Source organism: Pandoraea pneumonica (genome assembly GCF_902459645.1).
Classification (GTDB): domain Bacteria; phylum Pseudomonadota; class Gammaproteobacteria; order Burkholderiales; family Burkholderiaceae; genus Pandoraea; species Pandoraea pneumonica.
Genome location: NZ_CABPSK010000004.1, coordinates 171,174 through 401,859, shown reverse-complemented (window position 1 = coordinate 401,859; position 230,686 = coordinate 171,174). Strand labels below are relative to the sequence as shown.

174 protein-coding genes, 4 tRNA genes and 1 pseudogene (1 of these 179 running past the window's edge) are annotated in these 230,686 nt (G+C 61.8%); 115 read left to right on the top strand and 64 right to left on the bottom strand.

Annotated features, from left to right (window positions below):
* Nucleotides 1–313 precede the first annotated feature (313 nt).
* The 6 genes from PPN31114_RS20925 to PPN31114_RS20900 form a co-directional block, all read right to left on the bottom strand.
* Entirely contained in the window at nucleotides 314–1,810 is a 1,497-nt protein-coding gene (locus PPN31114_RS20925; RefSeq protein WP_150681440.1) for an HDOD domain-containing protein, read from the bottom strand.
* 17 nt (nucleotides 1,811–1,827) lie between these two features.
* Nucleotides 1,828–3,600 (bottom strand): putative bifunctional diguanylate cyclase/phosphodiesterase, encoded by a 1,773-nt coding sequence (locus tag PPN31114_RS20920; RefSeq protein ID WP_174988307.1) that lies wholly within the window; start codon nucleotides 3,598–3,600, stop codon nucleotides 1,828–1,830.
* Between the two features lie 57 nt (nucleotides 3,601–3,657).
* Nucleotides 3,658–3,891, bottom strand: a complete 234-nt coding sequence (locus PPN31114_RS20915; RefSeq protein WP_150681438.1) for a hypothetical protein — start codon at nucleotides 3,889–3,891, stop codon at nucleotides 3,658–3,660.
* A 216-nt stretch (nucleotides 3,892–4,107) separates the two neighbouring features.
* A complete protein-coding gene (gene cuyB / locus PPN31114_RS20910; protein WP_150681437.1) occupies nucleotides 4,108–4,845 on the bottom strand; it encodes a cysteate racemase in 738 nt (245 codons plus the stop codon).
* A gap of 146 nt (nucleotides 4,846–4,991) precedes the next feature.
* Complete coding sequence (locus tag PPN31114_RS20905) at nucleotides 4,992–5,894, bottom strand: transporter substrate-binding domain-containing protein (protein WP_150681436.1); 903 nt, start codon at nucleotides 5,892–5,894, stop codon at nucleotides 4,992–4,994.
* Between the two features lie 211 nt (nucleotides 5,895–6,105).
* Nucleotides 6,106–7,362 (bottom strand): D-amino acid dehydrogenase, encoded by a 1,257-nt coding sequence (locus PPN31114_RS20900; protein WP_150681435.1) that lies wholly within the window; start codon nucleotides 7,360–7,362, stop codon nucleotides 6,106–6,108.
* 214 nt (nucleotides 7,363–7,576) lie between these two features.
* Between PPN31114_RS20900 and PPN31114_RS20895 the strand changes: the two genes are divergently transcribed.
* Nucleotides 7,577–8,536 (top strand): LysR family transcriptional regulator, encoded by a 960-nt coding sequence (locus PPN31114_RS20895; protein ID WP_150681434.1) that lies wholly within the window; start codon nucleotides 7,577–7,579, stop codon nucleotides 8,534–8,536.
* 51 nt (nucleotides 8,537–8,587) lie between these two features.
* Here the strand turns inward: PPN31114_RS20895 and PPN31114_RS20890 are convergent, their stop codons facing one another.
* Both PPN31114_RS20890 and dbpA read right to left on the bottom strand, forming a co-directional pair.
* Nucleotides 8,588–9,193, bottom strand: a complete 606-nt coding sequence (locus tag PPN31114_RS20890; RefSeq protein ID WP_150681433.1) for a hypothetical protein — start codon at nucleotides 9,191–9,193, stop codon at nucleotides 8,588–8,590.
* A gap of 47 nt (nucleotides 9,194–9,240) precedes the next feature.
* Nucleotides 9,241–10,656 carry an ATP-dependent RNA helicase DbpA gene (gene dbpA / locus PPN31114_RS20885; protein WP_150681432.1) on the bottom strand — a complete coding sequence of 472 codons (1,416 nt, stop codon included), beginning with the start codon at nucleotides 10,654–10,656 and terminating at the stop codon, nucleotides 9,241–9,243.
* Nucleotides 10,657–10,815: 159 nt separating this feature from the next.
* On the opposite strand from dbpA, the gene PPN31114_RS20880 reads away from it, so the two are divergent.
* Nucleotides 10,816–15,801, top strand: a complete 4,986-nt coding sequence (locus tag PPN31114_RS20880; RefSeq protein ID WP_150681431.1) for an NAD-glutamate dehydrogenase — start codon at nucleotides 10,816–10,818, stop codon at nucleotides 15,799–15,801.
* A 224-nt stretch (nucleotides 15,802–16,025) separates the two neighbouring features.
* A complete protein-coding gene (locus PPN31114_RS20875) occupies nucleotides 16,026–17,261 on the top strand; it encodes an MFS transporter (protein WP_150681430.1) in 1,236 nt (411 codons plus the stop codon).
* Nucleotides 17,262–17,295: 34 nt separating this feature from the next.
* Here PPN31114_RS20875 and pdxR read toward each other — a convergent pair whose 3' ends face one another.
* Nucleotides 17,296–18,954, bottom strand: a complete 1,659-nt coding sequence (gene pdxR, locus PPN31114_RS20870; protein WP_150681429.1) for a MocR-like pyridoxine biosynthesis transcription factor PdxR — start codon at nucleotides 18,952–18,954, stop codon at nucleotides 17,296–17,298.
* 207 nt (nucleotides 18,955–19,161) lie between these two features.
* Here pdxR and PPN31114_RS20865 point away from each other — a divergent pair, with 207 nt between their 5' ends.
* On the top strand, nucleotides 19,162–19,887 hold the full coding sequence (locus tag PPN31114_RS20865) for a GNAT family N-acetyltransferase (RefSeq protein ID WP_150681428.1): 726 nt from the start codon (nucleotides 19,162–19,164) through the stop codon (nucleotides 19,885–19,887).
* A 120-nt stretch (nucleotides 19,888–20,007) separates the two neighbouring features.
* Here the strand turns inward: PPN31114_RS20865 and PPN31114_RS20860 are convergent, their stop codons facing one another.
* The 4 genes from PPN31114_RS20860 to PPN31114_RS20845 all read right to left on the bottom strand — a co-directional run bounded on the left by PPN31114_RS20860 (nucleotide 20,008) and on the right by PPN31114_RS20845 (nucleotide 25,421).
* Entirely contained in the window at nucleotides 20,008–21,300 is a 1,293-nt protein-coding gene (locus PPN31114_RS20860; RefSeq protein WP_150681427.1) for an NCS2 family permease, read from the bottom strand.
* A 90-nt stretch (nucleotides 21,301–21,390) separates the two neighbouring features.
* Complete coding sequence (locus tag PPN31114_RS20855) at nucleotides 21,391–22,434, bottom strand: porin (protein ID WP_150681426.1); 1,044 nt, start codon at nucleotides 22,432–22,434, stop codon at nucleotides 21,391–21,393.
* 365 nt (nucleotides 22,435–22,799) lie between these two features.
* Nucleotides 22,800–23,687, bottom strand: a complete 888-nt coding sequence (locus PPN31114_RS20850; protein WP_150681425.1) for a hypothetical protein — start codon at nucleotides 23,685–23,687, stop codon at nucleotides 22,800–22,802.
* 894 nt (nucleotides 23,688–24,581) lie between these two features.
* The gene (locus tag PPN31114_RS20845) at nucleotides 24,582–25,421 is read right to left on the bottom strand and encodes a metal-dependent hydrolase (RefSeq protein ID WP_150681424.1); all 840 of its coding nucleotides are present in this window, start codon (nucleotides 25,419–25,421) and stop codon (nucleotides 24,582–24,584) included.
* Between the two features lie 151 nt (nucleotides 25,422–25,572).
* Here PPN31114_RS20845 and PPN31114_RS20840 point away from each other — a divergent pair, with 151 nt between their 5' ends.
* The 3 genes from PPN31114_RS20840 to PPN31114_RS20830 all read left to right on the top strand — a co-directional run bounded on the left by PPN31114_RS20840 (nucleotide 25,573) and on the right by PPN31114_RS20830 (nucleotide 29,553).
* On the top strand, nucleotides 25,573–26,223 hold the full coding sequence (locus PPN31114_RS20840) for a TetR/AcrR family transcriptional regulator (protein ID WP_246182671.1): 651 nt from the start codon (nucleotides 25,573–25,575) through the stop codon (nucleotides 26,221–26,223).
* Between the two features lie 69 nt (nucleotides 26,224–26,292).
* Complete coding sequence (locus tag PPN31114_RS20835; RefSeq protein ID WP_150681423.1) at nucleotides 26,293–27,900, top strand: Na/Pi cotransporter family protein; 1,608 nt, start codon at nucleotides 26,293–26,295, stop codon at nucleotides 27,898–27,900.
* 450 nt (nucleotides 27,901–28,350) lie between these two features.
* Nucleotides 28,351–29,553, top strand: coding sequence for an arabinose transporter (locus PPN31114_RS20830; RefSeq protein WP_150681422.1), 1,203 nt, complete (start codon nucleotides 28,351–28,353; stop codon nucleotides 29,551–29,553).
* On the opposite strand, the gene PPN31114_RS20825 is transcribed toward PPN31114_RS20830, so the two are convergent.
* The gene (locus tag PPN31114_RS20825) at nucleotides 29,528–30,427 is read right to left on the bottom strand and encodes a PhzF family phenazine biosynthesis protein (RefSeq protein WP_150681421.1); all 900 of its coding nucleotides are present in this window, start codon (nucleotides 30,425–30,427) and stop codon (nucleotides 29,528–29,530) included. The genes PPN31114_RS20830 and PPN31114_RS20825 overlap by 26 nt on opposite strands.
* Nucleotides 30,428–30,975: 548 nt before the next feature.
* Between PPN31114_RS20825 and PPN31114_RS20820 the strand changes: the two genes are divergently transcribed.
* Complete coding sequence (locus PPN31114_RS20820; RefSeq protein ID WP_150681420.1) at nucleotides 30,976–32,286, top strand: MFS transporter; 1,311 nt, start codon at nucleotides 30,976–30,978, stop codon at nucleotides 32,284–32,286.
* A gap of 185 nt (nucleotides 32,287–32,471) precedes the next feature.
* On the opposite strand, the gene PPN31114_RS20815 is transcribed toward PPN31114_RS20820, so the two are convergent.
* The 5 genes from PPN31114_RS20815 to PPN31114_RS20795 form a co-directional block, all read right to left on the bottom strand.
* Nucleotides 32,472–34,712: an NADP-dependent isocitrate dehydrogenase gene (locus PPN31114_RS20815; protein WP_150681419.1), complete on the bottom strand. Its 2,241-nt coding sequence runs from the start codon at nucleotides 34,710–34,712 to the stop codon at nucleotides 32,472–32,474.
* A gap of 465 nt (nucleotides 34,713–35,177) precedes the next feature.
* Nucleotides 35,178–35,252, bottom strand: a tRNA-Val gene (locus tag PPN31114_RS20810).
* Between the two features lie 255 nt (nucleotides 35,253–35,507).
* Nucleotides 35,508–36,245 carry a DNA polymerase III subunit epsilon gene (dnaQ, locus tag PPN31114_RS20805; protein WP_150681418.1) on the bottom strand — a complete coding sequence of 246 codons (738 nt, stop codon included), beginning with the start codon at nucleotides 36,243–36,245 and terminating at the stop codon, nucleotides 35,508–35,510.
* A 77-nt stretch (nucleotides 36,246–36,322) separates the two neighbouring features.
* A complete protein-coding gene (rnhA, locus tag PPN31114_RS20800; protein ID WP_150681417.1) occupies nucleotides 36,323–36,769 on the bottom strand; it encodes a ribonuclease HI in 447 nt (148 codons plus the stop codon).
* Nucleotides 36,770–36,780: 11 nt separating this feature from the next.
* Entirely contained in the window at nucleotides 36,781–37,665 is an 885-nt protein-coding gene (locus PPN31114_RS20795; RefSeq protein ID WP_150681416.1) for a methyltransferase domain-containing protein, read from the bottom strand.
* A gap of 14 nt (nucleotides 37,666–37,679) precedes the next feature.
* Between PPN31114_RS20795 and gloB the strand changes: the two genes are divergently transcribed.
* The 8 genes from gloB (at nucleotide 37,680) to mdtD (ending at nucleotide 48,971) form a co-directional block, all read left to right on the top strand.
* On the top strand, nucleotides 37,680–38,507 hold the full coding sequence (gene gloB / locus PPN31114_RS20790; RefSeq protein WP_150681415.1) for a hydroxyacylglutathione hydrolase: 828 nt from the start codon (nucleotides 37,680–37,682) through the stop codon (nucleotides 38,505–38,507).
* 351 nt (nucleotides 38,508–38,858) lie between these two features.
* Nucleotides 38,859–40,538, top strand: coding sequence for a transglycosylase SLT domain-containing protein (locus tag PPN31114_RS20785; protein ID WP_150681414.1), 1,680 nt, complete (start codon nucleotides 38,859–38,861; stop codon nucleotides 40,536–40,538).
* Nucleotides 40,539–40,762: 224 nt separating this feature from the next.
* Nucleotides 40,763–40,945, top strand: coding sequence for a hypothetical protein (locus PPN31114_RS26225; RefSeq protein ID WP_174988304.1), 183 nt, complete (start codon nucleotides 40,763–40,765; stop codon nucleotides 40,943–40,945).
* On the top strand, nucleotides 40,938–41,699 hold the full coding sequence (locus tag PPN31114_RS20780) for a lasso peptide biosynthesis B2 protein (RefSeq protein ID WP_174988301.1): 762 nt from the start codon (nucleotides 40,938–40,940) through the stop codon (nucleotides 41,697–41,699). The genes PPN31114_RS26225 and PPN31114_RS20780 overlap by 8 nt, the downstream gene beginning before the upstream one ends.
* A 98-nt stretch (nucleotides 41,700–41,797) precedes the next feature.
* A complete protein-coding gene (locus tag PPN31114_RS20775) occupies nucleotides 41,798–43,549 on the top strand; it encodes an asparagine synthase-related protein (RefSeq protein WP_174988298.1) in 1,752 nt (583 codons plus the stop codon).
* Between the two features lie 86 nt (nucleotides 43,550–43,635).
* Nucleotides 43,636–45,366, top strand: a complete 1,731-nt coding sequence (locus PPN31114_RS20770; RefSeq protein WP_174988295.1) for an ABC transporter ATP-binding protein — start codon at nucleotides 43,636–43,638, stop codon at nucleotides 45,364–45,366.
* A gap of 93 nt (nucleotides 45,367–45,459) precedes the next feature.
* Complete coding sequence (locus PPN31114_RS20765) at nucleotides 45,460–47,361, top strand: propionate--CoA ligase (RefSeq protein WP_150681410.1); 1,902 nt, start codon at nucleotides 45,460–45,462, stop codon at nucleotides 47,359–47,361.
* Between the two features lie 149 nt (nucleotides 47,362–47,510).
* The gene (mdtD, locus tag PPN31114_RS20760) at nucleotides 47,511–48,971 is read left to right on the top strand and encodes a multidrug transporter subunit MdtD (protein ID WP_246182670.1); all 1,461 of its coding nucleotides are present in this window, start codon (nucleotides 47,511–47,513) and stop codon (nucleotides 48,969–48,971) included.
* 41 nt (nucleotides 48,972–49,012) lie between these two features.
* On the opposite strand, the gene PPN31114_RS20755 is transcribed toward mdtD, so the two are convergent.
* A complete protein-coding gene (locus tag PPN31114_RS20755; protein WP_150681409.1) occupies nucleotides 49,013–49,939 on the bottom strand; it encodes a LysR family transcriptional regulator in 927 nt (308 codons plus the stop codon).
* A gap of 242 nt (nucleotides 49,940–50,181) precedes the next feature.
* On the opposite strand from PPN31114_RS20755, the gene PPN31114_RS20750 reads away from it, so the two are divergent.
* Both PPN31114_RS20750 and PPN31114_RS20745 read left to right on the top strand, forming a co-directional pair.
* A complete protein-coding gene (locus PPN31114_RS20750) occupies nucleotides 50,182–51,579 on the top strand; it encodes a M20 family metallopeptidase (RefSeq protein WP_150681408.1) in 1,398 nt (465 codons plus the stop codon).
* Nucleotides 51,576–52,970 (top strand): MFS transporter, encoded by a 1,395-nt coding sequence (locus tag PPN31114_RS20745; RefSeq protein WP_246182669.1) that lies wholly within the window; start codon nucleotides 51,576–51,578, stop codon nucleotides 52,968–52,970. Before PPN31114_RS20750 ends, PPN31114_RS20745 begins: the two co-directional genes overlap by 4 nt.
* A gap of 89 nt (nucleotides 52,971–53,059) precedes the next feature.
* On the opposite strand, the gene PPN31114_RS20740 is transcribed toward PPN31114_RS20745, so the two are convergent.
* From PPN31114_RS20740 to PPN31114_RS20710, 8 genes and pseudogenes are all read right to left on the bottom strand, one after another.
* Nucleotides 53,060–53,398, bottom strand: coding sequence for a DUF5076 domain-containing protein (locus PPN31114_RS20740; protein WP_150681407.1), 339 nt, complete (start codon nucleotides 53,396–53,398; stop codon nucleotides 53,060–53,062).
* A 1,050-nt stretch (nucleotides 53,399–54,448) separates the two neighbouring features.
* Nucleotides 54,449–54,631 (bottom strand): hemagglutinin repeat-containing protein, encoded by a 183-nt coding sequence (locus tag PPN31114_RS20735; protein ID WP_174988292.1) that lies wholly within the window; start codon nucleotides 54,629–54,631, stop codon nucleotides 54,449–54,451.
* 10 nt (nucleotides 54,632–54,641) lie between these two features.
* The gene (locus PPN31114_RS20730; protein ID WP_150681405.1) at nucleotides 54,642–55,265 is read right to left on the bottom strand and encodes a hypothetical protein; all 624 of its coding nucleotides are present in this window, start codon (nucleotides 55,263–55,265) and stop codon (nucleotides 54,642–54,644) included.
* 194 nt (nucleotides 55,266–55,459) lie between these two features.
* The gene (locus PPN31114_RS20725) at nucleotides 55,460–55,864 is read right to left on the bottom strand and encodes a hypothetical protein (RefSeq protein ID WP_150681404.1); all 405 of its coding nucleotides are present in this window, start codon (nucleotides 55,862–55,864) and stop codon (nucleotides 55,460–55,462) included.
* 142 nt (nucleotides 55,865–56,006) lie between these two features.
* Nucleotides 56,007–56,585, bottom strand: coding sequence for a suppressor of fused domain protein (locus PPN31114_RS20720; RefSeq protein ID WP_150681403.1), 579 nt, complete (start codon nucleotides 56,583–56,585; stop codon nucleotides 56,007–56,009).
* Between the two features lies 1 nt (nucleotide 56,586).
* Nucleotides 56,587–68,091 carry a two-partner secretion domain-containing protein gene (locus PPN31114_RS20715; RefSeq protein ID WP_246182668.1) on the bottom strand — a complete coding sequence of 3,835 codons (11,505 nt, stop codon included), beginning with the start codon at nucleotides 68,089–68,091 and terminating at the stop codon, nucleotides 56,587–56,589.
* A gap of 3 nt (nucleotides 68,092–68,094) precedes the next feature.
* Nucleotides 68,095–68,232, bottom strand: a pseudogene (locus PPN31114_RS26655) (ESPR-type extended signal peptide-containing protein); the annotation flags it as partial.
* Nucleotides 68,233–68,246: 14 nt separating this feature from the next.
* The gene (locus PPN31114_RS20710) at nucleotides 68,247–70,031 is read right to left on the bottom strand and encodes a ShlB/FhaC/HecB family hemolysin secretion/activation protein (protein WP_150681401.1); all 1,785 of its coding nucleotides are present in this window, start codon (nucleotides 70,029–70,031) and stop codon (nucleotides 68,247–68,249) included.
* Nucleotides 70,032–70,539: 508 nt separating this feature from the next.
* Here PPN31114_RS20710 and PPN31114_RS20705 point away from each other — a divergent pair.
* The 7 genes from PPN31114_RS20705 (at nucleotide 70,540) to PPN31114_RS20675 (ending at nucleotide 78,562) form a co-directional block, all read left to right on the top strand.
* A complete protein-coding gene (locus PPN31114_RS20705) occupies nucleotides 70,540–72,882 on the top strand; it encodes a bifunctional salicylyl-CoA 5-hydroxylase/oxidoreductase (protein WP_150681400.1) in 2,343 nt (780 codons plus the stop codon).
* A gap of 9 nt (nucleotides 72,883–72,891) precedes the next feature.
* A complete protein-coding gene (locus PPN31114_RS20700) occupies nucleotides 72,892–73,707 on the top strand; it encodes an SDR family NAD(P)-dependent oxidoreductase (protein WP_150681399.1) in 816 nt (271 codons plus the stop codon).
* Nucleotides 73,708–73,819: 112 nt separating this feature from the next.
* Complete coding sequence (locus PPN31114_RS20695) at nucleotides 73,820–74,683, top strand: enoyl-CoA hydratase family protein (protein WP_150681398.1); 864 nt, start codon at nucleotides 73,820–73,822, stop codon at nucleotides 74,681–74,683.
* A gap of 13 nt (nucleotides 74,684–74,696) precedes the next feature.
* Nucleotides 74,697–75,917, top strand: a complete 1,221-nt coding sequence (locus PPN31114_RS20690) for an acyl-CoA dehydrogenase family protein (RefSeq protein WP_150681397.1) — start codon at nucleotides 74,697–74,699, stop codon at nucleotides 75,915–75,917.
* Between the two features lie 50 nt (nucleotides 75,918–75,967).
* Nucleotides 75,968–77,611, top strand: a complete 1,644-nt coding sequence (locus PPN31114_RS20685) for an AMP-binding protein (protein ID WP_150681396.1) — start codon at nucleotides 75,968–75,970, stop codon at nucleotides 77,609–77,611.
* 70 nt (nucleotides 77,612–77,681) lie between these two features.
* Nucleotides 77,682–78,152, top strand: a complete 471-nt coding sequence (locus tag PPN31114_RS20680; protein WP_150681395.1) for an acyl-CoA thioesterase — start codon at nucleotides 77,682–77,684, stop codon at nucleotides 78,150–78,152.
* A 2-nt stretch (nucleotides 78,153–78,154) separates the two neighbouring features.
* On the top strand, nucleotides 78,155–78,562 hold the full coding sequence (locus PPN31114_RS20675) for a RidA family protein (protein ID WP_150681738.1): 408 nt from the start codon (nucleotides 78,155–78,157) through the stop codon (nucleotides 78,560–78,562).
* Nucleotides 78,563–78,802: 240 nt separating this feature from the next.
* On the opposite strand, the gene PPN31114_RS20670 is transcribed toward PPN31114_RS20675, so the two are convergent.
* From PPN31114_RS20670 to PPN31114_RS20660, 3 genes are all read right to left on the bottom strand, one after another.
* Nucleotides 78,803–79,363, bottom strand: a complete 561-nt coding sequence (locus tag PPN31114_RS20670) for an ureidoglycolate lyase (RefSeq protein ID WP_174987701.1) — start codon at nucleotides 79,361–79,363, stop codon at nucleotides 78,803–78,805.
* Between the two features lie 70 nt (nucleotides 79,364–79,433).
* On the bottom strand, nucleotides 79,434–80,453 hold the full coding sequence (alc, locus tag PPN31114_RS20665) for an allantoicase (RefSeq protein WP_150681394.1): 1,020 nt from the start codon (nucleotides 80,451–80,453) through the stop codon (nucleotides 79,434–79,436).
* Between the two features lie 142 nt (nucleotides 80,454–80,595).
* The gene (locus tag PPN31114_RS20660; protein ID WP_150681393.1) at nucleotides 80,596–81,927 is read right to left on the bottom strand and encodes a C4-dicarboxylate transporter DctA; all 1,332 of its coding nucleotides are present in this window, start codon (nucleotides 81,925–81,927) and stop codon (nucleotides 80,596–80,598) included.
* Nucleotides 81,928–82,280: 353 nt separating this feature from the next.
* Here PPN31114_RS20660 and PPN31114_RS20655 point away from each other — a divergent pair, with 353 nt between their 5' ends.
* The 8 genes from PPN31114_RS20655 (at nucleotide 82,281) to PPN31114_RS20620 (ending at nucleotide 92,187) form a co-directional block, all read left to right on the top strand.
* Nucleotides 82,281–83,048, top strand: coding sequence for an SDR family NAD(P)-dependent oxidoreductase (locus PPN31114_RS20655; RefSeq protein WP_150681392.1), 768 nt, complete (start codon nucleotides 82,281–82,283; stop codon nucleotides 83,046–83,048).
* A gap of 2 nt (nucleotides 83,049–83,050) precedes the next feature.
* On the top strand, nucleotides 83,051–84,676 hold the full coding sequence (gene treF, locus PPN31114_RS20650) for an alpha,alpha-trehalase TreF (RefSeq protein ID WP_246182667.1): 1,626 nt from the start codon (nucleotides 83,051–83,053) through the stop codon (nucleotides 84,674–84,676).
* Nucleotides 84,677–84,808: 132 nt separating this feature from the next.
* Nucleotides 84,809–85,570 carry a FadR/GntR family transcriptional regulator gene (locus PPN31114_RS20645; RefSeq protein WP_150681390.1) on the top strand — a complete coding sequence of 254 codons (762 nt, stop codon included), beginning with the start codon at nucleotides 84,809–84,811 and terminating at the stop codon, nucleotides 85,568–85,570.
* A 194-nt stretch (nucleotides 85,571–85,764) separates the two neighbouring features.
* Complete coding sequence (gene carA / locus PPN31114_RS20640) at nucleotides 85,765–86,910, top strand: glutamine-hydrolyzing carbamoyl-phosphate synthase small subunit (protein WP_150681389.1); 1,146 nt, start codon at nucleotides 85,765–85,767, stop codon at nucleotides 86,908–86,910.
* A gap of 43 nt (nucleotides 86,911–86,953) precedes the next feature.
* Nucleotides 86,954–87,622, top strand: a complete 669-nt coding sequence (gene leuE, locus PPN31114_RS20635) for a leucine efflux protein LeuE (protein WP_150681388.1) — start codon at nucleotides 86,954–86,956, stop codon at nucleotides 87,620–87,622.
* Between the two features lie 18 nt (nucleotides 87,623–87,640).
* Nucleotides 87,641–90,889, top strand: a complete 3,249-nt coding sequence (carB, locus tag PPN31114_RS20630) for a carbamoyl-phosphate synthase large subunit (RefSeq protein ID WP_150681387.1) — start codon at nucleotides 87,641–87,643, stop codon at nucleotides 90,887–90,889.
* Between the two features lie 310 nt (nucleotides 90,890–91,199).
* Complete coding sequence (greA, locus tag PPN31114_RS20625; protein WP_058377905.1) at nucleotides 91,200–91,676, top strand: transcription elongation factor GreA; 477 nt, start codon at nucleotides 91,200–91,202, stop codon at nucleotides 91,674–91,676.
* On the top strand, nucleotides 91,660–92,187 hold the full coding sequence (locus PPN31114_RS20620) for a DUF4149 domain-containing protein (RefSeq protein ID WP_150681386.1): 528 nt from the start codon (nucleotides 91,660–91,662) through the stop codon (nucleotides 92,185–92,187). The genes greA and PPN31114_RS20620 overlap by 17 nt, the downstream gene beginning before the upstream one ends.
* 182 nt (nucleotides 92,188–92,369) lie before the next feature.
* Here the strand turns inward: PPN31114_RS20620 and yhbY are convergent, their stop codons facing one another.
* Nucleotides 92,370–92,870 carry a ribosome assembly RNA-binding protein YhbY gene (yhbY, locus tag PPN31114_RS20615; protein WP_150681385.1) on the bottom strand — a complete coding sequence of 167 codons (501 nt, stop codon included), beginning with the start codon at nucleotides 92,868–92,870 and terminating at the stop codon, nucleotides 92,370–92,372.
* A 148-nt stretch (nucleotides 92,871–93,018) separates the two neighbouring features.
* Here yhbY and PPN31114_RS20610 point away from each other — a divergent pair, with 148 nt between their 5' ends.
* From PPN31114_RS20610 to phoR, 11 genes are all read left to right on the top strand, one after another.
* The gene (locus PPN31114_RS20610) at nucleotides 93,019–93,669 is read left to right on the top strand and encodes an RlmE family RNA methyltransferase (protein ID WP_150681384.1); all 651 of its coding nucleotides are present in this window, start codon (nucleotides 93,019–93,021) and stop codon (nucleotides 93,667–93,669) included.
* Nucleotides 93,670–93,788: 119 nt separating this feature from the next.
* Nucleotides 93,789–95,663, top strand: a complete 1,875-nt coding sequence (ftsH, locus tag PPN31114_RS20605) for an ATP-dependent zinc metalloprotease FtsH (protein ID WP_150681383.1) — start codon at nucleotides 93,789–93,791, stop codon at nucleotides 95,661–95,663.
* 439 nt (nucleotides 95,664–96,102) lie between these two features.
* Complete coding sequence (folP, locus tag PPN31114_RS20600; protein ID WP_246182699.1) at nucleotides 96,103–96,882, top strand: dihydropteroate synthase; 780 nt, start codon at nucleotides 96,103–96,105, stop codon at nucleotides 96,880–96,882.
* 224 nt (nucleotides 96,883–97,106) lie between these two features.
* A complete protein-coding gene (gene glmM, locus PPN31114_RS20595; protein ID WP_150681382.1) occupies nucleotides 97,107–98,450 on the top strand; it encodes a phosphoglucosamine mutase in 1,344 nt (447 codons plus the stop codon).
* A gap of 466 nt (nucleotides 98,451–98,916) precedes the next feature.
* Entirely contained in the window at nucleotides 98,917–99,951 is a 1,035-nt protein-coding gene (pstS, locus tag PPN31114_RS20590) for a phosphate ABC transporter substrate-binding protein PstS (RefSeq protein ID WP_150681381.1), read from the top strand.
* Nucleotides 99,952–100,088: 137 nt separating this feature from the next.
* Nucleotides 100,089–101,069, top strand: a complete 981-nt coding sequence (gene pstC, locus PPN31114_RS20585) for a phosphate ABC transporter permease PstC (RefSeq protein ID WP_150681380.1) — start codon at nucleotides 100,089–100,091, stop codon at nucleotides 101,067–101,069.
* A complete protein-coding gene (gene pstA, locus PPN31114_RS20580; RefSeq protein WP_150681379.1) occupies nucleotides 101,070–101,966 on the top strand; it encodes a phosphate ABC transporter permease PstA in 897 nt (298 codons plus the stop codon).
* A 59-nt stretch (nucleotides 101,967–102,025) separates the two neighbouring features.
* Nucleotides 102,026–102,808 (top strand): phosphate ABC transporter ATP-binding protein PstB, encoded by a 783-nt coding sequence (pstB, locus tag PPN31114_RS20575; protein WP_087686764.1) that lies wholly within the window; start codon nucleotides 102,026–102,028, stop codon nucleotides 102,806–102,808.
* A 22-nt stretch (nucleotides 102,809–102,830) separates the two neighbouring features.
* Nucleotides 102,831–103,538, top strand: a complete 708-nt coding sequence (gene phoU / locus PPN31114_RS20570; RefSeq protein WP_150681378.1) for a phosphate signaling complex protein PhoU — start codon at nucleotides 102,831–102,833, stop codon at nucleotides 103,536–103,538.
* Between the two features lie 36 nt (nucleotides 103,539–103,574).
* Nucleotides 103,575–104,276, top strand: coding sequence for a phosphate regulon transcriptional regulator PhoB (phoB, locus tag PPN31114_RS20565; protein WP_058377916.1), 702 nt, complete (start codon nucleotides 103,575–103,577; stop codon nucleotides 104,274–104,276).
* 176 nt (nucleotides 104,277–104,452) lie between these two features.
* Nucleotides 104,453–105,805, top strand: coding sequence for a phosphate regulon sensor histidine kinase PhoR (gene phoR, locus PPN31114_RS20560; protein ID WP_150681377.1), 1,353 nt, complete (start codon nucleotides 104,453–104,455; stop codon nucleotides 105,803–105,805).
* A gap of 77 nt (nucleotides 105,806–105,882) precedes the next feature.
* Here phoR and ppk1 read toward each other — a convergent pair whose 3' ends face one another.
* Nucleotides 105,883–107,997 carry a polyphosphate kinase 1 gene (gene ppk1 / locus PPN31114_RS20555; protein WP_150681376.1) on the bottom strand — a complete coding sequence of 705 codons (2,115 nt, stop codon included), beginning with the start codon at nucleotides 107,995–107,997 and terminating at the stop codon, nucleotides 105,883–105,885.
* Nucleotides 107,998–108,149: 152 nt separating this feature from the next.
* Here ppk1 and ppx point away from each other — a divergent pair, with 152 nt between their 5' ends.
* On the top strand, nucleotides 108,150–109,670 hold the full coding sequence (ppx, locus tag PPN31114_RS20550; RefSeq protein ID WP_150681375.1) for an exopolyphosphatase: 1,521 nt from the start codon (nucleotides 108,150–108,152) through the stop codon (nucleotides 109,668–109,670).
* Between the two features lie 166 nt (nucleotides 109,671–109,836).
* Here ppx and PPN31114_RS20545 read toward each other — a convergent pair whose 3' ends face one another.
* Both PPN31114_RS20545 and PPN31114_RS20540 read right to left on the bottom strand, forming a co-directional pair.
* Nucleotides 109,837–110,670 (bottom strand): GNAT family N-acetyltransferase, encoded by an 834-nt coding sequence (locus PPN31114_RS20545; RefSeq protein ID WP_150681374.1) that lies wholly within the window; start codon nucleotides 110,668–110,670, stop codon nucleotides 109,837–109,839.
* Nucleotides 110,671–110,850: 180 nt separating this feature from the next.
* Nucleotides 110,851–111,327, bottom strand: coding sequence for a SixA phosphatase family protein (locus PPN31114_RS20540; protein ID WP_150681736.1), 477 nt, complete (start codon nucleotides 111,325–111,327; stop codon nucleotides 110,851–110,853).
* 222 nt (nucleotides 111,328–111,549) lie between these two features.
* On the opposite strand from PPN31114_RS20540, the gene PPN31114_RS20535 reads away from it, so the two are divergent.
* From PPN31114_RS20535 to PPN31114_RS20515, 5 genes are all read left to right on the top strand, one after another.
* A tRNA-Pro gene (locus tag PPN31114_RS20535) sits at nucleotides 111,550–111,626 on the top strand.
* A 249-nt stretch (nucleotides 111,627–111,875) separates the two neighbouring features.
* A complete protein-coding gene (locus tag PPN31114_RS26220; protein WP_174988289.1) occupies nucleotides 111,876–112,346 on the top strand; it encodes a hypothetical protein in 471 nt (156 codons plus the stop codon).
* A gap of 519 nt (nucleotides 112,347–112,865) precedes the next feature.
* Nucleotides 112,866–114,047 carry a porin gene (locus PPN31114_RS20525; RefSeq protein WP_150681373.1) on the top strand — a complete coding sequence of 394 codons (1,182 nt, stop codon included), beginning with the start codon at nucleotides 112,866–112,868 and terminating at the stop codon, nucleotides 114,045–114,047.
* Between the two features lie 526 nt (nucleotides 114,048–114,573).
* On the top strand, nucleotides 114,574–114,786 hold the full coding sequence (gene rpsU / locus PPN31114_RS20520) for a 30S ribosomal protein S21 (protein ID WP_010806331.1): 213 nt from the start codon (nucleotides 114,574–114,576) through the stop codon (nucleotides 114,784–114,786).
* Between the two features lie 190 nt (nucleotides 114,787–114,976).
* Nucleotides 114,977–115,450 (top strand): WbuC family cupin fold metalloprotein, encoded by a 474-nt coding sequence (locus tag PPN31114_RS20515; RefSeq protein ID WP_150681372.1) that lies wholly within the window; start codon nucleotides 114,977–114,979, stop codon nucleotides 115,448–115,450.
* A gap of 47 nt (nucleotides 115,451–115,497) precedes the next feature.
* Here PPN31114_RS20515 and PPN31114_RS20510 read toward each other — a convergent pair whose 3' ends face one another.
* Nucleotides 115,498–116,430: a glycosyltransferase family 9 protein gene (locus PPN31114_RS20510; protein ID WP_150681371.1), complete on the bottom strand. Its 933-nt coding sequence runs from the start codon at nucleotides 116,428–116,430 to the stop codon at nucleotides 115,498–115,500.
* Between the two features lie 1,148 nt (nucleotides 116,431–117,578).
* On the opposite strand from PPN31114_RS20510, the gene PPN31114_RS20505 reads away from it, so the two are divergent.
* Nucleotides 117,579–118,379, top strand: coding sequence for a hypothetical protein (locus PPN31114_RS20505; RefSeq protein ID WP_150681370.1), 801 nt, complete (start codon nucleotides 117,579–117,581; stop codon nucleotides 118,377–118,379).
* A gap of 82 nt (nucleotides 118,380–118,461) precedes the next feature.
* Here the strand turns inward: PPN31114_RS20505 and PPN31114_RS20500 are convergent.
* The 3 genes from PPN31114_RS20500 to PPN31114_RS20490 form a co-directional block, all read right to left on the bottom strand.
* Nucleotides 118,462–118,536: transfer RNA gene (locus PPN31114_RS20500), tRNA-Arg, on the bottom strand.
* An 88-nt stretch (nucleotides 118,537–118,624) separates the two neighbouring features.
* Nucleotides 118,625–119,206: an HD domain-containing protein gene (locus PPN31114_RS20495; protein ID WP_150681369.1), complete on the bottom strand. Its 582-nt coding sequence runs from the start codon at nucleotides 119,204–119,206 to the stop codon at nucleotides 118,625–118,627.
* Nucleotides 119,207–119,306: 100 nt separating this feature from the next.
* Entirely contained in the window at nucleotides 119,307–119,855 is a 549-nt protein-coding gene (locus tag PPN31114_RS20490; RefSeq protein WP_150681368.1) for a helix-turn-helix domain-containing protein, read from the bottom strand.
* Nucleotides 119,856–120,267: 412 nt separating this feature from the next.
* Between PPN31114_RS20490 and PPN31114_RS20485 the strand changes: the two genes are divergently transcribed.
* From PPN31114_RS20485 to PPN31114_RS20420, 14 genes are all read left to right on the top strand, one after another.
* Nucleotides 120,268–121,434 carry a porin gene (locus PPN31114_RS20485; protein WP_150681367.1) on the top strand — a complete coding sequence of 389 codons (1,167 nt, stop codon included), beginning with the start codon at nucleotides 120,268–120,270 and terminating at the stop codon, nucleotides 121,432–121,434.
* A gap of 186 nt (nucleotides 121,435–121,620) precedes the next feature.
* On the top strand, nucleotides 121,621–122,418 hold the full coding sequence (locus PPN31114_RS20480) for a GntR family transcriptional regulator (RefSeq protein WP_150681366.1): 798 nt from the start codon (nucleotides 121,621–121,623) through the stop codon (nucleotides 122,416–122,418).
* Nucleotides 122,419–122,485: 67 nt separating this feature from the next.
* Nucleotides 122,486–123,697, top strand: a complete 1,212-nt coding sequence (locus PPN31114_RS20475; RefSeq protein WP_150681365.1) for an ABC transporter substrate-binding protein — start codon at nucleotides 122,486–122,488, stop codon at nucleotides 123,695–123,697.
* A gap of 4 nt (nucleotides 123,698–123,701) precedes the next feature.
* Nucleotides 123,702–124,574 carry a branched-chain amino acid ABC transporter permease gene (locus PPN31114_RS20470; RefSeq protein ID WP_150681364.1) on the top strand — a complete coding sequence of 291 codons (873 nt, stop codon included), beginning with the start codon at nucleotides 123,702–123,704 and terminating at the stop codon, nucleotides 124,572–124,574.
* 30 nt (nucleotides 124,575–124,604) lie between these two features.
* A complete protein-coding gene (locus tag PPN31114_RS20465) occupies nucleotides 124,605–125,654 on the top strand; it encodes a branched-chain amino acid ABC transporter permease (RefSeq protein WP_150681363.1) in 1,050 nt (349 codons plus the stop codon).
* Complete coding sequence (locus tag PPN31114_RS20460) at nucleotides 125,647–126,432, top strand: ABC transporter ATP-binding protein (protein ID WP_150681362.1); 786 nt, start codon at nucleotides 125,647–125,649, stop codon at nucleotides 126,430–126,432. Before PPN31114_RS20465 ends, PPN31114_RS20460 begins: the two co-directional genes overlap by 8 nt.
* Entirely contained in the window at nucleotides 126,429–127,139 is a 711-nt protein-coding gene (locus tag PPN31114_RS20455) for an ABC transporter ATP-binding protein (RefSeq protein ID WP_150681361.1), read from the top strand. The genes PPN31114_RS20460 and PPN31114_RS20455 overlap by 4 nt, the downstream gene beginning before the upstream one ends.
* A gap of 10 nt (nucleotides 127,140–127,149) precedes the next feature.
* On the top strand, nucleotides 127,150–128,412 hold the full coding sequence (locus PPN31114_RS20450; RefSeq protein ID WP_150681360.1) for a 3-isopropylmalate dehydratase large subunit: 1,263 nt from the start codon (nucleotides 127,150–127,152) through the stop codon (nucleotides 128,410–128,412).
* A gap of 46 nt (nucleotides 128,413–128,458) precedes the next feature.
* The gene (locus PPN31114_RS20445; RefSeq protein WP_150681359.1) at nucleotides 128,459–129,007 is read left to right on the top strand and encodes a LeuD/DmdB family oxidoreductase small subunit; all 549 of its coding nucleotides are present in this window, start codon (nucleotides 128,459–128,461) and stop codon (nucleotides 129,005–129,007) included.
* The gene (locus tag PPN31114_RS20440) at nucleotides 129,001–130,716 is read left to right on the top strand and encodes a hydantoinase B/oxoprolinase family protein (RefSeq protein ID WP_150681358.1); all 1,716 of its coding nucleotides are present in this window, start codon (nucleotides 129,001–129,003) and stop codon (nucleotides 130,714–130,716) included. The genes PPN31114_RS20445 and PPN31114_RS20440 overlap by 7 nt, the downstream gene beginning before the upstream one ends.
* The gene (locus PPN31114_RS20435) at nucleotides 130,713–132,782 is read left to right on the top strand and encodes a hydantoinase/oxoprolinase family protein (protein ID WP_150681357.1); all 2,070 of its coding nucleotides are present in this window, start codon (nucleotides 130,713–130,715) and stop codon (nucleotides 132,780–132,782) included. The genes PPN31114_RS20440 and PPN31114_RS20435 overlap by 4 nt, the downstream gene beginning before the upstream one ends.
* Nucleotides 132,783–132,810: 28 nt before the next feature.
* Nucleotides 132,811–133,428: a cysteine hydrolase family protein gene (locus PPN31114_RS20430; RefSeq protein ID WP_150681356.1), complete on the top strand. Its 618-nt coding sequence runs from the start codon at nucleotides 132,811–132,813 to the stop codon at nucleotides 133,426–133,428.
* Nucleotides 133,425–134,858: an FAD-dependent oxidoreductase gene (locus PPN31114_RS20425; protein WP_150681355.1), complete on the top strand. Its 1,434-nt coding sequence runs from the start codon at nucleotides 133,425–133,427 to the stop codon at nucleotides 134,856–134,858. Before PPN31114_RS20430 ends, PPN31114_RS20425 begins: the two co-directional genes overlap by 4 nt.
* Nucleotides 134,855–135,718: an isocitrate lyase/PEP mutase family protein gene (locus PPN31114_RS20420; protein ID WP_150681354.1), complete on the top strand. Its 864-nt coding sequence runs from the start codon at nucleotides 134,855–134,857 to the stop codon at nucleotides 135,716–135,718. The genes PPN31114_RS20425 and PPN31114_RS20420 overlap by 4 nt, the downstream gene beginning before the upstream one ends.
* Nucleotides 135,719–135,843: 125 nt before the next feature.
* On the opposite strand, the gene PPN31114_RS20415 is transcribed toward PPN31114_RS20420, so the two are convergent.
* On the bottom strand, nucleotides 135,844–137,067 hold the full coding sequence (locus PPN31114_RS20415) for a CaiB/BaiF CoA transferase family protein (RefSeq protein ID WP_150681353.1): 1,224 nt from the start codon (nucleotides 137,065–137,067) through the stop codon (nucleotides 135,844–135,846).
* A 244-nt stretch (nucleotides 137,068–137,311) separates the two neighbouring features.
* Here PPN31114_RS20415 and alaS point away from each other — a divergent pair, with 244 nt between their 5' ends.
* The 5 genes from alaS to PPN31114_RS20390 all read left to right on the top strand — a co-directional run bounded on the left by alaS (nucleotide 137,312) and on the right by PPN31114_RS20390 (nucleotide 143,659).
* Nucleotides 137,312–139,936, top strand: coding sequence for an alanine--tRNA ligase (gene alaS / locus PPN31114_RS20410; protein ID WP_150681352.1), 2,625 nt, complete (start codon nucleotides 137,312–137,314; stop codon nucleotides 139,934–139,936).
* Between the two features lie 244 nt (nucleotides 139,937–140,180).
* Nucleotides 140,181–141,419 carry a YbfB/YjiJ family MFS transporter gene (locus PPN31114_RS20405; protein WP_150681351.1) on the top strand — a complete coding sequence of 413 codons (1,239 nt, stop codon included), beginning with the start codon at nucleotides 140,181–140,183 and terminating at the stop codon, nucleotides 141,417–141,419.
* Nucleotides 141,420–141,443: 24 nt separating this feature from the next.
* Entirely contained in the window at nucleotides 141,444–142,214 is a 771-nt protein-coding gene (locus PPN31114_RS20400; protein ID WP_150681350.1) for a class II aldolase/adducin family protein, read from the top strand.
* A gap of 41 nt (nucleotides 142,215–142,255) precedes the next feature.
* Entirely contained in the window at nucleotides 142,256–142,450 is a 195-nt protein-coding gene (locus PPN31114_RS20395) for a 4-oxalocrotonate tautomerase (RefSeq protein ID WP_087686856.1), read from the top strand.
* Between the two features lie 63 nt (nucleotides 142,451–142,513).
* Nucleotides 142,514–143,659 (top strand): threonine aldolase family protein, encoded by a 1,146-nt coding sequence (locus tag PPN31114_RS20390; protein ID WP_246182666.1) that lies wholly within the window; start codon nucleotides 142,514–142,516, stop codon nucleotides 143,657–143,659.
* A 4-nt stretch (nucleotides 143,660–143,663) separates the two neighbouring features.
* On the opposite strand, the gene PPN31114_RS20385 is transcribed toward PPN31114_RS20390, so the two are convergent.
* Nucleotides 143,664–144,995, bottom strand: coding sequence for a chloride channel protein (locus PPN31114_RS20385; RefSeq protein ID WP_370865911.1), 1,332 nt, complete (start codon nucleotides 144,993–144,995; stop codon nucleotides 143,664–143,666).
* A gap of 207 nt (nucleotides 144,996–145,202) precedes the next feature.
* Here PPN31114_RS20385 and PPN31114_RS20380 point away from each other — a divergent pair, with 207 nt between their 5' ends.
* A complete protein-coding gene (locus PPN31114_RS20380; protein WP_150681349.1) occupies nucleotides 145,203–145,733 on the top strand; it encodes an NUDIX domain-containing protein in 531 nt (176 codons plus the stop codon).
* A 158-nt stretch (nucleotides 145,734–145,891) separates the two neighbouring features.
* The gene (locus PPN31114_RS20375) at nucleotides 145,892–146,119 is read left to right on the top strand and encodes a sulfurtransferase TusA family protein (protein WP_058380179.1); all 228 of its coding nucleotides are present in this window, start codon (nucleotides 145,892–145,894) and stop codon (nucleotides 146,117–146,119) included.
* A 74-nt stretch (nucleotides 146,120–146,193) separates the two neighbouring features.
* Here PPN31114_RS20375 and galU read toward each other — a convergent pair whose 3' ends face one another.
* Together galU and PPN31114_RS20365 are read right to left on the bottom strand one after the other, a co-directional pair.
* Complete coding sequence (gene galU / locus PPN31114_RS20370) at nucleotides 146,194–147,078, bottom strand: UTP--glucose-1-phosphate uridylyltransferase GalU (protein ID WP_150681348.1); 885 nt, start codon at nucleotides 147,076–147,078, stop codon at nucleotides 146,194–146,196.
* A 29-nt stretch (nucleotides 147,079–147,107) separates the two neighbouring features.
* Nucleotides 147,108–149,969: a valine--tRNA ligase gene (locus tag PPN31114_RS20365; RefSeq protein ID WP_150681347.1), complete on the bottom strand. Its 2,862-nt coding sequence runs from the start codon at nucleotides 149,967–149,969 to the stop codon at nucleotides 147,108–147,110.
* Between the two features lie 111 nt (nucleotides 149,970–150,080).
* On the opposite strand from PPN31114_RS20365, the gene PPN31114_RS20360 reads away from it, so the two are divergent.
* Nucleotides 150,081–152,402, top strand: coding sequence for a UvrD-helicase domain-containing protein (locus PPN31114_RS20360; RefSeq protein ID WP_150681346.1), 2,322 nt, complete (start codon nucleotides 150,081–150,083; stop codon nucleotides 152,400–152,402).
* A gap of 70 nt (nucleotides 152,403–152,472) precedes the next feature.
* Here the strand turns inward: PPN31114_RS20360 and PPN31114_RS20355 are convergent, their stop codons facing one another.
* The 3 genes from PPN31114_RS20355 to PPN31114_RS20345 form a co-directional block, all read right to left on the bottom strand.
* A complete protein-coding gene (locus PPN31114_RS20355) occupies nucleotides 152,473–153,282 on the bottom strand; it encodes a BPSS1780 family membrane protein (RefSeq protein WP_150681345.1) in 810 nt (269 codons plus the stop codon).
* A gap of 31 nt (nucleotides 153,283–153,313) precedes the next feature.
* Nucleotides 153,314–154,285 (bottom strand): homoserine kinase, encoded by a 972-nt coding sequence (locus PPN31114_RS20350; RefSeq protein WP_150681344.1) that lies wholly within the window; start codon nucleotides 154,283–154,285, stop codon nucleotides 153,314–153,316.
* A 170-nt stretch (nucleotides 154,286–154,455) separates the two neighbouring features.
* The gene (locus PPN31114_RS20345) at nucleotides 154,456–154,824 is read right to left on the bottom strand and encodes a hypothetical protein (protein WP_150681343.1); all 369 of its coding nucleotides are present in this window, start codon (nucleotides 154,822–154,824) and stop codon (nucleotides 154,456–154,458) included.
* Nucleotides 154,825–155,183: 359 nt separating this feature from the next.
* Between PPN31114_RS20345 and PPN31114_RS20340 the strand changes: the two genes are divergently transcribed.
* Complete coding sequence (locus tag PPN31114_RS20340; protein ID WP_150681342.1) at nucleotides 155,184–156,428, top strand: YeeE/YedE family protein; 1,245 nt, start codon at nucleotides 155,184–155,186, stop codon at nucleotides 156,426–156,428.
* Nucleotides 156,429–156,507: 79 nt separating this feature from the next.
* Here the strand turns inward: PPN31114_RS20340 and PPN31114_RS20335 are convergent, their stop codons facing one another.
* Nucleotides 156,508–157,242, bottom strand: a complete 735-nt coding sequence (locus PPN31114_RS20335; protein ID WP_058377961.1) for an LOG family protein — start codon at nucleotides 157,240–157,242, stop codon at nucleotides 156,508–156,510.
* Here PPN31114_RS20335 and polA point away from each other — a divergent pair, their 5' ends adjacent.
* The 4 genes from polA to PPN31114_RS20315 all read left to right on the top strand — a co-directional run bounded on the left by polA (nucleotide 157,243) and on the right by PPN31114_RS20315 (nucleotide 163,710).
* Nucleotides 157,243–159,981, top strand: a complete 2,739-nt coding sequence (polA, locus tag PPN31114_RS20330; protein WP_150681341.1) for a DNA polymerase I — start codon at nucleotides 157,243–157,245, stop codon at nucleotides 159,979–159,981.
* Between the two features lie 158 nt (nucleotides 159,982–160,139).
* Entirely contained in the window at nucleotides 160,140–161,546 is a 1,407-nt protein-coding gene (locus PPN31114_RS20325; RefSeq protein WP_150681733.1) for an NAD(P)/FAD-dependent oxidoreductase, read from the top strand.
* Between the two features lie 253 nt (nucleotides 161,547–161,799).
* Complete coding sequence (locus PPN31114_RS20320) at nucleotides 161,800–162,675, top strand: dienelactone hydrolase family protein (RefSeq protein WP_150681340.1); 876 nt, start codon at nucleotides 161,800–161,802, stop codon at nucleotides 162,673–162,675.
* Nucleotides 162,676–162,888: 213 nt separating this feature from the next.
* A complete protein-coding gene (locus PPN31114_RS20315) occupies nucleotides 162,889–163,710 on the top strand; it encodes a ZIP family metal transporter (RefSeq protein WP_246182665.1) in 822 nt (273 codons plus the stop codon).
* A 122-nt stretch (nucleotides 163,711–163,832) separates the two neighbouring features.
* On the opposite strand, the gene PPN31114_RS20310 is transcribed toward PPN31114_RS20315, so the two are convergent.
* The 3 genes from PPN31114_RS20310 to PPN31114_RS20300 all read right to left on the bottom strand — a co-directional run bounded on the left by PPN31114_RS20310 (nucleotide 163,833) and on the right by PPN31114_RS20300 (nucleotide 166,974).
* Complete coding sequence (locus PPN31114_RS20310) at nucleotides 163,833–164,717, bottom strand: sulfurtransferase (protein ID WP_150681338.1); 885 nt, start codon at nucleotides 164,715–164,717, stop codon at nucleotides 163,833–163,835.
* A 55-nt stretch (nucleotides 164,718–164,772) separates the two neighbouring features.
* The gene (locus PPN31114_RS20305; protein WP_150681337.1) at nucleotides 164,773–165,627 is read right to left on the bottom strand and encodes a DMT family transporter; all 855 of its coding nucleotides are present in this window, start codon (nucleotides 165,625–165,627) and stop codon (nucleotides 164,773–164,775) included.
* A 231-nt stretch (nucleotides 165,628–165,858) separates the two neighbouring features.
* Entirely contained in the window at nucleotides 165,859–166,974 is a 1,116-nt protein-coding gene (locus PPN31114_RS20300; RefSeq protein WP_150681336.1) for an aromatic ring-hydroxylating oxygenase subunit alpha, read from the bottom strand.
* Nucleotides 166,975–167,203: 229 nt separating this feature from the next.
* On the opposite strand from PPN31114_RS20300, the gene PPN31114_RS20295 reads away from it, so the two are divergent.
* The 4 genes from PPN31114_RS20295 to folE2 all read left to right on the top strand — a co-directional run bounded on the left by PPN31114_RS20295 (nucleotide 167,204) and on the right by folE2 (nucleotide 171,567).
* Nucleotides 167,204–167,470 (top strand): exodeoxyribonuclease VII small subunit, encoded by a 267-nt coding sequence (locus PPN31114_RS20295; RefSeq protein ID WP_150681335.1) that lies wholly within the window; start codon nucleotides 167,204–167,206, stop codon nucleotides 167,468–167,470.
* Nucleotides 167,471–167,558: 88 nt separating this feature from the next.
* Nucleotides 167,559–168,455 carry a polyprenyl synthetase family protein gene (locus PPN31114_RS20290; protein ID WP_150681334.1) on the top strand — a complete coding sequence of 299 codons (897 nt, stop codon included), beginning with the start codon at nucleotides 167,559–167,561 and terminating at the stop codon, nucleotides 168,453–168,455.
* A gap of 182 nt (nucleotides 168,456–168,637) precedes the next feature.
* On the top strand, nucleotides 168,638–170,563 hold the full coding sequence (dxs, locus tag PPN31114_RS20285; protein WP_150681333.1) for a 1-deoxy-D-xylulose-5-phosphate synthase: 1,926 nt from the start codon (nucleotides 168,638–168,640) through the stop codon (nucleotides 170,561–170,563).
* A 200-nt stretch (nucleotides 170,564–170,763) separates the two neighbouring features.
* Nucleotides 170,764–171,567, top strand: a complete 804-nt coding sequence (gene folE2, locus PPN31114_RS20280; protein WP_150681332.1) for a GTP cyclohydrolase FolE2 — start codon at nucleotides 170,764–170,766, stop codon at nucleotides 171,565–171,567.
* A gap of 67 nt (nucleotides 171,568–171,634) precedes the next feature.
* Here folE2 and tsaD read toward each other — a convergent pair whose 3' ends face one another.
* Complete coding sequence (gene tsaD, locus PPN31114_RS20275; RefSeq protein ID WP_150681331.1) at nucleotides 171,635–172,666, bottom strand: tRNA (adenosine(37)-N6)-threonylcarbamoyltransferase complex transferase subunit TsaD; 1,032 nt, start codon at nucleotides 172,664–172,666, stop codon at nucleotides 171,635–171,637.
* Nucleotides 172,667–172,903: 237 nt separating this feature from the next.
* Here tsaD and PPN31114_RS20270 point away from each other — a divergent pair, with 237 nt between their 5' ends.
* The 6 genes from PPN31114_RS20270 (at nucleotide 172,904) to dnaG (ending at nucleotide 180,711) form a co-directional block, all read left to right on the top strand.
* Nucleotides 172,904–173,812, top strand: coding sequence for a LysR family transcriptional regulator (locus PPN31114_RS20270; protein WP_150681330.1), 909 nt, complete (start codon nucleotides 172,904–172,906; stop codon nucleotides 173,810–173,812).
* Between the two features lie 247 nt (nucleotides 173,813–174,059).
* On the top strand, nucleotides 174,060–175,160 hold the full coding sequence (locus PPN31114_RS20265) for a M14 family metallopeptidase (RefSeq protein WP_150681329.1): 1,101 nt from the start codon (nucleotides 174,060–174,062) through the stop codon (nucleotides 175,158–175,160).
* Nucleotides 175,161–175,260: 100 nt separating this feature from the next.
* Complete coding sequence (locus PPN31114_RS20260; RefSeq protein ID WP_150681328.1) at nucleotides 175,261–176,541, top strand: MFS transporter; 1,281 nt, start codon at nucleotides 175,261–175,263, stop codon at nucleotides 176,539–176,541.
* A 223-nt stretch (nucleotides 176,542–176,764) separates the two neighbouring features.
* Nucleotides 176,765–178,015: a BaiN/RdsA family NAD(P)/FAD-dependent oxidoreductase gene (locus tag PPN31114_RS20255; RefSeq protein WP_150681327.1), complete on the top strand. Its 1,251-nt coding sequence runs from the start codon at nucleotides 176,765–176,767 to the stop codon at nucleotides 178,013–178,015.
* A 296-nt stretch (nucleotides 178,016–178,311) separates the two neighbouring features.
* Nucleotides 178,312–178,758, top strand: coding sequence for a GatB/YqeY domain-containing protein (locus tag PPN31114_RS20250; RefSeq protein WP_150681326.1), 447 nt, complete (start codon nucleotides 178,312–178,314; stop codon nucleotides 178,756–178,758).
* 69 nt (nucleotides 178,759–178,827) lie between these two features.
* Complete coding sequence (gene dnaG / locus PPN31114_RS20245) at nucleotides 178,828–180,711, top strand: DNA primase (protein ID WP_150681325.1); 1,884 nt, start codon at nucleotides 178,828–178,830, stop codon at nucleotides 180,709–180,711.
* A 14-nt stretch (nucleotides 180,712–180,725) separates the two neighbouring features.
* Here the strand turns inward: dnaG and PPN31114_RS26670 are convergent, their stop codons facing one another.
* Nucleotides 180,726–181,226 carry a hypothetical protein gene (locus PPN31114_RS26670; RefSeq protein ID WP_217426982.1) on the bottom strand — a complete coding sequence of 167 codons (501 nt, stop codon included), beginning with the start codon at nucleotides 181,224–181,226 and terminating at the stop codon, nucleotides 180,726–180,728.
* 79 nt (nucleotides 181,227–181,305) lie between these two features.
* On the opposite strand from PPN31114_RS26670, the gene rpoD reads away from it, so the two are divergent.
* The gene (gene rpoD, locus PPN31114_RS20235; RefSeq protein ID WP_150681732.1) at nucleotides 181,306–183,405 is read left to right on the top strand and encodes an RNA polymerase sigma factor RpoD; all 2,100 of its coding nucleotides are present in this window, start codon (nucleotides 181,306–181,308) and stop codon (nucleotides 183,403–183,405) included.
* Between the two features lie 28 nt (nucleotides 183,406–183,433).
* A tRNA-Ile gene (locus tag PPN31114_RS20230) sits at nucleotides 183,434–183,509 on the top strand.
* Between the two features lie 50 nt (nucleotides 183,510–183,559).
* On the opposite strand, the gene PPN31114_RS20225 is transcribed toward PPN31114_RS20230, so the two are convergent.
* On the bottom strand, nucleotides 183,560–184,468 hold the full coding sequence (locus PPN31114_RS20225) for a DMT family transporter (RefSeq protein WP_150681323.1): 909 nt from the start codon (nucleotides 184,466–184,468) through the stop codon (nucleotides 183,560–183,562).
* A gap of 76 nt (nucleotides 184,469–184,544) precedes the next feature.
* On the opposite strand from PPN31114_RS20225, the gene PPN31114_RS20220 reads away from it, so the two are divergent.
* The 4 genes from PPN31114_RS20220 to PPN31114_RS20205 all read left to right on the top strand — a co-directional run bounded on the left by PPN31114_RS20220 (nucleotide 184,545) and on the right by PPN31114_RS20205 (nucleotide 187,599).
* Complete coding sequence (locus PPN31114_RS20220; protein ID WP_150681322.1) at nucleotides 184,545–185,336, top strand: AraC family transcriptional regulator; 792 nt, start codon at nucleotides 184,545–184,547, stop codon at nucleotides 185,334–185,336.
* 14 nt (nucleotides 185,337–185,350) lie between these two features.
* Entirely contained in the window at nucleotides 185,351–186,025 is a 675-nt protein-coding gene (locus PPN31114_RS20215) for a Crp/Fnr family transcriptional regulator (RefSeq protein ID WP_150681321.1), read from the top strand.
* 102 nt (nucleotides 186,026–186,127) lie between these two features.
* Nucleotides 186,128–186,544: a RidA family protein gene (locus tag PPN31114_RS20210; RefSeq protein ID WP_150681320.1), complete on the top strand. Its 417-nt coding sequence runs from the start codon at nucleotides 186,128–186,130 to the stop codon at nucleotides 186,542–186,544.
* 20 nt (nucleotides 186,545–186,564) lie between these two features.
* Nucleotides 186,565–187,599 carry a 4-hydroxyphenylpyruvate dioxygenase family protein gene (locus PPN31114_RS20205; protein ID WP_150681319.1) on the top strand — a complete coding sequence of 345 codons (1,035 nt, stop codon included), beginning with the start codon at nucleotides 186,565–186,567 and terminating at the stop codon, nucleotides 187,597–187,599.
* A gap of 50 nt (nucleotides 187,600–187,649) precedes the next feature.
* On the opposite strand, the gene PPN31114_RS20200 is transcribed toward PPN31114_RS20205, so the two are convergent.
* Nucleotides 187,650–188,783 (bottom strand): acyltransferase family protein, encoded by a 1,134-nt coding sequence (locus PPN31114_RS20200; protein ID WP_150681318.1) that lies wholly within the window; start codon nucleotides 188,781–188,783, stop codon nucleotides 187,650–187,652.
* A gap of 222 nt (nucleotides 188,784–189,005) precedes the next feature.
* Here PPN31114_RS20200 and PPN31114_RS20195 point away from each other — a divergent pair, with 222 nt between their 5' ends.
* Nucleotides 189,006–189,989 (top strand): sulfonate ABC transporter substrate-binding protein, encoded by a 984-nt coding sequence (locus PPN31114_RS20195; RefSeq protein ID WP_150681317.1) that lies wholly within the window; start codon nucleotides 189,006–189,008, stop codon nucleotides 189,987–189,989.
* Here PPN31114_RS20195 and PPN31114_RS20190 read toward each other — a convergent pair whose 3' ends face one another.
* On the bottom strand, nucleotides 189,990–191,117 hold the full coding sequence (locus tag PPN31114_RS20190; RefSeq protein ID WP_150681316.1) for an agmatine deiminase family protein: 1,128 nt from the start codon (nucleotides 191,115–191,117) through the stop codon (nucleotides 189,990–189,992).
* Nucleotides 191,118–191,282: 165 nt separating this feature from the next.
* Here PPN31114_RS20190 and PPN31114_RS20185 point away from each other — a divergent pair, with 165 nt between their 5' ends.
* A complete protein-coding gene (locus PPN31114_RS20185; RefSeq protein WP_150681315.1) occupies nucleotides 191,283–192,191 on the top strand; it encodes a LysR family transcriptional regulator in 909 nt (302 codons plus the stop codon).
* A gap of 69 nt (nucleotides 192,192–192,260) precedes the next feature.
* Here the strand turns inward: PPN31114_RS20185 and PPN31114_RS20180 are convergent, their stop codons facing one another.
* Genes PPN31114_RS20180 through PPN31114_RS20170 form a run of 3 tightly spaced genes read right to left on the bottom strand, consistent with a single transcriptional unit; the run spans nucleotide 192,261 to nucleotide 193,892 of the window.
* Entirely contained in the window at nucleotides 192,261–192,782 is a 522-nt protein-coding gene (locus PPN31114_RS20180; protein WP_150681314.1) for a phage tail protein, read from the bottom strand.
* Between the two features lie 12 nt (nucleotides 192,783–192,794).
* Nucleotides 192,795–193,331, bottom strand: a complete 537-nt coding sequence (locus PPN31114_RS20175) for a phage tail protein (RefSeq protein ID WP_150681313.1) — start codon at nucleotides 193,329–193,331, stop codon at nucleotides 192,795–192,797.
* Between the two features lie 9 nt (nucleotides 193,332–193,340).
* The gene (locus PPN31114_RS20170) at nucleotides 193,341–193,892 is read right to left on the bottom strand and encodes a phage tail protein (RefSeq protein ID WP_150681312.1); all 552 of its coding nucleotides are present in this window, start codon (nucleotides 193,890–193,892) and stop codon (nucleotides 193,341–193,343) included.
* Between the two features lie 701 nt (nucleotides 193,893–194,593).
* Here PPN31114_RS20170 and PPN31114_RS20165 point away from each other — a divergent pair.
* Entirely contained in the window at nucleotides 194,594–201,052 is a 6,459-nt protein-coding gene (locus PPN31114_RS20165) for an IPT/TIG domain-containing protein (protein ID WP_150681311.1), read from the top strand.
* A 73-nt stretch (nucleotides 201,053–201,125) separates the two neighbouring features.
* On the opposite strand, the gene PPN31114_RS20160 is transcribed toward PPN31114_RS20165, so the two are convergent.
* Nucleotides 201,126–201,458, bottom strand: a complete 333-nt coding sequence (locus tag PPN31114_RS20160; protein WP_150681310.1) for a hypothetical protein — start codon at nucleotides 201,456–201,458, stop codon at nucleotides 201,126–201,128.
* A gap of 111 nt (nucleotides 201,459–201,569) precedes the next feature.
* A complete protein-coding gene (locus tag PPN31114_RS20155; RefSeq protein ID WP_246182663.1) occupies nucleotides 201,570–202,316 on the bottom strand; it encodes a hypothetical protein in 747 nt (248 codons plus the stop codon).
* A 455-nt stretch (nucleotides 202,317–202,771) separates the two neighbouring features.
* On the opposite strand from PPN31114_RS20155, the gene PPN31114_RS20150 reads away from it, so the two are divergent.
* From PPN31114_RS20150 to PPN31114_RS20140, 3 genes are all read left to right on the top strand, one after another.
* The gene (locus PPN31114_RS20150) at nucleotides 202,772–204,652 is read left to right on the top strand and encodes a methyl-accepting chemotaxis protein (RefSeq protein ID WP_150681308.1); all 1,881 of its coding nucleotides are present in this window, start codon (nucleotides 202,772–202,774) and stop codon (nucleotides 204,650–204,652) included.
* A gap of 154 nt (nucleotides 204,653–204,806) precedes the next feature.
* Nucleotides 204,807–205,163: a GFA family protein gene (locus PPN31114_RS20145; RefSeq protein WP_150681307.1), complete on the top strand. Its 357-nt coding sequence runs from the start codon at nucleotides 204,807–204,809 to the stop codon at nucleotides 205,161–205,163.
* A gap of 241 nt (nucleotides 205,164–205,404) precedes the next feature.
* Nucleotides 205,405–207,000 carry a methyl-accepting chemotaxis protein gene (locus PPN31114_RS20140; RefSeq protein ID WP_150681306.1) on the top strand — a complete coding sequence of 532 codons (1,596 nt, stop codon included), beginning with the start codon at nucleotides 205,405–205,407 and terminating at the stop codon, nucleotides 206,998–207,000.
* Between the two features lie 294 nt (nucleotides 207,001–207,294).
* On the opposite strand, the gene PPN31114_RS20135 is transcribed toward PPN31114_RS20140, so the two are convergent.
* Entirely contained in the window at nucleotides 207,295–208,791 is a 1,497-nt protein-coding gene (locus tag PPN31114_RS20135; RefSeq protein WP_150681305.1) for a succinyl-CoA:acetate CoA-transferase ScpC, read from the bottom strand.
* Nucleotides 208,792–209,023: 232 nt separating this feature from the next.
* Here PPN31114_RS20135 and PPN31114_RS20130 point away from each other — a divergent pair, with 232 nt between their 5' ends.
* Nucleotides 209,024–209,935, top strand: coding sequence for a LysR substrate-binding domain-containing protein (locus PPN31114_RS20130; protein ID WP_150681304.1), 912 nt, complete (start codon nucleotides 209,024–209,026; stop codon nucleotides 209,933–209,935).
* Nucleotides 209,936–209,966: 31 nt separating this feature from the next.
* Here PPN31114_RS20130 and PPN31114_RS20125 read toward each other — a convergent pair whose 3' ends face one another.
* Nucleotides 209,967–210,485, bottom strand: a complete 519-nt coding sequence (locus PPN31114_RS20125; RefSeq protein WP_150681303.1) for a hypothetical protein — start codon at nucleotides 210,483–210,485, stop codon at nucleotides 209,967–209,969.
* Nucleotides 210,486–210,766: 281 nt separating this feature from the next.
* On the opposite strand from PPN31114_RS20125, the gene PPN31114_RS20120 reads away from it, so the two are divergent.
* Both PPN31114_RS20120 and PPN31114_RS20115 read left to right on the top strand, forming a co-directional pair.
* The gene (locus PPN31114_RS20120; protein WP_174988282.1) at nucleotides 210,767–212,353 is read left to right on the top strand and encodes an EAL domain-containing protein; all 1,587 of its coding nucleotides are present in this window, start codon (nucleotides 210,767–210,769) and stop codon (nucleotides 212,351–212,353) included.
* Nucleotides 212,354–212,690: 337 nt separating this feature from the next.
* Nucleotides 212,691–212,957, top strand: coding sequence for a hypothetical protein (locus PPN31114_RS20115; RefSeq protein ID WP_150681301.1), 267 nt, complete (start codon nucleotides 212,691–212,693; stop codon nucleotides 212,955–212,957).
* 16 nt (nucleotides 212,958–212,973) lie between these two features.
* Here the strand turns inward: PPN31114_RS20115 and PPN31114_RS20110 are convergent, their stop codons facing one another.
* Nucleotides 212,974–213,654: a hypothetical protein gene (locus tag PPN31114_RS20110; RefSeq protein WP_150681300.1), complete on the bottom strand. Its 681-nt coding sequence runs from the start codon at nucleotides 213,652–213,654 to the stop codon at nucleotides 212,974–212,976.
* 347 nt (nucleotides 213,655–214,001) lie between these two features.
* Here PPN31114_RS20110 and PPN31114_RS20105 point away from each other — a divergent pair, with 347 nt between their 5' ends.
* From PPN31114_RS20105 to PPN31114_RS20065, 9 genes are all read left to right on the top strand, one after another.
* A complete protein-coding gene (locus PPN31114_RS20105) occupies nucleotides 214,002–214,610 on the top strand; it encodes a cysteine dioxygenase family protein (RefSeq protein ID WP_150681299.1) in 609 nt (202 codons plus the stop codon).
* A 240-nt stretch (nucleotides 214,611–214,850) separates the two neighbouring features.
* Nucleotides 214,851–216,206 (top strand): MFS transporter, encoded by a 1,356-nt coding sequence (locus PPN31114_RS20100; RefSeq protein WP_150681298.1) that lies wholly within the window; start codon nucleotides 214,851–214,853, stop codon nucleotides 216,204–216,206.
* Nucleotides 216,207–216,343: 137 nt separating this feature from the next.
* Nucleotides 216,344–217,567, top strand: a complete 1,224-nt coding sequence (locus PPN31114_RS20095) for a multidrug effflux MFS transporter (protein ID WP_150681297.1) — start codon at nucleotides 216,344–216,346, stop codon at nucleotides 217,565–217,567.
* A gap of 607 nt (nucleotides 217,568–218,174) precedes the next feature.
* Entirely contained in the window at nucleotides 218,175–219,077 is a 903-nt protein-coding gene (locus PPN31114_RS20090) for a JmjC domain-containing protein (RefSeq protein ID WP_150681296.1), read from the top strand.
* A gap of 33 nt (nucleotides 219,078–219,110) precedes the next feature.
* Nucleotides 219,111–219,443 carry a hypothetical protein gene (locus tag PPN31114_RS20085; protein ID WP_150681295.1) on the top strand — a complete coding sequence of 111 codons (333 nt, stop codon included), beginning with the start codon at nucleotides 219,111–219,113 and terminating at the stop codon, nucleotides 219,441–219,443.
* A gap of 27 nt (nucleotides 219,444–219,470) precedes the next feature.
* A complete protein-coding gene (locus tag PPN31114_RS20080; RefSeq protein WP_150681294.1) occupies nucleotides 219,471–219,854 on the top strand; it encodes a hypothetical protein in 384 nt (127 codons plus the stop codon).
* 69 nt (nucleotides 219,855–219,923) lie between these two features.
* On the top strand, nucleotides 219,924–221,216 hold the full coding sequence (locus PPN31114_RS20075) for an HlyD family secretion protein (protein WP_150681293.1): 1,293 nt from the start codon (nucleotides 219,924–219,926) through the stop codon (nucleotides 221,214–221,216).
* Between the two features lie 76 nt (nucleotides 221,217–221,292).
* A complete protein-coding gene (locus PPN31114_RS20070; protein WP_150681292.1) occupies nucleotides 221,293–223,428 on the top strand; it encodes a peptidase domain-containing ABC transporter in 2,136 nt (711 codons plus the stop codon).
* Between the two features lie 81 nt (nucleotides 223,429–223,509).
* Nucleotides 223,510–224,955 carry a TolC family protein gene (locus PPN31114_RS20065; RefSeq protein ID WP_174988275.1) on the top strand — a complete coding sequence of 482 codons (1,446 nt, stop codon included), beginning with the start codon at nucleotides 223,510–223,512 and terminating at the stop codon, nucleotides 224,953–224,955.
* Between the two features lie 62 nt (nucleotides 224,956–225,017).
* Here the strand turns inward: PPN31114_RS20065 and PPN31114_RS20060 are convergent, their stop codons facing one another.
* Complete coding sequence (locus tag PPN31114_RS20060; RefSeq protein ID WP_150681290.1) at nucleotides 225,018–227,399, bottom strand: cytochrome P450/oxidoreductase; 2,382 nt, start codon at nucleotides 227,397–227,399, stop codon at nucleotides 225,018–225,020.
* A gap of 283 nt (nucleotides 227,400–227,682) precedes the next feature.
* Between PPN31114_RS20060 and PPN31114_RS20055 the strand changes: the two genes are divergently transcribed.
* The 3 genes from PPN31114_RS20055 to PPN31114_RS20045 form a co-directional block, all read left to right on the top strand.
* Nucleotides 227,683–228,576 carry an IclR family transcriptional regulator gene (locus PPN31114_RS20055; RefSeq protein ID WP_150681289.1) on the top strand — a complete coding sequence of 298 codons (894 nt, stop codon included), beginning with the start codon at nucleotides 227,683–227,685 and terminating at the stop codon, nucleotides 228,574–228,576.
* A 245-nt stretch (nucleotides 228,577–228,821) separates the two neighbouring features.
* Complete coding sequence (locus PPN31114_RS20050; RefSeq protein ID WP_217426971.1) at nucleotides 228,822–229,682, top strand: hypothetical protein; 861 nt, start codon at nucleotides 228,822–228,824, stop codon at nucleotides 229,680–229,682.
* A 175-nt stretch (nucleotides 229,683–229,857) separates the two neighbouring features.
* On the top strand, nucleotides 229,858–230,686 hold the 5' portion of the coding sequence (locus PPN31114_RS20045) for an ABC transporter substrate-binding protein (protein ID WP_150681731.1). It continues 776 nt past the right edge of the window; the window shows 829 of its 1,605 coding nt (coding positions 1–829); the start codon lies at nucleotides 229,858–229,860; its stop codon lies beyond the right edge, outside the window.

Genomic DNA, 230,686 nt, shown 5'->3' with positions numbered 1-230,686 from the left:
TCAAAAACAAGCCGGTGCGGCAGCGCGCGTCAGGCGCGCCATGCAATGCGTTTTACGATGGAGAAAAACTGCGTATTGGCGACATGGTATGCCGTTGCCGATCACCCCGCCAGATGGCCTGAAAAGCCTTATGGCATATGGGGTTGGCAGGTCAGTCGAACGGCGCGCACGCTCGGCGCACAAGGGCGTGAGGTGCCGGAATCGTCCAGCCATGCAACGCCGACGACACGCCGAAGCCACGCCGTGGCTTCGGAATATATCGAATCCGGAATACTAAAGATTGTGCTGGGCGTATGATTCGGCGCGACGCTAATCAGCGTGCGCCGGTCGTGCCCGTGGGTTTGCGAAGCGAGTCGCTGGCGTTGACCGGTGCAGCGCCGTGTTGCGCCACACTCTCGAGCTTGCTGGAAATCTCTTCACCCATGTGGTGCAGAAACTCCATTTCCTTCGCGCCGATACCGCCTGCACACAGCGCGCCACCCCAATCGCCGTAAAGCAGTGCCACGGTCTGATTGCGCTGGCGCACTGGCAGTAGGAAGAACGACTTCACGTGCGCGAAGTGCTGACGGTGCCAAATCGGAATCCGCGGCACGATGCGTGGCTCGCGGGCATTGTCGATCAGGATGGCTCGGCCGTTGGTGAGCGCCAGATGGAACACGTCCGGCTCGAACGCCTCGGGGAACGTCAGGCCCAACAGCGGCTGCACGTCGCGCCCGATACCGAAGCGCATCTCGAAGACCTTGCTCGTGGGCACGCGCACGAACGCTGCGCAATTGACGAAGCCCAGCGATTGCAGAATCGCTTCAAGCGTCAGGTTGAGCAGGCCGACGGCATCGGTTTCGCCGGTGGCGGCACGCACTTCGGAGAGTCCGTCCGCAAGTCGGCGCGCCGAATCGAGCGGCTTACCTGCCGGTGGCGGATTCTTGTTCGAGGCGCGCGTGCTGATCGCGATGAATTCTTGATGGCTCGTGTCGCGGGCCATTTCTTCGCCCACCGAGACCACTTCGCTGATATCGAGTGCGAGCCGGTCGGCGTAACGTTCGGCCAATTCGGCCAGACGCGCCGGATCGGCCCCGCGCGTGAGCTCCGTCACCATCTCGTTGGACATGTTCGCCACTGCGCACAGCCAGTCGGCATGCGAGAGCGGGGCGTCGCCATCGAGATCGATCGGGCGCATGCTGGTCGCAATCGACTCGGGCAGGCCCCACTTACGCGCGGCCGCTTCGGCCAATTCGGGGAACGTGATGCCGAGCACGCGCTCGCAGGCATCGCTGTCGCTAATGCCTTCTTCAGCAGCGATGCGCTGAATCTCGATCCATTCGTTCGGGAAGCAGTACGTCACGAGCAGGCGCGCGACATGGTGCAGCAGCGTGCAGACGACCGCTTCTTCACCGTCGCGAATGCCGTTCTTGGCCGTGATGTCGCGGGCGAACGCGCCAGCGAGCGTGGCGCGGGCCAGCTCGCGCGCCATGTCGTCACGGCGCGAAGCGACTTCACCGAAGCCTTCGAGCAGCTTCAAGCTCAATGCCAAGTGACCGATCGTATCGACGCCCAGAATCATGATGGCGCGCGAGACGGTCGTCACGTTGCAGCCGAACGGGGCGTACATGGCCGAGTTGGCCAGCCGGATCACTTTCTGCGTGAGGGCGAAGTCCGAGAGCACCGACGACGCGAGGTCGGCAGTGCTGGTGTTTTCGCTTTGCATGGCAGACACAATGCCCGTGACCGAGCGTTGCAGCGACGGGAAGTCGCCGCGCTCAGCCATGCGCTGCCACAGCAATTCGAGCGTTTTTTCTTTCGTCAGGCTCATGTTGGCGGGGTGTCCGGTCAGTGGCCGGCATCCACGTTGAGGCGTCCGCTCGCGAAGGCCGCCTCGAGTTCTCCCGCAGGCAGGGCTTTCGACACCAGCCAGCCCTGGATGGAATGGCAGCCGCGATCGATCAGCATCTGCCGTTGTTCTTCGGTCTCCACCCCTTCCGCAACCGCCGACAGGCCCAACTCGCGCGCCAACCCCAAGACTGCCGTCACAATCGTACGGTCGTTCGGTGACGTGGGCATGTCTTTCACGAAGCTGCGGTCGATCTTGAGCGCCGAGAGCGGGAATCGTTTCAGATAACCCAAGCTCGAATAGCCCGCGCCGAAATCGTCCACCGCGAAGCGCACGCCCAGCGTCTGCAATTCGCGCAAGACGAGGTTCGCTTGTTCGGGGTCGCGCATCAGCACGCTTTCGGTGATTTCGAGCACCAGCCGGTGGCCTTCGACACCCGAATCGGCAATCGCTTGCCAGACCAGGCTCGGGAACGACGGATGGTGGAACTGCTGCGCCGAGACGTTGACCGACATGTACAGCCCGTCGAGCCGGGTGCTGCCCCAGCGGGCCAGTTGCATACAGGCCGCGCGCAGGGCCCAGCCGCCGAGCAAGTTGATCAGACCGTTGGCTTCGGCCAGCGGAATGAACTCGGCGGGCGAGACGGGGCCCAGCGCCGGATGCCAGCGCATGAGCGCTTCCACGCCTTTCACGTTCAGCGTGATCGGGTCGCAGATGGGCTGGTAATGCAAGCTGAATTCGCCGTTGTGAATGGCCTCGAACATGGCCGATTCCAACGAGAACGCTTTGCGGTGCAAGTCGCCGAGATCGTCGGTGTAGACGAACAGGCCATTGCGCCCGCGATCCTTGGCGCAATACATAGCGGCGTCGGCGTGCTTGATGAGCAGGCCGGCCGAGTCGCCATGTTGCGGGAAGAACGAGACGCCGATGCTCGTCGTCAGGTGAAGCAACTGGTCGCCGACCTGGAACGGTTGCTGCACTGCGGACAGCAAACGCTTCATGATGCCGCCGAGCGCTTGTTCGTTATCGCAGCCGGGCAGCACGAGCACGAACTCGTCGCCACCCATGCGCGCCGCCATATCGGTTTCGCGAATCTGTGCGATCAGGCGTTGGCCCGCGTCGCGCAACAACTGGTCGCCCACATCGTGGCCGAGCGAGTCGTTGACCTTCTTGAAGCCATCCAAATCGAGCAGGGCGACGGCAAAGTTCGGGCCGCCTTCACGGGCGTGTTGAATCGCCTCGGTGATGCACTGCTGAATATATTGACGATTGCCTAGCCCCGTCACCGCATCGCGCACCGCCAGATCGGACAGGCGCGCTTCGTTTTCCTTGAACGCGGTGATGTCTTCCCCTTGGATGAGGAAGGTGGCGGGGGCGCCGGCGATACGCGGGGTGTATTGGGCGATGCGAAGCCGCATCCAGATGCGATCGGTCAGACCGCGCAGCAGGCGTACGGTGCACTGCTGGGGACCGAGGGTCTGGGCGGCGGAGAAGGCGTCCTGCAACAACGGCACGTCTTCAATGCCGGTGAGCTCCATCAACGTCGCGTGATCGATGTACTCGCGTGAGTATTCGAGCAGGCGAAGGGAAGCGTCGGCAATGAAAAGGAAGCGGCCGTCGGCCGCGACATGTGCCGAAAGTCCGCCGGTCAGCTCGACCAGCGCCCGGGATAATGCCGGGGCCGGTGCCGGGGCGCTAACCTCGGCGAGTGCCGGTGCCAGGGTCGACGGTTCGACCAAAGGCACACCGGCTGGGAGTCGATCTGAACTCATTGTTGTTGTCTGTGCATGCTTCACGTCGAGCGCGACGCCGCTCATTTGCTTCCCCGTTCAGGCAAACGCGCTCATGGCCGGACCTCGGTCCGGCAGGTGTCCGATGGATTGTGGGCCATTATAGCCAAAGACGCCAGTGATTTTGGTGGCGGCAACCCCCGTTTCATGCCGCTTTCCACAGGTTTTCCCTTGTGGGTTTTTTTCTGACAAGAGGACGGGGTTTTTTTCCTGCACGACACCTGCCGTTTGGCTGATAACTGCCTCGCGAACGGCGTCTTTGTTGGACGCCATGCCCTCTCGGCAGCGTTTATCGTGCGTGCGCCAGTCTACCGAAGCGCGGCACGTTTGCGGGGGTCCGAATGATGGATTTTTGTCATTGCGATGCAACATCGCAATGCGTCATGAGTGCGCGCTGGGTTCGGCTACGTACGAATACGCATAGGCCTACTCACGACATGGGAATGAGGGGCTTCGGCGTGAGAAGACACCGAAGCCATACCGCGCAGATTATTGACGCGCTGGTGCTTGGTCGCGCTCGTGGGCTAACGACCACGCGATGCATGCCCGGGCCAGTGCGGCGGACGCGTCGAGGCCGAAGCGAGCGAGCGGGGTTTCGCACATGGCGAGGGCGACCGGAATTTCGGTGCATCCGAGAATGACGCGTTGCGCGCCCGCGGCCAGCAGCGGTTCCATCGCCATGGCGAGCGCTTCGCCGCCGCGCCGGATTTCGCCCGCTTTGGTCAGGCGGATGCCTTCGTTGACCAGCGCCTGCTGCGCCAACGGCTCGGCTGCCGACACGAAGCGATAGCCCAGCGCTTCGAGGCGCGGGCGGTAGACGTTGGCGTGATGGGTGCCTTCGGTCGCCATCAGGGCGATGGGCGCACCGGGGGCGACACAACGCGACAGTTCACCGGCTACGGCGTCGACGACGTCGAGCACCGGCAGATGGGTTTGGGTGCGCAGCGCTTCGAGCCATGCGTGTGCGGTGTTGCAGGCAATGGCGATGCAGCCGGCGCCCGATTGTTCTAGCGCATGAACGCCGTCGAGCATGCCGTCCAGCGGCGACGCGCCGTCACGCAACAAGGCTTCGGTGCGGTCGGGAATTTGCGGCACCGAGTACAGGATGAACGGGATGTGATCCTGATCCCGGTTCGCCGGATGCTGGTCGACAATTTTGCGGCACAGGTCGATACCTGCGGCAGGCCCCATGCCGCCCAGAATGCCAAGCGTTGCGTGCGTGTTCATGATCGTGGCAATTCGACAGACAACAAATAACTCTCACGGCGGACAAAATGTCTCGCCTTCAACCACCTGGCGCTCCGGAGTGCGCCGATTTCACTCACTCCGGAGCGCCGTTTTACTGCGTGATGATGCGTGATGCCATCAACCGATCAGTCGTAAGCCTTCGTGACCGGGTCCTTGAACATCGCGCGCATTTCCACCGTCATCGGGTAGTTCATGTTTTGGTTCTTCGGTGGCACCGGTTGCGTGAACCACTTGTTGTACAGCTTTTCCATCTCGCCCGACTTCTCCATGTCGGCAATCACCGTGTTCACCACTTGGGTGAATTGCGGATCGTCCTTGCGCAACATACAAGCGTAGTTTTCGAACTGGAGGTTCGGGCCGACAACTTCGTAGCCCTTGGCTTCTTCGGCCGGCAGCGCGGCGCGTTGACCGTACAGCAGCGGCTCGTCCATCACGAACGCCACGGCGCGGCCTTGCTTCACCGTCAGGAAGCCGTCCGAGTGTTCCTTCGTCTGAATCAGGTTGAAGCCGATTTCGCCCTTCTTGCCCGACAGAATGCGGTCGGCCGTCGTGCCTGCCGTCGTCGCGATCGTCTTGCCCTTCAGGCTGTTCAGGTCGGTGATGCCCGAGCCCGACTTCGCAATCATCTTGATCGAGTACAGGAAGATGTTGTGCGAGAAGCCGACTTGCTTGGCGCGCTCGAACGTGTGCGTGGTCGAGCCGCACTCCAGATCGATCGTGCCGTTTTGCATCAGCACGATACGGTTTTGCGAGGTGATCGGCGTTTCGGTGATCTTCAGGTTCGGCGCGTCGATCTTCTTCTTGACCGCGTCGACGATCTTCAGCGCGATTTCTTGCGAATACCCGATGGTCTTGCCCGTGTTGTCCGCGTACGAGAACGGAATCGACGATTCGCGCACCCCGAGCGCCACCACGCCAGTGTCCTTGATCTTCTTGAGCGTGCCGGTCAGTTCTTCTGCGCTGGCAGTGTGCGCGAACAGGCTAGCGGCGGCGCTGACGAGCAGCAAAGGGGCAAACAGCTTCTTCATGGTCTCAGTCCTATAGGAACAAATGGCACGGTGGTCCGCACCGTTGGAATATCAAAACCAAAAACAGCGATACAACCAAACACGCTTTCCCAACTTCCCCAACGGTCCCCGTGGGAGCGATCTACAGCTTTCAAACCCTGCCTACGGCGGGGTCGCGTGAAGCCAGTGCTTGCACTGGCCGGGCCGGCCCGTCATGTTCGGGCACCGAACCTTACGCGGCCAGCCGGGCAAACCCTGCCAAATCGACGGCAGGCGGCTCGCCGTCGATCGCATTGGCGATGACGCGCGCGGCGCCCATCGACAACGTAAAACCTAATCCGCCGTGGCCCACGTTCAGCCACATATTGCCCAGCCGGCCCGCACGTCCCAGAATCGGTCGCCCGTGCGGCGTGGCGGGACGCATCCCCGTCCACTCCAGCGGCGCATGCGCACCGCGCAGGGCCGGGAACAGGTCGCCCGAGAGCGAGCGCAGCGCATCGATGCGATGCTCGGCAATGCGATAGTCGTAACCGACCAGATCCGCGATGCCCGCAACACGCAGGTGATCGCCGAGGCTTGCATACACCACCTTGTTGTCCGCATCCGTGACCGACACCTGCGGACGAGCGGCTTCCGGTGCATCGCGATACGTCAGGCTGTAACCCTTGAGCGGATACAGCGAAATCGACTCGCCCACTGAGCGCAGTAACGGCATGGCGGCCAGACCGTTGGCGACGACGACGGCGTCGACCTCGATATCACCCGCGCGGGTGCGCACTGCGCGCACTGCGTCGCCGCGCACGTCGAAGCCGGTAACTTCATGATCGAAGCGCAACGTGCCGCGTGCATGCGCACCGATGAGCCGCGTCAATTCCTTGCACAACAACTGACAATCGCCCGTGCCTTCGCCCGGCGTGTGAATTCCGCCCGCCAGATCGCCAGCGATCTTGCCCAGTGCCGGCTCCAGCGCTGCACACGTCGCGGCGTCGACACGGCGCTGTGCGTAACCGAGGCCGTTGGCCAGTTCGAGCGAGCGTTCTGCGGCGGCGAGTTTGGCGGCGTCGCGATACACCACGAGTTTGCCGCTCAGCCGATAGTCGAAGGACACCGACTCTTGCGCGAGAAACTCCAGCATCACTTCGCGGCTATGCAACCCGAGCGAGAGCAGACGCAAGGTCGAGCTGGCATTGGCCTGCGCATTGCAGTGTTTGACGAACTCGATCGACCAGCGCCAGAAATCCGGATCGAACGAAGGTTTGATTCGCAACGGGCCGGTGCGCGAAAACAGCAGCGACGGCAATTGCGACAGTACCCCGGGTGCCGCGAGCGGCGACACGTAGCCGTAACTCAGTTGGCCGCCGTTGGCGAAGCTTGTGCCCAGACCCGGGCCGCGCCCGCTGTCGATGACCGTGACCTCGTGGCCGGCGCGCAGCAACTGATACGCGCTGGCGAGGCCGACGATGCCCGCCCCGATGACTCCAATATGCATGACGATGAATAACAACCAAAAACGCAGGGAATTGCAAGGCGGAAAATATTCGCGGCAGCAGGACGGGGGAGCCGCCGCAGGCGCTTTTTCCTTGGCCTTTGTTACGCAGTGTAGAGCGATAAAAATCGCCAACCTATGCGGTTTTGAGGCAGCATATGTCTTTTAGCTATAGGGTCGGCGCGATGCGCGGCCCACCACCGGAGCGGCAGCAGGCATGAAATTGCGGCATATCGAGACGTTTCGCGCAGTGGTTCTGACAGGCTCGGCGAGCGGCGCGGCACAACTCCTCAACGTCTCGCAACCGGTGGTCTCACGCGTGCTGCAACATGCCGAGCAGCAACTCGGTTTCAAGCTGTTCGATCGCGTGAAGGGGCGCCTCGTGCCCACTGCCGAAGCGCGCCGCCTCTATCCCGACGTAGAACGAATCTTCAGCGACTTGGAGCGTCTTCGCACCACGTCGCGCAATTTGCGTCAGCACGGCGTCGGCCATCTGCGCATTGCCGCCACGCCCAGCCTCGCGCAAAGTCTGTTGCCCGCCGCCATCGAGCGCATGCGGCGCGCCCATCCCGACGTTGTTTTCGAGCTCATCACGCACCACACGACCGAGATGATCACGGCCATTCTCACGTCGTCGGTCGACGTGGGCATCGTGTCGGCACCGCCGATGGCCGCCGGTATCGTGAGCCGCCCGATTGCACAGGGGCACATCGTGCTGGCCGTGCCCGCTGCATGGCCGAAGCTTTCGCGGCGCGGGCAAGCCAGTGCCGAGGCGTTGATCGGGCGCGATCTGATCAAGCTTCACGACGACACACCGCTAGGCGCGCTCATTAACGAGCGGCTGGAGCAAACGGCGCTTTTGCAGGATGCCGAAGTGATGGTGCAGACCTATTCGCTGGCGGCGGCGCTCGTCGAACATGGGCTGGGCTACGCGCTGCTCGATCAATTCACCGCGGCCAGTGCGCACGTGCAGACGCAATGTCTGTACCGGGTGTCGCCTGCGATTGAGTTTCCGGTCGAGATGCTGCGCCCGGCACACGAGCCGGAGTCGGTGCTGGCCGATACGTTGCGCCGTCATCTGGCGGACGTCGCACAGGAGCTCAGTGCGCGCGCAGAGGCGCTATGCGAAGGCCGCGAAATCGTCCTCGCGCCGGGCGAAGAAGCCGACGAAGGCTGAGCAGGCTGGACTGCGCCAGCGGCTTATTGGAGCCACCAGCGACTTAGCGACTTACCGGCAACCCGGTTCGCTTTTGACTTCGAAATAGGTGAAGGGCTGCCCTTGCAGCTTGCTCGCCAGCGACGGATAGTTCGCGGCGACAAATCTGCGCGCTCCGGCCATATCGAAGTCGGTACGCAACCAAATCTTCCCGTCGTGACTGTCGAGCACGAGCGTGCCCGCGTAAATCACATCGCCCCGGCGCACTTGTATGGTCGGCACCTTGCGGCCCTTGCAATAGCGGAAGCGGTAGCTGTTGTCGGCAGGCACAAACTCCATCGGCCCGAAACGCTCGTTGCGCATGGGCGGCGACACGCGCATGGCGACAAAGCCGCGCGTCGGCGGGTTGGTGTTGAGCGTACGCGTGACCTTACCGGCGACGATGCCGTTGACCGTCTGCGAAAAGTCCGAATAGCTCCACGGCCCCCATGTGCTTTGCAAGGGCGTGTCGAGACCGACGATCACGATGGCGTATTCGTCGAGAGTGTCTTCGGTGAGTGGGGGATTGGGCGGTACGCCCTTGGTGCTGCAAGCGGTGAGCAGCGCCGCGAAGGTGAGCGCCGCACACCGCGCAGCGAAGGAGGACAACAGGGGACGTAACGTTTGCGACGACCTCATTGCAGCCTCCTTGCCGCGCGCGGCGTGGGGGTTAGCTTTTGGACACTTCAGTCCTGCTGCATGTACCGCACTTTGACCTTACGGCCCTTAACACGGCCGTCGTTGAGCTTGCGCAGCGCCACGGGGGCGATGTCGCGCTCCACGGCAATATACGTGAAGTTCTCGAGCACGTTGATCTTGCCGATCTGGTTGGCGGCAAAGCCTGCCTCGCCGGTGAGCGCGCCCAGCACGTCACCCGGACGAATCTTGTCTTTCTTGCCGCCGTACATCTGAATCGTCACCATCGGCGGCAGTAAATGGCCGCTGCCCGACGGCGTGAGCTCGTCGAGCTTGTGCCAAGGCACTTCGCCGCCCTGTGCCGCTTCGATGGCGCCCACGCGGCCCATCTCGTTCATGCTCACCAGGCTGAAGGCCCAGCCGTCTTCGTCCGCGCGGCCGGTGCGGCCGACGCGGTGCACATATACCTCGGGGTCGGGCGTCACGTCCACGTTGATCACGGCTTCCAACTGTGCGATGTCGAGCCCGCGCGCGGCCACGTCGGTAGCAACCAGCACCGAGCAGCTACGGTTGGCAAACTGAATCAGCACCTGATCGCGCTCGCGCTGCTCCAGATCACCATGCAGCATCAGCGCGTGGAAGCCTTCTGCCATCAGCACGTCGGTCAAATCGCGGCACTGTGCGCGCGTATTGCAGAACGCAATCGTGCTGACCGGGCGGAAGTGGTCCAGCAACTGACCCACGGCATGCAGCCGTTCTTCTTCGCGCACTTCATAAAAGCGCTGGCGAATCTTGCTGGCGTCGTGCTTTTCTTCCAGGCGAATCTCGCGCGGGTTACGCAGCAGGCGCTGCGCCAGCTTGCCGATGCCTTCCGGGTACGTGGCCGAGAACAGCAGCGTCTGGCGCGAAGCGGGCGTTTGGCGGGCGACGGTGGCGATATCGTCGAAGAAGCCCATATCGAGCATGCGATCGGCTTCGTCGAGCACCAGTGTCTTCACATTGGCGAGCGAGAGCGTGCCGCGCTCGAGGTGATCCATGATGCGGCCCGGCGTGCCGACGACCACGTGCGCGCCGTGGGCGAGGCTTTCGGCCTGCGGGCGCAGCGGTGCGCCGCCACACAGTGTGAGCACCTTGACGTTGTCTTCGGCACGGGCGATACGGCGCACTTCCTGCGCGACTTGCTCGGCGAGCTCGCGGGTGGGGCAAAGCACGGCGGCTTGTACGGCGAAGTCGCGCACGTCGACGCGTTGGAGCAGGCCGAGCGAGAAGGCGGCGGTCTTGCCGCTACCGGTCTTGGCTTGGGCGATGAGATCGTGCCCGGCGAGCATGTCGGGCAGCGATGCGCTCTGGATGGGCGTCATCGCGGCGTAACCGAGCCGTGCGAGGTTCTCCTGCATGGCAGGCGAGAGCGGCAGGCTCGAGAAGGGGGCGCCTTCGGCGCGAGAATCGGGGGCTTTTGAAGTCATGCGCGATTATACCGGCTTATATAGCGGCTCATTTAGCGGCACTATATCTGCCCAGTGCCTGTCCTAGCGGTTGCCCGAAGCACCATTGCCGCCCGGGACCACCCGGCGTAGCATGGCCTTGCCTGTCGATGACTCGTCCCATTCCTGCCGAGGTTTTTCATGCCTGCGCATCCGGAAGAGAAGGTCCGCCAGCACATGGCGGAAGTCGTGACCATGGCGCGCGAGCGCGCGCCCGACGTTGCAGCCCAGTTCGAACCCTTCGTATTGCATTACTACGGTCTGGCCGATGCCGAGGAAGTCGTCTCGCGCAGTGTCGCCGACCTTTATGGCGCGGCGATGGCACATTGGCAGCTCGGCCAAAAGTTCGTGACCGGCCAGCCGCGCATCCGCATCTACAACCCCACGCTCGATCAGCATGGCTGGCATTGTAGTCACACGGTGGTCGAAATCGTCAACGACGACATGCCGTTTCTCGTCGACTCGGTCACGATGGAAATCAACCGGCAGGGGCTAGCGCTCCATTCGGCGTTTCACCCGGTTTATCGCGTCACCCGCGACAACGCGGGCAAGCGCATTGCCGTGGCCCCTGGCGGCGGCATCCGGCGCAACGGCGCCCCCGCCATGGGCGATGGGGCGAGCCCTGCCGCCGATGTCGGGGCGTTGCTCGGCGCGACCGGCGCGGCCAGTGCGGCTGCGCCAGCAGGCGAGGGCGCTGGCGGGAGTGCCGAAGGTGGGCGTTTCGAATCGTATATCCACGTCGAAGTCGACCGGTTCTCCGAACCCGAGCGCATTCAGGCGCTCGCCGACGGGCTGCAACGCGTGCTTGGCGACGTGCGTGCCGCGGTAGAAGACTGGCGCCCGATGCAAGCCGCAGCGCACGCGGCCATTGAAGCCCTGACGGAACGGGCGGCGCAGAAGGGCGTGAGCGAGCAGGAGCGGGCCGAAGTGGACGAGGCGCAGGCGTTCCTCGACTGGATGCTCGCGCGGCACTTCACGTTTCTGGGCTATCGCGATTACGAACTCGTGGAGCGCGACGGCGCGCATTACTTGCAAGGCGTTGCGGGCACCGGTCTGGGCGTGTTGCGCGAAGCGCGCCGCGACGCCGCGTCGCCCGACGTCACCCGCTTGTCGCCCGGCGCCATCGGCATCGTGGAAGCGAGTACCCCGATTTTCCTCACTAAGGCCAACTCACGCGCCACCGTGCACCGGCCGGGTTACCTCGACTACGTGGGCGTGAAGCGCTTCGATGCGCAGGGCCGCGTCTGTGGCGAGCGGCGCTTTCTGGGGCTGTATACGTCGACGGTCTATATGGTGCCGGTCGAAGATATTCCGCTCGTGCGCCGCAAAGTGGCCGACGTGATCGGGCGCACGGGCTTTCTGCCCAACGGCCATTTGGCCAAGACGCTCGTCACCATTCTCGAACAATACCCGCGCGACGAACTCTTCCAGATCGACACCGACGCGCTGGCAGACATCGCGCTCGGCATTTTGCGTTTGCAAGAGCGCCAGCGCACGCGTCTGTTCGTGCGGCGCGACCGCTTCGATCGCTTCGTGTCGTGCATGGTGTTCGTGCCGCGCGAGAAATTCAACACGGACCTTCGCGTGCGCGTGCAGAACCTGCTGCTCGCGGCGTATCACGGCACGGGCGTGGAATTCACGCCGCAGCTCTCCGAATCGATGCTCGCGCGCATTCATATCACCGTGCGCACCGAGCCGGGCCACGTGCCCGATGTCGACGTGAACGAACTCGAAGCGCGCATCGTCGAGACCTCGCGCCGCTGGCAAGACGATCTGTCGGAGGCGCTGCGCGAGCACTTGGGGGAAGAGCGCGGCATGCGTGCGCTGCGCCGTTACGCGCAGGCGTTTCCCGCCGGGTATCGCGAAGACTATGCCGCGCGGGTGGCCGTGCGGGACGTCGAACTGATCGAACCGCTGCTCGGCGCTCGGCCGTCTGAGACTGGCTGCTCACCGTTGTCGATGCAGCTCTATCGTCCGCTCGAAGCCGCACCTGGGGCCTTGCGCTTCAAGATTTATCAGGCGAGCGAGCCGATCGCGCTCTCGCGCAGCTTGCCGATGCTCGAACACTTGGGCGTACGCGTGAACGACGAGCGCCCGTATCGTATTGAGACGGCCGACGCTGGCACGGTCTGGATGCACGATTTCGGCATGACGAGTCTCGACGGCGCCGACGTCGATCTGGAACATGCACGCGCCCGCTTCGAAGACGCGTTCGCGCGTATCTGGGCGGGCGATGTCGAGAACGACGATCTGAACCGCTTGGTACTGCAAGCCGGGCTGACGTGGCGCGAGGTGCGTATCCTGCGCGCATATGCGAAGTACATCCGGCAAGTGGGCTCGACGTTTAGCAATGCCTATATCGAGAATGCACTGACCGGCAACCCCGCGATTGCGGGCATGCTCGTACGGTTGTTCCTCGCGCGTTTCGACCCGGCGCACGCTGCCGAGGCGCGCACCGCCCAATCGGAGCAACTGCGCGCCAAGATTCACGAGGCGCTTGAAGACGTGCCCAATCTCGACGAGGACCGCATTCTGCGGCAGTTCCTCGGCGTGCTGGAAGCCACGTTGCGCACCAACTATTTCCAACGAGGGCGCGACGGCACGGGCCAGAAGCCTTATCTGTCGTTCAAGTTCGATCCGTCGAAGGTGCCCGGCTTGCCCGAGCCGAAGCCGATGTTCGAAATCTGGGTGTATTCGCCGCGTGTCGAGGGCGTGCACTTGCGCGGTGGACGCGTCGCGCGCGGCGGCTTGCGCTGGTCCGACCGGCGCGAGGACTTCCGCACGGAAGTGCTGGGGCTCGTCAAAGCCCAGATGGTGAAGAACACGGTCATCGTGCCGGTCGGCTCCAAGGGCGGGTTTGTCGTCAAGCAACCGCCGTCGCCGGGCGATCGCGACGCGTTTCTGGCCGAAGGCGTGGCGTGCTATCAGACCTTCCTGCGCGGCCTGCTCGATCTGACGGATAACTATGTCGACGGGAATTTAGTCGCACCGCCGGACACCGTGCGATACGACGCCGACGATCCGTATCTCGTGGTGGCCGCCGATAAAGGCACGGCCACCTTCTCCGATTACGCGAACGCCATTTCCGCCGAGTACGGCTTCTGGCTGGGCGATGCGTTTGCATCGGGCGGGTCGGTCGGTTACGACCACAAAAAGATGGCGATCACCGCGCGCGGCGCGTGGGAATCGGTCAAACGGCATTTCAGCGAGATGGGTGTCGACACGCAGTCGCAGGACTTCACGGTGGTCGGCATTGGCGATATGTCGGGCGACGTGTTCGGCAACGGCATGCTCCTCTCGAAGCACATCAATCTCGTGGCGGCGTTCGATCATCGCCATATCTTTCTCGACCCGTCGCCAGATGCGGCGACGTCATTCGCCGAGCGTGAGCGGCTGTTCCAGTTGCCGCGCTCCAGTTGGGCGGACTACAACACTGGGTTGATTTCTGCGGGCGGTGGGATCTTCCCCCGCAGCGCCAAGGCGATTCCGCTGTCGCCGGAGGTGCGCGCGCTGATCGAGACAGAGGCGACCGAAATGGCGCCGACCGATCTGTTGCGCGCGCTGCTCAAGGCACCGGTGGATCTGCTTTACAACGGCGGTATCGGCACCTACGTGAAGGCCAGCACCGAGACGCATGCGCAAGTTGGCGACCGGGCCAACGATGGCCTGCGCGTCAATGGTCTCGATCTGCGGTGCAAGGTCGTGGCCGAAGGCGGGAATCTCGGCCTGACGCAGTTGGGGCGCATCGAATACGCGCAGCACGGCGGCCGGATCAACACCGATGCCATCGACAACTCGGCAGGCGTCGATTGTTCCGATCACGAGGTGAACATCAAGATCTTGCTGGGGATCGTGGTCACCGATGGCGAGATGACGCTCAAGCAACGCAATACGTTGCTCGCGGAGATGACCGAGGAAGTCGGCACGCTGGTCCTGCGCGACAACTATTTCCAGACGCAGGCGTTGTCGCTCGGGCGTTTGCGCGCAGCGGCGGCGCTCGATGGCGATGCACGCTTCATGCGGTATCTCGAACGCGGGCAGCGGCTGGCCCGCGCGATCGAGTTTCTGCCTGACGACGAGGCGCTCGATGCGCGCCGGACTGCGGGTACGGGCCTCACGTCGCCTGAGCGTGCCGTGCTGATGGCCTATAGCAAGATGTGGCTCTACGACATGCTGCTCGCCAGCACGTTGCCTGATGCCGAGTTCGTGTCGGAAGACCTGCCGACGTATTTCCCCTCGCCGCTGGCCAGCCGGTGCGGTGCGGCGATGACGCGGCATCCGCTCAAGCGGGAGATTCTGGCGACGATGCATGCCAATGCGCTCGTCAACCGGGCGGGCGTGACGTTCGTGCATCACCTGAGCGAAGAGACGGGCGCCGACCCGGTGGATGTGGTGCGGGCGAGTTTGGCCGCACGCGGCGTCTACGGGCTGGATGCGTTGTGGGCGGAAATCGACGCTCTCGACGCGCGCGTGTCTCACGAAACACAGGCGGCGCTGTTCACGGCACTGGCGCAGTGGCACGAGCAGGCGACGCTGTGGTTCTTGCGCCGCCGGTTGACCGACGTGCCGCAGACCGTGGAGCGTTTGCGCGGGGTGCTCGATCCGCTGCTGCCGGTGCTTGATTCGCTGGTGAGCGGCGAGGCGGCCGATGAGGCCCGCGCTAAGCGTCAGGCATTCATCGATGCAGGCGTGCCGCCCGCGCTTGCGCAGACTGCGGCAGGCATCGGTGCACGCGTGGCGCTGCTCGATATTGCGGAAGTGGCCAGTACAAGTCAGTGCGAGCCGGAATTGGCGGCGCAAGTGTATTTCGCGCTCGATCAACCGCTGGGGTATGGCTGGCTGCATGCTGGCGTGCTTGGGTTGCCGGTGCAGTCGCACTGGCAGCGTTTGGCGCGGGCGACGTTGCTCGAAGAGTTGTCGACACTGCGCCGCCGGTTGACGGCGAGCGTGCTCGAAGGGAAGTCGTCGGCGGGGCAGGCGGATAGCCGCGTCGCCGAATGGCAGCAGGCCCACGCCGATTCACTCGCTCGCTACCACCGTGTGCTCGCGGATCAAGTGGCATCGGGAAATGCCGATTTGGCCATGCTCTCGGTCAGTCTCAAATCTTTAGCCGAAGTCGGGCGATAAGGTTGTCATATCACTTGTCTATTGCCGACGCCGTGCCCGATCTGCCGGGCACGGTAGGCAAAATAGAGACATCACATCTCGTCACCTTTTAAGCGTTTACACAAAAGACGCAAAACAGCGTATCATCCGGGAAAACCCTAGGATTGAACTCAGCCGCGCGAATGCTTGCCCATCGCGCGGCTGGCTTCGTTCTGGGGTTTCGTCGATTCCTCTTTCCCTACGCAATGTCAAACGACGCCCGCACCCCTACGCAGTTTGCGACGACGCTGCAAATCGTCTCGACCGTGTTCTTCACGTTCCTCTGCTATCTGACCATTGGCCTGCCGCTCGCGGTGCTGCCGTCGTTCGTGCATGTGGATTTGGCTTACAGCTCGGTCATCGCCGGGTTGGCGATCAGCGTGCAGTATCTGGCGACGCTGCTTTCGCGCCCGTACGCGGGGCGTACCGCAGACGCATGGGGGCCGAAGCGCACCGTGTTGTGCGGCTTGGTGGCCTGCGGTGCATCGGGGTTGCTCGTGGCGCTTGGCGGCGTGTTCTCCGGGCTGCCGTGGTTGTCGCTCGTCGCGCTGATTCTTGGGCGGCTGGTGCTCGGCTTCGGTGAAAGCTGGGTGTCGACCGGCGCGATCATGTGGGGCATCGGGCAAGTGGGCCCGTCGAACACCGCGCGGGTGATCTCTTGGAACGGTGTGGCGACGTATGGTGCGCTGGCATTGGGTGCGCCGCTGGGCGTTGCACTCGATAACGCTTACGGTATTGAAGCCTTGGGTGGCGCGATTGCGTTGGCCGGTGTCATCGGGTTGCTGTTGGCTCGCATCAAGCGCGCTACGCCGGTGATTCATGGCGAACGTCTGGCCTTCCGTGCAGTGCTGGGCCGCGTGATGCCGTTCGGCTTGGGGCTGGCGCTCGGCTCCATCGGGTTCGGTGCAATTTCCACGTTCATCACGCTGTACTACGCAAGCCATCACTGGGACAACGCAGCGCTTGCCCTCACAGCGTTCGGCGTGTGCTTCATGGGTGTTCGTCTGATGTTGGGCAGCAGCATCGGGCGCTTCGGCGGGTATCGCGTGGCGATGGCGTCGTTCGCGCTGGAAGCCTTCGGCCTGATCGTGCTCGGCGTGGCACCGACCGGTTTCACGGCGTTGCTGGGTGCTGCGCTCTCGGGGGCTGGCTTTTCGCTGGTGTTCCCGTCGTTGGGCGTGGCGGCGGTCAACTTGGTGCCCGCACAAAATCGCGGCGCGGCGCTTGGTGCCTACTCGGTGTTTCTGGACGTGGCGCTTGGCGTGACGGGGCCGGTGGCGGGGCTGATCGTCGGGGCTTACGGCTATGCCGAAGTCTATCTGTGCGCTGCTATTGCCGCCGTTGCGGCTGTGCTGCTCACCGTTTGGATGTCGCGTGCCGCCCGGGTTCGTGAGGCCAGCGAGGCTGCCGACACCACCAAGAAAACACCGCAGACCGCCTAGTTTTTTCGCACAGCGGCGCATTGCCGCTGTCGCCTCACCGCCCCACTTTCCCTTGTGCCGCCACAATGGCCGCCAGCCGCTTGATAAGCGACGGAATGCGCGCCGCATCCGTATCGCCGTAGCCGATGACGAGGCCGTTGTCGGCGGGCAGCGGGTCGAGGGCAAAGCTTGAAAGCGCGCGCGGTCCGATACCTTCACGCAAAGCGGTTGCGACGATCGTCTTATCGTGAAAGGCGGGGTCCAGCCGTACCGTGAGATGCAGCCCGCAGCGCTCGCCGATGACGGCATAGGCCGGATCGAAATGTTCGGCGAGGGCTTCGCGCAGCGCGGTTTGCCGCTCGCGATACAGGCGTCGCATGCGACCGAGGTGTCGCGCGAACTGCCCGCTGCGAATGAAATCGGCCAGCGCCAGTTGTTCGAATCGATGGCCGCCGCGAAGCAGTTCGTCGAGCGCGTCGCGCGTTTGCGCGGCGAGTTGTGTCGGCAGAATCAAAAAGCCAAGCCGCAGCGCCGGAAACATCGTCTTGCTGAACGTCCCCACGTAGACCACCGGGGCGTCGGGCACCATCCCTTGCATTGCCGCAATGGGCTCTCCTTGATGGCGAAATTCGCTGTCGTAATCGTCTTCCAGAATCCACGTGCCGTATTGGCGGGCCTGCGCAATGAGGTCGAGCCGACGCGAGGCCGAGAGCACGCTGCCGAGGGGATATTGATGCGACGGCGTGACGTAGACCAGACGCGGTGTCGCATGCGCCCACATCTCCGGCGGAATCACGATCCCTTCATCGTCCACGCGCATGGCTTGTACGCGCACGTCGCTCGCGTGAAAGGCGGCTTTCGCACCGCGATAGCCAGGGTCTTCCATCCACACCGTGTCGCCCGGATCGGTGAGCAAGCGAACGCACAAGATCAACGCCTCATGCGCGCCTTCGGTGATGACCACTTGCGACGCGTCGCAGCGCACACCACGCGAGATGCGTAAGTGTTCCGCGATGGCTTCGCGCAGTGCAGGTTCGCCGAGCGGATCGCCATAGTGATAGTGGCGGGGCTGGGCTTCGCGCATCACGCGCTCGAGCGTGCGTCGCCATGTGCTCGCTGGAAATCGGGTGAGGGCGGGCACGCCGGGCACGAAGGGCAGGGGCGATTCGTTCGCGCGCGCGGCATGGCTGGTCGAAGGCAACCGTTGCACGCGCCGCGAGGCGGCAGGCGAGGGGCCTGCGACGCCATCGCTGACGGTGTCTGCTTGCGTCGGAATCGCAATGGATGGGGCCGCGCCGGGAGCCTGCGCGCTGGCAGTCTGCGCCGCAGCGTGACGCATCGGAGCGCGTTTGGCCGCTTCTTCGGCAACGCGCGGGTCGAGCGAGAGTTGGGCGACGCGTGTGCCGAGCCGGTGCGGCACGATAAAGCCTTCGGCGGCCAATTGGTCGTAGACGATCGACACCGTATTGCGCGACACGGCGAGATCTTCGGCGAGCGTGCGCGAAGCGGGCAGGCGCGCCCCCGCAGGCAAGCGTCCTTCGAGAATGGCGTGTTTGAGCCGGGCGAGCAGTTGCTTTTGAAGCGAGAGGCCGCGTCCCGAGCCGGTGTTCAGTGGGCTGTCGAACAGCGCGGCGACGTTCTCGGGGCGGGTGTCGTGGCGAGCATCACCCGTGAGAGGGGCGGACTCGCTGGCGTGCTTGGCGGATGCGGACATGGCGTGCGGGGCAGTAGCGTCGAATGTGCGTGGCCAGAATTCGCCACAAAGAAGTGCCACGAAAAAGTGCCACGGTTCCGAGGGGAATGATCGTGGCACCATTAGATTGCCGTTGATTGGTGCTTTTTATCGTACCACCGATGCGTTACTTTGGTGTCATGGCCGTTGCGTCCACGGCACTCATTACGTTTTTCGGAGAGGACTTTCATGACTGAAGCACCGCTGTTCAACGAATACGATCAACCCATCGGGCCGCAGGTGCCGGACTGGACGCCGCGCGCACAGCCGCCCCGCACGGCGATCACTGGCCGTTACTGCCGCGTCGAGCCCATCGATGTGGAGCGCCATGCCAAGGATCTGTACGACGCCTATGCGAGCGCGGTCGACGGGCGCGACTGGACTTACATGTCGGCGGGGCCGTTTCCGGATTTCGACACCTACTACGCGTATGCGACCAAGCAGGCATCGTCCACCGACCCGTTGCATCACGCGGTGATCGATTTGGAGACGGGCAAGGCGGTGGGCACGCTCGCGCTCATGCGTATCGACACGGCCAACGGCGTGATCGAAGTGGGCCACGTGGCCTATTCGCCGCTGCTCAAGCGCACGCGGGCGGGCACAGAGGCGCAGTACTTGTTGCTCAAGCGTGCGTTCGACGAGCTGGGGTATCGCCGCTACGAGTGGAAGTGCGACGCGTTGAATGCGCCTTCGCGCCGGGCGGCCACGCGATACGGTTTCACGTTCGAGGGCATTTTCCGTCAGGCGATCGTCTATCGTGGCCGCAGCCGTGACACGGCGTGGTTTTCGATCACGGATGCCGAGTGGCCTGCGATCAGCCGCGGTTTTGCGCACTGGTTGTCGCCGGAGAACTTCGATGCCGAAGGCGAGCACCGGGCGAGTTTGGCCGAATTGATTTCGGCGGCGAAGGGCTGATCGACGGTCGATCGTCCGTGCCTGCGCAGATAAAAAACGCCCCGCCGGATGCGATCCCGGCGGGGCGTTTTGTTGTTCCGAGGCGGGCGTTGCAGCGATGCCTGCCCGTCTCGCCGGTTGTTATCCCGGGAAGAACGCGTACTTCAGCACGAACAGCACGGCGATGACCCATGCGGCCGGGTGCACTTCCTTGGCGCGGCCCGTGAACAGCTTGAGCACGGCGTAGGAGATGAAGCCGAAGGCCAGACCCGTGGCGATCGAGTACGTGAACGGCATGGCGAGGGCGGTCAGGGCAGCCGGGGTGGCTTCCGTGATGTCGTCCCATTCCACGTCGAGCAGTTCGCGCAGCATCAGACCGGCGACGTAGAGCAGGGCCGGAGCCGCTGCATATGCCGGGACCGAGCCGGCCAGCGGGGCGATGAACAGCGCCAGAATGAACAGCCCGGCGATGGTCAGTGCCGTCAGACCCGTACGGCCACCGGCTTGCACGCCCGAGGCGCTTTCCACGTAAGCCGTGGTGCTGCTCGTGCCCAGCAGCGAGCCGAAGAAGATGGCGATCGAATCGGCGAACAGCGCGCGGCCCAGGCCTTTGTAATGCGTGCCTTCGAGCAGACCGGCGCGCTTGGCCACGCCCATCAGCGTGCCGGTGGCGTCGAACACTTCAACCAGCACGAAGGCCAGAATCACGTGTACGAAACCAGCGTGCAGGGCACCCGGAATGTCGAGTTGGAGGAACGTCGGCGCCAGGCTCGGCGGCATGGCGAACACGCCCTGAAACTGGTTCAGGCCGAGCACCATCGAGAGTACCGTCACCACGAGAATGCCGATGAGGATGGCACCGCGCACGCGCAGCGCATCGAGAACAGCAATCAGGAAGAAGCCGAAGATGGCGAGCAGGGCTTGCGGCGAGTGCAGGTCGCCCAGACCGATCTTGGTGGCCGGGTTGGCCACGACGACGCCAGCGTTACCGAGCGCGATGATCGCGAGAAACAGGCCGATACCAGCGGCAATTGCACAGCGTAGCGATTTGGGTACCCCGGCAATGAGCCAGGATCGAACGCCGGTGACGGTCAGGATAATGAACAGACACCCTGAGATGAAGACTGCGCCTAGCGCTTGCTGCCAGGTGTAGCCCATTGCCCCCACGACGGTAAACGCGAAGAACGCGTTCAGGCCCATCCCCGGGGCCATACCGATCGGGTAGTTAGCCACGAAGGCCATGATCACCGAGCCAATCGCCGCCGCCAGACACGTCGCCACGAACACGGCGCTTTTGTCCATGCCGGTGGTGCCGAGAATGTTCGGGTTGACGAAGATGATGTAGGACATGGTGAGGAAGGTCGTGAGACCTGCCACCATTTCTGTCCTGACATTGGAGCCATGCTCCTCGAGTTTGAAGAATTTGGTCAGCAACGTGCGCTCCTTTTCACTTTGTTATGCCGTCGTCCGTGTGCAGCGGGGGCGCGCGCATTGTACTGCGCGCGCGCCGTGCTGCCGAGTTTGTCAGAACTTGGTACGCATGCCCACCCCGAAAGTATTGCCGACTTCGAGGCCGGAAACCTTGTCGTTGAGGTAAGCGGCATACAAATCGGTGCGCTTGGAGAGGTTGTAGTCGTAGCCGATGGCCCAGGTGTTGCGGCTCACGTTGTTGGCGCCTGAATTCTTGGTGTAAGCCCACGACGCCATGATGTTGCCACCGCCCAGCGGCACGGACACGCCGAGCTGGCCGCCGTTGGAGGTCAGGTTGCCGCCGGTGATGTTGTTCTTGATGTACTGATACTGACCGTAGAGTTTGACGATCTGGAAGTCGTACGTAAGACCGGCTTGCACGGCTTGTTGATTACGGAAGCCGGTGATGCCAGCCTGATCGTCGGGCACCGCGTCGAATTTCACTTGTTGGAACGCGACGGTGGCAGCGAGCGGGCCATTGAAGTACATGGCGGCGGCGCTCCACTTGTTCTGGCCGGATTCGCCTGCTTTGTTGCCGAAGGCGTACGAGAAGCTGGCGCCCAGGCCCTTATAGTCAGGCGTGGCGTACATCACGCCGTTGCTCCACCCGGAATCGCCCACGATGCCTTGACCGGCTTGGCCGAGGAACGTGTGATACACCATCGGGCTGAAGGTATAGGAGTCGATAAACGGGTTGAACAGAATCGTCGACACGAAGTACGACGTGGTCAACCGGCCCATCGTGACGGTGCCGAGCGTGTTTGACTGAAGGCCGACGTAGGCGTTGCGCGAGAAGAAGCTGTCGCCGGTGAAGCGGCCGTAGTTACCGCTTTGCGGGAGGAAGAAGTCTTCCAGGACGAAGATGGCCTTGAGGCCGTTGCCCAGGTCTTCGTTACCCTTCATGCCCCAGTACGACGTGGACATACCGCCGCCGCCTTGCGTCCATGCCCGTTCGCCGCCGGGTGTTTTCACTGCGCCGACCCAGGCGTCGACCTGACCGTAAAGCGATACGTTGGATTGTGCTTGTGCCGCCCCTGCCGCTGCACCACAAACCGCGAGGGCGAACGCGCCCCGCAGCCATCCCGCTGCCTTGCTCATGAATGTGTCTCCATCTCGTTTTGATTTGTGCGTGTACCTTAGGCAGCTTGGTCACCGATGTTTTTCAGGGGCACGCCCGAGTCAATTCTTTTTGACTTCACTTCGCGCGGTATCGGTACTGCTTTAAGGCGTGATCATTATTATCAAGACGGTAATGGCGAAATATCATCCGGCTTTGATACTCGGTATTACGTTGTGAACGGCATACGTCGCGGGTTAACACCGAAGTTTTCTGAAAAAACTTTCCTAAAAAAATGGCCGTCACGGTGGACGGCCTTAAGTCTCTTGAATCGCAGTGTTGATTCTTGAGACAGCAGGAAACGGGTATTGCGTCGTAGTTTTAGCGCAACGTTGGGGCAAACGCTTTATCGCGGCGTCGCCAGTGAGTACGCTGTGGCTTGCGTCGGGTGAGCGTGCATTGCCGTCGAAATTGAACCAGTTTGGCTTGGGGCGAACGCGTTCATCGACTCAACGAATTGTTGCGCTCTATCGTCAAAGGGCATTGGCTCCTCGCCAAGGTCCAACGGCAACTCGCTAACTTGCTCCGAGGGGAACACGCCGACTTGCTCCGGCGGGGCCACGTCAACTTGCTCCGATGGGAACACACCGACTGGCTCCGACGGGGCCACGTCAACTTGTTCCGAGGGGGACACGTCAACTTGCTCCGGCGGCAGCTCGGCAACTGGCTCCGGCGGGAACACACCGGCTGGCTCCAGCGGCAACACACCGGTCGGTTCGTGCGGCAACACGCCGACTGGCTCGGCCGTATTCTCGGGGAATGTGCCGACATCACCGCCATGTCCGAATACAGTTTGCTGAACCGCTTGGGCAACGCTATCTCGGATTTTGGCCAGCGGCCCCGAGTCTGAAGCGAGACTCATGAGACTGCGCGCAGCGTTGATAAATACCCGATCAAGGTTCAGGCTAATTTGCTGGCAAAACGCCGCGACGATTTCACGGTTGGCCTCGGAGTCGTACGATTCCCCGCCTTGGCTGTAATAGCCGCCGGGCGCTACGGGAGCATACGCCGCAGGGGGTGACATCGCTGGCCGCGTGACAACAGTGTGGTGCGGTCTGCCCCACGACGGCCTTCCGATCGACGGCCGAATTACGATCGGCGGCCGAATTACGATCGACGGTCGCATTCCGATAAACGGCCGCGCTCTATAACTTGGGTACTCCGGCGCGTTGCTCTTCAATCCGCTGTAGAAACTCTGGGTGCGGGGCTCAAAAGCGCCATTGACTTCACTCATCGCTTATCTCCAAGTGATTTCCAGAGAGCCCGAAAGACGGAATTGTCTTTACGGCTCGCGTTCAATTTGTCACGCAAATCGAACGCAACGATCAAAGTCACCTGAACTTGGGATTTGCCATTGCAGTCATGTGAAAAACCTTTGGCGGCGTATTAGGAAATTGGCGTTTCATGCCGTTGCGGTGCGTTGGCGTTGCATCTGCCAACGTCTGCGGTCGGCCGCCGGCCCGGCCCCCGTTTTCGTCGCTCCCCGTTAATCGCTTTGGAAAACGGGGGCCGGGCCGACGGCTCGTCACACGCCTCCACATCGTCGCACCCTCCCACACTCCACTCGTCGCCACGCTCACCCACTCCCCCATACCGATAACACCGCCTCTTCCAACGCCAAGGCTCTCGCCAGTCGTCCCCACGTGCTTCGCATCTGCTGGTGACGACCGTCGAGAGCCTCGACACTTCCGATGACGCTTCTCTACGCCCGGTTCACCAAGGCCGTCATAGTAAAAACCGACGGGAATCAACGCGATCCGGCCTCTCGAAGCGCTTACCTGACCCGACCCCGGGAGCAAAGAAGTTCCACGGGCATATCGAGGGTCTCGGCGGCCATCCCCAGCAGATGCAAAGCACGTGGGGATGGTCGCCGAGACCCTCTGCGTTAGACGAGGCGGTGTTATCGGGATGGGGGAGTGGGTGAGCATTGCGAGGCGGGTAGGGCGATCGGGTGCGACGATGCGCTGGCGTGTGACGAGCTGTCGGGTCGCCCCCCGTTTTCCAAAGCGATTAACGGGGAGCGACGAAAACGGGGGGCGGCCCGGCGGCCGACCACTAACGTGCGCGTCACCACACCCTTGGCGCACCAAAAAGATCACCGCAAGCCACTAGCGCAATGACGCGTCAATCACCGCACCGCCCGCCATTCAGCGTTATGCGCAGCCAACCAGTCCTCAGCCAGTGCCGGATCACCGTGATTATTCGGATGAAACCCCGTCGACATGTACTTCAGCATCGGCCCGGTACAGCGCCAAACCACTCCATCGCGCCCGAAGAACATCGTCGTGAAACCCCACCACGTACTCGGCTTGAACAACGAGCCGTCACGCCACAAATTGCTGATCGTCTGCGCATGACTCTCCAGCGCGAACATGATCAACACATACACATACGTGAGAATGCGCATACGCTCGCTGCCACCCAAGGCGCGATACAGATCGAATGCCACCGCCTTGTGCTCGGTCTCTTCCGCCGCGTGCCAACGCCACATCAGGCGCATCTTCGGCTCGGCCTTCGCCAGCCAACGGTCATAACGCAACGCGCCATCGCCAAACACCGCCGTGCAATGCTCATACGCCGCCGTCACCGCCAACATGTACATCGGCGAAAGCTTGCGACGTCGCGCAAATTGAATCCGGCGCGTTGCCCAGTTCTCCCAATGATTCACCAATCCCTGCTTGGTCAACTGCGCGTTGTACTGCCCATGCAAATGACGATGCGTTGCCTCCTGCCCAATGAACTGCGCAATGTCAGCGCGCAACTTGTCGTAGCGCGCATCCTCGGGCAGACGATCCATCGTGTCGCGAACCGAGTCGATAAACGATTGCTCGCCGACAGGGAAACTCATCGACAGCGCGTTGTAATACATCGTCCGGTAGGCGTCGCCGCTGTGCCAGTAGCGGTCGAAGCCGCTCGCCAGATCAACCGTCAGCTTGCGAACGGTAAGGGCGGAAGTGTCGGTAGTCATGGCGTTGGCCTCTCGAATGGGGTTGCCGGAATCGCTGCCGCCGGTTTCTTGTGACACCAGCGAGTCGTTACTTGAATTCCGTAGCGAATGTGAGCATTATTCATTTCTCGCGTGCTTTGCCGCAACTCGCTTCCCGCTCAGGTTTTTCGACATGTCCACACCCAAATCGCCCGCACCGCTGGGTGCCCCGTCCACTATGCGAAAGCGGCCGATGCAGGCCCGCGCGCAACACACGGTGGAGACCATTTTCGAGGCGACTGCTCAGGTTCTCGATGAGGAAGGCGAGGGCGCGCTGACCACCAATCGCATCGCCAAAAAGGCCGGATTCTCGATCGGCACCCTCTATCAGTACTTCCCGACAAAGGAAGCCATCCTGCTCGCGATGATTGCCCGCGAGCGCCGTCGCGTGATGGATGAGCTCAACGAACGGCTCGCGCGCGCGGCAGAGGAAGGGGCCGACCCCGAGCGTGTGATTCGCGAACGGCTGCGTGTGCTGATCGAAGCCTTCGGCTCAGGCGGACGCGTGAAACGCTCGCTCATCAAGATGGCATGGCAACTCGATCATCACGAAAACATCATGCAAGCCCTGCGCGAAGCGTCGGAGCACATCGCCATTGCCATGGCGCGGCGCGATGCACCCGGCATGCGCCCGCCCACGGCCGCGACGGTGTTTGTGCTCACCCGCGCCGTCATGGGAACGCTGCGCTCGGCAGCGCTCGAAGACTCGCCGTTGCTTGGCACTCCGGAATTCGAAGACGAGCTTTACCGGTTATGCTGGGGCGTTTTGCGCGCAGACGTATGAGTTTGGTTTGACGGTTGTTCGAGCATCGCTTAGCTGTCTTCCCCCCGTCGCACAAAGGAAACGCGTTCCATGGGCGAAATCGTCAAGGCGGTAAGCATTCTGGCCGGCGGCGTCGGCATCTTTCTGATTGGCATGTCGATGATGTCCGACGGGCTGAAACTTGCCGCCGGACCCGCCCTCGAACGCATCCTCGCCGGTGCCACACGCACGCGCTGGCAAGCGTTTGCCTCAGGCGTGCTGGTCACCGCCATCACGCAGTCGTCGTCGGTGGTGACCATCGCCACCATCGGCTTCGTCAACGCCGGTCTGCTCAAGCTCGGCGGCGCGCTCTGGCTGATGTTCGGCTCGAACCTCGGCTCGACGATGATGGGCTGGATCGTCGCCGTCATCGGGCTGAAGTTCAATATCGACGCCTTTGCCTTGCCCATGATTGCCGTCGGCGTCGCGTTACGCCTCACGGGCTCCGGTTCGCGGCGGGGTGCGATCGGCGGGGCGCTCGCGGGTTTCGGCTTACTCTTCTTCGGTATCTCGCTGCTGCAATCGGCCTTCATCGATATGGCCGGCGCGATTCGCATGCCGGACGGCGAAGGGCCGCTCGACGTATTGCTGCAAGTGGGCGTCGGCTTCGTGCTGACGTGCATCGTTCAATCGTCTGCCGCGGCCATGGCGATCACACTGACCGCCGCGCAGAACGGCATGTTGAGCGCGCAGGGGGCGGCTGCCGTCGTGATCGGTGCGAATGTCGGCACGACGGTCACCGCCGTCATCGCGGGCATTGGCGCGACGCCCAACGCACGGCGGGCCGCTATGGCGCACGTGGCGTTCAACGTCGTCGCGGCATTGGTGGCATTGCTGCTGCTTCCATGGATGATCGGCGCGATTACCGCCGCGATGCGATGGCTCGGTTACGCCGATGACCCCGCGATCAAACTCGCCATCTTCCACACCACTTTCAATGTGCTCGGCGTGCTGCTGATGATTCCGCTCGCTACGCCGTTGTTGCACTGGCTTGAGCGGCGCTTTCGTACCCGCGAAGAAGACGAGGGCGCGCCCCAGTTTCTCGACGATAACGTGCTGCAAGTGCCGCAACTGGCGGTAGAAGCCCTGAAACACGAAGTGGATCGACTCGGCGATATGTGTCGCCACATGGTGCGCGGCGCACTGCTTGGCACGAGTGCGGGCGCACTCTCGCAAGAGCACGCCTCGGTGACACGGCTGGGCGGCGCTTGTCAGACGTTCGCGGAACGCATGAGCCGCGTGGCGATGGAGGCAGGGGCGGCGCAGGCACTGGCCGATACGTTGCGCACATTGCGCTATTACGAAAGTGCCGCCGAGCAAGCCGTGGCTGCCGCCGCGTTGCGCGATCAAACGAACACAGCCACCGGACTGACCGATGTCTACAACGCGTTCGTGCGCGAAGCGACGGCGTTGCTCGATCACGTGGAAGGCGACGCGTTGCCAGCCGATGGCGGCCAGTCGCTCACGACGCATGCGTCGGCGATGGAAGCGTCTTATGGCGGGCTCAAAGCGAAGCTGCTCGCCGACGGAGCAGCAGGCACGGTACGCATTGCCGTGATGGAAGAAGCGCTGCGCCGCTACAGCGCCTTGCGCCGCGCGCTGCAACAAACGGTGAAGGCCAGCACGCGGCTGGCGCGAGGCACCGATCCGATCGATTGATCGCCATGCGACCACGGTGAGACAGCGGTAAGACAGCGGCAAGACAGCGGCAAGACAGCGGCAAGACAGCGGCAAGACAGCGGCGCGCGCTGTTGTGACCATGCGTCACCTCACCTTGCGTTACGGGAAACGTCCCGCTAGAATCCGCAATTGATTGATGGCAGACGGTGTCGATTCATGTGACTCACATGATGATGTGCCGGTGCCACGTAAGCGTTCACGTCAACCAACGCATTCTCCGCGACAGCGGTCGGTCAGTCCGGCTTATCAAGCGAGGGATGTGCGTTCGTATGGCGATCGCCGGACAGTGTTTTCCATTGCACCGGCTCTCTTCCGCGCTGCGTATCTCCTTCTCCTGATTCCCCCGGTGACTCTCTGTGTCGCGGTCGTTCGACCGCCGGCTAGCGTTTGATTTGTCATGCGCGCCGGTCTTACGTGGAGTCTTTTCGTATGTCGTCTTCTGCCGCATCGCCCGCTCAGGCGGCGCTCGCACCCGCTAACGCCACGGCGTTGCTCGTGCGCTTCTCGCTCAATGTGTTTCTCGCATGCCTGACCATCGGCATGTCGCTCTCGGTCGTGCCGCTATTCGTGCACGACACGCTCGGATATCACAACGTCGTCGTCGGCTTCGCCGTCGGCATTCAATCGCTCGCGACGGTGCTCACGCGTAAGTTCGCGGGACGTACCGCCGATCAGCGCGGCGCACGGGTCGCGCTTCAGCGAGGGCTGTGCTTTGTCGCGCTCTCGGGCGTCGCGCTGCTCGCCACCGGGTTGCTGGCGCTGCCCGCTGCGCCGCGTCTCGGTGTACTCACCGTCGCGCGCCTGTTGCTTGGCGTTGGCGAAAGCCTTGTTATCACCGGCACGCTTACCTACGCCATCGGTAGTCTCGGTGCGCCGCAGTCGGGGCGCGTGATGTCATGGACGGGGGCCGCCATTTTCGGCGCGCTCGCCGTGGGCGCGCCGCTGGGGCTGACGCTTTACAACGTCACGTCACTCGCCGCTGTCGCCGTTGCTATCTGCTTGTTGCCGCTCGTCGGATGGTGCGTCATCGCGCGCATTCCGGCAGTCGCGCCTGCGCACCACGAAGGCGGCGCATTGCCGTATTCACAAGTGCTGCGCATCGTCTTTCTGCCCGGTCTCGCCCTCGCTTTGCAAGGCGTCGGCTTCGCCGTGGTCGGCGCATTTGTGGTGCTGTTCTTCGATTCGGCACGCTGGTCGGGGGCAGCACTGGCGTTGTCGGCGTTTGGGGCGGCGTTCGTGTTGATGCGCCTCATCGGCGGGCGCTGGCCGGAGCGGTTCGGCAATCTGCGTGTCGCGCAGATTTCGATGTTCGTGGAAGCGCTGGGACTGTTGCTGGTCTGGCAAGCGCCGGGCGCAGGGCTGGCGTTGTTGGGCACCGCACTCGCTGGCGCCGGTGCGTCGCTGATCTTCCCTTCGCTGGGTATCGAAGTCGTCAAGCGCGCACCGGCGGCGAGCCGCGGCACAAGTCTGGGCACGTATGCCGCGTTTCAAGACATCGCCATTTTGCTGACCGGGCCGCTCGCAGGGGCCGTGGCCAACCCGTTCGGCTACCGCGCCGTGTTTCTTTGCGGCGGCATCGCGGCGGTGCTGGGCGCGGTGGTGGTCGTCACATTGCGTGCACGTCGCCACTGATCCAGCACCCGGCACCGGCGTCGAGCGGGTCGCGTAACGTCACGGTGATGGCAGACGGGTGTCCCATCGCTACCCCCTGACGCACCACGACGCCACGCTCACCCGGTGCCAGCCAACCGTAACGGCGCGCGCCGTAAAGCAGTGCGGCGGCCGCAATGCCAGTCGCCGCATCTTCCGGATATCCCGACGAGCGCGGGAACTGGCGCGCTTGCAGTACGGGCAGTGTCTTGCCGTCGCCCGCCGATTCCCGCGCGCAGGGGTAAAGCCCGGTGGAGCCAATGGCGTCGCAAGTGGCGAGCATGGTCGAAAAATCGGGTTGAAGCGCTTGCAGTTGTGCCACGCTGCGCAGCGGGACCAACGTCTTGACCCGGCTCGTGGCCGCATTGCAGATGCCTTCGAGGGCAATGTCGTCGGGCGAAATTCGCAACGTCGCGCAGATGGCGGCGATCGCGCTCGCGTCGAGAATCGGTTCCGTGCGTCCCGCCGGTTGGCTCACTTCGATATGTTCGCCGTCGGCGGCTAACTGGCCGTCGACCAGACCGCTTAACGTCTCGATCTTCACGGGCTTGCCGTCCCAGCGCCCCTCACGGCGCAACACCCATAGCGATCCCAGCGTCGCGTGTCCGCACATCTCCATTTCATGATTCGGCACGAAGAAGCGGAAACGCCAGGCGTTGCCCGCATTCTCCGGCGCCATGACGAACGCACTTTCGTGACCGTAATGCGCCGCGACACCGCGCATCTCATCAGGGCTCATCGCATCGGCGTCGAGCACGATGGGGGCAGGGTTGCCGCCATTGGCAGCGGCAGGGAAGACGCTCACCAGCGAGACGGTGGCGGGAGTGGCGAGCGAGGGCGGGGTGTGCGGCGTCATAGGCTTGCGAAGTTCGTTATCTACCAAAGATCTACGAAAGATTACGCGCTGCGCTGGCGGCGCGTAAGTCTCCTCGGAAAGGTATTTTCGGATTCCGCCGTGCATTGTCTTGCGTGTCAGCGGCCGTATCGACCGCAGGTCGCGGGAATGCGTGGCTGACAGCGACGCGAATGACGGGCAATGTCAGCGCACGCAATGCGTCACATTGTTGCGACACATGAAGCCAGATACGCTTTCGGAAAATAACCATTGACTGAATCAGTGCTCGAAGTCGAGCGGCGCTCGATGGTTTACAATCGCGCCGGCCTCCCAAAAACGAAAGGGGATGGCAGGGTGAGAACCGTGGCGCACCGGCCTATCCGGCCGAGGCGCGACGTCCGGAGACAATGCCTCCGGACCCCGTGTGATGTATTCCCATTACACGAGAATCGTGCGGTCTGAGAGAGCAGTCGAGTGGGTAAGGCGGCGTGATCGGTGCGAGTGGTCCGTGGGCAGCGTTGCAGTAGCAGTTTTGGCTGCGAGGGCAGCCAACGATCGAAGTGGAGACCATGAGTACTATCGCTAGCGGTACCAATACCGGCGCACGCACGCGCGAAATCGAGGCGCAAGCCTACGCGAAAGCCACCTGGCGTTTGTTGCCATTCCTGTTCCTGTGTTACGTCGCGGCCTACCTCGACCGCGTGAACGTGGGCTTCGCCAAGCTGCAAATGCTGAACGATCTTCAGTTCAGCGAGACGGTGTACGGTCTGGGGGCCGGCATCTTCTTCATCGGTTACTTCTTCTTCGAAGTGCCGAGCAACATCATCATGCACAAGGTCGGTGCGCGCCGCTGGATCGCCCGCATCATGATCACGTGGGCCGTACTCTCGGCCGCAACGCTGCTCGTTAAGACGCCCACGCAGTTCTATCTGGTGCGCTTCTTCCTCGGGGTGGCCGAAGCCGGTTTCTTCCCGGGCATCGTGCTGTACCTCACCTACTGGTTCCCGGCACAGCGCCGTGGCCGCATGAACGCGCTGTTCATGATCGGCATTCCTATCGCCGGTGTGTTCGGCGGCCCGCTCTCGGGTTGGATTCTCGCGGCGTTCAACGGTGTGGGCGGCTGGGCTGCCTGGCAATGGCTGTTCTTTATCGAAGCCATTCCGTCGGTGATCCTCGGCGTCGTCACGCTGATGTACCTGCCGAACGGCATTCGTGCGGCCAAGTGGCTGACGGACGAAGAGAAGACGATTCTCGAGAACAACATCGCCCAAGACAGCGCTGGCAAGGCCCAACACTCGATCGGCTCGGTGTTCACCAACGGCCGCGTGTGGCTGATGGCGCTGATCTACTTCTGCTGCATGATGGGCCTCTACGGTATCGGCTTCTATCTGCCGACGCTGATCAAGGCTAGCGGCGTGAAGAATGCACTCGACGTCGGTCTGCTGACGGCCATTCCCTACGCTTGCGCCGTGGTGAGCATGATTACCGTGGCTCGTAGCTCGGACCGTACGCGTGAGCGTCGTTGGCACTTCGCGATCGTGTCGTTCGCTGGCGCGGTTGGCCTGTATCTGAGCACGGTGTGGGGCAATAACGTGCCGCTGGCCATGGTCGCGCTGTCGATCGGTACGGCAGGCATGCTCGCCACGATGCCGGTGTTCTGGACGTACCCGAGCGCATTGCTCGTGGGCGGCTCGGCGGCGGCGGCCATCGGCATGATCAACTCGATCGGTAACTTGGCCGGTTTCGTGAGCCCGTTCATCATTGGCTGGCTCAAGGACGTGACGCAAAGCACGAACGCAGGCATGTACTGCGTGTCGGCGGCCCTTGCGCTGGGTGCCGTGCTGGCACTCACGCAATCGAAGGAACAGGTCAACCGCTGATGCGGTGGCTGTAGGTCATCGTTACCCGGCACTGATCGGGTGACGATACAAACAAAAAAGCCGGCAATTGCCGGCTTTTTTGTTGCTACTTGCGATGTTGTGATGCCGGTAGCGGTTGGGCAGCCCGTCAGAGCCGCCCATGCCTCGGTGTCACGCAGGCTCGCGCCTGCCTCGCTGTGCCGCTATTACGCCTTGGCGACGCTTTCCAGCGCAGCGTTGAACGTCTTGCTCGGGCGCATCACCTGATCGAGCTTCGCGAAGTCCGGCTTGTAGTAGCCGCCGATGTCGGTCGGCTTACCTTGCACGTCGGCGAGTTCGCCCACGATGGTCTTCTCGTTTTCGGTCAGTTGCTTGGCCAGCGGTGCGAACTGCTTGGCCAACTCGGCGTCGTCCTTCTGAGCGGCCAGTTCCTGTGCCCAGTACATCGACAGATAGAACTGGCTGCCGCGGTTGTCCAGCTCGCCAGTCTTCGGCGACGGACCCTTGTTGTTGTCGAGCAGCTTGCCCGTAGCAGCGTCGAGCGTCTTGGCGAGAATCTTCGCGCGCTCGTTACCCGTCTTGATGCCCAGGTCTTCCAGCGACACGGCCAGCGCCAGGAATTCGCCGAGCGAGTCCCAACGCAGGTGGTTTTCTTCCACCAGTTGCTTGACGTGCTTCGGTGCCGAACCGCCAGCACCCGTTTCGTACATGCCGCCACCGGCCATCAACGGCACGATCGACAGCATCTTGGCGCTGGTGCCCAGTTCCATGATCGGGAACAGGTCGGTCAGGTAGTCGCGCAGAATGTTGCCGGTCACCGAGATGGTGTCCAGACCGCGGATCACGCGCTCCAGCGTGTAACGCATAGCGCGCACTTGCGACATGATCTGGATATCGAGACCGTTGGTGTCGTAATCCTTCAGGTACGTTTCGACCTTCTTGATCAGTTCGGCTTCGTGCGGACGGTACGGGTCGAGCCAGAACACGGCCGGCATGCCCGAGTTACGCACGCGGTTCACGGCGAGCTTCACCCAGTCGCGAATCGGGGCGTCCTTGACCTGGCACATACGCCAGATGTCGCCGGCTTCCACGTTTTGCGAGAGCAGCACTTCGCCGGTCGCGATGTCGACAATGTTCGCCACGCCGTCTTCAGCGATTTCGAACGTCTTGTCGTGCGAGCCGTACTCTTCTGCCTTCTGCGCCATCAGGCCCACGTTCGGCACCGTACCCATCGTGGTCGGGTCGAAGTTGCCGTTGGTTTTGCAGAAGTTGATGATTTCCTGATAGATACGCGCGAACGTGCTTTCCGGAATCACAGCCTTGGTGTCCTTCGGACGACCATCGGCACCCCACATCTTGCCGCCGATACGGATCATGGCCGGCATCGAAGCGTCGACGATCACGTCGTTCGGCGCGTGCAGGTTCGAGATGCCCTTGGCCGAATCGACCATCGCCAGTTCCGGACGGTGCTCATGGCACGCGTGCAGATCGCGGATGACTTCTTCGCGCTGCGTGCTCGGCAGCGTTTCGAGCTTTTCGTACAGATTGACCAGGCCGTTGTTGACGTTCACGCCCAGTTGGTCGAACAGCTTGCCGTGCTTCTCGAAGGCGTCCTTGTAGAAGATCTTCACGGCGTGGCCGAACACGATCGGGTGCGAAACCTTCATCATGGTGGCCTTCACATGCAGCGAGAACATGACACCGGTCTCGCGCGCATCTTCCATCTGTGCTTCGTAGAACTCGCACAGTGCCTTCTTGCTCATGAACATGCTGTCGATGATTTCGCCGTCGAGCAGCGAGACCTTCGGCTTGAGCACGATCGTCTTGCCGCTGTTGGTGACGAGTTCCATCTTGACGTCACGGGCGCGATCGATCGTCATCGACTTTTCGCCGTGATAGAAGTCGCCATGCGTCATGTGCGCCACGTGGGTACGCGAAGCCATGCTCCACTTGCCCATGCTGTGCGGGTGCTTTTTGGCGTAGTTCTTGACGGCGAGCGGGGCGCGGCGATCCGAGTTGCCTTCACGCAGCACCGGGTTCACGGCCGAGCCGAGGCACTTCGAGTAACGCTTTTGAATCGCCTTCTCTTCGTCGGTCTTCGGGTCTTCCGGATAGTCCGGCACCTTGTAGCCCTTCGATTGCAATTCTTTGATCGCGCTCTGAAGCTGGAACACCGAAGCGCTGATGTTCGGCAGCTTGATGATGTTCGTGTCCGGGTTTTGCGTCAGACGGCCCAGTTCGGCCAGGTTGTCCGGCACGCGCTGGTCTTCGGTCAGGAACTCGGGGAACTCGCCGAGGATACGGCCCGAGACCGAAATGTCGCTCGTGTCGACCGCCACGCCGGCCGGCGCGGTGAACGTACGAATGATCGGGAGGAAGGAGCTCGTGGCCAGAAGCGGAGCTTCGTCGGTCAGGGTGTAGATGATGCTGGGTTGCTGCTTACTCATCGCGAAGTCTCGAATCCAAGAATCAGGAAAAGGTGGGGGAACGCCGCCGACTGGAAACAGCCCGGTAGCCATGTGCGAATTTCCCTGATTGTGACACGGGTCGGGGGCAAAACTGAAATGCCTTTTCGTAATGTGAAGGCTTAGGTCTTATATAAGACTTGCCCTATAGCCCCCGTCGGACCGTGCAAACGCCCGCAGCATGCGGCACTCGGCCCTTGCGGCGGACGCGCGGAACGGGCGAAGCGGCGCATGCGATGGTTCGCCGGTGGGCGTGAAACGAAAAATGCGAACGGATCGTCGCGAAAAAGCAAGCGCAACAACGCGTTTGACGACGTTTTGATTCGCTTTGGTGATGCTTGGGAATGAAATTGCGCGAGAGGGAGTTGCGCAAGAATCAGTATTTCGGAGGAGGGCTTTTCCGTCTCGGGGACTGACTCACCGCTGAGTCGGAAAAGCCTGAAATACTGGTGGGTGGTACAGGGATTGAACCTGTGACCCCTGCCGTGTGAAGGCAGTGCTCTACCGCTGAGCTAACCACCCAAATCATTAACTAAATCAATGACTTAGTGTTGATTGCTGAAGCTTTCGTTTCGCAATCAGGAGCAGAACTTTAACTGTTTTCGTAGAAGTCTGCAACCTTTCTTTTTAATCTTTTTTGCTGCCGCCGTGACGATATCTCTCGATCACTTCACGCCGTTTCTTGCGATGACTCGCAAGCAGCAAAGACAGCAATTATAGGGACGTTTGTTGCGCTTGGGAAGGGGTTCTTGCGAAAAAATCGCAAAAATTACCGGCTCACGCAGCGGGTGCCGCTTCGCCTTCCGGCGGCGCCGGTTCGGTGCGCCACACACACGTGCCTTTCATCCCCTTGTCGATCTCGCTGAGGACGCCGTCGTGCAGTGCGACTTCTTCAGCCGCTGCCTGAACGACCGGCAATTCGAACTGACGCAGCGAAATTTTTTCGCGTTGCGCACCGCCTTCTTCGTCGTCGTCACCCGCGTCGATCACCAGACTCTTCTGCCCGCGCGTCATGGCCAGGTACACGTCGGCGAGCAACTCCGCGTCGAGCAAAGCGCCGTGCAGCGTACGGTGCGCGTTGTTCACGCCAAGGCGTTCGCAAAGCGCGTCGAGCGAGTTGCGTTTGCCCGGGAACATCTCGCGGGCGCGCAGCAGCGTGTCGATCAGGCTCGAGCAATGCTCCATGAACGGCGGCCAGCCCAGGCGGCTGAATTCCATGTCGAGAAAGCCCAAGTCGAACGCCGCGTTGTGAATGATGATCTCGGCACCACGGCAGTACTCGCGCAGCTCTTCGGCGACGTCGGCAAACTTCGGCTTGTCGGAGAGGAATTCGGTCGTCAGGCCGTGCACCGCCAATGCGCCCGGATCGCTGTCGCGCTCAGGGTTGATATAGAAGTGCAGGTTGTTGCCGGTCAGGCGGCGATTGACCAGTTCCACGCAACCGATTTCCAGCAGGCGGTCACCCGTCCTGGGGTTCAGGCCAGTGGTTTCGGTATCGAGAATAAGTTGTCGCATGGTGTTCGGTATGTTTCGGAATTGGCGTACTGCGCGGGGCGGGTGTTCAGCCAGAATCTACGCAGGAAGGGCAGGGCTTACGCCCCGCGCAGACTCTCGACGCCGCGATTGGCCAACTGGTCGGCGGCTTCGTTGCCCGGGTGGCCCGCGTGGCCTTTCACCCAGCGCCACTCGATGTCGTGCTTCTGCGAGACGGCATCGAGCAACTGCCAAAGGTCGGCGTTCTTCACAGGCTCTTTCGCGGCGGTTTTCCAACCGCGCGCCTTCCACCCATGAATCCACTCGCTGATGCCCTTTTGGACATACTGCGAATCGGTATGAAGCACGATGTGGCAGGGCTTGTTCAGCGCTTCGAGCGCGCGGATCACCGCGAGCAGCTCCATCCGGTTGTTGGTCGTGTTGGCTTCGCCGCCGAACATTTCCTTGCGGTGTTGCCCCGCGACGAGCAGGGCGCCCCAGCCACCGGGGCCGGGATTGCCTTTGCAGGCACCGTCGGTATAGATATCAACTTGCGGCAAGGTCATCTCTCAAACAATCAATCAGGCAGGTCGGCCACTTCGGCAATCTTGCGATGCGTCGTATTGGGCGTGGCCACCGGCGCCGCAGCCGGCTGGAGGCCGAGTATACGCTTGCGTACTTTGCCGACCAAGCGCATGCCGCGCACGCGCTTGACCGCACGCACCGCGTAAAGCGCTCCGAAGATCGGCCACCAGCGGTCGCCGGCCGGCTCCATGAAGTCGAATCGTTGCAACCAGTGCTCGCCTCGCAGCGGCGGGCGGTAGCAACCGAAACGGCCGCGGTCGATGTCGAACGACAGCAGCTTGAGCCAGTCTTTAAGTCGGGTGAAGGCAATGAGATCGGCCCCGGGCGGCAGGAACGGCGCACCGGCCAACTTGCCCAATTCTTCGCGCGCGCCCCACAGACTCAAATTGTTGAAACCGGTGATGATCACTTGCCCCTCGGGCACGAGAATGCGCTCGACTTCACGCAAAATGTCGTGCGGGTTTTCAGCAAATTCAAGCACATGCGGCAACACGACGAGATCGGTACTCGCCGTCGCAATGGGCAACTCGTCGAAGCGGCTGACAAGGATGTCGCGCGTGACCATCTCGGGCATGACGGGCGACGCGCTCTCGCACGAGCCGTTGCCGGTGAGGATAGTGGTATCGGTGGTGTCGCTGGCCGCCTTGGTCATGAGTGGCGGGGCTTCCGCGCCGCGCGGCGCGGTGAGGACGAGGCCCCGGTAGGGCATGCGGTTCTCGCGCAGCGTATCGAGCTCGGGGCGGCCAAGTTGCAGCGCGTGATAGCCGAACAGATCCCCGACCCATTGATCGAAGAGGGCCTGTTCCCATGCGAGCGCGTAGCGGCCTGGCGGTGAGACGAGCCAAACGGGCCAGTCTATAATCGGACGTTCTGACATGGTGGCGAGTATATATGGATGCGCACGCAGATGCGGTGACCGGGCAGTCGACCGGTACACTGACCGTCTTTCCGGTTCCCGCGTTCCAAGATAATTATCTCTGGGTCGTCGACAACGGCAAAGATGCCGTCGTGGTCGATCCGGGCGACGCCGCGCCGGTGCTCGCCTATCTCGATGCGCACAAACTGACGCTGCGCGCCATTCTCATCACGCACAAGCATGCCGATCATGTGGGCGGCGTCGATACATTGCTCGAACGCTTCGACGTGCCCGTGCATGGCCCGGCGCACGAGCCGATTGCCTGCGTCGATCACCCGCACAACGGCGGCGACACGTTCCATATCGATGCCCCGGCCATGACGCTCGAAGTGATCGACGTGCCCGGCCATACCTTGGGGCACATCGCGTACTTTCTGGGCGCAGGCCCGGCAGACGCGCCTCGGCTGTTCTGCGGCGACACCTTGTTCTCGTGTGGTTGCGGACGCCTCTTCGAAGGCACCCCAGCCCAAATGCTCGCGTCGCTCGACAAGCTCGTGGCATTGCCGCCAGCAACGCTCGTGCACTGCGCGCACGAATATACGCTATCGAATATTCGCTTCGCGCTGGCCGTCGACCCCGATAACAAAGCGCTCGCCGCGTGGCACAACGAAGCCTCGGCACTGCGTGCGGCCGGGCGACCCACGCTGCCGACCACGCTCGCGCAAGAGCGAGCCACCAACCCCTTCCTGCGCAGCGATGCCCCCGCCGTGGTGGCCGCGGCCGAAATCCACGCCGGCAGCACTTCGCTTTCGCGCGAAGCCGTCTTCGCCACCGTGCGCGGCTGGAAAGATACCTTCCGCTAATCGTGCGTACTAGTCGTGAGAACGTCAGGCTGTCAACAGCCTGACGTGTCATGGCTTCTGTTCTAAACCGAGCGTTGACACTTGCTCGCGTGCCTGCTCCTCCTTGTCTGATCGCCTCATCGATGATGTTTCGGTGTCATATCGATGGCATCGTATATGCGCAAAATGCGGGGAGCGCATGTGGCGAAGCGTTCACAAATCGGAGGTTCGATCTAAGGAATAACCCTGATTTTTCGGGCATTTTGGGCGTAAATTTGCAAAAAATTTAGGCATAAAGGTTGACGCATCCGAAGGGTTTCCTTAACATCCTTGCCAATTTCATGAAGATGTCACCCTATTCGAGCCCGATCAATGCGACTTATCGTTAGCTTGCTTCTGACGCTGCTTCTGGCGGCTTGTGCCAGTACAGCGCCACCTACAGGTGCATCGAATTCCACGCCCCAAGCGCAGAGTAAGTCGCCGCTCGCATCGAATGCCAAGGGCAAGCAACGTGTGTCGAGCGATCAGACGATCGACCTCGATAACGACTCGATCAACGATCTGGCCTACGGCAGCGACGATGCCGACCTCTGGGCCCGCATCCGCCACGGCTTCGCCATCCCCGATCTCGATACCGATCTCGCGCAGGACCGCACGCAGTGGTATGCGCAGCGCCCCGAATACGTCGAGCGCATGATCGAGCGTTCGAACAAGTATCTGTTCCATATCGTTGAAGAACTCGAGCGCCGTCATATGCCGACGGAACTCGCGCTGCTGCCGTTCGTGGAAAGTGCTTACAACCCGCAAGCGCTCTCGACGGCCAAGGCCGCGGGCATGTGGCAGTTCATTCCGAGCACGGGCAAGACGTACAACCTCAAGCAGAACATGTTCCAGGACGAGCGCCGCGATGTGCTCGCCTCCACCACGGCGGCACTGGACTATCTGTCGAAGCTTTATGCGATGTTCGGTGACTGGCACTTGGCACTCGCCGCTTACAACTGGGGCGAAGGCAATGTGCAGCGCGCTATCGACCGTAATCAGGCGCAAGGGCTGCCGACCGATTATCTGAGCCTGCGCATGCCGACCGAGACGCGTTACTACGTGCCGAAGTTGCAAGCCATCAAGAACATCATTGCGCACCCGGATCTCTACAGCGTGAAGCTGCCCGAGATTCCGAATCACCCGTACTTCGTGAGCGTGACCACCAAGCGCGATATCGACGTGGCGCTCGCGGCCAAGCTGGCCGACCTGCCGCTCGACGAATTCCGTGCGCTCAACCCGTCGTTCCGCAAGCCGGTCATTCTCGGTGCCGCACAGCCGCAGATTCTGCTGCCGTTCGACAGCGCCGAAGTGTTCCAGAAGCGTCTGAAGGGTTACGACAAGCCGCTCTCGAGCTGGACGACCTACACCTCGGCGTCGCGTGAGCGCCCGGAAGACGTGGCACGCAAGCTGGGTGTCGACGCTGCCGTGATCCGCTCGGTGAACAACATTGCGCCGCGCATGCGCCTGAAGGCCGGTTCCACGTTGTTGGTGCCGCGCTCGGACGATATCGATGAAGACATCAGCGCATCGGTCGCCACCAACGCCGTGTTGGCGCTGGAGCCGGATCTGCCCGATACCCGCAAGGTGATGGTGCGTGCCCGCAAGCACGACACGCTTGCCGCGGTGGCATCGCGCAGCGGCGTGTCCGTCGCGCAGATCAAGGGCTGGAACCACCTGCGCCGCGATACGCTGACCAGCGGCCAACTGCTGGTGTTGCACGTGCCGGTGAAGGATGCGTCGCGCGTGCTCGCCGCGTCGGCAGCCCCGGCCGCAGCCAGCAAGGATGACGACGATGCACCGCGCACGCGTCTGGTGAAGGGCAAGAACGGCAAGATGATTCGCGTGGTCGCCCAACGCCCGGCCGCCAAGTCGGCCAAGACGGTCGCGTCGAACACGAAGGCGGCACCGGCCAAGTCGGCGAGCAAGGCCCCCGCGAAGACGGTCGCCAAGACCGCAGCGAAGCCTGCCGCCAAGGCCCCGACCAAGGTGACGAAGACGGCACAGCGCTAAGCTGTCAGTTAGCCAGTATCACGAGCGGCCATCGCGCCGCTCGCACAAACAAAACGCCCGTGAGGAAGCCTTCACGGGCGTTTTGCTTTCCACCTCCGAAAACCGAAAAGACGTCGCCGCCGCGTCTCATCCGTTCGGAAAATTCCCATCAATGCACAGCTACCCGTTTCCTATGATGAAGACGCGGACGATGTCGTCCGTATTCATTCAATAAGGGGTGCTAAATGAATAAGGCCATGACAACGGCGAAAGAAGTGACCGAACTCGAATTGCTCGCCTCGGTGGATGCCACGCATGCGACGCGCGGCGTACTCGGCAACGACGCGGAGGGCATCACGCTGTTGCCGCTGTGCTTCAAGCCGCTTTGTATTCCCACGTTGCCACCCGTCACGGGGAGCAATGCCTGAGGTGTCCGACCCGACACTGATCGGCTCCGGCGCGTGTGCGGACGCGCCGGTTTTCCGCCATCTGGCACCCGACGTCCACATCGCAGGTATCGACCGGCACGTAGTGGCGCTCAACCTCTCGCACGACCGCTATTTCAATCTCTCCTATCACCATTCGCAGGCGTTGCGCCAACTGATCGGCTGGCCGCATGACGTCGGCATCACGGCCGACGATCTGCTCGCCACGCAGGCGATGTTCGAGGCGCAGGGCATTTTGGCGCCGATGGCACGCACCACACCAGATACTCGCATTGCGGCGCGCGATTTGGCACCGCGCGGCGGGTTCGATGCTTGGCTGGCGATGCCCGCCGATGTGGCGCGTGTGCCGCGGGTTCGCGATGTCGTGCGCGCAGGCTACTGGCTCTGGCAGGCCCAGCGCGTGACCCGGCGCGCGCGAATGCACGGTGTCGTCGATATGGTGACGCGCGCGCAAGCCGATCACCGAACGCAGTACGGCACGCCACAAGACTATTCGCCCTATGTGGCGGCGATGCACCGCGCCGCGCTCGTATATCCGCAATGTTCGCCGTGTCTGCCGTGGTATGCCGCGCTGGCCGCATGGTGCGCGCGCGACGGCCTGCGACTCCGGCTGGTAATCGGAGTGCAGCGTCAGCCGTTCTATGCGCACGCGTGGACCGAGAGCGATTCGCGTGTGATCGGCGACGACCTGCGCCGACGCGACCAACTCGCCGTGATCTACGAGACCCCGGCCTAAGCGGTCGCAGTGCCGCATCTGACGCGCGATGGATGCACGACGTCCCCGCGCGCGCATCGATTCTCCGAATCTTCACCCATCCAAGTACGGAGCCAGCCATGAAACTTGCCCGCCTACGCCCGGGACCCGCCGAGCGGCACGAACCTTTTCCCGACGCGGTGGTGATGCGCGGTCTCGACGGCGCGCCAGTTGCTCGCATTCGCCCGGGCGTCGACAGCACACGCCGTCATTCGAGCGGGCAGAGTGAATTGCTGGCGTGGTACATCAGCGGCACGTTGTTTCTCAAGGAAGACGGGCGGGAAGTGTCCACCGGGATGGACGTCGCGAGACTGGCACTTGAATCGCCCGAGCGCTTTGTCCAGCGCTACTGGGGGCACTACCGCGTGATCGTGCACGATCGTTGGCGCGGTACGACGATCGTGCTGTGCGACCCGTGCGGACATTGCCCGACGTACTACCGCTTCTGCCGGGACGGTGCCGTGCATTTGGCGGCGGACCCTGCGGCACTCGTGGACGAACATCCCAGCTTCGATAGCCTCGCGTTGAAGTCATTTCTCGTGCACGGCGATTTGGGCGGCGTGCAATGTGCGCTCTACGACGTCGAGCGCCTGCCGCTGGGACACGCGCTCTGGATACCTGAGCGCGGCGCACCGCAAACACGCGTAGTGTGGTGGCCGGAGTGGCGGATGCCGGATCAAGAAGCGCAGAACGTCGCGTCAGGGGAGGGCGTGCTGCGGCTGTTACGGCGCTCGGTCGAGCGTAGCGTCGGCGACCGGCCTGCGGTGCTGGAGCTCTCCGGCGGCGTGGAGTCGACATCGCTGGCGCTGGCACTCGCGGAGTCGGGCCGTGCGCATGCCTGCACGGCGATCAATCATCGCGACCCGACGTCGCCGTCGAGCGATGAGTCGCATCATGCCGGGGGCGTCGCGCGACACGTGAGCATGGCCTTCGAGCGGCTCGATATCGATTGCACCGCGTTCTCGCCCGCGGCGGCGATTCCTCGTCTTGCGCGCCCCGCGCTGCATCTGTGCATGCTGGCGCAGCTCGACGCCGTGCGTGAGCGATTGCGTGACTACCATGGCCATCGTCTCGTGAACGGACACGGCGGCGACGCTATCTTTCTCGCTCCCCCGCCCAACGGGGCCTTCGTCGATGCACTGGCCGACGGGCAATGGCGGCGCGCGTTCAGCGCATGGCGGGACTTGGCCGTCATGCAGCGGCTGCCGTTGTGGGCGGTGGCGCAAGGCGCATTCGGGCAACTTCGTCAGCGTCATGCGAACCCCGATGCGGCGCTCTCGACCGGGCTGCTGACGACAGCCGCCCGCATCGCCGATACCCCGCGCACGGAACCGCTGGCGGCCGCCTGGCTATCTCGATGGGCGTTACGCATGCGTCCCGGCAAGCGGGCACAGATTCTGGGCATCCTCGGCAACTTGCGTGACGTGGAAGTGCAGCCATCGCTGGCGTCAGCGGGCACGGTGTTCCCATTTCTCACGCAACCGGTCGTCGAGGCAGGACTGGCGATGCCGACCTATCGGCTGTTCAACGCCATTCATAACCGGCTGCCGTTGCGCCGTGCCGCATATCTGGCGAGTGGACTGCCGAATGTGTGGCGGCGCGATAAGGGCGTGTTGACGGGCATGGTGGGGGCGGGCGCCGCCGCGAATCTGGCGCATGTCGAGGAGGTCTGTCTCGATGGCTATTGCGCGGCGTCCGGGTGGATCGACCGCGACGCGTGCCGCCGTGCGATCGGCCGCATGGCACACCATCATCTCGAATCCATGACGACGATTCGTCGCCTTTATGCCATCGAGATGTTCGTACGCGGTTGGCGCGCGGGCGCCGTATGACACGACAGGCCGCTTGGCGGGCGCTCGGTTTCGTCCTCATAAAGTTATGGGCGCGTGAGACGCAAACGTCGCGTCATCGACGCTGGGTGGTGATAGCCGCACTGGCTGCGGCGTTGATGCTCGCGTTGCGGCTGGTGGCCCCTTGGGTGCTTGGGCTTGCCGTCGATGCCCTGACGGGGGAGCGCGCCGTAGGCTTCGCGATGCCGTTGGCGGTGGGATATGTGGCGCTGTGGTCGGCCGCCGCCATCGGCGAGCGCGGCAAAGACTTGCTGATTCAGCGTGCCATGGAAGACCTGCGGCGGCGCACGGCGTTGGGGTACTTGTCGCGGCTCGTCGACTTACCGGCCCATCGCGCGCGTGAAGTGAATGCGGGGCAGGCACTCGATTGTCTCTTTCGCGTTGAAGTGGCGTTGCCCGTGATTGTGACGGGGTTGGTGTTCGGTCTGCTGCCGTTGGCCGTGCAAGTGCTCGCTACCGGCATCATCCTGACGCTCAACTTCGGCGCGATCTATGGCGTGCTGCTCGGTGTCACCGTGGGGGCTTATGTGCTGACGTTGCGCCCGTCGCTTGCGCGCGTCACACGCAGAGAGGCGCATGCGAACGAGATTTCACGCACCACGATGGGCGCGTTGGCCGACACGCTGGGTCAACTCGAATGTGTGAAGACGTTCGCGCAGGAACCTGCCGAAATCGAGCGGCTGTCGCAGCGGCTGCACACTCGCTACGTCGCGGCGCTTGCCACGGCGGCTACTGCGCAGGCCACGAGCGCGTGTCAGATGGCGATCATGGCGCTCGGGGTGTCGGCCATGACATTGTTCGCAGTTGGTGATGTGATGCGAGGCGCGGAGCCGGTCGGCACGTTGGTGCAAATCAACGCGTATCTGCTGCAATTTGCATTGCCTGCGGCGATGCTGGGGGCGTTAGTGTCGCAGGTGGCGAGGGCCTTGGTGAGCGTCGATGAACATTTGCGCGATGCCGCGAGCGACCCGGTGGCGCAGACGCAGCAGAGTGGCCCGGTGCGGTCGTCGCTTCACGAGGAAGCCGGTGAGATGGGGGCACGGCGTGGGTCATCGGAAAACGCCCCACGTATTCACTTCGATCAGGTCGGTGTCGATACCGCCGAGGGGATGCCCATCGTCGCGCGCGTTAGCCTTAGCATCCGCCCGGGAGAATACGTGGCCATCGTCGGTCCTTCAGGCGCTGGCAAATCCACGTTATTGCGTTTGATGGCCGGTCTCACATTGCCGACGCACGGGCAGCTACATATCGACGGACATCCGCTGGACAGCGCCTCTGCGGCAGCACTGCGCCGCGTGACAGGCTTCGTCACACAGGACTGCCGCCTGTTCGATCGGACGGTGTTCGAGAACGTGGCTTACCGGGCCGGGTTACCCGACACAGCGCTGCCCGACGCTCACGACGTTCGCGACGAATTTACACGCGTCACGGCGGTCGCAGAAGTGCCGCAAACGATCGCCGTCGCGGGGCTGTCCGGTGGCGAGCGCCAGCGCGTGAACATCGCGCGCGCCTTGTGGGGACGCCCACGGTTGCTGCTCTTCGACGAGCCGACCGCCGCGCTCGACGCGCTCACCGAAGCCCGCATTCTCAGCCGTCTCGCTCACGAACGCGCAGGGGCAACCTGTGTCGTCGTGGCGCACCGGCTTGCGGCGATTTGTCGCGCCGATCGCATCGTCGTGATGGAGCAGGGGCGTATCGTCGACATCGGCGATCACTCGGCGCTGCTTGCGCGCAACGGCCTGTACGCCCGCATGTGGCAGGCGCAGCAGGCCGATCTCATTGCTGAAACCTCCGCGTAATCCCTAGGTAGGTCAAGTCTCCCGTGCGCGCTACGGTAAGCCTTCCGTAAGCGTCAACGCGCACACTCGACCCAAAACATGCAAGGAGACATCATGACTTCGTACGCGTCGTTTCATGCCCGTTCGGTCGACCCCGAGTCGCGCGAGGCTTTCTGGGAGGAGCAAGCCCGCCTGATCGACTGGGAAACGCCCTTCACCCAAGTGCTCGAATACGACAAGCCACCGTTTGCCAAATGGTTCGTCGGTGGGCGCACCAACATCTGCCACAACGCCGTCGATCGCCATTTGCCCTCACGCGGCTCGCAGAACGCGTTGATCTGGGTGTCGACGGAAACCGAGCAAGAGCGCGTGTACACCTACGACGCGCTGGCCGCCGAGGTCAACCGCATGGCGGCGTCGCTGCAATCGCTGGGCGTGACACGCGGTGAGCGCGTGCTGATCTACATGCCGATGGTGCCCGAAGCGCTTTTCGCCATGCTCGCCTGCACGCGGCTCGGTGCCATTCACTCGGTGGTGTTCGGCGGCTTCGCGTCGGTGAATCTCGCGGCGCGCATCGACGACGCGCGTCCGAAAGTCATCGTCTCGGCCGATGCCGGCTCGCGCAACGGCAAGGTCGTGCCCTACAAGCCGTTGCTCGATGAGGGCATTACGCTCGCGCAAAGCAAGCCGTCGAGTGTGCTGCTGATCGACCGCGGCCTAGCGCCGATGGATCGCGTCGAAGGGCGCGACGTCGACTATGCGGCCCTGCGCGAGCAACATCTCGACGCGGTCGTGCCATGCGAATGGCTCGAATCGAGCGAGCCGTCGTACGTGCTGTACACCTCGGGCACCACGGGCAAACCGAAGGGCGTGCAACGCGACACTGGGGGTTATGCAGTGGCGCTGGCCTCGTCGATGCAGCACATCTTCTGCGCGAAGCCGGGCGACACGATGTTTTGCGCGTCCGACATCGGCTGGGTGGTCGGGCATAGCTACATCGTCTATGCGCCGCTGCTCGCGGGCATCGCGACGGTGATGTACGAAGGCACGCCGATTCGCCCGGACGGCGGCATCTGGTGGCGCATTGTCGAGAAGTACCGTGTGACGCAACTGTTCACTGCGCCGACGGCGATTCGGGTGCTGAAGAAGCAAGACCCCGCGTATCTCACGCAGTACGACTTGTCGTCGCTGCGGCTGATTTTCCTCGCGGGCGAGCCCCTCGACGAGCCCACCGCACGGTGGCTGACGGACGGCGTGGGCAAGCCGGTGGTCGACAACTATTGGCAAACCGAGACGGGCTGGCCGATTCTCGGCATGGCGCGCGGTGTCGAGGTGTTGCCGAGCAAGCTGGGGTCGCCGGGCAAGCCTGTGTACGGTTACGACGTGAAGCTGGTCGACGAGGTGACCGGCGAAGATTGCGGGCCGAACCAGAAAGGCGTGTTGGCCATTGAAGGGCCGCTGCCGCCTGGGTGCATGAGCACCGTGTGGGGCGACGACGCCCGCTTCGTCAAAACGTATTGGGAAACGGTGCCCGGACGGCAGTTGTATTCGAGCTTCGACTGGGGCGTGCGCGACGACGACGGCTACTACTTCATCTTGGGCCGCACCGACGACGTGATTAACGTCGCGGGGCACCGGCTGGGGTCGCGTGAAATCGAAGAGAGCATTGCGAGCCATCCGGCGGTGGCAGAAGTGGCGGTGATCGGGGCGCAAGACGCGCTCAAAGGGCAGGTCGCCATTGCCTTTGCCGTGTTGCGCCAGCCGGAGTTGGTCGAGACCACGGAACAGCGGCTCGCCCTGGAAGGCGACGTGATGAAGACGGTGGATAAGCAACTGGGCGCGGTTGCACGTCCGGCGCGCGTGTTCTTCGTGACGATGCTGCCCAAGACTCGCTCGGGTAAGCTGCTGCGCCGCGCGATTCAGGCGATTTGCGAGGGGCGTGAGACGGGCGATCTCATCACGCTGGAAGATCCGGCGGCGCTGGAGCAAGTGCGAGAGGCGGTGCAGGGTCGGTGATATCGCCAGCGTGAATCACCGGTAGGACGGGTACCGCGAGTGTGCGAACATACGCGCATTCGTGACCCCGTCGATATGTCGCCGCGTCGGCATATCTCGCTGGAATGTCCCGCCGGAATATTCCGCCTGAATATCCATGATGCTGCGCTATGACTGAAACTCCACTCACCGCTTGGCGGCAAAAAGCGATGCTGCTTGTCGTGTCTGTCGGCTTTTTCATGCAGACGCTGGACTCGACGATCGTCAATACCGCTTTGCCCGCGATGGCGCGCGACTTAGGTCAATCGCCGTTGCACATGCAGGCGGTGGTCATCGCCTACGCACTGACAATGGCCGTGACCATTCCGCTCTCGGGATGGCTCGCAGACCGGCTCGGCACGCGCATCGTCTTCACTAGCGCGCTCACCATCTTCTCCATCGGCTCGGCCATGTGTGCGTACTCGACGATGCTCGATGCGCTCGTCGTTTGGCGTGTGGTGCAGGGGTTCGGCGGCGCGATGTTGTTGCCGGTGGGGCGGCTGGCGGTGCTGCGGGCGTTCCCGCGCGAGCAGTACCTGCAAGCGCTGGCGTTCGTGGCCGTGCCGGGGATGATTGGTCCGCTGATCGGCCCGACGCTTGGCGGCTGGCTGGTCAAAGTCGCTTCGTGGCACTGGGTGTTTCTCATCAACGTGCCGGTAGGCGTGTTGGGCTGTGTGGCGGCGCATTTCTTTTTGGTCAACGCGCGTGCGCCGCATCAGACGCGGTTCGATATCAAAGGTTATTTGCTGCTCTCGGTGGGGATGATCGCGACATCGCTCGCACTCGACCGGCATGCCGATATGGCAGGCGCGCACGCGCTGATGCTGGTGTTGCTGGTCGTGGGCTTTGCCGGGTTCGTCGCGTATGGTCTGTACGCCAACCGCACGCCGCAGCCGCTGTTCTCGCTGGCGATGTTTCGCGTGCATACGTTCAGCGTGGGATTGCTGGGCAATTTGTTTGCGCGCATCGGCATTGCGGCGGTGCCTTATCTCGTGCCGCTGCTGCTGCAAGTCAGTCTGGGATACACGGCATTCGAGGCGGGTTTGCTGATGTTGCCGATCACGATTTCGGGCATCTTCGCGAAGAGTCTTGCGACGCATCTGGTGACGCGCTACGGCTATCGTCCGGTGCTGGTCTGGAACACGATTCTCGCGGGCGTGGTCATGGCGAGTTTTGCGCTGGTGACGCCGCATTACCCGGTGCCGTTGCTCATCGTCCAGTTGGGCATTCTCGGCGGAGTGAATTCGATTCAGTTCACCGCGATGAATACGCTCACGCTCAAGGACCTGAACCCCGACGACGCGAGCGGCGGCAACAGTCTGTTCTCGCTCGTGCAGATGCTCGCGATGAGCTTCGGTCTGACGGTCGGGGGCGCGCTGCTCGTGACGTTCACCGGTGCGTTTGGCGAAAGTGCGGGCGTGGGCGCCTTGCCTGCGTTCCGTGCAACGTTCGCTTGCGTGGGGTTCATCACCTGCTGCTCGGCGTGGATCTTCGCGCAACTAACAGACCGCGAGCAGATGGCGAACGACGAGCATGTGACGCCCGCGCAGGCCACCGCTGCGGCCACCACGCCGCCACCGCCCGCCAATTAGCGGGGCAAGCGAAGTGCGGCGGGTGTCCGTCAGGCAGCCGGTCAGTCGCGCTTGGCGAGAGGCCGGTCGAGAATCTCCGGTTCGCGGATCGCATCGATCAGAAGCCCCAGAAACGCCTCGACGGGCGCGGGCAGGGTGCGCCCCGCCATCGTTTGCACTTGCAGCGAGCGCTGGTGTAACGCGGGGTTGCGGATGGGGATGGCGACAAGCCCTTCCGGCGCGAGACGGCTACGCACGGTCAGCAGTCCAGTGAGCGTGACGGCGTTGCCCGTGCGCACGAAGCTGTGCAGTGCGGCGTGATAGTTGCTGACGAATACCGGCTCGAACAGCAAACCTTCGAGGGTGCAGCACAGATCGAACATCTGCCGAATGGTCACCCCGGCGTTGGAGAGCGCCAGCGGGTAAGGCAGCAAATCGGCCAGTGCCACTTCGCGCCGTTTGGCGAGCGGATGGCCACGCGCCATGAGGGCATAGATGGGCGCGGGCTGCGTATGCACCACCTGCACGCCTTTTTCCGGTGCCACGCTGAAACAGACGGCGATGTCGGCTTCGCCGTCTCGCACGCGCTCGGTGGCGGCAAACGGCGAGATGACATCGAGCAGGAAGTGCGCGCCCGGGTATGCCTCGCGAAAGCGCGCAAACACTTGCGGCAGAAAGTCGCGTGCAACGCCTTCGGAACTCGCCACGCGAATGGTGGCGCGACCGACTTCCGTCAGCTCGCGAATCTCCGAGGTCACACGTTCCGCATCGAGCAAGACACGCCGCGCGTGGTCCGCGAGCATTTCGCCCGCTTCGCTAAGCACCATGCCGCGCGGGCGCCGCTCGAACAGGGGCGTCCCCAGATCCTCTTCCAGCTTCGCAATTTGGCGACTCAGTGCCGACACAGCCACGTGCAGACGCTCCGACGCGCGGCTGAGCGACCCGGTTCGGGCGACTTCGAGAAAGTAGCGCAGAGCGTGAGTTTGCATAGGCGGCACAGTGCGGTTGAGGGGGCTAGAGCCAGCGGCGTGCGTAGGCTGAAACACATGGAAAACGTGTGCCATCTGCTTTGCCGAAACGGCAACGGAACGTTCGAAATATTATCATTGTTGTCAAAAAAACCGACTCCTAGAATGGCCTGAACGGTTGTGCCAGAGCGTGCTACCGACACGCGTCGCAGCGCGAGTGCGAGCCCCGGCCGCCGTCCCCATAAGCCATTTGGAGACATGCAGTGACCCGTAATGCCGCAATTGCTCAAGCCACCGCCCAATACGATTCGGGCGCGTTTCTCGATACCCTCAACCGCCGCGTGGCGTTCAAGACGGAGAGTCAGGAAGCCGATAGCGGCGACATTCTCCATGCCTACCTTGCCGATGAAATGACGCCTGCGCTCGCCGCGCTGGGCTTCACTTCGCGCATCGTGCCGAACCCTGCGCCGGGCGGCGGCCCCTTCCTGATTGCCGAGCGTCGCGAAGCCGACGACCTGCCGACGGTGCTCACCTATGGCCATGGCGATGTCGTGCGTGGTTACGACGCGCAATGGCGTGCCGGACTCAAGCCGTGGGAGATCGTTGTCGAAGGCGACCGTTGGTATGGCCGTGGCACGGCGGACAACAAGGGCCAGCACACGATCAATCTAGCGGCGCTCGCTGAAGTGCTTGCTGCACGCGGCGGAAAGCTTGGCTACAACGTGAAGATGATCGTAGAGATGGGCGAGGAGATGGGCTCTCCGGGCCTGCACGCGGTTTGCGAACAACTGCGCGAGGAGTTGCGTGCCGACGTGCTGATTGCCTCCGACGGCCCGCGTCTGGCGGCTACGCATCCGACGGTCTTCTTGGGCTCGCGCGGCCTTGTGAATTTCAAACTGAGTCTGAATCTGCGCGAAGGCGGTCATCACTCGGGCAACTGGGGCGGCTTGCTGCGTAACCCGGGCGTGGTGCTGGCCAATGCGATTGCGTCGATGGTCGACGGCAACGGCAAGATTTTGATCGAGGGGTTGCGCCCGCCTGCGTTGCCTGCGTCGGTACGTCGTGCGCTAGAAGGGTTGGAAGTGGGCGGCGGCCCGAACGATCCGGAAGTCGACGCCGACTATGGCGAGCCGGGCCTGACCCCGACCGAGCGAGTGATCGGCTGGAACAACATCGAAGTGCTGGCGTTCAAGACGGGCAACCCCGAGAAGCCGGTCAATGCGATTCCGCCGTACGCCTACGCCCACATGCAAATTCGCTTTGTGGTCGGCACCGATTGGGAGCGGCTTGGCGAGATCGTGCGCGCGCATTTGGATGCGCACGGTTTCACGATGGTCGATGTGGAAGTGGAGCGCGGCGTGATGGCGACGCGTCTCGATCCGGAAGACCCGTGGGTGTTGTGGGCGCTGGCATCGATGCGCGAGACGACGGGCAAGCCGCCGGTACTGCTGCCGAACCTTGGCGGCACGCTGCCCAACGATGTATTTGCCGACGTGCTGGGGCTGCCCACGCTGTGGGTGCCGCATTCCTACCCGGCTTGCTCGCAGCATGCACCTGACGAGCATTTGCTCGGTTCAGTGGCGCGTGAGGCGTTGCAAATCATGGCGGGATTGTTTTGGGATCTGGGCGAAGTCGACCTCAAAGAGGGGAAGCCGCGATGAACAGTTCTGCTGCCGCTCCGGGGGCGGGGCACACGGGGCGTCTTTCGGAGGGAGGCGCGGACGTTGCTGCCACCGCATCCGACGCATCCAACGAGAGACCAGCCGCTCACGTACCCGTGTACAAGTTGATCGTTGCCACGTCGATCGGCAATGCGCTGGAATGGTATGACCTGATCGTCTACGGCTACTTCGCCGTCACGATCTCGAAGCTCTTCTTCCCGGCGCACGACGAGACGGTGTCGTTGCTGATGGCGTTGGGCACGTTCGCGTTGTCGTATCTGGCGCGCCCGCTCGGGGCGTTCGTACTGGGAGCCTATGCGGACCGTCATGGCCGACGGGCGTCGTTGATGCTGTCGATTGCGATGATGACGGTGGGCACGGGGCTGATCGCTTTTATGCCGACGTATGCCGTCATTGGCGTGTGGGCACCGATCGGCATTTTCCTGTCGCGCTTGATGCAGGGGTTCTCGGCGGGTGGCGAGTTCGGCAGTTCGACGGCGTTTCTCGTCGAGCACGTGCCGAATCGTCCGGGCTTCATGTCGAGTTGGCAGTTTGCGAGTCAGGGGGCGAGTACGTTGTTGGCGTCGGCTTTCGGTGCGGTGTTGACAGGGGCGCTCACGCAGCCGCAGTTGGATTCGTGGGGCTGGCGAATTCCGTTCCTGTTCGGGATGCTGGTCGGGCCGATTGGCTTGTACATCCGCAAGTATGTGGATGAGACGCCGGCGTTCCAGAAGGAGGCGATCAAGGCGCGGGCGGCAAGTCAGGCGGCGGCGGGTGAAGTGGCGGGTCCGTCACCGATTCGGGAAGTGTTGGCGACGCAGAAGTCGCGGTTGCTGGTGTGCATCGGCGCGTTGATTTTGACGACGACGGCGAACTACATGATTTTGTACATGCCGACGTATGCGACCAAGCAATTGGGGTTGCCGCCGCAGCAGGGCTTTATCGCGACGCTTGTCACCGGGTTTGTGATCATGACGCTCACGCCGTTTGTCGGCCATTGGTCGGACCGTGTGGGCCGCATTCGCATCATGGCGGTGGCTGGGGTGCTGTTCTTGTGCACGGTGTATCCGGCGTTCGCGTTCATGAATGCGCACGCGTCGCTCGCGACGATGATGCTGGTGATGCTGTGGGTGGGGACGCTCAAGGCGGTGTACTTCGCACCGATTCCGGCGTTGATGTCGTCGTTGTTCCCGACACGCACGCGGGCCACGGGGATGGCGGTGGGTTACAACCTCGGCACGACGATCTTCGGCGGCTTTACGCCGCTCGCTGTCGCGTGGCTGATTGCCTCGACGGGCAACAAGCTTGCACCGGGGCTGTATCTGATGGTCGGCGCCGTGATCAGTCTTGTGACGCTGTTGATTGCGCGCACGAAGATGGGGGCGCGGTAGACCTTAGGGTTGGACGTTGTGTTTGCGCGTGAGCGCAGACGTTGGGGGGCTGGCGGGCGGTGGAAGGAAAATCGCCTGCCGGTACCTCGTTAGTGTTGCTGGAACGTGGTGCCGGGGTCGTTTGCGGCGGGGCCGCTCAATCCGGTGAGAAAGGCGTCACAGATTTTCGCGAGCGTTTCGGAAGGGTGTTTGACGCGGCGGGGACGTCCGCCGTATTTGGCGCACTCGGATTCCAGCGCTTCGGAAAGTGTGCGCGCGACGTCGGCGAGAATCGTTCCCCAAACGGATTCCTCCGTAATGTTCATGACTTCGGCGTACTCGCCGACTTTCATCGAACAGTGCAAGTCATCTTCAGTGATCCATACGCGAAGCATTTCGACGGCGCTGTCATCGAGCAGTGCAGCTTCCGGTATCGGGCATTCATTCATGATTCACCTCGCAATGTGATGTGGGTTCGTAGTTGGGAGAGTCGCAAGGTCCGCGAAAGCGCGGTGGCTTGTGGCTCATCCGTCCAGCGCCGTTGATCGGCAGGGCAACCGTACACGCGTTGATTCGCCTGATGTCGTCGTACGCCAACTACGGCTTCGCGCGCTGCACATCCTCCAAACGTCCCTCAAGACCCCGTATCGCGGGGGCTGGCGGGGGATTGGTTTGCGCTGTGGGGTGGGTTTTGGTTCGGGTGTTTGGGGAGTTTTTGCAGATTATTCACAGCGGGGGGATGGGGAGGGTGGGGCGGGAGTTGCGGGGGGGGGGAGTGGGGGCAGTGAGCGAATGGAGTGCGTACATCAGGGGCGAACGACCTCTCTCTCGGATAGCTGGGATCGACTTCTGATGATCACTTGGTCAACCGTATTTCGCTATGTGGGTGATTGAAGACCTTCGCTTTGTGCCGAGAATGGTCTGTCAGCGTCTTCGGTTGTCAGTATTCCGAGTGACAGTGCGATGAGGCTGATTGAAATTAATGTGATGAGATAATTTAAAATCAGGTAAAAAGATATTCTTAATGAAATTTTTATGTGATTGAGTTTTGTTTTCTTGTTTTGATGCTCGTTTTCGTTGGTGTATGGTCGGTCTGATGAATTTCTGGGTTTGGAGTGTCGTCGGTCGATGTAAAGCTTGCTGAGCATCCAAAAACCTAGACTGAAAGATATTCCTGCGGCTACTCCTATTTTTGATGAAAATGTGATGTGGTGAAGTACGATGCTGGGATCGAAATGGAAAGAGTGAAAGATTACTTCGTAAGCTAGGCTGGTTGTTAGTAGCAGGAGTGACAGAAGTGTCGATGATCGGAGGGTGAGGGTAAGTAGGTTTGTGTATGGTTTTTCTTGATTCATTTGTCACCGAAGTTGAGGTATGAATAATCCTTCATCCATGCATGATGGCGCGTAATGTCGATGTGATTGGCGTGTTGAGGTCGCCGAACTGTAGTTTCTGCTTTTCTCGATTCGAAAAGGAACATTGGCGCTATCCCCAATAGATCATCCAACAACGACATCGACCACGACGCACTCGCCCGCAATCACGCCGTCTTTGATGGTCGTGTCGCCACCCGATGCCACCGTGGTTTTGCCATCAGCCGTGATGTGGCTGAAGTTGCTGGTGAGGTCGCGACCGCCGGTGTTGCGGCACGAGGTGCCAGCGCCTGCCGTCGCGCCAACCATTCCTCTTGTGTCAGGCCTCATTTAGAGCGAGCGCGTGTTCGAAGAATGTCTTGTCTCCAGCATAAAAACCTCCCCAATCATGTTTGACGATTCTGTCCTTTGCGATTTCAGTAGCCAAAGTCTTTTCCCCTCTCAACATGTGAACTAGCAGGCGCTCAGGCCAGACAGTACTCGCCGCATTTGGACGCTTTTCGTACTCTCTATCGAGAAAACGCATGTAGGCATCCGTGGAGTCAATCTCCCGCGCTATGTCTTCCGCCTTTGACGCGGCCTCCAGCATTGCGGTCTTGATCTGCTGTTCTAGTACACCTGGCTCCCACACAAGATCACGGATGGTGAAACTCTGAATTTGCCAACCAGTAAGCACGAAGGCTCCGTTGGCGTGAAGACTGAAAGGGGCGTTCTCATTGCTTGACATGTCGAGCACGTGCCAGAGCAGACGGTCAAGTGCTAGCCACTTGAACCATAGACTCGAATGAAATGACCCCTCCTTCGCTCCTGCGCTCACGATCATGGAGAAGAAGAAGGGGCCATTCGTCCAATAAGGCGTGCCGCGGATGGACTTCCAACCCATGGCCTTAGCCTCTGCCTTTATCAGTAGGCGAAGTCCTCGCTCGAATTCGGATTGCTTCATTGGTCAGATTTGTGGTGTCTTCGCGTTCTGTGCACTTTCCGGTAGAGACACCGTGTTCTTACGGAGTGCGGTCTGGTCCGCAGCATGCCGGAGCTGGGTAGTTGGCGAGGCGGGGAGGGGAGGGGGCGTGAGTGATGTCAATTCTTGCGGCTCCGAATGCCACAAACATCGCATGAAGTACGTGCGGAGGTGGGTCAGGTGAACCTGATTTCACATTCGCATAATAAAAATTTTCGATTGTCGGAGATAGAGAATTGATCGCCGTCAATTTGAGCCAGTAGTAGACCTAATCCGCTTGCGCCAGCTTCGATATCTTTCGTCCATCCAGCGATGTCGCCATGAAAAACAATTGCATGAAAGGTTGGCCCTCCGGACGGAATGATCTGACAGCCAGCTTCGCATACGCCACCGGCAGTGGCGAAAGGTGGGTTGGTGAAACAAGTGAGGTTCTTGAATTGCTTCGATAGATTATTTTTCCCATCATCAGAAAAATACATCACTTTTCTTGAACTAGCCTCCTCCGTGCCGGGAACAACTCTTGAGCTAGAATCTTCAAGCGTTCCGCCGAGGAGTATCTCCATTTTTTGATCTTCATTCATGTCAGATTTCTAGGTTGCTGTAAGCAATGGTCCGCCGAGCAACTGATCTTCAGAGCCATGCATCGTGGTTGTGTCATAAATATCACATGGGGTTGTGTCGCAATATTGAGGAATTGATATTGAAGTATTGTCAAGGATAATGTTAAAAAATAATTGAATCTCGATCTAAATCAAGAAAATCTATATCCGAAGATTCCAATACTTCCTCAAATCTCTCCCATCCTATATTTCTAATTCTGTCTGCCTCGTCGCTTACGAGTGGAATAAGCCAGGCCAATATGGTAGTTGGAGGGGCTCCAACATACGGCGATATGCCATCAGGAAAAATTACCGGATTTGAAACATATACAGCGTTTGCACGTGCGCCGGTGACTAATGGCGTACTTGGTCCGATGACTTGGCCACGCAGAAGTGCTCCATCACGTTCAGCGACCCATTCTGCAAATGAGAGCAGGAACGATGCAATATGGGCAGGCGTGTATTTTGCATGCGTGGCAAAAAGAAGTTCTTGCCGAATAGTTCGTCCATCGCTTAGGTGTTTGACGCGTTCGCTCAACCCGAGCGTTGAGTACGAAACTGCATCGTCCCAGAGAGTGTTCTCAAACCTTACGACTTGAACGCGAGAAGTTCCTATGGACGGCGCATCTGCACAATTGGACGATGAATTCCATCCGCATTGGATTGTGCCGAGATGGCGTTCCAAATGTTCAACTATAGACATGTCATTTCTCTGCCGGTTTGGCGCCTCTTGAACGATTACACCCTGGACATTCTAGGCGGGTACCTTCGTTGAAATTATCCAATATTTCCTTCCGCGTCTTTTCCGAATGATCGCGCTGGCTCCAAGGTGGCTGATGGTCGATATCCCAATCGCGCGGGCCGTTGCCTGGCGCCACCTCGACATCTTTCCCGCAAGTAGGACAAGCTTTCGTTGACGAGTTGGAACCGACTGGGGCATCACTCCAAGCATCTTCGATTGTTTTTTTTCGGAACCGTTTCGGCCGAGCAGTGCGTTTTTCGTCGGCTTCCTGCGACGGAGAAATGTCTTCCGGCGTCTTCAACATCGGATCAAACACCACCGGCCCGTCGTTGGGCGTCGCGGTAATGGTTGGGCCTTTCGAGTCCTGATCCGGTGTTGCGGTGATTGTAGCGCTGCGTTCGCCTTTATCTGGCGTGGCCGTCAACGTCGGGCCTTTCTCGCCAGAGTCTGGTGTGGTGGTGATTGTGGCGCCCGATGGGCCGTTGTTTGGCGTGGCGGTAATCGTTGGGTTTTCAGAGGCATCCGAGCCCACGCGTTCTGAGGCTTGCTCCGCAACGTGACGACTTGCACAAGCCAACGGCGACACCTTGCACGCTGCGTCTGCTAGGGCTTCGCGTAATGCGTAAGCAAGTCTTGCTGTGGCGGACTTAGCGCTGCCGGTGCCTCTACCATTTGGATCCAGTTCGTCGGGGGCGCTCTTGCCCCGATTACCACTCGTCTGCCCTGACGGTGTACCGGTTTGTGGTGGCGGGGGCAGAACCGTAATCCCCAGCGTATTGTTTTCAGCCTCGGTCTTTGCCCCTGTTGAGGCTGTCGCCACGTCCCGGCCGACGCCCGCCGTCACACCCGCCACAATTGACGTGATCAGGTTGACGCGAGCTTCCCGCTCAGACTGCGAAAGCGGCTGTCCGGGCTTATCGGCGGTTGCCAGCAGACTGCCGAGCAACGATCCCGCTGCGGCCCCCATCGCACCTGCGTCGCAACTCCCACCTGACGCGGCACCGCCCGCGCAACCGGCGATGGCATGCAAGGTGGCTTTCGATGCGGGATCAAGGTTCTCACCTAGCGTCTTGATCTCTTTTGCGGCGAGTCCTTGCAGATAGGTCACCGTCGCGCGTGAGGCCATTTCACCAGCGGCCCCCGTGACGTTGCCCCCGATGCCTGCGGTGACGGCGCTCACGATCAACCGGTAATCGCCACCCGGTCCCCATTTCTTTGCGTCGGCAAGTTGCTCGCTTAGTGCTGCACGCTGCACGGGGTCGGTGGTGTTCTTGAGTTGCGCTTCGATCTCGTCGGCTTTCTTGGCGCGGTTGTTCACAAACGTCCCAACTTCGCGCTGCAACGCTTGCATGATTTCGAAGCTGGTTTCGATCTGTTCCTTATCGAACTTGTTGGTTAGAGCGTTGGTGCCGTCCTTATCTGTGGAGACGTCACGGTTCACGGACGCGATGGTTTCTTCCGTTGTCTTGCCGGTTTTCGCCAGTTGCGACGCTTCATCCGTGATTTCGATGACCCCAGCGCTGATGCCACTTCGCGTCACGCTCGTCGCGTTACCGCTTGCTGCGACTGCCGTCGGTGGGGCCACGCTTACCGGGCCGGTCTTCGGTAACTCACTGCCGGGTATCGCTTTCGCTCCGGTTTCGGCGTGGCCCTTCTGATCGGTGCCGACCTTAGCGCTATCGCCGCCGCCTGTGCTGACTCCGCCGCCCAAGCTCACACCGAAGGCGTCGTATTCCGCGTGGTTCTCGATGTCGCGTTCGGTCAGCGAACCGGTTTTCAGACGATTCCTATTCGACTCGGCCGCCTTGTCAGTGGACGCGATAACGGCACCGACGAGATCGGTGTTGCCGCTAACCGACACGTCAAAGCCGCCGTCGCCCGCTTTGATCCCGGCTTGTTCGGTCACGCTCGCGAAATCACTGCTGATTTTCTGGTGACTGACGTTCACGCTCCCGGACGCCCCGCCAAACCCCACCGTGCCGCTGGCGCTGATGGATTGGTCTTTCGACTCATAGACGCTGGTGTCTTGCAAGCTCTCCAAGCTCAGATCGCCGCCGACGTCGACCACGACGCGCTCGCCCGCAATCACGCCGCCTTTGACGGTCGTGTCGCCGCCCGATGCCACCGTGGTTTTGCCATCAGCCGTGATGTGGCTGTAGTTGTTCGTGACGTCTTTGCCATCCGCCTTGCCGCGCGAGGCACTGGCGTTTGCGGTCACCCCGATGGACATGCCATTGCTGCCGACGGACACGCCTACGCCAATACCGCCCGAGATGCCACTACTCTTGCGGTGCTGTTCGAAAGTGTCGGCGCTCGCTAGCACGCTGATATCGCCATCGGCCTTGAGCGTCGCGTCTTGTCCAGCCTTGATATCGCTGCCGCGAACGAGCAAAGATGAGGCTTTGCCGTCGCCTTCGGCGCTCACCGAAACGTTGCCACCCGCACTCACCCTCGAGCCGATCGACGTGGTGCTCTCCTGTGTCTCGCGGCTCTTCTGCATCGAGCCACCGACCGTAATCGAGACGCTTACATTGGCCGCATCTTTCAGATTCTTGACGGTATCGGCAGCGTTCTTGACCGCTAATCCACCGGCGGCGACGCCGAGCGCTTTCATGCGTCCGTCGTCGACCTTGCTCACCGCCTTGCCCATTTGGCCGACGGTTTCGGCCGCAGCCAATAGCGGACTGCTGATCGCAATCGTCACGCCGGATTGGCGGACCTCGGTTTCACGCTCGGTGGCATCCCGCTCAACGCTCTCCGTAATGGCAGCGCGCTTGGCCGAAATGTCGATGTTGCCCGCAGGCGCGATAACCGCGCTGCCTTCCTGTCGGTACTCGTCTCCAGCTCGCACCGTCACGTCACCAGTCACGGAGCCAAGCACGCTGCCTGTCTGACTCGTGCTCTCGCGGCGCTTGGTCTCCTTCTCGCTGCGTTTGCCGATGGTGATGCTCGTGCCGCTGCCGAACACACCGCTAGTTTTGGTTTCCGAGACGCTGAGCGACTGCTGGCGGTCTTCTGCGGAGGTGATCGCTACATTGCCCTGGGCCGCAACGGTCGCGTTGCCGTCTGCAACGACGTTCGAGCCGATGATGGAAACATCCCGTCCCGATGCAATCTTTACGGTGTCTCCAGACACGGTGCTGCCGGTCGTTTGTGTACCGTGTACCTCGCGGTAGCGTTCTTCTGTAGTTTTGGAGAGGAGGCCGGACTTGGTGTCGCGCGACCACCGAACGTCGTCATGCTGTGCGGTGACTCCGCCGACGGTCACGTCACCTGAGGCGACGATCTGTACGGCACCCTTGGCGCCCGCATCCTGGTTGCCACTTCTGACGCCGCTATCCCCTGCGCTGACGTACGAGCCGAGAACCTTGGCGTCGCCTTTGCGCGAGCCCTCTTCCGAGACGTAGGCGCGTACGCCACGCTCTTCGAGTACACGCTGAACTGCTTCGATTTGGCCCGCCGCAATGCCGATGGCACCGCCAGCCCGGATGTCACTGCCCTGGACGCTTTCTGTGTGCGTGTCCGCTGTAGCGGCATGACCGTCGTTACGCGACCGGCCCGTGAAATCCAACTTGTCGGTAACGGCAGCCACCTCAACGTCGCGGCCAGCCGCGATGACAACATTGCCGCCGGTATTCACCTGCGCGCCTTTGGTCACTGCGTCCCGGCCAGCGACAACGCTGGTATTTCCTCCGACATCGACGACCGACGCGGCGTGTTCGGTGACTTGAGTCGCGCTGCGGTTGTCGCCAGTGCGACCATCGCCAAAGCTTCGGTCCACCGCGATGGAGCCGATTGAGACGTCACGGCCAGCGCGCAGCTCGGTATCACCGCTCGATTGAATTTGGGCGCCCGTGACGTTCAGGTCACGCCCGGCGGTCACGTTTAGCGTGTCTAGCGTGCCGATTCGTCCGATGGCATCGACGGCGGTGGTCTTGCCGCTGCCACCAACGCCCATCCAATCGACCGTGCGTGTTTGGCTCGTCACCACGACATCGCGCCCGGCTTCCACGCGCACTTGGTTGCCGAGGATCTCGCCGCCAATGTTCGCGATATCGCGCGAGGCGATGACCTCGACGTTGCCGACACTCACCCGGTCGATGTTCACAGGCGCCACGCTTTCCACGCTGCCGACGATGGCCGCTCCGTCCCGAGCGGCGCTTCCCAAGTTCGCGGCGCCGTCCCGTCCCGCCTTGCTGACACCCCCTGCGCCCTTGATTCCACCCGGGGCAATCCCTCCAATCACCCCATGATTCTCGATATCGACGGCGCGAATCTTTGTGCTGGCATCGCCGACAATCTGCCCTCGGTTGCTCACCGTCTGGCTGGCTTCCACGACCATGTCGCGTCCCGTGACGAGTGCGCCACCAGGTTGCAGGCTCACGCGTTTGCCATGCGCGAGATAGAGCGTCGGTACCAGCACGGTTTGCGTGGAGCCATCGGGTGCGGTGACATCCTGCTTGACCAGCCAGACAATGTCGTCGGTCAGCGCTTGCATCTGCGCTTCAGTGAGGCGAATGCCGACTCGGAGCAACAGATCCCGCCCGGCGCGCGCGCCTTGCGCAAGCAGCGAGCGATATTCCGTATCGGCCGCGGCGGCCTCATTGCTGTCGTAGGCCGTCAGCCTTGCGCGACCCGTTAGCCGAAGGATCTGATCCCGAACCAGCTTCGCCTCATAGAACCCATCGCCAATGCGCCGTTCGATTCCCGCCGGATCGACGTTCAGCAGATCCAGCATGTAATTGCTGGATACGAACTTGCCGTAATCGGTAAAGCGCGCGTCGGTGACAACGAGGTATGGCTGCGACGGTGCCGTCACGATGCTGAACAAGCCACTGCTCGGCAATGTCAGGTCGGGAATGCCGCCTGACACCGGATCGAGCGTTTGCAGCGCGCCCGATACGACAGTCGACACCTGCGCTGGTTGCGGCGCGTCGATGGTGGATTGCGCTGCGGTGGAGACGGTTGATGCGAGCGTGTCGTCAGCATCAATCGTCACTTGTGGCCGCTGGGGATTCTCCGGACGCTGCACATCCGGTACGTCCAGCGTTCCTGGAACATCCGGAACACGCGCCGACACCTGAGCATCGACCCACCGTGCATCGATGAGACTGCCATCTCCCGAGACGGTATCGATCACGATGTCTCGCCCGTGAATTCGCGTCGACTGGTTCGAGGAGATCACGGCGTCGAGGCCACCAACGACGGACTTGCGCTCGGACGTGCCCAAGTTCACCGACGTGAACCACCGGTTCTTATTGCCGCGCTTCTCGTGCCAGTAAAGATCGGACGTTTGACTGGTCTGCTCGATACGCTCAAGCCCGACGCTGCGGTTGGTGATCTCGCCGCCGTTGCCTCGCACGTCGAGGTTTCCCCCCGCGCTGATGACTGACGCGTAGTTGAGGGCGCTGGCTGCCTCGACGTTCAAGCGAATCGAGCGCTGCGACGCGATGACACCGGGCGCGTCTGCACTGACGATTCGATCGACCGTACTGCGCGTGGTGATTTGCCGCCGGTATTCGTTGGTGTCGCGCCCGTCTTGAATGCCGTGACCGAATCGGAATATCCGTGCCCCCTCGTCCGGCGCGCCGGTAATCGGCTGGCGCGCCTCATCGACCACCGTCGGGCGAATGTGCTGTGACGGGTCGTAATCGGGCCAAAAGCGCACGATCCAGTTGCCATTCCCGTCGTCTTGAATGGATTCGAAGTGCTGGACCGCGCGTTGCGTAATGTTGCGAGTGGCGTAATCGACGGAATACACCGAGTCTTTGTAGACCTCGATGATCGGCTTCGCTAACGAGAAGGTCTTGTTGTCGGTGTCTAGTGCAGTGAGGTGCCCCTTAGGCAGCGTGACGGCGATGGGATCGCGCACTGCATAGAGCTTCTCGGCGGAGTGGGCTGCGCTCGCCTCTTGAGTCCAGCGCCATTGGGTGAATGGAATATTGCCGGGATTCGGGACTTTCTTCGTTTCCTTGATGCGATCCGTCGGTTGCCCACGATCATTGACTTCATAAATAGGCTCATCAATCATCGTTGGCCCATCGTCGATTCGCAGGCTATGGCTCCAATGCCGGGTCGGAAGCTCCTGACACGGCGCGCCAGTCGCGGCGGCACACCGTGCAAGCGACGTGTCGTCGGGCAATGTCACATACCCAGCGATCCAAACGTGCCGAACGGCGGTTGTCGTTCCCTCGTCGATGCCGCGCTCGATGTTGATCTGACCGCGCTCGTTCACGAACGTCTTGACGGCAATGTCGATGTCGCCGCCCGCCTCAATCGTTGCCGACCGGTTCGTCAGCCCGGTTGCTTGTTGGGCAAGGAAGCCGGCGCCATCACGTGCGTCTGACGCGCCGATGCGCAAGCCGCCGAGGCTATATAACGTCGCGCCGTTCTCGTTGAGTACCTGACCCTGGGCGAAGATATCCAGTTGCTGCGTGGCGGCCATGACGGCAGCGGCGCCAGTGTTCGTCAGATGGGTGCCGTCGAATCGGATGCGCTCGCCAATGACTGCGCCTGTGTTGTGGAATACCGGCGCGCGAAGCTGTACGTCGTCGCCGTCGATTCGCGACGCGTTGTCGATCCGATCGGTGGCATTGGCGAAGACTGTCCGACCTTTGATTCGTCCGCCCCCCTGATTGAGCAAGCGAGCGGCATTTACGGTGAGTTTGCGTACCGCCGCGAGCTCGCCAGTGACAGTCAACAGTCCGGAGATCGTCAGATTGAGATCACCGTTCGAACGCCAATCGTGGGACGGGCCAAGGATGAAGTCGCCCGGCAGCGTGATGTTCAACGTGTTGCCTGCGCGAAGCTGTCCGACGCCAAGCAACTGGTCAGCGGCCAGATGCAGATCCCGGTTGACGGCAATCTCGCCGCCTCGGTGATTCAGCAGCGCGGCCGTAAGCCTGACGTCTTGCCGTGCCTGAAGTTGCCCGAGGTTGTCGAAGGCCTGAACACCTTTGCCGTCGTAACCGGTCAGATGCAGATCGCGGCCGCTGAACAGCGATCCGGCGCTCTCGAAGCGGTCGCGAATCGTGAGCGCCAGATCTTGCCCTGAATGGATCCCGGCTCCGGAACCGTTGCGCAACACTAAGCTCTGTATCTCGACATTGCCGTTCCCGCCGATGAATCCCGTCGGGCGGGATGTCGACGGCGGAAGCGATGCGTCGTTGCGAATCTCGTCAGCGTGCAGCGTCGTTTGGCCTAGCGTGGCGTTGACGATGCGACCATCGGTGTTGTCGAGCGTCGCAGCGCGCAGTGTGATGGTTTCGTTGGGGGCATTTGGCGTGTCACCGCCATCGGTATCGTTTGTCGTCTTGGACGGTTCGGATGACGCGGGATCGTAGTCGGCGCGCAGCGCAGTGTTGCTCGCAACCTCGATGCTCCCGCGAACGTTGGTCAGTGCACCGTCTACGCGCCCATCTAACGCACCAGCCGCGTGAATCTCGCCATCGGTATTGTCGAGATCACGGTCTACCCCGAGCGTCGCGGCGCGGTTCGATAGGACGCGGCCTTGCCGATTCATAAGATTTTCGGCGCTCACGCGTACTGCGCCAGTCGAGTGGATCTCTCCCCCGGAGTTATCGACGTCGCGGCGTGCCGCCAGTGTCAGCGCGTCGTTCGTGCGTAGAAGCCCTTGCTGATTGACGAAGTTCTCCGCACTCAAGTTTGCCGAGCCCGTCGAGCGGATTTCGCCAGCGGTGTTGTCGATAGCACCTTGCGTGGTGAGCGACAGGGCATCGTTCGTTCGGACACGCCCTTGCGCGTTGACGATGGTGTCGCCGCTCACCCGCATTGCGCCGCTTGAGTGGATGTCCCCTGTGCTGTTGTCGACTTCGTCTCGTGCCGAGAGCAATAGCGCGCCAATAGTGAGGATCTTGCCTTGCCGATTGCGTACGCTTCGGCTACTCGCCTGCAAACCACCACCGGCATGAATTTCCCCGTCCGTGTTGTCTAGTTCGCCGGAGGTGGTCAGTGTCAGCGCGTCGTTGGCGCGAATGCTACCTTGCCGATTGGCGATGTTCCGGCCATGTACCAGCAGTGCGCCGCCCGCGTGGATTTCACCCGCACCGTTGTCGATATCGCCCTGCACATTCAACGAGAGCGCGCCGTTGGTTTGAACGTGCCCTTGTCGGTTGGAAAAATCGCCACCGGTTGTGAGCGTTAGCGAATGACTGCTTTCAATGCGCGCACCTTCCAGATTCTCAAGACTGCGGGACGAGAGGTTGACGACACCGTTGTCTGCAATGATGCCGCCACGCGCCTTGCTATTTGCTTGCCCCGACGCTTCTGATGCTTCCGATATCGGCGATGTATTCGGCGCACGCGATGGTTGATTTAGGACGTGTCCGAGTACGGCAATATCGAGCGCTCGCGTTCCCGCATTGACGATCGTCCCGCCCTCGTTGTTGAGCGTTGCGGACGAAAGACTGAGTTGTGCGCTCTCTGCGGCGGCTTCGATGCGGCCTTCCGAGTTTTCGATGCCATCGGTTACTGCTAGACGTAGCGCATCGTGGGCTGCTGTACGTCCTGACCGGTTCGTGAATGCGCCACCGATTGCAGCGTCTAGCGCACCGTTCGCACGAAGTTCGCCGCGCTCGTTGATGAGGTGCGCTGCGGTTTCCAGCGTGAGCGATTGGCCAGACCGCAGGGTGCCTTCGGTGTTGTCCAGCGTGCCCGTGCTGAGCGTCACCGCACCATTCGAGGCGATTTCTGCGCCTTGCCGGTTAGTGATGCCGTCTGTCGCAACGATCACGGTTCGGCCCTGCCCGCTGTTGCGCAGCGCGCCGCCGTCGTTGTTCAACTGTTGCGCGCGAATGTCCAGTGTGTCCGCGGACTCAATCGTGCCTCGCGCGTTTTGGAGCACCGTTTGTGCGTGCAGCGTGACGGCTTGTCCGGCGATGGTTCCAGATGTGTTGTCGATGAAGGAAGTTGTATCTGCCGTCAACGAATGCAACGCCGTGAGGCGACCGCGATCGTTTTCGAGCGATTCCGCCGCCAGTTGCAGGTCGCCGTTGGTGCCGATCTGACCGCTGCGGTTATCGAGCGAGGTGGCATGGACCACCAAGTGCCCGTCCCCGGCATGCGCTACGGTGCCGCCTGCGTTATCGAATGTCTGGGTGTCGATCAGCGCGTCGTGGGCGGCAAGTCGGATCGTGCCGTCGTGATTGATCAGGGCTTCGCCGATCTTCAACTGTGGTGAAGTGTCGCTACGCTGTTTCGGCGACTCCGACGGTTGGCTCTGCTCGATTTCGCCCGACGTGTTGTCGAGCCGTGCGGCGACTATTGCCAGCGAACCCGCATGCACCTGACCGCCCACATTGCGCAGGGTGTTGGCCGAAGCGTCTAGCTGACCTTCTGTGTGGACGCGGCCCCCGGTGTTGTCCAGCAGTTCGCGCACGGCCAGTGCGACACGTTCCCGGGCAAGAATCTGGCCGCCGGTGTTTAGCAGGTTGCCGGTCGCCTCGAACCGGAACGTGCCTTCGGACGCCCATCTTCCGCTGTTGATAGCGTCGCCCGCCGACACGATCACGTCGCCTTTTCCGGCAATCTCTCCCTGAATACTGTTCGCCGCCTCGTTCGCCAGTTCGCCCCATTCGCGATTCAGCGACCGGTTAGCCAACTCGCCGACGACACTGATCCGCATCGTCGCGTCGCCCAATGCCAGCAAACGGCCGCCGTCATTTTTCAGGGCACCCGCCTCCAGCGAGAAGAGGCCTCCCGACTGGATCAAACCAGCCTGGTTGCTCACCAACCCGTGCGTTAGCAGATAAAGCGCTTGTTTCGCAGAGACCTCGCCCCGATCGTTTCGCCAACTGTCCGCGCTCAGGTGCAACGCGCCGTTTGTCGCGAGCGAGCCGTCGGTGTTGTCGATTCGGCCGGTTATCAGACGCGTCGCACCAGTGCCTGCATGGTCGATCTTGCCCGCGGTGTTATCCAGCGACGCGGAGCTCAGCAACAGGTCCGAGCCATTGACGGCGATTCGACCATCGCGGTTATCCAGCGCGCCACGCAGAGTGATGTTCGTGACCGACGTTCCCCATTGGGAAAGTTCTCCGCCCCGATTAGTCAGTCCGGCCGCGTCGATCGACAGATGCTGCGTCGCCAACGACGCGCTGTCATGACTGAGTTCGCCCTGACTGGTCAAGGTCGCTGTGCTGCCAACGCGAGTCGTCGCACCGACCATCGAGAGCGAGCCGCTCAGTGCATGAATGAGAAGGTTCTGCGGCGTTGTGGTCTTCGCGCCGCTCAGGTTAATGGCGTTTGCCGTGAAGCGGATGCTGTTGGTTGCCGTATGGGTACCCGCGGCTTGCAGTGAACCCGCGACCGTTAGCGTGATATCCGCCGGTTGACCCGCAGTCCCATCCGGGGCGGAGCCTGCGGCGATCGTCCCCGTCGATGTCACGCTGTTCGCGTTGCCTTGAAAATGTCGAGCCGCCGACGCCACGCCGTCGTGTTGCCACGTGCCGCTAACGGAGAGCGTGACGTCAGCCCCGCTGTGAAATTGCCCGGTACTGATCAGATCGCGTGCTGTTTGCAAGTGCAGCGCATCGGTCGCGAGGACATCGCCGCTTACATGGATGCTGTCGGCAGTCTTCACGTGAAGCGCGCCGCCTGCGTGCAGTTTCCCAGAGACGCGTAACTGACCTTCGCTCGATAAGGTCAGGGTTCCCCCGTTAGCCGAAACATCGCCATCCACGTTGACGCCAACGCCAGCCTCGGTGCCAATGAGTCGGATCTTGCCCGCGTACATGCCCCCAAGACGCGACACGTCGAGTGCAAACGCGGGCGCCACGCCTGACGACGCTTCGGTCGAGCGTACGTCGAACGTCGATGCGTCGACTTCGTTTCGCCCCGTCACGACGTCTAGTTGCTGCGCATGAACCGCGGCGTTGACCTCGACCGCGCGTGCGAGCAGGGCTGCGTGTGAAAGGTTGCCTGCATTAAATCCGTTACCGGTCACGTTCACCGTGCCGTCGGTGACGCGAAACGCTTCGAGAGAGCCACTGCCGCCAAACACTGGCAAGCCGGTTGTCAGCACGCCGCGTGAGGTATTGATGAAGCCGCAACCGTTGCACGTAATGCCATTCGGGTTGCTCACGATGACTTCCGCTCGGCCCCCAGCCACTTCGAGATACCCGGCGAGATTCGACGGGAGGGTGCTCGTTACCTGATTGAGGATGAGGCGCGCCGGATCGCCGGTTAGATTCGGATTTCCCGGGATCAACCCGCCAGTCTGCGTTTGCACGATCGTGGCGGCGTTATTGAGAATGGCGCCTTGGGTCGGTACGTCGAATTGCTGGTACTGATTGTGGGAGACGCCTGCCGCCGTGGGTGCAGTGATATTGACGAGTGGCAAACCGTTCGGCGTCACGCCGACGCCCGGTGCGTGCGGGCCTGCGGCGGGAACGATCTGCGCCGTTGCGGATTGGCAGAACGCCGCGGCGGTCAACCCGAGCGCGCTGAACACGAGCCGCGTCGCACCCGCGCGGGTGCGACGGCGCGACGATCGTGAAGTCCCGGGCGTGCGCCCACAGCGGACATGTTCTCCAACGGCAATCCATTGACGCCGGACGTGACTGAAAACAAGACGGAAACATCGGTGATTCATGGGAATTCGGTAGCTCAGTAGCGCAGGGCGAGGGAGACGCCGGCGACGAGGGAATTGATCGGGAACCCGGCCGGGCGATAGAGCGGCTTGGCAAGAAAAACGTCGTAACTGGCGCTGACGAACGCGTCGGTATGCGCAGCGAACTGGCCACGCAAGCCGAACACAGCCCCTGCCAACTGCGTGCCGGGCAATTCACGCGCGCCTGCGCCGAAAACGCGTCCGTAGTCGACGCCGACATAGAGCGCATGCGCGCTTGTGCCGAACGGCATGTGAATTTCGTTACGGAGGAAGAAGCCACGCGACGCGCTCAACGTGTAGTCGCCCGTGAAGCCGCGCACGCTGTAACGCCCACCGATCGCGATTTGATCGACCGCCCATAGCGCGTCAGCGGTGGTCTGGGCATGAAAGACACCGACGTATCGCAACGGCGTCGGTTCGATGGCGAGGGCAGGGAGTGCTGGCAGCGCGGGCAACGGTACGGACCACTGCGCGTCCAGTAAGACGATGTGATAGCGATAGGTCTGTTGTGCGGTGCGCTGAGTGACTGGGTCGCGTAGATCGTCTTGCGCGCCGAACCAAGGCATGCCCTGTCGATAACTCAGCACTACGTCGGCTTGCGCGGTGCCCACGTACTGCCGACGCGCCACACCGATCTGGAAATAGGTGTTGTTGCGGTACTGCTGCGGGATCTCGAAGTCTTCGATGAAGCTTTTGCCGAATCGGCGGCCCAGCCGGACTTCCAGCGCCGTCTTACCGTTGCGGTCGCGTTGCACGACGCGCTCCACCTTCAATTCGGCAATTTGGTTGCGCCCGCTCGACACAAACGTCTGATTCGCCCCGGCGATGCGCTGAAAGTACGCGCGCGTGCTACCGAAGATCGACACCGTGTTGTACCCCCACGGAAACGAGTAGCTGAAGCTCGCGCCCTTCGTGCCGAAACGATCGTCCCCCGTGGCTAGGTCATGCTGCACGGCGACGTCGAGCAGATCGTTAAGCCCTAGGAGGTTGTCGACGCCAAGCGCAATTTGGCCTTGTAGGCGGCCTGTGTCGCGGGTGCCGCTGTTGTCGACCGACGCTAGCAGTCGCCATGGGCGCCTGCGCTGGGTATCGATCACCAGCACGCTGGTGCCCGGTGCGTCACCTGGCTCGATACGAATATCGGCATCCTGACTCGGCATGCGCTTGAGCTGCTCCAGCCCTTGCTCAAGCGCAGGGAGCGAAAGGATGTCGCCCTCGCGCAGGGGGAGGGCGGCCTGCCAGTGTGTGCGTGTGTCGGGATCGCTGAAGCGCACGGCCGAGACCACGCCGGGAACGATCAATAACTTGAGGCGACCACCGGCGAGATCCTGTTCAGGGACCGCCACACGTGTCGTCAGCCAGCCTTGGGTGAGTACGGCATCCGTAGCAAACGTAGCAATATGGGCGATGCCCTTTGCCCCAGCGCACTGGCCGATGAACGGTGCCAAGGCGCGCTGCATAAACGTGAACTGCGTTGGCAGGGGTACGCCGTCCACGGTCGCGATATCGATTTCACGCAGCGCGACACAGGGGGCTTCTATGGGAAGGGTGGTGAGATCTGTGTTGCCCTTCGCCATCGGCGGCGAATTGAGCGTCAGACGCGCGTCAGGCGCGTCGCTACGTTGCGTGCGCTCATCGCTTTCACGCCGCTGCTGTTCCAGTCGCTGATCCTGCACGCCCTGACGACCGGCTATGGCTGCGGTAGCCGATGCGGCGGGAAGCGCGAGGATGAGCGCGCCGACGATACGAAAAAGAAAAACAAGACGGTCACGATGTGCCACGAATGCATTGCCTGGTTACGAAGTCGAAAATCGCAGCGCGTGACAAAGCCACCGTCGGTGAGGACGGTCATCGGTCGTTGTCGGTACTTCAGCGCGCGCTGGCGCGGGAGGCGGGTGCAACAGTGAGCACGGCGAGCGTGCTACAGCCGGGGGGGCTTACACCAAAGCGTTTGGCCGGGGTTTGCAGTGAGAACCACAGATGGCGAAACTGGGACCAATTCTGTCAGCCAAGTGACGAGTTGTAATTGTAAAAATGGCTCAAATTATGGAATTCAGAATCATCCGATGCGGTATTGCGCAATATCCCGAGCGATTTTCGGAATTTGAACGCGGATTTTCTGCATTCGACAAAGTAATGTAGAGACTTCGCGTTTTCCCCACCCGGGGCATCCGCAATCTGACCTTGTAGGGCGTAATTTTTTTCGCTAGTATTTTAGGCATAAACTATTTACGATTTAACAAAGATCGGCGTGAACGGTGCGCGGTCAATGTTTTCCGGAGGGTGGAGATGAATATCGTCTGTATCGGTGGCGGTCCTGCCGGCCTGTATTTCGGGCTGTTGATGAAGCTGCGCCAACCTTCGCACCGCGTGGTGGTGGTCGAGCGCAATCGCCCGTACGACACCTTCGGCTGGGGTGTGGTGTTCTCCGACGCCACCATGGATAACCTCCAGGAAGCCGACCCAGTGAGCGCCGCGCAGATCAACGAGGCCTTCAACCACTGGGATGACATCGATATCCATTTCGAAGGCCGCACCATCACCTCGGGCGGTCACGGCTTCATCGGCATCGGCCGCAAGAAGCTGCTCAATATTCTTCAGGCGCGCTGCGAAGCGCTCGGCGTGGAACTCGTCTTCGAGACGGACGTCGCCGACGATCAGGAAATCGCACGCCGCTATCAGGCCGACCTCGTCATCGCCTCCGATGGCCTGAACAGCCGCATCCGCACCCGCTACGCCGACACGTTCCGCCCCGATATCGACACGCGCCAGAATCGCTTCGTCTGGCTCGGCACCCATCAGCGCTTCGACGCCTTCACGTTCGCCTTCGAGAAAACCGAGCACGGCTGGTTTCAGGCGCATGCCTACCAGTTCGATGCCGATACCTCGACGTTCATCGTCGAGACGCCCGAAGCCGTCTGGCGTGCCCACGGCATCGATCAGATGAGCCAGGAAGAGGGCGTGAAGTTCTGCGAGCAGTTGTTCGCCAAGTACCTCGGCGGCCACGAACTGATGAGCAACGCCAAGCACCTGCGCGGCTCGGCGATCTGGATTCAATTCCCGCGCGTGATTTGCGAGCGCTGGGTGCACTGGAATGACGTGGACGGCAAGCGCGTGCCGGTCGTGCTGATGGGCGACGCCGCGCACACCGCACACTTCTCGATCGGCTCAGGCACGAAGCTCGCCCTCGAAGACTCCATCGCGCTGGCCGACGGTCTGGGCACCGACGGCGTCGATGCGCTGCCGCGCGTGCTGGGCGATTACGAAGCCGCGCGCAGCATCGAAGTGCTCAAGATTCAGAATGCCGCGCGTAATTCGACCGAATGGTTTGAAACCGTCGAGCGCTATGCGCGCTTCTCGCCGGAACAGTTTGCCTATTCGCTGCTGACGCGCTCGCAGCGCATCTCGCACGAGAATTTGCGTGTGCGCGACGCTGCCTACGTCGAAGGCTTCGAAGATTGGCTGGCCGAACATGCCGGAGTGTCGCGCGCGGCCGGTCAGCATGCGATTCCGCCGATGTTCACGCCGTTCAAAGCGCGGGGTCTCACGCTCAAGAACCGCATTGTGATGTCGCCAATGGCCATGTATTCCGCTGTCGACGGCGTGCCCGGCGATTTCCACCTCGTGCACCTTGGCAGCCGCGCGTTGGGCGGCGCGGGCATGATCGTGGCAGAAATGACCTGCGTGTCGCCCGACGCCCGCATTACGCCGGGATGCCCGGGGCTGTGGAACGACGCGCAGCGCGACGCGTGGAAGCGCATCGTCGACTTCGTGCATGCGGGCGGTGACGCCAAGATTGCCATGCAGATCGGCCACGCCGGTCGCAAGGGCTCGACGCGACTGGCTTGGGACGGCATCGACCAGCCGCTCGATGACGGCAATTGGCCGCTGATCTCGGCCTCGCCACTGCCGTATATTGATGGGGTTTCGCAAACGCCGCGCGAGATGTCCCGTGCCGACATGGACCGCGTGAAAGACGACTTCGTGCAAGCCGCCCGCCGCGCCGCCGAAGCCGGTTTCGACTGGCTCGAACTGCACTGCGCCCACGGCTATCTGCTCTCGAGCTTCATTTCGCCGCTCACCAATCAGCGCAACGACGAATACGGCGGCTCGCTGGACAACCGCCTGCGTTACCCGCTTGAAGTCTTCCATGCAGTGCGTGCCGTGTGGCCCGAGAACAAACCGATGTCGGTGCGTATTTCCGCGAGCGATTGGGTCGAAGGCGGTATCACGCCGGACGATGCCGTGCTCATCGCCCGTGCGTTCAAAGACGCCGGTGCCGATCTCATCGACTGCTCGTCGGGGCAGGTCAGCAAGGAAGAGAAGCCGGTTTATGGCCGTATGTTCCAGACGCCTTTCGCCGATCGCGTGCGCAACGAGGCCGGGATTCCGACGATTGCCGTGGGCGCGATCTTCGAAGCGGATCACGTGAACAGCATCATCGCGTCGGGCCGCGCAGACCTTTGCGCACTGGCGCGCCCGCACCTGGCCGACCCGTTCTGGACGCTGCACGAAGCCGCGAAGATCGGCTACAAGGATCTCGCGTGGCCAGCCCAGTACTATGCCGGCAAACGGCAGTACGAGACGAATCTGGAACGTGCTGCCGCGTACGCACAGCAGATCGGTAAATAAGGACGCGCCATGACGCAACAGACAACGCAGGGTAGCGCCACGCCCCCCGCAACGCTCAAGGGCGTGCATGCGCTCGTGACGGGCGGCGCGCGTGGCATCGGCGAGGCGGTAGCCCGCTCGCTGCTCGCGCAAGGGGCCCGCGTGACGCTGCTGGGTCGCAGCGAGTCGACGCTGGCCAGCGGCGTGCAGGCGTTGGCGGCGTTCGGTGACGTCGACTGGGTGAGCGCTGACATTGCCGACGCCGCAGCGGTTAACGCCGCCTTCGCACGCGCAACCGAGCGTTTCGGCCCCGTGCAAGTGCTGGTGAACAACGCCGGGCAAGCGGTCAGTGCGCCGTTCGGCAAAACGGACAGCGCGTTGTGGCAGCAGATGATCGACGTGAACCTGACAGGCACGTTCCACTGCATTCAGGCGGCACTGCCCGCGATGCTTGCCGCTGGCTGGGGCCGCATCGTCAATGTGGCGAGTACGGCCGGGCTGGTGGGGTATCCGTATGTCACCGCTTACTGTGCGGCGAAGCACGGCGTGATCGGGCTGACGCGCGCACTTGCGCTCGAAGTGGCAAAGAAGGGCGTGACGGTGAACGCCGTTTGCCCGGGCTATACCGAAACCGACATCCTGCGCGACACCATCGCCAATATCGTCGCGAAGACCGGTCGCACCGAGGCCGAGGCGCGCGCCGAACTGGCGAAACACAATCCGCAGGGACGTCTCGTACAACCGGCAGAAGTCGCCGACACCGTGCTGTGGCTTTGCCAGCCGGGGGCGGCGGCGCTCACCGGGCAATCGGTCGCGGTGGCCGGTGGCGAAGTGTTGACCGGCTGACGTGCGGGGCGACGAATCTACGCATCCCCGCATCGGCTGATCGTCTGAAAACTATCGAACTGTTTCATCTGGCCCGCTCTCGGTGCCGATGAAGCCCAAGGAGGCAAAGGTAATGAGTGACGTGAAACTGACCATGGCGCACCACAAGCGCCCGTTCGCGAACTTTGAGGCCAAGCATTTTCTGTGGTCGGTGTCGAATGACGCACATGGGCGTCCGAGCATCGGCACCATCACGCTGAACCGCCCCGACAAGAAGAACCCGCTTACGTTCGACTCGTATGCCGAACTGCGCGATCTGTTTCGCGGCCTGGTCTACGCAACGGATATCAAAACGGTGGTCGTGACGGGCGCGGGCGGCAATTACTGCTCGGGCGGCGACGTGCACGAAATCATCGGCCCGCTCACGCAAATGCGCATGCCGGAACTGCTCGACTTCACCCGCATGACGGGCGATCTCGTGAAGGCCATGCGCGCGTGTCCGCAACCGATCATCAGCGCGATCGACGGCATTTGCGCTGGCGCGGGCGCGATGATGGCACTTGCGTCCGACATGCGTCTGGGGACACCGCAAACGAAGACGGCCTTCCTGTTCGTGCGCGTGGGGCTCGCCGGTGCGGACATGGGCGCGTGCACGCTGCTGCCGCGCATGATCGGTCAGGGGCGTGCTTCGGAGTTGTTGTACACCGGTCGCGTCATGACGGCGGAAGAAGGCCTGCAATGGGGCTTCTTCAATGCGCTGCACGATGGCGGCGCGGTGCTCTCGGCGGCGCAAACGCTGGCCGATCAGATCGCCTGCGGCCCGACGTTCGCGCATGGCGTGACCAAGAAGTTGCTGCATCAGGAATGGAATATGGGCGTCGACGAGGCCATCGAGGCCGAAGCCGAAGCGCAAGCCATTTGCATGCAGACGCAAGACTTCCGCCGCGCTTACGACGCCTTCGTCGCGAAGCAGAAGCCGGTGTTCAAGGGCGACTGAGACGAGCGAGATCATGAGCCAGAACACAACGTCCAACGCGAACGCCAACACCCACGCCAGCACGCCGCAGAACGCGCGCAATGGCGAATTCCTCGCGTGGCCATTTTTCGATGAAGCCCATCGCCAACTCGGCACGCAACTCGATGCGTGGTGCACGCGCGAGTTGCACGTCGATCATCACGCCGACACCGATGCAACCTGCGTGTCGCTGGTGCGCCAGTTGGGCCGCGCCGGTTGGCTGAAATACTGTGTCCCCGCCAGTCACGGCGGCGCACTCGACAAATTGGACTCGCGCGCCCTGTGCGTGCTGCGCGAGACGCTAGCGCGTCACGACGGACTGGCCGACTTCGCCTTCGCGATGCAGGGCTTGGGCAGCGGTGCGATCACCCTCGCAGGCAGCGACGCTCTGAAGCAACGCTACCTGCCGCGCGTGGCAGCGGGCGACGCGATTGCCGCCTTTGCGCTGTCGGAGCCCAACGCGGGCTCGGACGTGGCCGCGATGGCCTGCACCGCGACGCTCGACGGCGATCACTACGTGCTGAACGGCGAGAAGACGTGGATCTCGAACGGCGGCATCGCTGACTTCTACTGCGTGTTCGTGCGTACCGGCGAAGCGCCGGGTGCCCGCGGTATCAGCGCCTTCGTGGTCGATGCCGACACGCCAGGGCTGACGATCGCAGAGCGCATCGATGTGAGCGCGCCGCATCCGCTCGCTCGCCTCAAATTCGATAACTGCCGCGTGGCTGCCACGCAGCGACTGGGCGAAGCCGGGCAGGGCTTCAAAGTCGCGATGATGACGCTCGACATCTTCCGTGCGTCGGTGGCCGCCGCAGCGCTGGGCTTCGCACGCCGTGCCCTCGACGAAGGGCTGGCGCGTGCGAAGTCGCGTGAGATGTTCGGTCAGACGCTTGCAGATTTCCAACTGACGCAGGCAGCCTTGGGCGACATGGCGACTGCCGTGGACGCGGCGGCGCTGCTGACCTACCGCGCGGCATGGCAACGCGACGTGCAAGGCCAGCGCACCACGCGTGAGGCGGCCATGGCAAAGATGTTTGCCACGGAATCGGCGCAACAGGTCATCGACCGCGCGTTGCAAATGTTCGGTGGCGCGGGCGTCGTGTCGGGCGCCATCGTGGAGCGGCTCTATCGCGAAATTCGCTCGCTGCGCATTTACGAAGGGGCGACCGAAGTGCAAAAACTCATCATCGCGCGCGAACTGCTCAAAGACGGCTGATCGCCGAAGGCTTGACTGACTGCTGGATTACCGGGGGCAAGGAGAAGCACATGGAACGATCTGGACATCTCGACACTTTCGCGCGCGACAACTTGCCGCCCGCGGATCAGTGGCCCGAGTTTCTGCTCGACAATCCCGACGTGGCGTATCCGGCGCGCATCAATTGCGCCGCCGAATTGCTCGATCGCACGATTGCGCAAGGGCGGGGCGACGCGCCGGCGATTTACTCCGTCGAGAACGGTCAGCCCACGGTGACGTCGTACGCCGGCCTGCGCGAGATGGTCGACCGGATTGCGCATGTGCTGCGTAACGATATGGCACTCGTGCCGGGCAACCGCGTGCTGCTGCGTGGCCCGAACAACCTGTTCATGGCGGCGGCTTGGCTGGCGGTGATCAAGGCGGGGCTGGTCGGCGTGCCGACGATGCCGCTGCTGCGCGCGAAGGAACTCAAGCAAATCGTCGATAAGGCGGAAGTCAGCGCCGCGCTGTGCGACGGGCGTCTCAAGGAAGAACTGGAATTCAATCGTCAGGCAGGGCACGAGTATTTCTGCCCGGTGCTCACGCAGGTGGTCTATTTCCACGATGCAGGTGAGCACTCACTGGAGGCCCGCATGGCCCGCCAGCCGGCGAGCTTCGAGGCCTGCGATACGGCGGTGGACGATGTCTGCCTGATCGCGTTCACGAGCGGCACGACGGGGCAGCCGAAGGGCACGATGCACTTTCACCGCGACGTGCTCGCGATGTGCGATCTGTTCCCCCGCCATGTGCTCAAGCCGGGCCCGGACGACATCTTTTGCGGCACTCCCCCGTTAGCGTTCACTTTCGGTACGGGCGGCTTGCTGACGTTCCCGCTGCGCGTGGGCGCGTCGACGGTACTGCTCGAGAAGCTCACGCCGGACTCGCTGCTACAGGCCATTCAGGATTACCGCGCGACGATCTGCTTCACCGCGCCGACGTTCTATCGTCAAATGGCGGCGCTAGTCGGTAAGTACACGCTAACGAGTTTGAAGAAGACGGTGTCGGCGGGGGAAGCCTTGCCCGATGCGACGCGTCAGTTGTGGAAGCAGGCGTCGGGCATCGAGATGATCGATGGCATCGGCGGCACGGAGATGATCCACATCTTTATCTCCGCCGCGAACGGCGACGTGGTGCCAGGCGCCATCGGCAAGCCCGTGCCCGGCTACATCGCGATGATCGTCGACGAGAACATGCAGCCGCTGCCCCCGGGCAAGGTTGGCAAGCTCGCCGTGAAGGGGCCGACGGGCTGCCGCTATCTCGCAGATTCGCGTCAGATGAACTACGTGAAGCAAGGCTGGAACCTGCCGGGCGATACGTTCATGTGCGACGAAGCGGGCAATTACTACTATCAGGCGCGCTCGGACGACATGATCGTCTCGGCCGGGTATAACATCGCTGGCCCGGAAGTAGAGTCGGCGCTGCTGACGCACCCGGCCGTGGCGGAGTGCGGCGTGGTGGGGGCGAACGACGAGGCGCGCGGTCAGATTGTGAAAGCGTATGTCGTGCTCAAGCCGGGGCAGCCTAGCGATGACGCTATGGTGAAGACGCTTCAGGAGTATGTGAAGGCTAACATCGCGCCTTACAAATATCCGCGTGCCATCGAGTTTGTCGACGCGCTGCCGCGCACGGAAACCGGTAAATTGCAGCGCTTCAAGCTGCGGCAGATGGCGCAGTGATGCGTATTGATGCGTTGTCGTGCGTCGTGGCGCGTTGTAGTGCGCCGAGAAGATAAGGGAGGAGACGACTATGTCGGGCACAGAAGTTAGCACGCACGCTTTCGTGAAGCCGCTGCTGGTGCGCTTCAAGCATTGCGATCCGGCAGGCATCGTGTTTTATCCGCGCTACTTCGAGATGATCAACGATCTGGTCGAAGACTGGTGCGCCGAGGGGCTGGGGTTGTCGTTCGGCGAGATGCACCTGCGCGATGGTCTGGGCGTGCCGACGGCCAACGTAGAGTGCCGGTTCAGTGCGCCGAGTTTTTTGGGCGATACGCTCACGCGTTCGCTGGAAGTTACGCGTCTTGGGCGCTCGTCGATGACGCTGCGCATCCGCTTTGCGGGTGCCAACGACGAGACGCGTTTGCAAGCCACGCTGGTGCTGGTCTGGGTCGCGAAAGGCGAGGGCGGTAAGCCCGCGCCCATCGCGGTGCCGCCAGCGCAGCGCGCGGCGATTGTGCGCTTTGCCGCACCTGATTCTGTAATTGAGGGAGTGACCTGATGCTGCAAGTTCTGCAACCGCCCGAGTGGGCGAAACCGCGCGGCTACGCCAACGGTATGGCGTTCGAGATGACGGTGGGCAGCCGCATCGTTTTTGTCGGCGGTCAGATCGGCTGGAATGCGCAGCAACGCTTCGAGACGAACGATTTCGCACTGCAAGTGCGTCAGACGCTGGAGAACATCGTCGCGATTCTGGCCGAAGGCCGCGCCAAGCCCGAGCACATCGTGCGCATGACTTGGTATGTGAAGAACAAGGAAGAATATGTGGCGAACTACCCGGCGATCGGCGAGCACTATCGCGCGGTCATCGGCCGCCACTTCCCCGCGATGACGGCCGTAGAAGTGGCCGATCTGGTTGAGGATGAAGCGAAGGTGGAAATCGAGGTGACGGCGGTCGTGCCGGCGGCTTGATGCTTTGGTTTGCTGTGCTGGGGGGAGCCGCTTAAACCTCCCCCCAGGCCAGAGCGGGGCCCCTTCCCGCTGCTCAGACAGTGTTCAACTCGCCTCGGGAAGGGGCCCCACTCTGTCCTCATCCACGTGACCAGTCCCTCAGGCGACACCGCCCCCTCCGCTCTTCGTTTCTTCTTCCCGCCAAACAAAAACGCCAGACATCGTCTGGCGTTCTTGTTTGATTCCCTGCAAAGTTGCCGGTTATGCGGCTTTCTGCGCGCCCTGCACTTTGTCCAACTCGGCTTGCGTCAGCAAATACGTTGTCGGCAGATCCTGCTCATCGCAATTGTGGCCCTCGCCGCCACGATCCACGACGATGAAGTCGCTCACCTCGTGCAACGCCAGTAACGGGTGGTGCCACACGCCGCGCGCGTAGTTCACACCCTGCCAGCCGTCCGAGACGAACGCGCGCATTTTGCTCACGTCCAACTCGCCTGCCGGTGCGACCACCACGAGATACGGCAGCGTCTTCAACGGAATAAACGCCTGACTGCCCAACGGGTGACGCTCCAACATCTTCACCTCGTACGGCAACTCACGCGGCTGGCCCCGGAACACGTTCACCAACGTGCGGCCACCCTCCGGCCCCAGATCCACCGTCGCCAGATCGTGATACCGCTCCGTCGTCCCGCCATTGATCGCGAAATGCTTCGCCCCCGCCAACTCGATCACGTCGCCAAACGCCGCAAACGACTCTCGCGTCAATCGCTCAATCTTCAATGCCGGGCCCGCCATATCACTCTCTCCCTCTTGTTTTTTCATTCGCTCACCGCCCGCTTGCTGCCAGACGGTGAGTCGCTTCGTTGTTTGCTGCGCTCGCTGACTTCTTCGCTTACTTCTTCTCGCCCAACCGGCCCCACAGACGCAGGCGCGACACGCCGCCGTCCGGGATGATGTTGAAACGAATGTGCGTAATCGCGCCCAGCTTCTGAATCTGCTCTTCGAAGAAGAACTGCTTGTCCATCGCCAGCTTCTGCTCAGGCAGCAACACCGGCCAGAACATCGACTGCGTAATGAGCGACTGCTCGGTACCGCCCGTCACATACGCGCCCTGAATCGAGCAGCGGTCCGGGAAGTTGCCCTTGAAGTGCGCCGTGTCGACTTCGATCTTGCCGATCTCGCCCGGCTGCGCCAGCGCGATGATCGCCCAGTCGTTGCCCGGCTCGCGACGGCGACGCGTCTCCCAGCCATCGCCCATGTTCACGCCACGGCCCGGCATCAGCAGGTTCGAGGCCAAACCGAAGTGCTGGTTGTTGGCCGCGACCACGTAGCCGCCGTTCTCCATCGCGATCAGGTCGATCAGCTCGTCGCGCGAACGGTTCGCCCAGTCGCTTTGCGGCAGTCCGTACAGACGCAAACGCGCCAGACCGCCGTCCGGATACAGATTCACACGCACGTGCGTGGCCGGGCGCTGGGTGGTGATGTCGTGATAGTGGTGCGAGTTGCCTTGCAGCGTCGTCGAGGCGAGCAGTTCAAACCACTCGGCGTTGGCCGACGGGGCACCGTCGGGGCTGTAGCAGCCTTCGAGCGACGCGGCGGGCGGGAAGTTGCCGGTGAAGTGGCTGGTGTCGAGATCGACGCCGAACAACACGCCCGGGCGCGCCAGCTTGACGATGCACCAGTCGTAGCCGTTCACGCGCTTGCGGCGCGTTTCCCAGCCGTCCATCCACTTGCCGTTGTCGTCGTACTTGCCCGGAATGAACACCGCCGGGTCGGGGTTGAGCATGCGCTCTTTGGCCGCGAAGAACTCGTCGCTGGCTTCCAACGCCTGCGCACCCAGACGCGGATCGGCCAGATTGACGTAACGGCGCACGAATTCCGGTGCGTTCGGATCTTGCGGGACGAGGGCCATCTTGCTTTGAACTCCAGAGAAAGTGGCCGACGCGATGAATGGCGCGTCGGCAAAAAAGCTGCGGCAAAGAATCTGCGGAAAAAGCGGCGGGCCGGGGCGTGTGACCGAAGACCCGCGCGCTTAACCTGTGTTTAACGAGTGTTTAGCGTGTCAGTGCAGCATTGGCCGGTGAAGCTTCGGCGGCATCATCTTCCGCCGCTTGCACGACGGGCTCATAAGGCAGTGCGCCGTTCAGCACTTGATGCGCTCTCGCAAAATCGACGTCTTTCTCCCACGCCGCCACAACCAGCGTTGCCACGCAGTTGCCCAGCAGATTGGTGATCGCACGGGCAATACCGACGAACCAGTCGACCGGCAGAATCAACACCAGACCGATGACCGGGATGGCCGGGATCGCGGCCAGCGTCGCGGCGAGAATCACGATGGCGGAACCCGGAATGCCGTGCGCGCCCTTGGACGTCAGCAACGACACCAGCACCACAAGAATCAGATCGTGAATCGACAGCGGTGTGTTGGTGGCCTGCGCAATGAAGATGACCGCGAGCGTCAGGTAAATGGAGAAGCCGTCGAGGTTGAACGAGTAACCGGTCGGCACGACCAGACCCACGGTGGACTTCTTGATGCCCATCCACTCGAGCTTGCGCATGATCGTCGGCAACACGGCATCGGACGACGCGGTGCCCAGCACGATGGACAGTTCTTCGCGGAAATACTTGATGAACTTGAAGATGTTGAAACCCGCCAGACGCAACACGCCACCCAGCACGACCGTCACGAACACGGCGCAGCTCAGATAGAAGACGAATACGAGCATGCCGAGTTGCTTGAGCGACGACGCACCGTACTTGCCGGTGGTGAAGGCCACTGCGCCCAGCACGCCCAGCGGGGCCAGACGGATGATGAACGCCATCACGCGGAAGAACACGTGGCTCAGGTCTTCAATGAAGCGCGCCACCGGCTTGCCCCGCTCGCCCAGTGCTGCGAGCGCGCAGCCGAACATCACGGAGAAGACGAGAATTTGCAGAATGTCGCCCTTGGCGAACGCGTCGGTAATGGTGTTGGGGATGATGTTCAACAAGAAACCGGCCGTGTCTTTCAGGCTCTTGGCATTCTCGGTGTAGGTCGCCATCGCGCTCGGGTCGAGGCTGCGGATGTCGATGTTCATGCCCACGCCCGGGCGCGTAACCCACGCCAGCACGGCGCCGATGACCAGCGCGAAGGTAGTGATGATCTCGAAGTAAATGACCGCTTTCACGCCGACGCGGCCCACTTTACGCAAATCGCCCGCGCTCGCCATGCCACTGACGACGACGCAAAAGACGATCGGGCCAATCACCATCTTGATGAGCTTGAGGAAGCCATCGCCCAACGGACGCAAGGACTCGCCCAACTGCGGAAACCAGATGCCAAGTGCCACGCCTACTACCAACGCGATGACGACTCGGCCAAATAACGAACGGAACAGCCTGGGCATGGTGTGTCTCCTCTGCCTGCGTAGATCTTTCTGAATTTGATGGGCTCTACAACAACGGATTGCTCTCTCGGGGGCTCTGCGGTACGGCGCTTTCCTCACCATCGGGCAGTGTATCGCTACAAGTCATACCGGTCTGACCAGTGGTGTTATGGCGAATATTAGAAAGTCAATATATGGCGGTCAAGGCACATCCGCTGAGGGGATACCCTAGGGGTGCGGTTGCGATTGCCGGGCGATGAAAGTGCCGGTTTTATAGGGTGGATCAGCGCGGTTGCACTTATGTGACCGCCGGAACTTCGGTTTCTGGCGCGGGGTCGCATTGGGTATCCCAACACACAAGTCAGGGAGGCGCCATGCGAATGAGAGATACGGTGGTACTCGTCACGGGCAGCGCACAGGGCATCGGGCGCGCGATCGCAATTCGGCTGGCGCAGGAGGGCGCGCGCATCGTCGTGGAAGACCGGCAAGACAGCGCAATGGCCGAGCAGACGCTCGACGCCGTGCGCAAAGCGGGGAGCGACGGCTGTGTCATTGCGGGGGATGTCGGGCACGTGTCCGACGTTCAGGCAGTGGTGACGCAGGCGGTGGCCAAAATGGGGCGCATCGATGTGCTGGTCAACAACGCCGGGGTCGAGCGCCGCGCGGCGTTTCTGGACGTCACGGAAGCCGATTACGACCTCGTGCTCGATATCAATCTGAAGGGGGCGTTCTTCCTCACGCAAGCTTTCGTGCGTCATCTTAGCGATACGAAACGCGGCGGGCGGATCGTCAACGTGAGCTCGGTGCACGAAGAGCTGCCGTTTCCGCACTTCACCAGTTATTGCGCCAGCAAAGGCGGTATGAAGATGATGATGCGCAATCTCGCCATCGAACTCGCGCCGCTCGGTATCACGGTCAATAACGTCGCGCCCGGTGCGGTGGGCACGGCGATCAATCAGCAACTTCTCAAGAACAAGGCAGAACTCGACGCGCTGCTCGCGAATATTCCGCTCGGGCGTCTCGCCGATCCCAGTGAGGTGGCCAACGCGGTCTTGTTTCTGGCGTCGCCGGAAGCGAGTTATGTCACGGCGACGACGGTGTTCGTCGACGGCGGTCTGCTCTGGAATTATTCGGAGCAATGACCATGACCGACACCGCCCAACGCACGCTCTCGCAAGGCGGCATGTCGCCGGATGTGGCGCACGTGGCGCCGTCGGACGTGCTGACGCCCGCCGATCGGTATCAAGAATTGTTCGTCGCGGTGCAGACGCAGCGCATCTTTCCCGATAGCAAGACGTTTGTCGATTGCGTGCCGCAGGTGGCGCCGGAGGAGGTGCTTCGGCGCTATCGCGACGACGCTGGGCGACCGGGGTTCGATCTCTCGGCTTTTGTCTCCGCGCATTTTTCCATCGAGCGCATTCCCGATAGTCACTACGTGTCGGATCCCGGGCAGGGGCTGGTGGCGCACATCGATGGCCTCTGGGACGTGCTCACCCGACACCCGCATGCCCATCCGGCGGATAGCTCGCTGCTGCCGTTGCCGCAGGCGTACGTGGTGCCCGGCGGACGGTTTCACGAACTCTATTATTGGGACTCCTATTTCACGATGCTCGGGCTCGCGCAGAGCGGACGCCACGAACGGCTCGTGAACATGGCCGATAACTTCTCGTTTCTCATCGATACCTATGGCCACGTGCCGAATGGGAACCGCACTTATTATCTGAGCCGGTCGCAGCCCCCGATGTATGGCTTGATGGTCGAACTCTTCGAATCGCATGGGGTGGCGCGCGCGGCGCGCTATTTGCCGCATTTGCTTCGTGAGTACGCGTTCTGGATGGAGGGGGAGGCGTCGCTCGCGGTCGGCGAGGCGTTTCGCCATTTGGTGCGCTTGCCCGACGGCGCGTTGCTCAACCGCTATTGGGACGAGTGCGACACGCCGCGCGAAGAAGGCTATCTAGAGGACGTGAATACGGCGTTGCATGCGATCGGGCGCAATGCGGGGGATGTATATCGCGATCTGCGCGCCGGGGCGGCGTCGGGCTGGGACTTCAGTTCCCGCTGGCTCGGCGACGCCAACGACCTGTCGTCGATCCGCACGACGGCGATTCTGCCGGTCGATCTGAACAGCTTTCTTTACGCCACCGAGCGGCATATTTCCCGGCTTAGCGAGGCAAGCGGCGATACGGCGTCGGCGCAGGCGTTCGCCGCGCGCGCCGAGGCTCGTCGCAATGCGATGACGCGTCATCTATGGAGCGATGACGACGGTGCCTTCATGGACTACGACTGGCAGCTTGGGACGATACGCCGCCAATTGTCGGCCGCCGCCGCGACGCCACTATTCGTGGGTCTCGCGTCGCCGGAACAGGCGCACCGCACCGCGCGTGCGATTGCCGCGCGCCTGATCGCCGCTGGCGGGCTGCGCACGACGGAAACGTCGAGCCTTCAGCAATGGGACCCGCCCAACGGCTGGGCGCCGCTGCAATGGATTGCCATCCACGGCCTGTGCAAGTACGGCGAGACCCTGCTGGCCAAGGACATCGCCCATCGCTGGCTTGCGACGGTGGGGGCGCTCTACACCCGGGAAAGCAAGCTGGTGGAGAAGTACTCCCTGCATACGAGCGACGTCATGTCGGCCTGCGGCGGCGGGGGCGGGGAGTATCCGCTGCAAGATGGCTTCGGCTGGACGAACGGCGTGGTGCGCCGCCTGCTCGGCGATCACCCCGAACATCACGCCCACACGGCCAAGGCGCACGGGCGGCCGCGCGGGTAGGGTGGGTGGGCGAACGGCGGCATGGCGGCGCTGCGGTGCATCGCCCGATATTTGGCGTCGTACAATGCGCCATACCGAGCCGCGCGCGATTGCGCGGCTTGTGCGATATCTCTGCATGACTTGTGAGGCCTCATGAAGCATTCGGCACACGCCGTAACCGACGCTGCCGTCGCCATCATCCGCGAACGCATCGAGCGTCAGGTCTACCCGACCGGCGCGATGCTGCCGTCGCAGCGCCAACTCGCCGAAGAACTGTCGATTAGCCGCGCCTCGCTGCGCGAAGCCCTCTCGACGCTCGAAGCGCTCGGCATGGTCTCCATTCGCCCCGGCAAAGGCGTGTACGTGAGCGACGCCTCGGCGCGCGTTGGCGTGGCGTGGCGCTTCGCCGACCAGATTTCGCTCGCCGATACCTATCAGCTGCGGTACGCGCTCGAAGGCTTTGCGGCCCGGCTGGCCGCCCACGCCGCCAGCAACGACGAAATGGCTTGGCTCACGGATAACGTCGAGGACATGAAGGCCGCACTCATCGACGGGGATGTCGATACCGCGGCGCAGCTCGATTTCGCGTTCCACCTGCGCATCGTCGGGCTTGCCGGTAACGGCGCGATTGCCGACATTCTGCGCGGCAGCACGGAAATTGTGATGGAAAGCCAGCGCCTGCCTTTCTATCAGCGTGAACTCGTGCTTTCCACCTATCATGAACATCTGGAGATCCTCGACGCCCTGCGCCGCCGCGATGGCGCTGCTGCTGGGGCTGCGATGGAGCGCCATATCGTGCTGGCGGCCCAGCGGGCGGGCATTCACTTCCCTATCCCCTCTGCGTATTCGTCTGTCGGCGGCCTTGCCCCCCGGGAGAACGCAGAGCGTACTGGTACTCCACACGTTCAGCTTTGAGATGATTGGGATTTGCGCTATACTTTGAAGGTTTTAGTCACTTAACCCTCACCCTAGCGCCTACCCGCCTGACATCTCGTCCGCAGTCCGAGCATCCGCTGTGCGCATATTCCGCGCAATTCCGGTGCCCGCGCTGATGTCATCGCGAGCGGACGATGGGGCGGCAGCCGGGGTGAACCCTTCAGGAGTTTCCCGTGCTGCCGTCATTCCCACCCGCTATTCTCGCGCTCGCTGACGGCACGGTCTTTCGTGGGTACGCCATTGGCGCTGCCGGTCACACCATCGGCGAAGTCGTGTTCAACACGGCCATCACCGGCTACCAAGAAATTCTCACCGACCCGAGCTATGCGCGCCAGATCGTCACGTTGACGTATCCGCACATCGGCAACACGGGCGTCAACGGTGAAGACGTCGAAGCCACGAAAGTCCATGCCGCCGGCCTGATCATCAAGGATCTTCCGATCCTCGAATCGAATTTCCGCGCCGACAAAACCCTGTCGCAATACCTGAAAGACGAAGGCGTTGTCGCCATCGCCGGTCTCGATACGCGCCGCCTCACCCGTATCCTGCGCGAGAAGGGCGCTCAGAACGGCTGCATTCTCGCCGGTGAAGAAGCCGACGAAGGCAAGGCCATCGCGCTGGCTCAGTCGTTCCCGGGCTTGGCCGGTATGGATCTGGCCAAGGTCGTCTCGACCACCGAACGCTACTCCTGGACGCAGACGGAATGGCAACTCGGCGAAGGCTACGGCGAGCAGAAAGACCCGAAGTTCCACGTGGTCGCCCTCGACTACGGCGTCAAGCGCAACATTCTGCGCATGCTCGCTGAGCGTGGTTGCAAGGTCACGGTGCTGCCCGCCCAGAGTTCGGCCGACGACGTGTTCGCCCTGAACCCGGACGGCGTGTTCCTCTCGAACGGCCCCGGCGATCCGGAACCGTGCGATTACGCCATTGCCGCCACGAAGACGTTCCTCGAGCGCCGCATCCCGACGTTCGGCATTTGCCTGGGCCACCAGATCATGGGCCTGGCCGTCGGCGCGAAGACCCTCAAGATGAAGACCGGCCACCACGGCGCGAACCATCCGGTGAAGGATCTCGCCTCGGGGCGCGTCGTGATCACGTCGCAGAACCACGGTTTCGCGGTCGACGCGAACAGCCTGCCGGCCAACGCGCGCGTCTCGCACGTGTCGCTCTTCGACGGCACGCTGCAAGGCTTCGAACTGACGGACCGCCCGGCGTTCTGCTTCCAGGGTCACCCGGAAGCGTCGCCTGGCCCGCACGACATCGGCTATCTGTTCGACCGCTTCGTGCAGTCGATGGCCGACGCAAAACAAGCCGCCTAAGTACGCTGCATAAGCGCGACGAACGAATCGGGAAACACGCACCATGCTCGGAAACTCACTCGGCATCGTCAACCTCTGGACCTATCTGGCCGGGGTGGTGGTGGTCATCTTGCTGCCGGGGCCGAATTCGATCTATGTCCTGTCGGTCGCCGCACAACGCGGCGTTCGGCAAGGCTACGCGGGCGCCTGCGGGGTGTTCCTCGGCGATACGATCCTGATGGCCCTTGCGGCCGCAGGCGTCGCATCGCTGTTGCACGCCCAGCCGACGCTGTTCTTCGTAGTGAAGTACTTCGGCGCGGCGTATCTGTGCTGGATGGGCTTCAACATGCTGCGCGGCGCTGTGAAGAACATGCGTGCCGCGCGGGCGAATCCGGGTGCCGTGGCGGCACCGCCGAAGCAGGTCAACGCGGATCAGCCGTTTCGCCGCGCGCTGTTTATCAGCCTGCTCAATCCGAAGGCGATCCTGTTCTGCGTGTCGTTTTTCATCCAGTTTGTCGATCCGGGCTACGCCTGGCCGGCACTGTCGTTTGCAGTGCTGGGCGTGATCGTGCAGACCTGTAGTTTCCTGTACCTGAGCACGCTGATCCTGGCCGGTTCCCGTCTGGCCGAGCACTTCCGGCAACGTCGCCGGTTGAGCGCCGGGGCGACCGGCGGCGTGGGCGCGCTGTTCGTCGGCTTCGGTGTGAAGCTCGCGACCGCGACGCTGAGTTAAATTTTTGTTGAGAACGTTATGCCAAAGCGCACAGACATTAAGAGCATCCTCATCATCGGCGCCGGCCCGATCATCATCGGTCAGGCATGCGAGTTCGATTATTCCGGCGCACAGGCCTGTAAGGCCCTGCGCGAGGAAGGCTACAAGGTCATCCTGATCAACAGCAACCCTGCCACGATCATGACCGACCCGGATACGGCCGATGTGACCTACATCGAACCGATCACGTGGGAAGTCGTCGAGCGCATCATCGCCAAGGAGCGCCCGGATGCCATTCTGCCGACCATGGGCGGCCAGACCGCGCTGAACTGCGCGCTCGACCTGCACAAGCATGGCGTGCTCGACAAGTACAAGGTCGAGCTGATCGGCGCGTCGCCGGAAGCCATCGACAAGGCGGAAGACCGTCTGAAGTTCAAGGACGCGATGACCAAGATCGGTCTCGGTTCGGCCAAGTCGGGCATCGCGCACTCGATGGAAGAAGCGCTCGCCGTGCAAGCGGAAATCACCGCCGACATCGGTGGCAGCGGCTACCCGATGGTGATTCGCCCGTCGTTCACGCTGGGCGGCTCGGGCGGCGGTATCGCCTACAACCGCGAAGAATTCGAAGAGATCTGCAAGCGCGGTCTCGACCTCTCGCCTACGCGTGAGCTGCTCATCGAAGAGTCGCTGCTGGGCTGGAAGGAATACGAGATGGAAGTCGTGCGCGACCGCGCCGATAACTGCATCATCGTTTGCTCGATCGAAAACCTCGACCCGATGGGCGTGCACACCGGTGACTCGATCACCGTGGCACCGGCACAGACGCTGACCGACAAGGAATACCAACTGCTGCGTAACGCATCGCTGGCAGTGCTGCGCGAAATCGGCGTGGAGACGGGCGGCTCGAACGTCCAGTTCTCGATCAACCCGAAGGACGGCCGTATGGTCGTCATCGAAATGAACCCGCGTGTGTCGCGTTCGTCGGCACTGGCATCGAAGGCGACCGGCTTCCCGATCGCCAAGATCGCTGCCAAGCTGGCCATCGGCTACACGCTCGACGAGTTGCGCAACGAGATCACCGGCGGTGCCACCCCGGCCTCGTTCGAACCGACGATCGACTATGTCGTGACCAAGGTGCCGCGTTTCGCCTTCGAGAAATTCCGCGAAGCCGATACGCGCCTGACCACGCAGATGAAGTCGGTCGGCGAAGTGATGGCCATGGGCCGCACGTTCCAAGAATCGTTCCAGAAAGCCATGCGCGGTCTGGAAGTCGGCGTGGACGGTCTGGACGAAAAGTCGACCGACCGCGACGAGATCGTGGCCGAGATCGGCGAGCCGGGCCCAGACCGTATCTGGTACGTGGGCGACGCATTCCGCCTGGGCATGAGCCTCGAAGAGGTCTACGCCGAGACGGCGATCGACCCGTGGTTCCTCGCGCAACTGCAAGCCATCGTCAATAAGGAAAAGGCCCTCAACGGTCGCACGCTGGAAAGCCTGAGCACCGAAGAGCTGCGCTTCCTGAAGCAAAGCGGCTTCTCGGATCGCCGCCTGGCCAAGCTGCTCGGCACCGATCAAACTGCCGTGCGTAAGGCCCGTATCGCACAGAAGGTGCGCCCGGTCTACAAGCGTGTGGATACCTGCGCCGCGGAATTCTCGACGAACACCGCCTACATGTACTCGACCTACGAGGAAGAGTGCGAAGCCCAGCCGACCAACAAGAAGAAGGTCATGGTGCTCGGCGGCGGCCCGAACCGTATCGGTCAGGGTATCGAGTTCGACTACTGCTGCGTGCACGCTGCGCTGGCGCTGCGCGACGATGGTTACGAAACCATCATGGTCAACTGCAACCCGGAAACTGTGTCGACGGACTACGACACGTCGGATCGTCTGTACTTCGAGCCGGTGACGCTTGAAGACGTGCTGGAAATCGTCGACCTCGAAAAGCCGGTTGGCGTGATCGTGCAGTACGGCGGTCAGACCCCGTTGAAGCTCGCGCTCGATCTGGAAGCGAACGGCGTGCCCATCGTCGGCACCAGCCCGGACATGATCGACGCTGCTGAAGACCGCGAGCGTTTCCAGAAGCTGCTGCACGATCTGGGCCTGCGTCAGCCGCCGAACCGTACGGCACGTGCCGAAGACGAAGCGCTCAAGCTGGCTAGCGAAATCGGCTACCCGCTGGTGGTGCGTCCGTCGTACGTGCTGGGTGGCCGTGCGATGGAAATCGTTCACGAGCCGCGCGATCTCGAGCGCTACATGCGCGAAGCCGTCAAGGTGAGCCACGACAGCCCGGTGCTGCTCGACCGCTTCCTCGACGACGCGATCGAATGCGACGTCGACTGCATCTCGGACGGCACCGATGTCTATATCGGCGGCGTGATGGAGCACATCGAACAAGCCGGCGTGCACTCGGGCGACTCGGCCTGCTCGCTGCCGCCGTACTCGCTGTCGGCGGAAACGGTCGCTGAACTCAAGCGTCAGACGGCTGCAATGGCGCGCGCGCTGAACGTGGTCGGCCTGATGAACGTGCAGTTCGCGATTCAACAAGGCAACGGCGTCGACACGATCTACGTGCTCGAAGTGAACCCGCGTGCATCGCGTACGGTGCCGTACGTCTCGAAGGCCACCGGCCGTCAGTTGGCCAAGATCGCCGCACGTGCGATGGTCGGTCAGACGCTCAAGGAGCAAGGCGTGACGAGCGAAGTCTCGCCGCCGTACTTCAGCGTGAAGGAAGCCGTGTTCCCGTTCGTGAAGTTCCCGGGCGTCGACCCGGTGCTTGGACCGGAAATGCGCTCGACGGGTGAAGTGATGGGCGTGGGCCGTACATTCGGCGAAGCGCTCTTCAAGTCGCAACTGGCTGCGGGTTCGCGTCTGCCTGCGTCGGGCACGGTGCTGCTCACGGTCAAGGACGCGGACAAGCCGCGCGCGGTCGAAGTGGCCCGCATGCTGCACGCGCTGGGTTACCCGATTGTCGCGACGCGCGGCACGGCGGCGGCGATTGAAGCCGCTGGCATCCCGGTGCGCGTGGTCAACAAGGTGAAGGACGGCCGTCCGCACATTGTCGACATGATCAAGAACGGCGAGATTGCTCTGGTGTTCACCACGGTGGACGAAACGCGTACGGCGATTGCCGACTCGCGCTCGATCCGCATGACGGCGCAAGCGCACAAGGTCACGTACTACACGACGATCTCGGGCGCCCGCGCTGCGGTGGAAGGTCTGAAGTACTTGCAGAACCTGGAGGTCTACGACCTGCAAAGCCTGCACGCTCAACTGCCCGCACAGTCGTAATCGGCGGGGAGTGGCGGGATAGCCACAGGCGATAAGCCCGGCGCGGTTCAGGCCGCATCGGGCGATGTCGCAAAAAATGGCGCGTAGTCTCGGGAACCCATCCCTGGCCTACGCGCCAAATGCATTATGTGAGGCGGATTGCCGCGCGATTCGTCACCGGTCGAAACCCGACGCGTGACTGGATTGGCAGCTACGGCAAGTCTGCTACACTTACGCCATATAGGTGTCACAGCCGCGGTCAAGCGGCGTTCGCAAAAAGTGCGAATGCGGCTTTGCTGCGGCAATTTTTTTGTCTTTCGGAACAACGCGCATGAGTACCATTCCTCTGACCAAGCGGGGCGCCGAGCTGCTCAAGGATGAGCTGCACCGCCTGAAGACCATTGAGCGTCCGGCCGTGATCATTGCGATCTCGGAAGCCCGTGCGCAAGGCGATCTGTCGGAAAATGCCGAATACGACGCCGCCAAGGAAAAGCAGGGTTTCATCGAAGGTCGCATTCAGGACCTCGAATCGAAGCTGTCGGCTGCGCAGATCATCGACCCGGCGGCACTTGATGCCGAAGGCCGCGTGGTCTTCGCCGCGACCGTCGAACTTGAAGATCTCGATAACGGCGGCACGGTGCTGTATCAAATCGTCGGCGACGACGAAGCAGACCTGGAGCACGGCAAGATTTCGGTGAGTTCGCCGATCGCGCGTGCGCTCATTGGCAAGCATGCAGGCGATGTGGCCGAAGTGCAGGCCCCGAGCGGCGTGCGTGAGTACGAGATCATCGATGTCCGCTACGTCTGAGATGACGTCTTCCGTGGCGTCGACCCAGGGCGCACCCAGACTGGAACGGTTGTTCCGGATGGTGGCAACGCTCTGGTGCGGCAGCCAATGGGCTATCGGCTACATCGTCGCGCCGACGCTGTTCGCAGTGTTGGAATCGCGCACGATGGCCGGCACAGTCGCGGGCCGACTTTTTCACACGCAGGCGTGGCTGAGCCTCGTTTGCGGCGTGCTGTTGGTCTGGCTGGCGACGGCGCTGGTGTCGCGCAGCGCCGATGAACAGGCCGCAAAACGCTATCGCAGCCTGCGTTGGCTGGCGGTGGCGATGATGGTTTGCGTGCTGATCAGCTGGTTCGCATTGCAGCCGTTCATGGCGGAATTGCGGGCGGCGGCAGAAGCTTCCGGCGTGGAAATCGGGCAATCGCCTTTTGCCGCGCGCTTCGGCATGTTGCACGGCATTTCCAGTGCCATTTATTTGTTGCAGAGTTTGCTGGGCGTGGCGTTGATCTGGCGCCAGCCCGTGCGCGGATAAATACCGCAGGCGGCGAGGGCGGGCAATCCTATCGATTGTTTTGCCTCGCTGCCCAATAAAAAACGCGCCCGACATTGTGCGGGCGCGTTGTTTTTAGGGGCGAGTGGAATTGTGAAAACGAACCACTGTCCCAGTCTGCGGCGAAGCGGTGTTGCGTGTGCTTCGGCCGCCGTCAGTCCGAATTAGTCGTTACGCTGACGCTTGACGCTCGTCTGACGCTTCTTGGCTTTCTTGACGATACCGCCGGCGGTCATGCGCTCGTTACCGCGCACGGTCACCTTCTTGACGGCGGGGCGGCGCCCGGAGTTTGGGCTGTTCTTGACGACCGTCACGGTGCGCGGTGCGCGGCCCTTGACCGTTGCGCCGGTACCACCGGTACGTGCGCGCACCGGGGTGTCGTCTTCGTCCGGAGTCGGACGGTACAACACGAGCAGTTTGCCGATGTGTTGTACCGGCGCTGCACCGAGTTGGTCGCAGATGGATTCGTAAATGGCGATGCGCGCGTCGCGTTCGTCACCGAAGACACGCACTTTGATCAGTTCGTGGGCCTTCAGGGCGCCGTCGATTTCCTTGAGCACCGCAGGCGTCAAGCCGTCGGCGCCGATCAGAACGACGGGGTTCAGCGCATGGGCGGCGGAGCGCAGGTCGGCGCGTTGCGCCGGGGTCAGGGTCAAAGCAGACATAGAAGACAGACGAGAGACAAACGAGACAAACGAAGAAGAATGCGCCTGATGGCGGGTGCCGGAGCTTCTGCCAGGGGCAGGTCCGACTCAGCATTTTGGGCGCGCAAGGGCGTATTATCCTGCAAATTCGCAGTGTTTTTGAAGAATTATGGCAAAAAACCGTTTCAGCCACGCTTGGCTGCACGATCACATCAACGATCCCTACGTCAAAATGGCGCAGCGAGAGGGCTATCGGGCCCGCGCAGCGTACAAACTCAAGGAGATCGATGAGCAGGACCGGCTGATCAAGCCCGGTCAGGTGATTGTCGACCTGGGGGCAACCCCGGGCAGTTGGAGTCAGTACGCCCGCAACAAGCTTGCGGCGGGTAAGCGCGCCGACGGCGGCATCAATGGCACGATCATCGCGCTGGATATCCTGCCGATGGACCCGATTGCTGACGTGACTTTCCTGCAAGGCGACTTCCGCGAAGACAGCGTGCTCGCGCAGCTCGAAGAAATTGTGGCGGGACGCAAAGTAGACCTTGTACTTTCGGACATGGCCCCCAATTTGTCAGGTGTCGCGATGGCAGATGCGGCGCGGATCGAGCATATTTGCGATCTCGCGCTGGATTTCTCTCAACGGCACTTGAAACCGGAAGGGGCGTTACTGGTCAAATGTTTCCACGGCAGTGGCTATAGCCAAATTGTCGAAAAATTCAAACGCCAGTTCAAAACCGTGGCGCCGCGCAAGCCCAAGGCGTCCCGCGACAAATCTTCCGAAACTTTCATTCTGGGTCGGGGTTTGAAAAATCCGGCTTGATGCCCGTCAAACCAGCGCACTGGCGCTATGGTGGCGGTAAAGAATCACTATGGCGGTGCGCCTGCGAGTGGATTAGAATGAATTCCTGGCGCGAAGCGATTTCATGAAGGAGCAACGCTTTGAACAATAATATGTTTTCCAAAGCGGCGGTGTGGTTAGTCATCGCGCTGGTCTTGTTTACTGTTTTTAAACAGTTCGACAAGCCGCACGTCCAGGAGGGCGTGACGTACTCCCAGTTCATGGACGATGCCAAGAACGGCAAAATCAAGAACGTGATAGTGCAAGGGCGTAGCCTTCAGGTGACGCCGAGCGACGGCCAGAAATACAGCATCGTGTCGCCGGGCGACATTTGGATGGTGGGCGATCTCATGAAGTACGGCGTGCAAGTCTCGGGTAAGGCCGACGACGAGCCGAACGTGCTGATGTCCGCGCTCTACTATCTTGGACCGACGCTGCTGATCATCGGCTTCTGGTTCTACATGATGCGGCAGATGCAGGGCGGCGGTAAGGGTGGTGCCTTCTCCTTCGGCAAATCCCGCGCGCGTCTCATCGACGAGAATGCCAATCCGGTCACATTTGCTGACGTCGCGGGCTGCGACGAAGCCAAATATGAAGTCGGCGAAATCGTCGATTTCTTGAAAGATCCTCAGAAATTCCAAAAGTTGGGCGGTCGTATCCCGCGCGGTGTGCTGCTGGTCGGCCCGCCGGGGACCGGTAAGACGTTGCTGGCGCGCGCCATTGCTGGCGAAGCGAAGGTGCCGTTCTTCAGCATTTCCGGTTCGGACTTCGTTGAAATGTTTGTCGGTGTGGGTGCTGCCCGCGTCCGCGACATGTTCGAAAACGCCAAGAAGCAGTCGCCGTGTATCGTGTTCATCGACGAAATCGACGCGGTCGGCCGTCATCGTGGCGCCGGTATGGGCGGCGGTAACGACGAACGCGAGCAGACGTTGAACCAGATGCTCGTCGAGATGGACGGTTTCGAAGCTAATTCGGGCGTCATCGTGATTGCTGCGACCAACCGTTCGGACGTGCTGGACAAGGCGCTGCTGCGTCCGGGCCGTTTCGACCGTCAGGTCTACGTCGGTCTGCCGGATATCCGTGGCCGCGAACAAATTCTGAAGGTTCACCTGCGCAAGGTGCCGATCTCCAACGACGTCGACGCTTCGGTGATCGCGCGTGGCACGCCGGGGATGTCGGGTGCCGATCTTGCGAACCTCGTGAACGAAGCCGCACTGTTCGCCGCACGTCGCAACAAGCGCATCGTTGAGATGCTCGACTTCGAAGATGCGAAGGACAAGATCTTCATGGGTCCGGAGCGTAAGTCGGCTGTCATGCGCGATGAAGAGCGCAAGGCGACGGCTTACCACGAGTCGGGTCACGCAGTGGTGGCGATGTCGCTGCCGGGCGCCGATCCGGTGCACAAGGTGACGATCATTCCGCGCGGCTGGGCGCTGGGCGTGACGATGCAGTTGCCGGAGCACGACAAGTACTCCGAGTATCGCGACACGATGCTCATCCAGATCGCCATGCTGTTTGGCGGTCGTGCAGCCGAAGAAGTGTTCCTGAACAAGATGTCGACGGGCGCTTCCAACGACTTCGAGCGTGCTACGAAGCTGGCGCGCGACATGGTGACCCGTTACGGCATGTCGGACGCGTTGGGCCCGATGGTCTACGTCGATACCGAGCAGGACTCGATGTTCGGCCGCATGTCGGCTAAGTCGGTGTCGGAAGCCACGCAGCAGAAGGTCGACGCAGAAGTTCGCCGCATTCTGGACGAACAGTACGCACTGGCTCGCAAGCTGCTGGAAGACAACCGAGACAAGGTCGAAACGATGACTCAGGCCCTGATGGACTGGGAAACGATCGACGCCGAGCAAGTTAAGGACATCATGGAAGGCCGCCCGCCGCGTCCTCCGAAGAATGGTCCGTCGAGTGGCGGCGCGTCGGGTGGCAACCCGCCGCTCAAGCCGAGCAACACGCCGGCAACCGTCTAAATCGGATGTCGATCGGTGAGTTGAACGACATCGATTCAAGCAATATCAAGCAGTAACCCGCAAAAAGGCCGGCAAATCGCCGGCCTTTTTGCATTGCCGCACTGAAATTGTCGCCAGGCCGCCAGCTTCACGAAATCCGAAATTCGGTGTTACCGAGTGTTTCCGCGGTCGAAACGTGAAGTGAATCCGGTAACATTACGGCCATACGTGGTGTAGAGGGGCGCTAAGGCGTTCTGAGGGGCTTCACTCAGGCACCCCAATTTCAGGCTTTACCGAGCTAACGAGCTAAGAATTTCGAATGTCCACTGAACTGCCATCCTCCCCAGTCTCGCCTGACGACGTGCCTTTCGTCGACGCCGCCGACGCTTCGCCGCGAGCGTTGCCCGAAACGTTGGCACTGGGGGCGCGTTTCCGACTGGATGCACGGCGTGTGCACGTCATGGGCATTCTCAACGTCACCCCTGATTCGTTCTCGGACGGCGGCAAGTTTGCCGCTCGTGACGCCGCGCTTCGCCATGCCGAGCAACTCATCGCCGATGGTGCGGACATTCTGGACATCGGCGGTGAATCGACCCGCCCCGGCGCCGAGGCGCTGCCGGAGTCCGAAGAGTTGGATCGCGTGGTGCCGATCGTCGAAGCGCTGCGGGACTGCGGCATTCCGCTTTCCGTCGATACCTATAAGCCGGGTGTGATGCGCGCGGTACTGGCTGCCGGCGCGGACATGATTAACGACATCTGGGGTTTCCAGCAACCGGGAGCCGTCGACGCCGTGCGTGAGAGCGAGGCGGCGCTGTGCATCATGCACATGCTGCACGACCCGAAAACGATGCAGGACGCCCCCATTTACACCGATGTGGTGACCGAAGTCGCGGCATTTCTCGATGGCCGTGTCGACGCGATGTTGTCGGCAGGTGTTGCGCCGGAACGTCTATATCTCGACCCGGGATTCGGCTTTGGCAAGAATCTTGCGCATAATCTCGCCTTGCTTAAGCACCTGCGCGTGTTGTCTCGCGATGGTTTGCCCCTGCTTGTCGGCATGTCGCGCAAGCGCATGCTCGGTGAAATCACGGGACGGCAGACGCCGATGGAGCGTCGTGTGGCCAGTGTGGCTGCGGCCATGTGTGCTGCCGACCGGGGTGCGGCGATCGTGCGTGTGCACGATGTGGCCGAAACGGTCGACGCGCTCAAAGTCTGGCAAGCCGTACGGAACGCGGAGTAGTTTCACGGCGTGCCGTTCGACGCAGGTCGGTGCAGGGCTTTGCAGATCGGCGGATACCGGCAGTGGGCCGAATTGGGGACGCGTACGGTCAAAAATGTCAGCTGGCGCTGGCATCGCTTGGTGGCGAGAATCCACGCACAACGAAATAACGCAACGCAATAACAAATGAAGCGCACGCCGGGACTCTCCATCGGCGCGACGCATCACCTGGGAACGACGCAACAATGAAACGACGCTATTTTGGCACCGATGGGATTCGCGGCACGGTGGGCGAGGGTCCCATTACACCGGAGTTCGTGCTCCGCTTGGGCTACGCCGCCGGCCGGGTGCTGGCGGGCAATCAGACGATGGGCCGTCCCACCGTGCTGATCGGCAAGGACACGCGCGTTTCGGGCTACATGCTTGAGGCGGCGCTCGAAGCCGGTTTTGCTGCTGCCGGCGTCGATACGATGATGGCTGGCCCGATGCCTACGCCTGCCGTTGCTTACCTGACGCGTGCGCTGCGTCTGGCTGCGGGCGTGGTGATCAGCGCCTCGCATAATCCGTATCACGACAACGGCATCAAATTCTTCTCTGCCAACGGCAACAAGTTGCCGGACCAGACCGAATTGCAGATCGAGGCCGAACTCGACAATCCGATGAGCTGTGTGCGCTCCGAGCAGTTGGGCAAGGCCCGTCGCCTGGACGATGCCGCTGGGCGCTACATCGAGTTCTGCAAGAGCACGTTCCCGAACGAATTCGACTTGCGCGGCATGAAGATCGTGGTGGACTGCGCCAATGGCGCGGCCTATCACATCGCTCCGCACGTGTTTCACGAGCTGGGGGCAGAAGTCATTGCCATCGGCAATCAGCCGAATGGTTTCAACATCAATGAAGACTGCGGCGCCACCTCGCCCGACGCGCTGATGCGTGCCGTGCGAGCGAATCACGCCGATCTCGGCGTGGCACTTGATGGCGACGCCGATCGCTTGCAGATCGTCGATGGGGCTGGCCGCCTGTATAACGGCGACGAATTGCTCTATCTGCTGGTGAAGGATCGTCTAAGTCACAGCGGCGTTTCGGGTGCGGTCGGCACGTTGATGACCAATATGGCCGTCGAGGTGGCGCTCAAGCGTTTGGGCGTGCCGTTCGTGCGGGCGAAGGTCGGCGACCGTTATGTGCTCGAGCAACTGTATAAGCACGGCTGGCAAATCGGCGCGGAGGGCTCCGGCCACATCCTTTGTCTGGACAAGCACACGACCGGCGACGGCATCGTCTCGGCACTGCAAGTGCTCGCCGCCATTCGCCGCGCCGATAACCAGCCGCTAGCCAAGCTGCTCGATGGGTTGCGTCTGTTCCCGCAACATATGATCAATGTGCGAACGGCACCGGGGTACGACTGGCAGGCCGATACGCGTCTGGCTGCCGAGCGCGAGGCCATCGAAGCGAAGCTGGGCGACACAGGGCGTGTGTTGATTCGCGCGTCAGGCACGGAGCCGGTGCTGCGCGTGATGGTCGAGGCGCGCGACGAGTCGCAGGCAACGTCGTTTGCGCAGCATCTGGCCAACATCGTGAAGCAGGCCACCTGAGGCAAAGCACGCTGAAGCCATTGAAAAAGCCACCGCTCCGGTGGCTTTTTTATTGCGCGACGCAGACCGATAGGGAGGTTAAGAGGGCGGCGATGGGGGCGCCAAGACGGTACCGGCGGAGACAAATGCCATCATTCCCATCTTTGGAATCCTCTCAGCCGCTGTCACATTTGTGACAGTCCTGCCGAGCGTCGTAAGACCAATTCCGACACTGTCACGGTATTGACACATCCTGTCGCGCCCCCTGTCACACAGGCGGTTTGACCTTGGGATTGCTCCGAAACCCGCGCCAATACTCACTTTCTCAAAAATAAATCCCACCGAAAATCTCGCTGGGAATATGACATTTCCGCGTCTCTCATGTGACAGCTTCGTTGTGAATATCCGGAAATGACACATGATTGTCACATTCGGACTCTATTCTTCGAGCCATCCACACGCTGTACACACCAACTCGGAGAGATCCATGAAGCTGATGAAGACTGCGATTGCCGGCCTGGCTGGCGCACTGTTCGCCGCGGGCGCGATTGCGGGCGAGATTACCGGCGCCGGTAGCACGTTTGCCGCTCCTATCTACACGAAGTGGGCCGACGCATACCAGAAGGCGACCTCGAACAAGGTCAACTACCAGGGCATCGGTTCCTCGGGCGGCATCAAGCAAATTCAGGCCAAGACCGTCGATTTCGCCGGTTCGGACGCCCCGCTGACGGACGAAGAACTGGCTAAGCAAGGCCTGTTCCAATTCCCGACGGTCGTTGGCGGCATCGTGCCGGTGATCAACGTGCCGGGCGTGAAGCCGGGCGAGCTGGTCCTGTCGGGCGAACTGCTCGGCGACATCTACCTGGGCAAGATCAAGAAGTGGAACGATCCGGCCATCGCCAAGCTGAACCCGAAGGTCAAGCTGCCGGATACCGACATCGCCGTGGTTCGCCGCGCCGACGGTTCGGGCACGAGCTTCGTGTTCACGAACTACCTCTCGAAGGTCAATGCCGAGTGGAAGAGCAAGGTTGGCGAAGGCACGACGGTCAACTGGCCGACGGGTACGGGCGGTAAGGGCAACGACGGCGTCGCCGCCTTCGTGCAACGTCTGCCGGGCGCAATCGGCTACGTGGAATCGGCCTACGCCAAGCAGAACAAGCTGACGTACACGTCGCTCACGAACGCCGCTGGCAAGGTTGTCGAGCCGACCGCCGAAACGTTCAAGACGGCTGCCGGTCACGCCGAATGGTCGAAGACGTTCTACCAAATTCTGACGAACGAGCCGGGCGAAAAGTCGTGGCCGATCGTGGCAGCCACGTTCGTGCTGCTGCATCAGAAGGCTGACAGCGGCAAGGAAGCGCAAAGCGCCGAAGTGCTGAAGTTCTTCGACTGGTCGTTCAAGAACGGCAACCAGACCGCCACGGAACTGGACTACATTCCGCTGCCGGAAGACGTCCTGAAGCAAATCCGCGCCGGCTGGAAGGCGAAGGTGGCCGATTCGGCCAACAAGGCCGGCATCTAAGACGCCAGCCCGGCCCCGTGCCACGCCTCACGGCGTAGTGCGGGGCTCCAGAATTGCTTTATCCGCGCCGCCCGCGCCGCCGCCTGATGTTCGATCCGGCAACGGCTGGCGGCGCGTCTCACGAAAGAGACGACATCATGGCAGAAGCCACCAGCCCCCTCGCAACGCCGGGAACCGCTACGCAGCGGGCTCCGTCTTCCGCTGGCGATATTCTTTTCGCAATGCTCGCCCGCGGTGCCGCTGTCATCACATTGCTCCTGCTCGGTGGCATTATCGTGTCGCTCATCGTGAGCGCACTGCCATCCATTCAGAAGTTCGGCTTTGCCTTTCTGTGGACGAAGGACTGGGATCCTCCCGCAGAACAGTTCGGCGCGTTGGTGCCGATCTACGGCACGATCATTACGTCGGTCATCGCGCTGCTGATCGCCGTGCCGGTCAGCTTCGGCATTGCCTTGTTCCTCACTGAACTCTCGCCCGTATGGCTGCGTCGCCCGCTGGGCACCGCCATCGAGCTGCTGGCCGCCATTCCGAGCATCGTCTACGGGATGTGGGGTCTGCTGGTTTTCGCACCGATCTTCAGCCAGTACTTCCAGAAACCGCTGCAAGGCCTGCTCGGCAACGTGCCTGTGATCGGCGCGCTGTTCCAAGGCCCGCCGCTGGGCATCGGTATTTTGCCGGCCGGCGTGATCCTCGCGATCATGATCATTCCGTACATCGCCTCGGTGATGCGCGACGTGTTCGAAGTCACGCCCGTGCTGCTCAAAGAGTCGGCCTACGGCATCGGCTGCACCACCTGGGAAGTGATGTGGCGCGTTGTGCTGCCCTTCACCAAGACGGGTGTGATCGGTGGCGTGATGCTCGGTCTGGGCCGCGCCCTGGGCGAAACCATGGCGGTCACTTTCGTCATCGGTAACACGAACTTGCTCGACAACGTTTCGCTGTACTCGCCGGGTAACAGCATTACCTCGGCGCTCGCCAACGAATTCGCCGAAGCCGGCCCGGGGTTGCATACCTCGGCGCTGATGGAACTCGGCTTGATTCTGTTCTTCATCACCTTCGTGGTGCTGGCGCTGTCCAAGCTGATGCTGCTGCGCCTCGAAAAGGGCGAAGGTAAATAAATGACCCAACAAGCGCTCGAATTGGAAACGCCAGACGTGAAGCCCACCGACGCCTTTACCCGCGTGCGGCTGCAAGCCTACCGCCGCCGCAAGAACATCTTCGCGATCGCAATGTCGCTCGCGGCGATGGCCTTCGGCCTGATCTGGCTGCTGTGGATTCTCTACACCACGCTCTCGCTGGGCATCGGCGGCTTGTCGCTGTCGCTGTTCACTGAAATGACGCCGCCGCCGAACACGGCAGGCGGGGGCCTCGCCAACGCCATTGCCGGGAGTCTGGTGATGGTTGGCCTGGCCACGGTCATCGGCACGCCGCTGGGCATTCTCGCCGGTGTGTATCTGGCGGAATACGGTCAGAAGTCGTGGCTCGCGAGCATCACGCGTTTCATCAACGACATTCTGCTGTCGGCCCCGTCGATCGTGATCGGTCTGTTCGTCTACGCGCTGGTGGTGGCACAGATGGGCCACTTCTCGGCCTGGGCGGGCATCATCGCGCTCGCGCTGCTGCAAGTGCCGATCGTGATTCGCACGACCGAGAACATGCTCAAGCTCGTGCCGAACAACCTGCGTGAAGCGGCCTTTGCGCTGGGGACGCCGAAGTGGCGCATTATCGTGAAGATCACGTTGAAGGCGTCGATGGCCGGTATCGTGACGGGCGTGTTGCTGGCGGTGGCACGTATCGCTGGCGAGACGGCACCGCTGCTGTTCACGGCGCTCTCGAACCAGTTCTGGTCGATGAACCTGAATCAGCCGATGGCCAACCTGCCGGTCACGATCTTCAAATTCGCCATGAGCCCGTTTGCAGAGTGGCAGGCGCTCGCTTGGGCGGGCGTGTTCATCATCACCCTTGGTGTGCTGTTCCTGAACATTCTGGCGCGCACGCTGTTCGCGAAGAAATAAACGAACGCGACAACACCCTACGCGACGACACAACGCATACCTGACGGCTGAGACAGACCATGACGAATCCGACACAAGAAATCAAGCTGCCCTCGAAGATCGAAGTCAAGAACCTGAACTTCTTCTACGAGAAATACCACGCGCTCAAGAACATCAACCTGCGCATTCCCGATCGCAAGGTCACGGCCTTTATCGGCCCGTCGGGCTGCGGCAAGTCGACGCTGCTGCGCACGTTCAACAAGATGTACGCCCTGTACCCGGAGCAACGCGCCGAGGGCGAAATCAACATGGACGGCGAAAACCTGCTGACTTCGAAGCAGGACATCGCGCTGCTGCGCGCCAAGGTCGGCATGGTGTTCCAGAAGCCGACGCCGTTCCCGATGTCGATTTACGACAACATCTCGTTCGGCGTGCGCCTGTTCGAGAAGCTCTCACGCTCGGAAATGGACGATCGCGTGGAGTGGGCGCTGACCAAGGCGGCGCTGTGGAGCGAAGTGAAAGACAAGCTGCAACAGTCGGGCTACGGCCTGTCGGGCGGTCAGCAACAGCGTCTGTGCATCGCGCGCGGCATTGCCATCCGTCCGGAAGTGCTGTTGCTCGACGAGCCGTGCTCGGCGCTCGACCCGATTTCCACCGGCCGTATCGAAGAGCTGATTGCTGAGCTCAAGGACGACTACACCGTGGTGATCGTCACGCACAACATGCAACAAGCGGCACGCTGCTCGGACTACACGGCGTATATGTATCTGGGCGAACTGATCGAATTCGGCGAAACCGAGAAGATCTTCATCAAGCCGGACCGTAAAGAAACCGAAGACTACATCACCGGCCGTTTTGGTTGATCTCCACGAGGAAACCTGCGATATGAACGATAAACATCTTTCCAGCCAGTTCGATTCCGACCTGAATCAGGTTTGCTCGCGCGTCCTCGAGATGGGCGGCTTGGTCGAATCGCAGATCGTGACGGCCATGCAGGGCCTCATCGGGTTCGATCGCGGTCTGGTCGACGAAGTGATCGCCAACGAGCATCGTCTCAACACGATGGAAGTCGAGATCGACGAAGAGTGCAGCAAGATCATTGCGCGCCGTCAGCCGACCGCGCGCGACCTGCGCCTGCTGCTCTCGATCTCGAAGACCATCACCAACCTCGAGCGCGCTGGCGACGAGGCCGAGAAGATTGCCAAGCGCACGCGTCACCTGCTTGAAGACGGTGCGGCACAGAGCGTGAATTTCGCCGAAATCAAGCTCTCGGGCGAGATGGCGGCGCAGTTGCTGCGTCGTACGCTGGACGCCTTTGCGCGTCTGGACATCGTGGCCGCGGCCGAAATCGTGCGCGACGACAAGGCCATCGACAATGAATTCCGTGGCTTCGTGCGAAAATTGGTCACGTACATGATGGAAGACCCGCGCACCATCTCGGCGGGTTTGGACTTCCTGTTCATCGCCAAGGCCATCGAGCGTATCGGCGACCACGCGAAGAACATTGCAGAATTCATCATTTACATCGTCAAGGGCACCGACGTCCGGCACATTTCGCGCGAAGATTTGCAGCGCAAAGTGCAAGGCGAATAACAAGCTCGACATTACTGAAGGTTTGAGAGGCAACCGATGCCCAGCAGCATTCTGATCGTGGAAGACGAGCCGGCGATTTCCGAGCTGATCTCCGTTAATCTGCAACATGCGGGTCACTATCCGATCCGGGCGTACAACGCCGAGCAGGCGCTTACGCTGATTAGCGACGTCCTGCCGGATCTCGTTCTGCTCGACTGGATGTTGCCCGGCAAGTCCGGTGTGACGTTCGCGCGCGAATTGCGAGCGAACGAGCGCACCAAGCACGTGCCCATCATCATGCTCACCGCGCGCAGCGAAGAGCAGGACAAGGTGATGGGGCTGGAGATCGGTGCCGACGACTATGTCACCAAGCCGTTCTCGCCGAAGGAACTGATGGCGCGCATCAAGGCGGTGTTGCGCCGCCGCGCGCCGCAGTTGACGGAAGACGTGGTGAGCGTGAACGGTCTGAAGCTCGACCCGGCGACGCATCGTGTGACGAGCCATCAGACGAGCGGCGACATCAAGCTCGATCTGGGGCCGACGGAATTCCGTTTGCTGCACTTCTTCATGACCCACCCGGAGCGCGTGCATAGCCGTTCGCAACTGCTCGATCAGGTGTGGGGCGACCACGTGTTTGTCGAAGAGCGCACGGTCGACGTGCATATCAAGCGTCTTCGCGCCGCGCTCAAGCCGGCGGGCCACGATGCTATGATCGAGACCGTACGCGGCAGCGGCTACCGTCTCACGAAGTCGGTTTAAGGTGCCATAAGGTGGCATAAGGCGCCGAAAGCGCTAAGAAGTGACCCCTGACGTGCGCCGTCGGCGCCGTCAGCCGCCGTTTTCACCGTGGCTTGCATGGCTTGGCATGACGCTGGGGCGTCGTATCGGCCCTGCCAGTCCCGGCAAACGCGGCGGCAAACCCCTGTGCATCGTCTATGAATATCATTTGGGCCCGTGCGCTGGCGTTCCTGATTCTGCAAGCGGCCATCTCCGTGGGCGTGGGCTGGCTTCTCGGCGCGCGCGCAGGTTATATCACCGCCATCGTTCTGCTGGTGGTTCAGCTTTTCTTCAACGTCTATCACGCGCAACGTCTCTGGCGTTTGCTCGATGCTCCTGTCTACGGCGAAGTGCCGAGCGCACTCGGGCTGTGGGGCGAAATCTATTACCGGCTGCACAAGCTCGCCAAGCGCTGGCACAACCAGGTCAAGCAGGTTGAGCAGCAGCACGCGCGCTTTATTCAAGCTATTCAGGCGTCTCCCAACGGCGTGATCATGCTCGACGAGCATAACCAGATCGAATGGTGCAACGCGATTGCCGAGACGCATTTCGGCATCGACGCCAAGCGCGATCTGCGTCAGCAAATCACGCATCTGCTGCGCACGCCGGCCTTTGTGCACTACCTCTCGTCGGAGCGTTACGACGAGGCGCTGATCATGCAGCACATGGGCGTGAAGCGGAACAACGTGCTCTCGATGCAGGTGTTTCCGTATGGCGACAATCGCAAGCTGATCATCTCGCTGGACGTGACCGATCTGGAGCGCACGGACGCCATGCGTCGCGACTTCGTGGCCAACGTCTCGCACGAGTTGAAAACGCCGCTGACGGTGCTCTCAGGCTTTCTGGAAACAGTGGGTGAACTGCCGCTGTCGGCCGACGAGATTCAGCGTTACGTCGAGATCATGCGGTTGCAGGCGTCACGCATGCAAAGCATCGTGAACGACCTGCTCACGCTCGCCAAGCTTGAAGGCAGCGGCAAGCCGCCGTCTGACGAGCGCATCGATATGGGGGTGCAGATGCGCACCCTGCGCAGCGACGCCGAGGGGCTCTCGCAGGGGCAGCACTCGATCGAAGTCACGCATGCGGAAGGGCTGGACGTGCGCGGCGCGGAAGGCGAGCTGCACAGCGCGTTTATCAATCTGGTGAGCAACGCGGTGCGTTATACGCCGCAGGGCGGCAAGATTTGCATCGACTGGAGCGCGACCGACGATGGTGGTGCGCGCTTCACGGTCATCGATTCGGGGCTGGGCATCCCGCCGGAGCATATCCCGCGTCTGACCGAGCGGTTTTATCGTATCGACCGCAGCCGTTCGCGCGACACGGGCGGCACTGGGCTCGGGCTGGCGATCGTCAAGCACGTGCTCACGCGCCATCAGGCCGACCTGAAGGTGACGAGCGAGGAAGGGCGTGGCAGCACGTTCAGCATCCACTTCCCGCCGTCGCGGGTTGTCCACCGGGCACCGGTGGATATGCCGGTGGCTGCGACACCGAATGTGGCGGCTAACGGCTGAGCATCGCTGGCCATCGAGCCATGTAAAAAAGGCGTCTGACTGGATGGTCAGACGCCTTTTTTGTTGTGCTCGCAGGATCAGTTCCCCGTCTGCACGTACTGCGTGAGTTCCTGCATCAGCGCCAATTGGCTGTTGAAGGGCTTCTTGCCTGCCCGACGGCGCAGATAGCTGCCGTCCGGGCGCATCAGCCACGCGGCGGTGTTGTCACGCAGGTGCACCATCAAACCTTCGCGAATCACGCGCGCCTTGAGCCGCTTGTCGTGCACCGGGAACGCGACTTCCACGCGACGGAAGAAGTTGCGCTCCATCCAGTCGGCGCTCGAGAGCATGACCTGCTCGTCACCGTGCGAATAGAAGTAGTAGATGCGATGGTGCTCGAGAAAACGTCCGACGATCGAGCGCACGGTGATGTTCTCCGAGAGCCCCGGCACGCCTGCGCGCAACGAACACACGCCGCGCACGATGAGATCGATCTTCACGCCCGCGCGCGACGCCTTGTACAACTCGGCGATGATGGTCGGTTCGAGCAGCGCGTTCATCTTCGCGATGATGCGGGCCTTCTTGCCAGCGGTGGCCGCCTCCGTCTCTCGGCGGATCGCTTCGAGCAAGTGCGTGTGCATGGTGAATGGCGACTGCCAGAGGCCATGCAACTGCGTCTGCCGCCCGATGCCGGTGAGCTGCTGGAAGACCACATGCACGTCGGCGCAGAGCTTCTCGTCGGCCGTCATCAAGCCGAAGTCGGTGTACAGGCGAGCCGTGCGCGGGTGGTAATTCCCCGTGCCCAAGTGAACGTAGCGCTTGAGGAACGTCTTCTTGCCCTGATGTGTGCGGCGCACGACCAGCAGCATCTTCGCGTGGCACTTGTGGCCGACCACGCCATACACGACGTGCGCACCCACGGCTTCGAGGCGTGCGGCCCAGTTGATGTTCGTTTCTTCGTCGAAACGTGCAAGCAGTTCCACGACCACCGTCACTTCTTTGCCGTTGCGCGCGGCTTCCATGAGCGCGTCCATCAGCGACGACTCGTTACCGGTGCGGTAGATGGTCTGCTTGATGGCCACGACGTCAGGGTCGCGTGCCGCTTGTAGCAGCAGTTCCAGCACGGGCTGGAAGCTGTCGTAGGGGTGGTGCAACAGCACATCGCCCTGATCGATGAGATCGAACATGGCGGGCGACGCGATCATGCGTTTGGGGAGTGCCGGGACGAACGGTGCGAACTTCAGGTCGGGACGGTCGACCATCTCGGGCAGCGGCATCAGACGCACGAGATTCACGGGACCCTTCACGCGATAGCAGTCCGAGTCGGTCAGGCCGCATTCCGTTTGCAGGCGGCGCACAAGCCGCGCAGGCGCCCCGGCGTCGACTTCCAGACGCACGGCGTCACCGAGGTGGCGCGCAGGCAGTTCGCCTTGCAGCGCGGTGCGCAGGTTCGTGATTTCGTCTTCGTCGACGAACAGGTCGCTGTTGCGGGTGACGCGGAACTGGTGGCAGCCCTTGGCGGTGAGGCCCGGGAACAGTTCGCTGGCAAAGCGCAGCATGAGCGAGCTGAGCAGCACGAAGCTGTTGGGCAACGGCGCGAGCGGCGCGGGCATGGGGACCAGACGGGGCAGGGCGCGCGGGGCTTGCACGATGGCGAGCTCGGCATCGCGTCCGAAGGCGTCTTTCCCTTCGAGTTCGACGGCGAAGTTCAGGCTCTTGTTGAGCACACGGGGGAAGGGGTGTGCCGGATCGAGCCCGATGGGCGTGAGCACCGGCACCAGTTCGCGCATGAAGTAGTCGCGCGCCCATTCGACTTGGGCGTCGTTCCACTGGCCGGAGGGGTGAAAGGCGATGCCTTCGGCTTCGAGCGCGGGCATCAGGCTGCCGAACATGGCGTACTGCTTTTCCACGAGCGCCTGTGCCCGGGAACAGACTTGCGTGTAAACTTGCTGAAAAGTCATGCCGTCGGGCGTGAGCATGCCCGGATTTTCGCGCATCTGCTCCTTGAGCCCGGCGACGCGGATCTCGAAGAATTCATCCAGATTGCTACTGACGATACAGACAAAACGCAGGCGTTCGAGCAGTGGCGTGGCCGGATCGGCTGCCTGGGCGAGCACGCGTTCATTGAACGCAAGGATGCCTAGCTCGCGATTGAGCAGCGGATAATTCATATTGAACGTGCGAAAGACATGGGATTGGCGTGAATTCTTCATCCGTATTGTTACAGTTATATGACATTCACATTTGTCAACGACGTGTCATATTCACTTTGTAACGTATTCGTCATTTATCTGTCGAGTGCGCGTCACGCTTTTCGTGTGCAACAAAGCGTATTTCGACCCTCATCGCCTAGGCGCACCCCCACATGAGTACCCCCTCGCCTTTATTAGCGGCCGTCGATCTCGGCTCGAACAGTTTTCGCCTGATCATCGGCCGGGTAGAGGAAACCTCTGCCGGCACGCAGATCTATCAGGTCGATGCGCTGCGCGAACCGGTGCGCCTCGCGGCTGGCCTGAATGCGGAAAAGTACCTCGATCACCCATCGCAGCAACGCGGCTGGGACGTGCTCAAGCGCTTTGGCGAGCGGCTGCGGGGCTTTCATCCCGATCAAGTGCGCGCGGTGGCGACCAACACGCTGCGCGTCGCGAAGAACGCGCAAGATTTTCTCGGTGAAGCGCAGCGCGCGCTCGGGTTTCCCATCGAAGTGATTGCCGGGCGCGAAGAAGCACGCCTGATTTATGCGGGAGCGGCGCATTCGGTGCCGACGTGTCCGGGCAATCGGCTCGTCGTGGATATCGGCGGCGGTTCGACGGAATTCATTATCGGTCAGGACTACGAACCGCTGATTATGGAGAGTCTGTATATCGGCTGCGTCAGTCACAGCCGGCAGTTCTTTCCGAGCGGCAATGTCGACGAATATGCGATGAAGCAGGCCGAGCTTGCTGCGCGCCGCGAAATTCAGATCATTTCCGCCGCGTTTCGGGAGGCCGGGTGGTCGCAGGCGATCGGCTCGTCGGGCACGGCCCGTGCGCTGGCCGAATTGCTGGAGGCCAACGGCTTCAATGACGGCGGGGTGCACGGTCTCACGCGCGGCGGCCTCGAGCGGCTCAAGCGGGCGCTCATCAAGGCCGAGAACGCCAATCGATTGAAGTTGGCCGGGTTGAAGCAGGACCGCATTCCGGTGCTGCCGGGTGGTTTGTCGATCATGTTGTCGGTCTTCAATGAGCTTGAAGTCGATCACATGGAGACCACCGATGCCGCGCTGCGATTGGGCGTGATGTACGACTTGCTGGGGCGCACACAGCATCAGGATATGCGTGCGGTGACGGTCGAGCAGTTTGTACGCCGTTATGGCGTGGATCGGGCGCAGGCGGAGCGTGTCGGGCATCTGGCGATCGCGCTGTATCGGCAGTTGCCGGTGGTGGCGGAAGCGGCAGGCGAAGACGATGGGCGTGAGGAGGACGAAGCGCTGCTCAGCTGGGCGTCGTCGCTGCACGAGATGGGGCTGTCGATTTCGCACAGCGCGTATCACAAGCATTCCGCCTACATCGGCAGCAACGCCGACATGCCTGGGTTCTCGCGGCCCGATCAGGCGCGTCTTGCCGAGTTGCTGCTGGGCCACGTGGGCAAGTTGGGCAAGCTGGCATCGCAGGCGCAGCAGGTCGATTGGCAGTTGCTGTTCTGTCTGCGATTGGCGGTGTTGTTTTGTCGCCGCCGTATCGATGCTTTGCCTGAGCGTATCGAGGTCAATCGCCTGGACGACGGCTTTGAGGTATCGGTGCCGCGTACGTGGATCGATGCCAACCCGCTGACGGATTACAGTTTGCAGCGTGAAGCGCAGGAGTGGGAGAAGATCGGGCAACGCTACAAGGTGGTTTACGCTTGAAGCCACGCTGGCGTGTAGGCTTGAAGCCACGCTGGCGTCTGGATTCCTGAAACGCCTTTCGTTCGTCCCAGTAAAAAAGCCCGGCAGTTGCCGGGCTTTTTTTTGTCCCTTTTTGAAGGGGGCTGAATCGGTTGGGGGGATGTGTTGGCCTTATCAGGCGCTTTTTTTAGGCGCTTTTGAGTTTGCTGAGCAGTTCCGGGCCGAGGAAGTGGCGCGCGTAGCGCGGGTTCATGTCGGATAGGCGGAACATCGTCAGAAAGTCTGCGGTGTTGAAGTCGGGGTCCCAGGCCGGTGCGCCGCAGATGCGGGCGCCGAGGCGCAGGTAGCCTTTGACCAGCGCGGGCGGCTCGACATCGAGGCCCGATTGCAACTCGTTGATCGGCAATGCGATACGCGGTACGGCGTGGTATTCCGCCGGGGCCATGGCGCCTTCGCTGTCTTGCAGTTTGCGATAGAGGCTTGCGGCGTAGTGACCGCCGTCGGCCATGGGCACGCTGGCGCAGCCGAGCATCGTCTCGAGGCCGTTGCGCACCATGTACTCTGCGAGACCGCTCCAGAGGGCCATGATGACGGCGCCGTTGCGGTAGTCGTGGTGCACGCACGAGCGACCGGTTTCGAGCATCTTGGGGCGCAGATGGTCGAGACGCGAGAGGTCGAATTCGCCCTCGGAGTAAAGACGGCCGAGGCGCTTGGCCTGGTCGGGGGGCAATACGCGGTAGGTGCCGACAACCTTGAGCGAATCCTGATCGCGTACGAGCAGGTGATCGCAGTATTGGTCGTATTCGTCGACGTCCAGGCCTGCCGGGCCTTTGACCGATGCGCCCATTTCTTCGGCGAAGACCTGATATCTCAGGCGTTGGGCTTCCCGAAGTTCGCTTTCGTCGCGTGCCCACGCCACTGCCAGATTCGGTTTGACAGGTGTTTCAGGGCGAGGAAGACGCCTCCGCGACGGAGGGGTCAGCGAAGAGAGCGGCATGGTGGGGTTCGGCAGGTCGCGCATAAAGGCCCTTTTTGTGACGGTCGCGTTGCGACGTACTTTAAAAAGCATCAATGTCGATTCCGTGAACGGGAGGCGACAATTCTATGACAAAACGCGAGTTGTCACGCAGCAGGTCCCAAGCGGAAGGCCGTGGATAGGCCATTTCACGGGCTTTCATGCGGCAATCGGACGCAGTTGAAATCAAAGCAAATCGGGATTGATGACGGCGCGCACGACGACCTGACTTTCGTCTTCGCGGCGTCGCGAGGCGAGCCACCAGATGCCGGATTTCTTGATCGTCCAGTAGGCTTCCTGGCCGCTCAGGAGCAAGCTGGCGAGTTGGCCGAGGGCGGGTTGGTGGCCGACGATCACAACGTTCTGAGCGGTGCCGGGCCAGTCGATGGCGCCGAGCAGCGTCATGGCGTTGGCGCCGGGGGCGAGATCGCGCACGATACGCGGGCTGGGGGTGAGTGCCTGAGCGGTTTGGACGGCGCGTACGGCGGGGCTGGAGAGGATGAGGGTGTCTTCGGGCAGCCGGGCGCGCAGCCACTGGGCGGATTTTTCGGCTTGTTTGCGTCCACGCTCGGTGAGTTCGCGGGCGAGGTCGGCTTGTGCGCTGAGGGCGAGGGTGGCGGGCAGGTTTTCGGCGTCGGCGTGACGCCAGAGAATCAGGTTCATCGACACGGGTTCGGACATGTTGAACCTCCCACTATGGCGGGTTTTCGTGGCGGCGGCGTGACCGTCGGCGAGACTGATGCGACGTGAGCGTGAGGGGGAAGCGGCAGGGGAATACGCAGGTCGCAGCAAGGGCATTGTGCCAGCCCTTGGCAGGAAAACACGCAGAATGTGCGCGTCTATTTGACGCAGCGCCAAGAACCCTCTACAATTCGCCCTCTTCGTCGGAGCGTAGCGCAGCCTGGTAGCGCATCTGATTTGGGATCAGAGGGTCGTAGGTTCGAATCCTATCGCTCCGACCAGAAATTCCCTGCTGTACAAGCGGTTTGCGAGACGCCCCTATTGGGGCGTTTTTCGTTTGTACGCGTCTCGCATATCGCTTTCCCGCGTTCTACTGCGCGCTCCTGTGTTTTCCCACTGAAGCTTTGCTCGGCAAGGTCACTGATATCGCGTCGTTTTCGGCGTGATACGATCCTTCCATCCACGTGAACGTAGTCGTGGCATTTATCCGATCCGGGCTCGCCCTCAGGCGAACACATCAGGAGGCCAGTATGTCTGCCGAGCAGAAGACGTCGCATCGCGGGTTCACCATCATCACCGTTCTCGAGCGGCTCTCGAAAGGCCGTGCGCGCCTGTCCGCCAAAGTGCTGGCGGATGACGAAGGCCACAAGCAACGCCTCGGCGGCAAAAAGCTCCTGCAAGCGAAGCGCTGGTTCGATCACTTTGCAGACGATCTCGCAGAACCCGTCATCGCTGGCCTCAAGCACACCATTGACCTTGAACTCGCTGCCGCAGCGCGCAACGCCGCCGCCAAAGCCAAGGTCGTGTCGGCCGCGACGAAGTCGGTGAAGTCCGCTAAGTCGTCCGCGAAGTTGCCCGCGAAGTCGTCGGATAAGGCGCCGAAGGCCGCCAAGCCCGCCAAGCTGGCGAAACCTGCTAAGCCTGCCAAACCCGTGAAAGCCGCTAAGCCTGCGAAAGCCCCCAAGGCAGTCAAAACCGCTTCGACGAGCGGCGCGGCCTAAACGGTCGGTTTGCGGTTTCGACTGAAACCGAAGCGCACGACGCACGAATTTCAGATTCAGTCGCGCTCAACACTGCGTTAAATCGCTGCTCCAAATAAACGGCGCGCGCCTCACTGGCGACGCGCCGTTTTCGTTTTTCTAGCGCCGTGATCGCGCACGACATCGCGCACGTTATCGTCACGCTACACCCACTTGCAACGCCTCATTCGATCATCCGAATAGCGGATATCACGCTCACCGAAGCAATGTGAATCAGTTCGCATATGTCGTGAATTACGAGTGTTGCAATCGCACCACTTGCGTGCGAAACGCGGCTTTCTCGTGTCAGAATGCACCCGCTTGCGAATGACCGGCGGTGCTTGTCCCTCATAAGGAAAGCACCGCAAGTTATTTGGTGAGTACTCCATTGCATATGCGGTTGCAGCAATCCGTGTCACGGGGCACGTGGCAGCCGTCAACGGCAGGAGAGATCCGCACAGCGGACAAGAATTCTAAAAATCATTATCAAAGAGGATAAGAATGAAGCGCTTCCAACTTACGGCACTGGCCCTCGCCAGCTTCGCAGTGGCCGCTCCGGCGATGGCCCAAAGCAACGTGACGCTCTACGGTGTGATCGACGCCGGCATTGGCTACGTGAACAATGTCGCCAGCGGCGTGGGTGCTAACGTCAAGGGCGCGCACAACATCCAGGCAGTGAGCGGCATCGGTCAGGGCAACCGCTGGGGCCTGAAGGGTTCGGAAGATCTGGGTGGCGGCTTGAAGGCTGTGTTCGTGTTGGAAAACGGCTTCAGCCTGACCAACGGCACGATGTCGCAAAACAGCCGTATGTTCGGCCGTCAAGCGTATGTCGGTCTGGCAAGCACGCAAGCCGGTACGGTCACGATCGGTCGTCAGTACGACTCCGTGGTCGACTACGTGAGCCCGCTCACGTCGGCTAAACAGTGGGCCACGCAATACGGTGCCCACGTCGGCGATATCGACAACCTGTACAACTCGTTCCGCGTGAACAACTCGGTCAAGTACACGAGCGTGAACTACAACGGGTTCTCGTTCGGCGCACTGTACGGCTTCAGCAACCAACCGAACACGGGTAACGGCACGGGCTTCGCGAACAACAACGCCTGGAGCTTGGGCGCTTCGTACGCCAATGGTCCGTTGATGGCAGCTGCGGGCTACATGCACCTGGCTGGCCCGGGCACGGCCAACGGCAACGGCGCCGTGACCAACGACTACTCGAGCGCAACCGACATCTTCTACACCAGCGCCGTCGACAAGCACGACATCGCAGCGGCAGGTGTGTCGTACCAGATCCAGGCAGCGACCGTCGGCTTCGTGTACAGCTACGCCAAGGTCAACTACGTCAACCAGTCGTCGATTCGCGTGAACACGTTCGAACTGAACGGCAAGTACCAGATCACGCCGAACCTGTTGGGCGGCCTGGCGTTCGTGTACAGCGACGGCAGCGTGAGCGGTGCCACCGCCCTGACCGGCATCACGAAGGGCACGAAGCCGCGTTGGTTCCAAGTCAACGCCGGTGGCGTGTACTCGTTCAGCAAGCGCACGGAAACGTACATCGCCGCGGTCTATCAGCGCGCGACGGGCGACGCCATCGTGGCAGCGATCGACAACGTGGGCGGCCCGACGGGCACCGGCGCACAGTCGCAAATCGCTGTTACCGCTGGCCTGCGTCACAAGTTCTAAGCATCAAAGGCTGAGGCCGGTTTTGGCCTGAAGGGAGACGGCGGGGCGATGAGACTGTTTGTTCTGCTTCGCCGCGTTTTTCCCGCCTTTCCCCGCCTGAATGGGCTCCGTCGCCAGCCGCCGGAGCCCATTTGTCTCGTGGGGCCGCAAAACGGGTGCAATTCACGCACTTTGTGTGTATAATCCCGACCTTGTCCAAATTTTGGGCATCGCGGGGAAATCGCGCTCAGTGACGAACGAAGCGCGCGGTTTCACCATCAGTCAACCCATTCAGCCAGTCTGGAAGGCGGGGTGTGCGGTTCGAGGCAAGCGCAATGGTGCTCGCAGCGAATTTGGACATCAAATGCCAATCGGGAGATCGCCGAGGAGGTGAGTCGCGGTCCCGCCAGATGTGGTGTAGTGCAGTCCGTGGCAAGTCCGTTCGTCGCGCCTGGCAGGAGGAATCTCCGGCAGGGCGGTGAAGGGTATCTTTGCGCGGTAGTTAATATTCCGGCTCTCTGAGCCGATTCACTATACGAGTTATTGCATGACCAAGATCGTTATCAAAGACGGTGAACCCGTTGAAGTCGCACTGCGTCGTTTCCGCCGCGCCATCGATGGCACGGGCCTGATCAAGGAAGTTAAGGCACGTGCGGCTTACGAAAAGCCGACGGCTGAGCGCAAGCGCAAGAAGGCTGCTGCCGTGGCCCGTCTGCGTAAGCGTCTGCGCAGCCAGACCCTGAAGAAGAAGATGTACTAAGCATGCCGTTGCGCCACCTTGGCGCAAAGGAGTGCGAAGTTGAAAAACCCGCCGCAAGGCGGGTTTTTTTATGGGTGGCCTGAAACCGCGGTTTGCAACGGTGGTTTGATACACTTTGCCCCTCAGCGCACCGAAACCCTTGCAACCCGTGCAACTTTCAATAAGCGCGATATTTCCCCACGATTCCGATATGAAAACGTTGTCTACCGAAGCGCTCGACGCGCTGACCCAGCAAGCCGAGCAGTCGCCGCGTTTGCGCATGAACCAGAATCTGCACGACACGCTGGAAGATCCGATTCAGCGCCTGGCCATTGCCATGGAGCCGGCGACTTATATTCGTCCGCATTTGCATCGCCACACGTGGGAATTGCTTACCGCGTTGCGCGGCCGCTTTGTCGTGCTGACGTTCGATGAGGCCGGTGCCGTTACCGACCGCAAGGTGCTCGGCGAAGACACGCTCGTGATCGAGTCGCCGATCAACGTGCATCACACGGTGCTTTCGCTGGACCCGGGTGCTGTGATTTTCGAGGCGAAGCACGGCCCGTACCGACCGTTTGTCGAAGCGGACTATGCGAGCTGGTCGGCACCGGCCGATACTCCGGAAGCCACGGCCTTCATGGCGTGGGTAAAGACGGCACAGGTCGGCGATCGCTGGACGGCATAAGCGATATAGGCGGCTTGGGCGGCAGGGCTGGTCGGCAGACCTTCGGTCTACCTCGACCAGCCTTGAAATTCGGCGGATAGCGAGTGCAACGCTTGCGCCGCCGCCTCGACGGCACCGTGCCAGTCGTTGCGTGCCGCCGCGCAGAATAAGCGCATCTGGGCATACCCGGCGACAGCCGGTTGTGCCGCAATATCCACGTGCCAAACCGGCACGCCCAGCCCGCCTGCAAGGTGGGTGCGGGCAATATCCAACGAAATCACGAGATCGAGATTGTCGACGAGTGCGGCTTCATCCGCGAGGTCGTCGCAGTCTGCACGCCAATCGATCCAGTCGATGCACGACGCAGGCGTCGGGTCGGCGCTCATGTGAGCGTGGGCACCGAGCGGCACCCAAGACACCCCCGGCACGCAGAGTAGCGGCGTCACCGATGCGAGCCCCGAAGCGCCCGGCCATGCAATGCCGACGCAAAGCCCGTGCTGTGCCGAAGCCGCCAATCGGTCGCGCCAATGCCGCGCGCTCGTTGCGGCCACGCGCAGATGGGGCATACCGGCGTGCGCCGCGGCCGCGTGCGGCCCGAGCGCGCGAGCCAGCCCGCCGAGCGTGCAGCGCAGATCCCAGTCGGAAACATCGCGCGGCATGCGAGAGAGCACTACGACGCGGTCTCCCAGCGACCATTCCACGAGCCGTCGCACGCTGGCGGGTCCCACGAACCCCACTTTGCCGAACCGGGCGGCTGCCGTCTCCAGATGGCGTAAATGGCCCACGATGTCAGCCTCATGCGCGCTGGCGATCACGATCAGATGCTGGTGCAGCGTATCGCCGCCGCCTGTCCAGCTCGGCAACGGGCAGTCAGGGTACGGGCTGAGCGCGGCACCGACCTGTGCCCATGCGTGGGCGATCGTTTGGCTGGTGTCGGAGGGCGGGGTGTTCTCTGCCGTGAGTGGGCAGGTCGATGATGTGCGTGGCGAAGGCTTCGTCATGCGAATCCCGGCATCGAGAATGGGCAATGCGGCGAAGGAGCCGCGTCGGATGCCAGGCGGCGGGCGACGGCGGCAGCGTGATGCCTGCATAAGGCCTGGCAGGCTCGTAAGAAATGATAGGGGAGCGCGTACTACCCCATGGTCGCGAGCCTTTGCCGAGACGCCCGATTCGTTTGCCTGCGGGCAAAATATTTGTCGTGTCAGTACGAGCGATGCTTAAGTCAAAACGGTAGGCGACATCGCGGGAGACGTCGTCGTTATACGAGTCAGTGTCGCTGCCGCATGCTGACACGTGGAAATAGGTGGCAATCCTATTGAAAATCACAGGGATTGCGAATGGGTTAGGGCACTTGTTCCTGGGTATTAAGAAAGGATTAAGGGTAATCCATTATTCGATAATTCGATGCTGGTGGGCACCAATGCTGGCAAGGGTTTGCGGGGTGTTTGCTTGTGTGTGCGTTGTTGCGATGCACACTAATTTGCCGACATTAATAAATGCGCAACAGTGAATTTGTTAGTCTTTGCGAACGCTCGATCTGCAAGATAAGTAAAAGAAGGGTGCGAAAGCAGCGATAAATGAAGTGCTCATCAAAGCGCTCGAATGTCCCCCGGGGGAATGTCACCGACATGGAAATTAGGAGCGCGACAGAATGGCACGGCGAGTCAACGGCTGGATGGCAATGGCAGGGGTTGCAGGCGTTTTGATGATGGCGTCAGGTGCGACGCAGGCTTACGCGGCGGGTGGCATCTGCAATGGCCGTACGGCAATCATTACGGCATGGCGATGCACGGAGAACGGTCAGACGGGGACTTGTCTGCTGTGGGGAAGCGATAGGGCGAAGGCGGGGGCGTGGACTGACAAAAGCGCTTACGTGATCGAAGGCCCGGATCTCACGGCGAGACGTGTCACCTATCAAGAGGCGTGCCAGAACGGACGTTGTTCCCGTCCCGAATTGGCAGGATGCTCACAACCCGTCGACGTCGGAAGTCCGAAAACGCGGGCGTATCGAACATTGGCTAACTAATCGTCGGCCACATCCCGCGGTTAGTGACGGTCGAGTGAAGCGCATCGGTTAACCGGTCGTATGCGGATGACGGTGAATTCGTCATCTCATACAATCAACCGTCCAAACCGCACAAAAAATACAATGCACCGGCCGTCCATCGTTACTGGCATCGCATACGTTCAATTGCTGAGCGCGTTACACATCCTCAAGGCGTTCGACGGTTCTTATACCAATCGAATCCCGTTGTATATCGGTTCCCCATTCTCGGTGCACACGCAATGGACTTACTTGGCCATTCTGTTGCCGGTTACCGTCGTCGTTGGAATAGGCCTTGTTCTGGGTAAAAAATGGGCGCGGTGGTTGCTCGCGGCGATGGTTGTCGCGACGGCGGCGTTCACTATTCCCACGCAGAGTGCCCAGGGCGTCTATTTGTACGCACTCACCTTGCTCATGGGTGCGGCACTTATTGCATTGCTTTTCTTTACACCGTCGGCGCGTGCCTATTTCGGCCGTCCGCGAGATGCAAACCGATCGTTCTCGTTACGCAATTTCGTCGCAGGCGCCACGTTTGCTTTTTGTGCCGTGAACACAGCCTTGATCCTGAAGGATCGCTTTGCTAGCCAGGTCGGACTGCTAACGACTGCTGCGGTGCTCGCGTTTCTTTCATTCCCCGCGCTTCTGCTGGGAATGGTCATTCGCTGGGACATCACGTCGGCTTGCCGCAATGCCGCAACGGTTTTGCTATCCACGGCGCTGTTTCTGGCTTGTCGGTTCCTACTCGTCACCGTGTACGTCAACACCAGTCAACCCGGGACATTTCCGCTGACTGTCGAACTAGACAGCGTAATCCTCACGGCAGTCGTGGCCTTGCTAGGGGTATTACTTGCGAAGTTGTCAGCCTATCGCGTCTCGCGGACACAATTCGCCGCAACGGAATCGTGAGGGACTGGCTGGGGGAGGAACGACTTTGCGATGGGAAGTGGGCCGTCGGACGTCTGCCCGAACGCTGAGCGCCTTATGTGACTGGTCCCCCCGACAGGAATCGAACCTGTATCTAGCGCTTAGGAGGCACTCGTTCTATCCATTGAACTACAGGGAGGGCGAGATACGGGTCTCGCGAGCGCAAGAGTATATCAAAAAGCTATTTCACGCCGTGGGTGATGTGCGATGCGCGGGATTTTGCCTGGCTAGGTGTCTTTTGCCGCTTGCGTAGCCCGCGCACGCGTCGCTTCATCGATCGGCTCGCGAATTGCGCTGAATATCGGTGACGCGTCCGTGTACCGCCTGCCATACGACAAGTTGAACGTGTAGTCGAAGTCCGGCGGATTCTTGCCCTGCGTGTGTTGCAGCATCGTCTCGAGCTTATCGAGCGCCTTTACCGCGCGAGCTTCGGGCGTTGCGGCTTGCGCATACTCATCCCACCAGCCCACGATTTGATCGCGCATCTGCGCATCGAGCGGTTCGCATATCGTCAGCAGATCACGGCGCTCGATGTCGTCTTTGCCGACACTCGCCATCTGCGCCGGTGCTGGGACATCGCCACCCAGCGCCTCGCCCAGATCGTGCACCAGACATAGCGCCAGTACCTTCGCGCGGTCGACCTCGCCCAACTGATCCATAAACACCAGCGCCATTAGACTCAGCCGCCAACTATGCTCGGCCGTACTTTCCCGGCGTCCCGACGCCGTATATCCACTGCGCAACACATCTTTCAACCGCTCGCACGTGCGCAAAAAGTTGAGCCTGTCTTCGATCTGTTCACGTGTCATGTCAGCCACCATTCGTTCAATTCGCTACCGACTTGGCAGCTTACGGTGGGTAATCCGCGAGTGCCACGCATAAATTATGCATAGCGCATGCACCGCGACATCACAGTGTCTCGACTAGCCGTGCGACGGTGCCATCGCCAAGCATGATGCGCGTCCATCGGCAGCGGCTTGCGCGAATCGGCACCGCTGACGAGTCGTTGCTCCCCGTATCGAATTCAATCGACGGCGCACGCTGCTCATACCATCCGGCATCGCGCAACGACGCTTCGCGTGCCACGATCGCCTCGGTAGCAAAGGGCCACAACGAGACGCCCATCAACACCGATAACGGCGACGAAAACTCCGCCGCACGCGACGCGGAACACGCGAGCAGACGATGCGTGTGATCGCACACGAGATGCACCGCACGCGAATCATGTGTGACCAAGCGCTGCAACGCACTGTCCGCCGCCGAATCTAGCCGTGCCGCATACAACGCTTCGATGCGCGCGAGTGCCTCGCTCGTCACCGGCAGCGTCCCCGCCTCCCAGCGCGATACCGTCGATTGCGACACGCCGAGCCACTCGGCCGCGTGTGCCTGCTTCATCCGACGCAAGACGCGCCACCGTCGCAACGTCGCACCGGGCGTTGTCTTAACGCGATGCTCCATGATGTTTCTCCTGCAACACTGACCTCGGGAATTTCCCGATAGAACAACTGCGCGCGCCATTTGTTCCATTGACGCTACAAATTGGCGCTCCTAGAGTCGGGGCCATGATGACTCGACCGAACCCGCTCATGAAAGCGTCCGCCTTCCGGCGCGCGACGTATCGCGTCCTGCGCGAATAAGCCGCCACTCTCCGTCGCACATTTCACACCGCGATCAATCGATCGCTCTCTCTCATGTGAGTGTGCGGACACCTACACCGCCCCTTGCCGATCGACGTGCGTTATTCGCGCACGGCGCGGCCTCGTGCGCCCTGACGTTTGCCTGCCACCGAGCGATGATGGCTTTCGGTGACGGCTGACGCACGGCGTCGTGGGGCACTGTTTTCTTCAACAAAAGAAAGACGCCAAGCCTCATGACGCACATCACACGCAAAACGCTGCCGCTCGCCAGCGCCGCACTGCTTCTCGCGACATCCGCAGCACCCGCCTTCGCCCAATCGAGCGTCACGCTCTACGGGGTGATCGAAGCCGCCATCGTGTCACAAAATCACGCCAGCCCGACAGGCGGCCGTGTCGTCTCGGTCAACCAAGCCGGCGAAGGCTTCCTGTCGGCAAGCCGTTTCGGCCTACAAGGCATCGAAGACCTCGGCGGCGGAACGAAGGCGCGCTTCGTGCTCGAAAACGGCTTCAACTCACAGGCCGGTACCTTCGATCAACAAGGGCAACTGTTCGGCCGTCAGGCGTTCGTCGCCTTGCAAGGCGTGTGGGGCGAAGTCGCACTGGGACGCCAATACACCGGCGCAGTCGTCGCCATCTCGATGGTCGATCCGATTTTCATCGGCGCGCCGCCCACCAACTCGTGGCTCGTCTATCTCACCGGCCAGCGCTTCAACAACGCACTGACCTGGACGAAGAAATTCGGCCCCTTCGGCGTGAACCTGCAATACGCGCTAGGCGGCATCGCAGGGCAGGCCTCGGCGCGCTCGTCGGCATCGGGCGGTCTGTCGTGGGAGCAGAACGGCAATGTCTTCACCGGCCAGTTGCAGCAAACGCACGACTCGCAAAGCCGCACGGCGAAAACCTGGTCGCTCGGCGCAAAGGTGAGCTACGGCCAGTGGAAATTCCACGCTGATTATCTGCAAAGCCAACGCGATCCGGGCTTCGACGTCACCAACGGCGGCGTCGACTACGCCTCGATCACCAACATGAGTACCGCGGCCACGCCCACGACTGTCGCTGCCATCGGCTCGGTGTTCTCCGCCGCGCGTCGCGATCAATTCTTCACGCTCGGGGCGAGCTATCTGCTCAATCCATCGTGGCAATTCATCGTGGCGTACATGCAGGACAACACGAGCGCCGTGAACTTCAGCGGCAAACGCCAGACGGTCTACGGGGTGGTCGACTACTTCTTCTCGAAACGCACCGACGTGTACTTCGCGACAGCGTATGAGCGGGTCGACGGCGGCTGGTCCGGCCTCTTCGGCACGACAACGACGAACTGGACCGGCGGTAACGGGGTGAAGCTCAACGGCTACGACAACCAGATGAGCTATTACGTCGGGCTGCGTCATCGCTTCTGATGGCCCAGAAAACGCATGCGGCGCAGCATCGAAAATGCTGCGCCGCATGATGAAACCCCTTGCTGTGCCTGCGTTTGCCGCGTTCGCGTAGAGATTCCGAAATAGCTTAGGTGTTTTCCCGATAGGACATTTTGTCTGTCCATTTGTTCTATTGACCGGACATTATGACACTTCCAGAATCGCCGCATGGATACCCCACTACCGCTTCCGAAGTACCACCAGATCTACCTCGTGCTGCGCGAACAATTGCAGGAGGGGCGTTTCGACCGGGACGGTGTGCCGGGCGAACATCTTCTGGCCGATCAGTTCGGTGTCGCACGCATCACGATTCGCAAGGCCATGGAAATGCTCGTGGCTGACGGACTCGTGATCCGGCGCCCGGGGCTAGGCACCTGGCCCTTGCATGCCGGGCAACGCACCGGCGGTGCCATGGCAGGCATCTCGCGCGAAAAGGCACACCTCACGGGCCTGCTCGAGAACATCGTCAATATGGGTTTGCGCACCACCGTGTCGGTGCTGGAATCGTCACTGGTCGGGGCCAGCGACGCCGTGGCCGACGCCCTCGCGCTCGCCCCAGGCGCGCCGGTCTACAAGAGCATTCGTGTGCGCAGCACGCAGGCCGGACCGCTCTCGTACATCACGACGCACGTGCCCGAGGGCATTGCCCAAATCAATCGCGAAGAACTCGAGCGCAAGCCGCTGCTCATGCTCCTCGAAGAGGCCGGTGTCGAGCTCGGCGGCGCGACCCAAACCATTTCTGCGCGTCTGGCCGATGCCGTCGTAGCGCGCCATCTCGACATTGCCGTCGGCTCCGCGTTGCTCGCGGTCACGCGCCTCGTGCGCGACGTTGCCGACCGCCCGGTGCAACTGCTGCAAGGCCTGTATCGCCCCGATCGCTACCAGTACCAGCTTCAGCTCTCGCGCGTTGGCGACATCGACGCCAAGGTCTGGGTCAGCGAAGAACTATCCGCGCAATTCCACTGATTCACTGCTTGCCCTTGCTTTCCCCTGCTGACCCTTGCCGACCCTTGTTAAGCCCGGAGAATCGTCCATGAGTTCGCGTCGCACGTTCCTGCGTCAGTCCACCGCCCTGGCCGCGCTTGCCGCCGCCACCACCGCGCCTTGGGCCGCGCGCGCCGCCGGTAAGCCGATCAAGATCGGCGTGCTGCACCCGGTCACCGGTGCGCTCGCCTATTCGGGCCAGCAGTGCCGCCTCGGTGCGTTGCTCGCCATCGAAGATATCAACGCCGCCGGTGGCATCAAGTCGCTCGGCGGCGCGCCGATCGAAGCCGTGCTCGGCGACGCACAGTCGCGTCCGGAAGCCGGGTCGGCCGAAGTGGAGAAGATGAACGAAGCGGGCGTCTCGGCGATCGTCGGCGCGTACGCGTCGGCCATTTGTCTCGCGACGACGCAAACGGCGGCGAAATACGGCCTGCCGCACGTGGTGGATGTGGGCGTCGCCGATCAGATCGTCGAGCGCGGTCTCACGAATACGTTCCGCTTCGGCCCGGGATATCGCATGTGCTCGATGCGCGCGGTCGACGACCTGGCGGCGCTCAACGACGCCGCTGGCAAGCCCGCCAAAACCGTGATGATCGTGCACGAAGAGTCGCTCTTCGGCACGGGCACGGCGGCTTTGCTGCAAAAGGAACTGCCGGCACGTGGCTTCGAAGTCAAAGAGGTCATCAAGCACGCCAACCCGACGCGCGACTTCAACAACATCGTGCTGCGTATGCGCTCGGTGAACCCGGACATCGTGATTCCGGCGAACTACTACAACGAGTACGCGCTGCTGCTGCGCGCGATGAAGCAACAGAAAATCCGCCCGAAAGCGATTTACTCGGTGCTGGGCGGTGCCGCATCGAGCTACAAGTTCTTGAAGGAATTCCCTGACATTGCCGACGGCATCATCGATTGCAACCACTGGTTCAATCCGAAAGATGCCCGCGTGGCCTCGCTCAAGAAGCGCACGGAAGCCAAGGGCGCATTCTTCAGCTACGAAGTCTTCATGACGTACACGGCGATGATGCTGCTGGCCGACGCCATCGAGCACGCCAAATCGGTCGATCGCGCCGCGATCACCGCAGCGCTCTCGGCAAGCACGTTCAAAGATCACCTGATGCCCTACGGCCCGACGAAATTCGTGAACGGTCAGAACACGGGCGCACAGCCGCTGCTCACGCAAGTCTCAGGCGGCGACATCAAGGTGATTCTGCCGGACAGCTACCGCCAGGTCGCCCCGGTCTTCCCGCTCAAGGCCTGACGCGATGCTCGACCCGGTCATTCTGCTCTCGGCCCTGCTCAACGGGCTGACGACCGGCGCGGTGTATGCCCTCATCGCGCTCGGTCTCACGCTGGTCTACGGCGTGCTGCACATCATCAACTTCGCCCACGGCGCAGCGCTCATGGTGGCGCTGTACGCCGTCTGGCTGCTGCGCGAGAAGCTGGGCATCGACCCCTACGTGGCGCTGCCGTTCGTCACACTCGGCATGTTTGCCCTCGGTTACGCGTTGCAGCGCGTGGTGATCGAGCGGGCGAGCCACGGCAAGGACGAGAACATTCTGCTCGTCACGCTCGGCTTGGCCATCGTGCTGGAGAATCTCGCGCTCGTGTGGTTCAAGTCGGACACCCACACCATCGACACGCCGTACACGCTCGCCACCGTCGATATCGGTCCGGTCATGTTGGCGGTGCCGAAGCTGATTGCCTTCGGCGGTGCGCTGGCCACGGCCGCCATCCTGTTCTGGATCATGCAAGCCACCGACCTCGGCCGTGCGATTCGTGCGGTCGCCAAAGAAAAGCACGGCGCGAAGCTCATGGGCATCGACGTGGAGCGCGTGTATGCGGTGTCGTTCGGCATCGGCATGGCTTGCGTGGGCGCGGCGGCGTGCTTCCTGCTGCCGACGTACTACGTCAACCCGCAAGTCGGCGGCGGCTTCGTGCTGGTGGCATTCACGATCGTCGTGCTCGGCGGCATGGGCAGCTTCACCGGCGCCCTCGTCGGCGGATTGCTCATCGGCGTGGTCGAGTCGCTCGGCGGCCTGTGGCTCGGCGATTCGCTCGGCCAAATGGGCATCTTCGCCATTTTCATCATCGTCGTGCTGCTGCGTCCGCAGGGGCTGTTCGGTGCGCGCGCCTAAGGAGCCTACAGACATGTGCAGGAGCAAACGATGAAGGATCTTCGATTAATTGTGCTGTTCGGTGTCGTCGTCGCGGGGTTGCTCGTGACGTTGCAGTCGGGCGTTTGGCTGTCGTTTCTGATGATGACGCTCTACACCGTGCTGCTCTCCCAGTCGTGGAACATTCTGGGCGGTTTTGGCGGGCAACTGTCGTTCGGGCACGCGTTGTTCTTCGGCGTGGGGGCCTACGCGCAGGCCATTGCGCAACTGCAATGGGGATGGAACCCGTGGCTCGCGATGCCGTTCGCGATTGCGATGGGCACGCTCGTCGCTGTGGTCGTCGGTGCCGTGACGTTCCGCTACGGCCTCAAAGGCTCGTACTTCGCGCTGGTGACGCTGGCGTTTGCCGAGGTGTTTCGCATTCTCGCCGTCTCGCTGCCGTTCACCGGTGCGGGCGTCGGCTTGATGGTGCCGCTGCATCAAAGCGCCGGGAATCTGCAATTTGCATCGCCGCGCGGCTACGCGTTCGTGTTGCTGACGTTCGTGATGGGCGCCTTGCTGGTCACCGCATGGCTGCGCCATTCGCGTTTTGGCGCGTGGTTGCAGGCCGTGCGTGACAACGAAAGCGCGGCGCGTGCGGTTGGTGTCAATCCGCTGCGCGTGAAGCTCGGTGCCATCGCGTTGTCGGGGGCGTTCATGAGTGCGGCAGGCGTTTGCTATGTGCAGATGTTCCAGTACATCGACGCGGGCATCGCGTTCGGTTCGACCATTTCGGTCGAGGCGCTGGTGGGCGTGATCGTCGGCGGTCTGGGCACGTTGTGGGGGCCGGTGCTGGGCGCGGCTGCGCTTTACACGCTCGGCGAACTCACGCGCAACCTGTTCGGCGAGTTGCCCGGCCTCTCGATGGTGATCTACGGCGCGGTGCTGATTCTGATCGTGATGTTCCTGCCGCGCGGCATTACCGGCGCCGGGGCTTCGGTGCGCCGTGCGCTGGGGATGGGGAAAGAGGGCAGCGCCAAGTCGCCCGCAGACGGCACGTTCCGCGCAAGCGACAACAGCGTCGGCAGCGTCGCAGCAAGTAAGGAGAAGGCCCGTGTCTGACGCCTTGTTGAAAGCCGAGGGTTTATCGATCACGTTCGGCGGCCTGAAGGCCGTGCAGGATGTCAGCCTGAGCATTCGGCCGGGCACGCTCACCGCGCTCGTAGGGCCGAACGGTGCCGGGAAAACCACGCTGTTCGGTTTGCTCTCGGGGTTTCTGACGCCGACGGCCGGACGCGTCGAGTTTCAAGGGCGCGACATCACCGGGCAGGCGCCATTCGTGACGGCGCGTCAGGGGCTCACGCGCACCTTCCAGATCGTGCAGCCGTTCGGCGCGCAAACCGTGCGCGAGAACATCGCCGTGGGCGCGCATCTCCATCAGGGCAATCGCCGTGCAGCGTTGCGCGAAGCCGAGGCGATCGCCGTTCAAACGAATCTGCAAGCGCAGTTGGACAAACCGGCCGCAGACCTCACCGTGTGCGGGCGCAAACGTCTGGAACTCGCGCGTGCGCTGGCCACCCGGCCGCGCTTGTTGTTGCTCGACGAAGTGCTCGCCGGGCTGAACCCGAGTGAGATCGACGAAATGATTCCCGTGGTGCGCGAGATCGCGGCAAGCGGTGTGACGGTGCTCATGATCGAGCACGTGATGCGCGCCGTGATGAGTCTGGCCGAACACGTGTGGGTGCTAGCGCAGGGCAAGCTGATCGCGGCGGGCACGCCGCAGGAAGTGACGTCCGATCCGGCCGTGGTCGAAGCCTATCTGGGCCACGGCACGGCGGCTCGGCTCGCTGCACAGGCGGCAAATGCGGCACAGGCTGCACAGGCCGGAGGTGCCCAATGAGCCATTTGCTCGAAGTCGAAGGCCTGCGCACGGGCTATGGCCGCGTGGAGGTGCTGCGCGGTGTCGACCTGACGGTGGGTGAGGGCGAGATCGTGGTGCTGCTCGGCAGCAACGGTGCGGGCAAGTCGACGCTGAACAACACGCTCTCGGGCATCAATCCGGTCTGGGCGGGGCGCGTGCGCTTCGACGGTCACGACCTGACCGGCCGCCACTACCGCGAGGTGGTCAAGGCCGGGTTGATTCAGGTGCCCGAGGGACGCCGCATTTTCCCGAACTTGAGCGTGCGTGAAAACCTGGCGCTGGGCGCGTTCGCACGAGGCCGTGCCGATCGCGAGCGCAGTCTGGAACGCATGCTCGACCTGTTCCCGCGTCTGCGCGAGCGCATCGCACAGCCTGCTGGGACGATGTCCGGCGGCGAACAACAAATGCTCGCCATCGGACGCGGGCTGATGGCCGAGCCGCGACTGCTGATTCTCGACGAGCCGTCGCTGGGCCTCTCGCCGCTCATGGTCGAAGAGCTGTTCGCCCTGATCGCACGTTTGCAACGCGATGGCCTGTCGATCTTGCTCGTCGAGCAAAACGTGGGGCAGTCGCTCGAAACCGGCCAGCGTGGCTACGTGCTGGAGAACGGCTCGATCCGTCACAGCGGCACGTGCGCGCAGTTGCTCGCGAGCAGCGAGCTGCGCCGTGCTTATCTCGGAATGTAAGGGACTTACCGTGGCGCAAACTCTGACGCAAAAGCTGCTTGCCGCCGCCTGCGGGCGGGCCGAAGTAGCGGTAGGCGAGATCGTGACCTGCCGGGTCGATCTCGCGATGTTTCACGACTCCAGCGGCCCGCGCCGTCTGCAACCGATGCTCGAATCGCTCGGCGCGCAACTGTGGGACAAATCGAAGGTCGTGCTGGTCATCGACCACTACGTGCCGGAATCCGACGACGAATCGCGTCGCATCGTGCGTATCGCCCGCGATTGGGCCCAAGCGCAGGCGCTGCCCAATGTGTACGACTCGGTCGGTATTTGCCACGTAGTTGTGCCCGAACACGGGCATCTTCGCCCGGGCATGTTCTGCGTGGGTGGCGATTCGCATTCGCCGACCGGCGGTGCGTTCGGTGCCTATATGTTCGGTATCGGCAGTACGGAAATGCTGGGCGTGGCGGTGTCGGGCGAAATCTGGGTCAAGGTGCCCTCGACGATTCAAATGCGCTGGGACGGGCGCTTGACCGACGGTGTGACGGCCAAGGACATGATGCTGCACATGATCGGCCGCTTCGGCATGAACGGCGGCCGCTATCAGGCCATCGAGTTCTGCGGCGAAGCCGTGCGCGCGCTGTCGATGCAAGAGCGGATGACGCTCTCGAACATGAGCGCCGAACTGGGTTCGCAAGTGGGCCTCGTCGCGCCGGATGCGACGACCGTCGACTATTTGCGCTCGGTCGGTGTTACCGACGCCATCGACGTCGAGCGCTGGCAGAGCGACGCCGGTGCCGAGGCCGAAGTGCACACGTTCGATGCCAGTACGCTCGCGCCGCAGGTTGCCGCGCCGCATAGCCCTGCCAATACGCGCTCGATCGATGCCTTTGCCGATATCCCCGTCGACGTGGCGTATCTGGGCGCATGCACCGGCGCGAAGCTGGAAGATTTGCGCGCGGCGGCGCGAGTGCTCAAGGGGCGTCGCGTTGCGGACGGTATGCGCTTCGTCGTGGCACCGGCCTCGGCGCGCGATCAGGCACAGGCCGCGCGCGAAGGCGTGATGGACGTGCTGGTGGCCGCTGGTGCCCAAGTGCTGGCTAATACGTGCGGCGCTTGCGCGGGCTATGGCGGCTCGATCCCCGAGGGGGCCACTGTGATGTCGAGCACCGCGCGCAACTTCAAGGGGCGCATGGGCGCCGAGACCGCGCAGGTTTACCTCGGTTCGCCCTATGCGGTGGCCGCTGCCGCGCTCACGGGCCGCATTGCCGATCCGCGCGATGTCCTCGCCTGAACTTGCGCCTGAACCCGCGCTTGAACCCGATTCTTCAACCCCACTCATGACATTGCCAACGTCTTCTTCCGACGCACTTGCCGCCGTCCATCGCACGTGGGTGGTGGGCGCAGACATCGACACCGATGCGCTCGCCCCGGGTGCCTATATGAAATTCGGCATCGATGAAATCGCCCGCCATTGCCTGCATCGCGTGCGCCCCGAATTCGCCGCGCAGGTCCAGCCGGGCGACGTCCTCGTGGCCGGGCCGAACTTCGGCATCGGCTCGTCGCGCGAACAGGCGGCCGCCGCGCTCGTGCATCTGGGCGTGCGCGCGGTCATCGCGCCGTCGTTCAACGGTCTTTATTTCCGCAACGCCTTCAACGTGGGGCTGTTGCTGCTTACCTGCGCCGACGCGCAGTGCATCGCCGAGGGCGAAACCCTGCGGCTGGCACCTCGCGACGGCTTTATCGAACGCGCCGACGGCAGCCGCCTCGCTTGCGAGAACGTGCCCGGCTTCCTGCTCGACATGGTCGACGCAGGCGGCCTGCTCAATCTGCTCAAGCAGCGCAGTTCGACATCTCACGCGACACCTAACGGAGTTTCTTCATGCTAGATCCCGTCACCCTGGCGGTCCTCAAGGGCCGGCTGGAGCAGATCGCCGACGAAATGGACGCGACGCTCTACCGCAGTGCTTTCAACCCGATCATTGCCGAAGCGCACGACGCCTGCCACGGCATCTACGACGCCGCCACCGGCGCCACGCTCGTGCAAGGCAAGTCGGGCCTGCCGGTCTTCGTCGGCGCCATGGCCTTCGCCGTGCAGGCGGCGGCCCGCGCGGCTGCCGAGCGCGGCGGCATGGTCGAGGGCGACGTGTGGCTCTTCAACGATCCGTACGAAGGCGGCACCCACGCCAACGACTTCAAGCTGGTGCGTCCTGTGTTTCGCAACGGCGAGCTGTATTGCTTCTTGGCATCGGCGGCACATTGGCACGACGTGGGCGGTGCCGTGCCGGGTAACTACAACCCGGCGGCGACCGAATGCTGGCAAGAAGCCGTGCAAATTCCGCCGGTGCGTATTCTCCGGCGCGGTGAACTCGATGCCGACGTGTTGGCCATTCTCAAAGCGAACACCCGCTTGCCCGATAGCCTCTGGGGCGATCTGAACGGGCAGTTGGCGGCGCTGGAACTCGGCGCACGACGCCTTGCCGACCTGCTCGACGAGTATGGCGACAGCACCGTGCAAGACGCGCTGGCGCAGCTTCGCGAACGTGCCGTGAAACTCATGCGCGCCCATGTGACGGCGCTGCCCGACGGCGAATACACCTATCGCGACACGCTCGACAACGACGGCGTGCGTGACGTGCCGCTGACCATTGCGCTACGCATGCGCGTGGCGGGCGACACGTTGACGCTGGACTTCACCGGCACGTCCCCGGCTTGCATGGGGCCCGTCAACATCTCGCGCGCCACGGCGATTGCGGCGTGCTATGTCGCGCTCAAGCATCTGTTCCCCGATGTCCCGGCCAATGCCGGTGTGCTCGATGCCGTGAAGTTCGAACTGCCCGAAGGTCTGCTGATCTCGGCGCAACGCCCGCGTCCGGTCGGCGGCTACACCGAAACCATTCTGCGCATGATCGACGTGATCTTCTGCGCGATGGCGCAAGCCGCACCCGAGCGGGCGATGGCGCAGGCCTACGGCACGATCAACGCGTTGTCGATTGCGGGCTATCGCACAGACGCCGCGCGCAAAGGCCAGCGTTGGGTGATGTTCAGCTTCTTCGGCGGCGGCCACGGCGGGCATAGCGACGGCGATGGCCTCTCGCACGGCAACGCGCCGATTTCGACGGCGACGATTCCGCCGGTCGAGATTCTGGAAGCCGCGTATCCGGTGCGATTTACCCAATGGGCCCTGCGCCCCGATTCGGCGGGCGACGGCGAGCATCGCGGCGGCTTAGGCGCTATTTACGAAATCGAACTGCTGGAAGACAGCGCGGAAGCTTTCGTCTTTGGCGAGCGCGGACGCTCGGCCCCGCAGGGCATTGCCGGTGGCGAAGCGTCGGTGCCGAACGTCTTTCAGTATCAGAACGAAGGCGAGTGGCATACGCCGCCGATGGCCTCGAAGATGCTCGGCATCAAGCTCGCACGTGGTGAACGCGTTCGCCTTGAAACGCCGGGCGGCGGTGGGTACGGCGACCCGGCCCGCCGTGATGCGCAGGCACGGGCACACGATCAGGCAATGGGGTATGTGACAAACGCGGTGAAAAGCGCAGGTGTGGGCAAGCAAGCCACCACCGGCAACGCAACGAAGGAGCAACAGGCATGAGCGCAGCAGCTACCCCGAACCCCTCGCTGGTCGTCGGTGTCGACGTCGGCGGGACGTTTACCGATCTGTTCGTGCTCGATGAAGCGGCGGGTGTCGCGCGCATCGTCAAAGTGCCGTCCACGCGTGGCGAAGAGGCACGCGGTTTTATGAACGGTATCGAACGTGTTGAATCGGCCGGTCGTGGCGGTGCGGCAGCCATTGCCACCATCGTGCACGGCACCACGGTGGGCACCAACGCGCTGCTGGAGCGCAAGGTGGCCCGCACCGGCATCATCACGACGACCGGCTTTCGCGACGTGCTGGAAATGCGCCGCCGCGACCGGCCAGCCACATGGGGGCTGCGCGGCAACTTCACCCCCATCGTGCCGCGCGATCTGCGTCTGGAAGTCGACGAGCGCGTGTTGGCCGACGGCTCGATTCACACCGACGTCGACATCGCACAAGTGGAAGCGGCCGCCCGCGCACTGCTTGCCGCTGGTTGCGAAGCTGTTTGTGTGTTTTTCGTGAATGCATACGCTAACCCCGTCAACGAGCAACGCGCCGTGGCGGCAGTGCGCGCGATCTGGCCCAACGGCAACGTGACGGCGGCGACCGAAGTGCTGCCCGAAATTCGTGAGTTCGAGCGCTGCTCGACGGCGACCCTCAATGCATCGCTGCAACCGGTGGTCGGCGGCTATCTCACGCGTCTGGCGCGTGATTTGCAGACGCAAGGTTTCGACGGCGAACTGCTGGTCGTGCAAAGCAACGGCGGCATCATGTCGCGCGAGACGGCGAGCGATGTACCGGTTCGCACCGCACTCTCCGGCCCAGCGGCAGGGGTGATCGCTTGTGCAGCCATCGCACGCGCCGCGGGCTTTCCGAATGTGGTGACGGGCGATATGGGTGGCACGTCGTTCGATGTGTCGCTGGTGGCCGGTGGTGAGGCGTCGCTCTCGGCGCAAACGTCGATCGAGTTCGGCATGGTCGTGCGCTCGCCGATGATTCAGATCGAAACGATTGGTGCGGGCGGCGGCTCGATTGCGTCGGTCGATGCAGGCGGTCTGCTGCAAGTTGGCCCGGAATCGGCGGGCAGCATTCCGGGGCCGGCGTGCTACGGGCGCGGCAACCTTCGCCCCACGGTGACCGACGCCAATGTGCTGCTCGGCCGTATCGCTGCCGACCGTCCGCTGGGCGGCGGCTTGCTGGGCAAGCTCGACAGCGGGCTTTCGGCACAAGCCATCGGTAAGCACGTGGCCGAACCGCTGGGCATCGATGCCTACGCGGCCGCCGAAGCGATTCTCACGGTTGCCAACGCGAAGATGGCCGGGGCGATTCGTCTGGTGTCGATCGAGCGTGGCCACGATCCGCGCCAGTTCGCCTATATGCCGTTTGGCGGCGGTGGCGCGCTGCACGTGTGCGCAATGATGCGCGAAGTGGGCACCACCACCGGCATCGTGCCGCGCTATCCGGGCGTGACGTCGGCGCTGGGTTGCGTGATTGCCGATATGCGTCACGACAGCGTGCAGACGCTCAACCAGCCGCTGGCGGCGCTCGATATGGACGACCTCGTGGCGCGCGTCGAAGCGTTGCAGGTCGCGTGTCAGCAACGCCTCGACTCGGCAGGCGTGCGCTTCGACGCCGTGCGCGAAATCATCGAACTCGACATGCTTTATGTCGGCCAGAGCCACACGGTGCGTGTGCCGGTGGCGCGCGAGGCGCTGCATCGCGAGGGCATCGCGCAAGCGTTCGAGACCGCGTATCGCGAAGCCTTTGGCCGCGCGCTCGACGGCATTGCCGTGCGCATCATGAATCTGCGCTATGCCCGCATCGGTGTGCGCCCGAAGTTCGATCTCGGGGTGCTGGCGCCGCAAGCCGTTGAGATGCCGTCGTCGCTCGGCACGCAGCGCGTTTATCACGCTGGGCAGTGGTGGGACGCGGCACGTTTTGCCCGTCTCGATTTGCCGGTGGGCGCAAGCGTCGCCGGTCCGGCGATTCTCGAGCAGTCGGACACGACGATTTGGCTCGAACCGGGGTTCTCGGGGCGTGTGGACGCGCTGGGCAACCTCCTCATCACGCGCGAAGCGTGAACGCCATGCGAGTCACGGGAGCTACGTCATGAGCCAAGCCAACGCCCTCGATGTCGCGCGTACCGCGCTCGTCATCGTCGATTTGCAGAACGATTTCATTACCCCCGGCGGCGCTTACGACCGGGGCGGCGCTGCCACGGCGCAGGCACAGGCGCTGCCTGCGCGTATTGCGCCAATTGCACGCTCGCTCAAGTCGGCAGGCGGTTTTGTCGCCGCGAGCCAGTTCACTCTCTGGCCCGATGCGCAGGGCGAGCCGATGATCTCGCCCCATTTGAAACAACTGCGGCCGTTTTTGCGGCGCGGCGATTTTGTGGCCGGGTCGACGGGCCACGCGACGGTCGCATCGCTCGCTGAACACGTGGATGTCTCGGTGTGGAAGGTCGCGTATTCGGCGTTTTTCAACACGCAACTCGACTGGGTGTTGCGCCGTGCGGGCATCGAAACGGTCGCGGTCTGCGGCATCGTGACCAACGGCGGCGTGGCCAGCACCGCGCGCGATGCACACATGCGCGACTATCGCGTGCTGGTGCTCTCAGACGGCTGTGCCGCGCCGACGCCGGCGGCACACGACGCGGCGCTGGCCGATCTGCGCACGGTCGGTGAGATCGTCACTTGTGAGGCCTTCGCGGGCCGGATCGCAGCATGAGCGCGCCGCTCGCACCCGTGATTCGCAAGGGACGCCCGCCCGTCGACGACTTGCCGCAGCTAAGCGTGGTGATCGTGGGGGCGGGGGCTTGCGGGCTGACGGCCGCTCTTGTCTTGCAGGACGCCGGAATCGACTGCGTGCTGCTGGAGCGCGACGCCGTGCCGAGCGGGTCGACAGCACTGTCGTCGGGCTTTATCCCGGCGGCGGGCAGCGAGGCGCAACGGGCGGCGGCTATCGACGATAGTCCGGCACAGTTCGCGCACGACATCTTGCGCAAGACGGAAGGCACGGCGGCCGCGCATCTGGTGAACGCCTACGCGCGGGCGTCAGGACCAGCGATGGACGCCTTGGCGCGCCACGGTCTGAAGTTCGAAATTCTCGACGGGTTTTTGTACCCGGGGCATAGCGTGCGTCGCATGCATAGCCTGCCGGAGCGTACCGGCGCGGCGCTGATGGCCGCGCTTGAGCGCGCCGTGCAGGCCACCGATGCGCCGGTGCTGACGCGAACCTTGGTGCGCGAGCTCTGGGTGGACGACGACGGCCGCGTGAGCGCCGTGGGCGGTGTGCGCCCGGACGGCGCGATGGAGTATTTGGGCTGTGACATGCTGCTGCTCGCTTGCAACGGCTTCGGCGGTAACGCCGCGCTGAGAGGCGAATTGCTGCCCGAAATGGCGCAAGCCGTCTACGGCGGTCACGACGGCAACGACGGCAGCGCGCTCCTTTGGGGCCAAGCGCTGGGGGCGGCACAGGCTGACCTTGGCGGTTATCAGGGGCATGGTTCGTGGGCATCGCCGCACGGCGTGCTGATTTCGTGGGCCGTCATCATGGATGGCGGCGTACAGATCAATCGCGACGGCAAACGCTTTCACGACGAAACGCACGGCTATTCCGAAGCGGCGGTGAATGTGCTGGCACAGCCGGGGGGTGTCGCGTGGAATGTGTTCGATGCGCAGACGCTGGCGCTGGCGCGCACGTTCCCCGATTTCCAAGAGGCCGAGGCCGTAGGTGCGCTCAAAACATGTGCCGATATCGATGCACTTGCCGCCCTCATCGGATGCGACGTGCAGACGTTGCGTGCGACGTTGGCGGGCATTGCACCGGATGTCACTGCTAATGACGGCCGTCGTTTTTCCCGCACGCTGGATGCGCCGTATTACGCCGTAAAAGTCACCGGCGCGCTGTTTCACACGCAGGGCGGCCTCGATATCGATGCCCAATGCCGCGTATTGCACCCGGACGGCACGCCGTTCCCGAATTTGCTCGCCGCAGGCGGGGCCGCACGCGGCGTGTCAGGGAATGCCGTGTGGGGCTATTTGTCCGGTAACGGGCTGCTCTCGGCGGTCGCGGGCGGTTACCTCGCGGCGAAGACGGCCATCGATGCGTTGTCCGGCGTGACTGCCGTACCCCATTCAAAGGAGATTTCCGAATGACGCTGTCGTCATCTCTCAAACACCGGCTGGGCGAAGGCGTGCTGCTCGCGCCGGGCGTGTACGACGCCTTGTCGGCGCTGATCGCAGAACAAGCCGGTTTCGAAGCGCTTTATCTTTCGGGCGCGTCGATTGCCTATACCCGGCTGGGTCGCTCGGACATCGGTCTGACGACATATCCGGAAGTGGAAGACACACTCGCGCGCATCGCGGAACGTGTGTCCGTGCCGGTGATCGTCGACGCCGATACGGGCTTCGGCAACGCGCTCAACGTCAAGCGCACCGTGCGCGGCTTCGAGCGCGCGGGGGCCGCGATGATTCAACTGGAAGACCAGACGTTCCCGAAACGTTGCGGGCATCTGGATGGCAAAGGTGTGGTGAGTGTGCAGGAGATGACGGGCAAAGTGCGCGCTGCCGTAGATGCGCGTCACGATGCCCGGACGCTCATTCTCGCGCGCACCGACGCGGTGGCCGTCGAAGGTCTCGACGCCGCGCTCGATCGCGCCGAGCAGTATCTGGAAGCCGGTGCGGACGCGTTGTTTATCGAAGCGCTGCGCACGACGGAGCAGATGGAAGCGGCGTGCAAACGCTTCGCCGGACGTGTGCCGTTGCTCGCCAACATGGTGGAGGGCGGCAAAACCCCGGTGCAAAGTGCGCAGGTGTTGGCGGATATCGGCTTTCGGATCGTCATCTTCCCGGGCGGCACGGCGCGTGCCGTGGCGCACACGTTGCAGGGCTATTACGCCAATTTGCATACGCAAGGCACGACGGCAGCATGGCGTGAGCGCATGCTCGATTTCGACGGACTCAATGCTGTGATCGGCACGCCGGAATTGCTCGCAGAGGGGAAGCGGTACGAGTAAGCGGAATGTGTGGGGCGCTCGCGAGGCATCGATGCGGGCGCGGCACTGAAAGTATCGGCGCGTGACGTGGGTCGCGTTGGTGGGCGGGCCCGTCGCGGATGACTTCGCGACGGGCCTTTTTCACATCAGACGATGCCGCTCTCGCGCAGGGCGGCAATCTCCGCGTCGTCGAAGCCCAGGCGTTCGCGCAGGATGTCGTCGCTGTGCTGTCCGAGCGTGGGCGGTGCGGTGCGGGCGACCGGCGGGGTTTCGCTCATCTTCATCGGGCTGGCAACGAGGCGCGCGACACCCCCCGACGGGTGCGGCAACTCGACGGCCATCTCGCGTGCGACGACCTGCGGGTGCGCAAACACTTCAGGCAGCGTATTGATCGGCCCGCACGGCACGCCTGCGGCTTCGAGCTTGTCGATCCAAACGTCTTTGCCGAACTTGCGCACCATCTCCGCGAGGATCGGCACCAACACTTCGCGATGGCGCACGCGCGACGGATTGGTCGCAAACCGGGCGTCGTCGGCAAGCGCCGCTTCGCCACCGGCTTCCACGAACTTGCGGAACTGACCGTCGTTGCCCACGGCGACGATGATCCAGCCGTCGTCTCCCGTCTGGAACGTCTGATACGGCACGATGTTCGGATGCGCATTGCCCCAGCGCACGGGGGCCTTCTCGCTGGCGAGATAGTTGGTGTTCATGTTGGCGAGCATGGCGACTTGCGTGTCGAGCAGCGCCATGTCGATGTACTGACCGACGCCGGTGCGGTCGCGGTGGGTGAGGGCGGCCATGATCGCGAGGCTGGCGTACATGCCGGTCATCAGGTCGGCAATGGCCACACCGGCCTTTTGCGGACCGCCGCCGGGCAGGCCGTCGCGCTCGCCCGTGATGCTCATGAAGCCGCCGATGCCTTGGATGATGAAGTCGTATCCGGCACGCGAGGCATGCGGGCCGTTTTGGCCGAAGCCGGTGACGGAGCAATAGACGAGATCGGGTTTGACGGCTTTGAGCGACGCATAGTCCAGACCGTATTTCGCGAGCTGGCCCACTTTGTAGTTCTCGACGACGACATCGCTTTGCGCGGCCAGCGCACGCACGATGGCCTGCCCTTCGGGGCGCGAGATGTCGAGCGTCAGCGAGCGCTTGTTGCGATTCGCCGCAAGGTAGTACGCGGCTTCGGCCGTGTCGTTGCCGTCGGCGTCGCGCTGGTAGGGCGGGCCCCAACTGCGGGTGTCGTCGCCCACACCGGGGCGCTCGACCTTGATCACGTCCGCACCCAGATCGGCCAGATTCTGCGTGGCCCACGGCCCGGCCAGCACACGTGAAAGGTCCAGTACCCGGATATGACTCAGCGCGCCCATCGTGATCTCTCTCCTTGATCGCTTCGCACCGCGACGGCGTTGTACGTCGCGTGCGAAACATTGTTTTGCAATGCGGAACTTGTGGCGAAGAGTCTATGGCGGAGAAACCGCGTCTGACTAGCGCCGTTTCGCACTGCGGTTGGCGCGCCAACGCTGTGTGGGTGCCGATTTCCCGTATAATCAAAAGTTTGCAAAATATCCCGCCAGGCGCAGCCGGCCCGGCCCCCACGCTCTCAAGCACGCTATGAAAGTCGCAGACATTCGGGAAAAATTTCTTAACTTCTTCGAGTCGAAGGGCCACACGATCGTGCGCTCGTCGAGTCTCGTTCCGTCCAATGACCCCACGCTGCTGTTCACGAACTCCGGCATGGTGCAGTTCAAGGACGTGTTCCTCGGGCTCGAGTCGCGCCCGTACAAGCGTGCGACCACCGCGCAGCGCAGCGTGCGCGCCGGCGGCAAGCACAACGACCTAGAGAACGTGGGCTACACCGCCCGTCACCATACGTTCTTCGAAATGCTGGGCAACTTCTCGTTCGGCGACTACTTCAAGCGCGAAGCGATTCAGTACGCGTGGGAGTTGCTGACCACCGTCTACAAGCTGCCCAAGGACAAGCTCTGGGTCACCGTCTATCAAGAAGACGATGAAGCCTACGACATCTGGGCCAAGGAAGTCGGCGTGCCGACCGAGCGCATCATCCGCATCGGCGACAACAAGGGCGCGCGCTACGCGTCGGATAACTTCTGGCAAATGGCCGATACCGGCCCGTGCGGTCCGTGCTCGGAAATCTTCTTCGATCACGGTGCCGATGTGTGGGGTGGCCCGCCGGGATCGCCTGAGGAAGACGGCGACCGCTACATCGAGATCTGGAATCTCGTGTTCATGCAGTTCAACCGTGACGAGCAGGGCAATATGACGCCGCTGCCCAAGCCGTGTGTCGACACCGGTATGGGCCTGGAGCGTATCGCTGCCGTGCTCCAGCACGTGCACAGCAACTACGAAATCGACCTGTTCCAGCACCTGATCAAGGCCGCTGGCCGTGAGACTAGTGTGACCGATCTCACCGCGAACTCGCTCAAGGTGATTGCCGATCACATCCGCGCTTGCTCGTTCCTGATCGTCGACGGCGTGATTCCGGGCAATGAAGGCCGCGGCTATGTGCTGCGCCGTATCATCCGCCGCGCGATTCGCCACGGTTACAAGCTGGGCCGCAAGCAACCGTTCTTCTACAAGCTGGTGCCGGATCTGGTGGCCGAGATGGGCGTGGCCTATCCGGAACTGGCGGCGGCACAGCAACGCGTGACCGACGTGCTCAAGCAGGAAGAAGAGCGCTTTGGCGAAACCATCGAGAACGGCATGGAGATTCTCGAAGGCGCGCTGGCCGATCTGGCCAAGCGCGGCGTGACGACGCTCGACGGCGAACTCGCGTTCAAGCTGCACGATACGTATGGCTTCCCGCTCGATCTGACGGCCGACGTTTGCCGCGAGCGCAGCATCTCGGTCGACGAAGCCGGTTTCGACGCCGCTATGGCACGCCAGCGCGAGCAGGCGCGCGCTGCGGGCAAGTTCAAGATGGCCACGGCGCTGGAATACGACGGCGACAAGACGCGTTTCCAAGGCTATGACCAACTCGTGCTCGAAGGCGCGAAGGTCACGGCGCTGTATGTCGACGGCACGAGCGTGACGTCGATGAAGGCCGGTCAGCAAGGTATCGTCGTGCTCGACACCACGCCGTTCTACGCGGAATCGGGCGGTCAGGTGGGCGATCAAGGCTTGATCACCACGTCGGGCGCACGCTTCGGTGTGTCGGATACGCAAAAGATTCAAGCCGACGTCTTCGGCCACTACGGCAAGCTCGAATCGGGCGAGTTGAAAGTGGGCGAGGCGGTGACGGCACAGGTCGACGCCGTGCGCCGTGCGCGCACCGTGCGTAATCACTCGGCCACTCACCTGATGCACAAGGCATTGCGTGAAGTGCTCGGCGGCCACGTGCAGCAAAAGGGCTCGCTGGTCGACGCCGACAAGACGCGCTTCGACTTCGCCCATAACGCGGCGATGACGGCCGACGAAATCCGTCGCGTGGAAGACATCGTCAACGCGGAAGTGCTGGCCAATGCGCCGACGCAAGCCGCGCTGATGTCGTTCGACGACGCGGTCAAGGGCGGTGCGATGGCACTCTTCGGCGAGAAGTACGGCGACGAAGTGCGCGTTCTCGACATCGGTTCCTCGCGCGAACTGTGCGGCGGTACGCACGTGACGCGCACGGGCGATATCGGTCTGTTCAAGATCGTGATGGAAGGCGGTGTGGCTGCCGGTATCCGCCGTGTGGAAGCCATCACCGGTGACAACTCGGTGCGCTTCGTGCAGAAGCTCGACGATCAGGTCAACGAAGCCGCTGCTGCGCTCAAGACGCAACCGGCTGAACTGACGCCGCGTATCGTGCAGGTGCAGGAGCAGGTCAAGTCGCTGGAAAAGGAACTGGCCGCGCTCAAGTCGAAGCTGGCATCGAGCCAAGGCGACGAACTGGCCGAACAAGCCGTGGACGTGAACGGTCTGAAGGTGTTGGCTGCGCAGTTGGAAGGCGCCGACGTCAAGACGCTGCGCGAGACGATGGACAAGCTCAAGGACAAGCTCAAGAGCGCCGCTATCGTGCTGGCGGCCGTCGAAGGCGGCAAGGTCAGCCTGATCGCTGGCGTGACGGCCGATGCCACGGGCAAGGTCAAGGCGGGCGAGTTGGTCAACTTTGTCGCGCAGCAAGTCGGCGGCAAGGGCGGTGGCCGTCCCGACATGGCGCAGGCTGGCGGCACCGATCCGTCGCAACTGCCGCAGGCGCTGGCCGGTGTGCAGGGCTGGGTGGCTGGCAAGCTGTAATTCTCCTCAGCCGGTAGTTTTTGCAAACGCGCGCTTCGGCGCGCGTTTTGCATGGTGGCGCCGGATTTGCGGCAGTCCTGTTTAGGTCTCGTCGCCCGTGGGTTTTCAATTGCCCCTCGCCTTGCAGGGGAACCATCGCATGGCGTGATGTTTTCCATGTAAAGTATTCGCCACGACAGCACGCGCATCGCGGCACTGGTTTGCGCGTTTATCCGATACACCCGTTCGCGGGTCAGCCAACGCCATGTCAGCCACTCTCGCCGATTCCGCTCGTACTGCCTCATCGCGTCAGCCGTCACCTGAGCGTGCCGCGTGGCGCATCGCGCTGTCGTGCATGCTTGCCTTGTCGATTGCCATGGGCATCGGGCGCTTTGCGTTCACGCCAATGTTGCCGCTCATGCTGCATGAGCAACTGGTCGACATTCAACACGGTAGCTGGCTCGCCTCGCTTAACTACGCAGGCTATTTCGTCGGCGCACTCTCGTGCATGTGGCTGCGCTTCACCCCCACGTTTCTGATTCGCTTCGCGCTGGCCGCGACGGTGGTGCTTACGCTCGCGATGGGGCTGCTGGAGTCGTTCGTCGTGTGGGCGATCGTGCGCACGCTCGCGGGCGTGATGAGCGCTTGGGCCATGGTGTTCTCGGCAGGCTGGGGCTTTCGCAAGCTGGGCGAGTTGCGCATGCCGAGTCTGGGCGGCGTGATTTTCGCGGGGCCGGGCGCAGGTATTGTGGTGACGGGTTTGCTCGCCAGTTTGAACACGGCGATCGGCTGGCCAGCACGTGGCGGCTGGTTGTTGTGCGGCGTGCTCGCGCTCGTGTTGCTTGCGGTCATCTGGCGCACGTTCGCGGCCGATGCGCCGGTCGCAGCCAAACCGGACGGGGATGCGGCAACGCATGCCGCACCGCACGCTGTTAATCACGGCAGTGGTGAGAACGTCATTCCGATCACGGTGTTCTACAGTTTTGCTGGCTTCGGTTACATCATCACCGCCACCTTCCTGCCAGTGATCGCGCGCCACGCCTTGCCCGGCTCGCCGTGGCCCGATCTGTTTTTCCCGCTGCTCGGCCTGATGGTGATTCCCGGCGCGATCATCGGCGCGCGTGCCCCTATCACATGGGATAACCGGCTGTTGCTCGCCGCTTGTTACGTGATGCAGGGCATTGGCGTGGGCATTGGGATCGTGCTGCCGAATGTGGTCGGCTTTGCGCTGGGCAGTGTGCTCGTCGGCTTGCCGTTCACGGCGATTACCGTCTATGCGGTGCGCGAGTGTCGTCGGCTGCGTGGGGACAATGCCAATGGCCTGATCGGGCTGGTGACGGCATCCTATGGCATCGGGCAGATCGTGGGGCCGCTGGTCGCCGCCCCGTTGGTCGAGTCGACCGGCAGCTTCACGGCGGCGCTGTTGTGCGCGACAGCGGTGCTGGTGCTGGGTGCCGTGGGCTTCGTCTGGGACTGGCGGCGCTCGCTGGATCGCGCCCCCTGATTCTTTCTCCGCGGAGCATTTCACATGGCTTTCACATTGCAGGCGGGCCGCAAGGCTGCCACGGGCACGAGCGACGCCGAGCGGCGCATGCGTGTCGATCTCGCGGCATGCTATCGGCTCGCGGCGATGCACGGCTGGGACGACCTCATCTACACCCACATCTCGGCCATGGTGCCGGGCGAGCCGGGGCACTTTCTGATCAATCCGTTTGGGCTGGCATTCGACGAAGTGACGGCGTCCAATCTCGTGAAGATCACGATGGACGGCGAGATTGTCGGCGAGAGCGAATATCCGGTGAATGTCACCGGTTTTGCGCTGCACGGCGCGGTGCATGCCGCGCGACCGGATGCGGTTTGCGTCATGCATCTGCACAACACAGCGGGCATCGCCGTCTCGATTCAACCGCATGGTTTGCTGCCGATCTCGCAGCACGCGCTGCGTTTTCATGAACGCATCGGCTATCACGACTATGAAGGGCTGTCGTTTTCGCCGTCGGAAGGCGAGCGGCTGGTGGCGTCGTTAGGTGCGTATCCGGCGATGCTCCTGCGCAATCACGGCACGCTGACCGTCGGGCGCACGGTCGCCGAAGCCTTCGTGCTGATGGCCACACTCATCAAAGCCTGCGAGATTCAATTGCAGGCGCTCGTGGGCGGTGCGCCGCCTTACCTGCCCAGCGCTGCGGTACAAGACAAGACTGCCGTGCAACTCGAAGACGGTGGTGCCATCGAGGGGGAACTGGAATGGCCCGCGTTGCTGCGCAAACTCGATAGAATGGACGGCTCGTTTCGCGATTGATTGCCGCGGGCGATGACAACAACACAAGGAGAGAGATAGCAATGCCAACGTTTCACGTCGAGTTGTTCGAGGGCCGTACGGTCGATCAAAAGCGCGCTTTCGTGAAGGCCGTGACCGCCGCAGCGGTCGAGACCCTCGGTTGCACGCCGGAGTCGGTCGACATCATCATCACCGATACCAAACGCGAAAACTGGGCCACGGGCGGCACGCTCTGGTCGGATCCGCGTCCCGAGTAAGCGGGCCAACAAGGCCAAGGTCGGGGATCGACGGGCGATCCCCGTTGTACTGAAGAGGTCGTCATGTCGCAACACCCCGCCAATTCTTCCCATTCATCTGCTTCATCTGCATCGGCTGCGTCTGTCAGTGCTTCAGCACAGCCGCAGGCAGATGTGCCGCAACACTTCGCCTCAGATAACTACGCAGGCATTTGCCCCGAAGCGCTGCACTATCTCACCGAAGCGAATGCCAGCGGTCATGAAGTGGCCTACGGCGACGACACCTGGACGCAGCGCGTTTGCGATGGCGTGCGCACGCTGTTCGATACCGATTGCGAAGTCTTCTTCGTGTTCAACGGCACAGCAGCCAATTCGCTGGCGCTCGCCTCGCTCTCGCAGTCGTACCACTCGGTGATTTGTCATGAACTGGCGCACGTCGAGACGGACGAGTGCGGCGGCCCCGAGTTCTTTTCCAATGGCGCCAAGCTGCTCACTGCGCGTGGACGCGAGAACAACGGCAAGCTCACGCCGGACGCCGTCGAGTCGGTGATTAGCCGCCGTTCAGATATTCACTTCCCCAAGCCCAAGGTGGTCACGCTCACGCAGGCCACGGAAGTTGGCACGGTGTATTCCGTAGACGAAGTGAAGGCGATTACCGCTGTCGCCAAGCGGCGCAATCTGCGCGTGCATATGGATGGCGCGCGCTTCGCGAATGCGGTGGCAACGCTGGGCTGCCATCCGGGCGATGTGACGTGGCGCGCCGGTGTGGACATGCTGTGTTTCGGCGGCACCAAGAACGGGCTGCCGGTGGGCGAGGCGGTGGTGTTTTTCAACCGTGCGCTGGCGGAAGATTTTGCGTATCGCGTGAAGCAGGCCGGGCAGTTGGCGTCGAAGATGCGCTTCATTTCCGCGCCGTGGCTGGGCATGCTCGAGAACGATGTCTGGCTGCGCAATGCGCGCCATGCGAACGCGATGGCGCAGTTGCTGGCGCAGCGCATTCGCGACGTGCCCGGTGTGTCGATCATGTTCGAGACGCAAGCCAACGCGGTGTTTGCCGAGTTGCCGCTGCACGTGATCGAGGCACTGCGCGCGAAGGGCTGGAAGTTCTACACGTTCATTGGCGCGGGCGGCTGCCGCTTCATGTGCGCGTGGGATACGCGGCCGGAGACGGTCGAGCGTCTCGCGGCCGATATTCGTGAACTGAGTCGCGAACTGAGTGTGAAAGGCTAACCGTTCACGCCTGCTTTGGCGCTGCCGTCTCCGACGGGAGAAAACGGTGGGCGAGCGTGTGATAGAACGACGGCGAGAAGGCTTTCGAGACTTGCGTCGCGAGCAGTGCGACGGCCATGAGAGGAATCACCATCTGGTGGCCGTCGATCATCTCCATGACGATCACGAACGACGTGATCGGCGATTGGGTCACAGCGGCCAGATAGCCCACCATGCACAGCGCGGCCATGGCCGGTAGCGGCACCACAGACGTGATATGCGACAACACGTTGCCCAGCCCCGCGCCGATCGCCAGCGACGGCGCGAAGATGCCCCCCGGAATGCCCGACAGGTACGACACCGACAGCGCGGCGAATTTCAACAGCGCGTAGAACGGGGAGAGCGCCTGTTGCGACTCGAGCAAGCCGCGCGCTTCGGCATATCCGCTGCCGAAGGTCGTGCCGCCCGATACGATGCCGATCACGGCAATCGCCAAACCGCACAGGAACGCGAAACGCACCGGATGGCCGCGTCGCAGGTTCACGAGCCCGCCGGGCATCCAGCGCGGCACATTGATCATCAGCCAGCAGAAAAGGCCACCGGAGATGCCGGTCAGCACGCTCGCGGCGATCAACACGGGGATGATCGCCCAGTGGAATTCGCTAAGCGCTTTAATCTGCCCAAAGTAGAGATAGTTGCCCTGCAAGCCCAGTGCGACCACGCCGGAGAAGATGATCGCGGTAATCAACGTGCCGCTGTTGCGCGCCACGAAGCTGCGGCTCAATTCCTCGATGGCGAACACCACACCGGCGAGCGGCGTGTTGAAGGCGGCGGCCAGCCCGGCTGCCGCACCGGCCAGCGTCAATTGGCGCTCGATATGCGCACTGCTGCGGCCGTAGCCACGCCGCATCGCATACATGAGCGACGCGCCGATTTGTACCGTCGGACCTTCGCGTCCGATCGTGAAGCCGCACAGGATGCCGAGAAACGACATCGCGATCTTGCCGAACATGATGCGCAGCGTGAGCAGCGACTTCGAGAGACGGCCGTCCTGAAGCGTGGCGATGACTTGCGGAATACCGCTGCCTTCCGAGCCGCGGAAAAAGGTCTGCGTCAGCCAAATAGCGAGCGCTGCGCCCAGCGGCGTGATGATGAGCGGCACCCAAAAGCCGTGCGCCAACATGCGCTGAAATAGCTCGAAGCCGAAATCGATGAACTTCGCATACGCCACCGACACCAGGCCGACGAGCACGGCACCCAGCCAGAACACGCCGTAGTTACGCCATAAGCGGCGCGAGCGATGCGCGCTGGTGCGGGCAATGCGTGCGGGTAGCGAGGCGTTGGGCGTAGCGGCCAGCTTCGGTGGCGGCGCTTCGGATTCGGGAGGGGGTGCAGACGAGGAGGGGGGCGTAGTGTCTGACACGGGGCGCAGTATTGTTGAAAGACGTCGGTCGATTATACGCTTCGGATTTCGGGACACCGGCCCCCGGGCGTCCCGGAAATTACCGAATGTGCAGCGCGTCATGAGTTCAATTAAGATATTCGCATTCGCCGAAGAACGATCATGAACGAACTCATTTTTTGTCCCCGCTGTGCCTCCCCGCTTGATTCGCGTGACGTTGCCGGGCGTATTCGCCGGGCGTGCCCCGACGCTGCTTGTGGTTTCGTCCACTGGGACAATCCGCTGCCCGTCGTCGCGGGACTTGTCGAGTATCGCGGACAAATTCTGCTCGCGCGCAACGCCGCTTGGACGGAAGGCATGTTTGCCCTGATCACCGGCTTTCTCGAGCGCGATGAGACGCCCGAAGACGGTATCCGCCGCGAGATCAAGGAAGAGACCAATCTCGAAACCGATGCGATCTCGCTGCTCGGTGTCTATGAATTCATGCGAAAGAACGAGTTGATCATCGCTTACCACGCCGTGTGCGATGGCGACATTCTGCTCTCGGAGGAACTCGCAGAGTTTCGCCTGGTGAAGCCCGAGCACGTGCGCCCATGGCCGGCAGGCACGGGGCACGCCGTAGCAGAATGGCTGCGTCGGCGGAATTTGCCGGTCGAATACGTGGAGTCGGCGCGATTGTCGATCGCCGGGTAGGTGGACGCGTCAGGGGCACGTCAGGGCCAAGTCAGCGTGCGCGATGCTCGAATGGGATGGGCAACTCAGGATGCGCGCGCGACGACTACGGTAGAATCTTCGTTTCCGGGCGAAGTCCGGTAGACAATACGAATGAGACTCACACGAGGGACATGAGCATGGAATTTCAGAAAGAAGTCGACGCCCGCGGCCTGAATTGCCCGCTGCCGATTCTGCGCGCCAAGAAAGCACTCGCCGACATGCAAAGCGGAGAAGTGCTTCGTATCGTGGCGACCGACCCGGGTTCGGCGCGTGACTTCGCTGCCTTCGCTAAGCAAACCGGCAACGAATTGCTCGAATCGCGTGAAGAAGAGAAGACCTTTTACTTCCTGATGCGCCGCCGTTAAGTCGCTGCGGGCCTCGAAGATAAAAAAAGCCGACGGACATGCCGTCGGCTTTTTTCATTGGGGCAGTCTCGTCGTTAGATGAGATCGCCGTGCGACTCACGCAGGTACTCGCGGAACGCATCCTTCAGTTCCGGGTGGCGCAGCGCAAATTCCACCGTCGCCTTCAAATACCCCAGTTTGCTGCCGCAATCGAAGCGCTTGCCCTTGTAGCGATAGGCCAGCACGACTTCGTCTTGCATCAGCTTCTGAATGGCGTCGGTCAGTTGAATCTCGCCGCCCGAGCCCGGATCGATCTCGCGGATGCAATCGAAAATGCGCGGACGCAGCACATAGCGGCCAACGACACCCAGATTCGACGGTGCGTTTTCCGGCGCCGGCTTCTCGACGATATTCGTCAGCTTGACGATGTCGGTCTCGCCCCACTCGTTGCCCGCGACGATCCCGTACGAGCGGCTTTGCTCGATGGGGATCTCTTCGACGCCGATGATCGAGTTGTGATACTGGTTGTACAGATCGACCATCTGCTTGAGCACGGGCGGCTGGCCGTCGAGCAAGTCGTCCGCGAGGATGACTGCGAACGGCTCGTCGCCCACGAGCTTTTCTGCACACAGCACCGCGTGACCCAGACCGAGTGCCTTGGGCTGACGCACGTAGAAGCAGTCGATATGCGGGGGCTTGATCGAATGCACCACGTCGAGCAGCGCTTGCTTGTTCTTGGCTTCGAGTTCAGCTTCGAGCTCGAAGGCCGTGTCGAAGTGATCTTCGATCGCGCGCTTGTTACGGCCCGTGACGAAAATCATCTCGGTGATACCGGCCGCAGCCGCTTCTTCCACGGCGTACTGAATCAACGGCTTGTCGACGACCGGCAGCATTTCCTTCGGGCTCGCCTTGGTCGCCGGGAGGAATCGAGTGCCGAGACCCGCAACGGGGAAAACGGCCTTGGTTACCACTGTTTTCATTGGTATCTCCCTTCTGGTTTGTGCGGTGCTCAGGCGGGCAGGCGGGCGAGCTGAGCCTGCAATTTACCGAGAACCGCTTCAAAGTCGACCAATCGTTGCTTCTCGAGTTCCACCACGTTTGCCGGCGCGCGTGCCACGAAGCTCTCGTTGGACAGCTTGCCGTGGCACTTGGCGATCTCACCTTCAAGGCGTTTGACTTCCTTGCCGAGGCGTTCGCGCTCGGCCGCCACGTCGATTTCCACCTTTAACGCCAGCTTGTTCGCGCCGACGATGGCCAGCGGTGCACCTGCGGCTTGCGCATCGAGCGCGGCTTCATCGTCGAGCACCTGCACTTCGGAGAGCTTGGCCAGCGTTTGCAGATACGGCGCAATCGACTTGAGGAAGTCGACATCGCCCGCGACCAGCAGCGGCACGCGTTGTGCGGGCGACAAGTTCATCTCGCCGCGCAGGTTACGGCAGGCGTCGACGGCAGCCTTCAACTGCTGCATCCACGCTTCGTCGCTCTCGTCGATCTTGCCGGCATCGGCCACCGGGTACGGCTGCATCATGATGCTGGCTTCGCCCGGCGCCTTGTCGGCCGGATAACGGCCAGCAATCGGTGCCACCTTCTGCCACAGGGCTTCGGTGATGAACGGAATGACCGGGTGGGCCAGACGCAGCACGGTTTCCAGCACGCGCAGCAAGGTGCGGCGCGTGGCGCGCTGTTGCGCAGGCGTACCGTTCTGCAACTGCCACTTGGCCAGTTCGAGGTACCAGTCGCAGTACTCGTCCCACACGAACTTATAGATCGCCGTGGCGATGTTGTCGAAACGGTAGTCGGCGAAGCCCTTTTCGATGTCGGCTTCCACGCGCTGCAACAGCGACACGATCCAGCGGTCGGCGCGCGAGAAGTCGAGTTGACCGTCCGGGCCGCAATCGCCCACGCACGGCGCCATGCCGCAGTCGTGGCCTTCGCAGTTCATCAGCACGAAACGCGTGGCGTTCCAGAGCTTGTTGCAGAAGTTGCGATAGCCTTCGCAGCGCGCCAGATCGAAGTTGATGTTGCGGCCCAGGGTGGCCATCGACGCGAACGTGAAGCGCAGGGCGTCGGTGCCGAACGGTGCAATACCTTCCGGGAATTCCTTGCGGGTCTTCTTCTCGATGGTCGCGGCTTGCTTCGGGTTCATCAACCCGGTCGTGCGCTTGGCGAGCAGGGTGTCGAGCGTCACGCCGTCGACGATGTCGATCGGATCGAGCGTGTTGCCCTTCGACTTGGACATCTTCTGGCCTTCGGCATCGCGCACCAGACCGTGCACATACACCGTCTTGAACGGCACCTTGCCGGTGAAGTGCGTGGTCATCATGACCATGCGCGCCACCCAGAAGAAGATGATGTCGAAACCGGTCACGAGGACCGACGACGGCAGGAAGTGCTTGAGTTCCGGCGTTTCTTGCGGCCAGCCCAGCGACGAGAACGGCACCAGCGCCGACGAGAACCACGTGTCGAGCACGTCTTCGTCACGCTTGAGCGCGCCCGTGTAACCGGCAGCGCTCGCCTTTGCGATGGCTTCTTCTTCCGAACGAGCGACGTAGACGTTGCCCGCATCGTCGTACCACGCCGGAATTTGATGGCCCCACCAAAGCTGGCGCGAAATACACCAGTCCTGAATGTTCTCCAGCCACTGGTTGTACGTGTTCGTCCAGTTCTCGGGCACGAACTTGATCTCGCCGCTACGCACCACGTCGAGTGCGGTTTCGGTGATCGACTTGCCCGGGTGGAACGTGCCTTCCGGTGCCGGCTTGCTCATCGCCACGAACCACTGGTCGGTGAGCATCGGCTCGATGACAGTGCCCGTGCGGTCGCTGCGCGGCACCATCAGCTTGTGCGCCTTGACCGATTCGAGCAGGCCCTGCGCGTCCAGATCGGCCACGATTTGCTTGCGCGCGTCGAAGCGGTCGAGGCCACGGTATTTCTCCGGGCCGTTCTCGTTGATCTTCGCGTCGAGCGTGAGAATGCTGATTTGCGGCAGGTTGTGACGCTGACCGACGGCGTAGTCGTTGAAGTCGTGCGCCGGCGTGACCTTCACCACGCCCGTGCCGAATTCGCGATCGACATAGTCGTCGGCAATGATCGGGATTTCGCGGTCCGAGAGCGGCAGCTTGGCCATTTGGCCGATCAGATGCTTGTAGCGCTCGTCTTCCGGGTGAACCATCAGCGCGACGTCGCCGAGCATCGTTTCCGGACGCGTCGTCGCGACCGTGAGCGAGCCCGAACCGTCAGCCAGCGGATAGCGGATGTGCCACAGCCAGCCTTCTTCTTCCTCGCTCACCACTTCCAGATCGGACACGGCGGTGAGCAGGGTCGATTCCCAGTTCACGAGACGCTTGCCACGATAGATCAGCCCTTGCTCGTGCAGCGTGACGAAAACGTCGCGCACGGCTTTGGACATCTTCTCGTCCATCGTGAAGTATTCGCGGCTCCAGTCGATGGAGGCACCGAGACGGCGCACCTGGCCCGTGATGGTGTTGCCCGACTTTTCTTTCCATTCCCACACGCGCTCGACGAACTTCTCGCGGCCGAGGTCGTGGCGCGAGACTTTCTGCGCGTCGAGCTGGCGCTCGACGACGATCTGCGTGGCAATGCCCGCATGGTCGGTGCCCGGTACCCAGAGGGTATTGGCGCCCTTCATGCGGTGATAACGCGTCAGACCATCCATGATCGTCTGGTTGAACGCGTGACCCATGTGCAGCGTGCCGGTAACGTTCGGCGGCGGCAACTGGATGCTGAAATCTTCGCGGGCGTCGTCGAACGTCGGCCGGGCATAGCCGCGGCGTTCCCATTCGGGGCCCCAGTGGGCTTCGACGTCCTGCGGCTCGAAGCTCTTGGCAAGCGTATTGTCGCTGTCGCTCATGGATTGGATGGACCGTGTAATGCGTGAAACCCTGAATTATAAAAGATTCGGGGCGTTTTCCGCGCCGCAGCAGGATTTATAATCGGGCTTCACTCGAAAATCCTTCCCGACATGCCCGATTTGCTCGCCAATCTGAACCCGGAACAACTGGCCGCCGTGACCCTGCCCGACGAGCCTGCCCTGATTCTCGCGGGTGCGGGTTCCGGCAAAACGCGCGTGCTGACGACGCGCATCGCCTGGCTGATCCAGCAGGGCCACGTGGGTCCGGCCGGTATTCTGGCCGTGACTTTTACGAACAAGGCCGCCAAGGAAATGCAGGCGCGTCTGGGCGCCATGCTCCCGATCAGCACCCGGGCCATGTGGATCGGCACCTTCCACGGGCTGTGCAACCGGATGTTGCGTGCCCATTTTCGGGACGCCGGGCTGCCGCAAAGCTTCCAGATTCTCGATCAGGCCGACCAGCTCTCCGCGATCAAGCGGATGATGAAGGCCGCCAATGTCGACGATGAGAAGTTTCCGCCGAAAAATCTTCAATATTTCATCAATAACGCCAAGGAACAGGGCCTGCGACCGCACGAAGTCGAGGCCAACGACGCGTTCAACCAGAAGTTTGTCGAGCTATACGCCTCGTATCAAGAGCAATGCCAGCGCGAAGGTGTGGTCGATTTCGCCGAACTGCTGCTGCGCTGCTTCGAGTTGCTCAAACACAACGAGCCGCTGCGCGTGCACTACCAGACGCGCTTCCGGCACATTCTCGTCGACGAGTTTCAGGACACGAACAAGCTGCAATACGCGTGGCTGAAGATGCTCGCGGGCGGCAACAGCGCCGTGTTTGCCGTGGGTGACGACGATCAGAGTATTTACGCGTTTCGTGGTGCCAACGTCGGCAACATGGCTGACTTCGAGCGCGAATTCCGCGTCCGCCACCTGATTAAGCTGGAACAGAACTACCGCTCGCACGGCAATATTCTGGACGCGGCCAACGCGCTCATTTCGAACAACGCCCGCCGTCTGGGCAAGAACCTGCGCACCGATGCCGGGCACGGCGAGCCGATTCGCGTCTACGAGGCGGCGACCGATCTTCAGGAAGCGAGCTGGCTGGTCGAAGAGATCAAGGCGCTCGTGGGCCAAGGGCTGTCGCGGCAGGACGTCGCCATTCTTTATCGAAGCAACGCCCAGTCGCGGGTGATGGAACACGCCCTGGTCGGGGCCGGTATTGCCTATCGGGTTTATGGCGGACTGCGCTTTTTCGAGCGTCAGGAAGTCAAGCACGCCCTTGCGTACCTGCGGCTGATCGAGAATCCGAACGACGACACGGCGTTTGCGCGGGTGGTCAACTTCCCGACGCGCGGCATCGGGGCGCGCTCGCTCGAACAACTCGCCGATGCGGCGCGCCTTTACAACTGCTCGATGTACGCTGCCGTGCCCTATATGACGGGCAAGGCGGGCACCAATCTGACGGCATTTGTCCGCATGATCGAGCAAATGCGCCGTGACACGGAGCGTCTGACGTTGCCGGAAGTGGTGACGCACGTCGTCGATGCGAGTGGGTTGATTACGCATTACCAGACGGAAAAAGAAGGTCAGGACCGCATCGAGAACTTGCAGGAATTGGTACACGCCGCGACGGCCTTCATTGCGGAAGAGGGCTACGGTCTGGACGCCCCGGCCCGCCTGATCGCCATGCGGCCCGCGTTGCCGGGCGCACCCGATGTGCTGGCATCGCCCGACGGCGTAGTCGATGCCGACACGCCGGTCGAGATGACGCCGCTCGCAGGCTTCCTATCGCATGCGTCGCTCGAAGCCGGTGACAATCAGGCCGAGGCCGGGCAGGACGCAGTGCAACTGATGACGGTGCACGCGGCCAAGGGCCTGGAGTTCACGGCAGTCTTCGTGACCGGGCTTGAGGAAGGGCTGTTCCCGCACGAAAACAGTGCGCAGGAGCTCGATGGGCTCGAAGAAGAGCGGCGCCTGATGTACGTGGCGATTACGCGTGCGAAGGAGCGACTGTACCTCTCGTTCACGCAAAGCCGCATGCTGCATGGCCAGACGCGTTACAACGTGCGCTCGCGTTTCTTCGAAGAAATTCCCGAGGAAGTGCTGAAGTTTCTGACGCCGCGTGCCCAGCCGGGTGCGCGACTCGCTCAAGCCGAGCCAGCATGGGGGCGCGATTGGTTTTCGCGCCCGCAGGTCAGTGCGCCGCGTCAGGAAGAGTGGGCCGCGACGAAGTCGGAGCAGGCGCTCGCCGACCGTTCCCGCTCGGCGGGTACTGGCTTCAAGGTCGGGCAGGGCGTGTTCCACACCAAGTTCGGTGAGGGCAAGATCATCGGGTTGGAAGGGGCCGGTGACGAAGCGCGCGCGCACGTGAAGTTCGGACGGCACGGCGAAAAGTGGCTGGCGCTGGCTGTCGCGAAGCTGCAACCGATCGAATAATCGGTTCGCTGATCGCCAAGATGTAAAAAGGGCACCCGAGGGTGCCCTTTTTTTTGGCAGCGCTGGATGCTTACGCTTCCGGCGGCGCCACGTTCGGATCGATCGCGCCAATCTCCTGCACACCGAAGCAGCCGCGATAGCTCGCGTAGAACGAGCAATACAGCACGGCGGTGAACAGGATCGAGTACGGCATCAGCACGATCATGGCGTATTTGCCTGCGCCGACCACCGTCATCACGAGCGCAATGATCACCGGCAGTACCGTCGCGACAAGCGCAGTGCAAATGCCGTAGACGACGAATGCGCGCATGTTGCGCACGCAAGCCGTCCAGCTAAAGAACAATGCCTTGACAGGCGAGATGTCGTGCCAGGCCACGAGTACCGGCGCGAACCAGAAGGCCATCGCCACCGGCACATAGGCGATGCCTGCGGCCAGCATGGCTTGCGGCATCGTGCCGCCCGTGAGCGAATCTTCGTCGATGCGCGTGCCGAACAGCATCTTGTTCAGCAGATCGCCGCCGTCGAAGAGCGCCGAGAACAGAAACACCACGATCATCGCCGCGATGTAGTAACCGCCCAACGCGAGCAACCGGCGCGCGACATCCTTGCCGTGACCGCGGAAACCGTCGAGCAGCACGGGCGGCAAGACGGGCTTGTTCTTGATGATGTCGCGACACGCCGCCATAAAGCCGACCGACAGGCCGGGAATGAACAGGAGCGGCAAAAACGCGCCCACGACCGGCAGGATCGAGAGCAGCATCACGCCGAACAAGTAGGCGAAGAGCAGCGTCAGAATGGCGAGCGGGTTCTTGCGGAAGAGCCAGATTCCTTGGCGCAGCCACACATAACCACTCTTCGGCGGGACTTCAAGCAATTGCATAAGGTTCGATTTGCTCCGATTGGGCGTCGGGTCACAGCCAGGGAATGGAAACGGCTTCGATGCGTTGGCGCAGGATTCGTTCGAAATGCCCCGGATCGTGCGGTTTGAGCATTTCGGCCGCGCGCGGCAAATGAAAATCATACAGGCGCGAGAGCCAGAAGCGCAGCGCGCCGGCTCTGAGCATGTCGCGCCAGTGCGACGCCTCGATGTCGGTCAGCGGACGTACTGTCTCATACGCACGCAGCATCGCGTGCACGCGGGCGTCGTCGAGTACGCCGGTGCTCAGGTCGCAGCACCAGTCGTTCACGGTCACCGCAAGGTCGAACAACCACTTGTCGCAGCCGGCAAAGTAGAAGTCGAAGAAACCGCCCAAACGGGGCGCACCGTCTTCGTCCTTGTCGAACAGCACGTTGTCGCGAAACAGATCGCAGTGGCACGGACCGGCCTGCATGGCGCGATAGTCGCCGGAGGCAAAAAACGCTTCCTGATGCGCCATTTCGCTTTCCAGCAGCGCGAGCTCGGCGGCGCTCAGGTACGGCTTGACGGCCGGTGCGGCTTCACGCCACCACGGCAGGCTGCGCAAATTCGCTTGCTCCAGCGTGTAATCGCGTCCGGCCAGATGCATGCGCGCGAGCATCGCACCGACATGGGCGCAGTGCGCGGGCGTGGGGGCCAGTTCCGAGCGGCCCGCCAGCTTCGTCACGATGGTGGCCGGTTTGCCGTTCAACTCACCGAGAATCTCGCCCGTGCGATCAGGGATCGGGTCGGGCACCGGCACGCTGTGATGCGCCAGATGCCCCATCAATTGCAGGTAAAACGGCAACTGCGTCGCGGTGAGCTTTTCGAACAGCGTCAGAACGAACTCACCGCGCTCGGTCGTCAGGAAGTAATTGGTGTTCTCAATGCCGGAGCTGATGCCTCGGAAGTCGAGAACTTTCCCCAAATCGTAGCGTTGCAGCCACTCATCGAGCTGCTCGGGCGAGACGGAAGTGAAAACGGCCATGCGTGCGTCGGGTGGATAAGACTCAAACAAACGGCCCGCGCACGTGCAGCGGGCCGCTTGGCGAAAACTGGCGCGAGGGCGGAAATGCGTGGCGCTCGCGTGTCAGCGGTGAGTGGGGCAGGATAACAGACGGAATCGCAGAGGTCTCATTCGAGACCCCTGAGCCGACGTTAGAACTTCAGACCGACAGACGGCAGACGATCGGTTTGCGACGTGTTGTCGCGGATCTTCGGCGCGTTGTCTTGCGGCGTGGTCAGTTGGTAATTGGTGCCGAAGCGCGAATGCACGTCGATTTCGGTGGGCTTGCCGCGATCGCGGTACTCGGTCACGGTGGTGCCCTTGTCGTCGACGTAGAAGCTCGGCTTGCGTTCCTGATTGACGTCGACGGTGGCGTTGCTCGTGGCGGCGGCACGCGCGTCGGCCTCACGTTTGGCGGCTTGTGCGGATGTTTCCTTGGCATCTTGGGCGAAAACCTGGCCGGCGAACAGCAGGCTGGCACCGAGGGCCAGGGGGAGGGCGCGTGACAAGAGCGTTTTCATCATTATTCTCCGAGGGCGGGAACGCATCCGCGTCGAGGCGGCTGTGTGGCGTGCCGGCGCAATGGGTTCCAATACGTGCATTCTATCAAACGTGCCCCACTTCGCATCGTGAAATATGGCGCTAAGCACCGTGGTTACTTGCGTTCAGCCATTTTGGGGCCGATTCTTCACAATTCATAACAATGGTGCCCGTGCTGTCGACCGAAACCATCGCGCACCGGGAAGATTTGCTTATTACCTGTGCTTATAAGCGAATCACGAATCGTTCGTTTTCGCTCGCCTCGGGTTCTGGCATGCTGCGAAGTTGTCTTAATGGGTGGCCCGGTGCCACCCATCTGCATTTTCGGAGTCTGTAAGCCATGTCGTCTTCCGCAGCTGCTGCCGCCGTCAAAACGGCGCCGCCCTCGCCCTCGTCCCCTACGTCGTATAACGCCCGTCCGCTCGCCATTGCGCTGGTGCTGATCGCCGTTGGCATTGCCTATTTGCAAGCCACGGTCGGCCCGAAGCAGGCGGCGCTCGCCGGTGTGGGCGCGTTGCTCGGCGTGGCGCTTTATCACGCGGCGTTCGGCTTCACGTCGGCCTGGCGCGTGTTTATCGCCGACCGTCGCGGCGCCGGGTTGCGCGCGCAGATGGTGATGCTCGCCGTGGGCGTGGTGCTGTTCTTCCCGGCATTGGCCGACGGCACGCTGTTCGGTAACAAGGTCGTGGGTTTGGTCTCGCCGGTCGGCGTCTCGGTGGCGTTCGGTGCGTTTATCTTCGGCGTGGGCATGCAACTCGGCGGTGGGTGTGCGTCGGGCACGCTCTACACCGTGGGCGGGGGCAGCACGCGCATGATCGTGACGCTGGCGGCATTTGTCGTCGGATCGGTGGTGGCAACGGCGCATCTGCCGTGGTGGGAGTCGCTGCCCCATATCAAGCCGGTGTCGCTCGTGAAGGTGTGGGGCTTGTGGCCCGCGCTGATTGCCAATCTTGCGCTGTTCGCCGCCATCGGCGCGTTCACGTTGTGGGCTGAAAAGCGCCGTCACGGGCGGGTCGTCGGGGTGCCGATGACCCAGAGTGCGAAGGGGCGTCCGGCGCTGTTGCGCGGTCCGTGGCCGTTGCTGTGGGGTGCGCTGGCGCTGGTGCTGCTCAACTTCGCGACGCTTGCGCTCGCAGGGCGTCCGTGGGGCGTGACGTCGGCATTTGCGTTGTGGGGTGCCAAGGCCTTCATGGCGATGGGCGTCGATGTGGCCTCGTGGCCGTACTGGGCCAAGCAGACGGCCGTGCTGAACGCGCCGGTCACGCAGGACGTCACCACGGTCATGGACATCGGCATCATCCTCGGCGCGCTTGCAGCGGCCTCGATCGCCGGTAAGTTCGCGCCGGTGTGGAAGATTCCTGTGCGCTCGCTGCTGGCCGCCGTCGTGGGCGGTTTGCTGCTCGGCTACGGCGCGCGTCTGGCGTACGGCTGCAATATCGGTGCCTACTTCAGCGGCATCATCTCGGGCAGCCTGCATGGCTGGCTGTGGCTCGTGGCCGCGTTCTTCGGCAATGTGTTCGGCACGCGCCTGCGCCCGTTCTTCGGGCTGGAAGTGGAGACCACGCCGCGCGAGACCGGTTGCTAAGTTCGCTATGCGGTAGAACGAGAAACGGCGCCTTGCGGCGCCGTTTTCGTTTGCATCGTCTGAGCGGGCAGAGCGGGCGTTACAGATAGAACATCTTCTCGCTCGTCTCGGTCTCGGGTTCGATGTGCCCGTCGTAGAAGTCGAACACGGCTTTCAGAATCTCATCGGGATCGTCGATGACTTGCACGAGATCGAGGTCCTTTTCACCGATCAGTCCCATCGGCAGCATGGTCGAGCGCACCCAATCGAGCAGCCCCTTCCAGAACTCCGTGCCGACCAGAATCACCGGCACGTGCCGCGACTTCTGCGTTTGAATCAGCGTCAGTACTTCGGACAACTCGTCGAGCGTGCCAAAGCCGCCGGGCATGATGATGAACGCATCGGAATTCTTCACGAACGTGACTTTGCGCGTGAAGAAATGGCGAAAACGCAGCGAGATGTCCTGGTACTGGTTGCCCTTCTGTTCGTGCGGCAGTTCGATGTTCAGGCCCACCGTCGGCGAGGCGCCGCCGTGCGCGCCCTTGTTCGCCGCTTCCATGATGCCGGGGCCGCCGCCGGAGATCACCGCGAAGCCGCTGTCTGAGAACTTGCGGGCGATGGTCATCGTCAATTTGTAGAACGGCGACTTGGGTTTGATGCGCGCGCTGCCGTAGATGCTCACGGCCGGCCGGATCTCGGACAGGTACTCGGTCGCCTCGATGAACTCTGCCATAATCGTGAACATCTGCCACGACGCGCGCGCCTTCTTTGCAGTGGCGCGCTCATGGTCTGCCAGCATGCGCAGACTCGGTATCACTTTTCTTCTCTTGGTCATATGTCGGAACAGCAAAGTCTGGAAGGTAAGACGCTCTTATTGGTCGATGGTTCGAGTTATCTTTATCGAGCCTATCACGCCCTGCCGGATTTGCGCGGCCCCAATGGCGAGCCCACGGGCGCGCTGCACGGCATCGTCAACATGCTGCGTCGCATGCGTAAAGACGTACAAGCAGAGTATAGCGCCTGCGTTTTCGACGCCAAGGGCAAGACGTTTCGCGATGATTGGTACCCCGAGTACAAGGCGAACCGTCCGTCGATGCCCGACGATCTGCGTGCGCAAATCGAACCGATTCACGAAGCCGTACGCGCGATGGGCTGGCCGCTACTCATGATCGACGGCGTGGAAGCCGACGACGTGATCGGCACACTCGCCAAGCGCGCCGCCGAACTCGGCATGCGCGTGGTCGTCTCCACGGGCGATAAGGATCTCGCGCAACTGGTCAACGATCGCGTCACGCTCGTGAACACGATGACCAACGAAACGCTCGATGCCGCGGCTGTCGAAGCCAAATTCGGCGTGCCGCCTGCGCGCATCGTCGACTATCTCACGCTGGTGGGTGACACGGTCGATAACGTGCCGGGCGTCGATAAGTGCGGGCCGAAAACGGCGGTGAAGTGGCTCACGCAATACGGCGACCTCGACAATCTCGTCGCGAATGCCGCTGAGGTGAAGGGCGCCGTCGGCGAGAACCTGCGCCGCGCTCTCGACTGGCTGCCGATGGGCCGCAAGCTCGTGACGGTCGCACTCGATTGCGACCTCACGCCGCAAGTGACCTCTATCGAAGCCAGCTTGCAAACGCAGCCCGAAGATGCCCAGACGCTGCGCGATTTCTTCGCACGCCATGGTTTCAAGACGCTGCTGCGCGAAGCCGAAGCGGCGGTGGCCGAGAAGACTGGCGACGAAGCGCCCGCGCCTCAGGCAGACACGATCGAACGTCACTACGAAGCCGTCCTCACGTGGGAACAGTTCGACGCGTGGATGAAGATCATCGAGGCGGCGGAACTCACCGCGTTCGACACCGAAACCACCTCGCTCGACGCGATGCAAGCGCAACTCGTGGGCTTGTCGTTCTCGTGCGAACCCGGCCGCGCGGCGTACATTCCGGTGGCGCACCGAGCACCCGGCGAAGTCGAGCAACTGCCGCGTGACGAAGTGCTCGCCCGCCTGAAGGGCTGGCTGGAAGATCCCGCGCACAAGAAGGTCGGCCAAAACCTCAAGTACGACTCGCACGTGCTCGAGAACTACGGCATCCATCTGAACGGCATTGCGCACGACACGCTGCTGCAATCGTACGTGCTGGAATCGCACCGCAGTCACGACATGGATAGCCTCGCGTCGCGCCATCTCGGCTTGACGACGATCAAGTACGAAGACGTCTGCGGCAAGGGCACGAAGCAGATCGGCTTCGACGAAGTGAGCGTGGAGCAGGCGACACAGTACGCCGCGGAAGACGCCGACATCACCCTGCGTTTGCACCGCGCGTTGTACCCCGATATCGCCCGCGAAGCGACACTCGAATTCGTCTATGCCGATATTGAAATGCCGACTGCGCGCGTGCTGCAACGCATCGAGCGTAACGGCGTGCTGGTGGATACGGCACGGCTGGCCGCACAGAGCGACGAGATCGGACGGCGTCTGGTCACGCTCGAAGCCGAAGCCTACGCGCTGGCCGGTCAGACGTTCAACCTGAATTCCCCCAAGCAAATCGCGGACATCTTCTTCACCCAACTGCAACTGCCGGTGGTCAAGAAGACCGCGAGCGGTGCGCCGTCGACCGACGAAGAGGTGTTGCAGAAGCTGGCTGAAGATTACCCGCTGCCGAAGGTGCTGCTCGAGAACCGAGGGCTCGCCAAGCTCAAGTCGACCTACACCGACAAGCTGCCGAAGATGGTGAACCCGAACACCGGCCGCGTGCACACGAATTACGCGCAGGCCGTGGCGATCACGGGCCGACTGGCATCGAACGATCCGAATTTGCAGAACATCCCCGTGCGCACCGCCGAAGGCCGCCGCATTCGCGAGGCGTTCGTGGCGCCGCCGGGCAGCCAATTGGTGTCGGCGGACTACTCGCAGATCGAGCTGCGCATCATGGCGCATATCTCGGGCGATGAAAGCCTGTTGCGCGCGTTTGCCAATGGCGAAGACATCCACCGCGCTACCGCTGCGGAAATCTTCGCGGTGACGCCGCTCGAAGTGTCTTCGGAGCAGCGCCGTTACGCCAAGGTCATCAACTTCGGTCTGATCTACGGCATGAGTGCGTTCGGGCTGGCGGCGAATCTCGGCATCGAGCGCGATGCCGCGAAGCAATACATCGACCGTTACTTCATGCGCTACCCGGGCGTGGCGCGCTATATGGACGAGACCCGCAAGAGCGCCAAGGCGCGCGGTTTTGTCGAGACGGTATTCGGCCGACGCCTGTGGCTACCCGATATCAATGGCGGAAACGGGCCGCGCCGTCAGGCCGCGGAGCGTGCCGCGATTAACGCGCCGATGCAAGGCACGGCGGCCGACCTCATCAAGCTGTCGATGATCGCGGTGCAGCGCTGGCTTGACGACAGCGGTTTGAAGACGCGTCAGATCATGCAGGTGCACGACGAATTGGTGCTCGAAGTGCCCGATCATGAATTGGCAGAAGTTAAGAAGCGCTTGCCGGAGCTGATGTGCGGCGTGGCGAAGCTGCGTGTGCCGCTCGTGGCCGAAGTCGGTGTGGGCGAAAACTGGGAGCAGGCGCACTGATATCGGCTGACACCGGCCGACACCGGTGTTACGCAATAGCGGAAATAGGGATTGAGGCATACCCTATGACCGCACTCTGCGGTAAGGTGATCGCTATTGCCGGGCGGCGAAATGCCGACCGGCCGGTTGGTTTTCAAGCGCGGGGAGTTATCGTGAGTGTGCATCGTATCGTGGTGGTCGGCGGTGGCGCCGGTGGTCTGGAACTGGTTACCCGCTTGGGTGACAAGTACGGGCGTGGCAAGGACGTTCAGATTACGTTGGTCGATCGTTCCATGTCGCACATCTGGAAACCGCTGCTGCACGAAGTCGCTGCGGGCGTGATGGACACGGCGACGCATCAGCTCTCTTACGTTGCGCAGGCCAACTGGCATCACTTCGAATTTGCCGCTGGCGAGATGATCGGTCTCGACCGCGCGGCCAAGACGATCACGCTCGCCGCGCTGCCTGCGGCGGCCGATGAAGGCGAGGGTGATCTGCTGCCCGAACGCACGTTGCCGTACGACACGCTCGTGCTCGCGATCGGCAGCACGACCAACTTCTTCGGTGTGAAAGGCGCGCAGGAAAACACCATTGCTCTCGACACCGTCGAACAGGCAGAGCGCTTCCGCCGCCGGTTGATGGCCGCATGCGTGCGCGCACAGAACGCAGCACAGACCCCGCCGGTGGCACCGAGCGCAGATGCCGCGCCGCCCGCTGGCGCGACCTCGCCCGACGCGACGCCTGCAACGGGGGGTGCCTCAAGTGTCACGATCAGTGCCGAAGATCGCCGCAAGGTCAATTTGGTGATCGTCGGTGCGGGTGCGACGGGCGTGGAGCTCTCGGCGGAACTGCGCAATACGGCAGAAGTGCTGCGCTCGTACGGCCTGAAGCTCGACCCGCGCAAGGACGTGCGCATCACCATCATCGAATCGAGTCCGCGCATTCTCAAGGCGCTGCCGGAACGGGTGTCGAGTGCAGTGGCCGGTTTGCTCGGCAAACTCGACGTCGATATTCTGTGCGGCGATTCGGTAGCGGAAGTGCGGCCGAACGAGGTGACCACGACGGGCGGCAAGGTGTTGCCGGCAGATATCACCGTGTGGTCGGCGGGTATCACGGCCCCCGCTGTGCTGGGCACGCTGGGGCTGGCCGTCAACCGGCTGAACCAGATCGAAGTGCAACCGACGCTGCAAAGCGTGACCGATCCGGACATCTTCGCGTTCGGCGATTGCGCCAGTTGTGCGTGGCCCGACCACGGCTTCGTGCCCCCGCGCGCGCAGGCGGCCCACCAGCAGGCAAGCTTTCTGGTGAAGGCGATCGAGGCACGGTTGAAAGGGCAGAGCTTGCCGACGTTCACTTACCGCGACTTCGGTTCACTCGTCTCGTTGGGTAAGTTCAGCGCGGTGGGCAACCTGATGGGCGGTCTGATCGGCGGCAGCATGTTCATCGAAGGGTTGTTCGCGCGGGTGATGTACACGTCGCTCTATCGCATGCACGTGGCGGCGCTGCACGGCGTGTGGCGCATGATGCTCGACACCGTGGCGAATCGCCTGCGCCGCTCGACGGTGCCGCGCGTCAAACTCCATTGATTCCAGTGTCGGCGGTGCGGGCGGCCTGTCTTTCGCGAGACTTTGCTGCGCCCGCTGCCGCCCCATGGCTTGCCGCGTTTGCCAGTTTTCGGACGCTTCCGAGAGCTGGTGAGCGTCCCGCCTAGTGCAAGTGACGCACGCTTTCTAGTAATATCCAAACGTCCTATCGCGGCCGGAATCAATGGCGCGTTGCGACCTTCCTGTTGTCTTCCCGTCGTTTTTTCTCACCCACCGCTTTCTCCTGGAGTGCGACATGTCGCAAGCAGATCTGGATAGTCTCGTGCCCGAAGTGGCGCCGCGTAACCGGCGCGATTTTCTGAAGACGGCCGTCGGATCGGCATTCGCACTGGCGGTCCTGCCGGTGGCGGCCGAAACGATCACCACCGACACGCAGGGGCTCGATGTGGGCGAGGTGATGCTCGACGTGCCCGGTATCAAGATGCCGGTGTATTACGCCAAGCCGGCGGGCAAGACACATCTGCCGACGATCATCGTGGTCTCGGAGATTTTCGGCGTGCACCAACATATCGCTGATATCTGCCGCCGTTTCGCCAAGCTGGGCTATCTGGCGCTGGCACCGGAATTGTTCGCCCGCGCGGGGGATCCGCAATCGCTGGGCACCATCGCCGAAATTCAGTCGCAGATCGTCGCCAAGACGCCCGATCAACAAGTGCTGACCGACATCGATGCCACGGTGAAGTGGGCGATGGCCAATGGCGGCGACGAGAAACGGCTGGGGATTACGGGCTTCTGCTGGGGCGGGCGCATCACGTGGTTGTACGACGCTTACAACCCGAACGTGAAGGCAGCCGTTGCCTGGTACGGGCGTATCGTGGGCGACACGAACGCCAGCTTCCCGCGTAATCCGATCGACATTGCCGGTCAGCTCCATGCGCCGTTGCTCGGTATGTATGGCGGCAAGGACACCGGCATTCCGGTGGCCAGCGTCGAGCAGGCGCGCGCGGCGCTCGCCAAGGGCAACGCGGCGTCGAAGGCATCGGAACTGGTGGTGTTCCCGAACTCGGGGCACGCGTTCTTTGCCGACTATCGGGCCAGCTATGTGGAAGCCGACGCCAAGGCGGGATGGGCGAAGGCGCTGGAGTGGTTCCGCAATCACGGCGTGGCTTGACCGGTCAACCGGTTCGGAAGACCTGGCAGACCTGGCAGGCCTGAACGGCGCACCGGAATTCACGGCATCGCCAGGGTAAGCCGTCGTGGCTCATCTCGACGACGGTTTGCCTGACAGCGGAAAAGCTGGTTAAATCGCCGCCTTGCCTGCGGGAGAATCACCATCGACGCCATTCTTGTTTTCATTGTTATTGCCACGCTCGCTTCGGGCGCGTTGAGTCTGGCCGGTGCGGCCTCGCTCTCGCTGGGGCTGTTGTCGCGGCTTATCGACAAGATGGTCAGCTTCTCGGCGGGCGTGCTACTCGGCACGGCGTTGCTGCATCTGCTGCCGGAGAGTCTTGAGTCGCACGTCGATGCCCATGTCATCACGCGCTGGCTGCTTGGCGGGCTGCTCGGTTTCTTCTTGCTGGAAAAGTTGGCGTTGCTGCGCCATAGCCATCATCACGAAGGTGACGGGCATCATCACGAGCACGGGCACGATGCCCATGAGGCCGGTAAAGGCGGCTGGATGATCCTCGTGGGCAGTGCGATTCATAACTTCGCCGACGGCGTGGTGATTGCTGCCGCGTTCCTGACGGACCCGCGGCTGGGGGTGGCGGCAACGGTGTCGATCACGGTGCATGAGGTGGCGCACAAGCTCGGCGACTTCATGGTACTGCTCAATGCCGGGTTTAACCGTCGCAAGGCGCTGGTGCTTACGCTGGCATCGAGCCTGACGGCGTTGGCTGGCGGCGTGCTCGGCTATTTCATGCTCGACCGGCTGCAAAGCCTGATCCCGTATTTGCTGGCGTTGGCGGCGAGCAGCTTTATCTACATCGCCGTGTCGGATTTGATGCCGCAAATGCAGCGCCGTACTTCGCCGCGCGATGCACTGCCGCAGATTCTGTTGATCGCCGTGGGACTCGCACTGGTGGTCTGGCTCAATGGCCACGATCACGAACATGGTCACGGGCATGACCACGACAACGGCGGTAACGCGCTGGCGTTGGTGGGCGGGCACGATGCCGGGAAGTCGGCGGGGCAGTCGCGGGATTGAGCCGCTAGGCGCTTCGCCGATACGTCGGGCAGAGGTGGAAGTTGCCAATGAAAAAGAGCATCCCTCGGGATGCTCTTTTCGTTTTGTGGTGCTGACGTTGATTCGATGCTCGTCGCGGCAACTTAAGGCTGCGAGCCTGTCGACACGGGGCGGCGTTTGTCGGCGCACCATTCGCTCCACGAGCCCGGGTAGAGGCTGGCGCCGTGCAGACCGGCGACTTCCATTGCGAGCAGGTTGTGGCAAGCCGTGACGCCCGAGCCACACTGCGAAATCACGCGCTCCGGCTGACGATCTTTGCCGATGACCTGAATGAATTCCTCGCGGAGTGTCGCGGCAGGCTTGAAGCGTCCATCTGGTCCAAGGTTGTCCTTGAAGAAGCGGTTCGCTGCGCCGGGAATGTGGCCACCGATCGGGTCGATGGTTTCGTTCTCGCCGCGATATCGGTCCGGCGCGCGAGCATCGATCACTAGCCGCTCATGCGAACTGAGATTGCGCTCGATGGCGGCGGCGTCTGCCGTGGTGGCCAGCGGTTCGCCCGGCGTGAAGTCGCCCTCGGGCGGGGCTTCCGGCGGCGCGGCGTCGAGCTTGAAGCCCGCGCTTTGCCAAGCCTGCAAGCCGCCATCGAGTACCGCGACCGACTCGTGACCGAGCCAGCGCAGCAGCCACCATAGGCGAGCGGCGTACATGCCGCCCTGTGCATCGTAGGCCACGACCTGTTGCCCTTTCGACAGACCACACGAAGCCAGATGGCGCACGAGGGCGTCGCGCTCGGGCAACGGGTGGCGTCCGTTCTTGCCGGTGGGCTTGCCGGACAGATCGCGTTCGAGATGTGCGTAGAACGCGCCAAAGATGTGGCCTTCGACGTAGGCCGCTTCACCGGCCGCCGGGTTGGCGAGATCGAAGCGGCAATCGAAGATGATGACCGGGGCACCGCCACCGGCGGCCGTTTGCATCAGCGCATCGAGATTTTGCGGGCTGATAAGCGTAGTGAAATGCGTGTGAACCATGACAACTCCGCAGACGGGCGTGGGGGGAGAGGGCGGGCGAGGCCGCGGCGACCACTCAGGCGGTGGTCGCAGGTCGGCGAAGTGCGGTCATGCCGCTCGCCACAATAAGCAGCATGCCGATCCAGCCGGCGAGCGCGGGCCAATCGTCCCAGACAAGCATGCTGATCAGTGTAGCGAAGATTACGCCGGAATATTGCAGATTCGCCGTGACCAGCGTATTGCCCAGGCTGAATGCCCGTGTGAGCGCCGTTTGGGCGATGAGCGCGGCGATGCCGATGCCGAGCATCAGACCCGCGCCACGCCAGGTCATCGCATGCATGCCGTCGATGGCAACCCAGCCCAACCCGAGCAGCACACCGCCCGCAGAGAAATAGAAGACGATGCGCCAGTCCGGCTCACCGGCGGCACCCAGTTCCTTCACCTGCATATAGGCAATGGCCGAGAACACACCGGAAATCACGCCAGCCAACCCGGCAACCCATGCCTGACTGTCGATGGTCGGTTGCAGGAGCAGTGCCACGCCGACAAATCCCGCGAAGATGGCGGCAACGAGCCGGAAATCGGTGCGAAAACTGCCGCGCATGGCCGCCGTCGCCATGACGAGTAGCGAAATCCAGATCGGCGACATGTAGTTAAGCGTCATCGCCGTCGAGAGCGGCAACTGCGTGAGCGAATAGAACCACAGCCCGAGCGAGATGACGCCTGCCGTGCTGCGTTTGACGTGGGAGCCGAGATGGCGCGTGCGAATCGTCTGGCCGCGCATGCGGGCGATCACCAGCAGCACGATGACGCCGATTAGACTTCGGTAGAGGACGATTTCGCCGGTGTTGTATTCGTTCGCCGCCAGCTTGATGCAGAGCCCCATCAACGTGAACATGAAGGCGGAGACCAACATCCAGAGCGATTGCATGGCGAATTGTGGCCGACAGGCGGCGATGAGGAGCTATCGAGCGCGCATCTGAGCCGAACGGGTGGCGGATGATGCCTTCGTCGCTCGGTAACTATCGAAAGCATGGCGACGATTCTAACGAAAACGGCGGGCACATGGCCCGCCGCTTTCGCTTTTTTCGGCAAATATTTAATTCAGTCTCTCAGGCGGGACATCGTTGTCTCATGTGGTGAGACTCCAACGGGGAGTGGCCTAAAAGTCACCCATTTGACGGCGCAGAAACTCGTGGAAGTGTTGCATGCCATCTTCCATCGGGCTTTGATACGGGCCGACCTCGGACACGCCGCGCTCGTACAGCGCTCGACGCCCGGCATCCATGCGCTCGGCGATCTCGTCGTCTTCGCGGGCGGTTTCCATGTACGCGGCCCGTTCCGCCTCGATGAATTCGCGCTCGAAGAGGGCGATTTCCTCGGGGTAATAGAACTCGACGATGTTCGTCGTTTTCTGCGGACCACGCGGAATGAGCCACGACACGACCAACACGTGCGGATACCACTCGATCATCAGATGCGGGTAGTACACCATCCAGATCGCGCCGAAGTCGGGCGGGACGCCTTCGCGATAGCGCAACAGCACGTCGTGCCACTGCCGGTAGATCGGGCTGCCCGGCTTGGCGAGGCCTTCATGTACGCCAACCGTCTGGACGCTATACCAGTCGCCGAATTCCCAGCTCAGGTCTTCGCACGAGACGAAGCTGCCGAGGCCCGGGTGGAACGGCACGACGTGATAGTCCTCGAGGTACACCTCGATGAACGTCTTCCAGTTGTAGTTACATTCGTGCACTTCGACGTGATCGAACATGAAGTTCGAGAAGTCGAGATGGTGCTTCACGCCCAGTCGGGCGAGATCGGCCTGCACATCACGGCCTTCTGCCTCGAACAGCAAACCGTTCCAGCGTTGCAGCGGGAACTTGCCGAGATTCAGGCAGGGCTTTTCCGGGAAATGCGGCGCGCCGAGCAGTTCGCCCTTCGTGTCGTAAGTCCAGCGGTGAAGCGGGCACACGATGTTGCGCGCGTTGCCACGGCCATTGAGCATGACCGCCTGGCGGTGGCGGCAGACGTTGGAGAGCAGTTCGATACCGCCGTGCTCGCCCGCACCGTTGCGGACCAGCATGCGGCCTTCCTGCTCAGCCGGAAGGGCAAAATAATCACCCGCTTCCGGGACCATCAATTCATGGCCCACGTAGCGTGGGCCATGTTGGAAAAGGACTTCACGCTCGCGGGCCAAGAGGGCCTCGTCGAAGTACGTGTAGACCGGCAATTGGCTCGAGGCCGGTTTCAATTGCAATGCGCTGCTTAGATTGGACATTCCCACTCCCGTCGAGCTTGGAAAGCAGTGAACAACCCAACCATCGAAAAATCGATTTAGGGGAACCGACGATTATACCCGGTATGCGCTTCAAGGGGCTGCTAAGTCCATGATTTGCGTTAAATAATGTCCGAAAAATGTCGTCTCAAGCCCTTTTCAGGCAATTCGCGCTCTGCGAGTTGGGACGCTTTTGCCGTAAAATGGAACATTCGACCCGAATTTTGCGTTTATGGCCAAGACTGCAAAGTCGCAAGACGCGGCACCCGACGTGCCGCAAGACCTGCCCGAGACCTATGAAGCCGCCCTCGCCGAGCTCGAACAGCTCGTCGCTCGGATGGAAGGCGGAGAGTTGGGTCTGGAGGAATCGCTGGGGGCATACCGGCGCGGTGCAGCGCTGGTGAAATACTGCCAGGGTTTGCTCGAAAAGGTGGAGCAGCAGGTCAAGGTGCTCGAGGGCGAAACTTTGAAGCCGCTCGACGCGACCCGCGACGAATAAACGGCATGTGAATAAAAAGGCGCGGAAATCGCGCCGCATGGCGACCCATAACACGCACGGCCGCTGAGGCACGTGCAGGACGAAGACGATGGCGGATCAGAATATCAAGGCCTGGATGCAGGCGGTGCAGGCTCGTGTGGAACAGGCGCTCGACGCCGCGCTGCCCAAGGCAGCCGATGGCGGCTCGGCACGACTCAACGATGCAATGCGTTACGCCGTTCTGGGCGGCGGCAAGCGGGTGCGCCCGCTGCTGTGTTTTGCGGCTGGCGAAGTGACGCAGGCCAGCGAAGCGGCACTCGACCGGGCGGCCAGCGCTGTGGAGATGATCCACGCCTACTCGCTCGTACACGACGATTTGCCGTGCATGGACGATGACGATCTGCGTCGCGGCAAGCCCACGGTACACGTGCAATATGACGAAGCGACCGGCCTGCTCGCAGGCGACGGTCTGCAAACCCAGGCGTTCGCGCTGCTGGGCGAAGCCACGTCGGATCTGAGTGCGGCCCAATCGCTCGCCTTGGTGCGCGAACTGGCGGTTGCCTCGGGTGCGCTGGGCATGGCTGGCGGTCAAGCCATCGATCTGGAGAGCGTCGGTATCAAGCTCACGCAAGCGCAACTGGAAAACATGCATCGTCTGAAGACCGGTGCGCTGTTGCGTGCTTCGCTGCGCATGGGCGCCATTTGCGGCCGCGCGTTGTCGGACGACGAAAGCGCCGCGCTCGATGCTTACGCGGCGGCGGTTGGCCTGGCCTTCCAGGTGGTCGACGATATTCTCGACGCAACCGCCGATTCGGCGACGCTCGGCAAGACGGCCGGCAAAGACGCCGCCAACGACAAGCCGACGTATGTGTCGCTGATGGGATTGGACGGCGCGCGCGGCTACGCGGAAAAATTGCGCGCCGATGCCCACGCGGCGAGCGAATCGCTGGGTAATGCCGAGCGCCTTCGTGCGCTGGCCGATTACGTGGTCGATCGCATCAACTGATAGAAGTTAAGAGATGTAGAGGCGGTTTTCGGCTGAGGGTTACGGGACCCGAAACCGCCTGCGGTAGTGACAAGCAAGGGCAAGGAGGGCTGGCGCGATCTCCCCACAGAACGCACCGGCAGGACATCGGCGACAGCGCTCTGGGGGTGCTGCCCGACAATACGCCTATCTATGGAACGACGATGTACGAACTGCTAAATACCATCGATGACCCGGCCGCATTGCGGCGTCTGGAGCGTCGCCAACTGGCACCGTTGGCCGAAGAGCTGCGCGCTTTTGTGCTCGAGAGCGTGTCGCGCACGGGCGGGCACCTGTCGTCCAACCTCGGCACGGTCGAGTTGACGATTGCGTTGCACTACGTGTTCAACACGCCGGAAGATCGTATCGTCTGGGACGTGGGCCATCAGAGCTACCCGCACAAGATCCTGACCGGACGCCGCGAAGCCATGGGCACGTTGCGTCAACTGGGCGGTATCTCGGGTTTCCCGAAGCGCGACGAATCGCCTTACGACACGTTCGGCACGGCGCATTCGAGCACGTCGATTTCGGCGGCGCTAGGCATGGCGCTGGGTGCGCGTACCAAGGGCGAGCATCGTTTCGGCATTGCTGTGATCGGCGATGGCGCGATGACCGCCGGTATGGCGTTTGAAGCGATGAACAACGCCGGTGTGCACGAAGACGTGCCGCTGCTGGTCATCCTCAACGACAACGACATGTCGATTTCGCCGCCGGTCGGCGCGCTCAACCGCTATCTGGCCCGCCTGATGTCGGGCAGGTTCTATGCGGCAGCGAAGAAGGGTGTGGAGAAGGTGCTGAGTGTGGCGCCGCCCGTGCTGGAGCTTGCGCGCAAGTTCGAAGAGCATGCCAAGGGCATGGTCGTGCCGGCGACGATGTTCGAAGAGTTCGGCTTCAACTACATCGGCCCGATCGACGGTCACGACCTCGATTCGCTGATCCCGACGCTCGAGAACATCAAGAATCTCAAGGGGCCGCAGTTCCTGCACGTGGTCACGCGTAAGGGCTACGGCTACAAGCTGGCGGAAGCCGATCCGGTGCTGTATCACGGCCCGGGCAAGTTCAATCCTGCCGAAGGCATCAAGCCGAGCACGAGCAGCAAGAAGACGTACACGCAAGTGTTCGGCGACTGGCTGTGCGACATGGCCGCAGCTGACCCGCGCGTCGTCGGTATCACGCCGGCCATGCGCGAAGGCTCGGGCATGGTCGAATTCGAAAAGCGCTTCCCGGAGCGTTATTACGACGTCGGCATTGCCGAGCAACACGCGGTGACGTTCGCCGGCGGTATGGCGACCGAAGGTCTCAAGCCGGTGGTGGCGATCTACTCGACGTTCCTGCAACGCGGCTACGATCAGTTGATTCACGACGTGGCGTTGCAAAACCTGCCGGTCGTCTTTGCGCTGGACCGCTCGGGTCTGGTGGGCGCCGATGGCGCGACGCACGCAGGTGCGTACGACATCGCCTATCTGCGCTGTATTCCGAACATGGTGGTCATGGCGCCGTCCGACGAGAACGAATGCCGCCAGATGCTTTATACCGGCGTGCAGTTCGACGGCCCGTCGGCAGTCCGCTACCCGCGCGGTGCGGGCACGGGCGCTGCGATCGAGCAGACGATGACGGCCCTGCCGATTGGCAAGGGTGTGGTGCGTCGCGAATCGCAGGCCGAAGCTGGTCGTCGTGTCGCGATTCTCGCGTTCGGCAGCATGGTCGCACCGGCGCTTGCCGCCGCAGAACAACTGGACGCGACGGTTGCCGACATGCGCTTCGTCAAGCCGATCGACGACGAGTTGATCGCGCGTCTGGCGCAAACGCACGACTATCTCGTGACCGTGGAAGAGGGCAGCATCATGGGCGGTGCGGGTTCGGCCGTCGCGGAATCCCTGCTTGCCGGTGGGGTTACTCGCCCCGTACTACAATTGGGCCTGCCCGATCGCTTCATCGATCATGGCGACCCCGCACTGCTGCTGGCTTCGGTCGGCCTCGATGCAACGGGTATCGCGAAGTCGATCGTCGAGCGATTCGACCTCAAGTCGCAAGCTGCGGCTGAGGCATCGAAGACATCGGACAAGGTGACGACAAAGCTCGTCGCCTGATCGGTCGGTCGTCGTAGTTCCTAAACGATCCGGCTTTCGCGCCGGATCGTTTTGTTTTGAGAAGCGCTTCCCACATCCCGTGCCGGGGCTCTCCGGCACGTTCCCGATGACTCTCGCCAGAGGCTCGCGAGCCCGGCATCGGAATGCGTTTGCCCATTGCCTCCCCCCAAGTCGGCTTGCCGGCACAGAAGGAAGAATTGATGAACCAGATGAACCCCGCTTTCGTAATGCCGGACGTGCAGAGCAGCGTCGACACGCGGCAGATCCCGATCCAGCGCGTTGGCGTGCGCGGCGTGCGTCACCCGCTCTCGGTGCGTCTTGCTGGTGGTGACGTGCAGGCGAGCGTCGGCCTGTTCAATCTCGATGTGCATCTGCCTGCCGATCAGAAGGGCACGCATATGTCGCGTTTCGTGGCGCTGCTCGAAGAAAATCGCGCACCGCTCGATCTCGCCGCGTTCCGCACGATGCTCGACAACATGCTCGTCAAGCTCGAAGCCGAAGCTGGCCGTATCGAAGTGACCTTCCCGTACTTCATCAACAAGACGGCCCCGGTGTCGGGTGTGCAGAGTTTGATGGACTATGAAGTGACGCTCACGGGCGACGTGCGCAACGGCGTGTCGCGCGTGTGGCTCAAGGTGTTGGTGCCGGTGACCAGCCTGTGCCCGTGCTCGAAGAAAATCTCGCAATACGGTGCGCACAACCAGCGCTCGCATATCACGATCGATGCGGAGATCGATGGCGACATCGCCGTGGAAGAACTCGTGCGTATGGCGGAAGAAGAGGCATCGTGCGAACTGTGGGGGCTGCTCAAGCGTCCGGACGAGAAGTTCGTGACCGAGCGTGCTTACGAAAATCCGAAGTTCGTGGAAGATCTGGTGCGTGATGTGGCGACGCGTTTGAACAACGAGCCGCGCGTTGTGGCCTACGTGCTTCAGGCCGAGAATTTCGAATCGATTCACAATCACAGCGCCTACGCCGTGATTGAGCGAGACAAGCGCGCTTAAGCGCTGTGCTCTGCTGATATAAAAAACCGCTCTTCGGAGCGGTTTTTTATTGGGCGTTCGATTCGGCTCAGACGTTACGCACTATATCGGCCAGATCCCAGCGGGGGCGCACGGTGTACGCGTATTCGCTATCGGCTTCGTCCGGCCAGTGTTTGAGGCGCATGGCACCGGCAAATGCGATCATCGCGCCGTTATCGGTGCAGAACGCAAGATCGGGATAGTGCACGCGATAGCCGCGTCGCTTGGCCGCTTCGTTGAGCCCCTCGCGCAGTTGCTTGTTGGCACCGACGCCGCCAGCGACGACAAGGGTCTTCATGCCGGTCTGCTTGAGTGCTGCCATCGACTTGGCGACGAGCACATCGACAATGGCGTCGACAAACCCGCGCGCGAGATCGGCTTTCGCCTGCTCGCAGACATTTCCGCCCAAGTTGCGCACTTGCGTGAGCACGGCGGTCTTCAGGCCGCTGAAGCTGAAGTCGAGATTGCCGGAGTGTTTCATCGGACGCGGCAAATCATAGCGACCCGGCGTGCCGAATTCAGCCAACCGCGACACCGCAGGCCCGCCCGGATAACCCAGGCCAAGCAACTTGGCCGTCTTGTCGAAGGCCTCACCGGCAGCATCGTCGAGCGTTTCGCCGAGCATGGCGTACTGCCCGAACGCGCGCACTTCCATCAGTTGCGTATGGCCGCCAGAGACGAGCAACGCAACGAACGGAAAGCCGGGTGCATCGGGTGCCAGCAACGGGGAGAGCAAATGGCCCTCCAGATGGTGAACACCCACCACCGGCCGGTCCAGCGCGAAGGCCAGAGCGTTCGCCACGCTTGCGCCGACGAGCAGGGCACCGGCTAGACCGGGGCCTTGCGTGTAGGCGATGGCATCGACCGCGCTGAGCGGTTTGCCAGCTTGCGCGAGCACTTCTTCGGCCAGCGGCAGAGCGCGCCGAATATGGTCGCGCGACGCGAGTTCCGGCACCACGCCGCCGTATTCGCGATGCATGGCGATCTGCGAATGCAAGGCGTGCGACAACAGACCTGCCTCGGTGTCGTAGAGGGCGAGTCCGGTTTCGTCGCAGGAGCTTTCAATGCCTAGAACCAGCATGGCGTGGGGAGAGGCGCGGGGGCGTCTATCAAAAAGAGGAACCGTGAAGTATACCAGTCGTCCCGCCCGCCCGTTCGGTATCCCAGACGCTAGTCCAGACGGTACCCCAGTCGACATCCCGGGCGATATTCCGAGCGACATCCCAGGCGACATCCCGGGCGGCGTGATGCGGCGAACGGCTGATTCCGCATCTCGCGATATCATTTCCTGATCACCGATTCCGCGCGAGAGCCCCGCATGAACCTTCAGCATCTGCATGCCTTCACGATCGTCGCGCAACAGCAAAGTATCCGTAGCGCGGCGCGCGTACTCGGGCTTTCCCAGCCCGCAGTCACGCGCATCATGCGCGAGCTCGAGCGCAACGTCGACACCCATCTGCTGCATCGCGGGAGCAAGGGCATTGAGTTGACGCCCTACGGCCACGCGTTGCTTAAGCGCGCTCACCTGATTCTCGAAGAAGCGCGCAAAGCGCAGGATGAACTCGACCAGATGCGTGACGGCGCGGGCGGCAGCCTGAACATCGCCATCTCGTCGACCTCGGCGCTCTCGCTGTTTCCGCTCGCCTTGCAGAAGTTTCGCGAGCGCATGCCGCGTGTCGAACTGACCATCAGCGAATCGTCGCCGCCGCACACGCAGGACCAACTCGAAGCCGGGCGTCTCGACTTCGCGGTGCTGACCGAGTTGGAAGGGGTAGTCACCGACGGTTTCGATCGCACCATCCTCATGCCGATGCAACTCGTCGTGGCGGGGCGCAAGCGTCATCCGTTGCGCAACGCGAAGTCGATCGCCGAATTGCGCGACAGTCTCTGGCTCGTGCCGGGTGTCGGAGATACCGCAACCGACTACCTGAGCCGCGTATTCCACGACCACCGCGTGAGCCCGCCGCAGGATGTGATCTCATGCCGCTCGATCGTGACGGCGCTGAGCATCATGGAGAATTCCGACGCGCTCGGCATTTTCTCGCGTGTCGTACTTGACCGCCGCCAGCGCATTGCGAGCTTGTGCATGTTCCACCTAGCCGAGCCACTGCCGATGGCCTCGTTGTCGCTCGTGACGCGCCCTCAATCGCAACCCACACCCGCCGCCCGCTGCTTGATGACCTGTCTGGCTGAGGCGGCGGCGAGCGTGGCGTCGATCGACGACTGACCTGATCCGTCCCGCTCGGACCCAATAACACGTGTTTCGGAATCAAAATTCGGCCGCACATAGCGATAACAAATCCTGATATCAGGAATAAATTTCTTATCTTTTAGGTATAGGGTCGCGGCGATAAGATCGCCTGAACTCGTCAGCGCGCAGATCACCTCCGCGTCATTCCGAACGCAAGCGCGACCGAGTCACGACAACCGAAACGTGTGCTGGCAAGACCAGTGTGCGACCGAGGAGGATGGAGATGACGGCTTCACAACGTATCGACAGCTATTTTTCGTCGACGTATGCGCAGGCGCGCGAGCGCTTTCTGGCGGCTGCACGGCAGCACACCGACCGCATCGACTCGTATGCCGTCGACGCGACCGGTGCGCAGGGCGAGGTCCTGTCGACCGACGTGGCGATGATCGCGCCGCCGAATGCCACGCGGCTTCTGATTCTGACGTCCGCCACGCACGGCGCCGAGGGCCACTGTGGCTCGGGATGCCAACTGGCATTGCTCGACGACGCACCGATGCTCGCGCGCGCGGCCGAGTCTGGCGTTGCCCTGTTGTTCGTGCACGCGGTGAACCCGTACGGCTTCTCGTGGAGCAGCCGGACCAATGAAGACAATATCGACCTGAACCGCAACGCGCAGGCCTTCGGTGACCAGCCGTTGCCGGTCAACGCCGACTACGCCGATGTGCACGACTGGCTCGTGCCCGCGCAGTGGCCGCCCACGTCACAGAACGAGCAGGCGATCGCGGCGTACATCGAGCGAAATGGCCTGCAACGTTTTCGCAATGCCGTGTCAGGCGGGCAATACACCCATGCCGACGGCCTGTTTTACGGCGGCCGGGCGCAAAGCCGTTCTCTCGAGACGCTCTCGCACGTGCTGCGCACGCAGGCGGCGAGCTACGCCGATATCGGCTGGATTGATTACCACACGGGGCTCGGGCCGGAAGGCCACGGCGAGAAGATTTTCGCTGGCAAACGTCATGCGGAGGAGGTCGAGCGCGCCCGGCAATGGTGGGGCGCGGACATCGCGGTGCCGTTCGCTGGCACTTCGGCGTCGGTAGACGTCACCGGCCAACTGGCCTCGACGATTTACACGTGCTGCCCCAACTCGCGCCCGACGTTGATGGCGATGGAGTACGGCACGCAGCCGTTCGAGGCCGTGGTCGGCGCGTTGCGCGGCGAAGCGTGGCTGCGGGCGCACCCCGACGCACCGGCCGACGTCGCAGCCGCGCTGCGCCAGCGGGTGCGCGACGCGTTCTATTGCGACCACACGGCGTGGAAGGGCATGGTGCTCGGCCAGAGCCGGGTGGCGGTGCTTCAGGCGTTGTGCGGCTTGTCGGCGGCCTGAGTCATTGGCCCCAGCGCCTCGCGATAGCGGCGGCGCATTTTGCCGCATCTCGCCGCATCTCCATCGATTTAGCAGGTCTTTCGTCGTCTAAGGAATCGCCATGAACAATGCGTCGCTTGCACTGTCGGCCGAAGCGAAACCGGCCCAGCCAGCGTGGCGGGCCATTGCCGCTGCCACCATCGGCAATGCGCTCGAATGGTTCGACCTCGTCGTCTACGGCTTCTTTGCCGTCACGATCTCCAGACTGTTTTTTCCCGCCGGTGACGGCACCGTGTCGCTGCTGCTCACGCTTGGCACGTTCGGCGTGTCGTTCTTCATGCGCCCGCTCGGCGCGATCGTGCTCGGGGTGTACGCCGACAAGGCTGGGCGCAAGGCCGCGCTGACACTGTCGATCACGCTGATGATGATCGGCACGCTGCTCATCGCTGTGATGCCGACGTACGCGTCGATCGGCGTGCTTGCCCCGGTGGGTTTGGTATTCGCCCGCATGATTCAGGGCTTTTCGGCGGGTGGCGAATTCGGCAGTTCGACGGCGTTTCTGGCCGAGCAGAACCCGGCTCGCCGTGGGTTTTTCGCGAGCTGGCAGGCATCGAGTCAGGGGATGACGACGCTGCTGGCGTCGGTTTTCGGGGCGGTGCTCACGAGCCAGTTGAGCGATGCGCAGATGCAGAGCTGGGGTTGGCGCATCCCGTTCCTGTTCGGTCTGATGATCGGCCCGGTGGCGTATTACATCCGCACGCACATGGATGAAACGCCTGAGTTCCAGGCCGTCGAGACGACGCAATCGCCGCTGGCCGATACGTTCGCGAATCAGAAAGAGCGGCTGTTGCTCGCCATTGGCGTGGTCATTCTCGCGACGGTGTCGGCGTATCTGATCCTGTTTATGCCGACGTATGCTGTGAAGCAGCTTGGCGTGTCCGCGTCGACGGTCTTTACGGCCATCATCGCCACCGGCGTCATTCAGACCGTGGGCGCACCGATCGTTGGCCACCTGTCGGACAAGCACGGGCGCACGGGGTTGATGCTCGGCGCTGCGGTGCTGTTTCTGCTGCTGTCATGGCCAGCGTTCTATCTGCTCGACATGCACTCGACGTTCGGCGTGATGATCGCCGTGCAGGTGGGCATCGGCATCGTTACGGTGATCTATTACGGCGGCATGCCGGCGCTGCTCAGTGAACTGTTCCCGACGCAGATCCGCACGACGGGCATGTCCATTGCCTACAACCTGGCGGTGACGATTTTCGGCGGCTTCGCGCCGTTCATCATCACGTGGCTGATTCAAGTCAGCGGCAGCAAGCTTGCGCCGAGCTTCTATCTGATGGGCGCAGCGGTGTTGAGCATGGCGGCATTGCTGCGCATTCGGGCGTTGAAGCTGCGGTAAAACGCGCGGCATTCGGCATTCATTACTTAAGATAAAAAAGCCCTCGGCGTCACCGTCGAGGGCTTTTCTGCTTTCGGGGTGCGTGCGATTTAGGCGTTGAGTTCTCCGGCGCTTCATGTATCATTCGCCCCTCTTTGTGATGTCCGTCCGTTGCTTCTTGTAAGCGATTGATAAATATCAATAATTCGCCTGAACCTGTTCGGGTTCTCGACCAATACGCGCCATGGAAAAGTTCGACGTAGCGATTGTGGGTGCCGGTGCGGCTGGCCTGATGTGTGCGGCCGCCGCTGGGCAACTCGGGCTGCGCGTCGTGCTCATCGATCATGCGACGCGTCTGGCGGAGAAGATCCGAATTTCGGGCGGCGGACGCTGCAATTTCACGAATATCAATGCCGGTCCGGCGAACTATCTGTCGGAAAACCCGCGTTTTTGCCGGTCTGCACTGGCTCGCTATACGCCGCGCGACTTTCTCGATCTGCTCAAGCGCCACCGTATTGCGTGGCATGAAAAGCACCGCGGACAGCTCTTTTGCGACGAAAGCGCAGAAGACATCATCGGAATGCTACGCAAGGAGTGTGCTGCCGGGCATGTGCACTGGCGCATGCCTTGCGAAGTGCATACCGTTGCGTATACCGAGGCGGGCGGCGCGCATCCGTATCATTTGACGACAGATGCGGGGCATATCGCGGCAAAACGGTTGGTGATCGCGACGGGGGGGCTCTCGATCCCGAAGATTGGCGCGACCGACTGGGGCTATCGCATCGCAAAGCAGTTCGGTTTGGAGATCGTCGAGCCGCGTCCGGCGCTGGTGCCGCTCGTGTTCGACGCGTCGACATGGGCGCCTTTCGCTGGTTTGTCCGGTCTTTCGCTGGAAGTGGACGTTAGTACGGGGAAGGGCAAAGAAGCGGGCAGTTTCGTCGAAGATCTGCTCTTTACGCACCGAGGGCTGTCTGGTCCAGCGATTCTGCAAATTTCCAGTTTCTGGACCCCGGGGCAGCCCATTGCGCTGAATTTGGCCCCCGCGACGGACATCGAAGCCGCGCTGTTCGAGGCGAAAGCCACGTCGAAGCGTCAGCTTGGCAACTTGCTCGCGCAATGGGTGCCGGCACGGTTGGCCGAGGCATGGGTCGCCAACAGCGGTCTGTCGCCACAGGCGCGGGTTCAGGAGCTATCGGATAAGGCGCTGCGCTCGCTGGCGCAGGCGTTTTCGGGCTGGACGCTCAAGCCGTGCGGCTCTGAGGGCTGGCGAAAGGCGGAAGTCACGCGCGGGGGCGTCGATACGCGCGCGCTGTCGTCGGCGACGCTCGAGGCGCGCCAGCAGCCCGGCTTGCACTTCATTGGGGAAGTCGTCGACGTCACGGGCTGGCTCGGCGGTTACAACTTCCAGTGGGCGTGGGCATCCGCGGTCGCCTGCGCACAGGCGATGTCCGAGAGTGTACGCGCTGCGTCCCCGGGAGGCGACGCTCTGTCGTAGACGGCGGCTAGATCGCCGTGATACGCTCTCTCCTTCGTGGAGACGGCGCTTTTTGGCAGGTCAATCGTTCGCCGAAACCCGTTCCGATGCCGCCGATGTGCGGCATCTGCGTCTCTGTCGAGCCCGCTTGTGAATTGTTCTCCAAGCGGGTTTTTGTGTTTTTGCCACGGCTTGTGGCCTGCGCCGGTGTCTCGGCAGCGGCTGCAAGCGGTGTGCGTCAAGCCTTGCCGGCCGTCCTTTTCTTTGGGGCGGCATGCACTACACTGAAACGTATTCGAATTCCGGAACCCCTGCTCATGAGTCTGAAAGATCGCATTACCGAAGACATGAAGACGGCCATGCGTGCCAAGGCCGCCGACAAACTGGGGACCATCCGCTTGCTGCTCGCCGCGATCAAACAGAAGGAAGTCGACGAGCGCATCACGCTCGACGACACGGCGGTAGTGGCCGTGACCGACAAACTCATCAAGCAGCGCAAAGATTCCATCAGCCAGTTCCAGGCTGCCGGCCGAACCGATCTGGCCGACAAGGAGGCCGCCGAAGTCGAAGTGCTTCAGGTCTATATGCCGCAGCAACTCTCGGCAGACGAAGTGGCGCAGGCCGTGAAGGCCGCCGTGGCGCAGACCGGCGCGGCCGGTCCGCAGGACATGGGCAAGGTCATGGGTGTGCTCAAAGGCCAATTGGCCGGGCGCGCCGATATGACGGCCGTGTCGGCGCAGGTTAAGGCGGCGCTGGCTGCGTAATCCGACTATGCGGTTGGGCACCGTCGCTTGGGCGATGGCGCCGGACCGCGTTGCGATGGCATCTATCCAGTGATTCCCCAGTCGTTCTTGCAGGACTTGCTCAACCGCGTCGATATTGTCGAGGTGGTGGGTCGTTACGTGCAGTTGAAGAAGGGCGGGGCGAACTTCATGGGACTTTGTCCCTTTCATAACGAGAAGTCGCCCTCATTTACAGTGAGTCCGACCAAGCAGTTCTATCACTGCTTCGGCTGCGGCGCGCACGGCAGCGCGATTAGCTTCCTGATGGAGCATGCCGGTCTCGGGTTTGTCGAGGCGGTCGAGGAGTTGGCGCGTAACGTCGGCTTGGATGTGCCGCGCGAGACGCCGCTGCCGGGGGCACCCGCAGCCGCACAGCAGCGCGCCCAGACGCTGGGTTTGGTGGATGTCATGACGCGGGCGTGCGACTACTACCGCAAGCAATTGCGTGGCGCGCGTACTGCGATCGACTATTTGAAGGGACGTGGCCTGACGGGTGAAATTGCCGCCCATTTCGGTCTGGGCTATGCCCCGGACGGGTGGCAGAACCTGGAGGCGGCGTTTCAGGACTATCGCGACGATCAGTTGCTCGATGCCGGGCTGGTCATCGAGAGCGATAAGGGCGAGCCGGGCACCGCGAAGCGTCGTTACGACCGTTTCCGCGACCGGATCATGTTCCCGATCCGAAACACGAAGGGGCAGGTGATTGCCTTCGGCGGACGCGTGTTGGACAAGGGCGAGCCGAAATACCTGAATTCGCCGGAGACGCCGCTCTTCAATAAGGGCAGCGAGCTTTACGGGCTGTTCGAAGCGCGCGCAGGCATTCGCGATGCCGGTTACGCGCTCGTGGTCGAAGGCTACATGGATGTGGTGGCGCTGGCGCAGTTGGGCTTTCCCCAGGCGGTGGCGACACTCGGTACGGCTTGCACGCCGATGCATGTGCAAAAGCTGTTGCGCCAGACCGAGACGGTGGTGTTCAGCTTCGACGGCGATGCCGCAGGCCGACGCGCGGCGCGACGTGCGCTGGAAGCGTGTTTGCCGCATGCCGACGACAACCGCAGCTTCAAGTTCTTGTTTCTGCCGACCGAGCACGATCCGGACAGTTACGTGCGTGAGTACGGCACCGATGCGTTTGCGGGTGAAGTCTCGCGCGCCATGCCGCTGTCGCAGTTCCTGATCGGTGAGGTGACGTCGGGTAAGGATATGCAGCAGCCGGAAGGCCGTGCGCGAGCGCTGTTCGAGGCAAAGCCCTTGTTGCAACAGCTTCCTGCGAACGCGTTGCGCGGTCAGATTTTGCATGCCTTGGCGGAGCGCGTCGGCAATTCCGTCGAGGAAGTGGCTGAGTTGTGCGAGTTGCAGGTGAGTGCGGTGCGCCGCGCCAACGCATGGGATAAAGCTCCTGCCAAGCGGGAGAAGCGGCGTGTGGTGGGGACCGAGCACCGCGCTTTGCAGAATCTGCTGATGTTCCCGGCCCTCGGAAACGAATTGACCGAGGAGGAGACCAAGATATTGCGGGAAGTCACGCATCACGCGGAGATCTTCTCGGAAGTGCTTGCGCATTGCCACGAATTGGGCGAGCAAGCCGATTTTCGATTTATGCACGATCGTCTGCGAGCGTCGCCGAATTGGGCGAGTTTCGATGACATCATCCGGGAAATTCTCGCTTTCGAGGAAAATGCCCGCGACTTGATGTTGTTCGATCCGGCAGACGAGGCGCAGGTCGAGCGCCGTGAGGAACAGATTACGTTGCGTCTGACCGAGCTGCGTAGCGCGATTCGGCGCTTGCAGTACGACAGTCTTTGCGACGAGCTCGAAACGATTTTCAAACGGACGTCACTGACGCCCGATGAAATCCGCCACGCTCAGGCGGTGTCGCGGCAACGCGACGAACTGAAGCGGCTGCTGGCTCCGGTCAGCACAGGAGGCGCGCGAAGTTGAGGTAAGTCCGCGTGCTATAATAGAAAGTTTTCAGTGGGCTGTTTTCTGGCAAGCGAGATCGCTATGGCAAAGATGACAACGACCAGCGGAAAAAAGACGGTTATCCCTGCACCGAAGGCAAAGCGCGCGACAAGCGCGGCGGCGGCATCAGGTGGGAAGGGGGCGTCTCGCTCTGCGCAGGCTGGCGTTGCAGTGAAGGCCGCAAAGACATCGCAAGCCACGAAGAAAACAGCCAGCCCAGCAAGTTCGGCGAAACGTACTACGCAAGTTAAGGCAGCTGCCGGCGCAAAATCGAAGACGACCGGCAAGACGGCTGCAAAGGTGACCGATGTCACCACGCGCAAGAGTGCGACCGCCGCAAAGGTGGGGGTGGCGAAAGCTGCCAAGCCCACGGTGAAGTCCGAGCCGCCCGTCAAGGCGACGAAGGCGGCGACGAACCCGAAGGCGACGGCCGGCGAGAAACCGCAGGCCCGACAACCCGCTGAAAAAAGCGCGAAGAGCGCAACTACCGCCAAGGCAGCGACCTCGGCGGGCCGCAGTACACCTGCGACGCAGGCCCCACGCAAGACCGGGGCCTCCCGCAAACCCGAAGCTGTGGAAGTCACGGCGGCAGAAGTTGAGTTGCGCGTTCACAAGACGCGTGGCAAAGCCGCGAAGACCGCCATTTCGGATGAGCAGAACGTCGCAGCGAATACTAACGATCAACCCGTGAACGAAGATCAGACCAAAGTGGAAAAGCAGAAGGCGCGAGATCGCCGGGCAAAAGAGAAAGCACTGCTCAAGGACGCATTTTCCTCGCACCAGCCCGGTACGGCCGAGGAACTTGAGGAACGTCGCGGCAAACTGAGGACACTGATCAAGCTGGGCAAGGAACGTGGCTTCCTGACCTTTGCAGAGATCAACGACCACCTGCCCGACGACGTGGTGGAGGGCGACGCGCTGGAAGGCGTGATCGCGACGTTTAACGATATGGGCGTGGCCGTCTACGAGCAGGCGCCGGACGCCGAGACGCTGTTGCTCAACGACAATGCGCCGAACGCTGCGACGGACGACGAAGTCGAGGAGCAAGCGGAAGCGGCTCTGTCGACGGTCGACTCCGAGTTTGGCCGCACGACGGACCCGGTGCGTATGTACATGCGCGAAATGGGGACGGTCGAGCTGCTGACGCGCGAGGGCGAAATCGAGATCGCCAAGCGTATCGAAGAAGGCCTGAAGCACATGGTGCAGGCCATTTCCGCGTGCCCGACGACGATCGCCGAGATTTTGGCGATGGCCGAGAAGGTCGAGCGCGAAGAAATGCGCATTGACGAAGTGGTCGATGGCTTGATCGATCCGAATGCGGACGCCGATGCGGCAGCCGCGGCCTCTGACGACGAAGACTTCGACGCGGATGCGGAAGAAGAGGCGGAAGAAGAGGAAGAAGAAGCCGACGAGGAAGACGACAGCAGCAGCGGCGGCGGTGCTTCGGCAGCGCAGGTCGAGCAGCTCAAGCGTGACTCGCTGGCCAAGTTCGCCGCGATTGCCGATTGGTTTGGCAAGATGCGCCGTGCGTTCGAGAAGGAAGGTTATCAGTCGAAGCCGTACGTGAAGGCTGGCGAAGCCATCCAGGCCGAACTGATGACGATTCGCTTCACGGCGCGCACGGTCGAGCGTCTGTGCGACACGCTGCGTTCGCAAGTGGACGAAGTGCGTAACGTCGAGCGCGCGATTCTGTACATCGTGGTCGACAAGTGCGGCATGCCGCGCGCGGACTTCGTGGCACGCTTCCCGGGCAACGAAACGAATCTCGACTGGATTTACACCGTTGTGGCCGACAACAAGGCTTACAGCTCGGTGGTCGAGCGTAACGTGCCGGCCGTGCAGGAACTTCAGCAGAAGCTGATCGACTTGCAAGCGCGTGTCGTGCTGCCGTTGGCGGAGTTGAAGGACGTCAACCGCAAGATGTCGGAAGGCGAGCGTCGTGCACGCAAGGCCAAGCGCGAGATGACCGAAGCGAACTTGCGTCTGGTGATCTCGATCGCGAAGAAGTATACGAACCGTGGTCTGCAATTCCTGGATCTGATTCAGGAAGGCAACATTGGCCTGATGAAGGCGGTGGACAAGTTCGAATACCGTCGCGGTTACAAGTTCTCGACGTATGCGACGTGGTGGATTCGCCAGGCGATTACGCGTTCGATTGCTGACCAGGCACGTACCATCCGTATTCCGGTGCACATGATCGAAACGATCAACAAGATGAACCGGATTTCGCGTCAGATCTTGCAGGAAACCGGTGTTGAGCCGGATCCGGCGACGCTGGCCGAGAAGATGGAAATGCCGGAAGACAAGATCCGCAAGATCATGAAGATCGCGAAAGAGCCGATCTCCATGGAGACGCCGATCGGTGACGACGATGATTCGCATTTGGGCGATTTCATTGAAGATACCGGCACGGTGGCGCCTGCGGATGCGGCATTGCATGGTAGTATGCGCGACGTCGTGAAGGACGTGCTTGATTCGTTGACGCCGCGCGAGGCCAAGGTGCTGCGCATGCGCTTCGGTATCGAGATGAGCACGGACCACACGCTCGAGGAAGTGGGTAAGCAATTCGACGTGACGCGTGAGCGTATTCGTCAGATTGAAGCCAAGGCGCTGCGTAAGCTGCGTCACCCGAGCCGTTCCGACAAGCTCAAGTCGTTCCTCGAAGGCAATTGATTGCTGCTGAGCGAGCGCCGGTAGTTAAGGGCCGTTAGCTCAGCGGTTAGAGCAGGGGACTCATAATCCCTTGGTCGCTGGTTCGAACCCAGCACGGCCTACCAAAGAAGTAAAAGAAAAGCCCCTGACGTCACCGTCAGGGGCTTTTTGCTTTTCAAGCTTCCGTCGCGACCTTCGCTCTGCGTTGCATCGCTCGCGTTCCGCGCATTTGGCTTAATGCAACCCCGCAAATCGTCAGCCCGCCGCCCCACAGGTGATAGGCGTGCAGTGCTTCTCCCAAGAACGCTGCGGCGACGACCGCCGTCAAGATCGGGATAAGGTTCATGAACACGGCCACGCGATTGGCGCCCAGGCGTTGCACTGACAACATCCAGACAAACGGCGCGACGATCGATCCGGGAATCGCGGCGTACAGCACCATTGCCATGTTCGATGACGAGTACGGCATCGGCGGCGAGAGCAAGAAGGTGGGCAGCAGAAATACCAACGCACACGCCATTTGCACGTAAATCGACGTGAACGCGGGTATCGGAATCGCCCACCGCTTGAGCAAGATGCCGTACGCGGCGAATGTCGAAGCGACCAAAAGCATGAGCGCATCGCCCCGGCCAACGCCTTGCGAAAGCAAAACCGTCGCGTCCCCTTTGGTGATCACCAAAAGAATGCCAACGAAAGACAGCGCGATGCCAAACATGGCGCGACGCGAAGGCACATCACGGAAGAGCGCTGTGTTGAGCACCACGGTAAGCAGCGGCACTAACGACAGCAAAATCCCCATGTTCGTTGCCGTCGTAAAACTCGCGGCGTAGTACCCAACCCCCTGACACAGCGCCATGCCGAGCAGTCCAAGCCCGGCGAGTTTCGGAAGGTGAGTCCATATCGCGGCGCGATGCTGGACAACGCGTTTGACGACGAACGGTGTCAGCACCACAAACGCGACGAACCAACGATCGAAGGCGATCACGCCTGGCGGAATCGCCCCGGCGGCAAGCTTGTTCACGATCGCGTTGCCCGCCCAAATGCAAACGGCGAGCAAGCTTAGAAAAAGGTATTTCGGCGGCATGCCAAGGCTCCATCAGCGGAATATGGCTAGAATAGCCAGTATCTGTTTATCGATATATAGCGACTTTCAGACAACCATGAAGAGAACCGGACAAGTGCGCGCGACGGTCGATTCGGTGGAAGCACCGGCCCCGGCACCCCTGACGTTCCGATCGGCCACCTACGAGGGCGGCGCTGCCTATATGCCCCGGCGCCAGCCTTGGGGAAAGATCGGCTTCGCGTTGGCGGGTGTGATGGAAGTGAGTGTCGAGGGAAAGCGATTCTTGTCGCCGCCGCATTACGCCACGTGGATCCCCGTCAACGCGCACCACCACTGCCACAACCGCAGCAGTGTCAAATTCGTCACGATCTACATTGATCGCGCGTGGTGCGCGGACATGCCGGACACCGCGTGCACGCTAGTGCTCAGCCCACTGATTCGTGCGATCTTTTCGGACTTCCTGACACGAGAGGTCGTCACGCCGGTGACCGAGGACGACCTGCGCCTCGTGCGTGTTTTGATGGACCAGTTGAGGAAGGCGCCAAGGCGTGACAGTTACCTGCCGCTGTCGGACGATCCATTGCTGTCGCCGATCACCGACGCATTGCAGTTAAACCCGAGCGATCGGCGCTCGTTAGCCGACTGGGCCGAATCGCTTGGCACGACCGAGCGTACGGTGTCCCGTCGTTTTCAAGCGGGCCTTGGCATATCGTTTAACGAGTGGCGGCAACGTTTGAAACTTGTGGCCGCGCTGACCCAAATCGAGGAGGGCAAGTCCGTGCAGAAGATTGCCGACGATCTTGGCTATCGTTCTTCGTCCGCATTCATTGCCATGTTCCGCCGCCAGACGGGGACAAGTCCGTCGTATCTCTCTACCGATGGATCTTGAAGTGACGCATACCTATGAAAAAACTCGCGCTTCCCACGACGCAGACTTGGCATCTCGACGACGCGACCGCTAATACGTGGATACAGGCGGCCCATCTCGGCCATAAAAAGAAGTACGTCAAAGGCTCGGTCATTTATCGACAGGGAGAGCAGGGCGCCACTTTCTATTTCCTGCTTTCGGGGCGAGTTCAGGTCTCCATTTTTCAGCACGACGGAGCGGAGTTCATTCTCGAAGTGATGGGGCCGTGGTCGATGTTTGGCGAAAGCCCAGCGGTGGAAGGCGATAGCCGCATTGCCACGGCGATCACGGTGGAAGATTCTGAACTCATCGAATTCGACATTCGCGTCATCACCGATGCAATACCGAAGCACCCCGAACTGGCGGTGTCATTAATGCGCATCATTGCGCTAAAACAGCGCGTGCTCGCGTCACGTATTCAGTTTCTAGCGTTGCCGAAACCGGAAGCGCGTATCGGTGAGCTTCTCGGCCGCCTTTCCGAACTCTACGGAGAAGCGCACGATGGCCGCACGCTCATTACGATTGCGCTGACCCACGAGCAAATTGCCGCGATGACTGGCGCCACGCGTGTCACCGTCACGCGCGCTTTAAAACGGCTGACGGATTTCGGCGTGATCGAGATAAAACAACGCCGCATTTGGGTCATCGACGCCTCGCGGCTACTTGGATGATTTGGTAGCGCGATATACAGACTTGGCGATTTCGCCTCGATAGAGTGGTGTGCATGCCGTTCCCCAAGACATTGCACATCGACTTAACGAAAAGGACTCGCCATGCCCCCTATCGAACGCCTGCGTTTGCCTGAGGACGACGCCACTTTCGGCGGCAATCGCATCTTCGACCTGTTTCAATACTCCCCTGCCGTCACTGCGAACGGACTGGTATTCATCGCCGGTCAAATCGGCTTGCGTGCCGACGGCACGATCCCTGAATCGCCGAAAGAACAAATCGACGCAGCATTCAAACGCATCGCTGCCGTGCTCACGCATCTGGGGCTCGACTTCAGCGATGTCGTCGAATTGGTCTCCTATCACACGGACCTCACAAACCATCTGACCGACTTCCGCGCCGTGAAGGCGCAGTACATTCGCGCCGACTTCCCCGCGTGGACCATTCTCGGCATTGCCGCGCTGGCCCGCCCGGAGTTGATCGTCGAAATCAAAGTCGTTGCCGCAACGCGCAAGGCGTGATCCGCCGCGAGGAGACATCAATGGCTAGCCAAGTGAAGACTGACGGATTCGCTTTCGTCGAATTCGTCTCAGCGCATCCTCGTGAGCTCATCGAGCTTTTCCAGCATCTGGGGTTTCGCGTTCGCGGCAAAGCACAAGGCGAGGTGTACCTGCTCACGCAAGGCGCTGCCGCGTTCATCGTGAATGGGATGCCGAATGCCTTTCGCGAGACGCACGGCGCGTCGGTGCGTGCCATCGGCATTCGAGTGAATGACGCAGCACGCGCGCAATCGCAAGCGTTCGTTGGCGGCGCTGAGGTGGCGTTGGCGAGCAAGCAAGGGGCGTTCGTTGTCGACGCACCGGCCATCCTCGGCATCGGGGATAGTCTGGTGTATTTCGTCGATTTCGATTTCCGCCAGATGTTCAATCCGTCCGCCGAGGCATGGAACATCGCGGACGGCGGTGCGAGCATCGTGGCGGTCGACCACACGTCGAACATCGTGCATCCGGAGAATCTCGACCGCTGGGCGAACTTCTATCGCGACACGTTCGGGTTTGCGGAAAAGCAGTATCTCGAGGTCAAAGGGCACATGTCGGGGATGCGTGCCCGCTCCATGGTCAGCCCATGCGGGCGCGTGTCGATTCCGGTGGCCGCAGCGGCCCACGACGAGCCTGGGGTGCTCAACCAGAACGATGAATTCATTCGCGACTATGGCGGCGAAGGCATTCAGCACATTGCGCTGCTGACGTCCGACATCGAACACACCGTCGACAAATTGAGCCAGGCCGGAATCGCGTTTATGCCCGCGCCGTCGCAATCGTATTACGACGGTATCGCGGCGCGCCTGCCCAATCACGGACTGGACATTGAGCGCCTGTCCGGGCGCGGCATTCTCGTCGATGGAAAAGGGCCGAAACGCGTGCTTTTACAGCGTTTTACGAAACGGCAAATCGGCCCGGTATTTTTCGAAATCATCGAGCGACGCGGCGAAGACGGATTCGGCGAAGGCAATTTCAAGGCCTTATTCGAATCGCAAGAACAGGATCAACAAGCGCGTCGACGGAGCGTCAGCTAACGCGCGAATTTGGCTACCGTCTTTTCGCCGCTAATGCATTGCGTCAACAATTACACGGCCGCATCGGGCTGGCTGCGTTGCCGCAATGCCATTTTCTGGGGCGCAGGCACCCATTTGTCACGTAGCCGCAAGAACGGTCGCTCGACGCCGAAATACGTCAGCGTGGACATCGAAAACACGATGACAAAGAAACCGACGATTCGCATGACCTTTTCGGTCATGGTGCCGCCGAGTCCGAAATAGTGGTACAGCACATAAAACACCGACAGATTCGTCAGATACGCCGAATACGAAAGCTTTGCAATGCGCGATGTGAACGCCACCACGAAGCGAGGAAGCTGTATCGACAGTCCGAGCGTGATCATGCCGCACACGCCTAGCGAAGTAACCGTAAAGAGCCAGAATTTCGCAAAAAAGTGCGTATCGAGCCAAGCCGTATCCAGCCACATGGCGTAAATGGCGACGGGCAGAAAACCAAGCAGGGCGAAACTGAGAATTCGGAGCGCAGCCGGTTTATCGCGTAGCGTCACGCGATGCAGATAAGCGAGCAATACGCCCCACATCAACGAGTCAAGACGATACAAGGCAATTTTTCTAACTTCATCGTCCCAATGCGTGGCATGCAGTGCGCCGTGATAGCGCAGGGCCATAGAGAGCGCCAATAGCGCGAAGAGCGCGACTAACAACGAGAGCATTGGCTTACGAAGCAGCGTCCAGGCGAGCACGATGGCAATAGGCAGCGCAAAGTAAAAAACTTCTTCGACAGCCAAACTCCACGCTTCCGGGAAAAAAGAAGGATGAACGCTAAGCAGGTTTTGCGCAAAGACGAGATAACGTCCCACTTCCGCTTCTTTGGCGAACGTCCAGCCGAGCCAGAAAATCAAAAGATTTACGACAAGGTAGAAATAATAGTTCGGCAGCGTTCTGAACCACCGTCTCGCCATAAAGTTGGCGATCGTCGCCATCGACCCATCGAATTGCTTGACGGTATCAATCAAAATTCCGCCAATCAGGAACCCACTAAGGCAGAAAAAAACCTCGACACCGAAGAACCCGGCCATGTGTTGAGTCAGAACGACGGCAGGCTCAGGGATGAAGGTGAAACCATGGGATACGAGGACCAGGAGAATCGCGAGGGCTCGTAATAGATCGAGCCACTGGTTCCGTCCGTTGTAGTTAGCCATTCTTGTGCTGATTTCTTGGGCAATTCACTGAGGGGCAGGGCGTATGCCTGACTGGGCGCGCCGATTCTACCAACTCTAGGAAATTTCCCAAAGAAAATCGGGGCCCACCCAAATTGCCGTCTGAAGCCGCGCGGGCGTCATAAGCATTCCACAAGCGATTCGTTCCCATCGTGCCGGTGGCCGATTAGTCTGGACGCCACGTTCAACTTCGATGGAATCGCCATGTCCGACCATTTCAGCGGTGCACGCAGACGCCTGCTCGCGACGGGAGCCGTTGCACTTGCCAGCGCCGCTGCCGCGCCAATCGCCCTAGCACAATCGGGAACGGCGGGGGCGGGTGGCGCGCGAGTGCTGCGCATCGGTCATCAGAAAGGGTTGCTCACGCTACTCAAGGGGCGTGGCACGCTGGAGAAGCGTCTTGCACCGCTTGGCGTACACGTGACTTGGACAGAGTTTCCGTCGGGGCCGCCGCAGCTCGAAGCGCTCAATGTCGGTTCGATCGATTTCGGCGACGTTGGTGAGGCGCCACCCGTGTTTGCGCTCGCAGCGGGTGCACCGTTCGTTTATTTCGGGCAGGGCGTCCAGCGCCCCAACAGCGAAGGCCTGCTAGTGCCGAAGACGTCGCCCATCACGTCATTCGCGCAACTCAAGGGCAAGCGTGTGGGTTTCACCAAGGGATCGAATACGCACTATCTATATGTGCGTCTGCTGCAACAGGCGGGCTTCAAGCCGCAGGACATCACGCCGGTTTTCCTGCAACCCGCCGATGCGCGCGCCGCCTTCGAGCGTGGGGCAATCGACGCGTGGCTCGTGTGGGATCCCTTCCTCGCGGTCGCGCAGAAGTCGCTCGACGCGCGCCTCATTACCGACGGCACCGGTCTGGTCGGCAATCGCCTGTACTTTTTCACGTCGCGCACCTACGTTCAACACAACGAAGATGTGCTGCGCGCGGTCATCGACGAACTCAATATCGTCGACAAATGGGTCGAGGCGAATCGCGCGGCCGCCGCTGCCGAATACTCGCAGTTGTGGAACGTGCCACGCGACGCGGTCGAGTTGGTGCTGTCACGCCAACGCTTCGGCATCGAGCGAATCACACGCGCCACGCTCGCCGAGCAGCAGCAGATCGCCGATGCGTTTCTTGAGCTCAATCTGTTGCCCAAACGCATCGACGTAGCCCAAGCCGCACCGCCGTCATTGGGGTGATCACGCAGGCTGCTGCTGGGTCGTGCAATGAATGCCGCCACCACCGCCAGCAATCCCGTCGATGTTGATCTGCACGATTTCGCGCTTGGGGAACAAGTCGCGCAGCTTGTCGCGGGTGCTTTTATCGGTTTGGGTGTCACCGAATTGCGGCGCGATGACGGCGCCGTTGCACACATAGAAGTTGACATAGCCAGCAGCGAATTCGTCTGACTCATACGTGCTGCGAACGCTGTTCGGCCCGGGCAGCACAACCACTTGCAACTTGCGGCCTGCCGCATCCGTGGCCTGCCGCAGCAAGTCGAGATGGCGCATCGTCACCGCGTGATCGTAAGACGAGGTGTCGTTGTCCAAGTGGGCGATCACCACGCCAGGGCGGGCAAATCGAGCATAAAAATCGGTGTGGCCGTCAGTGATGTCCTTGCCTGCGATGCCGGGCAGCCAGATGATCTTGCGCAGCCCGAGCAACCGCTTCAACTCGATTTCACAGGCCGCTTTATCGACGCCCGGGTTGCGATTGCGGTTGAGCACACAGCTCTCGGTGATGATCGCCGTGCCGTCGCCATCGACCTCGATGCCGCCCCCCTCCAGCACCAGTCGCGTATGCAGCACGCGTGCGCCAGCTTCTTGCGCAACGAAGTTGGCAACCTTGGCGTCGTCGCCATAGGCCTGCTTTTTCCCCCAGCCGTTGAAGTTGAAATTGATGCCAGCCTTCTCGCCAGTGCGAGCGCGCACGAAAACGGGCCCGGTGTCGCGAATCCACAAGTCGTCGATCGGTTGCACGATCAGGTTCACCGAGTCGCCACATTTACGCTGGGCGACGTCGTAGTCTTCTTCGCGAACGAGCATGTTCACCGGCTCGAAATCGCCGATCGCCTGCGCGATGCGCGCCAAGCCGTCTTGCGCCGCCGCTTGCATGCGGCGTCCCCAGATGTCTTCGCTCGGCCCGAACGCCATCCACGTGGCCGTGTGACGCTCACCCTCGTCGGGCATGGCCCACGTCTGCGCTGCCGCGTCAGGCGCGCCAGCGGCAATCGCACTGCGGGCCAAGCCGCCGGTGACGGCGCCGCTCATCAGGGCGGCGCCCGAGGCCATCAGCCCGCGCTTCAGAAAACGACGTCTTGCTTGCATATTCCCATCCTGTGGAAGGCTTTTCGCACGAGATTACGCCATCGGAGTATCGCCGGTGCGTCGGCGAATCAGGCAGTTGACGCAGTTTGCGTCATCCAACTGATAATAAAAAGCGAGGTTTATTGCTATGATTTATCAAGTTTTCTCATATCTTGGTGAATGGCGATGACTCGGCAGCGTATTCCCTCTCTCAAATTGCTGATGGGCTTCGAGGCGGCGGCCCGTCACGGAAATTTCTCCCGCGCGGCCGACGAGTTGCATATCTCGCAATCGGCGATCAGCCATCAAGTCCAGCAATTGGAATCGGAAATCGGGCAGCCGCTCTTTCGCCGTGTCGGGCGGGGTGTGGAGTTGACCGTCGCCGGTGAAGTGCTGCTACGCAGCGTGCAGCGTTCGGTCGATACCTTGCGAAACGGGCTCGGCCGTATCGCCACTTATCTTGACCCGGGGCTCGTTGCCATCGCTGGCCCGGCAACGTTGCTGCACGGTTGGGTGAGCCCGCGTATCGAGCAGCTTCAAGCGCGTAACCCCGCGTTGTGTCCGATGCTCTCGACCGACGATGCCGCCCGGTTTATCGACGAGACTGACATCGACATCGTCATCAGCGACCGGCCGTTGTCGCAGACGGGGCTCATGGAAGTGCCGTTCCTGAAAGACGAGTGGGTCATTGCCGCCGAGCCGACATTGGCGTCACGGCTGGAAGGCATACCTCGCGAGCAGCATCCCGCGAACGCGTCGCTGATTTGTCTCGAAGAGAGCTTTACGCGCGACGAAACGGCGGCGCTGTTTCGTGATGCACTGGACCCGTTTCGCAAACGCGCTATTTACGACGACGAGCGTCTCTTGCTCGATGCCGCGTTGCGCGGGCAGGGCATCGCGTGCATTTCGCGATTGCTGGCGGATGAGAGCGTGAATCAAGACCGCTTGCGAATACTTCCCGACTATCCGCGCATAGAGGGGCGCACGTGGTGGGTGTCGCGCGTGGCGGGCGAGCCGCGCTCGGTGTTCGTGTCTGAAGTCTTCGACTGGCTCATTGCACAAGCTGCCAGACACCTTACGCCTGACATCAAATAAAAAACCGGCACACCGCCAACGAATGGCGGATGTGCCGGTTCTAAAACAACGAAGACCTCGACGCGCGCGTTAGGGACGCGGCGGGAACCAGCCGTTTTTAATCGCGATACAGAAATTCAACGGCAGATACGGTTGCATGTTGTTGTGCGCACCGCTGGTGCAGGCGGGGCCGACCGTCCACGGCGAGAGCGATACGAGCGACAGATCCGACGTGCTCTCGCGATACGCGTTGTTGCCTGTGACAACAAATCGAGCGGGCAACTTGTCGCCAGCCGACTCGCCCGCCGGGCGCGTGGAGTTGGCAAATGCCGAATGCGTGTGCAGCGGCATGTGTTGCTCTTGGAGCGTCACCGTCGTGCTCCCCTCCACCTTGCCCATCTGGGCCGCATCCGTGGTTCCCCGCGATACCAAACCGCGCAGATCCGGCACCGCAAACGTAGTCCGGCCGTCCCCGCCGTACGTCGTGCCAATCACCGCATAGAGTTCGGGGAAGGCGCGAATCTGAAGGAGCGCGCCGTCGCAAGTGACCCAGTCGATCGGCGCATAGTTGAAGGCGTAGAGCCGAATTTCACCAATGAAGTAATCGTCCATGGAGCTCTCTGGTCAGCCTTGCGATGGGTAGAGGCCGTTGACGCAGATGATGTAGTTCATCGACGCCGTGGGCATGAGGTTGGGGTGCGCGGTCGGCTGAACATTACCGGCGGGCACAATGGCGGGCGCCGCCAGTGCCGACTTGGTGGGCGCGGAACGTACCCCCGAGTCATAAAACACCGCACTGGTTTTCGCCAGCGTCACACCCGGGCCGGGCGTGGGCGTCGTGGCGTCTTCCGTCGAGGCGTTGATCGTATGCGAGTGGCCCGGCATGTCCGAAGGCTGGAGCGTGACCGTGTCGCTGCCGATCTGCTGACCCAGCAGCCGCTGCCCGGATCCCGGCACTTGTCCCATGCCGATCGGCACCCGCAGTCGCAGGTCGGGCAGTCGGAAGTTGGTTCTGCCGTCGCCGCCGTACGTCGTGCCGATCAGCGCGAACAGCACTTCGTAATCGGAGGCGATGTTGAGGAGTTCTCCGTTGCAAAACTTCCATCCCTGCGGGGCGTAGTTGCCAGCGAACATGCGAATTTCACCAATGTAGGCTTCCATGTCCGGCTCCTAGGGGCGTGGCGGGTAAAGGCCGCCCTGAACGCAAATGATGTAGTTCAGGACCAGCGAGGACTGCATGTTGTTGTGAGCGGTGGCGTCGCTCGTCGCGCTGCTCGCTTCGGGCGATTCCGCCGCCAACGTCTGCGCCGTTACCGGGCCGTAAAGCGCGGTGCCATCCACCGTCGGTGCGCCCGACTGCGCGATCACGCTCTTGGCAAGCAAACGGTCTTTGCCGGCGCCAGCGGTCGGCTGCGTCGCATCGTTCGTCGTTGCACGAAATTCGTGCGTGTGCGCGGGCACCTGCTGCGTGTTGAGCGTCACCGTTTCGGTGCCTCCGGGCGCGCCTTGGTTGTATGTCCCTGGCAGCCGATGCATCGCGACGCGCCCGCGCAGGTCGGGCAGCCCGAAGGTGCTTCTGCCGTCGCCACCGTATTGCGTGCCGAGCAAGGCGAACAGCACCTGATTGATATTGACGTTAAGCAAGCGCCCGTCACACGGTAGCCAGCCCCTTGGTATGACCGGAAAAGCGCACAAACGTATTTCCCCGAGATAGGAGTCCATCCGTTTCTTCCTGGTTAAGTGGCGACGCCACGATCTTTGAATTCTTATAGGCGCGCATTTTGCCACCACCATATTTCATTTCAAATAAATTTCGTTACCCGTATTAAATTTCGATGGGTAAAACGATTGTTTGAAATTGTTCGCTTATTAACAAAAGAGACATCTAAATATTGGTGAATACCCTTGGCTAGTTGTTGTAACTTCGGTTTACCGCGAATCGGGCTTGACGCGGGAGGCAATGGTGCCTACCCTTGCGCAGAAATTAGTCAGGTGTCCGTCAGTTCTCGCTAGACGTCACCGCTCGATGCCGGTAAGCATGGGGTCACTGCGCCGGAAACGATGTTTCGGAAATACCGAAACACGCAAGCAAAATTACAAATGAATCTTTGCCTGATAACGGGTGGGGATTTCGGGGGAAGTCAAATGAAACCGCAATACGAACGGGGCGAATCGGCATTTATACGATGGGCATCGCGCTCATCCGTCAGCGGCAATGCGTGTGCATTGCCCAGCCGGTCTTTCTTAGATACGCGCCAAGTCATCCCCGATTGATCTATTCACGCGAAAGCCGCGAGCCAACCCATCGGCTCGCGGCTTTCGCGTGCGTGCTCGCTTGTCGCGCGCCTGCGTGACGCGCGGGCGTCGTGCCGCGCACGCGCGGTGGTCACCTGCCAAGTCGTTTGCTTCTCTCCCGGTTCGCCATGCTGCCTAGTCTCCCGTTCTCTATCGAGTCCGCACGCCACCGGCGGTCGGCCTTTGCACCTGCCGCTTGGTTTCACTGGCTGCGTGCGTTGCTGACCCTGTTGGTTTTGTTCACGGCGTCATCGTCGGCTTGGTCGCAGGCAGCTTGCACGACATGGTCGCCCACGCCAGCGCAGCTCTCGAACGGGACCTACAAATATCAGATGCCGATAGGGGGCGCGTGCGACCCGACTGGCGATGGGCTGTACACGACGTCGAATGGTGACATCGGTAACGTTACGGCTCCAGATGGCTCGATATTGACCGTCGATCTGAGCAATCCCAGTTTCGACATCTTGGTCTTCACCCCAAAGGCAAACACCACGACGACCTCGTGGTCATTTACGTTGTATCAGGTCAGTGGCGCGCCGGTCACCGTGGCCATCAAACTCGCTGCGGCTCTGCCAACACTCGTCGGTGTGACACCCAGCAGCGGGGCGACCGCTGGCGGCGATTCGGTCACGCTTACCGGTACGAATTTCGTTGCTGGTGCGGTCGTGACGTTTGGCGGCACGCAGGCAACCGGAGTCACCGTGAATAGCGCGACGTCGATCACGGCGTTCACCCCGGCGCATGCTAGCGGAACGGTGAACGTTGTCGTCAATACGACGGGTACCGGCGGCGGCGGGGGAGGCTCAGCGACGCTAACGAACGGTTTCACCTTCAACGCACCCGTGCCAACGGTCACCGCACTCTCCCCGGCGGGCGGGCCAAGCGCCGGTGGTACGACCGTGACAATCACCGGGACGAATTTCACCGGCGTAACGGGTGTTAACTTCGGCGCGACCCCCGCGACAAATGTGGTGCTGGTGAACAGTACGACGATCACCGCGACATCCCCTATGGGGACAGCGCCAGTCGATGTCACCGTCACCACGAGTGCAGGCACCAGCGCAGCCAATCCCCCGGCCGATAGGTTCACGTACACCCCGACAGTGACGGGCGTGTCGCCGTCGTCGGGCCCCGCCGTGGGCGGTGGAGGCGCGACGATCACCGGAACCGGCTTTACCTATGCCACCTCGGTGACGTTCGGGGGGAACGCCGCGTTGCCCTATACGATCGTGAACGACACCACGATAACGGTGGCGAACGTACCCGGTGGTACGGCAGGGAGCACCGTGGACGTCAAAGTGACAAATAGCGCTGGGACCAGCGCCGTAAACGCCAGCGACCAGTACACCTACCTCGCGGCGCCGACTGTGACGTCGGTGACACCGAGTGCGGGGAAGGCTGGTGTTGGAACGCCTGTCACGATCAATGGCTCGGGCTTCTCCAGCGGCGGGGTGCCGACGGTTTCGTTTGGTGGCTCAGCGGCAACGGGTGTCACCGTTCTCACCGATTCGGTGATTAGTGCCACCTCGCCCTTGGGGGCGGCGAGCACTGTCGACGTGACGGTGACCAACACGAATGGCACCAGCGCGACCAGTTCCAACGATCAATTCACATTCGCGGGCGTCCCTAGCATCACTTCTCTCGGGACGACGGAAGGTCCGCTTGTTGGCGGCACGCCTGTGACGATTAGCGGGAGCGGCTTTAAGACCGCGACGGCTGTGAAGTTCGGCACGGTCAACGTCACATCCTTCACGGTCAATAGCGACGGGCAAATTTCCACGACAGCGCCATCTAGCGCAAGCGCTGGCGTGGTCGACGTGACGGTCATTACGGTCGGGGGAACTAGCTCGACTGGCAGCGCCGATCAGTTCACCTACCGCGCCGTGCCTACCGTAACGGGCATTTCGCCATCATCGGGCTTGACCGCTGGGAACGACGCCGTGGTGATCTCCGGCAGCGGTTTCACCAGCGCGTCAACGGTGAAATTCGGCGGGGTTTCGGCGACGAACGTCGTGTTCAATAGCTCGAATCAGCTAGCGGTTCGCTCACCCGCTGGCACGGGCACGGTCGACGTGACCGTCACGACAACGGGCGGCACCAGTGCGGCCAACTTGAGCGACCAGTTCACTTATAGGCCGCTCCCGGTGGTGACCAGCCTCTCGCCGACGTCGGGGGGTATCACGGGCAACACCAAGACCATCATTAAGGGGAGCGGATTTACCGGTACCGTCGGTGTGACGTTCGGCGGATCGCCAGCGTCGAGCTTCAATATCGACAGTGACACGCAACTTACGGTGTACTCGCCCAGTGGGCCTTCGGGAACCGTCGATGTCGTCGTGACGACGCCAAACGGAACGAGCGCCACCAGTGCGTCGAGCAAGTTCACTTATTACCCGGCGCCGACGATAGCGGGGGTCTTCCCCAATACGGCACTGGCGACCGGTGGCGCAGCGGTGGTGATTTCCGGCACGAATTTCGTCGCGGGCAGCACGACGGTGTCGTTTGGCGGTGCGTTCGTCACGCCCTCGGTTGTCACTTCGACCTCGATGACCGTCTCAGCGCCTGCGGGCACGCCAGGTCCGGCGACGATCACTGTCAATGCGCCGGGCGGAACCGCCACGCAATCCGGCGCGTTCACCTACATCGCGTTCCCCACCGTGAGTTCGATTTCCCCGACGACGGGGCCACTCGCTGGCGGCGCTACGGTGACGATCTTAGGTAGCGGCTTCACCAATGCCTCGTCGGTGAACTTCGGCGCGTCGATGGTGACGCCAACCGTCAATAGCGATACTCAGATCACGGTGACTGCGCCGTCCAGCGTTAGCGCCGGTGTGAAAGACGTGACAGTCACGGTGCCGAGCATTGGCACCAGCGCGACCAGCGCCAACACCAAGTTCACCTACGCGGCGGTACCGGCCACAACGACGATATCGCCGGCAAGTGGCCCGGCTGCTGGCGGCACCACGGTGACAATCAGCGGGACCGGGTTCACCAATGCGACCGCAGTGATGTTCAGCACAGGATTTGGGACGAATTTGACCGTCGTCAGCGACTCGCAGCTTACGGTGAAGGCACCCAGTGGCACCGCGGGCAGCACGGCTGATGTGACCGTGATGACGCCGGGCGGGACGAGCCCGCCGAATCCGAGCGTTCGCTACACCTTCCTTGCAGCGCCTGTGCTCACGGGGCTATCGATGACCGCAGGCCCATCGTCGGGCGGCACCGCCGTGACGATCACCGGCAGCGGATTCACCGGTGCCACGAGCGTCACATTCGGCGGGGTGGCGGGGACAGGGGTCAACGTCATCAGCGACACGATAATTTCGGTGACATCGCCTGCCGGTGCTGGCACGGTCGACGTGAACGTCACGACGCCGGGGGGTGTCAGCGCATCGAGCAGCGCGAGTAAGTTCACCTACGCCGGTCTGCCTGCGGTGACCGCTATTTCGCCAACAACCGGCCCAACCGCAGGCGGGACGTCCGTCGTGATTACGGGCACGGGTTTCAGCAATGTGTTCGGCGTGTCGTTCGGCGGTACAGCGGCAACCGGCTTCACGGTGAATAGCGCCACTCAGATCACGGCCACCTCACCTGCGGGGACGGGCGCGGTCGACGTGCGCGTGACGACCGCTGGCGGCACGAGCCCCATTGTCTCGGCCGACCAATTCACCTATGCGGGCACGCCGACGGTGACAAGTGTTACGCCGAATAACGGGCTGACGACGGGCGGCACCTCAGTGACGATCGTCGGGACGGGGTTCACCGGGGCGACAGGTGTCAAATTCGGCACGAATGCTGGGACCAATGTGACTGTCGTGAGCCCGACGCAAATTACCGCGACGTCTCCGGCGGGCACCGCTGGCGTGACCAATGTGACTGTCACCACGCCCGGTGGTACCAGTGCCACGGGTACGGGCAACCAGTTCACCTACAACGCGCCGCCTGCGATCAATTTCGTGACGACGACGCTGCCCGGCTCGGTGGCAGGCACCGCTGGTTACAACCAGACGATTCAGGTGACCGGTGGTGTGGTGCCTTATGTGTTCTCGATCACGTCCGGCGGGGTACCGACCGGTCTGACGTTCGACCCGGCTACCGGCACCCTCACGGGCAAGCCGACGGCGGTGGGCAGCTTCACGTTCGTGGTGCAGGCCAAAGACGCGAACAATCTGACGGGGACGCAATCGTTCACCGTGCAGATCACGGCGCCGACGTTGTCGATCGATACGACCACGCTGCCTAACGCCACCGCAGGCGTCAGCTATTCGCAGGCACTGACAAGCAGTGGTGGCGTGTCGCCGTACACGTTCACGACAACCAGTACGCTGCCCGCCGGACTCACGTTCGCGAACGGGACGATCAGCGGCACGCCGACGCAGACCGGCTCGTTCAACCTGGCGATCAAGATGACCGACAGCACAACGGGCACTGGCGCGCCGTTTTCCACGACCAAGACGTTGACACTCACCGTGGGCGTGGCCGCATTGACGCTTACGCCTACGACCTTGCCGACACCGGTGGCGGGGCAGGCCTACAGCCAGACGATGAAGGCAACGGGCGGCACTGCGCCATACCGGTTCACCGTGACGAGCGGCGCGTTGCCTGCGGGTCTCGCCCTCGATGCGGCATCGGGCGCAATCACCGGCACGCCGAGCGCCACGGGCACCAGCACGTTCACGGTGACGGCGACGGACGCCAGCACGGGGCCGGGCACGCCGCTCACCGCAGCGCAGAGCTACACGTTCAACATCTCGAGTCAGGTCGCCTCGGCTCCCGCGGTGCAAACCAAGGTGCTGTCCAACGCGCCAGTCACGATTCACGCGACGGCCAATGCGGTGGGCGGACCGTTCACACGCGTGGCCATCGTCACGCCGCCTGCGACCGGTACGGCAGTGGTGAATGGCGAAGACATCGTGTACACGCCCGCAGGCAATACCAACGGCGTGGTCACGTTCACGTATGCGCTCACGAATGCGGTCGGTACGTCGGCGCCGATTCCGGTGTCGGTGACGGTGGAGGCGGTGCCGATCACGGCCCCGGGCCTGCAATCGAGTGTCAGTGCGAACGAAACCGCGACCGTCGACATCACGACTGCGGCCAGCGGCGGGCCGTTCACGGGGGCCAACATCCTGTCGGTGTCTCCGGCCAATGCGGGGACGGCGAGCATCGTGGCCGTCACCGCCCCGGCACCGGCTGCGGCCGCTGGCGTGCGTCTGTTGCGCGCCGCTGTGGCAGCGCCGACCACGCAATACAGCGTTCGTTTCGTACCGGCAGCCGCGTTTGCGGGCACGGCGGTGATCGCGTACACGTTGTCCAACGAGAACACGACGTCGGCCCCGGGCACGCTGCAAGTGAGCGTCGCCGCACGTAAAGATCCGTCGACCGATCCGGATGTTTCCGGCTTGATCGGCGCGCAGGTCGAAGCGGCACGTCGTTTCGCGACCACGCAGATCGGCAACTACAACCAGCGCCTTGAAATGCTGCACGGCAAGGGCCGCGCCCCGTCGAGCAACGGGCTCAATGTGGTGCTGCCGTCGCCGGATCGCGATCGCAATGTGTCGCGCTGTCAGGACGTTGTGGGGATCTCCGAGCGCGATGCGTGTCTGCGCGGCGAAGTCAGCCCGACGGCGATGAGCAAAGCCAAGAGCCTCGACGTGCGTGACCCGGCCAATAAGGGCGGTAGCGGCGTGAGTACGGGCGATGCCAATGCGCCCGACTTGCCGGGCGAGGGCGCCAACGACGACCAGCGCTTTGCTTACTGGACGGCGGGGACGGTGGACTTCGGTTTTGCCAATATGGCGGCCAGTTCGGCAGCGCAGCGCTCGGGCTTCAAGTTCACGACCGGTGGCGTGACGCTCGGCGCGGACTACCGTTTGTCCGATCAGTTGTCGCTGGGCGCAGGGGTGGGCTACGGGCACGATTCGACCGATATCGGCAGCTCGGGCACGCGCAGCACGGGCGATAGCTACAGCGGCGCGCTGTATGCGAGCTTCCGTCCGATACCGACGTTGTTTGTCGATGCGGTGGCGGGCTTCGGCACGCTGAACTTCAGTTCGCGCCGTTGGGTGATCGATTCGAACGACTTCGCGAGCGGTAAGCGCACGGGCCAGCAGTTCTTCGGCTCGCTGTCGGCGGGTTACGAATTCCGTAACGACGACTGGTTGTTCTCGCCGTACGGGCGTCTCACGGCGTCGCGCTCCACACTCGATCAATACAGCGAAACCGGCGCAGGGCTGAACGCGCTCACGTACTTCAAGCAGAACGTGAATACGCTGTCGGGCACGCTCGGCGTGCGCGCGGGCTTCGCCAAGGCCACACCGATCGGCACCTTCTCGCCGTATATCCGAGTGGAGTTGCAGCACGACTTCAACGGTCAGAGCATGGCCGGGCTGGCGTATGCCGACATTGCGGGCAGTGGGCCGGTGTACTTCGTGCCGGGCAGCCCGTACGGCAGCGATCGCGTGCAGGTCGGGTTCGGTTCGAAGTTGCGCACCGGCGTGCTGGTCTTCGGGCTGGATTACAGCGTGACGACCGGCATGGGCGGCTTGCAACAGGGTGTACGACTGACGCTCATGGCGCCGTTCTGATGCGGTGAGTGCGATGCGGTAGGAAAGCGAAAGGCCAGCCCATGAGGCTGGCCTTTTCGTTTAGTCCACTGACTTAGTCCAATGCCGGTTCGTCGGCGACTTTGCGTTCGCGCAGGCGGCGAAAGAACGCGGTGTTGTGCACGTCGGCAGTATCGAACACGGTATCGGCGGCGCGCAGCACGGCGGTGTTGAACAGTGCGCGGCTATCGGCGTCGCAACCTGCCGAGCGCGCCTGCATCGCGACTTGTCTCGCGATCTCGCCGATCACGCCACGTTTGATGGCGCCGAACGAGGTGTCCGGCTGTCCATCGAGATGATTCACGTGGGCGAGCAGCATGCCCAACACCTGCGCGTGTACGAGTTCGGTGGCCCGCTGTTCCATGGCCAGTACGTCATATTCAGTCATGAGTACCCCCGATGAACGATGTGGTGCGAAGGGAAGCTTCGCCAGGATAGCACCGCCACATGGGCGTCGCTCGCCCCGTTCCGGGGGCGCCGAGGCCCCAGGATTATCGGGTTATTGCAACCAAGCCGCTGGCACGCCGCCACGCTTGCGCCGCTCTTCCGCGCCCGCATGCCAGCCCGGGTAGCTGTCGGTGGCAACGCCCAGCGAGATCAGGGCGCCGGCGACCTTTTCGTTCTTCGCGTCCTTCGCCACCGCGTACAGATTCGGCGGCGTGTCCGGTGCGCCCGGATGGCTGCGCGAGATCAGGCTGGGTTCGTTCAGATTGACGCCGTACTTCTTGAAGAGCGCCAGTTGCTCGGCCGCATTCGGATAGTCGTCTTTCACCACGAGGTAGGGCAGGCTGACATCCATCCCGGTGCCGGGCATGGTGACCGGCATACCGCCGCGCAGGAACAGTTCAATGGCACGCAAGTCGCCCATCCGGCTCGCCTTGGCGAATTCGTACGGGTCCCATTTCATGCCGATGTTGTTGAGTTCGACGCGCGGGTCGTCGCTCTTGCCGTTCTTGATATCGACCAGCAGCTTTTGCACGTTGGCGACCCACTGCACATTGGCCGCCCCCACACCGCCTTGTTCGGCGTGTTTGCTGCTCGCAATGGCACCAAAGCTGAAGGCGCCCGCGCACAAGCCTGCACAGACGACCAGACTGCCGTGAATGCGCCGCCGCCCACCGAACAGGCGCATGGCGAGCAGCACGACGAACACCAATACTGCGCAGCCAGCCACGTAATTGATGTAGGGGAAGAAAGGCCGGATGAAGTCCAGTACCGGAATCAGAATGGCGGTGGAAATTGTCATGACGGCGTTGATCGGCCCGATATGATCGGTGACCCACCGTCCCCCTTCCACGTACGTTTGCGTTTTCATTGTTATCGAGAAGCGTGGTGTATTGACGTTGCAATCTAAGCCCGGCGTAACCATGCGAGAGGCGCACGCGAGAGGTGGCCGCGAGGGCGCGCACGATTATGCCAGCGAACCATCTTCAACACAGTGACAGGCGTTGTCATCCTGTCAGTCCTGACAGGACGTGGCAACCGGGCGCACAGGTATTGGGCTGCTTGGCATGCCTGACGTTTCGCTATCCGTAACGATGCGGTTGCACCTTTGGGGGTGCGTTTCGGGTTAACACCTAAAGTTTCGCTTTCAATGGCCGTAAGTCATGAGGTGGAATCTTCCATCTCGTGGAGGCGGCGGCCTGGGGCGCCCGCTTCCGTTACTTTCCCCCTAGCCGCAGGCCTGCCAGTCCAGACAGCATGACAGTATCTTCGCTTAGAACACGCATCATTCTGATCGCGTGTGCCACCGTCATCGGTGCGCTGATCCTCTCCGGCATTACCACCTACCTCATCGTGCGCAGCAGCATGATGTCGACCATTTCCAACACGCTCGACGCCGTGGCGCGCGGCAACACCCTCGCCGTCGAGCGCTGGGCTGCCGCCAAGGGCCAGTCGGTGGTCGGCACGGCCGCCGCCGTCGAAAAGGGCGAGCAGGGCGTCGCCCTCACCAAATTGCTCGGTGCGACTAACGGCTTCCCGATCTCGAGCATCGGCTGGAGCGATAAGTCCTACTTCTCGAGCGGCCCGACGCCGCCCGATTACGATCCGACCGCGCGTCCCTGGTACAAGGGCGCCACCGCAGCGGGCAAGCTGACCGTCGTCAAACCATACGCCGATATTGCGTCGGGCAAGCTGTACGTGTCGTTCGCCGCGCCGATTCTGCGCGACGGTCAGACGCTCGGCGCCGTGAGCGGTGCCGTGCCGCTCGATGCCGTGCAGGACGTGGTCAAGGCTGTGCACCCCACGCCGTCGAGCCTCGCCTTCGTCGTCTCGCGCGACGGGCTCGTGATTGCGCACCCCGACGAGAAGCTGATGCTCAAGCAGTCGAGCGATCTCGCGCAAGCGCTCACCCCCGATGCGCTCGTCGCGCTGGAGCGCGCCAAAGACCCGATGGAAGTGCAGCTCGGCGGCGACGCCAAACTGCTGAAGGTTCAGCCGGTGCCGGGCACCGACTGGCTCTTCGTCGTCGCACTCGATAAGGCGGAAGCGACCGCCGGGCTTTCGCAAGTGCTGAGCGCCACGGTCATCACGTTGATCGTGCTCACGCTGTGCGCAATCGGTATCGCCAGCTTCTTTACGTCGCAGGCGTTCCGCCGCTTGTCGCAAGTGCGCGACGCCATGGACACCATCGGCTCGGGCGGCGGTGACCTGACGCGCCGTCTGGATGTCGTCGGCAACGACGAAGTGGCGCAGATCTCGCGCTCGTTCAATGCATTCGTCGACAAGATCAGCACAGTGATGCTCGACGTGCGCTCGGGCGTGCACGGCATGACGTCGGCCACCAGCGAAATCGAGATGGGCAACCGCGATTTGTCGCATCGCACCGAGTCGTCGGCTGGCACGTTGCAGGAGACCTCTGCCGCGCTGACGGAACTGACCGCGAGCGTCAAGCAAACCGCCGAAGCCGCCGAACACGCGACGCGTCTGGCCAACGACGCCAGCGAAGCGGCAGCGCGCGGCGGCGATGTCGTCACGGGGGCCGTCACCACGATGAGCGAGATTGCGCAATCGTCCGAGCGCATCACGGAGATCATCAGCGTGATCGACGGTATCGCGTTCCAGACGAACATTCTTGCGCTCAATGCCGCCGTGGAAGCGGCGCGCGCTGGCGAGCAGGGCCGTGGCTTCGCCGTCGTGGCCGGTGAAGTGCGCACGCTGGCGCAACGCAGTGCCGCCGCCGCACAGGAAATCAAGACGCTGATCGAAGCCTCGGTGCAAAACGTCAAGAGCGGCACGCAGCGCGTGCAGGCTGCTGGCAACACGATGGGCGAAATCGTCGACGGTATCGGGCGCGTGCGTCGTCTCATCGGCGAGATTCACAGCGCGATGACCGAGCAAAGCACGGGCATCAGCCAAATCGATCGCAGCGTGGCGGAAATGGATCAGTCGACGCAGCAGAACGCCGCGCTGGTCGAGGAATCGGCCGCCGCGTCGGCCATGCTGAGCGAGCAGGCCCGTAACCTTGCCGAGACGGTAGCGCTGTTCCAATTGCGCGAGCACAGCCGTCACGGCGTGACGGTCATGCACGCGCGCGATGGCGCGGGTTCGCATCGCGACGAACCGGCGCTTGCCGCGTAAGCCTCAGCCGCCCAAGCTGCCAAAGCCGCTCAAGCCGCATTTGACGCGGCGGCTCACTGAATAGTGTTTGCATCGCCCGCCCGCTGGAATCTGTCGCACAATAGGACAGCCTCCAGCGGGCGGGCTTTTTCATTTCGAATTCAGGAGACACGACATGGCGACTCAGCAATACCAAGGCGGCTGTCATTGCGGTGAATTGCGTTTTACTGCAAATCTTGATTTGTCCAAATCAATTGCGTGCAATTGTTCTATTTGCAGCAAGCGCGGGTTGATTCTTACCTTTACGCCATTGGGTGAATTCACGCAGACGGCGGGTGCCGCTTCGAATCGGGAATATCTTTTCAACAAGCACATGATTCATCATCAGTTCTGCCCGACGTGCGGCGTCGAGGCGTTTGCTTTTGGTGAGATGCCCGACGGCACGAAAATGGCAGCGGTCAATGTGCGCTGCCTCGACGGCATCGACCTCGATGCCGTGCACCCCACGCCGTTCGACGGAGCCAGTCGGTAGCAGTATTCGTGAAAATAGACGACGCTATATATTTAAACGGATATTGTTTTGGTTTTACGAATTGCGGTTTGCCATGCAAAACCAGAAAGCTAAAACGGCGCAGCTAATGCGCCGTTTTTTATTTCTCGAAAGAATCTGAAAGTCATTACGTGAGAATCGAGGGATTATTGGCTCAAGATTCTCAAATGAACTTCCGTTATGCCATGCGATTGTTCGTGTTTTGTCGCATTCTGGAGTTGGCATGAAGTTCTTGGGTAGTCTCAAAATCGGCACGCGCCTGACCCTCGGGTTCGCCGTGACGCTGGTGCTGCTGTGTATCGTGGGCGGCATGGCGGTGTTTCAGGCTTCGCGCATTTACGGCGGTACGCGCGATCTCGCCGACAACTGGCTGCCCAGCGTGCAGACACTTGGCACCGCACAGGTTGCCGCCAATGCCGCACGTCGCGCCACGCTCGCGACGCTGCTGACCACGGTGGAGCAAACCCGCCTCGATGAAGTGAACAAGCGCACAGCGTCCATCGATCTGATGAACAAGACGCTGACGGCCTACGGCAATCTGGTCGCCTCCGACGAGGACCGCCGGGCGTACGAGGCGGTGCGCGAGGCATGGTCCGGTTATCTGGCCGTCGACAATCGCATTGCAGAATTGGCCAAGGGTGACGACACCGCACAAGTGCAGGCACGCACGCTCGCCATGACCGACGAGGTGCAAGCCTTTGCTGTGCTCAGCCAGAAACTGACGGAACACGTCGCCGTCAACCGCGCGGGCTCGGTGTCGGCGGCAGATGCCGCGGCAGCCAATTACCACGCGGCCTTCGTCGCCACGATCGTGTTGATCGTGATGGCACTGGGCGTGAACATCTTCATTGCCTTGCTCATTACTCGTTCGATCACCGTGCCGATTGGCCGCTGCGTCGACATCGCCGAGACGGTCGCCCGAGGCGATCTCAGTTCGCGCATCGACGTGCACGGGCAAGACGAACTCGCGAAACTGCTCGGCTCGCTCCGAGATATGAACGGCAAGCTGGCCCAGGTGGTGGGTCAGGTGCGCAATACGAGCGAGAGCATCGCGACCGGTTCGGCGCAAATCGCGGCGGGCAATACCGATTTGTCGTCACGCACCGAGCAGCAGGCGGCGTCGCTCGAAGAGACGGCGGCGAGCATGGAAGAGCTCACGACCACGGTCAAGCAGAACGCCGACAACGCCGAGCAAGGCAATGTGCTGGCGTCGAATGCGTCGCAAATCGCCCAGCGCGGCGGCGCCGTGGTGCGGCAGGTGGTCGAGACGATGCGCGAGATTTCCGAGGGCTCGTCGCGCGTGGGCGACATCACCAGCGTGATCGAAGGCATCGCGTTCCAGACCAATATTCTCGCGTTGAACGCCGCAGTGGAAGCCGCGCGCGCCGGTGAGCAGGGCCGTGGCTTCGCTGTGGTGGCCGGTGAGGTGCGCACGCTGGCGCAACGTAGCGCCAATGCCGCCAAGGAGATCAAGGAGTTGATCGACGCCTCCACGCGTCAGGTCAACGAAGGTGCGAAGCTTGTCTCAGAAGCGGGCACCACGATGGACGAGGTGGTGCAAGCGGTGAAGCGTGTGACCGATCTGATGGCGGAGATCGCCGCCGCATCGACGGAACAGCGCACGGGCATCGAGCAGGTCAATCAGGCCGTGATGCAGATGGATACTGTGACGCAGCAGAACGCAGCGCTGGTGGAAGAAGCGTCGGCCGCCGCGCAATCGATGGCTGCCCAGTCGAGCGGCCTGCGCGAACTGGTGTCGATCTTCAAGCTGGATGGCGCAGCCAACCAAGCAGGGCAGTCGCACCGCTTGTCGGCGTGATAGGCGCCCGGGCAATTGTCGGGCACTCGTCCGGCAATCGCCGGTCAATCATCGGCCAATCACCGCGCAATAAAAAGCGGCCCGCCGGCGTAGGCTGGCGAGCCGCGAATGCCAGGACGCTCTCACCAGCGTCCGGCCCACGGGACCGCATGCGTCCCATGTTCTTTCTGCCGCGACGTGGGCGCGGGCGTCTCTCGCTCGGGCGGCACGATCATCGCGCCGCCACCATCGACAACTGAGCGCCTGCCCCCCGGCGCGGCACTCGTTGCCTTGTCGGTTGTGCGCTGGCTGTGCTTACCGTGCCGCGAGCATCGACCCGCGATCGCGCAAGTTGATGTGCATCTCGAAGGCGCGCTCCAGCGCGTGCGGCGTGTGACCGGCATAGCGCTGGGCGTCGCGATAGTAATCGCGCAGCACTTCGCGGTAGGACGGATGCGCGCAGTTGTCGATCACGAGATTCACGCGCTCGCGCGGGGCGAGCGTGCGCAGGTCGGCCAGACCCTGCTCGGTCACGATGATGTCCACGTCGTGTTCGTTATGGTCGACGTGCGGCACCATCGGCACGATGCTCGAAATCTTGCCGTCTTTGGCGACCGACTTCGTCGCGAAGATCGCCATGCGCGCGTTGCGTGCAAAGTCTCCCGATCCGCCGATGCCGTTCATCATGTGCGTGCCGCCCACGTGCGTGGAGTTCACGTTGCCGTAGATATCTGTCTCTAGCGCGGTGTTCAGCGCAATCAGCCCCAAGCGGCGAATGACTTCCGGATGGTTGCTCACTTCCTGCGGGCGCAACACGAGCTTGTCGCGATAACGCGCGAGATTGCCGAAGACGCGATCTTGTACGGCTTGCGAGACGGTGATCGACGAGCCCGACGCGAAATCCATCTTGCCCGCGTCCATCAATTCGAACGTCGAGTCTTGCAGCACTTCCGAGTACATCGTCAGGTGCTCGAACGGCGAGTCGATGAAGCCCATGAGCACGGCGTTCGCAATGGTGCCGATGCCCGACTGAATCGCAGGCAGCGTGCTCGGCAAGCGACCACGCGAGACTTCGTGCTGGAAGAATTCGATGAGGTGGCCGGCGATGCGCTGCGTTTCAGCGTCGGCGGGCAGGGCGTTCGATGCGCTGTCGGGCGTGTCGGTAATGACGATCGCGGCGATTTTCTCAGGGGCGATCTTGACGACATTAGTGCCCACGCGATCGCGCACGTCCACAATCGGCAGCGGCGTGCGATGTGGGCGCTGGCCGGGAATCCAGATATCGTGCATGCCCTCGAAGGCGAGCGGCTGCGCGAGGTTGATCTCCACGATGACCTTGTCCGCGAGAATCGCGAAGCTCGCGGAATTGCCGACCGACGAACTCGGCACGAGGCCGCCGTCTTCGGTGATGGCCACCGCTTCGATCACGGCCACGTCGAGCTTGCCGAACTGGCCCGTGCGCAGGAATTCGACCGTTTCCGACAGATGCTGGTCGACAAACATCACTTCGCCGCGATTGATCGCGCTGCGCAACGTGGTGTCGACTTGGAAGGGCAAACGTTTGGCGAGCACACCCGCTTCGGTCAGCGTCTTGTCGGAATCGTGTCCGAGCGACGCGCCGGTGATGAGCGTGAGCTTCATCGGGTGGGTCTTGGCGCGCTTGGCGAGCGCAATGGGCATGTCCTTGGCGTCGCCGGCGCGGGTGAACCCGCTCATGCCGACCACCATGCCATCGCCAACCAGCCGGGCGGCTTCGTCGGCGCTCATCACCCGGTCGCGTAGCGACGCCAGGCGGATGCGGTCTTCATACATCGTGAGGCTCCTCGTCTCTCTTATTCGATCGCTGGTCACGACCCCGCCGCATAAGGCGAAATCCGGCCCTTCGATCTCTTTGACGCGACGGTCGTGGGTACACCTGTCACGCTTGACTCGAAGTGTATTGACCCATTGGCTACATTTCCAATATATTGAAAACGTTGTTTGAATACTTTTTATGTATTGAAGGCGTATCCCCATACGGGGCAGACCTCACGCGGGAGCGGATATGGAATTGCGGCATTTGCAATATTTCATTGCAGTGGCCGAAGAGCGGCATTTCACGAGGGCGGCGGCGCGTGTCGGTATTCAGCAGCCGCCGCTCAGCCTTCAGATTCGGCAGTTGGAGGAGGAACTCGGCGGGCCACTTTTCGTGCGCTTGCCGCGCGATGTGGTGCTCACCGAATTGGGCGAGGCGTTCTTGCCGGAAGCGCGTCATATTCTGGAGCGCGTCGAGCGCGTGAAGCGGCAGATGCAGCAGATTTCGCGCGGCGACGCTGGCCATATCCGTATCGGTTTTGCCGGGGCAACGTACTTCGAGCCGACCATTCCGGCATGGATTCGCGATTTCCGTGCGCGCTATCCGGACGTGCAACTTCATCCGCAACAAAGCAATACAGCGAGTCTGCTGGCGGCGTTGGTGAACGAGGAGGTCGATGCGGCATTCGTGCGCACACCAGTCGATGCGCCGCCGGGGATCGTGAGCGTTCCGGTGGTCGACGAAGCGATGGTGCTGGTGCTGCCGCTGGGGCATCCGATGTGCGCGCGTGAGCGCGTGCCGCTTGCCGCGCTGGCGCAGGACGAATTCATTCTGCTGCCACGCGAGATCAGCCCGGCGCTGTACGACCGCACGGTTGCGGCGTGCGAGGCAGCCGGATTTCGGCCCAAGCTGGGGCAGGAAGCGCCGCAAATCACTTCGATTGTGCCGATGGTCGCGGCAGGCTTCGGTGTGTCGCTGGTACCGGCGTCGGTCAGTCAGATTCGCACGCCCGGTATGGGCTTCTGGCCGATCGATGGCGACGTGCCGCGTGCGCCGATCAGTCTCGCGTATCGAGCCGCGCATGGTTCGGCGGCCCTCGATCGATTCATTGCGATGTGCCCGTCGGGCGGGGCGGAAAGCGACGCGACGTCTGTCGACTGATGGCGTAGTCGGCGCGCTGTGACGGCGTGTCTTACTCGCTGATCGGCGTCTCGTTGGCCGCGCGCGTGCTAGGGGCGCCGACGGGCCCCGGCCTTGCTGCGACCGTTGCCACTGTTGCCACCGTCGTAATCGTCGCTACGGCAGGCACTGTCGAAGATGAGCGTTGCGTGGGCGCGAGCACGATGCCGGTGAGCGAGCGCCCCGTACTGCTCGACCGGCCGTCGTCGGCATAGTCGCCGTAGCCGCGCTGACTCGGGTTCGCCAGCGTTTCGCCGCGTGTGGGCAACCAGCCCTGCGCGCGCAGTTTGTTCACCAGCAGCGGGTGAATCATCAGCGAGTACAGCAAGCAGGTGAAAGGCAACGAGATGGCCAACGCCGATTCGTGCCATACAAGCGCCGGGCCAAACGCGAGGACGACCCAGACGATGGCATGCCAGGTGAACCCGTAGGCGAGCAGATAGAGCGGGCCGAGAAAGAAGGCCGCCACGCATGACAGATGCGAAATTTCAACGACGTCCCCGTTCGCGGGATTGCGAAATTTCAGTGTCATTGCAAACTCGGAGGCGGTGTGATGGAAGCCATCACGTTACACCTGAGCCGACCCCATTTCGTCCCACTGCGGCGCGCCTGCCGAGCCTTGCCGGGCGGGCCGCACGGGGGCATTGGTGAGCGGTGGAAGGCCACGTGACGGGACGCGATGGCGCATGCGCGGGGTCATCGTGTGGCAATCCGATGTATATAGGCGACGGGTACGTTGCGAGCGGGCAGGTAGGCTACACTGCGGCCATGCCCCGTTGGGCTCCGGGGCGCTCTGGGGACACACCCACTGCTATGCAGACACTTCAAAGGCTGACCCGTTGGCTGCCGGTGCTTGTCGGTGCGATCGTCGGCATGATCGTCGTCTTGATCGCGGCACAGGTGGTGCAGACGCGTGTCGATGACTTTCGTCTGCGTGCGTTTGTGCGCGACATCATGGGCTACATGAACGACGCGTCGCTCTCACGCCGCAATGCCTTGTTTCAAGCGCCGCAGAATGCCGAAACGCCTTGTACGGATGCCGACATTCTCGACTTGCGGCGCGTCGCGATGCGCAGTCCTTATTTTCATGACATCGGGCGCGTGCACAATTCGAAGCTGCTTTGCTCGGCCATGCTTGGCAAGATCGAGCCTGCCCCTGTTCTGCCGGAACCTAGCCACGAGACGCTCAATGGCGTGAAGCTCTGGCACACGATCACCGGCGTGGTGACGCCGGGCGTGCAGGTCGATGCGACGGGGTGGGGCGACATCGTGGTGTTCAGCTCACCCGTTTTGCCGCCGCGTTTCGCCACGCCGGACCCAGGCTTTGCCTCCATCGCATCGACGAATGACAAACGGTTTCAGTTCTGGCGCGCGGGCATGTTCGACGATCAGCGCCGAATCGAGCTAGGCGTTACGTCGCGCTGGTTCGACATCGGACCGTTGCGGCGGTATTCGACCTGCTCCGACGTGGTGGATGTCTGCGCGTCGGCGGTCTACACGTCGTCGAGCGTGTTGCGTAACCCGATCGGGCTCGCGTTGGCCTTTGCCATCGGGGCTGCGCTCGGTGGTGCCATGGGGATGTCTTGGCGCTCGCGCAAGCGTTATCGGATGTCCGTCGATTGGGTGACTCAGCATGCCGCCGAAAACGGAGGCATCAACGTTGTGTACCAGCCGCTGGTTCGCCTGCATGATCGCAAGCTCGTCGGCGTGGAGGCGCTGGCACGTCTGAGCGACAGTGCGGGCCAGCCCATCTCGCCCGAGATGTTTATCCCTATTGCCGAGCGGCAGGGGGTGATCGGACTGGTGACCCGTCAGGTGGCGCGTCGCGCGCTCATCGATATGCACGGGCGCGCGCTGGCGGATCCCGAGTTTCATATCAGCATTAATCTCGCCGCCGAAGATATCGTCGACAAATCCTTCCACGTGTTTTTGAATCACATTGCGGCGTCATTACGTGTGCCGCGTTCGCAAATTGCGCTTGAAATTACCGAGCGTTCGACCGACAGCATGAAACGGCTTGGCGACGCACTCGACCGCCTTCGAGTGGATGGCTATCAGATTCATATCGACGATTTCGGTACGGGCTTTTCGAATCTGGCTTATCTGTCGACGCTGCACGTCGATACGTTGAAGATCGATCGCATGTTCACACAGGCCATTGGTGCCGATGCGGTAGGCAGCGCGATTGTCGATCAAATCTGCAAGATGGCGGCGCTGCTGAACGTGGGCGTGATCGTGGAAGGGGTGGAAACGCGAGCACAGGCCGATTACATGCTCGCGCAGTGTCCGGGGGCGGTGGGGCAGGGATGGCTATTCGGCAAGGCTGTGCCGGCGGATGAATTGCCGTCGGCGGAAATGCTGATAAAAGTCATGGAAGGCGATGCGCAACCTGTCACTTAAATCTGCATGAGCGTGAATTTACGACAAACCGTATACGATTAACTGTTGGCAATTTGATTCACGCAATGGTGTGGTGCGAGCAATCGTTTGCAAGATTTCGTAACGGTTATTTTCGTTATATCCGGCGAATTACCGAGAATAACGACACGCATTCGGCGCTAGATTGGAATGACCGTGGTCCTGATGTGCCCCCGACCTCCACGGACTATCCGGCTCGCCGTTCTGGCGGGCCGCTTTTTTTCCGGTGATGCGTCGTGTTTTGTGAACATGTTAGGATTCACCAAAAAACAGCATTGGTCTCGCGTTGCCATAGCTGTCGATTGCAGATGGGGGACATATGGACAAATCTTTTCGTTTTTCTTGGCATTACGTAAGCGACACGGCACCGGGCGTGCCGTTCGACCTTGAGGGCGCGGTCACGCCGCGCGCCGACGACCGCTTCGATGGCGCCGTCGATGCTTACTCAGAGGGGCATTACATCGGGCGATGCGAGTATTCGAGCATCGAAGCCGACGATGCGTCGCTGGCTGCCGAACAAATCCGCAAACGCATCGAGCGACGCATCGAAGATCGCGTCGCTCGCGAGCATCCGGTCACCCATTGAGGGCCGGCTGGCGCGTTTAGTGCCAGCGTCGGCAGCAGTGCCCACCCCAGCCCCCACCCCAACCGCGTCCCCATGAGAACGAGAGCGACACGTTGCTGAGCCATGGCGACGGGGCGAAGCCCGGGTAAAACGGTGCGTAGTTCGGATATGCAGCATATGCGGGGTAAGGCGCATACGTCGGGTATGTCGCATATGTCGGATAGGCCGAATACGCGGGATAAGTCGTGTACACGGGGCCGCCCGACGGCATCTGCTGCGATTGTGGCGGCACATAATCAGGCGGTACCGGCGAACCGTTGGGGTACACCGGCGCGCTTTGCGGCGATGGACGGTAATCCGGTGGTACCGGCGAACCATTCGGATAGACCGGTGGCGTGGTGCCACGACCCGGCCGATAGTCCGGCGGCACCGATGAGCCATTCGGATACGCTTGTCGAGCCGACTTGCCCGGCGGCGGAGGCGGCATGCTAACGCTGGGCGCCGGTTGCGCCTGCATAGGCGCGGCTGAAACCGTCGGTGTCGGCACGGGTGCGGTGGAAACATCGCCCGCAGCACCGACCGAGCCAGGCGCTGCGCGCAACGCTTGCGGCGCGTTAGGATCTTGCGAGAAAGTCAGCGCACCGCCCGGATATTGCACGACGTAGCAACCGGCGAGCGGTAAGACACAGAGCAGGGTAGCGAGCGGAGCGATTTTCATGGCGAGGAGTGTAACGCAGGAAATCGCGGTACCGAGGGCGTGCGCCACGAGATCGACGCGCATTTGCATTACGATCCGTTAGCCGTGCGGCGCGGGTTGCACCGATGCGAAATCGACAGGCAAAAAAAACGGCCAGCGCGTTGCTGGCCGTGAAATCCACCAGGAGGAGGTGGAGGAGACAGGTGCAACTATATCAGGGAAATCCCTGAACGGGTAAACCTGCGACGAAAAAATATGTAGAAAAACCACAACTGCGACATTTCGTCGCTTTTTTGGACCGAAATCGCCCAATACGCCGCCTGATATACCTCTAAGGTGCGTGTGCAAGGCGACTTCCCACGGCGCATATGGAGAAAAACCACAAAGTGAACGCTCATCAGGATTCGCTCGCGCCGCTTCGGACGTTTGTCACTACTTTGGCGGCGTTGCTCGATCGCCAGCCGGACGAAGCCACGATCGTGACCGAAGGCAGCGCGGCGTTAGCGACGCTTGTGGCTGGCGACACGTGGTTGCCCGAGGCCTACGCGCAGCCCGATCCGGCGCGCTACACGCAATACCGCCTCTACGTGGACCCGCAAGCCCGCTTCAGCGTCGTGAGCTTTGTCTGGGGACCAGGGCAGTCCACGCCGGTGCACGACCACACGGTATGGGGGCTGATCGGCATGCTGCGCGGTGCCGAAGACTCGCTGCCGTTTGCGTTCAACGCCGACGGGCAACTCGTCACCGCAGGCGACCCGATCAGGCTCGTGCCCGGTAGTGTCGAAGCCGTTTCTCCCTCCCTCGGCGATATCCACCAAGTGCGCAACGCGTTCGACGATCGTGTGTCGATCAGCATCCACGTCTACGGTGCAGACATCGGCCGCGTAGCACGCTCCGTCTATCTGCCTGACGGTACGCGCCGTCATTTCGTCTCCGGCTACGCCAATCCCGCCGAGCCGAATCTCGTCGGCGGCTGACCAGCACCTCCCGCCTTCTCGCGTCGATCGCGTCTATTCAGCGGTTCTTCTCGGTTTTTCCCAACATTGCTTGCCCATCACCGTCCATTTTTCGGCCGGTGATGCCTATGGCCGTTTGCCGTGGGAATCTAAGTGTTAACACCAAGCATCGAATTACGTTCCGCGAGATAAACTTCCGCAAAGCGTAATTCCGTCGGCGTCATCGACAGGAACGCAGTGACAAGAACGTTTGGAGACAGGATGAAAGCAGCAGAAGTGAATGTCGGCGCATTGATCGACGAGAGCCGTCTGGGCGGCTATCAGTGGTGGGTGATTGCGCTGTGCGCGATGTGTCTGGTCGTCGACGGTTTCGACGTGCAGGCGATGGGCTACGTGGCCCCGGTCGTGATTCGCGAGTGGGGTATTGCGAAGGAAACGCTGTCGCCGGTGTTCGGTGCAGGCTTGTTCGGCATGTTGGTCGGCTCGCTCACGTTCTCGGCGCTGGCCGACAAGCTGGGCCGCCGCCCGGTGCTCATCGGCGCGACGCTGTTCTTCGCGGTGTGCATGATCGTGACCGGCTTTGCCAACTCGATCACCGAACTCGTCGTCTGGCGCTTTGCTGCTGGCTTGGGTCTGGGCTGCATCATGCCGAACGCGATGGCGCTTGCGGGCGAATACAGCCCGCGTCGCATCCGTGTTTCGCTGATGATGATGGTGTCGTGCGGCTTTACGCTGGGCGGCGTGGTCGGCGGCCTGATCACGGCGGCGATCATCCCGAGTCTGGGCTGGCGCGCAGTCTTCTTCATCGGCGGCGCGATTCCGCTGGTGCTCGGCTTCCTGATGTGGGTTTCGCTGCCTGAGTCGATTCAGTTCCTGATGTTCAAGAAGAGCGACACCGCGCGCATTCGCAAGCAATTGCAGCGTGTGGCCCCGGCGGCGAATCTGCCTGCCGACGCGCGCTTCGTGCTCGACGAGCAGAAGGCCAAGGGCGTGCCGTTCATCGAGTTGTTCAAGGATGGCCGCGCGCGTATGACGCTGCTGCTTTGGGTGATCAACTTCGCCAACCTGCTCGATATGTACTTCCTGTCGAATTGGCTGCCGACGGTGATTCGCGACGCCGGTTATTCGACGCAAGTGGCTGTGATGGCGGGCACTGCGCTGTGGACGGGCGGTGTGATCGGCACGCTGCTGCTGGGCCGTGTGATCGATCGTCTGGGCTTCACGAGTGTGCTGGCTGTCACGTTCCTGATTGCGATTGCGGCAACGGCGGCGATCGGCAACCCGGCGGTGATGGTGTCGATGGTGGCGGTGTTTGCAGCGATCTTCTTCGCGGGCTTCTCGATCATCGGCGGTCAACCGGCGCTCAACGCACTGGCCGCGACTTACTACCCGACGTCGCTGCGCTCGACGGGCATCGGCTGGAGCCTCGGTATTGGCCGTATCGGCTCGGTGCTGGGCCCGGTGTTGGGCGGCGCGCTGATGCATCTGCAATGGTCGTCGTCGTCGCTGTTCATGGCAGCTGCCGTGCCGGCCTGTATTTCGCTCATCGGTGTGTTGGCCATCGCTCGCATGCAACGCGGTGACGGCGGCAACCTGCGCGCCGCGACGGCGAACTGATGCTGTGACTGTTTTCGACTTGCCTTCGCGCTCACCATTGAGCGCAGGGCAATGAGGTCCGACGCCCGCCAGCGGTATGATGGCGGGCGTTGTGCTTTTTGCACGGCATCTTCAGCATTCGATAACTAAAACGACAAATGACACAGACGTCCGAACTCTCTCCCGCCTTGCCGACCGAGCGTGTATTGCTGGGCATTCTTGGCCTGTTCATGATGATTGCGCCGGCGTCCACGGACATGTATTTGCCGGGGCTGGTGACGATGCGCCACGAGTTGGGAGCGAGTGCATCGGCGGCGCAGCTCACGCTGTCGTACTTCTTTCTAGGGTTCGCGTTCGGACAACTGTTGTGGGGCCCGCTGGCGGACCGTTTCGGGCGGCGCTGGCCGATGGCGGCCGGTATTGCGCTCTATATTTTCGGCAGCGTGGGGTGCGCGTTCTCGGACACCATCGATCACATGATGATGTGGCGCTTCGTGCAGGCGCTCGGCGGGTGTGCCATGCCGGTGATTGCGCAAGCGATCGTGCGCGATGTCTATGGGGCGCGTAACAGTGCGCGGGCGTTCTCGATCATGTTGCTGGTGATGAGCGTGGCCCCGATCGTCGCGCCGCTGCTCGGTGGTCAGTTGCTGCGCTTCACGACGTGGCGGGTGATCTTCGGCATTCTCGCGGCGTTCGGTGTGGTGGCCATGCTGGCGTTGTGGCGTCTGCCGGAGACGGGCGCGGTGCACGCGCGCACGGTGGGCGGCCCGCGTGCCATCGTGATGTCGTATTGGCACTTGCTGCGCGACAAGCATTTCGTCGGCTATATGGTCGCGGGTGGGGCGGTGTTCGGCGCGTCGTTCACCTACATCACAGGCACGCCGCTTGTGTACATGGAGTACTTCCATGTGTCGCCGCAGTTCTTCGGCGTGTTGTTCGGGATCAACATCGTCGGCATGGCGTCGATGACGATGTTCAACTCGCGTCGCGTCGGGCAGATCGGGTCTTATCGACTGATGCGCATCGGCATCATCGGCTGCGCTGTGGTGACGTCCGTGCTGTTTGCAACCGCTTGGCTGGGCATCGCCATTCTGCCGTTGATGGTGGCGCTGCTGTTCCTGTTCATGTCGCTGCGCGGCATCATCACTGCGAATTCGGTGGCGGGTGCGATGGCGAATCACCCGACCCGTGCGGGTGCGGCGGCGGCGCTGGTCGGCAGCGTGCAATACGGCTTCGGCTTTGCGGCGGGCGCGCTGCTCGGCGTGCTCAACGACGGCTCGCCGAGGCCGCTCGCCACCGTCATGTGCGGATTCGCGCTGCTGGCGCTGGTGTCGATGTTGACGATGTTGCCGGTGAAGAAGGGAAATTATTCATCGACCTAGATACGGTGGGTAGGAGGCCGCCGATTAGCGAATTGCTTGCGTCCGGTCCGGAAAATGAAGTCGAGAATGAAGACTCGGTTTCTTTCGTCTGTGTTTCACACAGAGCGGAAGATTGATAGAGCCCACAACCATGGTTGTGGGCTTTTTGCATTAGGGCGATAGAACTAGTTCCCCCTCGCCCCGAAATGGGCCGCTGCTCGTAACGCAGCCCCTCCCGCCCGCGAGAATCCGGATTGAGCTAATAGGGTTTTGGGAAAACAGCACTTCATGGAAGTCCCGCCGAAGCATTGCGCCCGACTATACGGAAACCACAAACGCACAGGCGTCGAGCATGGACGTTAGATGCGTATCCCACTTGCACGAGGTCAAAAGTTTGTCGGCCATTGTCATCGATTGAAGTCGAGGTTCCATTCGAAATTCCCCTCAAAACACGGGAATTTCACTCTCTCGGTGATTCGAAAGGCAAAGAAATAATCTAAGAATTTTCGCATATCAATGGCTGCAGCAATGAAGTAAATTGAGCGAGCCATACGCGGCGAGATCGTGTAGATGTTTTTCAGCTGTTTGCGTTGATTAATATGAATTCCGTCGATATTCGGGGGGGGTGATGAAAATTAAATTCAGTATTTCAAAAGATGATTTTTACTCGAACTACTTCGAGAAAATTCCGCTCCATTTGTCTCGGATCGTGCCGTCTGATGTTTACTCGTGGAGTGATTTGAGTGAGACCATTTATGGCGTAAATTTGACCGGTGATTTTGATATCAAGATGCACATGAATGGTGTACTCGGAGTTTATCAATACACAGAAAAATATCAGGATATATATGACGTTAAGGTGAGGATTTCAACAAGTCGCGTCGAATCATTGCTGAAAGATGGGGCGACGCTTCTCATCAATCGGATGGATTTGAAAGATGCAACTATTGCATCCATATGCCACGAGGTATCGGATTATTTGAACGTCAAGACAGTTGCGAACGCTTACGCCGCGTTCGGTGGCAAAGGGACCTTTGGTCGGCATTGGGATACGCACGACGTTATTGCTGTACAAATGATAGGGCGCAAGGCATGGAAAGTATTCCCTCCAACACTTCCGTACCCACTTGATCATCAGAAAAGTAAGTACAGGAAGGATGAGTGTCCCGAAGAGCCAAGTATTGAGCTTGTTTTGGAACAAGGCGACGCGTTGTATATCCCTAGAGGATGGTGGCATGAGGCAACGCCAATCGATGCCCAGGAGACGTTCCATATCGCCGTTGGACTACACACCGCCAAAGTCACCGACTATGTCGCGTGGATAGCCAATCAGATTCTTCCTGCTATGGAGTTGGCCAGGCGATCGTTCTACCCATTTTCGGAGGATTCGCGTGGAATGATCGATATCGCAGAAAGAATTTGTCAAGAATTAAAGAGGAAGGAGAATCAAGAATTATTTCTTTGTGAGATGTCAAGTCTAAATAATGAATACAAGAAAATTGAATTTGATAGGGTGATTGATCGTAAGTGAAAATTTGTGGATTGGTAAGTAACGAGGAGCGGTATGCGCCCATTAACTTCTGATGAAATTTCTTCTGTATCCGGGGCTGAGACGATTGTCTATACGTTGCCTGTCGGGTCAACCGTAACTACGAAGCTGGAGGGTAATTCATCGACAACAATTAATATCAATGTTCCTGGTTTTGGAGGTTATTCCTGGAATAGTGGAACCTATTTGACTTGCTTTCTTATTGGGAGTGGATTCGGTATTACTGCAGGTATTCTTTCCCGGAACTTAGCTGTTGGTGCGTTGACGCAAAGATTGGTCTCATGGGGGTGCAAGATGGTAGTAGATAATATCGACACCCCACAAACTAACGACGACGGGGATGGTTGATAGAGTGAGGGTAAGCGGAGAATTTTTATGGAAAAATATCGAACTAGGGCGGCGTGGTACTTTGCTGTTTTGATGATCAATGCTGGTTTTTTATTTTCGGGAAGTAAATTCTTATTTTCTGCTTTTTTTTCGGCATTTCTATACTACTTTCCGAGCTCATTGTTTTGGATTTTTGCTGGTCCATGGTTGTTTGGGAAGCAATTTCGGTCAAGCTCGATTTTTGGAATCAAGGCGGAGCGATTTGGATTTCTGATCGTCTGTATCGGCACGTTCGGCGCGATACTTTTTCTATTTCTAGGAAACGAAAAGCTAACCGCTACCGCAATCTTTGCCGCCATGTGCGGAGTAGATGAAGTCATTTGGGCTAGGGAATGTCAGCAGTCTGCCAAGCAGCCGGAATTCCGGACATAGTAAGTGTGAGCATGACGATGCCCCTTCCATCAAGCCGAGGTGCAGTGGTGGAAGGGGCACCTTACGACAATGAGCTATGTTGATCCCGTGAAGTCGAAGTTATTTCGGCAGGAAGCGTTGAACGCTCGTCGAGATTCTTATCAGGGCAGTGTTTTACTGACCTCCCCAGTCTCCAGTTCGCTGATCTCCGCTTTTGCGTTCGCTGTGTTCGTCTTGATCGCTGGAATCGTCGTGTTTTGTTCCTACACAAGACGTGTGACGGTTTCCGGGCAGGTCACGCCGAGCTTAGGCATTCTGCGCGTTTATCCGGCCCAAGCGGGCATCGTTGTCGAGAAGCACGTTACAGAGGGGCAGCACGTCCAGGCAGGGAGCATCCTGTATGTCCTATCGAGCGAGCGTGACAGCGTGGCAATTGGCGGTACGCAAATTGAGATTAGCAAACAAATTTCATACCGGAAGGCATCGCTCGATAGTGAGTTGGAAAGTGCCCGACGAATGCAGGCCGAGGAAGCGTCTGCGTTGGCGGTGAAGCTTCGTGCACTTCGATCCCAGGCGGCTACTTTTGACGCGCAAATCTCGGTGCAGGAAAGTCGAGTGAAACTATCGAAGAATGCTGCGAGCCGTTACCGCGAATTGTCGAAGGATGGGTACGTTTCTGAAGACCAGCGTCAGCAGAAAGAGGAGGAACATCTCGAGCACCGATCACGTCGAGTCGAGCTTCAACGCCAGCGCAGTTCAGTAGAGCAAGAGATACGGAGTGCAGAGAATGATCTGCGCAAGCTGCCCATCAAATACGAAAGCCAGATTGCTCAATTGGAGCGACTCAAAAGTACCTCGTCTCAGGAGTACGCCGAAAGTGAATCCAAGCGTCGACTAGTGGTTTCCGCGGCAGCCGCCGGGACGATCACATCCGTGCTCACCGAGTTGGGCCAAATTGTTGACCCGAGTCGCCCCGTTTTGGGGCTTCTTCCCGATGGGGCGAGGATGCTTGTCGATCTCTACGCGACAAGTCGGACCATCGGCTTTGTAAAACCGGGAGACGATGTGCTTTTGCGCTATCACGCCTATCCGTATCAAAAATTCGGGAAATACGATGGCAAGGTGATCTCCGTTGCACAAACACCGATGACACCCCAGGAACTGGCAGCAATTTCTGGAGGAGTGCCTGGATTAGACCCGACGAAAGGGGCGGAACTCTACTACAGGATCGTGGTTGCGCCAAAGATTGATCAGGTTACCGCCTACGGACGCGCTATGCCGCTGCGCAGCGGTATGACGGTGGACGTAGACCTCCTTCAAGACACTCGCCGGATTTACGAGTGGATTCTTGAACCCGTCCTAAGCCTTCGCGGAACGTTCTGACAAATCCAGCTCGGGCACCAGCAACACGCCAATGTGTTCTTTTGAATATTGGTCGCAATGGACTTTCTCGACTCAAATGCAAAGCCATCAAAACATTGCAACAGGATTTCGGCATCGTTTGCCGATGATTTATCAGACGGAGGCGACAGAGTGCGGATTGGCCTGTATGGCAATGATAGCGAGCTATCACGGATTGCACGTTGATTTACGGCTGCTCAGACAAGCGTTTCCCATTTCCCTGAAGGGAGCGTCGCTGTCGCAACTCATCAAAATTTCAGATCGAATGGAGTTGATGTCTCGTGCCGTTCGCGCGGAAATCGAAGAGCTACCTAACGTAAAGCTTCCTTGCATTGTCCATTGGTCATTCAATCACTTTGTCGTGCTTTACGAGATCGGCAGGTCGGGATTCAAGATTCACGATCCAGCACAAGGTGTTCGGACTGTCTCGGCCTCTGAGTTCTCCGACATGTTCACGGGAGTGGTGTTGGAACTCTGGCCATCGCTGGATTTTGAAGGCAATACACCTCCACCGCAGCTCAAGCTCCGCCAGTTGCTGGGGCGAGTAACGGGATTGAAACGATCTCTGGGGAGGATACTGTGCCTCGCGCTAACCTTGGAGGCGCTGTCGATAGCTAGCCCGCTCTTTCTCCAGTGGGTCGTCGATAACGTACTCGTGACTGCCGACCACGACCTTCTCGTTACGCTGCTACTTGCCTTTGGAGCGATGCTGATCGTTCAACAAGGCGTCAGCGCGATACGAGCGTGGAATCTCATGCATCTCAGCACCACGCTTGGAATCCAGTGGAAATCGAATGTGTTTAACCATTTGATTCGCTTGCCGATTCAATTTTTCGAGAAGCGACACGTCGGCGACATCGTGTCCCGATTTGGCACCGTCGACTCGATTCAACAAACGCTGACGTCATCGTTTCTCGCTGCAGTGCTGGACGGTATCGTGACCATCGTGACTCTCGCGATGATGCTCGTATATAGCCCTGCGCTAGCCATGCTTGCGATCGGTACCATGGCACTGTATGGCGCAGGCCGTGCGGTTACGTACCAGTCCTTTCGCCTGGCATCACAGGATGTCATCGTTCGTTCAGCAAGAACACAGAGTCATTTTCTCGAGACGGTCCGTGGCGTCAAGGCATTGCAGCTGTTCCAGAAACAGGACGAGCGACGTGCCTCTTGGATGGCCCTCCTGGTTGCACAGGTTAACGCGGGTCTGCGGTCGCAGAAAATGCAACTGATGTATCAACAAATAAACGGGGTTCTCTTTGGCATTGAAGGGCTTCTAATCATCTTCTTCGGCGCTAAATTGGTGATGTCGGGGCAATTTTCAATAGGAATGCTCATGGCATTTAACGCATTCAAGGGGCAGTTCAATTCCCGCGTAGGCGGGCTCATCGACAACTTTTATGCGGTGAGGATGTTACAGCTTCAAGGCGAGCGTTTGGCTGACATCGTGCTTCACCCGGTCGAGGAGTCCGTGGAGCGGGGCGAGGAGTTTCGTCGCAAGTTGACAGGGGAAATCACATTTGATGCTGTGCAATACAGATACGCACATGGTGAACCGACAATTCTCGACGGCATTGACCTCCATGTGAGCTCAGGCGAGTCAATTGTCCTCGCAGGTCCGACAGGATGTGGGAAGACAACGCTACTGAATGTTCTGCTCGGAGTGCTGAAGCCGACGCGAGGGAGAGTTTTGATTGACGGTGTGGACTTGACGGAAATTGGCGTACACGCGTTCCGGCAGGAAATTGCGACTGTGCTGCAGGACGACGCTCTGTTTTCGGGTTCTATTGCGGACAACATCAACTTCTTCGGGCACCAGGTCGACAATGATCACATGATCGCTTGCGCCATCGCCTCTGGCGTTCATTTCGAAATCATGGCGATGCCCATGGCTTACAACACCTTGGTCGGTGACATGGGCAATGTGTTATCCGGAGGCCAGAAGCAGCGCGTTCTACTAGCGCGTGCGTTGTACAAGCGTCCATCGATACTCATTCTCGATGAGGCAACCTGCCATTTGAATATCGAGAAAGAGAGAGAAGTGCTGAACAACATCCGCACGATGAACATCACTCGCATCACAGTTGCTCATCGCCCCGAAACAATTCTCGCCGCCGACCGTGTTGTGTTGCTCTCTCGTGGGAAAGTGGCGTGGCAGGGCTGCCCGACCGAGTTCCCTGGTGATCTTTCATAAATCGGCTATTCGGTCGGAAGAAAGAGCATGTACGAAAGAATGACTCCAGCACTCTCATGCACATTCGGTAGCGGGGCTTCAATGGCAACGCATAAACGCGATTTGATCATTCGACTACCTAGCCCCGACGTGTTCCTGAAATTCAGAAGAATGCTGATCGCTTTGACCCTGCTTCCTGGGCTTGCGTGCGCTCAGTTTTTGAGCGATCAGCCTCCACCGACCATTGAACTTCGAGTACCTGGCACGCCGACCTGTTCGGAAATCGACTTGAGTGCGCCCCTTGACTATGTCACGGCTCTAAATGCAGCCGTCTGTGTGAACCCGAAGCTAGCCAAAGCTGCGGGGATAGTGGCCGAACAGGCTGCTGGTCGTAGGAAGGCAATCGGAGCCTACCTCCCTACGGTATCGCTAAACGTCAACGCGAGCCGATTCGGAAAGTCAGTCAGCTACCCTGGGTACTCGGCGGCAAACTATGGATTGCGTGGGCGCACGGGAGGGTATGACGCGACCATCTCGTGGTTGCTCTACGATTTCGGAGTTCGCGAGGCGAATCTCGAAAGCGCTTCCCACATGCTCAATGCCTCAGTGTGGGAGGAGCGAGCCGTCGTGCGTGAGATGGCGGAATCAATCGCCTCAGCGTTCTTCAAGGCCAGGGCTGCAATGGCCGCAAGCAGGGCCGCGCAGGACGCTGAGCGTTCCGCACAGGCCAATCTGGCGACTGCTGTCGCGCTGCTTCGCCAAGGTGTAGGAACGCTTTCTGATCGCCTTCTAGCCGAGAGCGCATATGAGCAGGCAGTTTTGCACCGGATTGACGCTGATAGCGAGTCTCGAACCGCGAACGCAACATTGGCAGCCGCCATCGGTAGCGGGGCCGATTCGACGTTTCTGATCGAGGGCCGTCGAACAGACCTTGCTTTGCCTGACGAAGTGCCGTCTCAGGAAGACCTATTTCGCGTTGGACTCGCGCTCAACCCTAGGGTGAATGCACTTAGAGAACAGGTCGTAGGGGCGGAAGCGCGAATCGTGGCTGCAAAACGGGACGGGCTTCCGACAATTTCCATTTCTGCTGGCCAATACCGGACGGCGACTCCACCGAACGAATCTAGCGTCGCGCAGGACGTGACGGGTTGGTCTGTCGGAATCCAAGTTCGGATTCCTCTTTTCGATGGATTTCGGCAGCGCAGTAATGTGGACACGTTAACGGCGCAGTTAGAACAGAAGAAGAGCGAACTGGAAATAGCAGAACGAGACGCCGAGCTGGCAATTTGGAGCGTTCAGGAAGACCTCCAGAAGCAAAGGAAGAAGCTCCAGCACACGGCAAAAATTCTAACCATTGCCAAAATGGCTGCTGATGCTGCCAAAGTCCGTTACACACAGGGTGTTGGGAACATGTTGGAGCTTCTGAAAAGCGAAGCTGACTGGATCGATGCGCGCCGGGCGAACATTCGCACCGAGGCCGATTTAGATCTTGCAAAAATTCGATTTGTCCTCCAAACGAAGGCGTCGAGTGAAGTGGTTGTTCAATAAGCCCTGTTCCGTGGGCTTCTGCTGGCACCGCGCGGATGTGCGTGATGCCAGCGTGTTTTCAATTACAACGCCAGTACCAGCTTTTTCCCGCAGGCACGCGAGCAGCACGACATCATCTTCGTGTTGGCGTCGCGCTCGGTACGGGTGAGCACCACGTCGCGGTGATCGACGTCGCCTTCCAGCACCTGCACTTCGCACGAACCGCACAGGCCTTCTTCGCAATCGCTCTGCACGTCGATATTCGCGGCGCGCAGGGCGGTGAGCAGCGTCTGATCGGCGGGCACCATCACCGTAATGCCCGAGTCCTTCAACGTCACTTCGAACGCATGCTCTTTCTCAGGATCGAGCGTGCCCAGTTGCGACTGGAAATGTTCGACGCGCAGCGTGTCTTCCGGCCAATGCGCGCAGCACTCGGCCAGACCGTCGAGCATACGAACCGGACCGCACGCATACACCTGCGTGTCGGCGCGCGGGGTGGCGAGCAGTTGCGCGTAATCGGCGCGCTGGCCTTCGTCCTTCACCCACAGATGCAGACGTTCGCCGTGCAGCGCCTGAAGCTCGTCGACGAGCGCCATCGTGCGGCGGCTGCGGCCGCTGTAGTGAATTTCGTAATCGATGCCCAGCGCCTTGGCGCGGCGCGCCATCGCGGCCACGGGCGTCACGCCGATACCGCCAGCCACGAAGATGGCACGCGGCGTGGTTTCGTCTAGACGGAAGTGGTTGCGCGGGCCGCGAATGCGCAGACGTTCGCCGGTTTTCAGTTGGGTATGCACCCAGTGCGAACCACCACGGCCCTCAGGCTCGTGCAACACGGCAATTTCCAACGCGCCGCTGTCCGCCGGGTCGCCACACAACGAGTATTGGCGCGACAAGCCTGTGTCGCCGCACTCGATGTCGATGTGCGAACCCGGTGCCCAGCGCGGCAGGGCGCGGCCATCGGGCGCGACCAGACGCAGCTTCACGATGCCTTCGGCAACCGGCGTAATCGACTCGACGACAACAGGGCGCGTCACGCTATGGCCCGACGGCTCGCCAATGCGCACCGGCGAATGGTTCGTCAGCACCGACGGATCGGCACGCTCCGGGTTCATCGCGGGGTCCCACTCGACCCACACATGTTCGGGGCCACGGAACGACGTATTCGGCACGTACGAGAACTGCTGCTCGGCCAACTTCATATGCGGCAGGCGGCGCGTGAATTCTTCGAGGAAGATTTGCATCTCCATGCGCGCGAGGTTCTTGCCCATGCACTGATGCGAGCCGTAGCCGAAGGTCAACTGATCGCTGGCGTTTTCGCGGCGAATGTCGAACAGATCGGCGTCGGCGAAGTGCGCTTCGTCGTGATTGGCGGACGAGGTCACGATCAACAGCTTCGAGCCTGCCGCAATGTCGATGCCGCCAATGGTCACGTCCTTCGTTGCCAGACGACGCCATGCGGCCACCGAGCCGTTGTGACGCAGGCATTCTTCGACCGCATTCGGAATCAGCGACGGGTCTTCGCAGATCTCGCGCCAGACGTCCGGGTGCTGCAACAGCAACTTCATCGCGTTGGCGGTGGCGTTCGCCGTGGTCTCGTGCGCGGCGACGATGCCCGCCATCATCATCGAATGCAGGTACGAATCGGTGACGACTTCCGGGTGATCTTTCTGCTTGCGAATGCCGTATTGCATCCAGCCCGGGCCGTCCGGCTGCTGGCGCATCTTGTCGAGAATCTTGCCCGCGAGTTGCCAGAAGTTGCCCACGGCGTGCGCCACGGCGACTTGCTCTTCAGGCTTCGGACGCCCCCACGTGTTGACGGTGTGCGCGATGGAATACTCGCGCAGCTTGTCCATGTCTTCTTCGGGCACGCCGAGGAAGTGCAGGGCGACGGTGAGCGGCACTTCCCACAGCATTTGGTCGACGAGGTCGGCGCGGCCATCGTTGATAAAGCGATCGACATACTCGCGCGCCAATTCGCGCACGAGCGGCTCGTGGTGCTTCAGATGCTCGGGCGTGAACGGCTCCATCAGCACGCGACGACGCGGCATATGCGCAGGCTCGTCTTCGTTCACGAGGGTGCGGTTAAGCGCGAAACCGTACGAAGCCAGCACAGCGTTGGCTTCGGGGCCGGTCGGGGTGATTTTTTCGAGCGCGATCGACGGGCTGAACGTCAGGTTGTCGCGGAAGATCGCCTTGATATCGTCGTAGCGGGTGACGACCCAATAGCCGAGCTTCGGGCTATAGAACACGGGTTCCTGCTCGCGCGCCCACCGCACGTACTCCGGAGGGTCTTGCTGGTAGCCGTCCTCGAACGGATCGAAATCGGCGGCACGCGCGCTGACGGGGCAGCCGTTCGGGGCCAAAGTGGCCGTCGCCGATGCTTGGTGGAACGGGCAACCGCCGCTCGCAGGCGAAGTTTGCGAAGCCTGTGAAGTGGCCGATGTGGGGGAAGGGGTTTGGCTCATCCGTTCACGCTCTCTCTGGATTCTGTATGCACGCCGCTCATGAATTACCGCGGCGTCACACGCAATCAAACAAGTGTAGAGGAGCACCGGCGCGATGCGGGGACGTCTCCTCAGCCTGATGCGATATCGTTGCGCCGTGCCAATACATCGGCAGACGGACGTTCGCATTCTCTAAATCTGTTAAGCGTAAATATAATACGCATTGCGTAAATCGCGAGACTGGGGTTAACCTCTACGTCTCATGACGTCGGACGACATCGCATTGCGTCTTAAAATCTCGCCGATGACGACAAACAAACGACCCACGGCAGGCCGACCGCGAAGCGCGGCCACGCTCTCAAGCGCTTCTGCTTCCTCAGAGGCCGACGGCGACACCCCGCGCGAGCGCGGCCGACGCCAGCGCGTGCAATCGGCCGAGACCGGCATGGTGGTGCTCAAGGGCCTCGCCCGCTTGGGCGGCCGTGCGAGCCTCACCGTACTGGCGCAGTTCGTGCAGCAAAGTCCCGCCAAGGTGCACCGATATCTGATGAGTCTGGTGGAAGAGGGGCTCGTCGCGCAGGACACCGATTCCCAGCATTACCACCTCGGCCTCGAAGCGATGCTCATCGGCGTGGCGGCCATGCGTCAGGCCGACCCGGTACGCGCCGCTGAGCCCGCACTGGTGCGCTTGCGCGAGGCGTTCGAAGTCACCTGCTTCATCGCGGTGATGGGGAACAAGGGGCCAACGATCGTGCGTTTCGAGGAGCCCGGGTTGCCGGTGACGATCAACGTGCGCATCGGCTCGGTGATGTCGGTGCTCTGGTCGGCGGCCGGTCGCGTCTTCCTTGGCTTGCTCGACGACCCGCAAGTGCTGGCGATGGCCGAGGCTGAACTCGCCAACGCGACGCCCGAGCATCGTGCGCAACTCGACGGCGCCGACCCGATCGGCGTGCTGCGCCAGTCGGTGCGCGATGCACAAGGGGCGAGCGTGCGCGATACCAACCTAACCGGCATCAGCGCGCTCGCCGCCCCCGTCTTTAACTACGACGGTCGGTTGGTCGGCGTCATCACCGCACTCGGCGCCACCGGCGGCTTCGACGCCCGCCTCGATAGCCCCATCGGGGAAGCCGTCCGCCGCGAAGCGCTCGCCGCCAGTCACGCGCTCGGCTACCGGCCGCCGCTGCCCGCCAGTGCTTGAGTGCCTAAGCGCCCGAGTGCTCGAGCGTCTGAGCGCCTGAGCGAGGCCAGCGACTTCGTCTTGCGCACTAGATAGGGGGCACCGCCCCTTATCCGCGTAGTTTCCTATGACTTTTGACTGGGATGTGACCCGCATCGTGGGTACGTGCGTGCTATCATTTGATAATGATTCTCATTAACAAATGAATGGCCGACGATGACGCTGCGTTCTGCCGTCATCCGAGACCTCGCCCGTGGAGGTCGCAAATGCTCATGTTGAAACGTACCGTCGATCTCACGCCGCGCGTGCTCTCGATCCCGTCGCCCGCACTGACTTACGTGCCGCTGGGCCAGTTTGGGCAGGGCGCACGCAAGGTCTCCGGTGGCGCGCGCCACCGCGCACTGGCCAGCAGCGATGCCATCGACGCAAGTCTGGGCCCGGCCAACAGACAATCGCCGCAATGTGACGCCGATGAACTCTGGCTCTGGCGGTTTCTGCTCGCAGGCCGCCCGTTTGGGGCCACCGGTGCTGCGGTGGGTGGGGCGGACGATGGCGCTACCTGGCTCTCCCCCGCTGAACATGCCCTCGCGCGCCGTCTGCCGCGCACGCAAATGCGGCACCGCTTTATGTCGGAGCGCATCGCATTGCGCTGGATCTTCGGCCGCTGGTTCCGTTGTGCACCCGCCGACGCGCCCGTGCCCGCCGCAACCCCCGGCGTCTCGGCTTTCGAATGCGACAGCCCGCACGGCAAAGTGTGGATCGACATGGCGCACGCTGGTCTATGGCTGTTCGTCGCCCTCGGACACGGTCCACTGGCCCTCGCCGCACACGCCCCTGTCGGACTCGCGGCCGAGGTTGCCGAAGACAGCGAACCGCCTGCCACACAAGATCCGTTCGCCGTGTCTCGCGACGCGGCGCACCGCATGTGTCTGGCACGGCTGGCAGGCGAGGGTGACGCCCTTGCCTCGGGGGCCAACGTGCCGCTGCTTGCGCACCCCTACGTGAGCGTGCCGTACGCGGGGCGCACACGTTATCTCTACGACATCTCGGTCGGCTCCCGTCTGACCGTGGTGGCAGCACGCGACACCATCGTGCATCGCATGCGCGGCTTTGGTTGGCAGAACTGACGGATCGTGGCTGCTGCGAGCACAGCGGCGCATGCCTAGGGCGAGACGCGACAGCGGTTGAGGTGTTCGGGGGAGGGCGAGGCTGGCGATGCCAGCGTCGGCAGATACCGGCGATTTGCGCTATTCTGCCCCGTTGCTGTGCCATCCCGTCATCGACTTCCTGGAGAAGAAGCTCATGCGCCGTCGCTTTCGTCCGACTCTCGCTGCTGTCCTAACGGTTCTATCCCTGCCGCTGATTCCGCTTGCGGCGCACGCCAAAGCCCTCACCGTCTGTACCGAAGCCAGCCCTGAAGGCTTCGACGTCGTGCGTTACAACTCGCTCACGACGACCAACGCGTCTGCCGACACGGTGTTCAACCGTCTCGTCGAATTCGATGCGGCGCAGGCCAAAGTCGTGCCGAGCCTCGCGACCAAGTGGGAGGTGAGCCCCGACGGCCTTTCCTACACCTTCACGCTGCGTCCTAACGTCAGCTTCCATAGCAACGCCGATTTCAAGCCGACGCGCGCGTTCAACGCCGACGACGTCGTCTTCACGTTCGATCGCATGCTCAACCCGGACGCGCCGTGGCATAAGCTCACGCCGTCGGGCTTCCCGCACGCGCAATCGTTGTCGCTGCCGAAGCTGATCAAGTCGGTGCAGAAGGTCGATGCCAACACAGTGCGCTTCACGCTCTCGGAGCCGGACGCCACGTTCCTGTCGATGTTGTCGATGGGCTTCGCCTCGATCTATTCGGCCGAGTACGCCGACAAGCTGATCGCGAGCAACAAGACCGATGACCTGAACGCCCGTCCGATCGGCACGGGACCGTTCGTGTTCCGCAGCTATCAGAAAGACAGCGTCGTGCGCTTCGATGCGAACAAGGCGTACTTTGCGGGCAAGCCTGCGTCGGATCAGTTGATCTACACCATCGTGCCGGACGCCGCCGTGCGCGCGCAGAAGGTCAAGGTCGGCGAGTGCCAGATTGCCCTGTCACCCAAGCCGCTCGACGTGCAAGCCGCGCGCA

Coding starts and splice junctions, on each gene's coding strand:
- PPN31114_RS20925 (WP_150681440.1), bottom strand. CDS start 1,810: ATGAGCCTGACGAAAGAAAAAACGCTCGAATTGCTGTGGCAGCGCATG.
- PPN31114_RS20920 (WP_174988307.1), bottom strand. CDS start 3,600: ATGAGTTCAGATCGACTCCCAGCCGGTGTGCCTTTGGTCGAACCGTCG.
- PPN31114_RS20915 (WP_150681438.1), bottom strand. CDS start 3,891: ATGGCGTCCAACAAAGACGCCGTTCGCGAGGCAGTTATCAGCCAAACG.
- cuyB (WP_150681437.1), bottom strand. CDS start 4,845: ATGAACACGCACGCAACGCTTGGCATTCTGGGCGGCATGGGGCCTGCC.
- PPN31114_RS20905 (WP_150681436.1), bottom strand. CDS start 5,894: ATGAAGAAGCTGTTTGCCCCTTTGCTGCTCGTCAGCGCCGCCGCTAGC.
- PPN31114_RS20900 (WP_150681435.1), bottom strand. CDS start 7,362: ATGCATATTGGAGTCATCGGGGCGGGCATCGTCGGCCTCGCCAGCGCG.
- PPN31114_RS20895 (WP_150681434.1), top strand. CDS start 7,577: ATGAAATTGCGGCATATCGAGACGTTTCGCGCAGTGGTTCTGACAGGC.
- PPN31114_RS20890 (WP_150681433.1), bottom strand. CDS start 9,193: ATGAGGTCGTCGCAAACGTTACGTCCCCTGTTGTCCTCCTTCGCTGCG.
- dbpA (WP_150681432.1), bottom strand. CDS start 10,656: ATGACTTCAAAAGCCCCCGATTCTCGCGCCGAAGGCGCCCCCTTCTCG.
- PPN31114_RS20880 (WP_150681431.1), top strand. CDS start 10,816: ATGCCTGCGCATCCGGAAGAGAAGGTCCGCCAGCACATGGCGGAAGTC.
- PPN31114_RS20875 (WP_150681430.1), top strand. CDS start 16,026: ATGTCAAACGACGCCCGCACCCCTACGCAGTTTGCGACGACGCTGCAA.
- pdxR (WP_150681429.1), bottom strand. CDS start 18,954: ATGTCCGCATCCGCCAAGCACGCCAGCGAGTCCGCCCCTCTCACGGGT.
- PPN31114_RS20865 (WP_150681428.1), top strand. CDS start 19,162: ATGACTGAAGCACCGCTGTTCAACGAATACGATCAACCCATCGGGCCG.
- PPN31114_RS20855 (WP_150681426.1), bottom strand. CDS start 22,434: ATGAGCAAGGCAGCGGGATGGCTGCGGGGCGCGTTCGCCCTCGCGGTT.
- PPN31114_RS20850 (WP_150681425.1), bottom strand. CDS start 23,687: ATGAGTGAAGTCAATGGCGCTTTTGAGCCCCGCACCCAGAGTTTCTAC.
- PPN31114_RS20845 (WP_150681424.1), bottom strand. CDS start 25,421: ATGACTACCGACACTTCCGCCCTTACCGTTCGCAAGCTGACGGTTGAT.
- PPN31114_RS20840 (WP_246182671.1), top strand. CDS start 25,573: ATGTCCACACCCAAATCGCCCGCACCGCTGGGTGCCCCGTCCACTATG.
- PPN31114_RS20835 (WP_150681423.1), top strand. CDS start 26,293: ATGGGCGAAATCGTCAAGGCGGTAAGCATTCTGGCCGGCGGCGTCGGC.
- PPN31114_RS20830 (WP_150681422.1), top strand. CDS start 28,351: ATGTCGTCTTCTGCCGCATCGCCCGCTCAGGCGGCGCTCGCACCCGCT.
- PPN31114_RS20825 (WP_150681421.1), bottom strand. CDS start 30,427: ATGACGCCGCACACCCCGCCCTCGCTCGCCACTCCCGCCACCGTCTCG.
- PPN31114_RS20820 (WP_150681420.1), top strand. CDS start 30,976: ATGAGTACTATCGCTAGCGGTACCAATACCGGCGCACGCACGCGCGAA.
- PPN31114_RS20815 (WP_150681419.1), bottom strand. CDS start 34,712: ATGAGTAAGCAGCAACCCAGCATCATCTACACCCTGACCGACGAAGCT.
- dnaQ (WP_150681418.1), bottom strand. CDS start 36,245: ATGCGACAACTTATTCTCGATACCGAAACCACTGGCCTGAACCCCAGG.
- rnhA (WP_150681417.1), bottom strand. CDS start 36,769: ATGACCTTGCCGCAAGTTGATATCTATACCGACGGTGCCTGCAAAGGC.
- PPN31114_RS20795 (WP_150681416.1), bottom strand. CDS start 37,665: ATGTCAGAACGTCCGATTATAGACTGGCCCGTTTGGCTCGTCTCACCG.
- gloB (WP_150681415.1), top strand. CDS start 37,680: ATGGATGCGCACGCAGATGCGGTGACCGGGCAGTCGACCGGTACACTG.
- PPN31114_RS20785 (WP_150681414.1), top strand. CDS start 38,859: ATGCGACTTATCGTTAGCTTGCTTCTGACGCTGCTTCTGGCGGCTTGT.
- PPN31114_RS26225 (WP_174988304.1), top strand. CDS start 40,763: ATGAATAAGGCCATGACAACGGCGAAAGAAGTGACCGAACTCGAATTG.
- PPN31114_RS20780 (WP_174988301.1), top strand. CDS start 40,938: ATGCCTGAGGTGTCCGACCCGACACTGATCGGCTCCGGCGCGTGTGCG.
- PPN31114_RS20775 (WP_174988298.1), top strand. CDS start 41,798: ATGAAACTTGCCCGCCTACGCCCGGGACCCGCCGAGCGGCACGAACCT.
- PPN31114_RS20765 (WP_150681410.1), top strand. CDS start 45,460: ATGACTTCGTACGCGTCGTTTCATGCCCGTTCGGTCGACCCCGAGTCG.
- mdtD (WP_246182670.1), top strand. CDS start 47,511: ATGACTGAAACTCCACTCACCGCTTGGCGGCAAAAAGCGATGCTGCTT.
- PPN31114_RS20755 (WP_150681409.1), bottom strand. CDS start 49,939: ATGCAAACTCACGCTCTGCGCTACTTTCTCGAAGTCGCCCGAACCGGG.
- PPN31114_RS20745 (WP_246182669.1), top strand. CDS start 51,576: ATGAACAGTTCTGCTGCCGCTCCGGGGGCGGGGCACACGGGGCGTCTT.
- PPN31114_RS20740 (WP_150681407.1), bottom strand. CDS start 53,398: ATGAATGAATGCCCGATACCGGAAGCTGCACTGCTCGATGACAGCGCC.
- PPN31114_RS20735 (WP_174988292.1), bottom strand. CDS start 54,631: ATGGTTGGCGCGACGGCAGGCGCTGGCACCTCGTGCCGCAACACCGGC.
- PPN31114_RS20730 (WP_150681405.1), bottom strand. CDS start 55,265: ATGAAGCAATCCGAATTCGAGCGAGGACTTCGCCTACTGATAAAGGCA.
- PPN31114_RS20725 (WP_150681404.1), bottom strand. CDS start 55,864: ATGAATGAAGATCAAAAAATGGAGATACTCCTCGGCGGAACGCTTGAA.
- PPN31114_RS20720 (WP_150681403.1), bottom strand. CDS start 56,585: ATGTCTATAGTTGAACATTTGGAACGCCATCTCGGCACAATCCAATGC.
- PPN31114_RS20705 (WP_150681400.1), top strand. CDS start 70,540: ATGAATATCGTCTGTATCGGTGGCGGTCCTGCCGGCCTGTATTTCGGG.
- PPN31114_RS20700 (WP_150681399.1), top strand. CDS start 72,892: ATGACGCAACAGACAACGCAGGGTAGCGCCACGCCCCCCGCAACGCTC.
- PPN31114_RS20695 (WP_150681398.1), top strand. CDS start 73,820: ATGAGTGACGTGAAACTGACCATGGCGCACCACAAGCGCCCGTTCGCG.
- PPN31114_RS20690 (WP_150681397.1), top strand. CDS start 74,697: ATGAGCCAGAACACAACGTCCAACGCGAACGCCAACACCCACGCCAGC.
- PPN31114_RS20685 (WP_150681396.1), top strand. CDS start 75,968: ATGGAACGATCTGGACATCTCGACACTTTCGCGCGCGACAACTTGCCG.
- PPN31114_RS20680 (WP_150681395.1), top strand. CDS start 77,682: ATGTCGGGCACAGAAGTTAGCACGCACGCTTTCGTGAAGCCGCTGCTG.
- PPN31114_RS20670 (WP_174987701.1), bottom strand. CDS start 79,363: ATGAAAAAACAAGAGGGAGAGAGTGATATGGCGGGCCCGGCATTGAAG.
- alc (WP_150681394.1), bottom strand. CDS start 80,453: ATGGCCCTCGTCCCGCAAGATCCGAACGCACCGGAATTCGTGCGCCGT.
- PPN31114_RS20660 (WP_150681393.1), bottom strand. CDS start 81,927: ATGCCCAGGCTGTTCCGTTCGTTATTTGGCCGAGTCGTCATCGCGTTG.
- PPN31114_RS20655 (WP_150681392.1), top strand. CDS start 82,281: ATGCGAATGAGAGATACGGTGGTACTCGTCACGGGCAGCGCACAGGGC.
- treF (WP_246182667.1), top strand. CDS start 83,051: ATGACCGACACCGCCCAACGCACGCTCTCGCAAGGCGGCATGTCGCCG.
- PPN31114_RS20645 (WP_150681390.1), top strand. CDS start 84,809: ATGAAGCATTCGGCACACGCCGTAACCGACGCTGCCGTCGCCATCATC.
- leuE (WP_150681388.1), top strand. CDS start 86,954: ATGCTCGGAAACTCACTCGGCATCGTCAACCTCTGGACCTATCTGGCC.
- carB (WP_150681387.1), top strand. CDS start 87,641: ATGCCAAAGCGCACAGACATTAAGAGCATCCTCATCATCGGCGCCGGC.
- greA (WP_058377905.1), top strand. CDS start 91,200: ATGAGTACCATTCCTCTGACCAAGCGGGGCGCCGAGCTGCTCAAGGAT.
- PPN31114_RS20620 (WP_150681386.1), top strand. CDS start 91,660: ATGTCCGCTACGTCTGAGATGACGTCTTCCGTGGCGTCGACCCAGGGC.
- yhbY (WP_150681385.1), bottom strand. CDS start 92,870: ATGTCTGCTTTGACCCTGACCCCGGCGCAACGCGCCGACCTGCGCTCC.
- PPN31114_RS20610 (WP_150681384.1), top strand. CDS start 93,019: ATGGCAAAAAACCGTTTCAGCCACGCTTGGCTGCACGATCACATCAAC.
- folP (WP_246182699.1), top strand. CDS start 96,103: ATGGGCATTCTCAACGTCACCCCTGATTCGTTCTCGGACGGCGGCAAG.
- glmM (WP_150681382.1), top strand. CDS start 97,107: ATGAAACGACGCTATTTTGGCACCGATGGGATTCGCGGCACGGTGGGC.
- pstS (WP_150681381.1), top strand. CDS start 98,917: ATGAAGCTGATGAAGACTGCGATTGCCGGCCTGGCTGGCGCACTGTTC.
- pstC (WP_150681380.1), top strand. CDS start 100,089: ATGGCAGAAGCCACCAGCCCCCTCGCAACGCCGGGAACCGCTACGCAG.
- pstA (WP_150681379.1), top strand. CDS start 101,070: ATGACCCAACAAGCGCTCGAATTGGAAACGCCAGACGTGAAGCCCACC.
- pstB (WP_087686764.1), top strand. CDS start 102,026: ATGACGAATCCGACACAAGAAATCAAGCTGCCCTCGAAGATCGAAGTC.
- phoU (WP_150681378.1), top strand. CDS start 102,831: ATGAACGATAAACATCTTTCCAGCCAGTTCGATTCCGACCTGAATCAG.
- phoB (WP_058377916.1), top strand. CDS start 103,575: ATGCCCAGCAGCATTCTGATCGTGGAAGACGAGCCGGCGATTTCCGAG.
- phoR (WP_150681377.1), top strand. CDS start 104,453: ATGAATATCATTTGGGCCCGTGCGCTGGCGTTCCTGATTCTGCAAGCG.
- ppk1 (WP_150681376.1), bottom strand. CDS start 107,997: ATGAAGAATTCACGCCAATCCCATGTCTTTCGCACGTTCAATATGAAT.
- ppx (WP_150681375.1), top strand. CDS start 108,150: ATGAGTACCCCCTCGCCTTTATTAGCGGCCGTCGATCTCGGCTCGAAC.
- PPN31114_RS20545 (WP_150681374.1), bottom strand. CDS start 110,670: ATGCGCGACCTGCCGAACCCCACCATGCCGCTCTCTTCGCTGACCCCT.
- PPN31114_RS20540 (WP_150681736.1), bottom strand. CDS start 111,327: ATGAACCTGATTCTCTGGCGTCACGCCGACGCCGAAAACCTGCCCGCC.
- PPN31114_RS26220 (WP_174988289.1), top strand. CDS start 111,876: ATGTCTGCCGAGCAGAAGACGTCGCATCGCGGGTTCACCATCATCACC.
- PPN31114_RS20525 (WP_150681373.1), top strand. CDS start 112,866: ATGAAGCGCTTCCAACTTACGGCACTGGCCCTCGCCAGCTTCGCAGTG.
- rpsU (WP_010806331.1), top strand. CDS start 114,574: ATGACCAAGATCGTTATCAAAGACGGTGAACCCGTTGAAGTCGCACTG.
- PPN31114_RS20515 (WP_150681372.1), top strand. CDS start 114,977: ATGAAAACGTTGTCTACCGAAGCGCTCGACGCGCTGACCCAGCAAGCC.
- PPN31114_RS20510 (WP_150681371.1), bottom strand. CDS start 116,430: ATGACGAAGCCTTCGCCACGCACATCATCGACCTGCCCACTCACGGCA.
- PPN31114_RS20505 (WP_150681370.1), top strand. CDS start 117,579: ATGCACCGGCCGTCCATCGTTACTGGCATCGCATACGTTCAATTGCTG.
- PPN31114_RS20495 (WP_150681369.1), bottom strand. CDS start 119,206: ATGACACGTGAACAGATCGAAGACAGGCTCAACTTTTTGCGCACGTGC.
- PPN31114_RS20490 (WP_150681368.1), bottom strand. CDS start 119,855: ATGGAGCATCGCGTTAAGACAACGCCCGGTGCGACGTTGCGACGGTGG.
- PPN31114_RS20485 (WP_150681367.1), top strand. CDS start 120,268: ATGACGCACATCACACGCAAAACGCTGCCGCTCGCCAGCGCCGCACTG.
- PPN31114_RS20480 (WP_150681366.1), top strand. CDS start 121,621: ATGGATACCCCACTACCGCTTCCGAAGTACCACCAGATCTACCTCGTG.
- PPN31114_RS20475 (WP_150681365.1), top strand. CDS start 122,486: ATGAGTTCGCGTCGCACGTTCCTGCGTCAGTCCACCGCCCTGGCCGCG.
- PPN31114_RS20470 (WP_150681364.1), top strand. CDS start 123,702: ATGCTCGACCCGGTCATTCTGCTCTCGGCCCTGCTCAACGGGCTGACG.
- PPN31114_RS20465 (WP_150681363.1), top strand. CDS start 124,605: ATGAAGGATCTTCGATTAATTGTGCTGTTCGGTGTCGTCGTCGCGGGG.
- PPN31114_RS20455 (WP_150681361.1), top strand. CDS start 126,429: ATGAGCCATTTGCTCGAAGTCGAAGGCCTGCGCACGGGCTATGGCCGC.
- PPN31114_RS20445 (WP_150681359.1), top strand. CDS start 128,459: ATGACATTGCCAACGTCTTCTTCCGACGCACTTGCCGCCGTCCATCGC.
- PPN31114_RS20440 (WP_150681358.1), top strand. CDS start 129,001: ATGCTAGATCCCGTCACCCTGGCGGTCCTCAAGGGCCGGCTGGAGCAG.
- PPN31114_RS20435 (WP_150681357.1), top strand. CDS start 130,713: ATGAGCGCAGCAGCTACCCCGAACCCCTCGCTGGTCGTCGGTGTCGAC.
- PPN31114_RS20430 (WP_150681356.1), top strand. CDS start 132,811: ATGAGCCAAGCCAACGCCCTCGATGTCGCGCGTACCGCGCTCGTCATC.
- PPN31114_RS20425 (WP_150681355.1), top strand. CDS start 133,425: ATGAGCGCGCCGCTCGCACCCGTGATTCGCAAGGGACGCCCGCCCGTC.
- PPN31114_RS20420 (WP_150681354.1), top strand. CDS start 134,855: ATGACGCTGTCGTCATCTCTCAAACACCGGCTGGGCGAAGGCGTGCTG.
- PPN31114_RS20415 (WP_150681353.1), bottom strand. CDS start 137,067: ATGGGCGCGCTGAGTCATATCCGGGTACTGGACCTTTCACGTGTGCTG.
- alaS (WP_150681352.1), top strand. CDS start 137,312: ATGAAAGTCGCAGACATTCGGGAAAAATTTCTTAACTTCTTCGAGTCG.
- PPN31114_RS20405 (WP_150681351.1), top strand. CDS start 140,181: ATGTCAGCCACTCTCGCCGATTCCGCTCGTACTGCCTCATCGCGTCAG.
- PPN31114_RS20400 (WP_150681350.1), top strand. CDS start 141,444: ATGGCTTTCACATTGCAGGCGGGCCGCAAGGCTGCCACGGGCACGAGC.
- PPN31114_RS20395 (WP_087686856.1), top strand. CDS start 142,256: ATGCCAACGTTTCACGTCGAGTTGTTCGAGGGCCGTACGGTCGATCAA.
- PPN31114_RS20390 (WP_246182666.1), top strand. CDS start 142,514: ATGTCGCAACACCCCGCCAATTCTTCCCATTCATCTGCTTCATCTGCA.
- PPN31114_RS20380 (WP_150681349.1), top strand. CDS start 145,203: ATGAACGAACTCATTTTTTGTCCCCGCTGTGCCTCCCCGCTTGATTCG.
- PPN31114_RS20375 (WP_058380179.1), top strand. CDS start 145,892: ATGGAATTTCAGAAAGAAGTCGACGCCCGCGGCCTGAATTGCCCGCTG.
- galU (WP_150681348.1), bottom strand. CDS start 147,078: ATGAAAACAGTGGTAACCAAGGCCGTTTTCCCCGTTGCGGGTCTCGGC.
- PPN31114_RS20365 (WP_150681347.1), bottom strand. CDS start 149,969: ATGAGCGACAGCGACAATACGCTTGCCAAGAGCTTCGAGCCGCAGGAC.
- PPN31114_RS20360 (WP_150681346.1), top strand. CDS start 150,081: ATGCCCGATTTGCTCGCCAATCTGAACCCGGAACAACTGGCCGCCGTG.
- PPN31114_RS20355 (WP_150681345.1), bottom strand. CDS start 153,282: ATGCAATTGCTTGAAGTCCCGCCGAAGAGTGGTTATGTGTGGCTGCGC.
- PPN31114_RS20350 (WP_150681344.1), bottom strand. CDS start 154,285: ATGGCCGTTTTCACTTCCGTCTCGCCCGAGCAGCTCGATGAGTGGCTG.
- PPN31114_RS20345 (WP_150681343.1), bottom strand. CDS start 154,824: ATGAAAACGCTCTTGTCACGCGCCCTCCCCCTGGCCCTCGGTGCCAGC.
- PPN31114_RS20340 (WP_150681342.1), top strand. CDS start 155,184: ATGTCGTCTTCCGCAGCTGCTGCCGCCGTCAAAACGGCGCCGCCCTCG.
- PPN31114_RS20335 (WP_058377961.1), bottom strand. CDS start 157,242: ATGACCAAGAGAAGAAAAGTGATACCGAGTCTGCGCATGCTGGCAGAC.
- polA (WP_150681341.1), top strand. CDS start 157,243: ATGTCGGAACAGCAAAGTCTGGAAGGTAAGACGCTCTTATTGGTCGAT.
- PPN31114_RS20320 (WP_150681340.1), top strand. CDS start 161,800: ATGTCGCAAGCAGATCTGGATAGTCTCGTGCCCGAAGTGGCGCCGCGT.
- PPN31114_RS20310 (WP_150681338.1), bottom strand. CDS start 164,717: ATGGTTCACACGCATTTCACTACGCTTATCAGCCCGCAAAATCTCGAT.
- PPN31114_RS20305 (WP_150681337.1), bottom strand. CDS start 165,627: ATGCAATCGCTCTGGATGTTGGTCTCCGCCTTCATGTTCACGTTGATG.
- PPN31114_RS20300 (WP_150681336.1), bottom strand. CDS start 166,974: ATGTCCAATCTAAGCAGCGCATTGCAATTGAAACCGGCCTCGAGCCAA.
- PPN31114_RS20295 (WP_150681335.1), top strand. CDS start 167,204: ATGGCCAAGACTGCAAAGTCGCAAGACGCGGCACCCGACGTGCCGCAA.
- PPN31114_RS20290 (WP_150681334.1), top strand. CDS start 167,559: ATGGCGGATCAGAATATCAAGGCCTGGATGCAGGCGGTGCAGGCTCGT.
- dxs (WP_150681333.1), top strand. CDS start 168,638: ATGTACGAACTGCTAAATACCATCGATGACCCGGCCGCATTGCGGCGT.
- folE2 (WP_150681332.1), top strand. CDS start 170,764: ATGAACCAGATGAACCCCGCTTTCGTAATGCCGGACGTGCAGAGCAGC.
- tsaD (WP_150681331.1), bottom strand. CDS start 172,666: ATGCTGGTTCTAGGCATTGAAAGCTCCTGCGACGAAACCGGACTCGCC.
- PPN31114_RS20270 (WP_150681330.1), top strand. CDS start 172,904: ATGAACCTTCAGCATCTGCATGCCTTCACGATCGTCGCGCAACAGCAA.
- PPN31114_RS20265 (WP_150681329.1), top strand. CDS start 174,060: ATGACGGCTTCACAACGTATCGACAGCTATTTTTCGTCGACGTATGCG.
- PPN31114_RS20260 (WP_150681328.1), top strand. CDS start 175,261: ATGAACAATGCGTCGCTTGCACTGTCGGCCGAAGCGAAACCGGCCCAG.
- PPN31114_RS20255 (WP_150681327.1), top strand. CDS start 176,765: ATGGAAAAGTTCGACGTAGCGATTGTGGGTGCCGGTGCGGCTGGCCTG.
- PPN31114_RS20250 (WP_150681326.1), top strand. CDS start 178,312: ATGAGTCTGAAAGATCGCATTACCGAAGACATGAAGACGGCCATGCGT.
- PPN31114_RS20225 (WP_150681323.1), bottom strand. CDS start 184,468: ATGCCGCCGAAATACCTTTTTCTAAGCTTGCTCGCCGTTTGCATTTGG.
- PPN31114_RS20220 (WP_150681322.1), top strand. CDS start 184,545: ATGAAGAGAACCGGACAAGTGCGCGCGACGGTCGATTCGGTGGAAGCA.
- PPN31114_RS20215 (WP_150681321.1), top strand. CDS start 185,351: ATGAAAAAACTCGCGCTTCCCACGACGCAGACTTGGCATCTCGACGAC.
- PPN31114_RS20210 (WP_150681320.1), top strand. CDS start 186,128: ATGCCCCCTATCGAACGCCTGCGTTTGCCTGAGGACGACGCCACTTTC.
- PPN31114_RS20205 (WP_150681319.1), top strand. CDS start 186,565: ATGGCTAGCCAAGTGAAGACTGACGGATTCGCTTTCGTCGAATTCGTC.
- PPN31114_RS20200 (WP_150681318.1), bottom strand. CDS start 188,783: ATGGCTAACTACAACGGACGGAACCAGTGGCTCGATCTATTACGAGCC.
- PPN31114_RS20195 (WP_150681317.1), top strand. CDS start 189,006: ATGTCCGACCATTTCAGCGGTGCACGCAGACGCCTGCTCGCGACGGGA.
- PPN31114_RS20190 (WP_150681316.1), bottom strand. CDS start 191,117: ATGCAAGCAAGACGTCGTTTTCTGAAGCGCGGGCTGATGGCCTCGGGC.
- PPN31114_RS20185 (WP_150681315.1), top strand. CDS start 191,283: ATGACTCGGCAGCGTATTCCCTCTCTCAAATTGCTGATGGGCTTCGAG.
- PPN31114_RS20180 (WP_150681314.1), bottom strand. CDS start 192,782: ATGGACGATTACTTCATTGGTGAAATTCGGCTCTACGCCTTCAACTAT.
- PPN31114_RS20175 (WP_150681313.1), bottom strand. CDS start 193,331: ATGGAAGCCTACATTGGTGAAATTCGCATGTTCGCTGGCAACTACGCC.
- PPN31114_RS20170 (WP_150681312.1), bottom strand. CDS start 193,892: ATGGACTCCTATCTCGGGGAAATACGTTTGTGCGCTTTTCCGGTCATA.
- PPN31114_RS20165 (WP_150681311.1), top strand. CDS start 194,594: ATGCTGCCTAGTCTCCCGTTCTCTATCGAGTCCGCACGCCACCGGCGG.
- PPN31114_RS20160 (WP_150681310.1), bottom strand. CDS start 201,458: ATGACTGAATATGACGTACTGGCCATGGAACAGCGGGCCACCGAACTC.
- PPN31114_RS20155 (WP_246182663.1), bottom strand. CDS start 202,316: ATGACAATTTCCACCGCCATTCTGATTCCGGTACTGGACTTCATCCGG.
- PPN31114_RS20150 (WP_150681308.1), top strand. CDS start 202,772: ATGACAGTATCTTCGCTTAGAACACGCATCATTCTGATCGCGTGTGCC.
- PPN31114_RS20145 (WP_150681307.1), top strand. CDS start 204,807: ATGGCGACTCAGCAATACCAAGGCGGCTGTCATTGCGGTGAATTGCGT.
- PPN31114_RS20140 (WP_150681306.1), top strand. CDS start 205,405: ATGAAGTTCTTGGGTAGTCTCAAAATCGGCACGCGCCTGACCCTCGGG.
- PPN31114_RS20135 (WP_150681305.1), bottom strand. CDS start 208,791: ATGTATGAAGACCGCATCCGCCTGGCGTCGCTACGCGACCGGGTGATG.
- PPN31114_RS20130 (WP_150681304.1), top strand. CDS start 209,024: ATGGAATTGCGGCATTTGCAATATTTCATTGCAGTGGCCGAAGAGCGG.
- PPN31114_RS20125 (WP_150681303.1), bottom strand. CDS start 210,485: ATGACACTGAAATTTCGCAATCCCGCGAACGGGGACGTCGTTGAAATT.
- PPN31114_RS20120 (WP_174988282.1), top strand. CDS start 210,767: ATGCAGACACTTCAAAGGCTGACCCGTTGGCTGCCGGTGCTTGTCGGT.
- PPN31114_RS20115 (WP_150681301.1), top strand. CDS start 212,691: ATGGACAAATCTTTTCGTTTTTCTTGGCATTACGTAAGCGACACGGCA.
- PPN31114_RS20110 (WP_150681300.1), bottom strand. CDS start 213,654: ATGAAAATCGCTCCGCTCGCTACCCTGCTCTGTGTCTTACCGCTCGCC.
- PPN31114_RS20105 (WP_150681299.1), top strand. CDS start 214,002: ATGGAGAAAAACCACAAAGTGAACGCTCATCAGGATTCGCTCGCGCCG.
- PPN31114_RS20100 (WP_150681298.1), top strand. CDS start 214,851: ATGAAAGCAGCAGAAGTGAATGTCGGCGCATTGATCGACGAGAGCCGT.
- PPN31114_RS20095 (WP_150681297.1), top strand. CDS start 216,344: ATGACACAGACGTCCGAACTCTCTCCCGCCTTGCCGACCGAGCGTGTA.
- PPN31114_RS20090 (WP_150681296.1), top strand. CDS start 218,175: ATGAAAATTAAATTCAGTATTTCAAAAGATGATTTTTACTCGAACTAC.
- PPN31114_RS20085 (WP_150681295.1), top strand. CDS start 219,111: ATGCGCCCATTAACTTCTGATGAAATTTCTTCTGTATCCGGGGCTGAG.
- PPN31114_RS20080 (WP_150681294.1), top strand. CDS start 219,471: ATGGAAAAATATCGAACTAGGGCGGCGTGGTACTTTGCTGTTTTGATG.
- PPN31114_RS20075 (WP_150681293.1), top strand. CDS start 219,924: ATGAGCTATGTTGATCCCGTGAAGTCGAAGTTATTTCGGCAGGAAGCG.
- PPN31114_RS20070 (WP_150681292.1), top strand. CDS start 221,293: ATGCAAAGCCATCAAAACATTGCAACAGGATTTCGGCATCGTTTGCCG.
- PPN31114_RS20065 (WP_174988275.1), top strand. CDS start 223,510: ATGGCAACGCATAAACGCGATTTGATCATTCGACTACCTAGCCCCGAC.
- PPN31114_RS20060 (WP_150681290.1), bottom strand. CDS start 227,399: ATGAGCCAAACCCCTTCCCCCACATCGGCCACTTCACAGGCTTCGCAA.
- PPN31114_RS20055 (WP_150681289.1), top strand. CDS start 227,683: ATGACGACAAACAAACGACCCACGGCAGGCCGACCGCGAAGCGCGGCC.
- PPN31114_RS20050 (WP_217426971.1), top strand. CDS start 228,822: ATGCTCATGTTGAAACGTACCGTCGATCTCACGCCGCGCGTGCTCTCG.